General features: G+C 53.9%; 216 protein-coding genes, 10 tRNA genes and 9 pseudogenes (2 of these 235 running past the window's edge). 118 read left to right on the top strand and 117 right to left on the bottom strand.

Annotated features, from left to right (window positions below; all coding sequences use genetic code 11):
• The 3 genes from nusG to rplA all read left to right on the top strand — a co-directional run.
• Positions 1–359, top strand: partial view of a transcription termination/antitermination protein NusG gene (gene nusG, locus OVA03_RS03210; RefSeq protein ID WP_189487074.1) — the 3' portion only. 214 nt of this gene lie to the left of the window's left edge; the window shows 359 of its 573 coding nt (coding positions 215–573); the start codon falls outside the window, past its left edge; the stop codon is at positions 357–359.
• A 220-nt stretch (positions 360–579) separates the two neighbouring features.
• Positions 580–1,008 (top strand): 50S ribosomal protein L11, encoded by a 429-nt coding sequence (gene rplK / locus OVA03_RS03205; RefSeq protein WP_189487076.1) that lies wholly within the window; start codon positions 580–582, stop codon positions 1,006–1,008.
• Between the two features lie 11 nt (positions 1,009–1,019).
• Entirely contained in the window at positions 1,020–1,709 is a 690-nt protein-coding gene (gene rplA, locus OVA03_RS03200) for a 50S ribosomal protein L1 (protein ID WP_189487078.1), read from the top strand.
• 58 nt (positions 1,710–1,767) lie between these two features.
• Here rplA and OVA03_RS03195 read toward each other — a convergent pair whose 3' ends face one another.
• Entirely contained in the window at positions 1,768–2,217 is a 450-nt protein-coding gene (locus OVA03_RS03195; protein WP_267526748.1) for a glycine zipper 2TM domain-containing protein, read from the bottom strand.
• 432 nt (positions 2,218–2,649) lie between these two features.
• Between OVA03_RS03195 and rpmF the strand changes: the two genes are divergently transcribed.
• The 8 genes from rpmF to lpdA all read left to right on the top strand — a co-directional run bounded on the left by rpmF (position 2,650) and on the right by lpdA (position 10,830).
• Positions 2,650–2,832, top strand: a complete 183-nt coding sequence (gene rpmF / locus OVA03_RS03190) for a 50S ribosomal protein L32 (RefSeq protein ID WP_189487082.1) — start codon at positions 2,650–2,652, stop codon at positions 2,830–2,832.
• A gap of 84 nt (positions 2,833–2,916) precedes the next feature.
• Positions 2,917–3,576, top strand: coding sequence for an HAD hydrolase-like protein (locus OVA03_RS03185; RefSeq protein WP_267526747.1), 660 nt, complete (start codon positions 2,917–2,919; stop codon positions 3,574–3,576).
• An 85-nt stretch (positions 3,577–3,661) separates the two neighbouring features.
• Positions 3,662–4,939: a phosphopyruvate hydratase gene (eno, locus tag OVA03_RS03180; RefSeq protein ID WP_267526746.1), complete on the top strand. Its 1,278-nt coding sequence runs from the start codon at positions 3,662–3,664 to the stop codon at positions 4,937–4,939.
• A gap of 305 nt (positions 4,940–5,244) precedes the next feature.
• On the top strand, positions 5,245–5,559 hold the full coding sequence (locus OVA03_RS03175) for an FtsB family cell division protein (RefSeq protein ID WP_267526745.1): 315 nt from the start codon (positions 5,245–5,247) through the stop codon (positions 5,557–5,559).
• A 95-nt stretch (positions 5,560–5,654) separates the two neighbouring features.
• A complete protein-coding gene (pdhA, locus tag OVA03_RS03170) occupies positions 5,655–6,683 on the top strand; it encodes a pyruvate dehydrogenase (acetyl-transferring) E1 component subunit alpha (RefSeq protein ID WP_267526744.1) in 1,029 nt (342 codons plus the stop codon).
• 11 nt (positions 6,684–6,694) lie between these two features.
• A complete protein-coding gene (locus OVA03_RS03165) occupies positions 6,695–8,044 on the top strand; it encodes a pyruvate dehydrogenase complex E1 component subunit beta (RefSeq protein WP_267526743.1) in 1,350 nt (449 codons plus the stop codon).
• Between the two features lie 11 nt (positions 8,045–8,055).
• The gene (locus OVA03_RS03160; RefSeq protein ID WP_267526742.1) at positions 8,056–9,324 is read left to right on the top strand and encodes a pyruvate dehydrogenase complex dihydrolipoamide acetyltransferase; all 1,269 of its coding nucleotides are present in this window, start codon (positions 8,056–8,058) and stop codon (positions 9,322–9,324) included.
• 105 nt (positions 9,325–9,429) lie between these two features.
• Positions 9,430–10,830 carry a dihydrolipoyl dehydrogenase gene (lpdA, locus tag OVA03_RS03155; protein ID WP_267526741.1) on the top strand — a complete coding sequence of 467 codons (1,401 nt, stop codon included), beginning with the start codon at positions 9,430–9,432 and terminating at the stop codon, positions 10,828–10,830.
• Between the two features lie 54 nt (positions 10,831–10,884).
• On the opposite strand, the gene OVA03_RS03150 is transcribed toward lpdA, so the two are convergent.
• The 5 genes from OVA03_RS03150 to OVA03_RS03130 form a co-directional block, all read right to left on the bottom strand.
• A complete protein-coding gene (locus tag OVA03_RS03150) occupies positions 10,885–12,237 on the bottom strand; it encodes a PepSY-associated TM helix domain-containing protein (protein WP_267526740.1) in 1,353 nt (450 codons plus the stop codon).
• A 1-nt stretch (position 12,238) separates the two neighbouring features.
• Positions 12,239–14,302, bottom strand: a complete 2,064-nt coding sequence (locus OVA03_RS03145) for a TonB-dependent receptor family protein (RefSeq protein ID WP_267526739.1) — start codon at positions 14,300–14,302, stop codon at positions 12,239–12,241.
• A 64-nt stretch (positions 14,303–14,366) separates the two neighbouring features.
• Positions 14,367–14,789, bottom strand: a complete 423-nt coding sequence (locus OVA03_RS03140) for a hypothetical protein (RefSeq protein ID WP_267526738.1) — start codon at positions 14,787–14,789, stop codon at positions 14,367–14,369.
• 66 nt (positions 14,790–14,855) lie between these two features.
• Positions 14,856–16,415 carry an AMP-binding protein gene (locus tag OVA03_RS03135; RefSeq protein WP_267526737.1) on the bottom strand — a complete coding sequence of 520 codons (1,560 nt, stop codon included), beginning with the start codon at positions 16,413–16,415 and terminating at the stop codon, positions 14,856–14,858.
• Positions 16,416–16,532: 117 nt separating this feature from the next.
• Complete coding sequence (locus tag OVA03_RS03130; protein WP_267526736.1) at positions 16,533–17,471, bottom strand: alpha/beta hydrolase; 939 nt, start codon at positions 17,469–17,471, stop codon at positions 16,533–16,535.
• 235 nt (positions 17,472–17,706) lie between these two features.
• Here OVA03_RS03130 and lipA point away from each other — a divergent pair, with 235 nt between their 5' ends.
• On the top strand, positions 17,707–18,705 hold the full coding sequence (gene lipA / locus OVA03_RS03125) for a lipoyl synthase (protein WP_267526735.1): 999 nt from the start codon (positions 17,707–17,709) through the stop codon (positions 18,703–18,705).
• A gap of 10 nt (positions 18,706–18,715) precedes the next feature.
• Complete coding sequence (locus tag OVA03_RS03120; RefSeq protein WP_267526734.1) at positions 18,716–19,183, top strand: type II toxin-antitoxin system RatA family toxin; 468 nt, start codon at positions 18,716–18,718, stop codon at positions 19,181–19,183.
• 6 nt (positions 19,184–19,189) lie between these two features.
• Here OVA03_RS03120 and OVA03_RS03115 read toward each other — a convergent pair whose 3' ends face one another.
• The 4 genes from OVA03_RS03115 to OVA03_RS03100 form a co-directional block, all read right to left on the bottom strand.
• Positions 19,190–19,717 (bottom strand): CinA family protein, encoded by a 528-nt coding sequence (locus tag OVA03_RS03115; RefSeq protein ID WP_267526733.1) that lies wholly within the window; start codon positions 19,715–19,717, stop codon positions 19,190–19,192.
• A gap of 112 nt (positions 19,718–19,829) precedes the next feature.
• Positions 19,830–20,441 carry a superoxide dismutase gene (locus tag OVA03_RS03110; RefSeq protein ID WP_267526732.1) on the bottom strand — a complete coding sequence of 204 codons (612 nt, stop codon included), beginning with the start codon at positions 20,439–20,441 and terminating at the stop codon, positions 19,830–19,832.
• Between the two features lie 153 nt (positions 20,442–20,594).
• A complete protein-coding gene (locus tag OVA03_RS03105; RefSeq protein ID WP_267526731.1) occupies positions 20,595–21,743 on the bottom strand; it encodes a bifunctional 2-C-methyl-D-erythritol 4-phosphate cytidylyltransferase/2-C-methyl-D-erythritol 2,4-cyclodiphosphate synthase in 1,149 nt (382 codons plus the stop codon).
• A gap of 3 nt (positions 21,744–21,746) precedes the next feature.
• Entirely contained in the window at positions 21,747–22,175 is a 429-nt protein-coding gene (locus tag OVA03_RS03100) for a GNAT family N-acetyltransferase (RefSeq protein ID WP_267526730.1), read from the bottom strand.
• A gap of 98 nt (positions 22,176–22,273) precedes the next feature.
• On the opposite strand from OVA03_RS03100, the gene dusB reads away from it, so the two are divergent.
• From dusB to hflX, 6 genes are all read left to right on the top strand, one after another.
• Positions 22,274–23,269 (top strand): tRNA dihydrouridine synthase DusB, encoded by a 996-nt coding sequence (gene dusB / locus OVA03_RS03095; RefSeq protein ID WP_267526729.1) that lies wholly within the window; start codon positions 22,274–22,276, stop codon positions 23,267–23,269.
• A gap of 210 nt (positions 23,270–23,479) precedes the next feature.
• Entirely contained in the window at positions 23,480–25,690 is a 2,211-nt protein-coding gene (locus OVA03_RS03090; protein ID WP_267526728.1) for a sensor histidine kinase NtrY-like, read from the top strand.
• Positions 25,690–27,093, top strand: a complete 1,404-nt coding sequence (locus OVA03_RS03085) for a sigma-54-dependent transcriptional regulator (RefSeq protein ID WP_267526727.1) — start codon at positions 25,690–25,692, stop codon at positions 27,091–27,093. Before OVA03_RS03090 ends, OVA03_RS03085 begins: the two co-directional genes overlap by 1 nt.
• Before the next feature lie 16 nt (positions 27,094–27,109).
• The gene (locus OVA03_RS03080; protein ID WP_267526726.1) at positions 27,110–27,967 is read left to right on the top strand and encodes a D-amino-acid transaminase; all 858 of its coding nucleotides are present in this window, start codon (positions 27,110–27,112) and stop codon (positions 27,965–27,967) included.
• A 124-nt stretch (positions 27,968–28,091) separates the two neighbouring features.
• Entirely contained in the window at positions 28,092–28,340 is a 249-nt protein-coding gene (gene hfq / locus OVA03_RS03075; protein ID WP_189487146.1) for an RNA chaperone Hfq, read from the top strand.
• 32 nt (positions 28,341–28,372) lie between these two features.
• Positions 28,373–29,707 carry a GTPase HflX gene (gene hflX / locus OVA03_RS03070; RefSeq protein ID WP_267526725.1) on the top strand — a complete coding sequence of 445 codons (1,335 nt, stop codon included), beginning with the start codon at positions 28,373–28,375 and terminating at the stop codon, positions 29,705–29,707.
• On the opposite strand, the gene OVA03_RS03065 is transcribed toward hflX, so the two are convergent.
• Entirely contained in the window at positions 29,704–30,279 is a 576-nt protein-coding gene (locus OVA03_RS03065; protein ID WP_267526724.1) for a winged helix-turn-helix transcriptional regulator, read from the bottom strand. The genes hflX and OVA03_RS03065 overlap by 4 nt on opposite strands.
• Before the next feature lie 319 nt (positions 30,280–30,598).
• On the opposite strand from OVA03_RS03065, the gene OVA03_RS03060 reads away from it, so the two are divergent.
• The 3 genes from OVA03_RS03060 (at position 30,599) to mazG (ending at position 33,012) form a co-directional block, all read left to right on the top strand.
• Positions 30,599–30,757: a hypothetical protein gene (locus tag OVA03_RS03060; protein ID WP_267526723.1), complete on the top strand. Its 159-nt coding sequence runs from the start codon at positions 30,599–30,601 to the stop codon at positions 30,755–30,757.
• Positions 30,758–30,848: 91 nt separating this feature from the next.
• Positions 30,849–32,231 (top strand): MFS transporter, encoded by a 1,383-nt coding sequence (locus tag OVA03_RS03055; protein WP_267526722.1) that lies wholly within the window; start codon positions 30,849–30,851, stop codon positions 32,229–32,231.
• On the top strand, positions 32,203–33,012 hold the full coding sequence (gene mazG / locus OVA03_RS03050; protein ID WP_267526721.1) for a nucleoside triphosphate pyrophosphohydrolase: 810 nt from the start codon (positions 32,203–32,205) through the stop codon (positions 33,010–33,012). The genes OVA03_RS03055 and mazG overlap by 29 nt, the downstream gene beginning before the upstream one ends.
• A 57-nt stretch (positions 33,013–33,069) precedes the next feature.
• On the opposite strand, the gene OVA03_RS03045 is transcribed toward mazG, so the two are convergent.
• The gene (locus OVA03_RS03045) at positions 33,070–33,924 is read right to left on the bottom strand and encodes a hypothetical protein (RefSeq protein WP_267526720.1); all 855 of its coding nucleotides are present in this window, start codon (positions 33,922–33,924) and stop codon (positions 33,070–33,072) included.
• Between the two features lie 25 nt (positions 33,925–33,949).
• Between OVA03_RS03045 and OVA03_RS03040 the strand changes: the two are divergent.
• Positions 33,950–34,432, top strand: a pseudogene (locus OVA03_RS03040) (IS1595 family transposase); the annotation flags it as partial.
• A gap of 91 nt (positions 34,433–34,523) precedes the next feature.
• Here the strand turns inward: OVA03_RS03040 and trpE are convergent.
• Complete coding sequence (gene trpE / locus OVA03_RS03035; protein WP_267526718.1) at positions 34,524–36,014, bottom strand: anthranilate synthase component I; 1,491 nt, start codon at positions 36,012–36,014, stop codon at positions 34,524–34,526.
• Position 36,015: 1 nt separating this feature from the next.
• The gene (locus OVA03_RS03030) at positions 36,016–37,938 is read right to left on the bottom strand and encodes a peptidylprolyl isomerase (RefSeq protein WP_267526717.1); all 1,923 of its coding nucleotides are present in this window, start codon (positions 37,936–37,938) and stop codon (positions 36,016–36,018) included.
• A 241-nt stretch (positions 37,939–38,179) separates the two neighbouring features.
• On the opposite strand from OVA03_RS03030, the gene tpiA reads away from it, so the two are divergent.
• The 4 genes from tpiA to OVA03_RS03010 all read left to right on the top strand — a co-directional run bounded on the left by tpiA (position 38,180) and on the right by OVA03_RS03010 (position 41,740).
• The gene (gene tpiA, locus OVA03_RS03025) at positions 38,180–38,944 is read left to right on the top strand and encodes a triose-phosphate isomerase (protein WP_267526716.1); all 765 of its coding nucleotides are present in this window, start codon (positions 38,180–38,182) and stop codon (positions 38,942–38,944) included.
• 114 nt (positions 38,945–39,058) lie between these two features.
• Positions 39,059–39,583 carry a preprotein translocase subunit SecG gene (secG, locus tag OVA03_RS03020; RefSeq protein ID WP_267526715.1) on the top strand — a complete coding sequence of 175 codons (525 nt, stop codon included), beginning with the start codon at positions 39,059–39,061 and terminating at the stop codon, positions 39,581–39,583.
• Between the two features lie 107 nt (positions 39,584–39,690).
• On the top strand, positions 39,691–41,343 hold the full coding sequence (locus tag OVA03_RS03015) for a CTP synthase (protein WP_267526714.1): 1,653 nt from the start codon (positions 39,691–39,693) through the stop codon (positions 41,341–41,343).
• Between the two features lie 13 nt (positions 41,344–41,356).
• Positions 41,357–41,740, top strand: a complete 384-nt coding sequence (locus OVA03_RS03010; protein WP_267526713.1) for a RidA family protein — start codon at positions 41,357–41,359, stop codon at positions 41,738–41,740.
• An 80-nt stretch (positions 41,741–41,820) separates the two neighbouring features.
• Here the strand turns inward: OVA03_RS03010 and OVA03_RS03005 are convergent, their stop codons facing one another.
• From OVA03_RS03005 to OVA03_RS02995, 3 genes are all read right to left on the bottom strand, one after another.
• The gene (locus tag OVA03_RS03005) at positions 41,821–44,982 is read right to left on the bottom strand and encodes an autotransporter outer membrane beta-barrel domain-containing protein (RefSeq protein WP_267526712.1); all 3,162 of its coding nucleotides are present in this window, start codon (positions 44,980–44,982) and stop codon (positions 41,821–41,823) included.
• A gap of 317 nt (positions 44,983–45,299) precedes the next feature.
• Positions 45,300–45,376 (bottom strand) — tRNA-Asp (locus tag OVA03_RS03000).
• A gap of 60 nt (positions 45,377–45,436) precedes the next feature.
• Positions 45,437–45,513, bottom strand: a tRNA-Asp gene (locus OVA03_RS02995).
• A gap of 341 nt (positions 45,514–45,854) precedes the next feature.
• Between OVA03_RS02995 and OVA03_RS02990 the strand changes: the two genes are divergently transcribed.
• The 20 genes and pseudogenes from OVA03_RS02990 (at position 45,855) to OVA03_RS02895 (ending at position 64,893) form a co-directional block, all read left to right on the top strand.
• Positions 45,855–46,232, top strand: coding sequence for an NADH-quinone oxidoreductase subunit A (locus tag OVA03_RS02990; RefSeq protein WP_189487252.1), 378 nt, complete (start codon positions 45,855–45,857; stop codon positions 46,230–46,232).
• Positions 46,223–46,822 (top strand): NuoB/complex I 20 kDa subunit family protein, encoded by a 600-nt coding sequence (locus tag OVA03_RS02985; protein ID WP_267526711.1) that lies wholly within the window; start codon positions 46,223–46,225, stop codon positions 46,820–46,822. The genes OVA03_RS02990 and OVA03_RS02985 overlap by 10 nt, the downstream gene beginning before the upstream one ends.
• Positions 46,823–46,834: 12 nt before the next feature.
• Entirely contained in the window at positions 46,835–47,440 is a 606-nt protein-coding gene (locus tag OVA03_RS02980) for an NADH-quinone oxidoreductase subunit C (protein WP_267526710.1), read from the top strand.
• A gap of 33 nt (positions 47,441–47,473) precedes the next feature.
• Positions 47,474–47,863, top strand: a complete 390-nt coding sequence (locus tag OVA03_RS02975) for a hypothetical protein (protein ID WP_267526709.1) — start codon at positions 47,474–47,476, stop codon at positions 47,861–47,863.
• Positions 47,864–47,926: 63 nt separating this feature from the next.
• Positions 47,927–49,159 (top strand): NADH-quinone oxidoreductase subunit D, encoded by a 1,233-nt coding sequence (locus tag OVA03_RS02970; RefSeq protein WP_267526708.1) that lies wholly within the window; start codon positions 47,927–47,929, stop codon positions 49,157–49,159.
• Complete coding sequence (locus tag OVA03_RS02965; protein ID WP_189487244.1) at positions 49,159–49,515, top strand: hypothetical protein; 357 nt, start codon at positions 49,159–49,161, stop codon at positions 49,513–49,515. The genes OVA03_RS02970 and OVA03_RS02965 overlap by 1 nt, the downstream gene beginning before the upstream one ends.
• Before the next feature lie 34 nt (positions 49,516–49,549).
• Complete coding sequence (gene nuoE, locus OVA03_RS02960) at positions 49,550–50,215, top strand: NADH-quinone oxidoreductase subunit NuoE (protein ID WP_267526707.1); 666 nt, start codon at positions 49,550–49,552, stop codon at positions 50,213–50,215.
• A gap of 1 nt (position 50,216) precedes the next feature.
• Complete coding sequence (gene nuoF, locus OVA03_RS02955) at positions 50,217–51,539, top strand: NADH-quinone oxidoreductase subunit NuoF (RefSeq protein ID WP_267526706.1); 1,323 nt, start codon at positions 50,217–50,219, stop codon at positions 51,537–51,539.
• Positions 51,540–51,544: 5 nt separating this feature from the next.
• Positions 51,545–51,985 (top strand): TM2 domain-containing protein, encoded by a 441-nt coding sequence (locus OVA03_RS02950; protein ID WP_267526705.1) that lies wholly within the window; start codon positions 51,545–51,547, stop codon positions 51,983–51,985.
• Between the two features lie 66 nt (positions 51,986–52,051).
• Entirely contained in the window at positions 52,052–54,103 is a 2,052-nt protein-coding gene (nuoG, locus tag OVA03_RS02945) for an NADH-quinone oxidoreductase subunit NuoG (RefSeq protein WP_267526704.1), read from the top strand.
• A gap of 12 nt (positions 54,104–54,115) precedes the next feature.
• A complete protein-coding gene (nuoH, locus tag OVA03_RS02940; protein ID WP_267526703.1) occupies positions 54,116–55,177 on the top strand; it encodes an NADH-quinone oxidoreductase subunit NuoH in 1,062 nt (353 codons plus the stop codon).
• Complete coding sequence (gene nuoI / locus OVA03_RS02935; RefSeq protein ID WP_189487233.1) at positions 55,174–55,665, top strand: NADH-quinone oxidoreductase subunit NuoI; 492 nt, start codon at positions 55,174–55,176, stop codon at positions 55,663–55,665. Before nuoH ends, nuoI begins: the two co-directional genes overlap by 4 nt.
• An 11-nt stretch (positions 55,666–55,676) precedes the next feature.
• The gene (locus OVA03_RS02930) at positions 55,677–56,291 is read left to right on the top strand and encodes an NADH-quinone oxidoreductase subunit J (RefSeq protein ID WP_189487231.1); all 615 of its coding nucleotides are present in this window, start codon (positions 55,677–55,679) and stop codon (positions 56,289–56,291) included.
• Positions 56,288–56,596, top strand: a complete 309-nt coding sequence (gene nuoK, locus OVA03_RS02925; RefSeq protein WP_189487229.1) for an NADH-quinone oxidoreductase subunit NuoK — start codon at positions 56,288–56,290, stop codon at positions 56,594–56,596. The genes OVA03_RS02930 and nuoK overlap by 4 nt, the downstream gene beginning before the upstream one ends.
• Before the next feature lie 6 nt (positions 56,597–56,602).
• Positions 56,603–58,643 (top strand): annotated as a pseudogene (gene nuoL, locus OVA03_RS02920) (NADH-quinone oxidoreductase subunit L).
• 19 nt (positions 58,644–58,662) lie between these two features.
• Positions 58,663–60,165, top strand: coding sequence for an NADH-quinone oxidoreductase subunit M (locus OVA03_RS02915; RefSeq protein WP_267526702.1), 1,503 nt, complete (start codon positions 58,663–58,665; stop codon positions 60,163–60,165).
• 12 nt (positions 60,166–60,177) lie between these two features.
• Positions 60,178–61,614 (top strand): NADH-quinone oxidoreductase subunit NuoN, encoded by a 1,437-nt coding sequence (gene nuoN, locus OVA03_RS02910; protein WP_267526701.1) that lies wholly within the window; start codon positions 60,178–60,180, stop codon positions 61,612–61,614.
• Between the two features lie 29 nt (positions 61,615–61,643).
• Positions 61,644–62,399, top strand: a complete 756-nt coding sequence (locus OVA03_RS02905) for a biotin--[acetyl-CoA-carboxylase] ligase (RefSeq protein ID WP_267526700.1) — start codon at positions 61,644–61,646, stop codon at positions 62,397–62,399.
• A gap of 38 nt (positions 62,400–62,437) precedes the next feature.
• On the top strand, positions 62,438–63,217 hold the full coding sequence (locus OVA03_RS02900) for a type III pantothenate kinase (protein ID WP_267526699.1): 780 nt from the start codon (positions 62,438–62,440) through the stop codon (positions 63,215–63,217).
• Between the two features lie 8 nt (positions 63,218–63,225).
• Positions 63,226–64,893: a ribonuclease J gene (locus OVA03_RS02895; RefSeq protein ID WP_267526698.1), complete on the top strand. Its 1,668-nt coding sequence runs from the start codon at positions 63,226–63,228 to the stop codon at positions 64,891–64,893.
• Here OVA03_RS02895 and OVA03_RS02890 read toward each other — a convergent pair.
• Positions 64,882–65,895, bottom strand: a complete 1,014-nt coding sequence (locus OVA03_RS02890; RefSeq protein ID WP_267526697.1) for an Ldh family oxidoreductase — start codon at positions 65,893–65,895, stop codon at positions 64,882–64,884. The two genes, OVA03_RS02895 and OVA03_RS02890, sit on opposite strands and share 12 nt — an antisense overlap.
• 62 nt (positions 65,896–65,957) lie before the next feature.
• Entirely contained in the window at positions 65,958–68,006 is a 2,049-nt protein-coding gene (phaC, locus tag OVA03_RS02885) for a class I poly(R)-hydroxyalkanoic acid synthase (RefSeq protein ID WP_420710464.1), read from the bottom strand.
• Between the two features lie 175 nt (positions 68,007–68,181).
• Here phaC and OVA03_RS02880 point away from each other — a divergent pair, with 175 nt between their 5' ends.
• From OVA03_RS02880 to OVA03_RS02825, 12 genes are all read left to right on the top strand, one after another.
• Positions 68,182–68,691: a hypothetical protein gene (locus OVA03_RS02880; RefSeq protein WP_267526696.1), complete on the top strand. Its 510-nt coding sequence runs from the start codon at positions 68,182–68,184 to the stop codon at positions 68,689–68,691.
• Between the two features lie 45 nt (positions 68,692–68,736).
• Positions 68,737–69,699 carry a class II fructose-bisphosphatase gene (gene glpX / locus OVA03_RS02875; RefSeq protein WP_267526695.1) on the top strand — a complete coding sequence of 321 codons (963 nt, stop codon included), beginning with the start codon at positions 68,737–68,739 and terminating at the stop codon, positions 69,697–69,699.
• A gap of 142 nt (positions 69,700–69,841) precedes the next feature.
• A complete protein-coding gene (recJ, locus tag OVA03_RS02870; RefSeq protein WP_267527768.1) occupies positions 69,842–71,566 on the top strand; it encodes a single-stranded-DNA-specific exonuclease RecJ in 1,725 nt (574 codons plus the stop codon).
• Positions 71,567–71,648: 82 nt separating this feature from the next.
• Positions 71,649–71,723, top strand: a tRNA-Glu gene (locus OVA03_RS02865).
• A gap of 38 nt (positions 71,724–71,761) precedes the next feature.
• Positions 71,762–71,836: transfer RNA gene (locus OVA03_RS02860), tRNA-Glu, on the top strand.
• Between the two features lie 278 nt (positions 71,837–72,114).
• On the top strand, positions 72,115–72,681 hold the full coding sequence (locus OVA03_RS02855) for a cold-shock protein (RefSeq protein ID WP_267526694.1): 567 nt from the start codon (positions 72,115–72,117) through the stop codon (positions 72,679–72,681).
• Between the two features lie 41 nt (positions 72,682–72,722).
• On the top strand, positions 72,723–73,283 hold the full coding sequence (locus tag OVA03_RS02850; RefSeq protein WP_267526693.1) for a DUF192 domain-containing protein: 561 nt from the start codon (positions 72,723–72,725) through the stop codon (positions 73,281–73,283).
• 81 nt (positions 73,284–73,364) lie between these two features.
• A tRNA-Pro gene (locus tag OVA03_RS02845) sits at positions 73,365–73,441 on the top strand.
• Between the two features lie 144 nt (positions 73,442–73,585).
• Positions 73,586–73,662: transfer RNA gene (locus OVA03_RS02840), tRNA-Pro, on the top strand.
• A gap of 129 nt (positions 73,663–73,791) precedes the next feature.
• A complete protein-coding gene (locus tag OVA03_RS02835) occupies positions 73,792–74,097 on the top strand; it encodes an ETC complex I subunit (protein WP_267526692.1) in 306 nt (101 codons plus the stop codon).
• 19 nt (positions 74,098–74,116) lie between these two features.
• Positions 74,117–74,193, top strand: a tRNA-Arg gene (locus tag OVA03_RS02830).
• Positions 74,194–74,306: 113 nt separating this feature from the next.
• Entirely contained in the window at positions 74,307–75,437 is a 1,131-nt protein-coding gene (locus OVA03_RS02825; protein ID WP_267526691.1) for an amino acid ABC transporter substrate-binding protein, read from the top strand.
• 1 nt (position 75,438) lies between these two features.
• Here the strand turns inward: OVA03_RS02825 and sseA are convergent, their stop codons facing one another.
• Positions 75,439–76,269, bottom strand: coding sequence for a 3-mercaptopyruvate sulfurtransferase (gene sseA / locus OVA03_RS02820; protein WP_267526690.1), 831 nt, complete (start codon positions 76,267–76,269; stop codon positions 75,439–75,441).
• 36 nt (positions 76,270–76,305) lie between these two features.
• The gene (locus tag OVA03_RS02815; RefSeq protein WP_267526689.1) at positions 76,306–77,775 is read right to left on the bottom strand and encodes a cryptochrome/photolyase family protein; all 1,470 of its coding nucleotides are present in this window, start codon (positions 77,773–77,775) and stop codon (positions 76,306–76,308) included.
• Positions 77,776–77,878: 103 nt separating this feature from the next.
• On the opposite strand from OVA03_RS02815, the gene kdsA reads away from it, so the two are divergent.
• From kdsA to OVA03_RS02800, 3 genes are all read left to right on the top strand, one after another.
• Entirely contained in the window at positions 77,879–78,763 is an 885-nt protein-coding gene (gene kdsA / locus OVA03_RS02810) for a 3-deoxy-8-phosphooctulonate synthase (protein ID WP_267526688.1), read from the top strand.
• A 54-nt stretch (positions 78,764–78,817) separates the two neighbouring features.
• Positions 78,818–79,741: a lysophospholipid acyltransferase family protein gene (locus OVA03_RS02805; RefSeq protein WP_267526687.1), complete on the top strand. Its 924-nt coding sequence runs from the start codon at positions 78,818–78,820 to the stop codon at positions 79,739–79,741.
• A gap of 93 nt (positions 79,742–79,834) precedes the next feature.
• Positions 79,835–80,983, top strand: coding sequence for a DUF3089 domain-containing protein (locus OVA03_RS02800; RefSeq protein ID WP_267526686.1), 1,149 nt, complete (start codon positions 79,835–79,837; stop codon positions 80,981–80,983).
• On the opposite strand, the gene recG is transcribed toward OVA03_RS02800, so the two are convergent.
• The gene (gene recG / locus OVA03_RS02795; RefSeq protein WP_267526685.1) at positions 80,980–83,043 is read right to left on the bottom strand and encodes an ATP-dependent DNA helicase RecG; all 2,064 of its coding nucleotides are present in this window, start codon (positions 83,041–83,043) and stop codon (positions 80,980–80,982) included. The genes OVA03_RS02800 and recG overlap by 4 nt on opposite strands.
• A gap of 100 nt (positions 83,044–83,143) precedes the next feature.
• On the opposite strand from recG, the gene OVA03_RS02790 reads away from it, so the two are divergent.
• Positions 83,144–83,431, top strand: a complete 288-nt coding sequence (locus OVA03_RS02790; RefSeq protein ID WP_267526684.1) for a succinate dehydrogenase assembly factor 2 — start codon at positions 83,144–83,146, stop codon at positions 83,429–83,431.
• Between the two features lie 6 nt (positions 83,432–83,437).
• Positions 83,438–86,920, top strand: coding sequence for a transcription-repair coupling factor (mfd, locus tag OVA03_RS02785; RefSeq protein ID WP_267526683.1), 3,483 nt, complete (start codon positions 83,438–83,440; stop codon positions 86,918–86,920).
• Positions 86,921–86,929: 9 nt separating this feature from the next.
• On the opposite strand, the gene OVA03_RS02780 is transcribed toward mfd, so the two are convergent.
• From OVA03_RS02780 to OVA03_RS02770, 3 genes are all read right to left on the bottom strand, one after another.
• Positions 86,930–88,255 (bottom strand): diguanylate cyclase domain-containing protein, encoded by a 1,326-nt coding sequence (locus tag OVA03_RS02780; protein WP_267526682.1) that lies wholly within the window; start codon positions 88,253–88,255, stop codon positions 86,930–86,932.
• A gap of 81 nt (positions 88,256–88,336) precedes the next feature.
• Complete coding sequence (locus tag OVA03_RS02775; RefSeq protein WP_267526681.1) at positions 88,337–88,576, bottom strand: sulfurtransferase TusA family protein; 240 nt, start codon at positions 88,574–88,576, stop codon at positions 88,337–88,339.
• A gap of 79 nt (positions 88,577–88,655) precedes the next feature.
• Complete coding sequence (locus OVA03_RS02770; RefSeq protein WP_267526680.1) at positions 88,656–89,990, bottom strand: glycoside hydrolase 5 family protein; 1,335 nt, start codon at positions 89,988–89,990, stop codon at positions 88,656–88,658.
• Between the two features lie 140 nt (positions 89,991–90,130).
• Here OVA03_RS02770 and OVA03_RS02765 point away from each other — a divergent pair, with 140 nt between their 5' ends.
• Both OVA03_RS02765 and OVA03_RS02760 read left to right on the top strand, forming a co-directional pair.
• Positions 90,131–90,910 carry a DUF3313 family protein gene (locus OVA03_RS02765; RefSeq protein WP_267526679.1) on the top strand — a complete coding sequence of 260 codons (780 nt, stop codon included), beginning with the start codon at positions 90,131–90,133 and terminating at the stop codon, positions 90,908–90,910.
• A 66-nt stretch (positions 90,911–90,976) separates the two neighbouring features.
• Complete coding sequence (locus OVA03_RS02760) at positions 90,977–91,624, top strand: trimeric intracellular cation channel family protein (protein ID WP_267526678.1); 648 nt, start codon at positions 90,977–90,979, stop codon at positions 91,622–91,624.
• Here the strand turns inward: OVA03_RS02760 and nfi are convergent.
• Entirely contained in the window at positions 91,613–92,296 is a 684-nt protein-coding gene (gene nfi, locus OVA03_RS02755) for a deoxyribonuclease V (protein WP_267526677.1), read from the bottom strand. The two genes, OVA03_RS02760 and nfi, sit on opposite strands and share 12 nt — an antisense overlap.
• 164 nt (positions 92,297–92,460) lie before the next feature.
• Between nfi and OVA03_RS02750 the strand changes: the two genes are divergently transcribed.
• Positions 92,461–92,709, top strand: a complete 249-nt coding sequence (locus OVA03_RS02750) for a hypothetical protein (RefSeq protein ID WP_267526676.1) — start codon at positions 92,461–92,463, stop codon at positions 92,707–92,709.
• Here OVA03_RS02750 and OVA03_RS02745 read toward each other — a convergent pair.
• Together OVA03_RS02745 and OVA03_RS02740 are read right to left on the bottom strand one after the other, a co-directional pair.
• Entirely contained in the window at positions 92,698–93,660 is a 963-nt protein-coding gene (locus tag OVA03_RS02745; RefSeq protein ID WP_267526675.1) for a 2-hydroxyacid dehydrogenase, read from the bottom strand. The two genes, OVA03_RS02750 and OVA03_RS02745, sit on opposite strands and share 12 nt — an antisense overlap.
• Before the next feature lie 61 nt (positions 93,661–93,721).
• On the bottom strand, positions 93,722–94,213 hold the full coding sequence (locus OVA03_RS02740) for a glycine zipper 2TM domain-containing protein (RefSeq protein ID WP_267526674.1): 492 nt from the start codon (positions 94,211–94,213) through the stop codon (positions 93,722–93,724).
• Positions 94,214–94,345: 132 nt separating this feature from the next.
• Between OVA03_RS02740 and OVA03_RS02735 the strand changes: the two are divergent.
• Both OVA03_RS02735 and OVA03_RS02730 read left to right on the top strand, forming a co-directional pair.
• Positions 94,346–95,164 (top strand): annotated as a pseudogene (locus OVA03_RS02735) (serine hydrolase domain-containing protein).
• A gap of 68 nt (positions 95,165–95,232) precedes the next feature.
• A complete protein-coding gene (locus tag OVA03_RS02730; RefSeq protein ID WP_267526673.1) occupies positions 95,233–95,631 on the top strand; it encodes a serine hydrolase in 399 nt (132 codons plus the stop codon).
• Positions 95,632–95,805: 174 nt separating this feature from the next.
• Here OVA03_RS02730 and OVA03_RS02725 read toward each other — a convergent pair whose 3' ends face one another.
• The 5 genes from OVA03_RS02725 to OVA03_RS02705 form a co-directional block, all read right to left on the bottom strand.
• Positions 95,806–96,489 (bottom strand): MBL fold metallo-hydrolase, encoded by a 684-nt coding sequence (locus OVA03_RS02725; RefSeq protein ID WP_324291024.1) that lies wholly within the window; start codon positions 96,487–96,489, stop codon positions 95,806–95,808.
• Between the two features lie 125 nt (positions 96,490–96,614).
• Complete coding sequence (locus tag OVA03_RS02720) at positions 96,615–97,403, bottom strand: TatD family hydrolase (protein WP_267526671.1); 789 nt, start codon at positions 97,401–97,403, stop codon at positions 96,615–96,617.
• Positions 97,404–97,405: 2 nt separating this feature from the next.
• Positions 97,406–98,407, bottom strand: a complete 1,002-nt coding sequence (locus tag OVA03_RS02715; protein WP_267526670.1) for a DNA polymerase III subunit delta' — start codon at positions 98,405–98,407, stop codon at positions 97,406–97,408.
• A gap of 17 nt (positions 98,408–98,424) precedes the next feature.
• Complete coding sequence (gene tmk / locus OVA03_RS02710; RefSeq protein WP_267526669.1) at positions 98,425–99,063, bottom strand: dTMP kinase; 639 nt, start codon at positions 99,061–99,063, stop codon at positions 98,425–98,427.
• A gap of 79 nt (positions 99,064–99,142) precedes the next feature.
• The gene (locus OVA03_RS02705) at positions 99,143–99,922 is read right to left on the bottom strand and encodes a septal ring lytic transglycosylase RlpA family protein (RefSeq protein ID WP_267526668.1); all 780 of its coding nucleotides are present in this window, start codon (positions 99,920–99,922) and stop codon (positions 99,143–99,145) included.
• Positions 99,923–100,062: 140 nt separating this feature from the next.
• Here OVA03_RS02705 and OVA03_RS02700 point away from each other — a divergent pair.
• Positions 100,063–100,152 (top strand) — tRNA-Ser (locus OVA03_RS02700).
• 327 nt (positions 100,153–100,479) lie between these two features.
• On the opposite strand, the gene OVA03_RS02695 is transcribed toward OVA03_RS02700, so the two are convergent.
• From OVA03_RS02695 to OVA03_RS02685, 3 genes are all read right to left on the bottom strand, one after another.
• Entirely contained in the window at positions 100,480–101,394 is a 915-nt protein-coding gene (locus OVA03_RS02695) for a nucleotidyltransferase and HEPN domain-containing protein (protein ID WP_267526667.1), read from the bottom strand.
• Between the two features lie 108 nt (positions 101,395–101,502).
• Entirely contained in the window at positions 101,503–101,706 is a 204-nt protein-coding gene (locus OVA03_RS02690; protein ID WP_420710517.1) for a hypothetical protein, read from the bottom strand.
• Positions 101,707–102,493: 787 nt separating this feature from the next.
• Entirely contained in the window at positions 102,494–103,393 is a 900-nt protein-coding gene (locus OVA03_RS02685; RefSeq protein WP_267526665.1) for a LysR family transcriptional regulator, read from the bottom strand.
• Between the two features lie 35 nt (positions 103,394–103,428).
• Here OVA03_RS02685 and OVA03_RS02680 point away from each other — a divergent pair, with 35 nt between their 5' ends.
• Entirely contained in the window at positions 103,429–104,037 is a 609-nt protein-coding gene (locus OVA03_RS02680; protein ID WP_267526664.1) for an SRPBCC domain-containing protein, read from the top strand.
• 234 nt (positions 104,038–104,271) lie between these two features.
• Here the strand turns inward: OVA03_RS02680 and OVA03_RS02675 are convergent.
• Positions 104,272–105,406: pseudogene (locus OVA03_RS02675) on the bottom strand (IS3 family transposase).
• A gap of 635 nt (positions 105,407–106,041) precedes the next feature.
• On the opposite strand from OVA03_RS02675, the gene OVA03_RS02670 reads away from it, so the two are divergent.
• Positions 106,042–108,429: a glycoside hydrolase family 95 protein gene (locus tag OVA03_RS02670; RefSeq protein ID WP_267526663.1), complete on the top strand. Its 2,388-nt coding sequence runs from the start codon at positions 106,042–106,044 to the stop codon at positions 108,427–108,429.
• A gap of 133 nt (positions 108,430–108,562) precedes the next feature.
• On the opposite strand, the gene OVA03_RS02665 is transcribed toward OVA03_RS02670, so the two are convergent.
• The 8 genes and pseudogenes from OVA03_RS02665 to OVA03_RS02635 form a co-directional block, all read right to left on the bottom strand.
• A complete protein-coding gene (locus tag OVA03_RS02665; protein ID WP_267526662.1) occupies positions 108,563–109,756 on the bottom strand; it encodes a tyrosine-type recombinase/integrase in 1,194 nt (397 codons plus the stop codon).
• Between the two features lie 266 nt (positions 109,757–110,022).
• A pseudogene (locus tag OVA03_RS17025) lies at positions 110,023–110,400 on the bottom strand (tyrosine-type recombinase/integrase); the annotation flags it as partial.
• A 92-nt stretch (positions 110,401–110,492) separates the two neighbouring features.
• Positions 110,493–110,894: a phage integrase central domain-containing protein gene (locus OVA03_RS02660; RefSeq protein WP_267526661.1), complete on the bottom strand. Its 402-nt coding sequence runs from the start codon at positions 110,892–110,894 to the stop codon at positions 110,493–110,495.
• A gap of 156 nt (positions 110,895–111,050) precedes the next feature.
• Positions 111,051–111,299, bottom strand: a complete 249-nt coding sequence (locus OVA03_RS02655) for a helix-turn-helix transcriptional regulator (RefSeq protein ID WP_267526660.1) — start codon at positions 111,297–111,299, stop codon at positions 111,051–111,053.
• Positions 111,300–111,303: 4 nt separating this feature from the next.
• Complete coding sequence (locus OVA03_RS02650) at positions 111,304–111,636, bottom strand: DUF2190 family protein (RefSeq protein WP_267526659.1); 333 nt, start codon at positions 111,634–111,636, stop codon at positions 111,304–111,306.
• A complete protein-coding gene (locus OVA03_RS02645) occupies positions 111,636–111,851 on the bottom strand; it encodes a phage head-tail joining protein (protein ID WP_267526658.1) in 216 nt (71 codons plus the stop codon). Before OVA03_RS02645 ends, OVA03_RS02650 begins: the two co-directional genes overlap by 1 nt.
• A gap of 2 nt (positions 111,852–111,853) precedes the next feature.
• Complete coding sequence (locus tag OVA03_RS02640) at positions 111,854–112,324, bottom strand: hypothetical protein (protein WP_267526657.1); 471 nt, start codon at positions 112,322–112,324, stop codon at positions 111,854–111,856.
• A 183-nt stretch (positions 112,325–112,507) separates the two neighbouring features.
• Entirely contained in the window at positions 112,508–112,885 is a 378-nt protein-coding gene (locus OVA03_RS02635) for a hypothetical protein (protein ID WP_267526656.1), read from the bottom strand.
• A 127-nt stretch (positions 112,886–113,012) separates the two neighbouring features.
• On the opposite strand from OVA03_RS02635, the gene OVA03_RS02630 reads away from it, so the two are divergent.
• The 4 genes from OVA03_RS02630 (at position 113,013) to lexA (ending at position 116,213) form a co-directional block, all read left to right on the top strand.
• A complete protein-coding gene (locus tag OVA03_RS02630) occupies positions 113,013–113,606 on the top strand; it encodes an anthranilate synthase component II (RefSeq protein WP_189487269.1) in 594 nt (197 codons plus the stop codon).
• Positions 113,599–114,618 (top strand): anthranilate phosphoribosyltransferase, encoded by a 1,020-nt coding sequence (gene trpD, locus OVA03_RS02625; protein WP_267526655.1) that lies wholly within the window; start codon positions 113,599–113,601, stop codon positions 114,616–114,618. Before OVA03_RS02630 ends, trpD begins: the two co-directional genes overlap by 8 nt.
• A 1-nt stretch (position 114,619) precedes the next feature.
• Entirely contained in the window at positions 114,620–115,414 is a 795-nt protein-coding gene (gene trpC, locus OVA03_RS02620; RefSeq protein ID WP_267526654.1) for an indole-3-glycerol phosphate synthase TrpC, read from the top strand.
• A gap of 100 nt (positions 115,415–115,514) precedes the next feature.
• The gene (gene lexA / locus OVA03_RS02615) at positions 115,515–116,213 is read left to right on the top strand and encodes a transcriptional repressor LexA (RefSeq protein WP_267526653.1); all 699 of its coding nucleotides are present in this window, start codon (positions 115,515–115,517) and stop codon (positions 116,211–116,213) included.
• Here lexA and OVA03_RS02610 read toward each other — a convergent pair.
• A complete protein-coding gene (locus OVA03_RS02610; RefSeq protein ID WP_267526652.1) occupies positions 116,210–118,375 on the bottom strand; it encodes a ComEC/Rec2 family competence protein in 2,166 nt (721 codons plus the stop codon). The two genes, lexA and OVA03_RS02610, sit on opposite strands and share 4 nt — an antisense overlap.
• Before the next feature lie 91 nt (positions 118,376–118,466).
• On the opposite strand from OVA03_RS02610, the gene gltX reads away from it, so the two are divergent.
• Complete coding sequence (gene gltX, locus OVA03_RS02605) at positions 118,467–119,879, top strand: glutamate--tRNA ligase (RefSeq protein WP_267526651.1); 1,413 nt, start codon at positions 118,467–118,469, stop codon at positions 119,877–119,879.
• Positions 119,880–119,950: 71 nt separating this feature from the next.
• Complete coding sequence (gene gltA / locus OVA03_RS02600) at positions 119,951–121,243, top strand: citrate synthase (protein ID WP_267526650.1); 1,293 nt, start codon at positions 119,951–119,953, stop codon at positions 121,241–121,243.
• Positions 121,244–121,789: 546 nt separating this feature from the next.
• Here the strand turns inward: gltA and OVA03_RS02595 are convergent.
• A complete protein-coding gene (locus OVA03_RS02595; protein WP_324291023.1) occupies positions 121,790–123,403 on the bottom strand; it encodes a methyl-accepting chemotaxis protein in 1,614 nt (537 codons plus the stop codon).
• Between the two features lie 976 nt (positions 123,404–124,379).
• Between OVA03_RS02595 and OVA03_RS02590 the strand changes: the two genes are divergently transcribed.
• On the top strand, positions 124,380–124,817 hold the full coding sequence (locus OVA03_RS02590; RefSeq protein WP_267526648.1) for a response regulator: 438 nt from the start codon (positions 124,380–124,382) through the stop codon (positions 124,815–124,817).
• Between the two features lie 347 nt (positions 124,818–125,164).
• Here the strand turns inward: OVA03_RS02590 and OVA03_RS02585 are convergent, their stop codons facing one another.
• The 3 genes from OVA03_RS02585 to OVA03_RS02570 all read right to left on the bottom strand — a co-directional run bounded on the left by OVA03_RS02585 (position 125,165) and on the right by OVA03_RS02570 (position 131,090).
• Positions 125,165–128,047, bottom strand: coding sequence for a TonB-dependent receptor domain-containing protein (locus OVA03_RS02585; protein WP_267526647.1), 2,883 nt, complete (start codon positions 128,045–128,047; stop codon positions 125,165–125,167).
• A gap of 650 nt (positions 128,048–128,697) precedes the next feature.
• The gene (locus tag OVA03_RS02575; protein WP_267526645.1) at positions 128,698–129,468 is read right to left on the bottom strand and encodes a DUF1499 domain-containing protein; all 771 of its coding nucleotides are present in this window, start codon (positions 129,466–129,468) and stop codon (positions 128,698–128,700) included.
• A 197-nt stretch (positions 129,469–129,665) separates the two neighbouring features.
• Positions 129,666–131,090, bottom strand: a complete 1,425-nt coding sequence (locus OVA03_RS02570; RefSeq protein WP_267526644.1) for an AAA family ATPase — start codon at positions 131,088–131,090, stop codon at positions 129,666–129,668.
• A gap of 56 nt (positions 131,091–131,146) precedes the next feature.
• Between OVA03_RS02570 and OVA03_RS02565 the strand changes: the two genes are divergently transcribed.
• Positions 131,147–131,761: an HAD family hydrolase gene (locus tag OVA03_RS02565; RefSeq protein ID WP_267526643.1), complete on the top strand. Its 615-nt coding sequence runs from the start codon at positions 131,147–131,149 to the stop codon at positions 131,759–131,761.
• On the opposite strand, the pseudogene pdxH reads toward OVA03_RS02565, so the two are convergent.
• A pseudogene (gene pdxH / locus OVA03_RS02560) lies at positions 131,762–132,431 on the bottom strand (pyridoxamine 5'-phosphate oxidase). It abuts the gene before it with no gap.
• Between the two features lie 113 nt (positions 132,432–132,544).
• Between pdxH and OVA03_RS02555 the strand changes: the two are divergent.
• From OVA03_RS02555 to OVA03_RS02535, 5 genes are all read left to right on the top strand, one after another.
• Positions 132,545–133,288 (top strand): DnaJ C-terminal domain-containing protein, encoded by a 744-nt coding sequence (locus tag OVA03_RS02555; RefSeq protein ID WP_267526642.1) that lies wholly within the window; start codon positions 132,545–132,547, stop codon positions 133,286–133,288.
• A gap of 90 nt (positions 133,289–133,378) precedes the next feature.
• Positions 133,379–134,479 carry a chorismate synthase gene (aroC, locus tag OVA03_RS02550; RefSeq protein ID WP_267526641.1) on the top strand — a complete coding sequence of 367 codons (1,101 nt, stop codon included), beginning with the start codon at positions 133,379–133,381 and terminating at the stop codon, positions 134,477–134,479.
• Between the two features lie 178 nt (positions 134,480–134,657).
• Entirely contained in the window at positions 134,658–135,356 is a 699-nt protein-coding gene (locus OVA03_RS02545) for a pirin family protein (protein WP_267526640.1), read from the top strand.
• Positions 135,353–135,589, top strand: coding sequence for an NF038104 family lipoprotein (locus OVA03_RS02540; protein WP_267526639.1), 237 nt, complete (start codon positions 135,353–135,355; stop codon positions 135,587–135,589). Before OVA03_RS02545 ends, OVA03_RS02540 begins: the two co-directional genes overlap by 4 nt.
• A 3-nt stretch (positions 135,590–135,592) precedes the next feature.
• The gene (locus OVA03_RS02535; protein ID WP_267526638.1) at positions 135,593–136,051 is read left to right on the top strand and encodes a COG3650 family protein; all 459 of its coding nucleotides are present in this window, start codon (positions 135,593–135,595) and stop codon (positions 136,049–136,051) included.
• A gap of 3 nt (positions 136,052–136,054) precedes the next feature.
• Here OVA03_RS02535 and queE read toward each other — a convergent pair whose 3' ends face one another.
• The gene (gene queE / locus OVA03_RS02530; RefSeq protein ID WP_267527767.1) at positions 136,055–136,702 is read right to left on the bottom strand and encodes a 7-carboxy-7-deazaguanine synthase; all 648 of its coding nucleotides are present in this window, start codon (positions 136,700–136,702) and stop codon (positions 136,055–136,057) included.
• A complete protein-coding gene (queC, locus tag OVA03_RS02525) occupies positions 136,695–137,420 on the bottom strand; it encodes a 7-cyano-7-deazaguanine synthase QueC (RefSeq protein ID WP_267526637.1) in 726 nt (241 codons plus the stop codon). The genes queE and queC overlap by 8 nt, the downstream gene beginning before the upstream one ends.
• 165 nt (positions 137,421–137,585) lie before the next feature.
• Between queC and OVA03_RS02520 the strand changes: the two genes are divergently transcribed.
• From OVA03_RS02520 to OVA03_RS02505, 4 genes are all read left to right on the top strand, one after another.
• The gene (locus tag OVA03_RS02520; protein WP_267526636.1) at positions 137,586–138,047 is read left to right on the top strand and encodes a PaaI family thioesterase; all 462 of its coding nucleotides are present in this window, start codon (positions 137,586–137,588) and stop codon (positions 138,045–138,047) included.
• Positions 138,044–138,451, top strand: a complete 408-nt coding sequence (locus tag OVA03_RS02515) for a PaaI family thioesterase (protein ID WP_267526635.1) — start codon at positions 138,044–138,046, stop codon at positions 138,449–138,451. The genes OVA03_RS02520 and OVA03_RS02515 overlap by 4 nt, the downstream gene beginning before the upstream one ends.
• A gap of 68 nt (positions 138,452–138,519) precedes the next feature.
• Positions 138,520–138,972 (top strand): hypothetical protein, encoded by a 453-nt coding sequence (locus OVA03_RS02510; RefSeq protein ID WP_267526634.1) that lies wholly within the window; start codon positions 138,520–138,522, stop codon positions 138,970–138,972.
• 48 nt (positions 138,973–139,020) lie between these two features.
• A complete protein-coding gene (locus OVA03_RS02505; RefSeq protein WP_267526633.1) occupies positions 139,021–139,656 on the top strand; it encodes a S24 family peptidase in 636 nt (211 codons plus the stop codon).
• 82 nt (positions 139,657–139,738) lie between these two features.
• Here OVA03_RS02505 and OVA03_RS02500 read toward each other — a convergent pair whose 3' ends face one another.
• Entirely contained in the window at positions 139,739–141,406 is a 1,668-nt protein-coding gene (locus OVA03_RS02500) for a lysine--tRNA ligase (protein ID WP_267526632.1), read from the bottom strand.
• 163 nt (positions 141,407–141,569) lie between these two features.
• Between OVA03_RS02500 and OVA03_RS02495 the strand changes: the two genes are divergently transcribed.
• The 3 genes from OVA03_RS02495 to OVA03_RS02485 all read left to right on the top strand — a co-directional run bounded on the left by OVA03_RS02495 (position 141,570) and on the right by OVA03_RS02485 (position 144,891).
• On the top strand, positions 141,570–142,031 hold the full coding sequence (locus OVA03_RS02495) for a MerR family DNA-binding transcriptional regulator (RefSeq protein ID WP_324291022.1): 462 nt from the start codon (positions 141,570–141,572) through the stop codon (positions 142,029–142,031).
• A gap of 46 nt (positions 142,032–142,077) precedes the next feature.
• Positions 142,078–143,874 (top strand): acyl-CoA dehydrogenase C-terminal domain-containing protein, encoded by a 1,797-nt coding sequence (locus OVA03_RS02490; protein WP_267526631.1) that lies wholly within the window; start codon positions 142,078–142,080, stop codon positions 143,872–143,874.
• A 156-nt stretch (positions 143,875–144,030) separates the two neighbouring features.
• A complete protein-coding gene (locus OVA03_RS02485; protein ID WP_267526630.1) occupies positions 144,031–144,891 on the top strand; it encodes a hypothetical protein in 861 nt (286 codons plus the stop codon).
• Positions 144,892–144,942: 51 nt separating this feature from the next.
• Here OVA03_RS02485 and OVA03_RS02480 read toward each other — a convergent pair.
• The 7 genes from OVA03_RS02480 to OVA03_RS02450 form a co-directional block, all read right to left on the bottom strand.
• Positions 144,943–145,019, bottom strand: a tRNA-Pro gene (locus OVA03_RS02480).
• Positions 145,020–145,090: 71 nt separating this feature from the next.
• Positions 145,091–145,552: a MerR family transcriptional regulator gene (locus tag OVA03_RS02475; protein WP_267526629.1), complete on the bottom strand. Its 462-nt coding sequence runs from the start codon at positions 145,550–145,552 to the stop codon at positions 145,091–145,093.
• A gap of 6 nt (positions 145,553–145,558) precedes the next feature.
• On the bottom strand, positions 145,559–145,876 hold the full coding sequence (locus tag OVA03_RS02470; RefSeq protein ID WP_189487943.1) for an integration host factor subunit alpha: 318 nt from the start codon (positions 145,874–145,876) through the stop codon (positions 145,559–145,561).
• 159 nt (positions 145,877–146,035) lie between these two features.
• Positions 146,036–147,016 (bottom strand): beta-ketoacyl-ACP synthase III, encoded by a 981-nt coding sequence (locus OVA03_RS02465; RefSeq protein WP_267527765.1) that lies wholly within the window; start codon positions 147,014–147,016, stop codon positions 146,036–146,038.
• Between the two features lie 2 nt (positions 147,017–147,018).
• Complete coding sequence (plsX, locus tag OVA03_RS02460) at positions 147,019–148,110, bottom strand: phosphate acyltransferase PlsX (protein WP_420710516.1); 1,092 nt, start codon at positions 148,108–148,110, stop codon at positions 147,019–147,021.
• Between the two features lie 179 nt (positions 148,111–148,289).
• Complete coding sequence (locus OVA03_RS02455) at positions 148,290–148,847, bottom strand: YceD family protein (protein WP_267526628.1); 558 nt, start codon at positions 148,845–148,847, stop codon at positions 148,290–148,292.
• 60 nt (positions 148,848–148,907) lie between these two features.
• Positions 148,908–149,399: a ubiquinol-cytochrome C chaperone family protein gene (locus tag OVA03_RS02450; protein ID WP_267526627.1), complete on the bottom strand. Its 492-nt coding sequence runs from the start codon at positions 149,397–149,399 to the stop codon at positions 148,908–148,910.
• 195 nt (positions 149,400–149,594) lie between these two features.
• Between OVA03_RS02450 and OVA03_RS02445 the strand changes: the two genes are divergently transcribed.
• Entirely contained in the window at positions 149,595–150,089 is a 495-nt protein-coding gene (locus OVA03_RS02445; RefSeq protein ID WP_267526626.1) for an outer membrane protein assembly factor BamE, read from the top strand.
• 142 nt (positions 150,090–150,231) lie between these two features.
• Positions 150,232–150,636, top strand: a complete 405-nt coding sequence (locus OVA03_RS02440; RefSeq protein WP_267526625.1) for a winged helix-turn-helix transcriptional regulator — start codon at positions 150,232–150,234, stop codon at positions 150,634–150,636.
• A 33-nt stretch (positions 150,637–150,669) separates the two neighbouring features.
• On the opposite strand, the gene OVA03_RS02435 is transcribed toward OVA03_RS02440, so the two are convergent.
• The 12 genes and pseudogenes from OVA03_RS02435 to hemA all read right to left on the bottom strand — a co-directional run bounded on the left by OVA03_RS02435 (position 150,670) and on the right by hemA (position 161,538).
• Positions 150,670–152,856 (bottom strand): sodium-translocating pyrophosphatase, encoded by a 2,187-nt coding sequence (locus OVA03_RS02435; RefSeq protein ID WP_267526624.1) that lies wholly within the window; start codon positions 152,854–152,856, stop codon positions 150,670–150,672.
• A gap of 279 nt (positions 152,857–153,135) precedes the next feature.
• Entirely contained in the window at positions 153,136–153,567 is a 432-nt protein-coding gene (locus OVA03_RS02430) for a hypothetical protein (RefSeq protein ID WP_267526623.1), read from the bottom strand.
• A 38-nt stretch (positions 153,568–153,605) separates the two neighbouring features.
• A complete protein-coding gene (gene thiL / locus OVA03_RS02425; RefSeq protein ID WP_267526622.1) occupies positions 153,606–154,571 on the bottom strand; it encodes a thiamine-phosphate kinase in 966 nt (321 codons plus the stop codon).
• The gene (gene nusB, locus OVA03_RS02420; protein WP_189487928.1) at positions 154,568–155,092 is read right to left on the bottom strand and encodes a transcription antitermination factor NusB; all 525 of its coding nucleotides are present in this window, start codon (positions 155,090–155,092) and stop codon (positions 154,568–154,570) included. The genes thiL and nusB overlap by 4 nt, the downstream gene beginning before the upstream one ends.
• A complete protein-coding gene (locus tag OVA03_RS02415) occupies positions 155,085–155,558 on the bottom strand; it encodes a 6,7-dimethyl-8-ribityllumazine synthase (RefSeq protein ID WP_189487926.1) in 474 nt (157 codons plus the stop codon). The genes nusB and OVA03_RS02415 overlap by 8 nt, the downstream gene beginning before the upstream one ends.
• A 44-nt stretch (positions 155,559–155,602) precedes the next feature.
• Positions 155,603–156,748: a 3,4-dihydroxy-2-butanone-4-phosphate synthase gene (gene ribB / locus OVA03_RS02410; RefSeq protein ID WP_267526621.1), complete on the bottom strand. Its 1,146-nt coding sequence runs from the start codon at positions 156,746–156,748 to the stop codon at positions 155,603–155,605.
• Positions 156,749–156,776: 28 nt separating this feature from the next.
• Positions 156,777–157,367 (bottom strand): riboflavin synthase, encoded by a 591-nt coding sequence (locus OVA03_RS02405; protein ID WP_267526620.1) that lies wholly within the window; start codon positions 157,365–157,367, stop codon positions 156,777–156,779.
• An 11-nt stretch (positions 157,368–157,378) separates the two neighbouring features.
• Positions 157,379–158,029, bottom strand: coding sequence for a bifunctional diaminohydroxyphosphoribosylaminopyrimidine deaminase/5-amino-6-(5-phosphoribosylamino)uracil reductase RibD (ribD, locus tag OVA03_RS02400; RefSeq protein ID WP_267526619.1), 651 nt, complete (start codon positions 158,027–158,029; stop codon positions 157,379–157,381).
• Positions 158,030–158,136: 107 nt separating this feature from the next.
• Positions 158,137–158,601: pseudogene (gene nrdR / locus OVA03_RS02395) on the bottom strand (transcriptional regulator NrdR); the annotation flags it as partial.
• A gap of 9 nt (positions 158,602–158,610) precedes the next feature.
• Positions 158,611–159,915 carry a serine hydroxymethyltransferase gene (gene glyA / locus OVA03_RS02390; protein ID WP_324291021.1) on the bottom strand — a complete coding sequence of 435 codons (1,305 nt, stop codon included), beginning with the start codon at positions 159,913–159,915 and terminating at the stop codon, positions 158,611–158,613.
• A gap of 134 nt (positions 159,916–160,049) precedes the next feature.
• On the bottom strand, positions 160,050–160,253 hold the full coding sequence (locus tag OVA03_RS02385) for a DUF6898 family protein (RefSeq protein ID WP_267526618.1): 204 nt from the start codon (positions 160,251–160,253) through the stop codon (positions 160,050–160,052).
• 61 nt (positions 160,254–160,314) lie between these two features.
• Positions 160,315–161,538, bottom strand: coding sequence for a 5-aminolevulinate synthase (hemA, locus tag OVA03_RS02380; protein ID WP_267526617.1), 1,224 nt, complete (start codon positions 161,536–161,538; stop codon positions 160,315–160,317).
• A gap of 218 nt (positions 161,539–161,756) precedes the next feature.
• Between hemA and OVA03_RS02375 the strand changes: the two genes are divergently transcribed.
• The 3 genes from OVA03_RS02375 to hemB all read left to right on the top strand — a co-directional run bounded on the left by OVA03_RS02375 (position 161,757) and on the right by hemB (position 164,007).
• Positions 161,757–162,290 carry a DUF1697 domain-containing protein gene (locus OVA03_RS02375; protein ID WP_267526616.1) on the top strand — a complete coding sequence of 178 codons (534 nt, stop codon included), beginning with the start codon at positions 161,757–161,759 and terminating at the stop codon, positions 162,288–162,290.
• 86 nt (positions 162,291–162,376) lie between these two features.
• Positions 162,377–162,982: a hypothetical protein gene (locus tag OVA03_RS02370; protein WP_267526615.1), complete on the top strand. Its 606-nt coding sequence runs from the start codon at positions 162,377–162,379 to the stop codon at positions 162,980–162,982.
• Between the two features lie 23 nt (positions 162,983–163,005).
• On the top strand, positions 163,006–164,007 hold the full coding sequence (gene hemB, locus OVA03_RS02365; protein ID WP_267526614.1) for a porphobilinogen synthase: 1,002 nt from the start codon (positions 163,006–163,008) through the stop codon (positions 164,005–164,007).
• Between the two features lie 23 nt (positions 164,008–164,030).
• Here hemB and OVA03_RS02360 read toward each other — a convergent pair whose 3' ends face one another.
• A complete protein-coding gene (locus tag OVA03_RS02360) occupies positions 164,031–164,900 on the bottom strand; it encodes an NAD(P)-dependent oxidoreductase (RefSeq protein WP_267526613.1) in 870 nt (289 codons plus the stop codon).
• 9 nt (positions 164,901–164,909) lie between these two features.
• Complete coding sequence (locus OVA03_RS02355; RefSeq protein WP_324291020.1) at positions 164,910–165,383, bottom strand: flavin reductase family protein; 474 nt, start codon at positions 165,381–165,383, stop codon at positions 164,910–164,912.
• Positions 165,384–165,538: 155 nt separating this feature from the next.
• On the opposite strand from OVA03_RS02355, the gene OVA03_RS02350 reads away from it, so the two are divergent.
• Positions 165,539–166,438, top strand: a complete 900-nt coding sequence (locus OVA03_RS02350; RefSeq protein WP_267526612.1) for a flagellar motor protein MotB — start codon at positions 165,539–165,541, stop codon at positions 166,436–166,438.
• A gap of 60 nt (positions 166,439–166,498) precedes the next feature.
• On the top strand, positions 166,499–167,218 hold the full coding sequence (locus OVA03_RS02345; RefSeq protein WP_267526611.1) for an arginyltransferase: 720 nt from the start codon (positions 166,499–166,501) through the stop codon (positions 167,216–167,218).
• Here OVA03_RS02345 and OVA03_RS02340 read toward each other — a convergent pair.
• The 12 genes from OVA03_RS02340 to rpoZ all read right to left on the bottom strand — a co-directional run bounded on the left by OVA03_RS02340 (position 167,215) and on the right by rpoZ (position 178,847).
• The gene (locus tag OVA03_RS02340; RefSeq protein WP_267526610.1) at positions 167,215–167,856 is read right to left on the bottom strand and encodes an exopolysaccharide biosynthesis protein; all 642 of its coding nucleotides are present in this window, start codon (positions 167,854–167,856) and stop codon (positions 167,215–167,217) included. The genes OVA03_RS02345 and OVA03_RS02340 overlap by 4 nt on opposite strands.
• A 106-nt stretch (positions 167,857–167,962) precedes the next feature.
• Entirely contained in the window at positions 167,963–170,185 is a 2,223-nt protein-coding gene (gene parC, locus OVA03_RS02335) for a DNA topoisomerase IV subunit A (RefSeq protein ID WP_267526609.1), read from the bottom strand.
• 69 nt (positions 170,186–170,254) lie between these two features.
• A complete protein-coding gene (locus tag OVA03_RS02330; protein ID WP_267526608.1) occupies positions 170,255–170,716 on the bottom strand; it encodes a hypothetical protein in 462 nt (153 codons plus the stop codon).
• A 105-nt stretch (positions 170,717–170,821) separates the two neighbouring features.
• Positions 170,822–171,553, bottom strand: a complete 732-nt coding sequence (gene recO / locus OVA03_RS02325; protein ID WP_267527761.1) for a DNA repair protein RecO — start codon at positions 171,551–171,553, stop codon at positions 170,822–170,824.
• A gap of 11 nt (positions 171,554–171,564) precedes the next feature.
• Positions 171,565–172,530 carry a GTPase Era gene (era, locus tag OVA03_RS02320; RefSeq protein ID WP_267526607.1) on the bottom strand — a complete coding sequence of 322 codons (966 nt, stop codon included), beginning with the start codon at positions 172,528–172,530 and terminating at the stop codon, positions 171,565–171,567.
• Positions 172,527–173,222, bottom strand: a complete 696-nt coding sequence (rnc, locus tag OVA03_RS02315) for a ribonuclease III (RefSeq protein WP_267526606.1) — start codon at positions 173,220–173,222, stop codon at positions 172,527–172,529. The genes era and rnc overlap by 4 nt, the downstream gene beginning before the upstream one ends.
• Positions 173,223–173,271: 49 nt before the next feature.
• Entirely contained in the window at positions 173,272–174,081 is an 810-nt protein-coding gene (lepB, locus tag OVA03_RS02310) for a signal peptidase I (RefSeq protein WP_267526605.1), read from the bottom strand.
• Positions 174,082–174,120: 39 nt separating this feature from the next.
• Positions 174,121–174,519 carry a holo-ACP synthase gene (gene acpS / locus OVA03_RS02305; RefSeq protein ID WP_267526604.1) on the bottom strand — a complete coding sequence of 133 codons (399 nt, stop codon included), beginning with the start codon at positions 174,517–174,519 and terminating at the stop codon, positions 174,121–174,123.
• Positions 174,516–175,280 carry a pyridoxine 5'-phosphate synthase gene (locus OVA03_RS02300; RefSeq protein ID WP_267526603.1) on the bottom strand — a complete coding sequence of 255 codons (765 nt, stop codon included), beginning with the start codon at positions 175,278–175,280 and terminating at the stop codon, positions 174,516–174,518. The genes acpS and OVA03_RS02300 overlap by 4 nt, the downstream gene beginning before the upstream one ends.
• Before the next feature lie 3 nt (positions 175,281–175,283).
• The gene (pyrE, locus tag OVA03_RS02295; RefSeq protein ID WP_267526602.1) at positions 175,284–175,871 is read right to left on the bottom strand and encodes an orotate phosphoribosyltransferase; all 588 of its coding nucleotides are present in this window, start codon (positions 175,869–175,871) and stop codon (positions 175,284–175,286) included.
• Between the two features lie 24 nt (positions 175,872–175,895).
• Positions 175,896–178,109: a RelA/SpoT family protein gene (locus tag OVA03_RS02290; protein ID WP_267527760.1), complete on the bottom strand. Its 2,214-nt coding sequence runs from the start codon at positions 178,107–178,109 to the stop codon at positions 175,896–175,898.
• 378 nt (positions 178,110–178,487) lie between these two features.
• Positions 178,488–178,847 carry a DNA-directed RNA polymerase subunit omega gene (gene rpoZ / locus OVA03_RS02285; RefSeq protein ID WP_267526601.1) on the bottom strand — a complete coding sequence of 120 codons (360 nt, stop codon included), beginning with the start codon at positions 178,845–178,847 and terminating at the stop codon, positions 178,488–178,490.
• A gap of 178 nt (positions 178,848–179,025) precedes the next feature.
• Between rpoZ and OVA03_RS02280 the strand changes: the two genes are divergently transcribed.
• Both OVA03_RS02280 and OVA03_RS02275 read left to right on the top strand, forming a co-directional pair.
• Positions 179,026–179,190, top strand: a complete 165-nt coding sequence (locus tag OVA03_RS02280; protein ID WP_267526600.1) for a hypothetical protein — start codon at positions 179,026–179,028, stop codon at positions 179,188–179,190.
• A gap of 74 nt (positions 179,191–179,264) precedes the next feature.
• On the top strand, positions 179,265–180,221 hold the full coding sequence (locus tag OVA03_RS02275; RefSeq protein WP_267526599.1) for a DMT family transporter: 957 nt from the start codon (positions 179,265–179,267) through the stop codon (positions 180,219–180,221).
• Here the strand turns inward: OVA03_RS02275 and folK are convergent.
• Positions 180,203–180,721, bottom strand: a complete 519-nt coding sequence (gene folK / locus OVA03_RS02270; protein WP_267526598.1) for a 2-amino-4-hydroxy-6-hydroxymethyldihydropteridine diphosphokinase — start codon at positions 180,719–180,721, stop codon at positions 180,203–180,205. The genes OVA03_RS02275 and folK overlap by 19 nt on opposite strands.
• 33 nt (positions 180,722–180,754) lie before the next feature.
• On the opposite strand from folK, the gene OVA03_RS02265 reads away from it, so the two are divergent.
• A complete protein-coding gene (locus OVA03_RS02265; RefSeq protein WP_189487866.1) occupies positions 180,755–181,339 on the top strand; it encodes an NYN domain-containing protein in 585 nt (194 codons plus the stop codon).
• 10 nt (positions 181,340–181,349) lie between these two features.
• Here the strand turns inward: OVA03_RS02265 and smpB are convergent, their stop codons facing one another.
• Positions 181,350–181,817, bottom strand: a complete 468-nt coding sequence (gene smpB / locus OVA03_RS02260) for an SsrA-binding protein SmpB (protein ID WP_189487864.1) — start codon at positions 181,815–181,817, stop codon at positions 181,350–181,352.
• Between the two features lie 225 nt (positions 181,818–182,042).
• Positions 182,043–182,955 (bottom strand): annotated as a pseudogene (gene dapA, locus OVA03_RS02255) (4-hydroxy-tetrahydrodipicolinate synthase).
• A gap of 174 nt (positions 182,956–183,129) precedes the next feature.
• On the opposite strand from dapA, the gene OVA03_RS02250 reads away from it, so the two are divergent.
• The gene (locus tag OVA03_RS02250; RefSeq protein ID WP_267526597.1) at positions 183,130–185,295 is read left to right on the top strand and encodes a lytic transglycosylase domain-containing protein; all 2,166 of its coding nucleotides are present in this window, start codon (positions 183,130–183,132) and stop codon (positions 185,293–185,295) included.
• Here the strand turns inward: OVA03_RS02250 and OVA03_RS02245 are convergent.
• From OVA03_RS02245 to OVA03_RS02235, 3 genes are read right to left on the bottom strand one after another with little or no spacing between them, the layout of a single operon-like run.
• A complete protein-coding gene (locus OVA03_RS02245; RefSeq protein ID WP_267526596.1) occupies positions 185,292–186,050 on the bottom strand; it encodes an ABC transporter ATP-binding protein in 759 nt (252 codons plus the stop codon). The genes OVA03_RS02250 and OVA03_RS02245 overlap by 4 nt on opposite strands.
• A 4-nt stretch (positions 186,051–186,054) precedes the next feature.
• Entirely contained in the window at positions 186,055–187,044 is a 990-nt protein-coding gene (locus tag OVA03_RS02240) for a FecCD family ABC transporter permease (RefSeq protein WP_267526595.1), read from the bottom strand.
• Complete coding sequence (locus tag OVA03_RS02235) at positions 187,041–187,868, bottom strand: ABC transporter substrate-binding protein (RefSeq protein WP_267526594.1); 828 nt, start codon at positions 187,866–187,868, stop codon at positions 187,041–187,043. The genes OVA03_RS02240 and OVA03_RS02235 overlap by 4 nt, the downstream gene beginning before the upstream one ends.
• A 175-nt stretch (positions 187,869–188,043) precedes the next feature.
• On the opposite strand from OVA03_RS02235, the gene OVA03_RS02230 reads away from it, so the two are divergent.
• The 5 genes from OVA03_RS02230 to OVA03_RS02210 all read left to right on the top strand — a co-directional run bounded on the left by OVA03_RS02230 (position 188,044) and on the right by OVA03_RS02210 (position 191,573).
• The gene (locus OVA03_RS02230) at positions 188,044–189,393 is read left to right on the top strand and encodes a glycosyltransferase family 2 protein (protein WP_267526593.1); all 1,350 of its coding nucleotides are present in this window, start codon (positions 188,044–188,046) and stop codon (positions 189,391–189,393) included.
• A gap of 43 nt (positions 189,394–189,436) precedes the next feature.
• Entirely contained in the window at positions 189,437–190,375 is a 939-nt protein-coding gene (locus OVA03_RS02225) for a class I SAM-dependent methyltransferase (RefSeq protein WP_267526592.1), read from the top strand.
• Positions 190,376–190,379: 4 nt separating this feature from the next.
• Positions 190,380–191,168: a TrmH family RNA methyltransferase gene (locus tag OVA03_RS02220; protein WP_267526591.1), complete on the top strand. Its 789-nt coding sequence runs from the start codon at positions 190,380–190,382 to the stop codon at positions 191,166–191,168.
• A gap of 117 nt (positions 191,169–191,285) precedes the next feature.
• Positions 191,286–191,435 (top strand): hypothetical protein, encoded by a 150-nt coding sequence (locus OVA03_RS02215; RefSeq protein ID WP_267526590.1) that lies wholly within the window; start codon positions 191,286–191,288, stop codon positions 191,433–191,435.
• Positions 191,436–191,450: 15 nt separating this feature from the next.
• The gene (locus tag OVA03_RS02210) at positions 191,451–191,573 is read left to right on the top strand and encodes a hypothetical protein (RefSeq protein ID WP_267526589.1); all 123 of its coding nucleotides are present in this window, start codon (positions 191,451–191,453) and stop codon (positions 191,571–191,573) included.
• Between the two features lie 2 nt (positions 191,574–191,575).
• Here the strand turns inward: OVA03_RS02210 and hrpB are convergent, their stop codons facing one another.
• On the bottom strand, positions 191,576–194,044 hold the full coding sequence (gene hrpB, locus OVA03_RS02205) for an ATP-dependent helicase HrpB (RefSeq protein ID WP_267526588.1): 2,469 nt from the start codon (positions 194,042–194,044) through the stop codon (positions 191,576–191,578).
• Between the two features lie 187 nt (positions 194,045–194,231).
• Here hrpB and OVA03_RS02200 point away from each other — a divergent pair, with 187 nt between their 5' ends.
• The gene (locus OVA03_RS02200; RefSeq protein WP_267526587.1) at positions 194,232–195,869 is read left to right on the top strand and encodes an amino acid permease; all 1,638 of its coding nucleotides are present in this window, start codon (positions 194,232–194,234) and stop codon (positions 195,867–195,869) included.
• A 72-nt stretch (positions 195,870–195,941) separates the two neighbouring features.
• Positions 195,942–196,628: an MBL fold metallo-hydrolase gene (locus OVA03_RS02195; RefSeq protein WP_267526586.1), complete on the top strand. Its 687-nt coding sequence runs from the start codon at positions 195,942–195,944 to the stop codon at positions 196,626–196,628.
• A gap of 1 nt (position 196,629) precedes the next feature.
• On the opposite strand, the gene OVA03_RS02190 is transcribed toward OVA03_RS02195, so the two are convergent.
• Positions 196,630–196,935, bottom strand: a complete 306-nt coding sequence (locus tag OVA03_RS02190) for an SCP2 sterol-binding domain-containing protein (protein ID WP_267526585.1) — start codon at positions 196,933–196,935, stop codon at positions 196,630–196,632.
• 163 nt (positions 196,936–197,098) lie between these two features.
• Between OVA03_RS02190 and OVA03_RS02185 the strand changes: the two genes are divergently transcribed.
• A complete protein-coding gene (locus tag OVA03_RS02185; RefSeq protein ID WP_267526584.1) occupies positions 197,099–198,292 on the top strand; it encodes an NAD(P)/FAD-dependent oxidoreductase in 1,194 nt (397 codons plus the stop codon).
• 196 nt (positions 198,293–198,488) lie between these two features.
• On the opposite strand, the gene rpoC is transcribed toward OVA03_RS02185, so the two are convergent.
• From rpoC to OVA03_RS02140, 9 genes are all read right to left on the bottom strand, one after another.
• The gene (rpoC, locus tag OVA03_RS02180; protein ID WP_189487827.1) at positions 198,489–202,673 is read right to left on the bottom strand and encodes a DNA-directed RNA polymerase subunit beta'; all 4,185 of its coding nucleotides are present in this window, start codon (positions 202,671–202,673) and stop codon (positions 198,489–198,491) included.
• A 105-nt stretch (positions 202,674–202,778) separates the two neighbouring features.
• A complete protein-coding gene (gene rpoB, locus OVA03_RS02175; RefSeq protein WP_267526583.1) occupies positions 202,779–206,855 on the bottom strand; it encodes a DNA-directed RNA polymerase subunit beta in 4,077 nt (1,358 codons plus the stop codon).
• A gap of 363 nt (positions 206,856–207,218) precedes the next feature.
• Entirely contained in the window at positions 207,219–207,848 is a 630-nt protein-coding gene (locus OVA03_RS02170; RefSeq protein ID WP_267526582.1) for a hypothetical protein, read from the bottom strand.
• A 116-nt stretch (positions 207,849–207,964) separates the two neighbouring features.
• Positions 207,965–208,429, bottom strand: a complete 465-nt coding sequence (locus tag OVA03_RS02165) for a hypothetical protein (RefSeq protein WP_267526581.1) — start codon at positions 208,427–208,429, stop codon at positions 207,965–207,967.
• An 82-nt stretch (positions 208,430–208,511) separates the two neighbouring features.
• The gene (gene rplL / locus OVA03_RS02160) at positions 208,512–208,895 is read right to left on the bottom strand and encodes a 50S ribosomal protein L7/L12 (protein WP_267526580.1); all 384 of its coding nucleotides are present in this window, start codon (positions 208,893–208,895) and stop codon (positions 208,512–208,514) included.
• Positions 208,896–208,940: 45 nt separating this feature from the next.
• Positions 208,941–209,456, bottom strand: a complete 516-nt coding sequence (gene rplJ, locus OVA03_RS02155; protein ID WP_189487818.1) for a 50S ribosomal protein L10 — start codon at positions 209,454–209,456, stop codon at positions 208,941–208,943.
• A 353-nt stretch (positions 209,457–209,809) separates the two neighbouring features.
• A complete protein-coding gene (locus tag OVA03_RS02150; protein WP_267526579.1) occupies positions 209,810–210,646 on the bottom strand; it encodes a flagellin in 837 nt (278 codons plus the stop codon).
• Between the two features lie 105 nt (positions 210,647–210,751).
• On the bottom strand, positions 210,752–211,600 hold the full coding sequence (locus tag OVA03_RS02145; protein ID WP_267526578.1) for a flagellin: 849 nt from the start codon (positions 211,598–211,600) through the stop codon (positions 210,752–210,754).
• Between the two features lie 170 nt (positions 211,601–211,770).
• Positions 211,771–212,253 (bottom strand): Lrp/AsnC family transcriptional regulator, encoded by a 483-nt coding sequence (locus tag OVA03_RS02140; RefSeq protein ID WP_267526577.1) that lies wholly within the window; start codon positions 212,251–212,253, stop codon positions 211,771–211,773.
• 109 nt (positions 212,254–212,362) lie between these two features.
• Between OVA03_RS02140 and OVA03_RS02135 the strand changes: the two genes are divergently transcribed.
• Both OVA03_RS02135 and OVA03_RS02130 read left to right on the top strand, forming a co-directional pair.
• Positions 212,363–213,280 carry a DMT family transporter gene (locus tag OVA03_RS02135; protein ID WP_267526576.1) on the top strand — a complete coding sequence of 306 codons (918 nt, stop codon included), beginning with the start codon at positions 212,363–212,365 and terminating at the stop codon, positions 213,278–213,280.
• Positions 213,281–213,352: 72 nt separating this feature from the next.
• The gene (locus tag OVA03_RS02130; protein ID WP_267526575.1) at positions 213,353–213,958 is read left to right on the top strand and encodes a tRNA-(ms[2]io[6]A)-hydroxylase; all 606 of its coding nucleotides are present in this window, start codon (positions 213,353–213,355) and stop codon (positions 213,956–213,958) included.
• 21 nt (positions 213,959–213,979) lie between these two features.
• Here the strand turns inward: OVA03_RS02130 and arsC are convergent, their stop codons facing one another.
• The 4 genes from arsC to OVA03_RS02110 form a co-directional block, all read right to left on the bottom strand.
• Positions 213,980–214,402, bottom strand: coding sequence for an arsenate reductase (glutaredoxin) (gene arsC / locus OVA03_RS02125; protein ID WP_267526574.1), 423 nt, complete (start codon positions 214,400–214,402; stop codon positions 213,980–213,982).
• Complete coding sequence (locus OVA03_RS02120) at positions 214,399–215,091, bottom strand: aquaporin (protein WP_267526573.1); 693 nt, start codon at positions 215,089–215,091, stop codon at positions 214,399–214,401. Before OVA03_RS02120 ends, arsC begins: the two co-directional genes overlap by 4 nt.
• Positions 215,069–215,401, bottom strand: a complete 333-nt coding sequence (locus tag OVA03_RS02115; protein WP_267526572.1) for an ArsR/SmtB family transcription factor — start codon at positions 215,399–215,401, stop codon at positions 215,069–215,071. The genes OVA03_RS02120 and OVA03_RS02115 overlap by 23 nt, the downstream gene beginning before the upstream one ends.
• A gap of 170 nt (positions 215,402–215,571) precedes the next feature.
• Positions 215,572–216,477: a helix-turn-helix domain-containing protein gene (locus OVA03_RS02110; RefSeq protein ID WP_267526571.1), complete on the bottom strand. Its 906-nt coding sequence runs from the start codon at positions 216,475–216,477 to the stop codon at positions 215,572–215,574.
• A gap of 106 nt (positions 216,478–216,583) precedes the next feature.
• Here OVA03_RS02110 and OVA03_RS02105 point away from each other — a divergent pair, with 106 nt between their 5' ends.
• Entirely contained in the window at positions 216,584–217,738 is a 1,155-nt protein-coding gene (locus tag OVA03_RS02105; protein WP_267526570.1) for a DNA cytosine methyltransferase, read from the top strand.
• 141 nt (positions 217,739–217,879) lie between these two features.
• Here OVA03_RS02105 and OVA03_RS02100 read toward each other — a convergent pair.
• From OVA03_RS02100 to lon, 3 genes are all read right to left on the bottom strand, one after another.
• Positions 217,880–217,955: transfer RNA gene (locus tag OVA03_RS02100), tRNA-Val, on the bottom strand.
• 154 nt (positions 217,956–218,109) lie between these two features.
• Positions 218,110–218,388 carry an HU family DNA-binding protein gene (locus OVA03_RS02095; protein WP_267526569.1) on the bottom strand — a complete coding sequence of 93 codons (279 nt, stop codon included), beginning with the start codon at positions 218,386–218,388 and terminating at the stop codon, positions 218,110–218,112.
• Positions 218,389–218,687: 299 nt separating this feature from the next.
• Complete coding sequence (gene lon, locus OVA03_RS02090) at positions 218,688–221,084, bottom strand: endopeptidase La (RefSeq protein WP_267526568.1); 2,397 nt, start codon at positions 221,082–221,084, stop codon at positions 218,688–218,690.
• 248 nt (positions 221,085–221,332) lie between these two features.
• On the opposite strand from lon, the gene OVA03_RS02085 reads away from it, so the two are divergent.
• Together OVA03_RS02085 and OVA03_RS02080 are read left to right on the top strand one after the other, a co-directional pair.
• Complete coding sequence (locus OVA03_RS02085; RefSeq protein ID WP_267526567.1) at positions 221,333–221,791, top strand: YaiI/YqxD family protein; 459 nt, start codon at positions 221,333–221,335, stop codon at positions 221,789–221,791.
• A gap of 88 nt (positions 221,792–221,879) precedes the next feature.
• Positions 221,880–223,040, top strand: coding sequence for a Gfo/Idh/MocA family protein (locus OVA03_RS02080; protein ID WP_267526566.1), 1,161 nt, complete (start codon positions 221,880–221,882; stop codon positions 223,038–223,040).
• Positions 223,041–223,050: 10 nt separating this feature from the next.
• Here the strand turns inward: OVA03_RS02080 and OVA03_RS16945 are convergent, their stop codons facing one another.
• The 3 genes from OVA03_RS16945 to clpX all read right to left on the bottom strand — a co-directional run bounded on the left by OVA03_RS16945 (position 223,051) and on the right by clpX (position 225,552).
• Positions 223,051–223,191 (bottom strand): hypothetical protein, encoded by a 141-nt coding sequence (locus OVA03_RS16945; protein ID WP_324291019.1) that lies wholly within the window; start codon positions 223,189–223,191, stop codon positions 223,051–223,053.
• Complete coding sequence (locus OVA03_RS02075; protein ID WP_324291018.1) at positions 223,188–224,081, bottom strand: PA0069 family radical SAM protein; 894 nt, start codon at positions 224,079–224,081, stop codon at positions 223,188–223,190. Before OVA03_RS02075 ends, OVA03_RS16945 begins: the two co-directional genes overlap by 4 nt.
• Positions 224,082–224,292: 211 nt before the next feature.
• On the bottom strand, positions 224,293–225,552 hold the full coding sequence (gene clpX / locus OVA03_RS02070) for an ATP-dependent Clp protease ATP-binding subunit ClpX (protein WP_189487802.1): 1,260 nt from the start codon (positions 225,550–225,552) through the stop codon (positions 224,293–224,295).
• Positions 225,553–225,827: 275 nt separating this feature from the next.
• On the opposite strand from clpX, the gene OVA03_RS02065 reads away from it, so the two are divergent.
• Positions 225,828–226,454 carry an HAD-IB family hydrolase gene (locus OVA03_RS02065; protein WP_267526565.1) on the top strand — a complete coding sequence of 209 codons (627 nt, stop codon included), beginning with the start codon at positions 225,828–225,830 and terminating at the stop codon, positions 226,452–226,454.
• On the opposite strand, the pseudogene OVA03_RS02060 reads toward OVA03_RS02065, so the two are convergent.
• Together OVA03_RS02060 and tig are read right to left on the bottom strand one after the other, a co-directional pair.
• A pseudogene (locus OVA03_RS02060) lies at positions 226,447–227,080 on the bottom strand (ATP-dependent Clp protease proteolytic subunit). The gene OVA03_RS02065 and the pseudogene OVA03_RS02060 sit on opposite strands and share 8 nt — an antisense overlap.
• Positions 227,081–227,341: 261 nt before the next feature.
• Positions 227,342–228,679 carry a trigger factor gene (tig, locus tag OVA03_RS02055; protein ID WP_267526564.1) on the bottom strand — a complete coding sequence of 446 codons (1,338 nt, stop codon included), beginning with the start codon at positions 228,677–228,679 and terminating at the stop codon, positions 227,342–227,344.
• A 269-nt stretch (positions 228,680–228,948) separates the two neighbouring features.
• Here tig and OVA03_RS02050 point away from each other — a divergent pair, with 269 nt between their 5' ends.
• Positions 228,949–230,307 carry a dicarboxylate/amino acid:cation symporter gene (locus OVA03_RS02050; RefSeq protein WP_267526563.1) on the top strand — a complete coding sequence of 453 codons (1,359 nt, stop codon included), beginning with the start codon at positions 228,949–228,951 and terminating at the stop codon, positions 230,305–230,307.
• Here OVA03_RS02050 and OVA03_RS02045 read toward each other — a convergent pair.
• Positions 230,292–230,686, bottom strand: partial view of a saccharopine dehydrogenase family protein gene (locus tag OVA03_RS02045; RefSeq protein ID WP_267526562.1) — the 3' portion only. It continues 742 nt past the right edge of the window; only the last 395 of its 1,137 coding nucleotides appear in the window; its start codon lies off the right edge, out of view — the gene reads right to left on this strand; its stop codon occupies positions 230,292–230,294. The two genes, OVA03_RS02050 and OVA03_RS02045, sit on opposite strands and share 16 nt — an antisense overlap.

The following is a 230,686-nucleotide window of genomic DNA, read 5'->3' as shown; positions in this document are numbered from 1 at the left end:
AGTTCTTCCCCGGCTATGTGTTGGTGAAGATGGAAATGACCGATGAGGCTTATCACCTCGTCAAAAATACGCCGAAGGTCACGGGATTCTTAGGCTCCGGCCAGAAGCCCATCCCGGTCACTGAAAAAGAAGTTCAGCGCATTATCGGCACGGCTGATGTTGCGGCTGAAAAGCCCAAGGTGGTTCTGTCGTTCGATATCGGCGAAAAGATCAAGGTCATCGACGGTCCGTTCGCCAGCTTCGACGGTGTGGTTGAGAGCGTCGATCAGGATCATGCCCGTCTCAAGGTTTCGGTGTCTATCTTCGGTCGCGCCACGCCGGTCGATTTGGAGTTCTCACAGGTTGAGAAGACAGCTTAATCAGTAATCCGGATTATTAAGTTCAAAGCCAGGTTTTGCAGAGGTTTTCCGTTGCAAAGTCTGGCTTTTTTGTTTGAAGCGGTTGCGCTGGCTTGGGAAACCGGCTATAGCGACCGCTCTTCGCGTCATGCGAGGTTAAATCCGTGGGAGGCCGATAGCTAAGGCCATCCATACCACGGCTCACAATATCCCAATATATCGGGATTACAGGAGATATCCAATGGCTAAGAAAATCCTGGGCTACATCAAGCTCCAGGTGAAGGCTGGCTCGGCCACACCTTCGCCCCCCATCGGTCCGGCACTGGGTCAACGCGGCGTTAACATCATGGGTTTCTGTAAGGAATTCAACGCGCGTACTGAAAACGTGGAAAAAGGCACTCCGCTGCCGACCATCATTACGGTTTATCAGGACAAGTCGTTCACGTTTGTGACCAAGACACCGCCTGCGACCTTCTTCATCAAGCAAGCTCTGGGCCTTAAGTCCGGTTCGACCAAGCCCGGTCGTGACAGTGCTGGCCAGATCACGCAAGCTCAGCTTCGTGAAATCGCTGAAAAGAAGATGAAGGATCTGTCAGCTCACGACATCGCTTCCGCCGCTAAGATCATCGAGGGCTCAGCCCGTTCGATGGGTCTGAAGATCGTCGATTAAGGGGAATTCTGATGACCAAAATTGCAAAGCGCATCAAGGCTTGGGATGTTGATTCCGTAAAGCTGCACACTGTCACCGACGCCCTGAATGTTGTGAAGACCAACGCCAAGGCCAAGTTTGACGAATCCGTTGAAATCGCCATCAATCTGGGCGTTGACCCTCGCCACGCTGACCAGCAGGTCCGCGGCGTCGTTCAACTGCCGTCCGGCACCGGCAAAGACGTTCGCGTCGCCGTGTTCGCCAAGGACAAGAAGGCTGAAGAGGCTTTGGCCGCCGGCGCTGAAGTCGTTGGTGCCGAAGACCTGGTCGAAAAGATCCAGGGCGGCTTCATGGACTTTGACCGCGTTATCGCGTCTCCGGACATGATGGCTCTGGTCGGTCGTCTGGGTAAGGTTCTGGGCCCGCGCGGCCTGATGCCGAACCCGAAGGTGGGCACCGTTACGCCAAACGTCGCTCAGGCTGTTAAGGACGCTAAGTCCGGTGCCGTTGAGTTCCGCGTTGAAAAGACCGGTATCGTTCATGCTGGCGTCGGCAAGGTGTCTTTCACCACCGAAGCGCTTGAGTTGAACGTCCGCGCTCTGGTTGACGCTCTGGTTAAGGCCCGTCCGTCGGGTGCCAAGGGCCTCTATGTTCGCAAGATTTCGCTGTCTTCGACCATGGGCCCGGGCGTAAAGGTCGATACGTCGTCCGCCCAAGGCTAACATCGGACTAATGCTAAAATTAAAGCCGCCCTGCAAAAACAGGGCGGCTTTTTTATTATTAACGGTCGCGATGTCCACGGTGGCCACGATCGTGATGATCTTGTCGATCATGCCGGTCACGATCACGATAGTAGGCGCGGGGTGGTGGCCCGTAGTGGCCGTAATAGCGTTCGCGGTAGACGTTGCGATAACCATAGCGCGGGCGGTCATTATAGTAGACAGCGACATAGCCGCGCGGCGGGGGTGGGGGATCGTAATAGCCACTATCATCGTATGAGTAATAGCGGCCCTCATAGCAATCGACACTGTTGCGACCCGCACTGTTGCCTACAACGCCGCCCAGAACCGCACCGGCAATAGCACCTTCGGTACGGTCGCCGCGGCCTGCGATATTGCTTCCCAGGGCGGCCCCGGCAATGGCACCTATGACAGTGCCGTTGGTCTGGGCCTCTCTTTGGCGGGCGTAACAGTATCCGTCATAGGCTGAGGCTACAGACGGCAGTGCCATGGCCAGCCCAAGCCCTAAAGCGATCGCAGCCTTGGGAAGGTGGCGTATTAATGGGTTTTTTGAATGTGTTTGCGTTTCCATACTCTTCACCGTGCGTTGACCTAATGTGTCAGTATGGAAACAGATTGCCGCACTGAACCTGAATGGTAACTGAATGGATTATGGCCTGTTTGTGGTAGTCTACCGGCTATATATAAGTGATCTATAAAGACCCTGATGCTGCTTGAAGGATCAAAGCCTGATATTTTCACCATATTCGTGAAAATGACCTTGATCATCCGTCCGTCTTAAGGCATAAGCCCGCCTTCTGGCATGTCATAAGAGATGCCTTCCCCTATTCGCGCTTGAGGGCTGGACATAAAGCTTTCGGCGATATCGTTAGATGCTCAAGGCAACGAAGCGGTAGCACAACTTTAAAGAAGAGAGACGGAAATGGCCGTACCTAAGCGGAAAGTATCGCCTTCACGGCGCAACATGCGTCGTTCGCACCATGCACTCGGCGCAAATCCTTACACCGAAGACAAGGATACGGGCGAGCTGCGCCGTCCGCACCACGTCGACCTGAAGACCGGTATGTACAAGGGCCGTCAGGTTCTGACGCCGAAGAAAGACTAAGTTTTCGGATTGCGACCAGGATTTAAAACACGGCCCATAACGGGCCGTGTTTTTTTATGTCCGAATTGCGGTTATGGTTTGGGGATGACGATTCCCTACACACTCGTGATTTTTGATTTCGATGGGACGCTGGCTGATTCGTTCGGCTGGTTCCTCGATATCTTTGACGAAGTGGCTGATAAGTTCGGCTATGATCGCGGGGATCGCAATAATCTGAGGGCGCTAAGGGATATGGGCGCGCGTGAGTTGCTGGCCTATCATCGGGTGCCGATGTGGAAGCTGCCCATGATCATGACCCATGTTCGCAAACTTCAGGGACAGCATATAGATCGTATTACCCTGTTTGACGGCATTGGTGAAGTGATCACCACGCTCAAACATCAGGGGGTTAAGGTAGCGGTTGTCACCTCCAATGCACGCGACAACGTAGAAACCGTGTTGGGGGCGGATATGGCCACACTTATCGACCACTATGCCTGCGGGGCCAGCCTGTTCGGTAAGGCGGCGAAGTTTAAGGCTTTGCTAAAGACGGCGGGCACGGAGGCACGCTGTGTCTTGTCGGTCGGGGATGAGATCCGCGATATAGAAGCCGCGCGCGTTGCAGGCTTTAAGGTTGGTGCCGTAAGCTGGGGCTTTGCCAATGCCGATCGACTGCGACGTGAAAACCCGGATCATTTGTTTGAATGCCCGCAAGATATATTGGCTGCCCTCACAACGCAGCCAGGCTTACATCCCAATATATGAAGCGTTAGCGTTATCACGGCTTGCGAAGCGGGCAGTTCTCCTCTAATCCCAAGCCGTTAGATGAAGCCTTTTAAGGACGCTCCCCATGACGGAAATCATTGATATTGTTGCGCGTGAAATTCTCGATTCCAGAGGCAATCCGACTGTTGAAGTCGATGTGACCCTGGAAGATGGCTCGTTTGGACGCGCTGCGGTTCCGTCAGGTGCGTCAACCGGCGCCCACGAAGCGGTCGAAAAGCGCGACGGCGATGCCAAGCGCTATCTGGGCAAGGGTGTGTTGCAGGCGGTAGATGCGGTCAACACGGAAATCTTTGACACACTGTCAGGTTTTGATGCGCGCGATCAGCGCCGTCTTGATCAGACCCTGATCAATCTTGATGGTACGGAAAATAAGTCACGCTTGGGCGCCAACGCTATTTTGGGTGTGTCTCTCGCGACTGCCCGTGCGGCCGCCCTGTCATCGGGTCTGCCGCTCTATAAGTATGTGGGCGGTATCTCCGCGCGAGTCCTGCCGGTGCCCCTGATGAACATCATCAATGGTGGCGCCCATGCCGATAATCCGATCGACATTCAGGAGTTCATGATTGTCCCCGCCGGTGCCGAGACCTTCTCGGAGGCTCTGCGTATGGGTGCGGAAATCTTCCACGCTCTTAAAAAAGGTCTGAAGTCCGCCGGCCACAATACCAACGTCGGCGACGAGGGGGGCTTTGCGCCGAACCTTGGGTCGGCCGAAGAAGCATTGTCCTTCATCATGAAGGCCGGTGAGCAGGCCGGTTACAAGGCCGGACAGGATTTCTGGCTGGCTATGGATGTGGCATCGACTGAGTTCTTCAAGGACGGCAAGTACGTCATGGAAGGCGAAGGCAAGACCGTTGATGCGATGGGCATGGTGGAGTATCTGGCCAAGCTGGCTGAGGCCTTCCCGATCTGCTCGATTGAAGATGGCATGGCCGAAGACGATTTCGAGGGCTGGGCAGCCTTGACAGAGCGTCTGGGCGATAGTGTGCAGTTGGTGGGCGATGATTTGTTCGTGACCAACCCCAACCGTCTGGAGATGGGTATTGTCGAGGGATTAGCCAACTCTATCCTAGTTAAGGTCAACCAGATCGGCACCCTGTCGGAAACGCTGGATGCGGTCGATATGGCCCACCGTGCGGGCTACACATCGGTCATGTCTCACCGTTCGGGCGAGACTGAAGATTCGACGATTGCTGACCTGTCGGTGGCGCTCAATTGCGGGCAGATCAAGACAGGATCTCTGGCGCGCTCTGACCGGCTTGCAAAATATAACCAACTGCTTCGCATCGAATCTCAGCTTGATATCGAAGCCGTCTATGCGGGCCTGAGTGTTATTCGCTCTTAAAGACGTATGTCCATAAATATGGTGACGGCGGGAAGGGCAACTTTCCCGCCGTTATTTTATGTGCCCATGGAGTCGCCGCAAAAGAGTTGATCAAAATCAATCAGATTTACGCACGGGGAAAGATTTTTTACATATCCGCCAAAAATGAATGAGGTGGCCGTGCAAAATCTAACACTTGCGCCGATTTTTGTTGGGAAAAGTGATAAATTCTTTGTTGGTCAAAGACATCATCGGTAACAGTTTGTTAACGGGCGGGCGTCAAATTGAGCCTTAATGCTGTCCGCCGTCCAGAAAGGGCGTAAGTCGTGTTTTTACACTTGAGACCTTATTTGCCTACCGCAATCCTATCTATATTGTTGGCCTATTGTTGCGTTCAGTTCATGACAGGCGACAAAGGTCTGTTTTCACAAGAAAACAGACAAAGAGACCTCATGGTTGCTGAAAATAAACTTGAAAAGCTCAAATCCGAACGTCAGGATCTTGAGTCACGGGCGCGTTATCTACGCACAGATAATCTTTCAAAGGATTTACTTGAGGAGCGTGCGCGCGTTATTCTCGGCTTCGGTGAAGCTAACGAATATGTGATCCGCGATCAAATCGACAAAAGCGCTAATTCCTGACACAGCAAGGGGCCTTTACGAGGGGCCATCCTTCTCATAAATGGATAGCGTCTAATTTATTCTGACTTTTTAACATGATGCTCAGGGAGGTATTCATGGCGCGTGCCGCTAAGGCAAGTGACGGAACCCAAGGTTCCAACTCCACCCCATCTGTGAACCGTAATACGTCCAAAGATGATCTTTTAAAATATTATCGCGAAATGCTGCTGATCCGCCGCTTCGAAGAGCGTGCCGGTCAGCTATATGGCATGGGCCTGATCGGGGGCTTCTGCCACCTGTACATCGGTCAGGAAGCGGTTGCCGTTGGTATGGAGGCGGCCTCGATTGACGGGGATCAGGTTATCACCGGCTACCGTGACCACGGCCATATGCTGGCCGCCGGCATGGACCCGAAAGAAGTTATGGCTGAACTGACCGGCCGTATCGGTGGATCGTCCAAAGGTAAGGGCGGTTCGATGCATATGTTTGACATCGAAACCGGCTTCTTTGGTGGTCACGGGATCGTCGGGGCTCAGGTCTCGCTGGGGACGGGTCTAGCTTTTGCTGACTTCTATAAGCAAAACGGCAATGTCTCCTACACCTACTTTGGTGACGGTGCGGCCAACCAAGGCCAGGTGTATGAAAGCTTCAACATGGCCAAGCTGTGGAAGTTGCCGGTCGTGTATGTGATCGAGAACAACGAATACGCTATGGGCACCAGCCTTGCGCGGGCGTCGGCCACCACTGAGCTTTATATGCGCGGTGCATCGTTTGGCATTCCGGGTGAGCAGGTCGATGGCATGGACGTATTTGCCGTCTATGAAGCCGGTTTGCGCGCGTCTGAGCATGCCCGCTCCGGCAATGGCCCCTACATCCTTGAGATGAAGACCTATCGCTACCGCGGCCACTCCATGTCCGATCCGGCCAAATACCGTACCAAGGAAGAGGTCGATGACGTTAAAAAGAACCGCGATCCGATTGATCATATCAAAACCATGATCGAACAGGCCGGGGTTACCGAGGACGAGCTTAAGGTCATCGATAATGAGATTAAGGCCATCGTCCTGGAAGCTGTGGAATTCGCCCAGACCAGCCCTGAGCCGGACCCGTCCGAGCTTTACACAGATGTCTATCTTGAGGCGTAAGGTTTAAACATATGACTGATATTTTAATGCCCGCGCTCTCACCGACTATGGAAGAGGGCACACTATCAAAGTGGCTGGTTAAGGCGGGCGATACCGTCTCGGCTGGCGACGTGATTGCTGAAATTGAAACCGATAAGGCGACGATGGAAGTCGAAGCCGTCGACGAAGGCCAGATCGAAGAAATTCTGATCGAAGCCGGCACTGAAGGAGTCAAGGTCAATACGCCGATCGCGCGTCTGGCTGGCGGTGATAATGCCGCCAAGGCACCGGCGAAGTCAGAGGCTCCCACAGTACAAGCCGTGATTGAGGATAAACCTGCAGAAGCTGCAGCACCGGCCAAGCCTGAGCTTCGCGATCCTGAATTCCCCGAAGGCACACCGATGGTAAAAATTACCGTTCGTGATGCTTTGCGTGACGCTATGGCTGAAGAAATGCGCCGTGACGAAAAGGTTTTCCTGATGGGTGAGGAAGTCGCCCAGTATCAGGGAGCCTATAAGGTCTCGCGCGGCCTGCTGGAAGAATTTGGTGACCGCCGCGTGATCGACACGCCGATTACTGAAATGGGCTTTGCCGGCGTCGGTGCCGGGGCCGCTATGGCTGGATTGAAGCCGATCATCGAGTTCATGACATTCAATTTCGCTATGCAAGCGATCGACCATATTCTGAACTCGTCGGCCAAGACTCTCTATATGTCGGGTGGTCAGATCAAGTCGTCCATCGTCTACCGTGGCCCTAACGGTGCCGCCGCCCGCGTGGGCGCGCAACATTCTCAGGACTATTCGGCGTGGTATGCGAACATCCCCGGTCTTAAGGTCATAGCCCCTTACGACGCGGCCGACGCCAAGGGCCTTCTGAAAGCGGCCATCCGCGATCCGAACCCGGTTGTGTTCCTTGAACATGAAATGATGTACGGTCTTGAGTTCGAAATTCCTGCCGTCGAAGACTTTGTCCTGCCGATCGGCAAGGCCAAGATCCAGCGCGAAGGCAAGGATGTTACCATCGTTGCCCACTCACGCATGGTCGGTTTTGCCCTGAAAGCCGCTGAACAATTAGCGGATGAAGGTATTGATGCCGAAGTCGTCAATCTACGTACCCTGCGTCCGCTGGATACCGACACGGTTATTGCTTCGGTGAAGAAGACCAACCGTCTGGTCACGGTCGAAGAAGGCTGGGGCCCTTGCGGCGTCGGCGCTGAAATCGCTGCCCGCGTGACTGCGGATGCGTTCGACGATCTGGATGCGCCGCCTGCGCGCGTTCATCAGGAGGACGTGCCCATGCCGTATGCTGCCAACCTCGAAGCCCTGACGGTACCGAGCGTTGAGAAAATCATCGCGGCCGTCAAACAAGTCTCGTACAAGTAAGGGAATACATCATGACTGATATTCTGATGCCGGCCCTTTCGCCTACGATGGAAGAGGGCATTCTGGCGAAGTGGCACGTTAAGGTTGGAGACAGCGTCTCCGCCGGTGACGTGATTGCTGAAATTGAAACCGATAAGGCGACGATGGAAGTCGAAGCCGTCGACGAAGGCACTATCGAAGCCATCCTGATTGAGGCTGGCACCGAAGGCGTCAAGGTCAATACGCCGATTGCGCGTTTGGCAGGTGAGGGTGGTTCTGCCGCACCGGCGCCTCAAAAGGCGGCTGAGCCAGCCAAAACCGAAGCTCCCAAGGCGGAAGTGGCTCCAGTAGCGGCGGCTGCCCCGGTATCAGCTCCGGCGGCATCATCTGGTGCGCGGGTGGCGGCATCGCCCTTGGCGCGACGCTTGGCTGAGATCAATAAGCTTGATCTCAAACTGCTCAAAGGCACGGGCCCACATGGCCGCGTGATCAAGCGCGATATCGAAGACGCCCTGAAAACCGGCGCTGGTAAAGCCGGGTCAGCACCTGCGATTGCCGCTGCCAGTGAACCGCGTAAGGCCCAAAGCCTTGAGCAACTGGGCATCGCACCGGGTTCCTATGACCTCGTGCCGCTGGATGGCATGCGCAAAGTTATCGCGCGTCGCCTGACCGACAGCTTCCGTGATATTCCGCACTTCCCGCTGACGATCGATATCGAAATCGACAATCTGCTGGCTGCCCGTGCCAAGATAAACACGGCGCTGGAATCGCAAGGTGTTAAGGTTTCGGTCAACGACATCGTCATAAAGGCGGTAGCACTGGCGCTTAAGCAAGTACCAGAAGCCAATGCGTCCTTCACAACCGAAGGCATTGCCATGCATCACAATGCCGATATTGCTATGGCTGTGGCGATTGATGGCGGGCTTATTACCCCGATCATCCGCAAGGCCGAGACCAAATCCTTGGCGCAAATTGCCAAGGAAACTAAAGATCTCGCCGCGCGCGCCCGTGACCGTAAACTGAAACCCGAAGAATTCCAGGGCGGCACATTCTCTGTATCCAATCTGGGTATGTTTGGTATCAAGCAATTTGCCTCGATCATCAACGAACCACAAGGCTGTATCCTGTCTGTCGGAACTGGTGAACAGCGCCCGGTCGTCAAGGGCGGTCAGTTAGCCGTGGCCACCGTCATGACCGTGACTTTGACTTGCGATCACCGCGTCGTCGATGGCTCGATTGGTGCGAAGTACATCACGGCGCTAAAGGATCTGTTGCAAGATCCGATTAAGATGCTGGCATAAAAACGGGCGCACTATGGTGCGCCTGTTTTTACATTTTATTTATCGCATCGCTGATCCGAAAACCGCGAAACACTTTTCGGGCGATGCTTAGGAGGAACTCTCTCCATGTCTTATGATCTCGTTGTTATCGGTTCCGGCCCCGGCGGTTATGAAGGTGCCATTCGTGCCTCTCAGAATGGCCTTAAGGTCGCCATCGTCGAGCGTGAAGCCCTGGGTGGCATCTGCCTGAACTGGGGCTGCATCCCGGCCAAGGCGCTGCTGAAATCGGCCGAAGTCTATGATAAGCTTCACCATCTTGAGGATTACGGACTTTCGGCATCAAACCCCGGCTATGATTTTGAAAAAGTCATTCAACGTTCGCGCGGCGTGACCAAGACCATGAGCGGCGGCGTCGCCTATCTCATGAAGAAAAACAAAATCGATGTCATCGAAGGCTCGGCGGTATTAGAGCCCGGTAAGGATGCACCCAAGGTTGTCGTGACGCTCAAAGCTGGCGGCACACAGACGATTGAAGCCAAGAACGTCATGCTGGCCGTTGGTGCCCGTGCGCGGGAAATTCCGGCCATCGGTGCGGTTTCTGATGGTGAGCGTATCTGGACCTATCGCAATGCCTTGGCACCAAAGTCTCAGCCGAAGTCGCTGATTATCATTGGTTCAGGCGCAATCGGCATTGAGTTTGCCAGCTTCTATAAGGCGCTGGGGACTGAGGTCACGGTCGTTGAGGCTATGGACCGCATCCTGCCGGTCGAAGATCATGAAGTATCGGCGGAGGCGCTTAAGGCCTTCAAAAAGCGTGGTATCAATTTCCGCGTCGGCGCCAAGGTCACCAAGATCGAAAAGCCCACCAAGGGCGTAGCGGTTCATGTCGAAGTCGCTGGAAAGTCAGAAATTCTGACCGCCGAAGGCTGCATTGTCGCAGTGGGTATCGTGGCTAATACTGACGGTATCGGTCTTGAAAAGCTGGGTGTGGTCATGGACCGCGGCCATGTTAAAAACGACAGCCATGGCAAGACCAATGTTAAAGGTCTTTATGCCATTGGTGACTGCGCAGGCCCGCCCTGGCTGGCGCATAAGGCCTCGCATGAAGCTGTGCATGCGGCGGACTATATGGCCGGCCGCAAGTTGTCCAATCTCAATCCGCCGATTCCGGGCTGTACCTACGCCACGCCTGAAGTTGCATCCGTTGGTATCACCGAGCAGGCGGCTAAAGAACAAAAACTCGATGTCAAAATCGGACGTTTCCCCTTCCGTGCCAATGGCCGGGCAGTGGCGTCGTCTGAGACGCTTGGTTTTGTGAAGGTCATTTTTGAGAAGACAACCGGGGCGCTTTTAGGAGCGCACATGATCGGTGCTAATGTGACCGAAATGGTTCAGGGCTTCTGTCTGGCCATCACCATGGAAGCCACAGAAGAAGACCTGCAAGGCACCGTGTTCCCGCACCCGACCATGTCGGAAGCCATCCTCGAAGCATCTTTGGATGCTGATGGTCGGGTCATCAACACTTAAACGGCAGTAAACTAGACGAAAAAGCCCGGCAGATTTACCGGGCTTTTTTTGTTGTTAGGTGAGCCCCAACCAATCTCTGACCGGCGGAATGCACCTCAAGACAAACCGTTCCAGCACAGCGATAAGTATAAGGCTTATGGCCATAACTGGTAGAAAAGCCGCCATGAACACTATGATGAGCAGTAGACGACCGCCAGGTTTTCCGTCAAGCGTTGCGGGTGCTCCCAACCTGTCAACCGGCCGTTTTGACCACCACATGATGACGGCGCTCACACTTAAGGTCAGTAAACCCAGTGCGGTAAGAAGTCCCAGTAACTGATTGAACCAGCCGAACAAATGGCCTTCATGCAATGAAATCGCCGTCAGGACGACCTTATCCATAAAGGCTTTTTCGGCAAAGCCGGTTTGTTTGACGACTTCACCAGTATCCGCACTTAAGGTTACTGTGCGACGGGCGGTCAAGTTTTGTGTAGTAGAGGCTGCCTGCCACAAGCGATCCCCATCAGGCTTGATGACAACGGGTGCGGGCACGTTAAGCGAGCGCACTATGGGCAGCAAAGCGTCTATGCCGGTCAGATCTGTGCCCATATCGGCCCCCATACCCTTTGCGGGGGCTCCTTGGCCATGGTGGGTGTGGTCGGCCTTAGCCTGTTGTTTGTCCTGGGCGCGGTTGCTACTCCATTCGGCTTTGGCGGAAGCGGGCTTGGTTGCGGCCACCACCGCCTTGAAGCCTGTACCCCATACCGAAGTCCACGGCAGACCTGAAAGCAGGAGTATCAGGGCGAAGGTGGAGATATAAATCCCTGTCACCGCATGAATATCGCGCCAGAACAGGCGCGATCCACCATTCAATCGTGGCCATAGTATGCCCGCCCAACCCGTGACCTGACGCGGCCACCAGAGATAAAGTCCTGTTACAATCAGGACGATGGCCCAGGAGGCAGCCAATTCAACAATGATCTCACCGGGCTTGCCTATAGTCAGTTCACCGTGGATGTTTTTGATGATGGCCATAAAGCGCTCATCTAGGGGTTGGGCTTTGAGGATATCCAGACTCTGGGGGTGGACATAGAGACGGTACAGTTCCCCGCCATCGTTTAGCGTTACCCGCAACGCATCATGGGGATTGTCGCGGATGTCTACCTGCGTCAGCGTGGCGCCATGCATAGCGTGCATGGCCGTATAAATCTGCTGACTGACGGGCTTGGGGGCGCCGTCAAAGGTCAGATTATTGTATTTGGCTTCTAACGCCGCCTCGATCTGCGGCTTGAACAGGTAGGTCGTGCCCGTCAGCGTCAGAATAATAATGAACGGAATGCAGAATAAGCCTGCATAAAAATGCCATCGCCAGATCATCCGATAATCGATGATCCGGCGGCGAACCTTATCGTTTGCCACCGGTTCCATCTTATCGGCTCATCAGTTTGATGCCGACAATTACCGCCCGACCTTCGCCGGGCCAGAACACTCTCCGGGCAGAGGCCGCGACCTTGGTAAAGTCGGTCACAGAATTGACGCTTGAGATATAGCGCTCGTCGCCAAGATTACGGGCATCGACATAAATTTCGATTGAGGGGCTCAGACGTTTGGACACCGACAGGTTCCAGACGGTGTAGCTCGGTGCCTTTGTGGTGTTGGCGAAATCAACCCACACGTCTTCTGGTACCCATTCTACCGACGGGGCTACCCGCCAGCCATTTCCATGACTGAAAGACATCTCACCGCGGTAATAATGCTCAGGCACCACCGGTAACTGATTGTCGCTATAGACCTTATCGCCATCGAATTTGAAATCAGACCAAGTGTAGGTCTGGCGAAGGACAGTCGACCACCCGCCAATAGTTCCGATTTTCCAGTCCAGTGCGGTCTCTAAGCCCTGATGGATTGTGTTTTGCGCATTGAAGGTTGCCGCCGGAAGGCCCGCATCGACCGGAATATAGGTCAGCATTTCACCGTCGATTTCGGCACGGTATATGGATGCATCCCAGACGAAATGCGCGCTGCGTCCGCGGGTGCCGATTTCAGCGGTCACAGCCTCTTGCGGTTGCACATTCACAAACTGCGGCAATGGGCTTTGAACCAACGCACCATAGTTGGGCGCTTCGACCGATTTGGTGATATTGGCAAAGACCTGATGGCCGGTTTCGTTCTGCCACATAAATCCGATGCGTGGCGCGAACCAGTCAAAATCCTTATCAGCGTTGTTGGCAATATTCAGGTGGTTTATGTAATCGCGCTTAGTCCAGCCGTAGGAACCACCCGTGATCAAAGCCAGTTGGTCGGTGACAAACAGACGGCCTTCGGCGAATACATCCCAGCTTTCAGAGTTTTGAACCGCTTCGCCTATGACCATGCCGGGTGAGCCCAACACATTGGTGGTTGTGTGGCTATCGACCAGACCTTTACGGTAGTTGGCGCCGATGAACAGGTCATAGGCCTTACCGCCGATTTCACCCTTGCCATCAAAGCGGCCAAAGGCCCCGTAATTCTGGGACTGCTGGTCGATGTGGATTGAGATAGGGTGGATCAGATGTTTCCAGGCCGCATAGACACCGCCTTCAAAGCGCCAGTCCTCATTGATTTGCCAGTCGGTTTGCAAGGTGCCGCGCGCAGACTTCACATTGCGACCGTATTTGACGGCGGCGTAGTTGGGCGCGTTGGTCATTTCCGGTGTCGTCAGAGCCTCTGTCTGACTAAGCGCGCCTGAAATACGCTGATCAAGGTCATTGCCCTGAAAAATGAAGCGCACAGACCGATTATCACCGAAACGGCGGCCGAGGTTTAAGGTCAACCGCTTAGCTTCCTGATCGGCATTGTCGCGCCAGCCATCGGCACGAAGCACGGTTGTGGCCAGATAAAGGTCGTAATCGCCAATAACATCGGCATAGGCCACATGGGCGCGGGCCGTGCCGAATGAGCCGCCTTCGACGCGCAAAAGACTGCGGTATCCGGCATCATAGCCGGTGGGGGTGACATAGTTGACCGCGCCGCCAAGCTGAGAGCCACCGAAGCGCAAGGCATTTCCACCCTTGTAAACCTCGATATAACGGGCGGATAACGGATCGATTTCCTGAAAATCACCTGAGCCATCGGCCTGATTGAGGGGGATGCCGTCAACACTCAGCCATGTGCCCCGGTTGTGGGTGTTGTTGCCGATACCGGAGCCGCGAATCGAAAAGCGGCTGTCTTCACCGAACTTCTTTTGGGCAAACACGCCGGAGACATTTTTCAGGGTATCAAACAGGCCCATAGCATAGCTGTTGCTATAGGTCTCATTGGCGACCACCGAGACGGCGCCCGGCGTGCGGGCCAGCTTTTCACGGGTGGTTTTGACGACACTGGGGTCTTCTGAAGACGCGTTGGCAGTGACGATAACGGTCGGGATATCAGTCTCGGCCTCTGCGGCATGAGTATAAACCGGCAGGGCAAGCAGGGATGCGCTGGTCAGCAGCGCACAGGATAATTTTGTCATGGGACTTCACATCTGAAACAGAAATAGGCACGTCCGGGTAAAGACCGGACGCAGGTGATGTATTTCAGATGTGGCTGGGTGGTCCGCAGGAGTGAGGACGGGGCGGGGCCTGAGACTGCGGCCGCTCATGCGCCCGGTTTAACGGAACGATGGCGGCAATAGCCGGATACTGAACCGGCTCAAAATGTGACCAGTCTGGCGTTATGGCGGTTAGGCTCGCCAACACGCAATCCGGACATTTCAGCCCTTGGGTCTTTGTAGAATCTTCGGCCTTGAGTGTGGCGGTAAGGTTGTAATCGACAACCGGTTGCGCATTGCCCCCATCGCCGGAACACATCACGAAAACAGTTTCGCCGCCCCGCGACATGGCCATCACATGGGTGGGGAACACGACTTGCAAAAACAGAGCGATCGCCACGCCGAAAGACGCCCAGAAACGGGTATCTGAGGCGGTATTAGCTCTGCAATGTGGTCGTGATCTGGCCATATTCGCCTTTAGACGGTGGCTTATGTGCGATGTCAAGACAACATAGATGTATTGACCGATGCGGCATTACGCCGCACGCACCTCAATATCGGCCAGGCGCTGAAGGGTCACATAGTCGGTCTTGCCTGAGCCTAAAACCGGCACTTCGTTGACTTTGAGGATCTTTTTAGGGATCGCCAGAACGGGTGCGCCATTTTCCTTGGCCCAATCGGTCAGGGTGGCAATATCAGCAGTCGAATGATCGGTGATTAGCACTAGGCGCTCACCTTTTTTATCATCCGCGACAGCGACCACCGCATGGCGATTCTGCGGCCATACGACTTCGGCAATACGCTCTACGGCGGTTAAGGACACCATTTCACCGGCGATCTTAGCGAACCGTTTCACACGGCCAAGTATGTGGATATAGCCTTCGTCATCAATATTGACGATATCGCCCGTGTCGTGCCAGCCATCCATTGGGGCTTCGATAATATCGGGGTTGGCCTCATTCAGGTAACCCGCCATAATATTGGGGCCCTTGATGAAAAGACGCCCGCCGACAGCAATACCATCAACCGGGTCGAGCCGGTAGCTCATCCCCGGCAAAAGTTGGCCGACCGTGCCGTGACGGTTGTGGGCCGGATTATTGACCGCCACGACCGGAGACGATTCAGTAACGCCATAGCCTTCGAGGATTTCCGCCCCCCCGAATTGGGTTTTAAACAGTTGATGGGTTTCTTCGCGCACCTTTTCAGCGCCGCAAACAATGAAATCCAGCGATTCAAAGGCATCGGGCTCAGCGGTTCGGGCGTACTGATTGAGGAAGGTGTCGGTCGAAAAAAACAGTGACGCTTGAGTTTCTTTTATCAGCGACGGAATCTGCTTCACATGCAGCGGGGAGGGATATTGAAACGACCTCAGCCCCAAAAGTAGAGGCATAAGAACCCCACCCGTCAGGCCCAGCGAATGGAAAATCGGCATGGGATTGAAGGCAATCCAGTCCCGCTTGATATCAATATGGCAGTCCAGTTGGGCGACGTTAGATGTCAGGTTACTTTGGCTTAAGACCACACCGCGCGGGCTGCCGAACGAGCCTGAGGTGAACAGAATAACGCCAGGATCAGAGGGTTTGGCCTTATGGGCGGCAAGCTTCGGAAATAATGATCCCCACAGGGCGTAAGCCTTGATATCCAAGGTCACTTTTTTGCGCAGATCATCCAGATAGACGACCTTGACATAGCCCTGTATGGCCTCAATCAACTCATCCAGCTTGGCTTGCTCAACAAATCGGCGTGAGGTCAAAATCGTCGTGAGGCGAGTTAAATTCACCGCCGCCTTGATGTTGGCCTGACCCGATGTGAAATTAATCATAACCGGCGTCGTGCCATTGGCATGGAGCGCGAAGAATGACATGGCGCCGCCAATGCTGGTCGGCAGCATCAGGCCGGTTCGGGGTTCAGAACCGATATGTTTCGAGATAAGCCGAGCCAGAGCAAAGGTGCGCCGAAATAATTCTTTATAGGTGATCGGCTGGCGTTCCTGATCCTCGATAATGACACGCTCCGCCCCCATTGTGGATTTGGCTTTGATCAGGGCGTCAAAGAGAGAGGCGGAGGCGTCTTCCGCATTAAAGCTGCGCTCCATGCGCGGTGGCTCCCATCAATATATCGGTTCCGAAACGCCATCTGGCCGTATTATTTCGGTTTTCCTGAATTTAACCTCATTCATCACCATGGGTAAAGGTTTATGACAACCCATATTTCAGCGTAATGTGGTCTGTGTGTGCGTTTGTTCAATGAATTTATTAATTTCAGCGCTCAGGTCTTTGTTTTTAAATATTCTTTTGGTAGAGCAAGTTTTGATGCCCGCACAGATCCGCCCTGCATCATTCGGCGGCGCTGCCTCTTCGCCCGTTATGATGAGCCGCCGGGGGGCCTCCCGGCCAAAATTCAACCCTTTAAGTCCCCGAGATGTCACGTTGCCTACGGCCTTATCCATTTCGATTTGCCAGGTTTGACTTACCGAGCGCAGGCGCAGATCCGGATTGGCTCTTTGCCATTTATGCGCCGTCTGCGCCCACTCATCTGATGGCACATTTTCGCCGCGCCAGCCTGTTGGGGCGGGCTCCGGGGGGCGCAGATAGGGTGAATAGGCAATAATTCCGCCAATCGGGATGGTTTTGGGATCAATCGACAGAGCGGTCAGGGCACCGGTTCCCGTGCCGACAATATAGACGGGGCGAACGGATGAAGGGCGTATGACCTTACTGACCAAATCCTCAACCGCTTGAACGCTATGATGAAAATCAGGTGTATGGATTTTGTCGCCCTGTAGGAAATAGCGTCCGGAGCCACCCTGACCGGGAGCCTCATATATCCAGACCGTATAGTTCAGTGAAATCAGATCACCGGCCAGTTCAAAATAGGCTTCGGCCGGAAACCGGGCGTCCGCGACAATCAGTATGTCGGCTCCTGGGTTAGTCGGAGGTGCCGCGACGCCGTAACGGGCTTCAGGGAGGTTGCCGCTTTTAAATCCGCTCCACACAAAGCCTGCCGGCGGGAAATGTTGCGGTGACAGCCCCGGAGGGGTTTGACTATCGACAAAGACCTTGTCTGGATGATGCGACGTGTCATCCTGATTTTTAGTGCAGCCTGCCGCGCATAACACGGTCAAGGCCACTATGGCTGGCAATAGTCGCATGGTGCACCGTATGAATCAGTCATGGATTTGTCAGGCCCGATTGTATGATAGGGGCGAATCCTTTTCCGGGCTATCTGATTTGTTACAGGGTGTTTTATCCTGTCACGCTTTTTGATCTGAAAACTGACTGCCGCCTGAGTACGTGGTTTATTTGACTTGATATTGACCGGCAAAAAGACCAATTAGGTTATGAAATGGTCGCACGGTTGTGGGGCTGCCCAAGGTTTTAAGTAGAATGGTCACGATCATCAACCGGCTCGGTAATGCGGCTGTTAATGCTCCCGATACCGAACTTGCCTCGCCTGTTCGGGAATTGCGTCATCCTGAAAAACAGAACCGCCCGGAATCACCGATTTTGAAAAAACCGGACTGGCTGCGGGTTAAGGCACCGGGCTCGGCGGGTTATAACGAAACCCGCAAGATCGTGCGCGATGCCAAGCTGGTTACGGTGTGTGAAGAGGCGGCATGCCCCAATATCGGGGAATGCTGGACCAAAAATCACGCGACCCTGATGATTATGGGTGATACCTGTACGCGGGCCTGCGCCTTCTGTAACGTCAAGACCGGCATGCCTGCGCCGCTTGATCATGATGAACCGAACCGCGTCGGTATGACCGTGGCCAAGATGGGCCTATCTCATGTGGTTATCACGTCTGTCGATCGCGATGACCTGAGTGATGGCGGTGCGCAGCATTTTGCCGAAGTCATTCGCCAGATCCGCCTGCAATCGCCGAAAACGACGATTGAGATTCTGACGCCTGATTTCCTGCGTAAAGACGGGGCTGCGGAAATCGTCATCGACGCCAAGCCGGACGTTTTCAATCACAACTTAGAGACTGTGCCGCGCAATTATTTGAAAATCCGGCCTGGTGCGCGTTATTATCACTCCCTTCGTTTGCTGGAGCGCGTGAAAGAACGTGATGCGCAGCAGTTCACTAAATCCGGCATTATGGTCGGCCTTGGCGAATCCAAGGAAGAGGTCATGCAGGTTATGGATGATATGCGCTCGGCCGGCGTCGATTTTATTACAATCGGTCAGTATCTTCAGCCGACCCGTAAACATGCCGCCATTGATCGCTTCGTGTCACCGGATGAGTTTAAGGCCTATGAATCTATTGCGCGCGCCAAGGGCTTTCTGATGGTGTCATCGAGCCCGTTAACCCGGTCTTCACACCACGCAGGCGAAGATTTCGAGCGCTTAAGAACCGCGCGTGCGGCCCTGACTGGTCGCTAAGGAAGTTTCAGTGGCAAAGTTTCATTTAAACCGCGTTTTACCTTTTTCTGCCGATAAATTGTTTGAGATGGTCGGGGATGTTGAGCGTTATCCTGAGTTCGTACCGTGGATAAACAATTTGCGGACGTTTAATGTGTCGCGTCCCAGCGATGACATCACCAGGTTTGATGCGGATGTGGCCGTCGGTTTCAGCTTTCTGACGGAGCGCTTTACCACCCGCGTGACGCGCTTTAGTGAAAATAAGACGATTGATATTGTCCTGCTCAAAGGGCCATTTAAGCGGCTGCACTGCACCTGGAAATTTTCAGACCAAACCATGAGCAATGGTAAGATTGGTGCTGCGATCGATTTCAATATCGACTTTGAGTTTAAAAACCCATTCCTGGATGGTTTTTTGCGCGCCAATTTCGATAAGGCCGTGTCTAAGCTCATGGCCTGTTTTGAGGGCCGCGCACAGGCGCTGTACCCGACTGTATAGTTGCGGCTAAGCGGGTAAATCCAGCGTTTTCAAATGGTCATAGACCCATTTTAAAGCTAAATGTACACTTTCCTCGCGAATATAATGGCGGCCTTTATCCTCAAAATAATGGACATGGCTCATGGTTTGCGGCTCTCCGTCAGTGCCTTTGAAGCTTAGGCCAAAACACACCATCCCGACAGGCTTAAGTGCGGTGCCGCCAGCGGGGCCTGCGATTCCCGTCACACTTATCGCTATGTCCGCGTTGGCGTGCTTCAATGCACCTTCGGCCATAGCGTAGGCGGTTTCTAAACTGACCGCCCCATGCGTATCCAGAATTTTTGGTAACACCCCCAAAAGCTTGGTTTTGGCGACGTTGGAATAGGTCACATAGCCTTCTTTATATATATCGGATGCACCGGGTATTGAGGTGATCGCGCCAGCAATCAGTCCGCCGGTGCAGCTTTCAGCCGTCGTCAACACCTTACGCTTAAGCTTGGCTTCGGCCACCACATCACCAGCCAGACTATAAAGAGGAGATAGATTTTCGGTCATCGTAAAATATCCTTAGATATCTTTGGGCTATCTTAGAGACATACCACAGGCATCAACGAAAAAGAGCGGGGTTTTGGCCCCGCTCTCGTAAAGATATTGTGTGCTTAAGGGATTACACGCCGGGATGCAGCGGTGCATCCAGATTGGCGTTGGCAAACTCCCAGTTCACCAGCTTATCGAGGAAGGTCTCAATGAACTTAGGGCGCAGGTTCTGATAATCGAGGTAATAGGCATGCTCCCATACGTCCAGCGTCAGCAAAGGCTTATCGCCCTTGGTGAACGGCGTTTCGGCATTGCCCGTCTTGACGATTTTCAGCTTACCTTCGGCGCCCAAGACCAGCCAGGCCCAGCCTGAACCAAACTGAGTGGTGCCCGCCGTCTTGAAGGCTTCGGCAAAAGCCTCATACCCACCAAAATCAGCGTCGATTTTTTCAGCGATCTTGCCGCTTGGCTTGCCGCCACCGTTAGGGGTCATGGATGACCAAAAAAAAGTGTGGTTCCAGACCTGAGCCGAGTTGTTGAACACACCGGCGTTAGTGCCTTCGGATTCTTTGACGATGTCGACCAGAGACTTGCCTTCAAACGGGGTGCCCGCGATCAGCTTGTTGAGGTTATCCACATAGGCCTTATGGTGTTTGGCGTGGTGGAAGCTGAAGGTGTTGGCCGTCATATAGGGCTCAAGCGCATCAGCCGCGTAGGGAAGGGGGGGAAGTTCGAATGCCATGACGACCTGCTTTCGTGTGTGAGGATAAACGCTAATATCCCCACACATATATTGAGGGGAAAATTTTGAATTCAAGGCATTATCTAGTGAGAATGTCTCGCAATAATACCCCTATAAATTCAATGGGTAACAAGAACCAGCCACTATAAATTATCAAGCCCGAACCACCGGCATCTCGATCAAACAAATCGCCTGAGCCGCCAGCCCTTCTTCGCGGCCTGTAAACCCCATTTTTTCGGTCGTGGTCGCTTTGACACTAATGCACTCCACCGGCAGGGACAGGATTTCGGACAAACGGGCGCGCATGGCTTCGCGGTGAGGTTTCACCTTCGGGCGCTCGCAGATCAAAGTGACATCAACATTCACCAGTCGCCCACTTTTTTGACGAACCAGGGTGGCGGCGTGTTTCAGAAACACATCAGATGACGCGCCTTTCCACTGCGGATCAGTGGGCGGAAAATGATCGCCGATATCCCCTAAGCCCACAGCCCCTAAAATCGCATCGGTCAGGGCGTGAAGTCCGGCATCGGCATCCGAATGTCCAATAAGGGTTTTATCATGCGGGATTTCCACCCCGCACAACCACACGCTTTCGCCGTGCCCCCAGCGATGCGCATCGAAGCCCTGACCGACACGTATCTGGGTTTGGGTTTCTGACATGATCAGCGCCTCCAGTAACTCAAAATCTTCTTTGTAGGTGAGTTTGTGGAGGCGCTGAGAGCCTTCGACCACCTCAACCCTTATGCCTGCATGATCGGCCACAATGGCGTCATCCGTGGGCTCCTGACCGTTCGTCCATGCCTGATAAGCCCGGACGATATCACCGAAGCGAAAGACCTGCGGCGTCTGAGCACGCCAGAGATGTTCGCGCGTAGGCGCATCTGTAATCGTATCATGATCAGTTTTTTTCAACGAGTCCGTTACCGGCAAAGCCAATATAACCGCCCTTGCCGTCTCCATGCGCAATAGCAAAGAATCGATGAGCGGAGCCGTAAGGAATGGCCGCGCGGCATCATGGATCATGATAATGTCATCACCCGCGGCGTTCAGAGCCTTCAATCCGGCCTGAACAGATTGGGCGCGTGTGCTGCCCCCCGGTGTCACTATGGCATTGGGAAACTCAGCTTGCGCTTTGGCCACATCGTCTTCGGGGACAACAATGATAATTTGCGCAGCGCCTGCATTTTCAAAAGCTTCTACGGACCAGTTCAGAACTGGCTTCCCGCTAAGCGACATCCATTGCTTACGCCCGCCTGAGCGTGTACCAGAACCGCCCGCAACTATTATAGCTTTAAATGTCATGGCTCAGAGCGTGGTCTCAAAATGGAAGGAACTGATGACCAGCCCTTCCCGGAAATAAAAACGATGCGCCTGGGTACGATGTGTACCGCTATCCAGACGTAATTGGGTGCAACCTTCAGACTTTGCCTGTGATTTCAACCAATCGAGCAAAGCTTTGCCATAACCTCTGGAGCGTTGATCCTGAGCGCTGACCAAATCATCGACATAGAGAATCTTGCCCGACACCAACCATTCATGGACGCGAAACCCGGCGCAAGCAACGACTTGCCCGTCATCTTGGACATAGGCTAGCCTCCAGCCACTCTCTGACATTTGGCGGCGGGCACGCTCCAGCAAATCCTCATCGTCCTGCAGATGCGGTCGCAAGGCTTTCATTACCTGAAAGCACCGGCGGATATCGTCGTCGCTCTGCGCCAGTTTGACTATCGCCATAGAACCCTCCCAGTTTAGATTAAGCGTTTAAAGCGGCTTACGAATGGGGTCAATTGCACGATGTTTCCAAATCAGGGGATTTCCTGTATGTGCCCCCTATGTTCAGCACAGGTCTTAAAATTGGTGATGTCGATATCGGCGGGCGGGTGCTGATTGCGCCTATGACCGGCGTATCAGACCTGCCGTTTCGAAAGATAGCCACCAAACTGGGGGCCCGTTATGCCGCTACCGAAATGGTTGCCTGCGCTGAGCTTGAAAAGGGCCGTCCTGATATTGTGCGAAAGGCTCAGTTGGGCGATCATGATGGCCTCAAAATAATCCAGCTTATTGGGCGCGACCCCGCCTATATTGCCCGCGGCGCCGCTTTAGCTGAGGCGGCGGGTGCCGATATTATAGATCTTAATTTTGGCTGCCCTGCCAAGGAAGTGACCGGCGTCTTGTGCGGGTCTGCGCTTATGCGCGATCTCGATCAGGCCTCGCGCATTATGGAAGCTGCGGTGACGGCTACCCGCCGTCCCGTAACCGTCAAGATGCGGCTGGGGTGGGATGATCAGCAGCGTAACGCAGCCCTATTGGCCAAACGCGCCGAAGATATCGGTGTACAAGCGGTCACGATTCATGGCCGCACCCGTCAGCAATTTTACAAAGGTGAGGCTGACTGGCAGGCGATAAAGTGTGTAAAAGAGGCGGTGTCGATTCCGGTTATCGTCAATGGCGATATTGTAGATCCTGATAGCGCCCGTAAGGCTTTGGCTCACTCAGGCGCCGATGGGATTATGATTGGGCGTGGGATATATGGCCAGCCGTGGCTGGCGAACTACCTTGATAAAGCCGTGGGCGCTCAAACCCATATGACTTTACCGACTTTAAGGCAGCGCCTGGACATTATCCTTGAGCATTTTCACGATAGCCTCTTTTTTTATGGCGCGCCATTGGGCTTGCGAATGTTTAAAAAACACCTCGGCTGGTATATTGAAGCCGCAAATTATAATCCTGACCCGATTGTCCGTCGGGCTGATAAAGGGCGAATTTGTCGTCTGGAAACCCCACAAGACATCGAGCGAGAATTGAAAATCCTGCTATCTGCGGCCTAAGTTTCATCAAAAGCTATGAAAAGCGAAAAAATAGACGCTTTAGAGCAACATTAATGTTGATATATGGACACAGTAGTGCGCAAATGCCACGGCTGAATTTTGGCATTTCGGAATTGGGTCTTGAAGGACACAGCGGCAAAACGGCGAATAGGTCTGACGCTGATGCGGGCGTCCCGGGGGCTGCGTAACGCAAGTCCTGCGGGCCTGAGTATGGCCGCTGCCTATGTTTTGTCGGCACTGATTACCGCGTTCATTATCTGGATGATTATCGCCACGCCGGGGACTGGCCCTATCGGCCCGGCCAGTCGTGTCCTTTTCATTTTGGTATGCCTTAATCTTTTGCTCTTGCTGGGGCTTTGTTTTTTCGTTGTTCGCCGGATTTATCAGATCGCGCAATCGCGCGGCGCCGATGCGGGTGCACGTCTGCACCTTAGGTTTGTTACCCTGTTTGCGCTGGCCGCGGTTACGCCAGCCTTTGTGGTGGCCTTATTTTTTGGCGTACTGGTCAACAGGGGGGTGGAGACATGGTTTAGCGCCCGTGTTCAGTCTTCGGTCGAAAACGGGGCGAAAATTGCCGAGCTATTTGTTGATGAGCAGCAAAAGATTGCGCTCGATACCGTCGAAGATATCGCCCGCAGTATCGATCATGAAGAAGGCCGCGCTCTGTTTCCCAATCGGCTGGCCTTCGCGATGGCCCTGCAGGATTTGGCGGCATCGCGTGGTGGGCTAGCAGCGATTTATCTGATTGATCGGAGTGGGCAAGTTTTAGCTCGGGCTGAAAGTGAGGATGCGCCGGTTTATCTAGCCCCACCCCGTGATACTATTTCAGAAGTCTCCGGAGGGGAGGCGCGGGTGGCGTTGTTTTCAGGGCCCGATGCCGTTCGTGTGGTCTATCCCCTAACCATGTATGACGGCGCACAGCTTTATGGGGTGAGGCTGCTGCAACCGGGCATGATGACGCGCCTGTCCAGCGTATCGCGGGCTGTGGTTGATCTGCGCGAAGCGGCGGAAAACTCTAATCGAGTGCAGGGTGTTTTTGCGCTTGCCTATATAGAGACTGTGCTTCTGGTGCTGGTTGGTGCTGTTTGGGTAGGGGTATCGGCTGCGGATGCGATTGCGGTGCCGGTTGCCCGGCTGGTGCAGGCAGCCGATAAGGTCGCGGCAGGCAATTTAGATGCGCGCGTTGTCACCAGCCATCAGTCCGAAGACATTGCTGTGCTGTCACGAGCGTTTAACCGCATGACCAGCGATCTGCAAAGTCAGCAGGCGGCCTTAAAATCGGCGGGTGAAGAGGCCGAAGCACGGCGGCGGTTTATCGAAACCGTGCTGTCGGAAATTTCCGCCGGCATCGTCGGTATAGATGTGCTGGAGCATATATCTGCGATCAACCGTCATGCCGCGAGCTTTCTCAGCGTTGTGGGCGAGGATGCCATCGGCTTTAATATTCGCGAATTAGTCCCTGAAATTGCTGATCTTCTTGACAAGGTCTCGGTCTCAAAGGTTGAGGAACAAGAGGTCGATCTTATCCGTAAAGGGGAGACCAGGCGTCTGCGTGTGCGCATCTCAGGGCTTGAAACCGGCGGGGCCGTTATCACTTTTGACGACATCACCCGTTTGGTGGCCGCACAGCGAAATGCCGCCTGGAAAGATGTAGCTCAGCGTATTGCACACGAAATCAAGAACCCTCTGACCCCGATTCAATTGTCAGCGGAGCGCATTAAGCGCAAATACCGTGACCATATTGATGGCGATCTGGAAGTCTTTGATCGCCTGACCGACACCATTATTCGTCAGGTCGGTGATATCGGACGCATGGTGGATGAATTTTCGGCCTTTGCCCGTATGCCGGTGCCGAACTTTGCCGAAGAAGATGCCGCAGAGTTGGTCAGGCACGCTGTCTTTGCCCGACGGGTTGCTGATCCGGACATACAGATTGATATTATTGAGCCGCTGCCGGACACGAAAATTGTCTGTGACGGACGCCTCTTGGCTCAGGCATTAGGAAACGTGCTTAAAAACGGCGGTGAGGCGATTGCATCACGGCAACTGGCTGCGCAGAAATTGGCTGAACAGTCAGACCTTATCCCGCCTGAACCCATTAAAGGGCGTCTTCGGGTTGAAATGTCGATAAGCGATAGCGTGGTCCGCATCGACATTGAGGATAACGGCATCGGTCTGCCCGATAAGGATCGCGATCGTTTGACCGAACCTTATGTGACTACGCGCGACAAAGGCACCGGACTGGGGCTCGCGATCGTCAAGCGTATTGTTGAGGATCACGGCGGTGATTTCAGTTTAAGCGACGCGGTTCACTTAGGTGGAGCCCGCGCGACCCTGCGGTTACCGCATACACAAATTATGACCGATGCCACAGATACTGTGGCACGTCAGGACACTACCAATAAGATGGTGAGGCTGTGATGAAAGTATCTTCGGGTGTTGATATTCTGGTCGTCGATGATGAGGCCGATATCCGTGAACTAATTGCCGGTATCCTTGAGGATGAAGGTTATTCGGTGCGAACCGCAGCCGATTCCAATGCGGCGTTGCGTGCAGTAAAGGCGCGCAAGCCTTCGCTGGTTGTACTGGACATCTGGATGCAAGGCGGCGGGCTTGATGGTCTGGAGCTTTTGGACGTGATCCGTGAGCTTGATCCTGATATTCCGGCAGTTATGATTTCAGGGCATGGCACCATTGAAACCGCCGTGTCCGCCATCAAGCGCGGGGCCTATGATTTTATAGAAAAGCCTTTTAAAACTGAGCGGTTGATTATGATCGTTCAAAGATCGCTTGAAGTGGCTTCATTGAAACGTGAAAATCGTCGCCTACGCAATCAGGCTGTTGTGCCGGATGGTTTGGTGGGTAATTCCGCCGCAGCACAGCTATTGCGCACTACGATTACCAAGGTCGCTGGCGCTAATTCACGTATCATGATTTCGGGGCCTGCCGGATCAGGCAAGGAACTGGTCGCGCGCATGATCCATGACGCGTCGCCGCGCGCCAAATGCGAGTTCGTACCCATATCTTCTGCAGGTATGACGCCTGAGCGACTGGACGTTGAGTTGTTCGGCGAAGAAGGTGATGGCGGGCGGCCACGCAAAATCGGGGTGTTTGAACGCGCGCATGGTGGCACGCTGTTCCTTGATGAAGTGGCCGACATGCCGATGGAGTCGCAAAGCCGGATTTTGCGGGTTTTAGTCGAGCAACGGTTTGTTCGCGTCGGCGGTGTTAACGATGTTCAGGTTGATGTCCGCGTCATTTCGTCAACCTCCAAAGACTTGCAACAAGAAATCGCAGCCGGACGCTTCCGTGAAGATTTGTTCCATCGCCTGAATGTCGTGCCGGTCAGGGTGCCTGGCCTGTCGGAACGCCGCAGTGATATCGCTGAACTGGTGCAGTATTTTATTGAGCGCATTGCCTCAGCACAGGGCCTGCCCAAGCGCACCTTAAGCGAAGATGCCATGGCCACCCTTCAGGTTCACGAATGGCCGGGTAATGTGCGCCAGTTGCGTAATAATATTGAGCGGTTGCTGATTCTGGCCTCCGGTGATCCGAACGACCCGATCACGTCCCATATGTTGCCATCCGAAGTGGTTGAATCCGCCGTTGCAGGCGCGATACGTCCTGAACGCATCATAGCGCTCCCCCTTAGAGAAGCTCGTGAAGTGTTTGAACGTGAATATCTGTCGTCGCAAATCGTTCGCTTTGGCGGAAACATTTCGCGCACGGCCAACTTCATTGGCATGGAGCGGTCAGCCCTGCACCGTAAGCTGAAAAGCCTTGGTCTGGCCCATATCCGTGGTGCCGAAGACGAAGATATGTAACTGTTGAGATAAAGCTATGTCCAGAATTGCCTATGTCGATGGCCGGTATGTACGTCATGCCGATGCCTGTGTTCATATCGAAGACCGGGGTTATCAGTTCGCTGATGCCGTTTATGAGGTGTGGTCGGTATTCAATGGCCGTCTGGCCGATACACAAGGCCATCTTGACCGGCTTGATCGCAGCCTGAACGAACTGCGTATTGAAACGCCAATGAGCCGGTCGGCGCTTTTGGTGGTGCTCTATGAGGTCATTCGCCGTAACCGCATCAAAGACGGCATGGTTTACCTTCAGGTCAGCCGTGGGGCCGCGCCTCGCGATCATTTTTTCCCTGTAGGCGTCAGGCCCACTCTGGTAATCACGGCCCGATCTGTTGACCGCAAAGCGGCCGCCACCAAAGCCGAAGCGGGCATAAAGGTCATCACCCAGCCAGATATTCGCTGGGGACGATGTGATATCAAAACCGTAGGTCTGCTGCCAAATGTATTGGCCAAACAGGCCGCCAAAGACGCTGGGGCTTCGGATGTTTTACTTGTCGATAGTGATGGTTTAATCACCGAAGGCGGTTCGGCCAATGCCTATATCGTCGATCAGGCCGGTGTAATTCGCACGCGCAGCCTGACAGCCAATATCCTGGCAGGGATAACGCGTGCGCAGCTTTTGAAAATACTGGGCACGACCGATATTCAGCTCAAAGAAGAGGCGTTTTCAGTCGCGGAAGCCTTGGGCGCTAAAGAAGTGTTTGTCACCGCGGCCACAAGTTTAGTCATGCCGATCGTTGACATCGATGGCCATAAAATCGCTGACGGCAAACCGGGGCCGGTGGCGACGGCTCTGCGCGCTGCCTATATCGAAAACGCAATCGCGAACGCCTGACATTTCGGATCAAAAATTTATCGTGTAAAGAGTTGCTCTTAGCTTGCGATGTGGCTTATGATACACATCTATGTCTGTGTGAGGGGTAATGTGCCTCTCAGGATTCAACGAGAAGGGCCAACCAATGTCCCACGATAAAAAACAAAACCTGCAAGACACGTTTTTGAACAGTGTCCGCAAAACCAAAACCCCTTTGACCATCTTCCTCATCAATGGTGTGAAGCTTCAGGGCATTGTCAGTTGGTTTGACAATTTCTGTGTCCTGCTCCGCCGTGACGGTCAGTCGCAACTGGTTTACAAGCATGCGATTTCGACCATCATGCCCGCCGCACCGGTGCAGCTCTATGAGCAAGAGGACGATTCCGACGATTAAGTCCGGAACTTTTCCGGGCATAAGGATTGATATTGACCGGTAAATACGTAGATCACACACCTGACATTCAGCGCACGGTCGTGATTGATCCTGAAATTTCGGTTCATGCCTTGCCGAAAAACGGCGAAGCTTCGATTGAACGAAAATATGACAGTTCTCGCCTGGACGAGGCTGTTGGCTTAGCCATAGCTCTCGATTTGAAAATCGTGGGCTCTTTGAGTGTGCGTGTGCGTAAACTCAATCCCGCCACCTTGTTCGGTCAGGGGTGGGTAGATGAGGTGCGCGAGCTTTGCGAAGAACTTGAGGCCAATCTGGTCGTTGTTAACGGCAGTTTGTCTCCGGTTCAGCAGCGCAATCTGGAAAAGGCATGGGGTGTAAAGGTCATTGACCGCACCGGCCTTATTCTTGAGATTTTCGGACGCAGGGCCCGCACCAACGAAGGCAAGCTACAGGTCGAACTGGCGCGCCTTGAATACGAAAAATCAAGACTGGTGCGCACCTGGACCCACCTTGAGCGGCAGCGCGCCACGGGCACAACCGGCGGCCCTGGGGAAACCCAGATCGAACTCGACCGGCGCATGATTGCGGATAAGATCAAACAGCTAAAAAGCGAACTGGAAGAAGTGCGCCGTACCCGCGGCCTGCATCGGTCGGCCCGCAAGAAAGTGCCCTATCCGGTTGTCGCTCTGGTCGGATACACCAACGCCGGCAAATCAACCCTGTTCAATCATCTGACGCGGGCTGAGGTGCTGGCAAAGGACATGCTGTTTGCGACACTTGATACAACGCTGCGTACGCTTAAGCTGCCCAATGGCCGCTCAGCGATCATTTCGGACACGGTTGGATTTATTTCCGATCTGCCGCACGAACTGGTGGCTGCGTTTCGCGCAACACTTGAAGAGGTGATGGAAGCGGATTTGATCCTGCATGTCCGTGACATGTCTAATCCCGAAGCCGATGCTCAGGGTAAAGACGTCGAGCAGGTTCTTAAAGTCATACTGCCAGATCTCGACCGCAGCCGGATGATGGAAGTGTGGAACAAGATCGACCTGATGGATGACGATAGTCGCGATGTTTTACAGACGCGCGGCATCCTGCATAAAGCCGAAACCAAGCCTTACCTGGTGTCGGCGATTACGGGCGAGGGGATCGATGCGCTCTTGCAAGCCATCGCCCGCAAGGTCGATCAGGAGGGTACTGAGCTTGATATCACCCTTGATCCCTCGCAAGGCAGCCTTATGGCATGGGTCTATCAGAACGGGCGCGTGCTTGACCGGTTTGACTATGAAGATGGCCGCGTCCAGCTTCATGTGAAACTGTCCGATCAAGCCTTGGGGCGTTATGAGCGGATGGCGGCAGAAGCCTAAAACAGACTCAGGGTTTCGTCGGAAAACTCCGCTTGAGCCACAATTTTAGACACGGCCGGATTTGAGTTAGAAGGGGTTGCGGTTTGCAGCCCCTTTATCATGCGGTTGGCAAAAGCGGGTTTGTTTTTTTCAATTTCAATCCGCAAGTCTTTGGGCGTGTCAGTCAATTCGTATTTATGAGACCACGACATAAACTCAACCAGTACCGGTGCCAGATCTGCCCCCTTTGAGGTCAGGCCATAGATAACCTTACGCTTATCGGTCGGATCAATCTGGCGTGAAATCAGGCCGTAGGCTTCGAGTTTAACCAGACGATCCGTCAGAATATTTGTGGCGATTTTTTCTTCGGCATTCAGGAAGGACTGAAAGCTTTTTCGGCCCTTGAACATCAGATCGCGAATGATCAGCAGTGACCAGTTATCGCCCACAGCCTCCAGCGCCAGATTTATGGCGCACCGTGAACGCGGCGCTTTGGATACTGATGTTTTGGTGGCCTTCGGAGAAGCTTTTTTCAGAGCCCTGACCGGAGATTTACTGGTTTTTCGGGTCTGATTTTGAAGCGCTTTTGTCATATTAACACCACGCCTGATTACTTGCGATGCAAAAGTCTTATCCGATTCTGGAGGATCGTGACAAGGCCACCAGAAAAACTTGCGTATCGCAATAGATTGCAAATGGAATTGAACTCATCACCGGGCTATTTTCAATTCACAGCATAATCCACATTAAAATCATGCCGCCTGTCATCGATCGCTTGTCAGAGCGTGCGACTCTGCCAAACATCATGACACGTTTTCGCAGGGGCTCGCCATGACATTTAAATGTGACACACCACTGTCTGACTTGCCAGAATCGGGGCGCATCCAAATTCGCTGCACGAAATGCGGATTAATGCGCCAAACGACACCACGCGACCTGATGCGTGTCGGAAGATTCAATGCCAATATAAAACTCGACCAGTTGGAACGGGCTTTTGAGTGCGACCGTCAGGTTTGCCGCAGCCCGGTTACGTTTACCCCCTTTGGCGCGATTGGCACCCTGACCGCTTAAGCCTCTGCGCGAACCCACTCAATAAATTGTGATTAGCCATGATCGCCAAGATGGTGAACATTGTTCACAATAAAATTCGGGGCGGAAATCAGTGTCTAAATCCATAAATCCTGCGCAGTCACACCACGTCAACATGGCTCAATTGCTGGCCTTTGTGGGGCCGTGCCTGCCGTTGGCCGCCTTGGGCTTACCTCTGGCCGTCATCCTATCTGAATATTATGCCAGCGAAATTGGTCTCAGCTTGGGAACAGTTGGCCTGATTTTCATGAGTGTCCGGCTGGTCGATATATTTGTCGACCCCCTTGTCGGTTGGGCAATGGATAAAACCCGGACGCGCTTTGGGCGCTTTAAAGTTTGGATGGCCATTTGTCTGCCTATACTGTTTGTCAGCACAGGTTTCATTTTCTTAGCGCCCCCCGGTGCGTCGCCCGCTTACCTGTGGGTGTGGTTGCTGGTTATTTATATTGGCTTTTCAATTGCGACCCTGTCTCAGGCTAGCTGGGGCTCAGTTTTGTCGCCCGACTATGATGAACGGACGAAGGTTTTTGCCTGGTGGCAAATGGCCAATATTGTCGGCATAATTGCCGTTTTGCTAATTCCAGTTATAGTTCAGTCGGTTTTACACGGTACCTATCGTCAGGCCGTACAATATATGGGCCTGTTCATAATGGTTTTGTTGCCCATCATGATCGGCATCGCCCTCTGGAGGGTGCCTGAGACGCAATCCGATGCGCCACTTCACAATGTCCGCATCAGCGACTATTTCCGAATGCTTAAACGACCGAATGTCATCCGCGTGCTGCTGGCGGATCTATGGCTGGGTCTGGCGCCGGGCATCATGGGCGCTTTGTTCTTTTTCTATTTTATGCAGACCAAAGGGCTAACGCGCGAGCAGTGCTCAATCAGTATGTTCCTGTATTTCGTCGCGGGACTGGTCGGGGCGCCGTTGTGGACCTGGGCCTCCAAAAAATACAATAAGCACCGGACACTGATTGTCTCGGCGCTCATTTTTGCGGCAGTGTATGCGTTGCTAGCCTTCCTGCCTGCCGGCAACTTCCCGCTGGCCGCCTTTTTAGTGTTTCTGGCCGGCATTCCCTATGCCGCCTCCTTACTGCTGACGCGTGCCCTGATGGCCGATATAGGCGATGAAGTGCTGGCAGAGTCCGGGCAAGACCACAAAGGTGCGTTGATGTCGATATTATCCGCCACCACCAAGCTGGGTTACGCGTTCTCCGTCCTTACCCTGTCGGTACTGGCCGCTTTGGGCTTTGATAACAAAGCCGCCAACAACGCCCCCGACGCACTTATGTGGGTGCAGATATTCTTTATCGGCCTTCCGGTTGTCTTTCTTTTGTTGGGGGCGTGGGCTATGAAATCCTATGACCTGACGCCTGAACGGTTCGCGAAAATTCAGGCCATGCTCGCCGACAAAGGATTGATACGCCATGCCCCTTCCCAACCGACCGGCCATTGACGACCTTTTGGAAGTTATGAACCGGCTGCGGGCAAGGGAAGGCGGGTGCCCGTGGGATATTGAGCAGACCTTCGATACCATTGCGCCTTATACTATCGAAGAGGCCTATGAAGTCGCCGATGCGATTGCGCGCAAGGACATGCGTGACCTTAAGGAAGAACTTGGGGATCTGCTGTTTCAGGTTGTGTTCCATGGCCATATTGCCAAGGAGCAGGGGCTGTTTGATTTTGATGATATTGCCCGTGCGATGACGGATAAATTGATCCGCAGACACCCGCATGTTTTTGGGGCTGAGTCTGAGCGGACGTCTGAGGAACAGACTGTGGCCTGGGAGGCCATAAAGGCCGAAGAGCGCAAATCCAAAGCAAAACATGGCATTCTGGATGATGTGCCTATTGGGTTGCCTGCGCTTACCCGTGCCGCGAAACTGACTAAACGCGCCGCACGGGTTGGTTTTGACTGGCCTGATCTTCGGGATGTTCTGGCCAAACTGGATGAAGAAACCGAGGAGCTAAAGGTTGAGATCGAGGCAGGTAACCTCGAAAATGCCAAGGCTGAACTGGGTGATTTGTTGTTTGTAATGGCTAACCTGGCCCGGAAACTTGATGTAGATCCGGAGGAAGCTCTGAGGGGGACTAATGCAAAATTCGTCCGCCGGTTTTCAGTGGTTGAAAGCGCGCTTGCCGAACGTGGCCTGACGCCCGATCAGTCGACATTGGAAGAAATGGATGCACTCTGGAACGAAGCCAAAAAGGCCGAGCGGGATGCGGCATCAGAATAGCCAGTACGCTCGCTGCAATCCAAATGCGGCGGCAAAGGCGGTGGCGGATACGGTTAATCAGTAAACTGCCGTGGTGGTTTCCCGCGAAGGGGTTGGCGCTGGTAATCCTTTCGCTATACAAAGCTTGCGAACCTTTGCTGCGTAAGATTTGGATACATCAGGATGGAGGACGATACCCTCTATCATTGTGCTCACATCCACCTTGGGGGCATAAACGCGCAAATTTGGATTGGCTGTCAGTGCAAAATGATCTTCTGAGAACTTCTGAAGGCCAAACTCATCATTGGTAGGCAGTGTCATTATCGCACGTACTTCTGCTTCATAGCGGAAGTTGATGTCCTTGTGCATGATGCATTCAAACATGTTGCCCCATGGCAGCCGATCTGTTGAGTAGTCAATATAGCTGATGACTCCCATCAATACTTCGATTGGCAATGCCTTTCGTAATGCGGTGTAGGTCGTCTTTATTGCAACGGCCCGGTTGGTTTTCGTGTAACAGCGCCACATTGAATAATTCTCGTGCATATTCATATGCCAACACGACACATAGTATCGAGGTCGAAAATTTCTTCTGAAATCGGCAAGGAATTGCCGGTTGTGAGCGAGGGTTGCTCGCTGCTCCTCCGTGGTCGCATTTCGCGCTTCTTGCTTCCACCACTCGATTTCGCCTAGTGGTGTGGAGCCTTCGAGAGGGTCGCCTAAATTATCTGCAGTAGGCATGAAAATGCGACCATGATCTAACAGCCACTCAAACTTGTCGAAATCCATATATCGCCAGATTACTTGCTCATTGTTATCAGGCTGGGGAAAGGACGGGTGCGTTGCATGCTCATCAATCATTATAGCCAGACCTAATTCGCGCAAAAGTATTCTATCAGCGGCACCAATGTTCAATTGGGCTGGGCCGCTCATGCCCACAGGCTACTACCTATTGATAGAATTGGCAAAATGGCACGGTAAAATATACCTCATGCCCTTTCGGGCCAAAAGGAAAGTCCGCGAACTGATCGTAGAGCAGGCAGCCGCCAATGAAGAGTTGCTCGGCGGGGAGGTCGAGGTGGACGAAAGCTATTTCGGCGGTGTTCGCAAGGGCAAGGTGCCTGTTTTCGGCTTGCTGAAACGGCGCGGCAAAGTCTTTGTCGTCCCTATTTCAGATGCCAAAGCCACCACCTTGATGCCGATTATTCGCAAGAAAATTCAACCGGATAGCATCGTTTACACGGATACCTTCGGTAGCTACAGCGCGCTCGATGTTTCCGAATTCCATCACAGTCGCATCAATCACTCCAAGCTGTTTGCCGACAAGCAGAACCACATCAACGGCATCGAGAATTTTTGGAACCAGGCCAAGCGTGTTCTGCGAAAATACAACGGCATTCCCCGGCAAAACTTCTTCTTATTTATCAAAGAATGCGAATTTTGATTCAATCACGGATGGCCCAAGCAGCAGCTCAAAACGCTGCGTTCTTGGGCAAACCTCGGATCCCTATCTACGACAGTTTTCAGAGCGCCTAGACGTAATGCCAGGCTTCGGCAGCGGCGCGGATTAGCGCACCCGCCTTGTGAACCGTTTCGTTATATTCGTTAATAGGAACGCTGTCGGCCACAACGCCCGCGCCAGCCTGTACATAGACTTTTTGGTCTTTGAAGAGGGCGGTGCGCAACACTATGCAGATATCGGTCGCGCCGGAACTTGAGATATAACCAACACCCCCGGCATAGGCGACGCCGCGCTTGACGTCTTCCAGTTCGTCAATGATCTCCATGGCACGCACCTTTGGCGCACCGGACAGAGTGCCCGCAGGCAGGGCGGCAAGCAAGGCATCAACCGGATCTATGTCATCCGGTGTATCGCCTTCGACGTTAGATACAATATGCATGACATGGCTGTAGCGCTCGATGACAAATTTTTCAGTCACTCTGACAGTGGCCAGTTTAGCCACCCGGCCGACATCATTGCGGCCCAAATCAAGCAACATCAAATGCTCAGCGATCTCTTTAGGGTCGTTGAGAAGTTCCTGCTCTAAGGCTTTGTCTTCCTGAGCGGTTTTACCGCGCGGGCGTGTACCGGCGATCGGGCGGATCGTCAGTTTACCATCACGGATGCGCACCAGTATTTCCGGGCTTGACCCGGCCATCTGGAAGTTACCGAAATTGAGGTAAAACAGGTACGGCGAGGGGTTTTGCCGCCGCAGAGATCTATAAAAAGCGAACGGATCGACCTCAAACGGCGCTTCGAAGCGATGGCTTGGGACGACCTGAAAAATATCACCGGCGGCGATGTATTCCTTAGATGCCTCAACCATTTCGCAGTATCGCTCTGGCGACGTCGGAGATGCTAAAGGGGGCTGGACGCGGGCTTGCGGTTTATCGCGGCTGGGCAGGGCTACGCGCAGGTCGGTTTCGACCTGATCGATGCGGGCTACAGCATCAGCATAGGCTTGCGATGAGCTTTGATCGCCTGGCCAAACCGGACTGGCGATGAGAATCTCGTTAGAGACATTGTCAAACACGCAGATGACCGACGGACGCACCATGACCGCATCGGGCAAGCCCAGCGGGTCAGGATTTGCTTTCCCTAGCGGCTCTGTCAAACGGATCAGGTCATAACCGAATACCCCAAACAGCCCCGACACCATAGGCGGCAGGTCGGCCGGAATATCCATACGGTTGGCCTTGACCAGGGCGCGCAGAGACTCGAGCGTGGGCAAGGCTTCTGCCGTGTAGTCATTCTTAGCTATGGCATCACCCGCGGCCAACTCAGCCTTATCTCCAAAACAGCGCCACACCAGATCCGGCTTAAGCGTTATGATGGAATAGCGCCCTTTCAGAGTGCCGCCTTCAACGGACTCAAACAGAAACGCGAATTCACTATCTTTGGCCAGTTTGAGATAGGCCGAAACAGGCGTTTCCAGATCGTCTACCAAACGGCGGCAAACGACATGGGGCTGACCGGCATCGTAATCTTCCCGAAAGGCGTCCTCTAAACTCAAAGCGCTCATCTTATTTCTTTTCAGTGGACGCGGGCGTATCGGTCTTGGCGGGCGGGGTTACGCCCAAAGCCTTAATCGCTGTTTGCGGATAGGTCTTGGTTTTCAGAAGGGCGCGCGTCGATGAACGCGACATCTCTTCGACATCGCGGAAGGTTGCCTGTGTCAGGCCGTGTTGCGCCAGAACCGAATTAACATTCGCCGAATTGGCTTCCGGGGCGGTTACGGTATCGACGCGGCCAAGGACATAGGCGAACTCGCTGGCCTGAGCGTTGAACGTGTCGCCCTTTTTCGCCGAAAATACGCGGGCGGCGATTTGTGGCCCGACCTTTTGCTGTCCGGTCTGGCGATCAAGGCCTTTAAGAGTCTCAACCGGTGCCTTAACCGAAGCGGCTACAGCTTTGAAATCCTCGCCTTTACGCAGACGTTCGCTCAGCGCATCAGCCTTAATGCGGATAGCATCCATCATTTTCTGCTGCATATAGGCCTGAACCATTTGCTGTTTGACCTGATCCAGTGCGGGCACTTCAGACGGTACGATTTCATTCACACGCACGGCAAAATATTCGCCGTTGCCGAGTTCCTGAACTTCAGATTCACCGCCTTTGGGTTGATCGAAGGCTACTTTGATGACCGGCGCGAACTGGGCATAGTTTTGACCATTTACGGCCTGACCTTCTGCCGTCATAGGCGGCAGGTTGACAATGTTCAGATTGAGCTTCTTGGCCGCCGTTTCTATGCTGTCACCGGCCGCACGGGCTTTTTCAAAGGCCTCGACCCGTTCGTAGACAATTTCGGTTGCCTTTTCCTGACGGTATTCCTCGGTCAGTTGAGGCTTGACCATATCAAAGCTTGGTACCGACCCCGCCGTGATATTAATGACCTTGACCACAGCAAAGGCGAGATCGCCCTGAATGGGGGCGGACACGGCGCCGCTGGCAAGAGAGAAGGCGGCGTCAGCTATCTTTTTGTCAGGAATCGCGGTCTTGGGTTTGTTATCATAGTTCACGACTTCGCCGCCCGCGGCTTTTGCTGCGACATCAGGGGATTGACCGGCTTTCAGGGCCGATTCAGCCGCTGCGGCTGCCTTGGCATCCTTGGCAGAAATCTGCACAAGTGTACGGGTTTCAGCCTGCGATAGCGTATCGCGCTTAAATTCGTAGCGTTTTTTTAGCTCAGCTTCATCGATCGTAATCGAGGCCATCAGATCCTTAGGCGCAAAAGTCACCAGCGAAAACTGACGAAACTCAGGGCGACGCAGGCGCTCCTTGTTTTCGTTATAAAACGCTGTCAATTGGGCATCGTTTGGCTGAGCGGGCTGTTCGACATTGGCGGGTGACAGGATAAACAGGCTGACATCACGGCTTTCCATGCCAAAAGAAGCGGCGAGGGCACCATAAACACGCGGCAGTTTGAGGCCCGCGGCGGCGGCGTTACCGAAATGATTGGCGGCAATTTCGTCCCGGAACAATTGTTCGAATTTGGTCTCCGTCAGGCCCTGCTGGCCCAGAAACTGGGTATACTTATCCTTATCAAATCGATTTGTGATCGAATCGAAAAACATTGGATATTTGCTGATCTGGTCGACGACCATCTTGGCGGAGGGCTTAATGCCCGCCTTTTCGAGGTAAGACGACAGCGATTCCATGCTGGCCATCTCTTCGAGAATACGCACATGCAGGCCTTCGTTCACCGCCTCTTCATTGGTGACAGCTTTGCCGGATTGTTCCTGAATGCCTTTTTTGTAGTTATCAAAGGCTTTGGAAAAATCCTGTGCGCTGACTTCGCGCGATCCGGCCTTGATAACACTATTGCCGTTGGCAGCCGACAGGACATCCAACTGGCTGCCGCCGACGACGACAAAGCTGAGCGCCAGAATGCCCATCAGGATTTTAAATGTCCAGGTCTTGGTGAAAGCGCGAAACCCGTTGATCATGAAAGCCCAGACCTTAGTAAAATTGACGGCATCGGTGCGCTTGAGCGCGATAAGTTCTGATCCGAAAGCCAGTTGGCCGTGATATAAAGGAGGAACTGCGGCGGATTCAAGACAGTTTTTACCTTACCCCTTGCGAAAGACCGCAGGTATCGGGATTTTGTAACAATAGGAATTTATTTGTTTTCCGGTTTTTAATCGTTTTTGGCTTTAATTGCTGCACCTGCTAATTTAAAGACTTTTTATGACCTCACATACCCTGATCGCGGGCAACTGGAAGATGAACGGGCTTTTATCGTCATTAGACGAAGCTCGTGCCGTTGCCGAGGGCAGTTCTGACAGCGTTGTCAAAATTGCTGTATTTCCCCCATTTACCTTATTACATGCTATGTCCCAAACCCTTGGGTCGGATAGTCATATTATACTTGGTGGGCAAGACTGCCACCACGAAGATAATGGTGCTTATACTGGTGATATCTCTGCCGCTCAATTGCGAGATGTTGGGGCGCGCATGGTTTTGTTGGGGCACTCAGAGCGTAGGCACGGCCACAAAGAGCCGTGTGAATTGGTCGCGCTAAAGGTACGCGCGGCGATCAAGGCCGGTCTTGAACCGCTAATTTGTATTGGTGAGACCTTAGAGCAACGCAAAGAAGGGCTTACGCACGCAGTTTTGTCAAAGCAGTTGCGTGACAGTCTGCCCGACGATCTGATCGGCAAGGCGTTCCATGTGTCTTATGAACCCGTCTGGGCCATTGGAACGGGGATGATTGCCACAGATGATCAGATTATTGATGCTTTTGCCCTGATACGCCGGGTAATTTCTGAGCGGTTTGGCGAGGAATTCAAACCCCACCTTCTATACGGTGGATCGGTCAAGCCGGACAACGCCGCAGAGGTGCTGAGGCTTGAGGGTGTCGGCGGCGCTTTGGTCGGCGGCGCATCGCTTAAGGCCGCGGATTTCCTTAAGATAATCCACAGTGCGCCTTTAGTTCACGAACTGAAGTCATAAAACTGTTGCCGGATCGGTTTCGGCTCTGGAAAAATCTGTGTGGCAATGCTAATGGGGCGCAAAGATTGCGCGCTCACGCATGTGGCGGATTGCGCCCAAGGATTAAAACGGCTCATGTTATTTGGTATTTTGCTCACCGTTCAGATCATTATCTGTCTCGCGCTGGTTGGTCTGGTGCTGATTCAGCGTTCCGAAGGAGGCGCGTTGGGTATGGGGGGCAGCCCGTCGGGGTTCATGTCGGCGCGCGGTGCAGGCAATTTCCTGACGCGAGCAACATCCATTCTGGCCATCCTGTTTTTTGCCAATTCGATTGGCTTAACCATTGTTGGCAACATGTCCCAGCGCGGATCATCGGTTGTGGATCAGGTTGGTGAAGGTAATATCAATCTTGATGCGGCCAATCTTCCTGCCGCAGCCCCTGCGGCACCTGCCGGTGCCACGGCATCGTCGGCAGCAGCGCCGTCTTTGACCGAATTGCCCCGCCCCAGTGCGCAGGTGATTACGCCGTCTGCGCCACAGCCAGTCTCTAAGCCCGTCGCATCGGTAACACCACCGTCGACCAGATCAGCAACCCAATCTTTGGCGGCACCCGGTGCCGCTCCGGCGAACGACCCGATCGCAACGCAGCCTGCGCAGTAGTTAAACACGAAACACAGGTTGCTAATTTAACTATTTGAAGTGGCTCATTATTTATATTTTGAGCCGCTTTTTCTTTGTAGTGATTTCTATATCCCAAGGCTATCGTCATGACAGATACACCCACAGGTGCCCGTTTTATTTTTATAACCGGCGGGGTGGTGTCTTCGCTGGGCAAGGGCTTGGCTTCAGCGGCTCTGGGGGCCCTGCTGCAGGCGCGGGGTTATAAGGTTCGCCTGAGAAAGCTTGACCCCTATCTGAACGTCGATCCGGGTACGATGAGTCCGTACCAGCATGGCGAAGTTTTTGTGACCGACGATGGTGCCGAGACCGATCTGGATCTGGGCCATTATGAACGCTTTACTGGTGTCAATGCGCGCAAAACCGATAATATAACGACCGGACGTATCTATTCCAATATTATCGAAAAAGAGCGCCGCGGGGACTATCTTGGCGCTACGGTGCAGGTCATTCCGCATGTTACGGATCAAATCAAAGCCTTTGTCCTGTCTGATCAGGGCGATGCTGATTTTATTCTGGTCGAAATCGGTGGCACCGTCGGCGATATTGAAGGTTTGCCGTTCTTTGAAGCCATCCGCCAGTTGGGGCAGGAACTGCCCCGTCGTCAGTGCTGTTTCGTCCATCTGACCCTGTTGCCGTGGGTGAAAACCGCTGGTGAAATGAAAACCAAGCCGACCCAGCATTCGGTGAAGGAACTACGCTCGATCGGTATTGCGCCGGATATATTACTGTGCCGGTGTGAGCAGGAAATCCCGAAGGAAGAACGTCGCAAGATCGGTCAATTCTGCAACGTGCGCGAATCAGCCGTTATTCAGGCTCTTGATTCGGAAAACATCTATGCCGTTCCGATCGATTATCACCATCAGGGCTTTGACACCGAAGTTCTATCTGTTTTTGGGATTGATGATGCTCCTGAGCCGGACTTATCGCTATGGAAGGATATTTCGCAGCGCTATTCCTATCCAGACGGTGAAGTAAATATCGCGGTTGTTGGCAAATATACCGTCTTAAAAGACGCCTATAAGTCATTGATTGAAGCACTTTATCATGGTGGAATGGCCAATAATGTGCGCGTTAAAATCGACTGGGTTGAAGCCGAAACCTTTGAAAAGGACACGGATTCGATACGGCAGCGTCTGGAAAGCGTCCATGCGATTCTGGTGCCTGGTGGCTTTGGTGAGCGCGGGGCGGCGGGCAAGATCGAAGCTGTGCGTTTTGCGCGTGAAAGCAAAATACCCTATTTTGGCATTTGCTTCGGGATGCAAATGGCCGTTATCGAGGCGGCGCGTAATCAGGCCGGAATCTCAGCGGCTTCATCCACCGAGTTTGGCGAAACCCAGGAACCGGTCGTTGGTCTGATGACTGAGTGGCTGAATGGCAATGAATTGTCTAAGCGTGCCGCGGGCGGCAATCTAGGGGGCACAATGCGGCTGGGCGCGTTTGAGGCCAGTCTGGTGCAGGGGTCGCTGGCATCACGGATTTATGGCGACACCAATATATCTGAGCGTCATCGCCACCGCTACGAAGTCAACCGCGACTATATCCCCCAGTTGGAGGCCTGTGGCCTTAAATTTTCGGGCATGTCACCGGATGGCCTGCTGCCGGAAATTGTCGAACGCGATGATCATCCGTGGTTTGTGGGGGTTCAATACCACCCTGAGCTTAAGAGTCGACCATTCGCGCCGCACCCATTATTCAAAAGCTTTATAGACGCGGCCAAGGTCAGAAGCCGCCTGGTCTGATTAGGAGATAATTATGCGCAAACTCGTATCTTCAGGTTCGCCGTTTGAGGGCGAAATCGGCTTTTCCCGCGCTGTTCGATCGGGAAATCGCATTGAGGTTTCCGGAACCGCGCCTATTCGTGATGGCAAAACGGTCGGCATTGACGATGCCTATGAGCAAACCAAGGCTTGTCTTGAGATTATTATAAAAGCGGTCGAGGCCGCCGGTGGCAAACCGTCCGATATCATCCGCACACGCATTTTCCTGACCGACATGTCGGTCTGGAAGCAGGCGGCGAAGGCTCACGGCGAAATCTTTGGTGATATTCGTCCGGCCTCATCCTTCATTGGCACCAGCGCCCTGATCAATCCGGAATGGCTGGTGGAGATTGAGGCTTCGGCGGAACTTGCTGAGTAATCGATTTCTGGTTCAGATAAATATGAAAAAGGCGGGCCTCAGTTGAAGCCCGCCTTTTTTGTTTGTGTTGGGATTTAAGCTTAGAATTTAAATCCAGTGCGCAGGCTTATGGAATAGTTTTCATAAGCATCATACTTTTCGGCTTCGGCTTCGAGCGCCAGATAGCCATACTCATTGCTGGCGGCGATCCGGAAGCCAACCACAGGGCTGCCGCCTTCGACATCACCGCCGTTCAGCGTGAATGGATTACCAGAGCCGAACCGTGCCGTTGTGTCGGCGATTTCGACCGATACGTTTTGGCGATAACCCACCCAGATTTCAGGCTGGATCAGGGCTTTTTTATTGGCACGGCCAAAGAAGACGAGGGCACTGGCGCTGGCCATGTGGCTGTCACGCGAATCAACCGTCAGATCAAAGCTGGACCCGCCGCCGGTTTCGGTGCGTTCATCTTCGTTGAGAGCGTAAAAGTCGACGGCGACTTGCGGACGCATGGATATCGGCCCCATTGAAGTTTCATAGGATGCCCCAATATTGCCGGAGTAGCTGATACCGCTCCAGTCGGCTTCAGCGACCATGACTTTCTGGGCGCTGATCAACTCACGCTTTGAGTCAAAGGTTGCGCGCCCAATACCGGCGCTGGCCCAGGCCTTGAAGTTTTCGTTATATAAACGCCAGTAGCCGCCAACGCTAATGTCAGAAGTGGATGAAGTTTCGTTCGCTGCCGCAAAGGTGTCTTCGGGCGTCGTGGTCGTGTAGGCGACGTAAACGCCGACCGCCTGATTGCCCATTAAGCCGCGTTCGGCACCGCCGGCAAAGGCAAAGCCGGTTGATGTGAAGCCTGTGGTTTCGGCCCGTTCACGCTCCATGTGGAAGCCATATTCCTGAAGCCAGTATTGCGTCTCACCGTCCGACGGGAGGAAGGATTGCCGCGCCAGAGAGTGGGTGAGGGCTTCGTGACCTTTTGACAGGGTGAGCAGGGCTTCACCCGAATAGTCGGGCAGGAAGGCGGAATAGATTTCATTGAAGCTGTTTGGGTTGGTTTGAGCCAGCAAGGCCAGTTGGGTGGCCGCATCCGTCTGAGCCGCCGTCAGAACCGCGTCCAATGCGCTATATTCATTGACGGACAGTCCGGATTCGCTTTGGGTCTTCAGCCTGAAATCGGCATAGAGGTTGGTGTTGGCCGTGCCCGTCGATAAGGTGGCATTATAAAGCCAGGGCACGTTCTGGCTCAGCGTCGCCACATCAAGGTTGGCTATGCTGATGTTGTTGCCGGTCATCACCGTAAACTGTGTCGGTGTTTTAGTGATCTCGGTCAGGGACAACAGCACCTTAGCGCCGCTGTCGATGGTGGTTGTACCGGTATTAATCAGCAAGGGCGTTGTAGCGGTGTCGGGATTAAGTACCAGATAAAGCTCTGACTTCGCCCCAAGATGCAGGGATGATAAATTTACTTGCGATCCGCCAGTGAGGCCCAGTCGGGCTTCGGCGACATCAAGTGCGACCGTACCGCTGCCGGTGATTTTACCAAGCACTATGGCTTTCTTGTCGAGCAGTATGGTGTTGCTGCCAGCCCCGAAGTCAATGTTTCCAAGAACTTGTCCGCCGTTGATGGTTATCGAATCATTTCCGGCACCCAACAGAATGTCGCCCTGAATGAAGGGGGCTGCGATGGTGTCGTCGTCCGGTTTAGTGTCGGTTTGAACCAGAGTAAGGCCTGCCGTATTGGTGCGGGTATCAATCGCCATGCCACGATTGACGGCTGTATCAGCGACACCGTCATTGTTCTCGTCGGCGGGTACCGTTATGGAGGTAATGAAGCCGGTATTGTTAAAGGTGGTAAGGCTGTTAGATCTGTCGCGGATCCCAATGGCATTTGACGTTGTACCGGCACCGGTAGCCGTGATCGTGCCGCTGTTTGTGAAGGTCGGTACGGTGGCACCTGCGGCGATATCGACCACAATCGCGCTGTTGTTATTCAGCGTTGTCGTGGTAGCCCGCATGGTGCCGGAGTTGATGAAACTGGCGACATTAGCCCCGCTCAGCAGAGATATGCCGGTGGCATTTCCCTTGGTGCCAACAGCGGTGATATTGCCTTGAATCGACAGGCCGTTTTGCAGGGTCACATTATGCCCAAGCCCGCCAATCTGAATGGCGGTCGCATTGACGTCTTTATAGAGGCCCGCTGCGTTGACATTGCCTTTGACGACCAGGCCGTAGCTGTCGGTCGCTTTGGCGGTGACGACGCTGTTGAGTGTGATATCCTGAGTGGCTGAGCCAATAAGCAGAGCGGGTGCGCCGCCGTATTGTGTCAGATTGGCCGTCGTCTGATTGGCGTCAAGTGTGCCGTCACCATCGCTGTCGGTATTGGTGGTGTCGGCAGTTACGGTCGAGTTCAGCAACAGCCCCTTAGACAGGTTGCCCGAAATGCTGACCAGCTGGCCCGATTGATAAAGGTCATCCGGGTCAAGCAAGGCGAGTTGGGCATCGCTCAAGGAAGAGGTGAACCGATAACCAGTGCCCGCCATGGTGCCGTCGAGAATCACAGAGCCGCTGACGTTGCCGCTCAGATTTAAAGCTGAAGCGTTTCGGCCGAGCGCATTAACGGTGCCGCTGACATAGACATTGCCCGTGACATTGTTTTCAATCGAGATGCCTTTGGTGTCCGTACCCGTGGCCGCAATGGCGCCATCAAAGCTAAAATTACCAACTTGAGGGGCTTCCAGACGGATGCCGTAGGATTGATTCCCCTCAATAGTAATGGTCGAGCCGCTGGTGACTTCGATCTTACCGGTGAAAGGCGACGCCCCTACAAGTCGGATTCCGTATCGTCCGGTGCCGGTCGCAAATTCTCCGTCAACAAAATCATCATCGTCAGTCGTTGAATCTGCGGGCGTATAATTGTCCGTGACCGTGATGTTCGACTTTACCGAAACCTCACCAGTCGTTCCGCCATTTATCAGTATACCCGTCGAATTATCAGCCGATGACGCCATATTAATGGCACCTTCGGTTGTCACTTTATTGTTGGAGTTCAGAGTGATGGCGGTGCCGCTGGTCAGCTTTATGGATCCAGCCGAAGCGATCTTCACATCGTCTGCGGCGCCGCTGTTCGCGGTGGCTGTGACAATGGGTGTTGTGCGTTCAGTCGTGATGCTGGTCTCGGCTGACGCCGTATGAGCGGATATGCCCGCAGCCAGAATCAGGCCGATGGCTGTGGCATTGCGAAGGTGTGATTTACGCATCTGGCTACTTTCAGAAGTGTCGGAAACAGAGCCATGGGCCCGGTGGAGGTCTGATTATTTTATGAAAACTTGGGAATACGCTTTACCTGGCGGAGGCAGCCCACATGTCGATACCGTTACATTGTGTTGGTGACGCCTCAAAAACCGAATTTGCGGCGAACATTGGCACGAATGTGGGCTTTTATATGTCAGTTGGGAAAAATTGCAAATGCGCTGAGACGTGAAACGTCTAAACGAAAAAAACCGCGAGGCTTTGAGCCTGCGGTTTGCAATACATAGGATATTAAAAGAGATGCGGTGCCACTTAAAATTTTAAGTGGCGCGAGTGACGGGACTCGAACCCGCGACCCTCGGCGTGACAGGCCGATACTCTAACCAACTGAGCTACACCCGCATCCCTAATGCCCTGCGTAAACTTAAATTTCAGAAGCGGTTGCCACCTATGTTAAATAAGTGGCGCGAGTGACGGGACTCGAACCCGCGACCCTCGGCGTGACAGGCCGATACTCTAACCAACTGAGCTACACCCGCATTCTGAAATTTTAGTTTCTCGATAAGACAGTGTGGCCGAGATTTTAAGGTCTGGCAACCCTGCCCTGTCAGGAGGTGCGCTAGATAGTTCGGGCGAGGGGGCGGTGTCAAGCGCCGAGTTCCTGAAAAGCTCTAAATTTTGAAATGGCTGTGGAAGGTTGATTGCAAAATGCGATTAATTCTCAATAGCTTTTAAAAATAACACAAAAATCAAAAAACACTCGATTTGATCCTTTTGAGTATTTGCCGCGGTGCGATGGTTGGTCTAATACGCTTCTTGATTCCAGCCGTCCTTAAGGTGTAACAGCACTTTCAGATAAAGGACTCATTTGAGGTTTCCGATGAACGCGCTTTTGCTGCAATATCTTCCGGTCATCATTTTCATGGGTATCGCTGCCGTTTTAGGGTTGGGCTTTATCGTTGCGGCGCTGGTTCTGGCGCCCAAGGCCCCGGATACTGAAAAGTTGTCGGCCTATGAGTGTGGGTTTAACGCCTTTGATAGTGCCCGTCAGAAATTTGACGTCCGGTTTTATCTGGTGTCGATTCTGTTCATCATCTTTGACTTGGAAGTCGCGTTTCTCTTTCCGTGGGCCGTGTCGATGTTTGATTTGCCGCAAGCCGGTATGGAGTTTGCCTTTTGGTCGATGATGTCTTTCCTGACGATCTTGACCGTTGGCTTTATTTATGAGTGGAAAAAAGGAGCCCTGGAATGGGAGTAGACCTTTCCAATACAGGCCTGATTTCAACGTCGGGGCAGCCTTTGGCAGCGGGTATGGCGGGCCGCTCGCGCGTTGAAGGCTATAATCCCGACATCCACGATAAGTTTTTTGAGCAGGTCTCGGCTGAACTGAACGAAAAAGGTTTTCTGGTCGCGGCGGCCGATGATGTCATCACCTGGGCGCGTACGGGCTCTCTGATGTGGATGACGTTCGGTCTGGCCTGTTGCGCGGTTGAAATGATGCAGGCCTCTATGCCGCGTTATGACATGGAACGCTTTGGCATGGCGCCGCGCGCGTCACCGCGCCAGTCAGATCTGATGATTGTGGCGGGCACCTTGACCAACAAGATGGCGCCGGCGCTGCGTAAGGTGTACGACCAGATGCCGGATCCGCGCTATGTGCTGTCGATGGGCAGTTGCGCCAATGGTGGCGGCTATTACCATTACAGCTATTCGGTAGTTCGCGGTTGTGACCGGGTTGTGCCGGTTGATGTCTATGTGCCCGGTTGCCCGCCATCGGCTGAAGCTCTGCTGTACGGCCTCCTGCAATTGCAGAAGAAGATTCGTCGTAACGGCACGATCGCACGATAAGGGGAGGGTGTTATGTCATTAGAGAAACTGAATGCTCTCGCCGAACGCGCCAAGGCCGATTTCAAGGATGGCCTGCTGGATGCGACGTTCTCTTACGGTGAACTGACGCTGACGGTTGAGCGTGAGCGTACAATTGAAATCATGACTAAGCTGAAAGACGGCGAGCATTACCGCTTTCATCAGCTTATTGATCTGACGGGCGTGGATTACCCTAAGCGCGATCTTCGTTTTGATGTCGTGTACCATCTTTTGTCGTTGACGAAGAACCTGCGTATTCGGGTTAAGGTTATGACCGATGAAGTCGTGCCGGTAGCCTGCCTTCGTGAAGTCTACCCTAACGCGGATTGGTATGAGCGCGAAGCCTTTGATATGTACGGAATTTTGTTCGCTAATCACCCGGATTTACGCCGGTTGCTGACGGATTACGGTTTTGAAGGTCATCCGCTGCGCAAGGATTTCCCGATGACCGGGCATGTCGAAGTGCGTTACGACGAGGCGCAAAAGCGCGTGGTTTATGAACCTGTAAAACTGGTTCAGGAGTTCCGCAAATTTGACTTTATGTCTCCGTGGGAGGGCGCGTCCTATGTCCTGCCGGGCGATGAGAAGGCCAGTAGCTAAATAAACAGCTAAAAACCTGAAACGGGGGGCGTTATGGGTAGGTTTAAATCGGTTCGGTCGGCAGTAAAGTTTTTTGCCGTCAGTTTGTCGGCGGCGTATCTTTTTACCATCGTCATGAAATTGACCGGATGGTTTACGCGCTCACCCGATATACCGGATGAGGGCATGGCGACGACGGGGATGTCGATCATCGTCGGTGTGGCGATATTGATTTTTGGGGCTGCGGTGCGGCGCTTTACGGCAGCGGAAACGCAGGCCGCATTATTGGGGGCTTCAGCCGTGCTTCTGGCAACGCCAGTGGTGCAGTTGGTGACGACGCATAGTTTTGATTTGTCGATGCTGGTGGTTTCCGGTTTTGGCATTATCACTCTGGTGGCGGGGCTGCTCGTGGCATTGACGCGCAGACCGACGCTGGATGAGTAAATTTCGCGGAAGCCGCTGGTTCAGACTGGCTGTTTTCGGGTAGTGGGATAGAAGGATGTGATCATGGCGGATGATGTGAAGCCACAGAGCGATCTCAAGAGCGAGCTTACGCGTCAGAATTTTGACGATCGTAAGTTCACGATCAATTTCGGTCCCCAGCATCCGGCGGCACACGGCGTTTTACGTCTGGTGCTTGATCTTGACGGTGAAATTGTTGAGCGCGTTGATCCGCATATCGGCCTGCTGCATCGCGGCACCGAAAAGCTGATGGAATATCGCACATACCTGCAAAACATTCCCTATTTTGACCGTCTTGATTATGTCGCCCCGATGAATCAGGAGCACGCCTTCTGTCTGGCGATCGAAAAGCTTCTGGGCGTTGACGTGCCTAAGCGCGCGCAGTTGATCCGGGTGCTGTTCTCCGAAATCGGCCGCGTACTAAATCACCTTTTGAACATCACCACTCAGGCCATGGATGTGGGCGCTCTGACGCCACCGTTGTGGGGCTTTGAGGAGCGTGAAAAGCTGATGGTGTTCTATGAGCGGGCCTGCGGGGCACGTCTGCATGCCAACTATTTCCGCCCCGGCGGTGTCCATCAGGATCTGACACCTGAACTGATCGACGATATCGAGCAGTGGTGTAAGGAGTTCCCGCGAGCCCTGAACGATATTGAATCTTTGGTGACCGAAAACCGTATCTTCAAGCAACGTAACGTCGACATCGGCGTGGTTTCAGTTCAGGAAGCGTTCGACTGGGGCTTCTCCGGCGTCATGATCCGCGGGTCAGGCGTCGAATGGGATCTGCGTAAGTCGCAACCCTATGAGTGCTATGATGAGCTCGATTTTGATATCGTCATTGGCAAAAACGGCGACTGCTGGGATCGGTATCTGTGCCGCGTTGAAGAAATGCGGGTTTCGGTTAGCCTGATGCAGCAGTGCATTGAGAAACTTCGGGTAACGCCGGGCGATGTCCTGTCAAATGACCACAAGATCACACCGCCCCGCCGCGCCGAAATGAAAAACTCGATGGAAGCGCTGATCCATCACTTCAAGCTCTATACCGAAGGCTTTAAAACCCCAGAAGGTGAAGTCTATGCCTGCGTCGAAGCGCCCAAGGGTGAGTTCGGGGTTTATCTGGTGTCGGACGGCACCAACAAGCCTTATAAGTGCAAGATCCGCGCACCGGGCTTTGCTCACCTTCAGGCGATGGACTGGATGAACCGTGGCCACATGCTGGCGGACGTGTCGGCTATTCTGGGATCGCTGGATATCGTATTCGGTGAGGTTGACCGCTAATGAATATCTGGTTGGCTTTCGCGCTGTCGTTTGGTTTTCTGGCGGTCGCAGTGTATCTGCGCTACCTGCTGGCCAAGGCGGCTTGGTCGTATCACCCTGATGGCGCAAAAGGATATCTCAAGGATATTCTGCTTGAGACCATCGTGTCTTATGCACCGATGCTCGCTATCATTTTCTCAGTGCGCCTCTACATCGAATTTAATCCGCAAGATGCCGGATCACCTTTGGTCATGGGGTCTATCGCCGTTGCCGTGGTATCCATGCTTCTGGCCAAGCGTCTGCCGTTTGTTAAGGCGGCCAGCCAGCGCATGATGAAGGCGCGCTCCGACCGTTGGGAGGCTGCGGCTAAGCAATGATCTGTTTTTTCTTTAATAGTGAGAGAGAGGCCTGATGTCTGTTCGCCGCCTCGCCAAAGAGCAGCCCGAGAGTTTTGCCTTCAAGCCCGAAACGCTTGAAAAGGCTAACTGGTGGATTGCCAAATACCCTGATAACCGTCGTCAATCGGCGGTCATTCCTATTCTGTGGCTGGTCCAAAAGCAGGAAGGCTGGGTCAGTGAGCCCGCTATTTCCGCGATCGCCAAGATGCTGGGCATGGCGCAGATCCGTGTTTATGAGGTCGCGACCTTCTACACCATGTTCATGCTGGAGCCGGTAGGATCGAGTGCGCTCATTCAGGTGTGCGGCACGACGCCGTGCATGTTGCGTGGCTCCGACAAGCTGATGGACGTTTGTAAATCCAAGATCGGCGCTAAGGATAAGCTGTCTGCTGATGGTAAATTTACCTGGCAGGAAGTTGAATGTCTGGGGGCCTGCACCAATGCGCCTATGGCCCAGATTAATGACTATTTCTATGAAGACCTGACCCCCGAAAACTTGGCGCAGATCATTGATGATTTTGCCGCCGGTAAGTCGCCCAAGGCAGGGCCTTATAACGGTCGTCACACGTCTGAACCTATTGGCGGGGCGACGACCTTGCTCGATCCCAAACTTTATGATGGCTCAGCCACAAAGCCGATCAAAATTCCGAATGCACCCGTTCCGGAGGCAAATGCGTAACATGGCCAAAACACTGGGTATTCTCGAAGATAAAGATCGCATTTTCACCAATTTGTACGGCTTCCAGGATTGGGGTCTTGACGGTGCGAAGCAGCGCGGCTGCTGGAATGCGACCAAGGATATTCTGTCCTATGGACGCGAGTGGATCATCACTAACGTCAAGAACTCTGGTCTGCGCGGTCGGGGCGGGGCGGGCTTTTCGACCGGGTTGAAATGGTCGTTCATGCCAAAAGAGGTTAAGGATCGTCCGCACTATCTGGTCGTCAATGCCGACGAATCCGAGCCCGGCACCTGCAAAGACCGTGAGATTATGCGCCATGATCCGCATCTGCTGATCGAAGGTTGCCTGATCGCGTCGTTCGCCATGCAGGCCCATGCCTGTTACATCTATCTGCGCGGCGAATATGTGTTTGAGCGCGAGCGGTTAGAGGCGGCGGTTAAACAAGCCTATGAAGCCAGGCTCATTGGCAAAAACAATGTCCACGGCTGGGATTTTGACGTTTACGTTCATCACGGTGCCGGGGCCTATATCTGCGGCGAAGAAACCGCTCTTTTGGAATCGCTGGAAGGCAAAAAAGGCCAGCCGCGTCTTAAGCCACCATTCCCGGCGGGGGCTGGGCTTTATGGCTGCCCGACAACCGTAAACAATGTTGAATCGATTGCCGTCGTCGGCACGATCCTGCGCCGTGGCGCCGAATGGTTCGCCGGTTTTGGCGCCCCAAATAATACCGGCACAAAGCTGTTCTGTATTTCCGGTCACGTTGAGCGACCTTGTAACGTCGAAGAGGCCATGTCGATACCGTTCCGTCAGTTGATCGAAGATCATTGCGGTGGGATTCGTGGTGGGTGGGGTAACCTCAAGGCCGTCATTCCGGGCGGATCATCGGTGCCGATGATTCCGGCCGAGCAGTGTGAAAACCTGCCGATGGACTTCGACAGTCTGCGCGCCCTGCGCTCTGGTTTGGGAACGGCAGCGGTTATCGTCATGGATAAGTCGACCGATCTGATCCGCGCCATTGCCCGCCTCAGCTATTTCTACAAACACGAAAGCTGTGGCCAGTGCACACCGTGTCGTGAAGGTACCGGCTGGATGTGGCGGGTTATGGAGCGCATGGTTAAGGGCGATGCTGATCCGTCGGAAATTGACATGTTGCTCGAAGTCACCACTCAGGTCGAAGGTCACACGATCTGCGCGCTGGGTGATGCCGCGGCCTGGCCGATTCAAGGCCTGATTCGCCATTTCCGCCATGAGATCGAAGACCGCATCACGCTTTACCGTTCGCGTAAGTCTAACGTGGCCGGCCATTCTATAGCGGCGGAGTAGGGGATATGCGCGGAAAAGTCCTGTCATACGACGACAGCTTGGCTCAAGGCCTCATCAGCGGTGATGACGGCGTGCGCTATGGCTTTACCCGCGCAGACCTTATGGGTGGCGCTCGCTCAGTTGCGACGGGCTCGACGGTTGATTTTGAAGCCTCCGATGGCCGGGCCGTCAGCGTTTATGTCGTCTCCACAGGCCTGTCCGATAAGAACAAATGGGTGGCCGCCCTGTTGACTTTCTTCTTCGGCATCTGGGGCGTGCACAAATTTTATCTGGGTAAGAACACCGCCGGTGTCATCATGCTGGTGTGCGGGACGGTGGGATGGTTTCTGGTCATCCCCGGCATAGCTGTCGCCCTGATATCGTTTATCGAGCTTATCATCTACCTGCTCAAATCCGAGCAGCAGTTCCACGAAGATTATGTCGCTGGCGACCGGTCTTGGTTCTGATAAATTGTTAGTATTTTCGCGTAGTTATCTTACGATACCTGCGTTACTGAATGAGGTTTGAAGCCTATGGCGAAAGCAAAAGTCAACGGCGTTGAGGTCGAATTCGATCCCGGCATGACCGTGCTTCAGGTAGCTGAACTGGCGGGGGAAGAAATCCCGCGTTTCTGCTACCATGAGCGCCTGTCGATCGCGGGCAACTGCCGGATGTGTCTGGTCGAGGTAAAGCCCGGACCGCCAAAGCCGCAAGCCTCATGCGCGCTACCAGCCGCCGAAGGTCAGGAAATTTTCACCAATACGCCGATGGTCAAAAAGGCCCGCGAAGGCGTGATGGAGTTCCTGCTGATTAATCACCCGCTCGATTGCCCGATTTGCGATCAGGGCGGTGAATGTGATCTTCAGGATCAGGCTATGGGCTATGGCCGTGGCGGTTCGCGCTATGCTGAGAACAAGCGCGCCGTCGAAGAAAAATATCTTGGCCCAACGATCAAAACCTTCATGACCCGCTGCATTCAGTGCACGCGTTGCGTTCGGTTTTCCACCGAAGTCGCGGGCGTTACCGAAATGGGCATGATCTCACGCGGTGAAAATGCAGAGATCACGTCTTATCTGGAACAGGCAGTATCGTCTGAACTGTCGGGAAATCTGAACGATCTGTGCCCGGTCGGCGCTTTGACTCATAAACCGTGGTCATTTAACTATCGCCCGTGGGAACTGCAAAAAGTTGAGTCGATCGACGTGATGGATGCGCTGGGCGCGCACATTCGTCTGGACTATCGCGGGCCGACGGTTCTGCGTGCTTTGCCGCGCCTTAAGGAAGACATCAACGAAGAATGGATCACCGACAAGACCCGCTATGCGGTTGATGGTCTGTCGCGTCAACGTCTTGATAAACCTTACGTTCGTAAAGCTGGCGGTTTGCAAGCGACCACCTGGGCGGAAGCTTTGAAGGCTGTTGCTGGTAAATTGAAAGCGACTTCACCGGACAAAATCGGCGTGATCGCGGGGGATATGATCGATGCCGAAGGTTTGAAGGCAACCAAGGATCTGTTCTCTTCACTGGGCGTCACCAATCTTGATTGCCGTCAGGATGGCTCCAAGATCGGCCGTGGCGCTCGCGAAGCTTACCTGTTTAACACGGGCATTGCTGGCATCGAAGACGCCGACGCCATCCTGATGATCGGCACGGATTTGCGCAATGAAGCGGCGCTAATTAATGCCCGTATCCGTAAATCCTGGCTCAAGGGCGATGTGCAGGTGGCGGTTATCGGTGAGCCCTATGATCTTACCTATGATTACGTCCACTTAGGCGCTGGCCCCAAGGCTCTGAAAGACCTTAAGAAACACGTTTTCCGAGATGTCTTGAAGAACGCCAAAAAGCCCGCCGTTCTGGTGGGGAATGGCGCGATTTCTGGTAGTGACGGCGCCGCGGTGCTTAACCTGATCGCCTCCGAAGTCCTGAGTGCATATGATGTGGTGCGTGCCGACTGGAACGGTTTCAATATCGTCCACCAAGCCGCGTCGCGTGTTGCCGGGTTGGATATCGGCTTCGTTCCGCAAGGTGGCGGTCTCGATACTGAGGCGATGTTGGCTGGCGGATTGGACGTTGTCGTACTGCTGGGTGCCGACGAAATCGATACAGCTAAACTTAAAGGCAGCTTTGTCGTGTACATCGGTCATCACGGTGATGCGGGCGCGGCCATTGCAGATGTGATTTTGCCGTCAGCCGCCTACACCGAAAAATCAGGCATCTATGTCAATCTCGAAGGCCGGGTGCAAATCGCTGAACGCGCCGTGTTCCCCAAGGGGGACGCCAAGGAAGATTGGGCCATCATGCGCGCCCTGTCCGAAGCTCTGGGCAAGACCTTGCCGTATGACAGCCAGTCTGATCTGAGGGCCAAACTGATCGCCGATCATCCGACCTTTGGGCGGATAGATGTGAAGCCTTCACAAAAAAGCTTTGATGTCAAAACCCTGGGTGCTAAGGGCGAGGTCTCTGACCGAGTCTTCGCGTCAAATATCAAGGATTTCTACCTGACCAACCCGATAGCCAGAGCCAGCGTGGCCATGGCGGAATGTTCCGCTGCCCGAGCGCCGAAGCTGTCTGTGGCCGCCGAGTAAGAGAGACGACTGATGGAAGCAACTTCATTTTGGGCCACACCCTGGGGCTGGACGATCATTACGGTCGGTCAGGCTCTGGCGGTTATCGTCGGCGTGATGGTCTCTCTGGCCTTCCTGCTATGGGGTGACCGTAAGGTCTGGGCTGGCGTGCAGATGCGTAAAGGGCCCAACGTCGTGGGGCCGTTCGGTCTGATGCAATCCTTTGCTGATTTCTTCAAGTTTGTGCTTAAGGAAGTCGTCATCCCGGCCGGTGCCGATAAGGTCGTGTTCCTTCTGGCACCGCTGATCACCTTCATTTTGGCGTTCATGTCCTGGGCGGTTATTCCATTTGCGCCGGGTTGGGTCGTATCTGACATCAATGTCGGCATTCTTTATCTGTTTGCGATCTCGTCCTTGGGTGTTTACGGCATCATCATGGGCGGTTGGGCATCGAACTCGAAGTATCCGTTTCTGGGGGCGCTGCGGTCGGCGGCCCAGATGGTATCTTATGAAGTCTCTATCGGCCTGATTGTTATCTGCGTGATCCTGCTGGTTGGTGACATGAACCTGTCGCGTATCGTTGAGCATCAGGCGGGCGGTTTCTGGAACTGGCATGCATTTGCGCCCAAGACCATCATCGTCATGTTCCCGGTCATGATCATGTTCTATGTCTCGGCACTGGCGGAAACCAACCGTCCGCCGTTTGACCTGCCGGAAGCGGAATCCGAATTGGTGGCGGGTTATCAGGTCGAATATTCTTCGACGCCATATCTGCTGTTCATGATTGGTGAATATGCCAACATCGTGCTGATGTGCGCGCTCATCACCATTATGTTCTTTGGGGGGTGGCAGGCGCCATACCCAACGGCAGGTTTCCTTGTGCCCGGCTCGGTGGGCGAGGCTATCCACGGTCTGATGTGGTTTATCCTAAAGGTAGTTTTCTGGTTTGTGATGTTCGCCATCGCTAAAGCTATCGTTCCGCGTTATCGCTACGACCAATTGATGCGTCTGGGCTGGAAAGTGTTCCTGCCTGCCTCATTAGTGGCTGTTGTTTTGATTGCGGCCTACCGCGTATTCGGAGGTAATTTGATATGATGTCCCGTATCGGCCAAGCCATCAAAGGCGCCATGCTGATGGATTTCATCGGGGCCACGGGCCTTGCGGTGAAGTACATGTTCAAGCCCAAGGCGACAATCAACTATCCGTTTGAAAAAGGCCCGATCAGCCCGCGTTTTCGCGGTGAGCATGCCCTGCGCCGTTATGCCAATGGCGAAGAACGCTGTATTGCCTGTAAGCTGTGCGAAGCCATCTGTCCGGCTCAGGCTATCACAATTGAGGCTGAACCCCGTGACGATGGTTCACGCCGCACGACCCGTTACGATATCGACATGGTTAAGTGCATCTATTGCGGCCTGTGTCAGGAAGCCTGCCCGGTTGATGCGATTGTCGAAGGGCCGAACTTTGAATTTGCGACCGAAACCCGCGAAGAACTCTACTACGACAAGGAACGTCTGTTGGCGAACGGCGACCGTTGGGAACGCGTTATTGCGCGTAACCTCGAACTTGACGCGCCTTACCGGTAAAGGATGACGCTATGACTTTGATGGCTATAGCCTTTTACATCATGGCACTGATTACGGTCGCATCCGGATTTTTGGTGATTACCGCCAAAAACCCGGTGCACTCGGTGCTGTTTTTGATCTTGGCCTTCTTTTCGGCAGCCGGGTTGTTTGTGCTGCTGGGGGCGGAGTTCCTGGCCATGCTTTTGGTCGTGGTCTATGTCGGCGCGGTGGCGGTTCTGTTCCTGTTTGTTGTCATGATGCTGGATGTGGATTTCAGCAAACTACGGCAAGGATTTGCCAACTATCTGCCGATTGGCGGCGTTGTGGCGTTGCTACTCATGACGGAACTGATCATGATTAGTTTTGCCGTCGCTGATCGTGGTGCGGCCGCAGGTAATGAGCCGCAAGCCTTTACGGCCGATGCGACCAATATCGAAACCATCGGTCGGGTGCTTTATACCGATTACGTATATCTGTTCCAGGCGGCAGGGTTTGTGCTGCTGGTGGCTATGATCGGTGCCATCGTGCTGACGCTCAAGCACCGCACCAATGTCAAGCGTCAGGATATTTCTAAACAGGTCGGTCGTCAGCGCAAAAACGCTGTGGCTATCGTCAAGGTCAAAACCGGCGAAGGGATCAAAGAATGACTATCGGCCTCGCACACTATCTTACCGTTTCGGCCATTTTATTCACGATTGGGGTGCTGGGCATCTTCGTGAACCGACGCAACGTCATTATTATCCTGATGTCGATCGAGTTGATCCTTTTGGCGGTCAATATCAACTTCGTGGCCTTCTCAAGCTATCTGCATAATGTACAAGGGCAGATCATGGCCATGTTTGTCCTGACAGTGGCAGCGGCTGAGGCCGCGGTCGGTCTGGCTATTCTCGTTACCTTCTTCCGTAATCGCGGCGATATCGAAGTCGATGACGCCAGCATGATGAAAGGCTAATCCATCATGCCGAGCATAGTTACTGTTCTGGTTCTGGCGCCGATGGTCGGCGCGCTGATTGCGGGCCTGTTTGGCCGCCGCATTGGCAATATTGCCTCCCAAGGGGTTACGACCGGGCTGTTGTTCCTGTCGTGCGCCCTGTCGTGGTATGTGTTCGGGGCTCACACCTGGGGCGGCATGTCGGATTTTACCGTCAAGTTGCTGGACTTCATCAATATCGGTACATTCCAATCGGCGTGGTCGATCCGGATCGACGCCTTATCGGCCACCATGCTGATCGTCGTCACCTCGGTGTCTTCGCTGGTCCACCTCTATAGCTGGGGCTATATGGCCGAAGACCCGTCGCGGCCGCGCTTCTTTGCCTATCTGTCACTGTTTACCTTTGCCATGCTGATGCTGGTGACAGCGGCTGACTTCATGCAGTTGTTCTTCGGTTGGGAAGGGGTAGGGCTGGCGTCCTATCTGCTGATCGGGTTCTGGTTCAATAAAGCCAGTGCCAACAATGCGTCCATCAAGGCGTTCGTCGTCAACCGCGTCGGTGATTTCGGTTTCGCGCTGGGGATCATGACCGTCTACTGGATGTTCGGCACCGTTAATTTTGCGGAACTGTTCCCAATGATCGAGGCCAAGGCCGGCACGACCTGGATGTTCCTTGGCTATTCATTCAGTGCCATTGATCTGGCCTGCTTCCTGCTGTTTATCGGCGCTATGGGTAAGTCCGCGCAGTTCTTCCTGCACACTTGGTTGCCGGACGCGATGGAAGGTCCAACCCCCGTGTCGGCCCTGATCCATGCGGCAACCATGGTGACCGCCGGTGTCTACATGGTCTGTCTGCTGTCTCACATGTTTGAATATGCGCCGGTCGCCAAGATGATTGTCGCTTATGTTGGCGCGATTACGGCGATCTTTGCGGCGTCGATCGGGTTTACCCAGAACGACATCAAACGCGTTATCGCGTTTTCGACCTGTTCTCAGCTTGGCTACATGTTCTTTGCGGCCGGTATTGGCGCTTATCAGGCCGCCATGTTCCACCTGTTCACACACGCTTTCTTTAAGGCGTTGCTGTTCTTAGGCGCCGGTTCGGTCATCCACGGCATGCACCATGAGCAGGACATGCGTAAAATGGGCGGGCTATATAAGTATATGCCGATCACCTATGCCGTCATGACCATCGGCACCATCGCCATTACAGGTCTTGGGATCCCGGGCACGCAGATAGGCTTTGCGGGCTTCTTCTCTAAGGACGCGATCATAGAATCTGCCTGGGCGATGAGCGAAACCCCTCAAGGCATGTTTGCCTTCATCATGGGCTTGTCGGCAGCGCTTTTGACGTCCTTCTATAGTTGGCGTCTGGCCTTCATGACCTTCCACGGCAAGAAGCAGTGGGAACATGCTCACGACGACCATCATGGCCCACTCAGAGGCTCACGGCCATGACGATCACGCGCACGATGATCATGGACATGGGCACCACGCCCATACGCCGCACGAAAGCCCGCTGATCATGCTGGTGCCTTTGCTGGCCTTGGCTGTGGGAGCTGTCGCGGCTGGCTTTATCTTTGCGCCTTATTTCGTCGGTGATCATGCCCACGATTTCTGGGGCCATGCGATCTTTACCGCACCCACCAATAACGTCATGCACGATGCGCACCATGTTGAGATGTGGGTTAAGTTTGCACCGCTGGTTGTGACCTTGCTGGGTCTGGTGTTGGCCTGGTTCTTCTACCTTAAGCGCCCGGATCTGCCGAAGAAGATGGCCGCGAATGAGGGGCCGCTCTATACCTTCCTGTATAATAAGTGGTTCTTCGATGAGATTTATCAGGCCACTCTGGTCAAGGGCTCGCGCGCGCTCGGTAATTTTTTCTGGAAAATCGGTGATGTTAAAATCATTGATGGTCTGGGGCCCAATGGGGCGGCGTGGTCGGCCTTGAAAGCCGCTAAGAATCTGGTCAAGACCCAAACGGGTTATGTCTATCACTATGCGTTTGTTATGTTCTTAGGTGTCGCGGGTCTGTTGACCTGGGTCGTATTCTGGCTGGCCGCTTAAGAGGGGATAAGTTTCAACAATGTCACTGGTTATACCTAATCTCCTGAGCGTCATTACCTTCCTGCCTTTGGCAGGGGCGCTGGTCATACTTGTTCTGCGAGCGATGTCGCGCAAAGACGATGAAGCCGCGATCGACACCAATGCCAAGTGGATCAGCCTGTGGACGACACTGGCGACGCTGGCTTTGAGCGTGGTCATGTTGGCGGGCTTTGACCACACCACGACCGAATATCAGTTTGTCGAGAAAATTCATTGGTTTGGGCCCTTGTCCTACCATCTGGGTATAGACGGCATTTCGATCCTGTTCGTGGCCCTGACCGCATTCCTGATGCCATTGTGTATTCTGGCGTCGTGGACCTCGATCAAGACGCGTCTGGTCGAATACATGATCGCGTTTCTTATTCTGGAAACCCTGGTCATCGGCGTGTTCACAGCACTTGATCTGTTCCTGTTCTACGTCTTCTTCGAAGGCGGTCTGGTGCCGATGTTCCTGATCATTGGCATCTGGGGCGGTAAGAACCGGATTTATGCGGCCTATAAGTTCTTTCTCTATACCCTGCTGGGGTCGGTGTTGATGCTGGCCGCCATGCTCTACATGGTGAATGTCGCTGGCACCTCCAGTATACCAGAACTGTCTAAATTCGCATTTGCTGAAAATGCTCAGCCGTGGCTGTGGTTTGCCTTCTTTGCCTCATTTGCGGTCAAGATGCCGATGTGGCCGGTACACACCTGGTTGCCGGATGCCCACGTTGAGGCGCCGACCGCGGGTTCGGTCATGCTGGCGGGGATACTCCTGAAACTGGGCGGCTACGGCTTCATCCGCTTTAACCTGCCAATGTTCCCGCAGGCGTCGGAAATGTTCACGCCGTTTGTATTGGCCTTGTCGGTTATCGCCATTGTCTATACGTCGCTGGTGGCGTGGCGTCAGACCGATATCAAAAAGCTGATTGCCTACTCATCCGTTGCGCATATGGGTTTTGTGACCATGGGGATTTTCGCCGGCAATCAGGCAGGTATTCAGGGCGCGGTCTATCAGATGATCAGCCACGGTATCATCTCCGGCGCTTTGTTCCTCTGTGTCGGCGTGGTTTACGACCGGATGCATACCCGTGAGATCAGCTTCTATGGCGGTCTGACCAACCTGATGCCGCACTATGCCTTTGTGTTCCTGCTGTTTACGATGGCCAATGTCGGTTTGCCGGGCACGTCGGGTTTTGTCGGCGAAATCCTGACCATGACCGGGGCTTATCAGGCCTCGACCTGGACGGCCCTGATCGCAGCTTCCGGTGTGATCTGGTCAGCGGTTTATGCGCTCAATCTGTTCAAGAATGTCATGTACGGGCCGGTAACCAATCCGAAGCTTGAGGGCATTAAGGATTTGTCCGCGCGCGAAACTCTGGTTTTTGTGCCGCTGGTTGCGGGCACGCTGCTGCTGGGTATCTATCCGGCGTTTATATTTGATTTTACGACCGTCAGTGTGGACGCCTTGGTTGGCGTCTACCAAGCGGCTATCGGCGGTTAAGGGTGGCTTGATATGGACTTGAACCTCGGTCTGAATTTGGCGCTGCCAGAACTGATCATCGCTGTAGGTGCGCTGGTTATTCTGGTATTTGGTGCCTTCCGTGGCGACAAAGGTATGACATCGGTCAGCGCCTTGTGCGGGGTAGTGCTTATTGCGGCGGCCTATTTTGCAGCTTTTGTTGAACACGGCACGGCGTTTTCCGGCTCGTTTGTCATTGATGGCGTGGCCGCCTTTGCCAAGGTCTTTATCTACATCGCGGGCGTTTTTGTGATTGTGCTGGGGCAGGGCTATTTTGACCGCGTCGACAATCGCCGCTTTGAATTTCCGATTCTGATCCTGCTGGCAACACTGGGTATGAGCATGATGGTGTCGGCGGGTGACCTGATTGCGCTCTATATCGGTATCGAACTGCAATCGCTGGCGCTTTATGTTCTGGCCGCCTTCCGTCGCGATGATCCGAAGGGTTCCGAAGCTGGCTTGAAGTATTTCGTACTTGGAGCCCTGTCGTCAGGCCTGCTGTTGTACGGTGCGTCGCTGATATACGGCTTCACCGGCTCAATGAATTTCAATGATATTGCGGTCGCGGCGGCAGCTAATCAACAAACGGGCCTGATCTTTGGTCTGGTGTTCCTGATCTGTGGTCTGGCGTTCAAAATTTCAGCAGCGCCCTTCCATATGTGGACGCCGGATGTCTACGAAGGCGCACCAACTCCGGTTGTGGCCTTTGCGGCAGGCGCGCCTAAATTTGCGGCTCTGGTGCTGATTGCCCGTGTCCTTATGGGCGGTTTTGAGGATTCGATTGAGCAATGGCGTCAGGTCATTCTGGCCATTTCGGTTATGTCGTTTATCGTCGGTGGCTTAGGCGGTTTGATGCAAAAGAACATCAAGCGTCTGATGGCCTATTCATCTATCGCCAATATGGGTTATGCGTTGCTGGCCATCGCCGCCGGTACTGAATACGGCGTTCAGGCGCTGTTGCTGTTTTCGGTGCTTTACATGGTCGATACGCTCGGCATGTTTGCCGTGCAAATGGCTCTGTCGCGCAAAGGCCAGCCGGTTGAAAATGTTGCCGATCTGACTGGTATGTCTAAAATCAGCATGCCCATGACTATCGTTATTACCATCCTGATGTTGTCGTTACTAGGTATGCCGCCACTGGGTGGATTCTGGGGCAAGTATTACATCTTTGGTTCAGCTTTGGCGGTCGAAGGTTTATGGCCATTCGCGGCACTTGGTCTGGCCGCATCGGTTCTGTCTGCCTTCTATTACCTGCGCATCCTTAAGGTCATGTGGTTTGATGCCCCGACCGATGAACTGGATAAAGCTCCGACTGAGGCCAAATGGATTGCCTACGGCGCCGCGGCGTTTGCATTTCCGATTGCTATGTTGGCCCTTCACTGGCTTGATCCGTTAGCGCAAATGGCGGCCAGCAGTTTTGGTCTTAAATAAAGAAAGGTGTCCGGGTACGGTCGGCGACTATGGCATCTTACTCTTCGTCCCGAATTGAAGTTTTTGATGTCCTGCCGTCCACCCAGACGCTGGCGGTTGAACGGTTGCGATCCGGAGTGGTTGGATCAGGCTGGATTCAGGCTCGGATGCAAACGGACGGCATCGGTCGCCGGGGGCGGGCGTGGTTAGGTTTTTCAGGGAACCTGATGGCATCCTGGTACGGTTTACTGCGCTTAGACGTAGGTCATGTGACCCAACTCTCGTTTGTTGCAGCCCTTGCCGTTACAGATCTATTGCGGCCGCTGGTGCGTGATAAGGCTGACTTGGCGATCAAATGGCCCAACGATATCCTCTATAAAAACCAAAAACTGTGCGGCATTTTAGTGCAGAGTGAGCCTACCGAGGTCGAAGGCTATCTCGGCATCATCGTCGGCATTGGTCTGAATGTCGCTGCGGCGCCGGAACTCGAAGCTTATGCCACGGCGGCCCTTAAGCACGTCGTTCTGACACCCGAAGATTTTGATCCCTTACTGTTGCTTGAAGACCTGAGCGTCTATTTCGATCAGCGCTTAAAGCTTTGGCAGGAGGCGGGGTTTGGCCATGTCGCTCAGGATTGGCTTGAACAGGCCTATGGCCGTGATCATCTGATCGAGGCAGAGGATGCGGGCGGCTCCATCAATGGCAAACTGCAAGGCCTTGACCCATATGGTGCCTTGAAGATCATGGATGCATCCGGCGTGGTTCATCACTTTAGTGGTGGTGAAATTGCCTATAGGGACAATTAACGGACGCAACTCACTGCGGAACCGGCGAAAGAAATGATATGCTGCTTGCCATAGAACAGGGCAATACCAATACTTTGTTTGCCGTCCATGATGGGGAAACCTGGGTAGCGCAATGGCGTGCGTCGACCGATTCGACCAAGACGGCGGATGAATATGCCGTCTACCTGTACCAATTGCTGCAGATGAGCGGTCTTGATTTCAAATCGATAACCGACTGCATCATATCCTCGGTCGTGCCGCAGTCTTTGTTTAATCTGCGCAAACTGGCGCAGCGTTATTTTAACAAGCAACCCTATGTCGTCGGCGACAATACCGTCCTCGGGATCGAGGTGCGGATCGATAAGCCGAAAGAGGCGGGGGCTGACCGCTTGGTCAATGCCATAGGCGCGCACATCGCCTATTCAGGCCCATTGATCGTGATCGATTCCGGTACTGCGACTACTTTTGATGTTGTCGCGGCCGATGGCGCGCTGGAGGGCACCGCGATTGCCCCCGGTATCAACCTGTCGGTTCAGGCACTCCATCTGGCGGCTGCTAAACTGCCGCGCATTGCAATTGAACGACCGGCTCATGTAATCGGCAAAGATACAGTCTCGGCCATGCAGTCGGGCATATTCTGGGGCTATGTTGGTCTGATTGAATACCTTGTGACCTCAATTCAGGCAGAGTATGGTCAAAAAATGAGTGTAATCGCAACGGGCGGTGTTGCCTCTCTGTTTGAGGGCGCAACCGACAAAATTGACCACTTTGATCCTGATCTGACCCTGCGTGGGCTCCTTGAAATTTACCAGCGCACCGTAGGCGCTTCAAAAGCATAAAAGAAAAAATGAAAAAACATAAAGATGAACTCGTGTTCCTGCCGCTTGGCGGCTCGAACGAAATTGGCATGAACCTGAACCTCTATGGCTTCGGGCCAGAAGATAACCGGCAATGGATTCTGGTTGATGTCGGCGTGACCTTTGGTGACCTGACGACGCCCGGCATTGAGGTCATTGTACCCGATCCGAAATTTCTGGAAGGCGAAACCATTCTAGGTGTGGTGCTGACCCATGCCCACGAAGACCATATCGGTGCCTTGGGCTGGCTGTGGGATAAGATTAAAGCGCCCCTCTATGCCACGCCTTTTACGGCATTTCTAATCCGGGAAAAGCTTCGTGAAGCTGGGGTCGATGATTTTGATCTTACCGAAGTTCCGTTAGGAGGTAGCATTAAGATTGGGCCATTTGAGATTGATTACATTACAATAACCCATTCGATACCTGAGCCAAACGGGCTGGCTATCCGCACCCCGTTAGGGACGATCCTGCACACCGGTGACTGGAAAATAGATCCCGACCCGATCACCGGCAAAGCGACCGACATCAGCGCCATCACAAAGCTGGGGGATGACGGCGTGCTGGCCATGATCTGCGATTCTACCAATGTGTTTGTCGAAGGTGCATCAGGCTCAGAGGCTGGCGTTCGTGACGAACTGGCTAAGGTGATAAAGACCCTGAAAGGCAAGGTGGCTGTGGCCTGCTTTGCATCTAACGTCGCGCGGATGGACAGCGTAATCCGGGCCGCCGAAGCCTGCGGTCGTAGGGTATGTCTGGTAGGCCGTTCCATGCACCGCATGACGGCGGCGGCGAAACACGTCGGCCTGTTGAGCGGGATCAGTGAATTTGTGACCGAAGGCGAAGCCTCCAAAATGAAGCCCACCGAAGTGCTTTATCTGTGCACCGGCTCTCAAGGCGAACCGCGGGCAGCTCTGTCGCGGATAGCGGACGGTAATCACCCCTTGGTCAAACTCAAATCCGGTGATGCTTGTGTGTTTTCATCGCGGGTTATTCCAGGCAATGAAATTTCCATTCGCTCCCTGCAAAATCGCCTGTCGGATTTAGGCGTTGAAATTCATACGGAAAAAGATCATCCGGGCATTCACGTCTCCGGGCACCCGGCACGCGACGAACTGCGTCAGATGTATGAATGGGCGCGTCCACGTATTGCGGTGCCTACCCACGGTGAGCGCCGACATCTGCAGAAACATGCCGCCTTAGCCGCTGAAATCGGCGTGCCAGAACAGATTACGCCTAGAAACGGCGATATGGTGCGCCTGGCACCCGGTCGGGCTGAAATTATAGATGAAGTGCATGCAGGGCGCCTGTTTGTTGATGGTGGTATGTTGGTGCCCGAAGGCGCTGACGCTCTGCGCGAACGCCGTCACGCTGCTCATAATGGCATGCTGTTTTGCTCGTTTGCGCTGGATCGTAAAAACAAACTGGTCTCGATTGTCGAAGTCCGCGGTTTGGGGCTGGCCTTTGAAGATGACGACACCATCTCCGATCAACTGGAAAATATGTGCGATCTGGTTGAAAAGGCGCTGCAAAAATTGTCGCCGGAAGAACGGGATGATGATGTCACGGTTGAGACAACCGTGGCGCGCGTACTGAAAAAAGCGGCCCAGAATATCTGGGACCGCCGCCCGATCGTGGAAACGATTATACTACGGCTTTAACAGAGCCAAAATGTCTTCATATAGCTTGGCCGGGATCGTTACAGCTCCGGTCTCAAGACTGCGGGCGCGGGCTTCATAGCGTCGCTGTGACGGCAGGCGCGCGCCTTGGTCGATGATCGCATTAAAAAGCGCTTCAGCGCGATCTGTATGCCGCGCCCAGTCCGGCCCCATGAAAGTTTTGGGATTAATCGCAATGATTAGTTCGCCATGATATGGCGTGGCACCTGTACCGGCATCGTATGCCTGCGATTCCAGACTTAAGAAATCGCCGATCAACGGGCCTGCCATTAGTTCTATCATGGCCGAAAGGGCCGAGCCTTTATACCCACCAAAGGTTAGCATGGCGCCACTCATTGCGGCCTCAGCGTCAGTGGTGGCGTTGCCGTCCTTATCGACGGCCCAACCTTCGGGAATAGCTTTACCGGCCCGACGATGAAGCTCGATTTCGCCGCGGGCGGCCGCACTGGTGGCGAAGTCAAAGACAAATGGGTTGCCGCCCGGTCTTGGCCACGCAAACGCGATGGGATTGGTGCCGAACACGCCCTTGGTACCCCCGTAAGGCGCAACCCAGCTATGGCTTGGGGTCATCGCAATAGCTACTAGCCCTTCCGCCGCGATGGCCTCAATTTCAGGCCACAAAGCCGAGAAGTGATAACAGTGGTTGATGGCAAGTGCTGCCATGCCATGGCGTTTGGACTTTTCAACTAAAAGCGGGCGACCCATGTCAAAAGCCAGCAGAGAGTAGGCCCCTTTGGCATCCACGCGCACGAGCGTGTCCGCGGCATCACTGATTTCGGGTTCTGCATCTGGCGAAACCTTGCCGGAACGTAGGGTATGAACGCACACGAGCAGCCGATAAAGACCATGAGATTGGCATTCGTCTCTCTGGCAGGCCCATATAACCCTGGCTATTGATTGAGCATGATTTTTTGAAAAACCATTGTCTATTAGGACATTAATCGAAAGATTTAAAGCTTCATCTAGGGTAATGGTCGCGGTCATATCTTAGCTCCGGTAATACGACCTTACCCTTAATTTAAATGTATACAATATACAAGTTCAGCTTAAGATTTGACCATCACATAGCTGCCCGGTGCGTCCATAATGGGTTTAAGCGGGCCTTTTGAGGGATCGCGCGCTTCAACCCAATCGCCGGATTTGGCATGCAGCCACTCAGCCCAATAGGGCCACCATGATCCGGGATGCTCGGCCGCTTTCGAGAACCAGTCATCATAGCTTGGCGCTGCAGACAGATTTTTATTGATCCAGTGCATGTACTTTTGAGCGGCGGGTGGATTGACGACACCGGCAATATGTCCTGACCCGGCCAGAACATAGGTCACGTCTCCGCCGAACATTTTCGCCCCCTTAAACACGGACAAAGGCGGGGCAATATGATCTTCGCGACCGGCCTGAGTAAATACCGGAATTTTTACGTTTTTAAGATCAATCTTAATGCCGCCCAGTTCTAGCTCACCTTTGGACAGGGCATTTTCATTGTAAAATTTACGCAGATAAAACATATGCAACGCCTTGGGCATTCGCGTCTGATCGGCGTTCCAGCACAGCAGATCAAATGCCGTAAGATCCTTACCCATCAGGTAGTTATTCACAAAGAATGACCAGACCAGATCATTGGCGCGCAAAGCGTTAAAGGTATCGGCCATAGCCGCACCCGGCAAAACCCCGCCCGCCGCATCCATTTGCCGCTCCAGCTCATCGATCCAGGCATTGTTGGTAAAAAGGAGTAAATCGCCAGCTTCGGAGAAGTCATGTTGAGCCGTAAAAAAGGTGGCTGAGCCTATGCTGTTGTCACCTTTGGCCGCCATATGCGCCAGAGCTGTGCCCAACAATGTACCGCCAATGCAGTAGCCGACAGCATTAACGGCTTTGGTGCCGCTCTGCGCCATGACTTGCTTTGTGGCTTCATAAACACCTTGGGTAAGGTAATCTTCAAAGGTGACATCCTTCATAGATGCATCGGGGTTTACCCAGGAGGTCACGAAAACTGAAAATCCCTGATCTGTCAGCCATTTGATTAGAGAATTCTTAGGTTGTAGATCAAGTATGTAGAACTTGTTGATCCATGGCGGGAAAATGAGCAGGGGGATTTCACGCACGTTTTCAGTCGTAGGCGTGTATTGCAATAGCTCAAAAAAGGCATTTCGATAAACAACTTTACCCGGCGTCGTGGCGACGTTTTTGCCAACTTCAAAATGTGCGTAATCGGCTTGCGAAATTTTGAGTTTACCATCACCGCGCGCCAGATCTTCGGCAAACTTTTGCATACCTTTGACCAGACTTTCGCCGTTTGTGTTCATCAGGGTGTCAAGGGCAGCCGGGTTAGACATCAGAAAATTTGATGGCGAAAAGGCATCCGTTACCAGTTTTGTAAAAAACTCGACACGCCTTTTGGCAATGGGATCAATGCCTTCTACGGATGAAATAAGGTTGTTTAACCAGTTAGACGACAACAGATATGACTGCCGCATCATATCGAAAATGACATTTTGCTCCCAACGCGGATCAGAAAACCGTTTATCTTTGATTTTGGCTGAGGGCATTTCGGTATTATCATCGGCGCCGAGACTGCGCCGGGTCATGGCGGCCCAAAGCTGTAAATAGCCAGTAATGAGTTCGGTTTGCGCATTAACGAGCTTATCAGGATTTGAGGCCAGAGCATTAGCCACCGTGGTCATAGCGGGGCCGACCTGAAACGGATCGGACGGCACATTATCCGTTGCATCATGAGGCCGAAACAGGGTTTGAGCCAAAGCACTCTGCGCCGTCATCGCCGCCTTGGCCAGATTTAGCGACAAATCCTCAAGATTTTTCAGGGCATCCGGATTAAATGCTGAAGCCGGACCGTCGTTCGGTACATCAGCCTGTGGCTGAGACGTTTTGTGAGGTTCTGCCTCAATTGGAGTTGGCTTTGTCGATGCTTTGGGAGTGGATTTTTTCGGAAGCGCCTTACGCGAGGAGGCATCTTCTTTAGCAAATAAAACCTTTTTAGTCTTATTGTTATTCTCTTTTTCTAATGTTTTTGTTTCGGTCTGTAATTTCGGAGCAGAGCCAATATGGGACTTGGCTTTAGGGGGGCGGGCAGACGGCATGTAAATCCCTTTGCTATGAATCATGACCTTTGAGTGATCATATCAACATAATCATGCGATGGGCAGTTTGTGTGACATCGTTAGGTCATTTTTTCCTTTCAGATCGTGTCATAGGGTTTTATTACTGCCGATCTGGTGAGGGCGTATGGTAAGCTCACACAAAGGAGCCGCGAATATGAACAAGCGTTACATTTCGGTTATTGCGCTTAGTGCATTAGGCCTGCTGCCGCATTCGGCATTTTCGCAAACACAGGCCCCTCTTAGAGGCGATGTTATCTGTCGTGCCGACACGCCTTCTGTGGCGGCGGCACCTTTAGTCACTACGTCAGATGCGCCAGCACCCGCTCCGCCAATGCCTACCGCGACAGTTGTCAGGGATATTGAGCGTGATGAAAGGGGCTTTCCCAAGTGGTCCAATTTCCCCGCGGCACCTGATAATATTCCGACATCATCCGATATCAAACAGCGCGTGAGCGATATCAAAGCTCGCGAAGATGCGCTGGAGCAAGCCGTCATGGGTCTTAAGTGGGATGCTATCGATCCTGCATCCTACAGCTCAAGCGTACGTGCGCGTCTCAATGCCGATCTTAGCCAGCCCGTGACAAAGAACAATTGCGGCGACATCCATCAGTTTGCTCTGTCTGCCCGCGCCAGGGTAGTCCTCCCGCCGTCCCCAGATAGATAACATAATTAAAAAACTAAACTCAGGCCAGGAAGTATAAGAAAAAACATGCCAATTACAGATTTTACGCTCAGCCTTGATGTCGTGCGGGTGGCTGAGGAAGCCGCTATTGCGGCGTTTTCTCAGGTAGGGGGCGGTGATGAAAAAGCCGCGGATCAAGCCGCCGTTGATGCTATGCGCACGGCACTCAATTCTATCGATATGGATGGCCGCATCGTCATAGGCGAAGGGGAGCGCGACGAGGCGCCGATGCTTTATATCGGGGAAACCGTAGGTACAGGCAAGGGGCCGCAGATTGATATAGCCCTTGATCCACTAGAGGGCACCACGCTGGCGGCCAAGGCCATGGCTAACGCGCTGGCAGTGATCGCATTTGCCCCGCGCGGCGGGCTTTTACATGCGCCCGATACCTATATGGACAAAATCGCTATCGGTCCCGGATATCCCGAAGGCACGATCGATCTGGATGCAACGCCGGAAGAAAATGTTCATAACCTTGCCAAGGCCAAGGGTGTAAAGGTCAATGAAATCGTGGCCTGCGTGTTGGATCGGCCCCGTCACGAAAAGATCATTTCGTCACTTCGTAAATCAGGCGCACGCGTCCATTTGATTACAGATGGCGATGTGGCCGGCGTTATTCACACGGCTCAGTCTGAAACCGCAATAGATATATATTTGGGGCAGGGTGGAGCCCCGGAAGGTGTTCTGGCCTGCGCCGCCTTAAAATGCGTCGGCGGGCAGTTTCAGGGGCGTCTGATGTTTAGAAATGATGATGAACGCGGTCGCGCCGTCAGACTGGGGGTAACTGATTTTGACCGCAAATACATGCTGGACGATCTGGTAAGCTCTGATGCTGTTTTTATAGCGACCGGTGTAACCCACGGTGCCCTTTTAAAGGGGGTTCAAAAAGAACAGTCGGGACGCGGGGAAGCGTTTGTAACAACTGAGACTCTGGTTATGATGTCAAAGACCCGCACGATCCGTAAGCTGTCGATGCGCAGGCCCCTTTGATGGACATATTGTGACGCCAGATTCTCAGACTATTACCGCCTATCTTGATGTAAGCCGTTCCGCAACGGGGCGCATCTGGAGCCAACGTCACGGCCTGAACACTCCATCAGATGATGTGCATCGGATCACAAATCTGCTTGCCATGAAAGGCGAGATAGCCGGAGCGTATCTGGAGCCAATAGCCCAATCCATTGCGGGTCGCGGTATTACCCCAGAGGGGCTTGAGGATTATCTGCAGCCGACCTTGAAAGCCTTATTTCCCGACCCGGAAGGGTTTGCGGACATGCCGGTTCTGGTTGCGGCCATGCTGGATGCGCTGGACTATAAGAAGTCGATCTATGTCTTTGCGGATTACGATGTCGATGGTGCGACCAGTGCCGCCCAGCTTGTGCGCTGGTATCGTCATATGGGCCATGAACTTCAGGTCTATGTGCCTGACCGGCTGACGGAGGGCTATGGCCCGTCAGTCGCGGCCTTTGATACATTAAAAGCCAATGGTGCTGATCTGGTGGTCACGGTTGATTGCGGGGCTTCGGCGCATCATGCCCTTGAGTATGCGGCATCCATTGGCCTTGATGTGGTTGTGATTGATCACCACCTGATGCGTGAGGCCCCACCGAAATGTCTGGCCGTCGTAAACCCTAACCGACCGGACTGTCAGTCCGGGCAAGGCAATCTGGCGGCTGCGGGTGTTGTGTTCGTGGTGCTGGCCGCCCTCAATCGTGAAGCCGAGCGGCGAGGGTTTTTTGCCGCACGCGCCAAACCGGATTTGCGCCAGTGGCTGGATTTGGCGGCCCTCGGGGCCATTTGTGACGTCACGGCGCTTACCGGCTTTAACCGCGCGCTGGCCTCTCAGGGGCTTAAGGTCATGTCGCGCCTTGATAATACCGGCATCAAGGCACTGATTGAAGTGACGGGGTTGGATCTTAAACAAAAGGATGGCGCCAACAGCCTGATGAGCGTTTTTCATTCAGGTTTTGTCATTGGTCCGCGGATAAACGCTGGCGGCCGGGTAGGGCGCGCCGATCTTGGGGTGCGGCTACTGTCAACTGATGATGCGAGTGAAGCTCGGCTTCTGGCGCAGGAACTGGATGAACTCAACAAGACACGTCGTGAGGTCGAAGCTGAAGTGCTGGAGCAGGCAATTGCCATAGCTGAGCGCGAACATCTACTGACTAAGGACGATGATGTGATCATTGTGGCTCATGAGGACTGGCATCCAGGGGTCATAGGAATCGTGGCCGGGCGTTTGCGTGAGCGTTGGCGTAAGCCGGTTATCGTCATCGGCATTGATCCCATTTCGGGGATTGGCAAGGGCTCCGGGCGGTCTCAGCCGGGGATAAATCTGGGTCATGCCGTGGGGGCCGCCTTTGAAGCCGGTATCGCCATTTCCGGCGGCGGTCACGCCATGGCGGCGGGTTTGAGCGTGATGCGCGATCGTATCAATGATCTGCGCAGTTTTCTGAACGCGCAGGTGCGCCAGCAAGTAGGTAATGAGGCCGTGCGGGAGAGGCTGGAAATAGACGCCGCCCTAAGCTGTGCCGGGGCTACGCGTGATCTGCTGGAGGAGTTTGAGATTATGGCACCGTTCGGACAAGGTAACCCGGAGCCCGTGTTTGCCCTCTCTCATATGCTTGTCAGCTATGCGACGGTCATGAAGGGCGGCCACATTCGGGTTCAACTGGATGATGACCGCGGCCATAGAATAAAGGCTATAGCCTGGCGCGCGGAAGATACCGCTATTGGAGAGATGTTGCTTCGTCCGCCCGGCCGGGTACATGTCGCCGGACGATTGAAAGCGGACGATTATATGGGCCGCAGAGGGGTGCAGCTTGAGATCGAGGACGTCGCCCAGGCCCGAAGTTAGATATTCACAAGTCGATGTAAAATACCAAAAATAAGGCTTGCATCGTTTATTTTGTGACGCTATCAAGCGCACCTCTTGATGCGGTCCCTTCGTCTATCGGTTAGGACGTCAGGTTTTCAACCTGAAGAGAGGGGTTCGACTCCCCTAGGGACTGCCAAGAGATTGCCGGTTAACCGGCTTAATAGATGCGCACGCGGTCCCTTCGTCTATCGGTTAGGACGTCAGGTTTTCAACCTGAAGAGAGGGGTTCGACTCCCCTAGGGACTGCCAGCACTCTTCTCTGTTTCCCTGAAAATCGATAGTGTTGATTTTAAGCCACTATCGCAAAGGTTTTGAAACAAGACTGACATATTCGCTAAATTTAATATATATATTACGCGTTCGATTAACCTTAAGCCGTGATGGCTGTGTAGGGTTACCGGGGGTTGTTGCACGGGGGATACTTTCGCATTTTTTGAGAAAAAGAATCAAAAGGGCCTCCCTCTTTTGGGATATCCGTGTTATTAATATTTATACTTGATGAAGTTTATATGGCGTGGTGAGGGATTATGAGTTTGTACGAATTGAATAATCGGGCTGAAGCTGAGCCGCTCGTCGAAATCAATGGTCATGTCAAATGGTTTGATACAACCAAAGGTTACGGATTTATCGTCCCGCAGGATTCATCACTTACCAGCATGCGTGATGTGCTTTTGCACATTTCAAGTCTACGTGACATTGGCCGTGATTCGGCTAACGAAGGTGCGGAGATAAGCTGCAAAATAGCTAAACGTGCTAAGGGCTGGCAGGTTATTCAGATTGATCATTTGGGCGAGCAAGGTGCCGTCTCGCCGGTACGTTCGACCCTTTCAGATGCAAAGCCTCATTCCAGTGCCGCCGTAAACGCCATAACCGTGGGTGACTTAGAAGCCGCCACGATCAAATGGTTTAATCGTACCAAAGGCTACGGTTTCGTCGTGCGCGGAAACGATCCAACCGATATCTTCATCCATATTGAGACGCTTCGCCGCTTTGGGCTCGAAGACGTCCAGCAAGGTGAAATTATCATGGTTCGTTTTGGGGAAGGCCCTAAAGGCCTGGTGGTTACGGAAGTCCAGCCCAAAGCTTTTGCCTGATTGCATTGTGGCCGGGTGGCTCTGGCCATAAGTGGGGCTCTATGTCATACCTTCCTGAGTTATTCAGGAAGGTATTTTTTATGCCGAATCTTCATCTAAAAACTGGCTCCGCGGGATCGTCCCTGACCGCAGTTATGCTGTCTGTGGCGGTGGCGTTCGCCGGTCTTAGCGCATGTGCAAAACCGCTTACTGACAATGCTCAGATAAAGCCGTATTCGTCACTTGAGCCATTAACGGTAAAAACGCCGACCGCCGTACATGAGTTCCGGGTTGAAATCGCTGATGACTTTTCTGAGCGCGAGCAGGGCCTGATGTATCGTAAAAATCTGCCGGAAACTCAGGGGATGCTGTTTGAGTTTCCGGATACATCCGAGCGTGCCTTCTGGATGAAGAATACGGTTATTCCTCTTGATATTATTTATATTTCCTCTGAGGGCCGGATTGTGTCCATTCAAAAGCAGGCGCAACCGTTTGACGAAACCCCGTTACCATCATTCGCGCCCGCCAAAGGGGTGCTTGAAATTCAGGGAGGGCTTGCTGACAAACTGGGTATCAAGGTCGGAGATCAGATTATACACCCTTTTTTCGCGGCAAACCCATAAAACCGCCCAGTCTTAACTAAATAGGGCTTGCGGCCTAAAGGCTTAAGTGGCAATAAGCGCGCCTCTCTGCATAAGAGACGTCGGGGTGTAGCGCAGCCTGGTAGCGCAGCTGTTTTGGGTGCAGCAGGTCGGAGGTTCGAATCCTCTCGCCCCGACCATTTAAAAAGAGCGGTTCGTTTCGAGCCGTTTTTTTTATACCTGAGTTTCAGGTTTCCACCGAAAAATAAAAACCTAAAAGAATTTGTATGCGGAGCTCTTGCCAAAGAAATGCGCTGCGACTAAACAACCGCTTCCCAAAGCGTCGGGGTGTGGCGCAGCCTGGTAGCGCGCCTCGTTCGGGACGAGGAGGCCGGAGGTTCGAATCCTCTCACCCCGACCATTAAAAAAGCGGTTCGTTTCGAGCCGCTTTTTTAATGTTACAAACCCTGTGGCCGGATTTGCATTTGCCGGACTTTGATAGTAACTAGCCAAAGAGAAGCCTTCCCGGATTCTTGCAGGAGACGTGAGTATGTTTGCACGCATTTTCAAACCCGCCAAAACCGCTATGCAATCGGGTAAGGCAAAGACCCAGGATTGGGTGCTGGAGTTTGAGCCTGCATCAGCGCGCCACCCCGACCCGCTTATGGGGTGGATTAGTTCTGCCGATACGCGTGCGCAAGTGCGTCTGACCTTTGAAACCAAGGATCAGGCCGTAAACTATGCCGAGCACCACGGTATTGCCTTCCGGCTGATAGAGCCGGAAGTGCCGCCCAAGATTATCAAGGCCTATGCTGATAACTTCGCCTACAATCGCAGGCAGTCCTGGACGCACTAAGGCTTTAAGCGCCATAAAAGACTCCGTAGCTCAGTTGGATAGAGCATCCGCCTTCTAAGCGGACGGTCGCAGGTTCGAATCCTGCCGGGGTCGCCAATGGTTATCTGGTTGAACTATAAAATGGTTGGTTTACCCGCTATTTATCTTTGACCCGCCTTTTGAAGCGTCCTAAGGTTTGAGCTTACCTTTTGTGGATCAAAGGTGTCCTGATGCCGTCGCGGCATTTTACTCATCTGACAGGTACGGCCCTGGTGGTTATTATTACCGCCGTGATGTTCGTTGCCGCATGCACGCCCGACCCGTCTGAAGAGCGTTCGGCATCAGCGCCTAAACCCATTGAAAATGAAGCTTCAACGGATAAGATTGTACGAAGTACTTACGGTGCGACTCTAAAAGCCGTGCGCGCGCGGGGTAAGTTAAACTGTGGTGTCCATCCGGGGTTAATCGGATTTTCATATCGTGACAACCGCGGGACATGGAAGGGTTTTGATGTTGATTTTTGCCGGGCCACGGCTGCGGCGATATTTGGTGACCCTGACCGCGTTAATTACATCCCTCTGGAGACGGATAAGCGTTTTGAGGCCTTGCGACGGGGGCAGATTGATGTTCTGTGGCGCAATTCATCCTGGACCTTATCGCGAGACGCCTCGGAAGGCTTGAATTTTGCCGGTATAAACTATTATGACGGGCAGGGTTTTTTAGTGCGCAGGTCTTTGAGGCTGAACAGCGCAACAGAGCTAAACGGTGCCCGTATATGTGTGCAGAGTGGCTCCACGACGGAGCTTAATCTGGCGGATTATTTTCGGGCCAAATCCATCAACTATACGCCGGTCGTTGTCGCGACCGAGGATGAGGCGCGCAGCTTATACACAGCTGAAAAATGTGATGCTTTCAGTTCCGATATATCGGCACTGGCGGCGGCGCGAACGACACTGGATGATGGACAAAACCACGTCATTTTACCGGACGTGATCTCCAAAGAGCCTTTAGGGCCCGTTGTACGCGAAGGGGATGCGCAGTGGGATGACATTGTCCGCTGGACCTTAAATACGACCATTCTGGCCGAAGAGTATGGCGTGTCGTCACAAAACATCGACGACAAAATAAAAACGACTCAAAACTCAGAGGCTAAACGACTTCTGGGTGGCGACAGTGCCTGGGGGGCAAGTATGGGGCTGGATGCCAGATGGGCCTATAATATTGTAAAGCGGGTCGGTAATTACGGTGAGATTTTCGATAGAAATATTGGCCGTAATTCGCCGCTTAATCTGGATCGTGGGCTTAATGCGCAGTGGAATGGCGCGCCTGCGGGCCTAATTTATGCTCCGCCCGCGCGTTAGGCTAAACGGAGACGGGGGTATCAAGATGTTCCTGTCCCCATTGTGCCCATGAACAGTCATAAAGCCTCACAGCCTCATGGCCGATTTCATACAGTGCAAGCGCCAGAATCGCGGCTGTAACGCCGGAGCCGCAGGTCGTGACTGCGGTCTGATTTGGTATCAAACCCATATGGGTAAATATAGCCTGCAACTCTTCCCTGGGCTTGAGGCGGCCTTCGGTTAGAAGCTCGGTGTAGGGCAGGCTATGGCTTTGAGGGATATGGCCGCTGCGTAATCCGTCCCTCGGTTCAGGTGTCAGGCCGTGAAAGCGCGCGCGGGATCTGGCGTCAAATATCATAAACTGATCATGGGGCAGGCCTGAGAAAATCTCATCCATCCCAATGACCATATTTGCTTTAAAATCAGCTTTGTAAGCGGTGCGGTGCTTATTATCTATGGCTTCAGTTACAGGCATATGGGCGGCCTTCCAGGCTGGTAACCCACCTGCCAGAATCTGAACTTTAGGGTGTCCCATCAGTTTAAATGTCCACCATACGCGGGCGGCTGAGAACAGGCCCTGCTGATCATAGACAACCACATGATCCGCTTCAGAAATCCCCATATCAGACATTGCTTCTGCAAATTGATCGGGGGTAGGCGCCATATGCGGTAAATGGGTGCTGCGATCACTGATGGCCTCAATGTCAAAAAGCTGAGCACCGGGGATATGTTCTTTCAGAAACGCGGCATGCATATCTGATCCATCCAGCGCCCAACTGCCATCAATGATTCTGACGTCGCGGCTTGTCAGTAATTTCGAGAGGCATTCAACACCGATCTGAGATGAGGACATGTCGGCTCCGAGCTTTATGGATATGATATGTCTAGCCTATTTATGGCGGTTATCAAACGCTTCCAGCGCGCGCTCCCGTGCAAAAGCGTGATCGACAATGGGTGCCGGATTTAAATCGCTTTCAAGGGCATCAAACAGGCCGCCCGTTGTTTTTTTCAATTTCTGTTCAGGCCTATTTAGTGTGAAGCCGGTTACATATTTTTTCCGGTAAAGTGCTTTGGGGTCAAAGCTTTCGGCCTGAGTGATGGGGTTGAATATCCGAAAATAGGGCGCCGCATCCGCGCCGGAGCCCGCCACCCATTGCCAGCTTGCGGGGTTATTGGCCGGATCCGCGTCAACCAGACAATCCCAGAACCATTTCTCACCCCACCGCCAGTCAATCAAAAGGTGCTTGATCAGAAAAGAGGCGGTGATCATACGCACGCGATTATGCATGGTTCCTGTCTGCCATAGCTCACGCATCCCGGCATCTACCAGACTGTAGCCGGTCAACCCGCGTTTCCATGCGTTGAACTCCTTGGTATTATTGCGCCATTCAATACCATCGTATCCGGTTTTGAAATTCGCCTCATGCAGTCTCGGCTGTTGAGCCAGAAGGCCATAGGAAAATTCGCGCCAAACCAGTTCCGACCGCAACTTATCAGCATGAATGGCCAGATTGGGGTGGAGAAACTGTGTGTCGTGAATGGCTTTTAATACTCTGTGAGGACTGATTTCTCCAAAACGCAGATGGGCGGAAAGCTTTGAGGTGGCGTCCATATCCGGCCTATCGCGATAGTCGGCATAGTATCTAAGACCATGCTCAATAAAGTCATCCAGTCTGTTGAGGGCTCCGTTTTCGCCGGGTTTCCAGATATCGAAGCCATCAGCCCAGTCAGAACCCGAAGCGGTTTTCGTGTGACTGATGCCTAAATCATCAATCGATTCTGATTCGGGCCAGCGCTTTGGTGCGTTCCAATCATATGCCTGATTCGAAGGTATGACCGGTTCGGTATAACCCGCAGCCACCAATGCCCGATAAAAGGGGGTGAATACGCGGTAAGGCTCGTCGGTCTTGGTGCGAATATGATTAGGCGGAGACAGCAGGCTGGTGTTTAGTCGATTAAAACGGATCGACTGAGCCGTAAAATGGCTCTCTAATGTGTCATCCTCTAGTTCAAGTTTAGGATCAAAGCTTCGCGAACAAACTATTATTTTAATGTTATATTTTCCGCACAACTCTGTGAGAATTTCTTTTGTATCACCCCGCCTTATGATTAGCTGACTTCCTCGCTGTTTCAAATCCGCGCTTAAAGCCATAAGCGATCTGTGCAGCCACCATTTTGAGGCTGCCCCCATGGGGCGCGTGCCTGAGGTTTCGTCATATATGTAAATCGGAATAATGGGTAAGCCTGAGGTCAGGGCCAGCCGGACACCCTCGTGATCGCGTAGCCTCAGATCAAATCGGAACCACAACATACAGGCGGGTATATTGGATGCGTCATTATTTGGCTGTTTTTGGTTCATAGATCGGATACTCTCAAAAAGCGCTTGCCAAAGCGAATGGCAGCAACCATTTGATACGTCAAAATCATGTTCCGGGATTAGCGTCCCACAAAATTTTCAGGAGTTGCAGGTCTTGGTACAGCCGAATGCGGTTATTAATGTGAAAACCCCATGGGGAAAGCCTGTGGTCATTGGCGGCGCTCACAAAATCGCTATCATCGCCGGTCCGTGCCAGATGCAAAGCCGCGAACACGCGCTTGAAACGGCGCACGCGCTTAAGGATATTGCTGATCGGCTTGATATCGGGCTGATTTATAAGACATCTTACGATAAGGCTAACCGAACCTCAGCCAGCGCTCAACGTGGTATCGGCATGGAAAAGTCGCTGGAAATTTTTCAGGAAATCCGTGAGGCGACGGGCCTGCCCACGCTTACTGATGTTCACGAATCAGCGCATTGCGACATCATAAAAGACGTCATTGATGTCATTCAGATTCCAGCTTTTCTGTGTCGGCAAACGGATCTTCTGATTGCGGCTGCACAGACTGGGCGTGCTATAAATGTTAAAAAGGGCCAGTTTCTGGCCCCCTGGGATATGAAAAACGTCATCGCCAAGATCAACAGTGCGGGCAATCCGAATGCCATGGCCTGTGAGCGCGGAACGTCTTTTGGTTACAATACGCTGATTTCCGATATGCGTGGCTTACCTATAATGGGGCAGATCGGGTGCCCGGTTATATTTGACGCTACCCATTCGGTTCAGCAACCGGGCGGGCAGGGAACGTCTTCAGGTGGGCAACGTGAATTTGTGCCTGTGCTGGCGCGTGCGGCGGTTGCTGTTGGCGTGTCGGGTGTGTTCATTGAAACTCACGAAGATCCCGATAATGCCCCGTCTGATGGCCCGAATATGGTGCCGCTGAGCCAGTTTGAAGCGCTGGTTTCGGAATTATTGGAGTTTGACGCCATAGCCAAGTCAAAGCTTAAAATGCATCAGCCCGTTACGGCTTGAGCTGGAACGGCGACGCGTCATGACCTTTAAAACTTTATATTAGTTCACCCATCTATGGCCCTTAAAAAAACTACATTTTTTCAGGATATAGGCTGGCGGATAGAGGCGGTTTTTTACGACCTGTTTGTGGCCGTAATTCGCGCCTTGCCTGTTGATGCAGCCTCTGATCTTGGCGGATGGCTGTTGAAGGTATTTGGCCCCCTGACCAGCGTACAGAAAACGGTACGCCGTAATCTCGATATCGCGTTTCCTGATCACGATGAAGCTTGGAAGCGGAGCATTATCACCGCCCAATGGGAAAATTTAGGCCGGACGTTTGCGGAATTTCCAATCATGGATCGAATCCGCATGTCAAACGGGCGTGTAGAAGTGATCGGCGGTGAGCGCCTTGAAGCGCTGGCGCATGCGGACACGCCGGTTGTTTTTATTTCAGGTCACTTTGCGAACTGGGAGATTATGCCGTCAACTATTGTTGATTACAAAGTTCCCTGCCTTATGACCTATCGGGCGGCAAATAATCCCTATGTAGATCAACGCATTAAAGACGGTCGTTTTCGTTATGGTGTAAGGTTGTTTGCCCCGAAAGGCGGTGATGGTGCCAAAGACCTTTTGCTGGCAATGGGGCGCGGAGAATCGGTTGCCCTGATGAACGATCAGAAATTCAACAAAGGCGTTCCCACACCATTTTTCGATAGCGTTGTGTACACTGCGCCGGGGCCTACGCGGCTGGCTATGCGCTTTGGCACGGTATTGCAGCCTATGTCGGTTGAGCGTACGCACAAAGCCCGGTTCCGTGTGATCGTCCATCCCCCTATAGAAGTTGATGATACCGGAAATCGCGGCACTGACATTGAAACCACGGTCTGTAAGGTCAGTAAATTTGTTGAGGCGTGCGTTATAAAGCGCCCTGAAGAATGGTTTTGGGCTCACAAACGCTGGCCGAAAGAGACTTACAAGGTTCACGCTAAGCAGATTTAACGGTTGTGTCATTATGTGAAACCTGAGGTGTCTTGTCTCCGTGATGACTGAGCCTATGATGATCATACAACTAAACGAGGCCATAGCGTATTCATGCTGAAACCGAGGTGGTTTAAAGGCAATTGGTCCACAATTGCGCTTATAGCGTTAGCGTCGGTAATAGCTCTGGCGCTGATGATGTTTAGCGATGACATAAAACGCCATAATCTCGATCCCAAGGTTCCGTTCCAGACCTATCGCCGTCCTGCGGCGCCGGATTACGGCAAGGCAACGGCGTGGTATATGAATCCGTCCCTGACGGGAGGCTTATCGACCCGCAAGGCGGACGTGTTCTTCGTCCATGCCACGACCTATACCGGCGGGAAAGCGTGGCTTGGGCCAATCGACGACCGCGGGACAGCTACTGAAATCGAGCAGGTGCAGCTACCTAATTATGCCGGACCCTTTGCCAGCGAAGGTAATATCTATGCGCCTCGTTACCGGCAGGCCAGTCTTTACAGCATGCTGACCCGGCGTGAGGATGCTCGCGAAGCCCGGCAATTCGCCTATGGCGATGTTGAAAAAGCCTTTGAGGCCTTTCTAAAGCAGCGGCGCAGTCCGCACGGGTTTGTGGTTGTCGGCGTAGAGCAGGGCGGCGTGTTGGTCGATCGTCTTATCAGAAGCAAAATCATGTCCGATGCAGGACTGTCTTCGCAGTTTATCGCAGGTTACATGATTGAAACCCTTGTTCCAACCTCAGCTTATAAGGCCACAAATGGCGTAACAGCCTGCGCGAATCGCTCTGAAACAGGTTGTGTAGTGGCCTATCTCAGTGTGGATGACGGCCGCCCGGATCAGGCTATACAGGCTGAGCGGCGCGCCTTGATCTGGAATGAGAACAACAATCTTGCTGTCCTCGGCAAAGAGGAGACTATTTGCGTAAATCCGCTGACGGGTGGCGTTACCGAAGAGGACATCGATGAGCGCCAAAGCCTGGGGGCGGCAAATGCGACCGGGCTTGAATGGGATACACCGCCGGCTCTGGTTTCACGCAAAGTCAGTGCGCGCTGCCGTGGCGGGGTTCTTTATGTAATAAGGCCAAATTCACCGACGTTCCGGGACGAGGGGACGTGGATCGCGCGAATGAAGGTTAACAGTTACAATCTTTTCTACGGCGATCTGAAAACTGATTTCCGTGATCGGCTATACAGCTTTCCATACAATCAAAAGGCACGCGCGATTGCGTCTGAGAAAACGAATTAATCATTTTTATCTGAGGTTTCCGGCCTCCAGTCGAACAGATTTTTTAAGACGTTAAGGGCTTGCTGCCGCGTTTGCGGTAAGGAAGATGCCCGTTGCAATATATAGACAGCATCACGGGCCGCCATAGCGATCAAATCGCTATGCTTTTCACCATCAACAAATCGGTAGTCCGGGAAACCAGATTGTTTAGCACCTAAAACATCGCCTTCACCACGTAGTTTCCAATCGGCTTCGGCGATCGCAAAACCGTCTTCGGTGTCACGTAAGAGTTCAAGTCTGGCCTGAGCCGATTTGCTTAAAGGTGCGTCATATAACAGAATACATACACTTTTGGCGGATCCGCGGCCTACACGCCCACGTAACTGATGCAGTTGCGCCAGACCAAATCGCTCGGCTTGTTCGATGATAATTATGGTGGCGTTTGGCACATCAATGCCGACTTCAACTACCGTCGTAGCACAGAGCAGCTTGAGTTCATTGCAGGCAAAGCGACTGACCACACTGTCTTTATCGATTGATAGCATGCGACCATGAACCAGACCGATTTCAGTGCCGAACACTTCGGTAAGTGCGCGGTGACGGGCCTCCACCGCAATCATATCGCTTTCGGCAGTCTCTTCGACCAGCGGGCAAATCCAGTAAGCCTGAGCGCCTTCTGCCAGTACGGTTTTAAGCCGGTTAAACACATCGCCAAGACGGGCGCGTGGAATGACGGCGGTTTGAATAGGCTGACGTCCGGCGGGTTTCTCATCAATGATGCTGAGATCGGCTTCGCCATAGGCGGTGAGGGCCAGGGTGCGCGGGATAGGCGTCGCCGACATTGATAAATAATGCACACTGTCGCCCTTCAGGAACAGCTTCTGGCGCTGCCCTACGCCGAAGCGATGCTGTTCATCAATGACCGCCAGTTGCAGCCCTTTGAAGTCTACGCCTTCCTGAAATACAGCGTGGGTGCCAAAAATGATTGCAGCCTCGCCAGAGGCCACTAAGGTGCGTTTTTGCTCCCGGATAGCGCCCTTATCGCGCCCTGTCATCAAGACGGAGGCCAGTCCAAGTGCGTCCAGTACCGGTACGGCTTTTTCATAATGCTGACGCGCCAGAATTTCAGTAGGTGCCATCATGACGCTTTGAAAGCCATTTTCCGCCACATCGATCATGGCCATGAGGGCCACTAAGGTTTTTCCGGAGCCGACATCGCCCTGGATCAGGCGGTTCATCCGGTAACCTGACATCAGGTCGTTACGGATATCTCCCAGTGCCCGCTGCTGGGCGCCGGTAAATGCGAATGGCAATCCTGCCTGAGCTTTGTCGGCGAGGCTGTGACGGGGCATTTTCTGAGCTGGGCTGGCCTGACGCGTAGCCTTCCGCGCTTTCAGGGCAAGTTGGTGCGCAAGCGCTTCGTCATAGGCCAGACGACGACGGCAGGGATGGTCTGAGTTTATATCACCTACTGACTGGGGCGCATGAGCCCTGTGCAAAGCATCACTAAATCCTGACCAGCCTTCTTTACGTATAATTTCCGGGTCAAGCCATTCCGGAAGGTCGGGCAGGGTTGATAAAGCCGCGCTCACGAAACGGCGCATCATTCGTGAACTTACGGCCTGAGTCGCCGGATAAACCGTTTCATAACGCGGAATGTCTGAAACCCTGTCTTCATCAACCACATAATCGGGGTGAGTAATCTGTAGGGTTCCGTTGAAGCTTTCGACCCGACCGCTCACCCAACGCTTACACCCAATGGGATGTTTTTTTTCAAAGCCTCTGATTTTATGAAAGTAAACGATTTGCAGCGCGCCCTCTGAATCTGAGGTCAGTATTCTTTGGGGGCCGCGCAAATTGGCAGGGTAGCCATCAATTGTGACCAATATGGTCTGAACCTGACCGACTATGGCCAGTTTAAGTGTGGTAATTGGGCGTTCCACAATATTAGACGGCAGGGTGAACACCAGATCACGTATAAAGGCTCCGACATGCTTGATCAAAAGCGGCGCAATTTTAGGTCCGACCCCTTTCAGGGCGGCTAAAGACGTGTAATAGGGGAACAGAATCTCCGGTCTCATTAGAACGGATCATGCCGTATGGTCAGGTGTATGAATAGTCACCGACGACCCATTATGTTCGTATTATCCCCCTCAATTGGAGGGCTGGAGTCACAAAGTCATGACCGAACCCCGTAACGATACCCGTCTGGCACGCGAACGTAAGTTGTCATTTCGCGCCTGGCGTCGTGGTTTCAAGGAAGCCGATATCATATTGGGCAATTATGCCGATGATCGCCTCAGCACAATGACAGATGCCGAACTAGATATATTTGAGGTTCTGATTGAAGTGCCTGATCAGGATCTTTACGGTTGGATCATTGAGCGCGACCCGACACCGGTTGAGTTTCAATCTGTAATTATGAATGAACTCAATGATTATTACAAAAAAGCTTATACGAAAATTTAATATAGTATGACTGATTTAGCCGCGATTTCAGGCAATGCCCGCCAATTAACGCTTTCCGGGTGCCCCTCAGGATTCGACAGCCTGATCCTGTCCGACATGGTGCGTTCCGAAGGGTTTGGTGTGTTCATAGCGCGTGACTATGGCCGCATGAACGCTGTCGCCGAAGAATTGAGTTTTTACACGCCGGATCTGGAGGTCGTTAAGCTTCCGGCGTGGGATTGCCTGCCTTATGATCGCGTAAGTCCCAGTGGCGGGTTGGTGGCTCAGCGTATGGCCAGCCTGACACGGCTTCAGGCGGTCGCAGGTCAGGATAAAACGGCTACCCCCTTATTGCTGCTGACAACGGCGGCGGCCATCAGCCAGAAAGTAGCGCCCAGACAGGTTACTAAGGATAGCTTTCTGTCTCTGCGCCCTGGGCAGACAATCGATATAGCAAAACTAGAAAGTTACTTTGCGCGCAACGGTTATAACCGGGTGTCGACCGTATCGGAAAAGGGCGAGTTTGCCGTCAGGGGGGGGATTGTCGATGTGTTTTCACCAAGTCAGGACGAACCTGTTCGTCTCGATTTTTTCGGTGACACGCTGGAATCCCTGCGCACATTCGATCCGGAGACGCAACGCTCGTTAAAAACCGTACACGGTCTGGACTTCATGGCGGTAAGTGAGGTCTTGCTAGATGAGAGCAGCATCAAACGCTTTCGGCAGGGGTATCTGGAAGCCTTTGGTGCCGCCGGAGATGATCCCTTATATGCCGCTGTATCCAACGGTATCCGGCGTCAGGGCATGGAGCATATGCTGCCGCTGTTTTACGAAAATCTCAGCAGCGTATTTGATTATGTGCCAACAGGCAGCCTGATCTTTCTCGACCCTTTGGCAGAAGCCGCATTTGAAGAGCGTCAGGTTAGCATTGAAGACGCCTATCAGGCCCGCAAACAGGCGTCGGAGCAAAAAGGTGGTGCGTCTTACCGGGCTTTACCGCCGGGACGGCTGTATTTAACCGCTGGTGAGTGGAATTCGGCGCTGACGCGGTGCCGCATGCGACGGTTTGAGGTTGCGCACGGAGAAGGCAACGGGGTGATTGATCTGGGCGCACGGCCCGGACGCAGTTTTGCGGCCGAAAGGCTGCAGGACAGCGTTAACCTGTTCACGGCGGTTGCCGATCACGCCAAAGCGCTATCCAAAGCCGGTAAGCGCGTTATCTTTGCGTCGTGGACCGACGGGTCATCTGAGCGGCTCTCCGCTTTGTTAGGTGATCACGGTTTGGGAACTGTCAGGCAGGCCAAGACATGGACTGACGCCATGACGTTTGGCATTGCAGGCACGAAAGCCAAGCCCGTACAACGCGCCGTTTTGCCGCTGGATCAGGGATTTGAAACCGAAACCCTGGCCATAATCGCTGAAACAGACATCTTAGGTGATAGATTAGCAAGACCACGTAAACGACGCAGAGCTAATAACTTTCTGGCCGAAGCTTCAGCCTTGTCTCAAGGTGATCTGGTCGTCCACATTGAACATGGCATAGGCCGCTATGATGGTTTGAAAACGCTGACTGTAGATCAGGCACCGCATGATTGCCTTGAACTGCAATATGCTGGCGATGCTAAGCTTTATCTGCCGGTTGAAAATATCGATCTTCTGACCCGTTATGGGGCGGATAGTGACAGCGCTCAACTGGATCGTCTGGGGTCAGCCAGTTGGCAGGCCCGTAAGGCTAAGACTAAAGACCGTCTGCGTGAGATGGCGGACGGACTCATTCAATTGGCGGCGGCCAGAGCGCTAAAAATTGGGGTTCAGATTGATCCGCCATCGGGGCTTTATGATGAGTTTTGCGCTCAGTTTCCGTATGAGGAAACCGAAGATCAGCTAAATGCCATTGCCGATGTGCTCGAAGACCTGTCTAAGGGTCACCCTATGGACAGGCTCATCTGCGGTGATGTTGGTTTTGGTAAGACCGAAGTGGCGCTGCGGGCCGCATTTGTCGTCGCTATGTCAGGGCAGCAGGTGGCCATAGTTTGCCCGACGACATTGCTGGCGCGGCAGCACTTCAAGACCTTCAGTCAGCGTTTTCAGGGCTGGCCCGTCAGGGTGCGGCATTTGTCGCGTATGGTCACGCGCAAAGACGCCGATGAAACCCGTGAGGGCCTGAAAAATGGTGAGATTGAAATCGTAATCGGGACACATGCTATTCTGTCGGAACAGGTTAACTTTAAAAATTTAGGCATTGTAATTGTTGATGAAGAGCAACATTTCGGCGTCAAGCACAAAGAGAAGCTAAAAACTCTGCGCGCAGATGTTCATATGCTGTCGCTATCAGCGACGCCTATCCCGCGCACCCTGCAAATGGCCTTGTCCGGCATCCGTGAAATGTCAATTATCGCCACGCCCCCTGTCGACCGGCTGGCGGTGCGAACCTATGTCCTGCCGTTTGATCAGGTATCGATCCGCGAAGCATTGCTGCGGGAAAAATACCGTGGCGGGCAGGCATACTACGTCGTGCCGCGCTTAAGCGATTTGGAAGATATTCAGGCCTTCCTGCGGGAACAGGTGCCTGAGATCAAATTCACTGTCGGCCATGGCCAGTTATCACCGACTCAGTTGGAAGATGTCATGACGGCCTTTTATGAGGGGCAGTATGATGTACTCGTATCGACCACGATCGTTGAGTCCGGCCTTGATGTCCCTACGGCAAACACTTTGATTGTTCATCGGGCTGATATGTTTGGGTTGGCCCAGCTATATCAAATCCGTGGACGGGTGGGCAGATCCAAGACGCGTGCGTTCGCTTATCTGACAACACCGCCCAACAAAACCTTAAGTGTCGCCTCAGAGAAACGGCTTAGAGTGCTGCAATCCCTTGATAATCTTGGGGCCGGGTTCCAGCTTGCCAGTCATGACCTCGATATTCGTGGTGGGGGTAATTTGCTCGGTAACGAGCAGTCCGGCCATATCCGTGAAATTGGCGTGGAGCTTTATCAGCAAATGCTTGAGGATGCCGTGGCTGAGCTGAAAGCTAAAGGTGACACCATTGCCGATGATCGTGGCTGGTCGCCGCAAATCAACGCGGGTGCGGCGGTCATGATTCCCGAAAACTATATTCCGGATCTCAATATTCGTTTGTCACTCTATCGCCGCGTTTCCGAAGCTGAAAAGCTGGAGGATCGGGAAGCTCTGGCGGCGGAGCTTATTGACCGGTTTGGCCCCATCCCGGATGAAGCGCAACAACTGCTTAAGGTGGTTGGCATCAAAGGCCTTTGCCGTCAGGCCAATGTTGCCAAGATCGATGTTGGCCCAAAAGGTGCTGTAATCACGTTCCGCAACAATCATTTTGCCAATCCCGGCGGCCTGATCGGGCTTATTCAGGCACGCCCCGGTGATTGGCGCCTGCGTCCCGATCAAAAGCTTCTGGTCAAGGGGGAGTGGGAAAACGGCGCCGAACGCCTTCAGGCAGCGGAAAGAATAATGAAGGAACTGGCGGCTCTGGTTGCCTAGGCGTGCGGATTAAACCGCTTCCTGGCGCCGGTTTACGGCCGCGGCAGCACGCATCAGGGCTGAGGCTGCGGGCTCATTGGGCATAAGTTCGGCCACCCCCACATCGAATTCAACGATAAAGGGTGATTTGCCGGAACCGGCCTCAAAGGCCGTGCAACCGATAACGGCGGCGATCCGTTCGCCAACATTCTGCGCCGCTGCGTAAGGGGTGGCGGGCAGGGCCAATGCAAAAACTTCCGGGGAAAGTCTGCCGGCGGTATCTTCGGCACGAACCAGACGTGAAATCATTGAGCCAATCTGCGGCATGGCGCGCTCGAGCGCCTTACGAGAGCGAGCGGCGGCGATATCCGGCGTCTCACTGATCTTGAGTACGCACACGCTTAACGGGCGATTGCGTTCGGCCGCCGCCTTTGACAGGCGGGCGAGGTGGGAGGCAAAAAGATCACGGCTGAACAAGCCTGTGCCTTTGTCCATCTTCGACCCACTGCGCAGGCCCTCCAAAGCTTTGCGGATCGTGAACTGACGGCGATAGGCTCTGGCCAGACGCAATATCCGGTCAGCAATTTCCGGCTCCGTGGTTTCGGGATAGGAGATATCGCTGACGCCCCGCAAATAGGCCTCACCGACATCAATCTCCACGGCTTTTTGCAGCCGCAGGAATACTGGCGTGTGATAAAGACGGGTATTCCGGCGCATACCGGCGGCAACCGACAAAGCCTCGGCGGGGGTCGATCCGCCCCACAGCACTACCGTGTCAAATTCTGTTTCATGCAGGTAGTCAAAAGCACTGTAGCTTGAAAAGGCGCCAATAACCTCAGCGCCCTGCACGCGTAACGTATTCATGAGGCCCAAAAACGCCGGATCGGGGTCACCTACTGAAAGTATGCGCAAGCCTGCACCCAACCCAAGCGATTCCAGTGAGGACATATTAAGATCAGCAAAGGTTTCACGCCGCAGATCATATTCCTCTTCGGCCACATTGGTGCGAACCATATGCTCCAGCCTCAACATGATCTGGTGAGGGTGGGCCTGAGAGTTGAACACCATGTCCCACCCTGAGGGAATGTCATAGGATGACTTATCGGTGACCAGAATAATGGGCAGACGGCGGGGCTGACAGGCGGTACGCAGATCATAGACCAGATCAGCCGAGGCTGCCGGATGATCGGCATCGATCAGCACGGCTTCAACCTGAAGATCGCTTATAGCGGCCATAGCTGCCCGTTCATGCGTAGCCGTGATGGTTCTCCACCCCAGACGATCCATGGCGTCACCGAGGTACGTTGACCAGCCGTCATTCCGGCTCAGGATGAGGAGGCGCGCATTCAGCGTCACTTTGGGCTCCTGCAGAATCGATACGCAGATACTTGGTTTGGTTCAGATTCTTATACAGAAGTTATAATCATAAGATAGGGCTTAATCGGTTCGGGAGGAGGTTACCACAAACGTCATGAATTCATCTTCATGGTTAAATGATGTAATTATATAGTTATTTTTATTGCAAAAATGTGGAACATCTATCTGCGCCATAGGATCATCCACCCATAGGGTCACGACCGTTCCGGTAGCCAGGTTTTCCAGCAATTTTCGCAGTTTCAGGGTTGGAACTGGGCAGCGGTGTCCACGCGCATCGATTATGTGTTCAGGGCTGTTCATGAGTATCTGATATCATTGAAGGCATGACCTGACACTAAGGATAAGAAAAAACCGCACCGGATCAACCGGTGCGGCCTTATTAGTGAACAGCTTTTATCGCGTCAGCATGGGCCTTGATCAAAGCCTGAGTGCTGGTGTCGGTATTAAATACACTATACCAGCCCTGAGGCTCATGAGGCGGATCGCCGACATATGAGGTTTCGCCGCGCCGCATGTGATAGTCCTTATGCCGAGCCCGCCCTGAGCCACCCCATGCCCAGAAATTAGACCCCATGACAGGGCCACCTGTTTTAATGGCGGTATCAACAGCTCCGTATACCATGCTGTAAAACTTGTCTTTCCACTCGGTTGGCGTGCCAGGTTCATAGGCCACATTATCGCGCGGAAATCCGAATTCTTCGAAAACGAGAGGCTTCTTGATTTTTTCAGCTATGGCGATGTGATCGTCGATATATTTGCGCACCTTGGCTTCGCCAGCGGCAAAGGTTCCCGGCAAATTCGCACCATCAACCCAACTCCAGTTCTGTGGCCAAATGTGCGCGGTAAGATAATCGATATCTTTATGAGCATCGATGACAAACTGTTCGTTGCCAACGGCCCCCATCAGGCCTTCGTGTCCCAATGAGACAAGGTGGTTTTTATCCAGGTTTTGGATAAGCTTAGTGGTTTGAGAAATCCATTCCAGATAAACCGGCATATTCTTTGCCGCGATTTCCGGGCCACCGCCGGGGCGGGGTTCATTAGATAGCTGCCACGCCATAATGGTCGGATCATTGACATAGGCTTGTTTTGTTACCGAATTGGTGCGCGCGACCAGCATCCGGACATAGTCATGATAGAGTTTAATGGCGGTCTGATTGGCATAGAACTGAGAGGCGTAATCTGCATAGGCGGGCCACGGGTATTTAGGGTCACCATTGTTGATGAACTTACCCGTCGTGTAATCAATATAGGCCATCATGCCCCCCGACCACTCCCAGAAGTTAGTCAGGTAAAGCACCGCCTTCATATCGCGCTTGGTCATTTCGGCCAGAAGGAAATCGAGTCCGGTCAGCAAATCCTGATTGTAAACGCCCTTATCTTTGGAGCTAAACGCCGGATCCAGAGAGTTATTGATAGGGGACAGTTCAGAAGACGCCAGTACGCGTAAATTAGTGACGCCAAGGGCTTTAAGGTCGTCCAGTTCCTTAAGCAGACGGGTGCGGTTTCCGAACGCTGCCGGGGCGCCCAAATAGGCTCCGTACCAGATATTAGCCCCGACAAAACGATAGGTCTGGCCTTTGAGCTTAAAATGCAGGCCCTCTACCGTTACAAACTCATCGCTCGGGGGTGCCGCTTCGGTTGCGCATGCCGTGCCCGCAAACGCCATACCCGCCGTCACTGCCATAAGCCTGCGGCGTGATATATCAGTCATGTTCGTCTCCCTGATTGTCATTTTATTCAGGCGCAACTCAGATTACTAAAATTGAAATATTTAATATCCGAAAAATGCTGAAGCCTGTCGCATCCACTTTCAACCCCTGAGCGTAACAGGTCTGAAAAGGGGAGTGAACAATGTTTTCATATTGTAAAATATTCGCATTGCTTATCAGCATGCTGGCGCTTTCAGCCTGTGTAAGCGCGCCGGATATCAGCCATACAACCTTATCCAGTATCGAGGGACTATCCGATCAAAAGGCAGGACGCGCACGTTTCAAGGCAAAGCGCGACCTTACCGGTCTCAATGAAGTTACACGCCTGTATCTGCACCCGGCTGTGTTAGCCACAGGTGAGCATACGCGTTATGTGCTCAATGACAAAGAGCGCCAGATTGTATTGAGCGAAATTGAAGCTCAAATGTGCTTCGAGCTATCGGAGCGCTACGAAATTGTAAAAGAGCAAACGAAAAGTGACGCCGAAATCAAAATGGCCGTCACTTGGTTTGAGCCTACCGGTGCTGCCGCCTCAGGTGTTGCGGCGGTTGCAGGGCAGTTCATTCCCGGTCCTGTCGGGTTAAGGCTGCCCGGATCATTAGGCGGCTTAGGGGCTGAAGCGGAAATGTTGCGCGATAATCAACAAATCGCAGCGATCATATGGGCGCGCAGGGCGCAGGCGGTAGGCACGGATACACCTTCCTTATCCCGACTGGGTGATGCCTTGCAGTTTGCCGAACCTTTTGCCGATGAAGCGGCGCGCATCATGTCACCGGAGCCAGCGCCCGCCAAGCGAACCTATACCAAAGACAATGATCCATGCTCAAAGTACGGTAGCCGCATCGATGCGGGCGGTATTGCCGCAAGGGTTATCACCGGACTATATGCGCCGACAGAGCGCGACCCCTATGATCAGCCTTAATCGACTGGGTAAAACCTTTAATATCTGATAGAGAGTGACGCGTCATAACCAAGGCCGTTATTTTCTATGCTGAACCACATAATCGATCCTGTTGTTCATTGGCTTAACCTTGCGGGGACCGTTGTCTTTGCCGTAAGTGGTGGTTTAGTTGCTGCGCGTAAAAATCTGGATATTATAAGTTTTATTTTAGTCGGCACGATAACAGCGATAGGTGGCGGCACATTACGCGACCTGCTTTTGGGGGTTTCGCCGGTGGGCTGGGTAGGGGCGCCGCATATATTGTGGATATGCCTTATCAGCGCTGCACTGACCTATTTTGTGGCCCATATTATCGAACTCAAGCACAGATGGCTTTTATGGGCCGACGCCGCAGGTCTGGCGTTGTTTGCGGTTGTTGGCGCCGAGGTAGCTCTGGCTCACGGCACATCGGGTATGGTCGCGATCGGCATGGGCGTGATGACAGCCACGTTTGGCGGCATCATCCGCGATGTTTTATGCCAGGAAACCTCTCTGGTACTCCAGCAGGAAATATATGCTACCGCGGCGGTTATCGGTGCCGGCAGTTATGTTGTGATGACGGCGTGGCTTCAGGTGGATAGGCCATTAGCTGTAGCCATAGCTTTTGGAACCGGATTTATCATACGCGCACTGGCAATTGTTTTCAGGCTTTCGTTGCCCGGTTACCGTCGTAAAAGCCCGGACTCAGGCACTTAGCAGTGTCATTTGCTTAACGGGTCGAACCTTAGAGAGTTTATCGGCCAGTCGCGTAGGTTCAGGTAATTTAAACCGCGTGAGGCAGCGCAAGGTTATATCCACGGCCGTTTTCATGCTCAGGCGATGGCCGGGCGACACAAAAAGCGGATTAACTTCATCCTTACTCCGTAGCACAACGCCGATCTGCTCTCCGCCCGCCATTAGCGCTGACTGTTCGCCCTTGTGTATCCCCGGCATATCATACCGTCCGGTCAGTCGGGATTTAGCCACGCCAATAGCAGGCTTGTTTAATAAAACACCCAGATGCGCCGCAATGCCCAGGCGACGGGGGTGCGCAATGCCCTGACCATCCACCATGAACAGATCCGGCCGGGTTATCAGCCCATCAAGTGCATCCAGAACCGCAGGTATTTCCCTAAAGGCCAGAAGTCCGGGAATATAAGGGAAATCAACCGGCACTGAGGCTTCAACCGCTTCGATGGGTTTAAGATCATCAATCGACATGGTGACAATAGATGCATGAGCCAGCCCATTCTCGATATCATAGCCGACATCGACACCGGCTATGGTCTCAATCTTATCAAAATCATCGAACAGGCGAATTTCACGGCGCAATTCCTCCTGAATTGCCCGCGCTTCACTTTCAGATTTCGGGATGTAGAAGCGATGCATGGGCAAAGCCTAAGCGATCGTCTTATAAAAAATCGATATAGCTTGAACGCTTAACGTAAGAACTTTACGCCTATTAGGGCTTGCCGGAAATTTATAGATACGGCCTGAGGCGGAAATTTCGCTCTTATTTGACGGGTGCCATTCTGAGTCAAAAGGAGACTTTCATGGCAACGAAAACTCGTGATGACCGATTAACTGACGGCGATCACAACGGCAAAGGCATAGCCAATGACCGCTACTCAAAAAGTGCGTCAGCAAGACCACAAATTAAAACACCAAACGATCCGCGTCCAACACATGAGGAGCGACCTCATGAGACCAGTGACGCGAAAAGCAGTGCGTCAAATAACACCCAAAACCCCTCAGGTGATCCGGATGGGCACTCCGATGCCGCCCGTAAGTCAAAAACCTGAACATTCAGGAACCGGGGTGAGAGGATCGTGCCCGGATAACCAGGCCCTGACATTAGCCGCGACCAGTTGAGCCATAGCCTTACGTGTGTTTGTGGTGGCTGACCCTATATGAGGCAGTAATACCACGTTTTGAAGGTCAATAAGCGTGGCCGAAACATTGGGCTCATCTTCGTAAACATCAAGTCCTGCGGCAGAAATGGTTCCTGATGTCAGGGTTTGAATTAAGGCATCCTCATCAACCAGACTACCGCGCGATACATTTATAAGTACGCCAGTCGGCCCCAGAGCTTTAAGGACCTCGGCATTGATAATATGACGGGTCAAAGGCGTTGCGGGTGCCGCCACGATCAGAATATCGCAGTCCTTCGCCATGGACAGCAGGTCAGCATAGTAATCATAATCCACATGCGCCTGCCTTTGGCGGCCATGATATGAAATGGCTATATCAAAGGCTTCGGCCCGTCTGGCTATGGCCCGGCCTATACGCCCAAGCCCGACAATCCCTATCCTGCGGCCTTGTAAAGATGCAGATAGCGGGAAGGGGCCTTTTCGCCAGCCGCCGGATCGTACAAATCTATCGGCTTGCGGCACCATCCTCACGGTACTGAGCAGTAATCCCATAGCCAAATCGGCAACATCTTCGGTCAATACATCTGGCGTATTGGTGACCATGATGCCGTTTTGCGCCGCCCATACGGCATCGATATTGTCATAGCCTACGCCATGGCTGGCAATAAATTCGAGTTTGGGAAAGCTCTGCATATATTCTGCATTGATGCTCAGTCGGGAGTTGCAATTGATAATAGCGCGAACCGAATGGGCTTTAGACTCAATAGTGCTTTGGGGAGCCTCTGAGGCCCATGGATCTATAACCTTATCCGCAAAGCCTCTGATTTCATCCTGCACGAAAATGGTAGGCGGTGATGACAACAGAATAAAAGCTTCGGACATATGGGTAACGGAGCCTCACACAAAAGAAACGCCCGGAATGTTCCGGGCGCTTAAAGCCTGATCAGTAGCGATCACGATTGCCATGCTTGCGGCGATCCCACCGTTCTTCGCGGCCGTTGTGACGTACGTAATAATTGTCGTACTGAGGGCGATCCGTAAAGTAAACCGTCCGGTAGCCATTGGGTGGCGCGGGGGGATCGTAATAGCCCCGGTCATAGATATAATAGCGGCTGTTCAGGCAATTGGCGCGAGACGTTTCTTTGTGTTCCTTGCCAATCTGATTACCGATTGCGCCACCGACAATCGCGCCTAAGATGCCGCCTTCGGTCTTGGCGCCTTTAGCGGCAACGCCTGAGCCAACGGCAGCCCCGGCAACGGCCCCGATGACTGTACCTTTGGTGCGGGCATTGCTGCTTTTTTGATAGCAATAACCGTCATAGTTTTGCGCCTGAGCGGCCAGAGGCGCGCCCATCAGCAGACCAAAGCCTAAAACGACGGCGGCCATTGATGAGGATTTGTTGTTTGAAAAATTCGATTGATTCTTGCGTGACATTGGAAACCTCACATTTTTGTTCAGAGCGTCACTGCGATCTGAAACCACGCATTCAGTTTAAAGCTTCGATGCTGAACGTCACCTGAATGAATTGTGCCAACTTATTGGTTTTTATATAAAGTTTCCATAAGGATGGTGCGACTAGGAGATAAGACTGGAGGTGATTTATGGACATGTCAGTCAGGCGGAGTTGCGCTCGTGAGCTTTTTACTTATACTCCTGCCAAATCCCAAGGCGGAGCTTCGCCGTTTACACCAAGACGGAGAGGTTCCTGTCGTGCTTAGAACTGTATTGATGACGCTCGTCGTTGCCCTAATGATCGCAGTTCCCTGCGCGGCGCAAACCAATTCTGCAGCAACCACCCAAGTCTCCATTCGAGATGCCAATGTCGCCGCACGGGCCTTCATGCGCGAGCAGATAGCTGCGAAGCATATCCCTGGGGCGCAGATCGCGGTCGTGAGGAACGGGCGTATCATCTTTTCCGAGGCTTTCGGGGTCGCGAACATCGAGCATCAGGTCGCAGTGATGCCAGATACGGTGTTTCCTATCAACTCGGCGACAAAGTCGTTTACCGGAGTCGCGGCGATGCAGTTGGTTGAGGCCGGAAAGCTCGATCTCGATGCACCCGTTTCGCGTTATATCGGCGACCTGCCGACCACATAGCGCAATGTCCGTGTCCATCAACTTCTCGCGCACACCTCCGGCCTGCCTGATATTATAGGCAGCACCGGTTTAATCGGCGGCGGGACCGAGGAGGGGGCATGGGCAGCAGTCAAAGCGTTGCCAGTGGAATCCGCGCCCGGGACACGCTTCGAGTATAACCAGACCAATTATGCGTTGCTGGCGCAGATCATTGACAAGCTAAGTGGCGTTGCCGTTTACCGACTATTTCGCGGCCTATCAGTTCAGGCCGGCCGGCATGACTCATGTTCGTTTTGGCGATGGCTATGATATTATTCCGGACGCGGCGACACGCGGCGACGCCCTATAGCTTCTATGGAGCGGGTCACGGCGGAGCCGTGACAAACCAGTTGGGCCGTTGGCGGGACGATCTGCCGCCCTTTACGCGAACCGGCGCTGGTATGAATGCATCGGCGCAAGAGATAGCGAGTTGGATAATCGCGCTTCAAGCAGGAAAGCTTCTGGCGAAGCCTGACAGTTTAAAGCGCCTCTGGACGGCCATTCTCAACAATGGAGATCGCAACGAATGGGCGATGGGCTGGCCAATCGTTCGCATTACGCCGCACAGGATAGTGGGCGGCATAGGTGGCGGGCGCGCTGCCTTCTTCATTTACCCAGATGATGATCTTGCAGTCGTGGTGTTGACCAATCTTGTTGGCAGCGACCCGCAACGGTTTATCGATAAGATTGCCTCCTTCTACGTTCCTTCGATTGGGATCGCTGCCGCACAAAACTGAACAGGCATGGAAATTCAGGTTGCGCTTTTCGGAGGACTCTTCAAATCCTATACACAAGGGATTTGTGGGTTCTGCCTGGCCCGTAGGGCCTTAAAACTAAGACAAGTCGCGCTTCCAAATAGAGTCCACCCAACGACTATCAATTTTCGCATAATAAACATTATGGGAAATTCCTTATGCGATCAGTTTGATTTTCATGCCGTCATAAGCCGGTTCTACATGTTCAGGCAGCATGGATTTCAAAGCGCTGTAATCCAGATCCTGATGCAAGTTGGTCAGGATGGCTCTTTCGGGTTTAACCCGCTCAATCCAGCCTAGCGTCTTTTCAACATGTGCGTGCGTCGGATGTGGTGCCAAACGCAAAGCGTCGACGACCCATAGCTTCAGGCCCTTTAAGTGCTCGAAATTATCATCGCTGATATCAGAGACATCACTGGAATAGGCAAACTCACCAATGCGATAGCCGACAGATTTTATCGGGCCATGCTCCTGTTCAAAAGTCAGCACCGGCAGCGCACCGCCATTTCCCATAACATTCCAGAAGGTTCCATGATCAGGAATGATATGAGCTGTGCAAATTGGCGGATAACCAAATTTTCCCGTAAAAACATACTCAAAGCGATGAAAAAGGCCGTTATAGGTTGCCTGATCCATATAGGCGTCAATGTTACGACGATTGGCAATGGCGAAAAATCTCATATCATCAATGCCATGGGACTGATCTGCGTGATCGTGGGTCCACAATATTGCATCCAGATGTTTGATTTCTGCGCGCAGCACCTGCTCCCGGAACTCTGGCGATGTATCTATGATGACCTGAGTGCGCTGATCTGGCGTTTGATCATCATAAATGGCCACCGCAGCACTGCACCGGGATCTACGGTTTCTGGGGTTTGTAGGGTCACAAGCTCCCCAGTAACCGTCAACTCTTGGGACGCCACTTGAGCATCCAGACCCAAGGACATCAATTTCAATGATTTTTGTCATGAGATTACAGGTTTGGAAATGCGATCAAACAGCTCAAAAAAAGCATCCTCAGTCAGTTTCCGGGTCTCTTCAAGGCTCCATCCACGTATTTCCGCCAGTTTGTCATAAACGTGCGTGACATAGGCCGGTTCATTGCGTCGGCCACGCCAAGGTATGGGGGCCAGATACGGGCAGTCGGTTTCGACGATAATCCGATCCGCTGGCATGTCTTTGATGATGTCGCGCACATCCTGAGCGGCCTTGAAGGTCGCAATGCCTGAGACGGAAAACCAGGCCCCAAGATCGACGGCTTTTCGCGCCAGTTCTACGCCACTTGTGTAACAATGCAGCAGAAATTTAAATTCGCCGTTGCGATGTTCGCAACTCAATATATCCCACATGACCTCATCGGCTTCACGGGTGTGAACCACCAGAGGCAATCCGCTGTCTCGGGCGGCTTCGATGTGCGCCCGAAACACCTTTGCCTGAATATCGCGTGGGCTGTAGTCGTAGTGAAAATCGAGACCGCACTCCCCTATTCCCACCACTTTGGGTAATTTGGCTAAATCGATCAGGGTGGCCGCGCTGAGTTCGGGATTTTCTCTGGCTTCGTGCGGATGTGTCCCGACCGTCGCCCAGATATCCGGATTGTCGCGGGCAATCTTATAACAGGCCTCGAAATTTGATACGCGGTCGCAGATATTGACCATAAGTCCCACACCGGCCGCACGGGCACGAAGAATGGTATCTTCGCGGTCTTCATCATATTGAGGGGCGTGAAGGTTTACATGGCTATCGATAAGCATAGTCAGGCAATCTCTCTGATATCCCGGCATAAAGCCCAGAAATATTCTCCGCGATCAAGGTTCACGGCTTCGGTTTCAGCGGTGACCGTGCTTAACCGCGCCCACAAATCCGCCCATTGTTTTGCGCGACCATAGGGATGGCTACTTAGGGCACGCTCGCGAACTTGCTCGCACAGCATATCCATAAACAGGCTGAACTTTTTGGCTCCGTCACTACGCGCTGAACTGGTTTTAAACTCGGTGGCATAACGGATCAATTCAGCACGGGGCGGCGGCGAAGATGACAGGATGCGACCCGCCAGATCATCCATATCGAGTGCCTTATCCTGCCAGAGTTTCAGAGCCCTGCCCGGAGAGCCCTTTGCCATGCTAATCAGGCGAGCTAGATCATCCCCACGAACATCAACATCGGGTTCAATGAAGGCGCGTACAGCCTCATCCTGCCACGGCGCGAAAGTTAAGCGACGGCAACGCGACCGAATGGTAGCAAGCAGCTTCCCCGGCGAATGAGATACCAGAAACAATATTCCCCGCTCAGGTGGCTCTTCAAGAATCTTCAATAAAGCATTGGCTGAATTGATGTTTAAATCATCAACGGAGTCGATTAGGGTCACACGATATGGTGACCGGGATGGTGCTTTTGAGAAAAACACACCGACCTCGCGGATCGCTTCGACGCTGATGTTCTTCTTTAGTTTGCCGCTGTCATTGGCTTCGCGCTCAATAGAAAGCATGTCAGGATGAGACTGTGCGGCAATGAGTTTGGCATCCGGATCTTGCGGTGAAACACCCATAAGCCCCAAAGACGGGTCGCAAACTTTTCCCATCAGGAATCGGGCGGCCCGATAGGCAAAGGTCGCTTTTCCCAGCCCTTGTGGGCCGCATAACAGCCAGGCATGATGCAGACGCCCGCGCCCATAGGTATCCATAAACGCCTGCTCTGCGACCTCATTCTGACGGTACTCATAAGTATTACGCGGATGAAGCGTTGCATCCTCGACCAAGGCTGGGGAGGCCATTTTTAAGCCCCTTTAAGTTCTGGAAACTGCATCACCGCTTGCGACCATATATCTGAAGATATGATCTCAATACTCTGATCAGCATCAATAATTTTATATCTGTCAGGAGCTATGGCTGCACGTTTCACAAACCCCTGCCGCAGGCGCTCATGAAAGCCGATGCCCTTGGCTTCAAACCGATCCTCATCGCCGCCGCGCCCTTTGGCACGCATAAGGCCGACCTCGACCGGCATGTCCAAAATCAATGTCAGATCAGGTTGGGTATCCCCCACCACGACCTGATCAACCTGCTCGATGAAGTCAGGCGAAATCCCTCCGCCCGCCCCCTGATAAGCGCGGGTCGAATCGGCAAACCGATCGCAGACAACCCATGCGCCGCGTTCCAGCGCCGGCCGGATGACCTTCTCCAGATGGTCAGCACGCGATGCGTACATCATCAGGGTCTCAGATACCGGTGACCAGCGCGATGCGTCGCCTTTGACCAGAAGGTCGCGCAAGGCCTCAGCGCCGGGTGATCCACCAGGCTCGCGAGTCTGCACGACCTCTAATCCCAGATCACGCAATCGCTTGACCAGAAGCTTAACCTGAGTGGACTTGCCCGCCCCCTCACCGCCTTCAAATGTAATGAATTTCCCACGCATGGCCGGAACTTAAAGTGCAATCCCCAAAGTGTGAAGCGATTTTCAGGAACCATGCACGTTTAAACGGGCTAAGCGCCAATTACTCTCTGCGCAGCACCGCATCGAAAAAGCCTTCGGATAAGGCTTTTTGCCGGGCACGCTCAGCCTTGTCCGGGCCGTCATACGGCCCCATGGAGACGACATAAAGCTCACCCTTCCGCTCTATGGAAATATCACTAAGTCTATCGCGGGCGCGATCAGCATTTTCCTTGACGGTAAAGCTGCCCAGCAGGACGCGGTAACGACCGTCGTTTGCCGCTATGGATGCCCCCTGCTGACCCCGCGCGGCGGGGCCTAAAAAGGTGACGCGCACCTTGGCTGTCCCCGCCCCTAGCACCCCCAGTTCACGAGCCGCCCCTTTTGACAGGTCAATCAGTCTGCCATCAATGAAAGGCCCGCGATCATTGACCCGCAGGACTAAAATCTTGCCATTATCCAGATTTTTGACTTCGACGATTGACGGTAAAGGCAGGGTTTTGTGGGCTGCGGAAACGGCGTTGGGGTTGAAATATTCGCCATTGGCTGTTGTCGGGTTAGGTGATTCTGCGCCGTACCATGAGGCGGTGCCCACCCAGCTATCGCCTTTGTCGGGGATGCTTGGCCTGTAGGTCTGGCCACGAATTTTGTAGGGCTTGAGGGTGCCGGAGTGGTAAGTGCCATTCCCGGCGACGGGTGGGTTGCTGTTGATTTTGTATTTCGGTCCGGCGCAGGCGCTCATCAGGGCAAAGCAGATGATTGCTAATACCCACAACAGATGGCGTGCCCCTGATTTGAGCCATTCAGAACGCCTGACTTTTCCCATATCGGAATATATCGTCATGCCGTACCCTACGCATTACACATTGCTGCGCCCCATCAGTTGATGAGGCTTGTGCATAATTTATTGAAAATGAGAAAAATCTTAGTTAACGGCTTGGAATTGCGGAAAAGTCGGGTTATGACCCAAAACCTTGCTCGTGCGGACAGATGGCCGAGTGGTTTAAGGCAGCGGTCTTGAAAACCGCCGTAGGTGGAAGCCTACCGTGAGTTCGAATCTCACTCTGTCCGCCACTCCCGCGCATAAGTATTTATTTTTGCTCGTCATTTTTTAACGCTGCAATCAAAACCCCAGGATTGACCCCAGCGTTTTTTATGGTTTCAGATGGACTTTTCCGGATGCTTTTGGACACCGCGTGCCATTAATGCAACGGATTCATTGCACTGTTCTCATCAAAAACACACTCTCTCGTGGTACATGCGGGTATTTTTCAGATGTATTTCGATATCAACAGCGATGAGTCGTTATCGACCAACCCTTTAGTCGCCTTCTCCGCGATGCCAGGATCAAAGACTTGTCCGTACGTCTTCCGAGGCAGTCCTATTGTCCAATCTGCACCGCTATATCGTGGGCTGCTGAGGTGCAAGGCGTTCCCTGCAAATCGTCTTGACCGTATCCCGAAGCACGGCAATTCGTTCGTTCAGCCAATTTAGCTCCTCGATGGATACGGTGTATTCCGCTGAATAGCGGGCCTCGATATAGGCCCTCCGGAGGCGATCAAAGGCTTGCCTGTGCAGTTTGGTCTCACTGGGCCAGATAACCTTCAAGCGGTCGTCCAGAGCCTCTGCTTGAGACCTTAGCATAGTGATGCGGTGGCTCTTGGGGCTATACAGCGTGAGGACAAGTAGGGCGCAGTGGTAAAGTGACTCAGTCGCCTGGTGGAAATTGAATGCAGACATGCTTCGCCAGTCGCGGTCCAATTGGTCTTGAGCTGTGAACAGAAATTGCTCTGCTCGTATAAACCACTGTTCAAAATAACCCTGCGCTTCGGCTTTGATCTCATCATCCGTCAGGGGCTTTGACTTAGCCAAGGGATGGCCCGGTGCCTCATATAACATGATGCCATCGCGGGCGATGTCCGAGAAGAAGGGCCTGCCTTTGGCCAACTGATCATTGACGTCTTCAAGACTGTGAACGATGAAGTTCACGGGTGTCTTGATATGCTGGGTGACGGTTAGTTCTCGTATGAAATGCCCGTCAGCCTTGGCCCAATATTCATGCAGGTCGGTGAACTGGTGACTGTTGACGACGATCAGAAGATCGTAGTCGGAGCGGTAACCCGACAGTCGGTCTTCAACCCAGTCGCCACGGGCATAAGAGCCGAACAATATGACCTTGAGGATGCGGCCCAGTTTCTTCTTATCAGATAGCTTTGACTTGATGGCGTCCTCGAACTCGTCGAACAGCACCTGCACCACACGTTCAAGTTCGCGGCGTTTAGTGTCTGGCAAGTGAGAAAGCTGATCCGTCAGCATGGAGAATCCCGAAGCGTTGATACCAGAGTCTAACACCTGAGCCGGGTGTGGGCTACCGCTTTCAAATAGTACGACCTGGCCAAGACTTAGTCATGAGGCTATGTGGCCCTATCTACGGGGCTTGAGGGGCAATTCTAACTGCGCTGGTCGTCGAATGGCCGTCGACCCGATTCTAGCCTCTAGAACCACTACCGAGGGGGCTTGCGCTGACGGCTTTGGTTCGCCTCCCTGATTGAGGAAATCGACCAGGTCATTGCGCAGGATCAGACGTCGGCCACCAACTTTGACAGACCGTAGTTTGCCCTCGGCCATTTTCTCATACAAGAACGAGCGACCAAGGCCCGATGCCTTCACGGCTTCATCAATACGATATGCGATTTTGTCTGTGGCGTTGAAAGGCATGTCGGCTCCTTGGTCGGGAGCCAAGATACCGTTGCTTCGGAGATTAGCAGATACTCGTTACACCCCCGGAACCCGCCGTTTGACCGCAGGTGGAGCGCTCGCCCGGCCCCCAAAAAGGCCAGGGCGAGCGCCCAGCGCGAGGGCACTCTGGAGAGGCTTTCTGCACCATTGCGGCTAGGAGGCTTAAAATCACTCGAAATTTCAAGCGCTTAAAGCGATATCGCCTCTTGGCACTCTTCCGAGTCTCCATAAAAAGCGATGTGCAGACAATGACTTAGCCGATCAAGGAGGCACTGCTTTTATCTGGCCTTCCCTCCCTCCTTCGCCAATTTACTCAATTTTCCAATCTAGGCCCGTGAGCGCCCGGAGCGGCCATTTTGTCGGCGCGTGAGAAGTGTTCCCTAAAGCGGAAGTTACGGCCTAGGTCAGTACCTCATCCCCAACCCCATGAAAACGGGCCGCCAGCAAGGATTCCGTGATCAGCGCCGAAAGCGGCTTTGATCATTACACTGCGACATAGCTTGGTGGCCGAGGCGCGACCCTAACCATCCGAACAGACCTTCGCGCCCGCAAAAACCAGCCCTCTGAAGGACCTGAAATCCGTCGCGGGCACTGACCGCGCAGCAGGAGAACTCGCATCGGCCAGGGTCAGATCGAAGACTTTCAAAGTAAGATCAGCGCGCGTGTGTATCGAAGTCTATTGTGCAGGCACATATGCAGCCTCTGATAACCGCGCCCTCAACCATGCGTGCGCCTGATCCTGATGCATTCTTTCGTGCCAAGCTGCAATTTTGGAAAATCCTTCGATCGACAGAGGCGGTTCGCGAACAACGATGTCGTCACTTCCATAGGTCAGACGACTGGGGATAAGAGCAATTGTATCGGAAACACGCACAAGGTTAATAACCACTAAAAAACTCGGAAGCGTAGCGACAACCCGACGACTATACCCCATCCGGTCAAGGGCAGTATCCGTCGCCCCTCTGAACTGAGTTCCATCGTGCGACATGATGGCATGATTCAAGGCACAGAAAGCCTCAAGATCAAGGTCATCGGCGTTGGGATGGCCTTTGCGCAGAACGCATACATAGTTTTCGTCGAAAAGCTTTCGCGTCCGAAGGGTGTCTGGCGACATTTCGGGGGTCACCAGTGCAATATCCAGCCTACCCTCTGCCAGGCTTTCAGCGAAACGGTTATCCACCGGGATGACCGATAGCCTGATCCCCGGTGCTTGCCGTTCCAACACGTTCAGAAGCGGCAGTACTATCGCCGTTTGTGCATAGTCAGTGGCGGCTATCCGAAAAGTGACCTGCGCTTCGGACGGCACGAACGCATGTGGCTGCACCAGTGCCTGAACCTCTGTCAACATTTTTCGGAGTGGCTCTGCGATCTCCAGTGCACGCGGTGTCGGCAGAAGACCGCGCTGAGCTCGGACGAAGAGCGGATCGCCAAAGACATCGCGTAGCCTCGCAAGGGCTCCACTCACAGCAGGCTGACTTAGCCCCAATCGTGAAGCGGCCTGGGTTACCGATCGAGTCTCGATCAGAGCATCCAAAGCCTTGAGCAAATTGAGGTCAAGCGAGTTGATATTTGCCACGTCAATATCAGAAATACATTTTTAAAATTCGACTTATGACAGAACGCTTTGTAGTTTTCCAGCACTTTATTAATGGCTTTCCAAAGCTTTTCACCATTGGAGTAACCACCTTGACAGACATACTTTGGCCTGCGGGCTATGTTCCCGGCTTCACCGACAATTACGTATCGAACGAAGTGATCGTTGCCGGCCTTACTGCAGCAGACATTTGGCCGTATCTTATCCAGCCTGCGCTCTGGCCGACCTATTATTCGAACGCATCAGATGTGCATATTGAAGATGGCAGAGGTCCCGAGCTTACCATGGGAGATAGCTTTTTCTTCCGCACGTTCGGCTTTCCCGTTCCCGCGCGCGTCGTCGAATGCGTGCCGCCGGTTCAAGGCCAACCTGCCCGCATCGCCTGGCATGGTTGGGCAGGTGAAGAGGGCGCAGCGGACAGGCTGGACGTTCACCATGCGTGGCTGATTGAGGATCTGTCACACGGTCGTGTGCGCATTCTGACGCAAGAGACCCAAAATGGCGCGCCCGCACGTGAGTTGGCGCTGGCCAAGCCCAATCCTATGATTAATGGTCACCAAGACTGGCTAAACGGCCTTGTTGCAGCCGCAGCGTGCGAGCAAGGGCCGCATCTAGCAGGGTATTGAAGAAGTCGCCCACGGGATGGGGAGTATGGTTCGACGCCGGGAGCGGGAGCCGTCCACCCCATCACCTGACACCTCAGTTACCCTCAACCGTGTTGCTGGGGTGCGCTAGCGTTTTTACTCGGTCCAAGTTGCTTCTCGATACAGGTATTTACGCACCAGAAGATAGCATAACTGAGGTGGTCCCCGTTTCACGGACAGGTTTGCGGCTGAATTAAGCTTGTGTCTGTGGTGTGATTATGCCGCTTTCCTCGTCATTCCCGATCCCAGATAAATCTCGTTGGGTGTCTGTCCTGCGAGTGTCGAGTGGGGCCGGTGATGATTGTAATATTCGATCCATCTTCCGATGCCAAGCCGGGCCTCCGATCCGGTCTCGAAGGCATGGAGATAGATGCACTCGTATTTCAGCGAGCGCCACAGCCGTTCGATAAAGACATTGTCGAGCCAGCGTCCGCGTCCGTCCATGGACAGGCGGACGTTGGCGTCCCGGAAAAGCTCTGTGAACCTCGGACTGGTGAACTGGCTACCCTGGTCAGTGTTGAAGATGTCCGGCCGGCCGTGCTTCGCCATCGCTTCCACCAAGGCGGCGATGCAGAACTCGACATCCATTGTGTTCGACAGCCGCCAGGCCAAGACTTTGCGGCTGAACCAGTCCATGATGGCGACGAGATACAGGAAGCCGCGACGCATGGGTATGGAGGTTATGTCGGCGCACCAGAACTGATTGGGTTGGTCGATGACCAATCCCCGAAGCAGATATGGGTAGGTGCGATGCTCCGGCTGGCGTACCGTCTTTTGCACTTCTGGTAGATCGCCTGCAAGCCCATCCTGGCCATCAGGCGCCTTACACGCTTGCGGCCGACGTCGTAGCCTTGGCGTTTGAGATGCCGGGCCATCTGACGACTGCCGTAAAACGGTGTCTCCATGAACTGCTTGTCGATCCGCCTCATCAGAGCGAGGTTCAACGGACTTTCGCCCTGCCTGCCACCGTAGAAACACGACCGGCTTATTGAGACCAACTGGCACTGGCGTTTCACCGACAAGGTCGTATGTTTGGGATCGATCATCTCTCGCCTCCGCTCAGCACTCATCGACCGGAGGCTTTGCGCAAAAAATCCCGCTCCACCAGCAACTGGCCGATCTTGGCGTGAAGCTTCTCGACCTCCGCTTCCCGGCTGGCATCTGCCTGTTCGGCCTTGCCCGAAAAAGCCGTCGCCATGTTTTCGATGGCCTGGCGCTTCCGGCTATTGATCAGCGTCTGGTGAACGCCGTGTTTGGCCGCCAGTTGAGCCAAGGTCATCTCGCCCTTGATCGCTTCCAGCGCCACTTTCGCTTTGAAATCACCCGAATACTGCGTACGTTTGCCTGTCATATGTCTCGCCCTTCGTAGAGAACGACACAAGCTTAGAACCGTGTCCGATTTTCGGGGACCACCTCATAACTTTCAAATTGCGGCCATCGCTCACAACGCTGTGGATAGCAGAATAAGATATATGATCATCAGATTTAAAGAATGATCTTATTTTCAGCAAGTTGTTTCACATGATTATAGAATTCATCCGGAACCGTCGGAAGCATATCCATTATATATGACTTATGCTCTAGAAGAACTTCTCCAGCACCGGAGAGAATTTAAAAAAAGGCGACTCAGTAGCAACCGCGCTGGCGTCAAATTTTGTTGTTTCAGTCATAGGAATTCTCCTGTCAATTTTGTAACCGCATTCGACTCATTGTTCAGGAGCCTGATCTCAGCAGCTCGTTCTCTAATCCATATAAATAGTTCAAATTGAACCACAAATTTACCAGCGGAAGACTGATCCATTCGTCATTGACGATCCGAACGCGAGACTTGATGAGATGCAGCGAATTCTCACTCAATGGCTTTATTAGGTTAGCAGCGAGCAAATCGCCCAAGACGAATGGGAGCGACGTGCATTGGCCGCAATTGACAGCATCACCCTAATCGCGCAATAATTATATTATAAATCAGAATATCTGAGGGTAGAGATGTCGGAACCAACACGCCGGAATGTTATCGCGGGCACGTCGGCACTGTTTATGCTGCCAGGGCTAGCCCAAGCCGCCGCGAAATCCGCACATGAGGACGCCAAGACCCTGCGCTTTGATCAACCGGCGGCGCGCTGGATCGAAGCCCTGCCCGTTGGCAATGGCCGTCTGGGGGCTATGGTGTTCGGCGGGGTGCGCGAAGAGCGCTTGCAGCTTAACCACATCGAAATCTGGTCAGGCCGGACGGTCGAAGACAATCCGGTGACTACACGCGATGCCTTGCCGGAAGTGCGCCGGCTGTTGTTTAACGGTGATCGCATAAATGCCAATAAACTCGCTCAGGCGCGCATGATGCAGCCGATGAACGGTGACGATTTTGGCTCCTATCAGATGCTGGGCGACCTTCACCTGCGCTTCGAGCACGCTGAAAACGTCGAAGATTATCGCCGCGAACTGGATATGAAAGCGGCCCAGGCCCGAGTCAGCTACCGCATCGGCAAAGCCGTCTATAAACGCACCGTTCTGGCCTCCTATCCTGATAAGGTTCTGCTGGTGCGGCTGGAAACCACCGCTCCCGAAGGCCTGAGCGTTACAATCAAGCTGACACGCCGTCAGGACGCCACGATCTCTGCCCAAAATGGGCAGATTGTTCTGACCGGCCAACCCAAGCCTTACGGCACCCGCTTCGCGTCCGTTTTAAGCTGGGAGACGGAGGGCGGGAAGGCTGAAATGACAGCGGACGGTGTGCGCGTTACCGGCGCAAAGGGGGTCTTGCTTAGTCTGACCGCGGCGACCGACCTGTTTGGTGCCGATCCCTTATCCACCGCACAGGCCGCTCTGGCCGAAACAAAGGGTAAATCGTGGAAGCGCCTCGCCGCAACTCAAGCTCGCGACCATGCCGCCCTGTTTAATGCCGTTGACCTGTCGCTGGGCATTACTGACGATACGCGGCTCACACCGTCTCAGATCGCGGCCGCAAAAGATGCCGCCCCCTCACCGGCTCTGGTCGAGAGTTATTTCAATTTCGGTCGCTACCTGCTGATCAGTTCATCCCGCCCGGGCTCCCTGCCGCCAAATCTGCAAGGACTATGGGCCGACGGTTTTTCGCCGCCGTGGAGTGCGGACTACCATATCAATATCAACATCAACATGAACTTCTGGCCCGCAGAGGTCTGCGGCATTGGCCATCTTCACCATAGCCTGTTTGATTTTGCTGAGCGCCTCTTGCCCTATGGCGAGGCTACGGCGCGTATCGCCTATGGCTGTGAAGGGGCTGTAGCTCACTATACTACCAATCCCTGGGGGCATACCGCACTTGATGGAAGAATTCAGTATGGCCTTTGGCCAGACGGCTTGGCGTGGCTGTGCCTCCACTACTGGGAGCACTATCTCTACACACTGGATAAGGCCTTCCTGCAAACGCGCGCCTTGCCCTTTTTCACGGCGTGCGCCCGCTTCACCCTGTCTTATCTGGTAGAGGACCCGCGCACGGGGAAGCTAGTGTCGGGCCCGGCCAGTTCGCCGGAAAACAGCTACGTTCAGAGTGATGGCACGCCCGGCTATGTCGACATGGGCTGCGCTATGGCGCAGTCTCTGGCGCGCACAGTCCTGTTTTGCACCTCACAAGCCGCCCATTTGTGCGGCGTTGACCCGGAGCTGGCGCAGTCGTGTGAGACCGCGCTTGAGCGGCTGGCCCCCCTACGGATCGGGGCTGACGGACGCGTCATGGAATGGAGCGAGCCGCTGATTGAGCATGAGCCCGGCCACCGGCACATCTCGCAATTGTTCGGACTTTATCCCGGACTGGAGATGGATGTCCGCCGCACCCCTGACCTTGCCGAGGCGGCGCGCAAGACCATTGCCGAGCGGTTGAAGCACGGCGGCGGCCATACCGGCTGGAGCAGCGCGTGGCTGGCCATGTTCTATGCCCGTCTGGCGCAGGGCGATGATGCCTTTGGCATGTTGCATAAACTCCTGGCCCATTCGACCAGCGAAAGCCTGCTTGACCTGTACAGTCCGTCGGACAATCCGATTTTTCAGATCGACGGCAATCTGGGTGCGACCGCCGCCATCGCGGAAATGTTGCTTCAAAGCCATGACGGTGAGTTGCGCCTGCTGCCCGCCCTGCCGACGAACTGGAAGGACGGCCACATCAAAGGCATCCGCGCCAGAGGCGGACTGACCGTCGATATGGCCTGGCGCAACCATAAGGTCACGGGGCTCTCGCTCAAGTCCAAAAACACGGTCACCTTGCGTATTGTCCCGCCCAAGGATCAGCCTTTGAGTGAATTCTATAACTTATCAAAGGCAATTGACAGCTCAGGTCAAATCACTCTGACTGCGGGCAAGGTCTTTTCGTTTACATCATACGCACTTCTGATCAGTTAATCGCAAGATGTCCGCTTTGCTGGAATTGATAAACTTTCATCGCTTCCTCTAAGGGCCACAACCGGCCGATTGCCATTCATCAATGTCCACGCATTTCCATAAGTGTGTTTTCGGTTTGAATGGCCCGCAATTGTCATGCGATAAAGTCTGACCACGCATCCATAAGCTTCCGTCGTTTTTCAAGAGCGTCTCCACGCCGGTAGGCACGCTCTGTCATGTCTCCGACGGTATGCGCCAGCGCGGCCTCGGCAATCTCACGTGCGAAATCAGTTTCTTCACCACACCAGTCACGGAACGCCGACCGAAAACCATGGGGCGTGAAATGGCCTTTTTCCATACGGCGCATTTGCATGGTGAGAGACATTACCGACAAAGGCCCCATTTTTAATCCGCGGAAAACGAAGCCTGTCGCTTGCGTCTGTCCCTTATCGGAAAGACTTAGTGACAGTGGGCGGACGGAGTTTAGTACGGCCACGGCTCTATCCGTTAGAGGAACCCTATGTTCCCGCCCAGCCTTCATGCGATTGGCGGGCACAGTCCAGACTTTTGCGACAACGTCCACTTCTTCCCAGGTCATCCCTAAAACCTCACCTGAACGAGCCGCACACAGAATGAGGAACTCCAGAGCCAGCGCTGACATATTATCGCGCTGGCGTAACTCCGTGACAAACTTAGGCACCTGATCGTACGGCATAGCGGAATGGTGGCCGCGTGTAAGCTTATGTCGCTTCGGCAACAGGTGATCGAGGTGGCCTTTCCAACGGGCGGGGTTTGCACCGGCACGCAGTCCCTGTGCGGCAGCGGCGTCAAGAACCCTCTCGACCCTTCCTCTCACACGCGAAGCTGTCTCCGGTATGGTCTGCCAGATTGGTTTTAACACCCGGAGGATATCCTGCGTATCGATGTCATTGACAGGCATATCCCATATGGGTTTGCCATATTCGCGCAGGCTAAAGCGCCATTGCGCCCGGTGCTTTGGGTTCCGCCATTGCAGCTCAATGTCGGAAAGCATCTGTTCGGCAAATACACCGAAGGCTGGTTTCTCACGTCGGGCGTCTTGTTCTGCCCGGCGCACCGCTAATGGGTCCTGCGGATTGTTCCTGTCTTTGAGCAATTTGAGTGCATCCCGCGCCGCTTCGCGGGCGTCGGCCAGACCGATAGCGGGATAGGGCCCCAACCCCATTTCTTTTTGCAATTTGTTCCAGCGGTAAATAAATAGCCACGACTTTGAACCGCTCTTCGTGACCTGAAGATATAGGTTGCTCCCGTCCGAATACCTGCCAGGCGCATTGTGCGTGTCTACTCGTTTTGCTGTCAGTGTGGCCATTTGCTGTTTCCCGAACCTGACCCCAGCAGTGACCCCAGCGGCAACGCCAGATGGGTGGGAACTGGGGTGAACCAATTCGGATAAATTGAATCATTTTTCTCAAATAAATCAACAGGCTCTCGTACGCCTACGGGCACCTTTGGACGCACTTTAAGGGGTCACTCTGCCCGCCATAACTTTCATTTTCTCCATTCCTTTCAAATGGTTGTTATGTGGATTGGCAAACCTTTATGCGGGGTTTGCCAATGAATGTTCTTCAAACGTCCTTATTTTATTGTCATTTTGTCCATTGCTGAACGGGCCAACTGTTTCTGTTCAGCCGCCACCATGTATCGCTCAATTTCCCTAAGCGTGGTGTGTCCTGTAACTGAGGCGATTTGTTTCGTCGTGCAACCGGCTTCAGCTAATCGGCGGGCTGCCGCTTTGCGGAGACCGTGCGCCGCGCATTGTTTAGGCAATCCAGCTTCTTGGCAGATTTTACGAAACCAGTTTCCAAAGCCAGACGCGGTAAATCCTTGGCCCTGCGCAGTCATCACGAATGTAAGGTTATCAAGCTTCGTACCATCCAGTGTGGCCTTAAGCTGCGGATGAATTGGGATCGAAAGGGATGTTCCGGTCTTTTGTTGCGTTACGGCGATGAGCCCATCAGAAACGTGTTGTCGGCCCCATACGAATTACTTCTGACCTCCGTTGCCCTGTATATAATAGCAGATCAAAGGCTAATCTGGCGCGCGAGCTAATTGGGTAAAACGATTGAAAATTGCGTAATTTCTTTTTCAGTCCAAGTATGAAATCCGTCCGTTCTATTTTTTAAGGGCCGAACCCCAAAAGTAGGGTCGTCGGTACGCCAGTTATCGTCAACAGCGTGCTTCATTATAGACCGAAGAACCTTAAGTAGGTTGTTTGCGGCCGCAGGTGTATCAGATTTCTTAGCAAGAATTTTGCGGACGTGATGAGGCTGTAACTGCGCTACCGGTTTGTCACCATGTTCGTTGCGAAAATTCTCAGCAATACCTCGATAGGTCTTTTTTGTTTGTTCTCGAAACCCTTTAAAATCACAGGATTGATACCAGCTAATTATCAACTTGCCGATTGAGCCACGGGGTTCGCCCTGCTCCCACAACAATAGTTGGGACAACACCGCCCAATGCCGACTGGTAGGCAGTCATGAACTCCGCCGATCCAGGGAGGCCAGGAAGAGAAATTTGCTTGAACCCAGGACGCCGAAAATAGTGGCGCATCTTACCGTGCCGGTCGCAAAACCGATGCACATAGGCCAACGTAATTTTGGTCATTAGATGTTATCCCACAGATTTTCAGCGTCTGTCGATTCAGCATCAAGGCCATCAAACGCTAAATCTAAAGCGCGGACATCCCAAATTTTACGAGTGCTAATCCGTTTTGGTATCGGCATCTTGCCTTCAGCTACCAATTTGTCAAATGTCGAAGGGGAAACACCGATATAGCCCGCCGCTTCCTCTCGCGATAAGCCGCGCCGTGTGGGCGTTGCAACGGCGCGAATAGAAGGGGCTGAGGCTACCATATGCTTAGACTACCGGCACCAATCGGACGTTGACGGTCGCAGATGGATTTGACGCAGCCGTAACCGCATAGCCCAACTTTTTATTGGAGACAGCCGTTTTGGTCACTAGCTTGGGGGCAGCATCCCAATAAACCAGGTCACCGACATCGATTGCCAGTGCGGCAACTTTGGAGAGGCTGAACACGCCCGTTACATCGACATCAACCGGCGAACCTGAAGCTGCATCGCCATTGGCTACGCCGATTATCTGGCCGGCTACTACGACGGCACCAGAGAGAACGGCGGCCGGCGCCGGAATTGTCAGCGTGTCACCTTTCTGAACATGGTTTTTCATCATTAGACTCCTTTGAAAGTCCTAAAAAGAATTGTGTTGGGGGTGGGACGGGCTGCGGCAGCGATCGCAGCTTCAGCGGCCGACAAAGCACGGGCTAATTCTGAATCGGACTTGTATTCGATTTCATCGCCGCTCTGGTCCCGAACACGCCGGACGCCCGACAATCGGGCTTCCAGAAGCTGATCACGCCACTTGGTAAGGTCGGTCAGGCTTGCCATGATCAGCCGCCCTTATATGCGCCGCGCCAATCAACGGCGCCCGCACCAAAGTCGAGAACGACGCGGAACTCCATTCCCAAGGTATCCCAACCTTCGCGGCTGGCTATTTGCGGCCCTTGCGCGCTTGACAGGTAGGCGTATTCCAGGATCGGCAGCGCAGCCGGATCAGCGAAGATGTACCAGCTACCCGTCGGCAGGCGCGGATCGACCAACACCGATAGATTACGCAACAGTACCGGCGCAAAATCGACCGTAGCATCATGCAAGATCGACATGATGTCGTCCGCATTAGTTTCCAGATCAGGAGAGATCAGCAGGAACCGCGGCATGGCGTTGATCGGCGTAATCCCGTCGAGTCCTTTACGAGTGCGAAGCGCAAAGCGGCATTGCGACCGATGCTTTGGGTTTCGCCATTGCAGTTCAATGTCGGAAATCATCTGTTCGGCAAAAAACACCAAAGGCCGGTTTTTCATGTCGGGCTCTTGTTCTAACCGGCGTACCGCGAGTGGGTCTTGCGGATTATTCCTGTCCTTCAGCAATTTGAGGGAAGCTCGCGCAGCTTCGCGGGCGGCGGCCAGGCCGATAGCGGGATAGGCCCCCAACCCCATTTCTTTTGCAACTTGTTCCAGCGGTAAATAAATATCTACGACAGCCCCTTACTTTTTGTCTTCGCCAGCAACCAGTTCCTCTTCGCTCAACGGCACAGCTTCATTCACACCTTCAATTGACAAGGGGCTGGCCGAGAGTTCAAATCCACCTGGGGGTGCCTGAACCATCATGGCTTTGGGGTTAGCACTCACTTGGTTATCGTTAATGGGCGAAGCCTCATTCGGCACCAAACTGGGTGCACGCTCCCACCCCGGTCCCATGATAATAGCTGCCGCCAACATGAGGGCCGCTGCGGCAAAAGCGATAGATGAAAGTAACGCTGATTTTAGCGACACTGGCTTTTGGGGCTGCGGGGATAAGAGTTTACGCGCCCGTTTCAGTCTGGCGTCCGCCACATTATCTGTCAGTGTCATATTGTCAGTCATGAGACATCCGAATCAAAGTCAATTCCTGACATTTAAACATGAAATGACTGAACTGTATCGGTTATCACTTGGCGCAATCGACCTTAAGCCCTATGTAGATGACAACAGTTTGCCCGGAGCCTTATGAATGATCCTGGTTATCGATAATTACGACAGCTTTACCTATAACCTTGTTCACTATCTGGCTGAACTTGGGGCAGAAACCAAAGTGTTTCGCAATGATGCTTTGAGCGTTCAGGATGCTTTGGCTATGGGGCCTAAGGCCATATTGCTCTCGCCCGGCCCCTGTGCACCGGATCAAGCGGGTATATGCCTGCCGCTTCTAAGGGCGGCCCCCGAAGACTTACCTATACTGGGCGTTTGCCTCGGCCATCAGGCGATCGGTCAGGCATTCGGCGGCGATGTCATTCGCGCCAAAGCTCTGATGCATGGCAAAACCAGTCAAATACATCACAAAAATATAGGTCTTTTCAAAGACCTGCCCAATCCTTTCACAGCGACACGTTACCATTCGCTCGCGGTAAAGCGTGAAACCTTGCCCACGGAACTCGAAGTTACCGCCTGGACCGAAGATGGGGAAATTATGGGCGTTCAACATAAGACGCGCCCCATTCACGGTGTTCAGTTTCACCCGGAATCCATAGCCACCGAAGGCGGCCATCAGATTTTGGCCAACTTCCTCGATATGGCGGGCATCCCCAGCAGCAATCTCTATGTCTGATAGCTTTAAACCTTTATTGTCAAAATTGGCCGATGGCGCGACCTTATCAGAAGATGACGCTGAGACCTTCTTTTCAGCCTGTCTGCGCGGAGAACCGACCCCGGCCCAAATCGCCGCGGCCGTTACCGCGATACGCTTGCGCGGCGAAACCGTTGGAGAGATTGCCGCCTGTGCCCGCGCCATGCGCGCCGCAGCCAAACGGTTAGAGCACGACTACGACGTCATCGATGTTTGCGGCACGGGCGGCGATGGCCTCCATACACTTAATATATCGACCGCGACCGGTTTTGTGGCCGCGGGTGGTGGCCTCAAGGTTGCCAAGCATGGCAATCGTGCCGTGACTTCCAAATCCGGCACCGCAGACGTTTTAGCAGCGCTTGGTGTCAATATTGACGCATCGATTGAGCAGCAGAAACAGGCCCTCGACGAAGCCGGAATATGCTTCCTGTTTGCGCCCGCCCATCACGGTGCCATGAAACATGTTGCCCCGGTAAGGCAGCAACTTGGTTTTCGCACTATTTTCAACTTGCTCGGCCCATTGACCAACCCGGCAGGGGCCAAACGTCAGGTTGTAGGCGTTCCAGCACCTCGATTCGTTGAGCCCATTGCCAAAGCGCTGGGTATGCTGGGCGCCGAAAAAGCTTGGTCTGTGCATGGAGAGGGCCTTGATGAACTGACGACAACCGGTGAAACCGAAGTCGCTGAATGGCGCGACGGTCAGGTGCGGCTGTTCACCATCACACCAGAAGCCGTCGGTCTACCGCGCGCTTCTTTGGCGGATATCACAGGCGGTACGCCGGACGTGAATGCGGCGGCCCTGTCTGATCTCCTGAACGGGGCTAAAGGCCCTTATCGCGATATAGTGTGTCTCAATGCCGCAGCGGCGTTTCTGGTCGCCGACAAGGTTGAAACCCTAAGGGATGGTGTCGATCTTGCCGCGTCAGTTCTCGATTCCGGCAAAGCCAAAACCGCTTTGCAGCGGTTAATTCAAATTACGAATAATCAAGCTTAATATGACTGATATTCTTGCCAAAATTGCTGACTATAAACGCGAAGAGGTAGCACGCCGCCGCCGGGATATGTCTTTAGATGACATCGAAACCCTTATTCAAGGCGCAGGCGCGCCCCGCGAGTTTGCGACCGCCTTAATGGCTGATAAACGTCCCGGTAGTTTAAGTCTTATTGCGGAAATCAAGAAAGCCAGCCCGTCAAAAGGCTTGATCCGTGAAGATTTCAATCCGCCTGAATTGGCACGCGCCTATGCTGCAGGTGGCGCGTCCTGCTTATCGATTTTGACGGATGCCCCCAGCTTTATGGGTGACGAATCGCATTTTATTGCTGCCAGAGCGGCTGTAACCCTGCCCTGTATACGCAAAGAATTTCTCGTCGATGCCTGGCAGGTCGCCGAATCCCGCAGTTACGGGGCCGACGCTATTTTAGTCATCATGGCGATGGTGGATGACGCTCTGGCGGCCGATCTGATAGCGGCGGCACATCACTATAAAATGGATGCCTTGGTTGAGGTTCATGACGCCCATGAGATGAGCCGTGCCCTTAAACTTAAGTCTAATCTTATCGGTGTAAATAATAGAAATTTAAGAAATTTTGAAGTTGATATATCAACCACTGAGGTTTTATCCCGAATGGTGTCACCGGAGCATATACTGGTGGCCGAAAGCGGTATATTTACGGTCGATGATGTCACACGCCTTGAAGCCACAGGTGCCTTCGCCATGTTGGTCGGGGAAAGCCTCATGCGTCAAACCGATGTAACACTGGCCGCAAAAAAACTTTTATCGTTAGCTTGACATTAACCTGGAACACTTACAGAACATCTGTTATAAGTTCATGACTTGTTCACGCCGATGCCATTGCGGTCTGGGTGAACACAGAACCCACAGGTGGTATATGCTGACGACCAAACAACGCGAACTTTTAATGTTCATTCATGAACGCATTAAGGAAAGTGGTGTTTCGCCTTCTTTTGATGAAATGAAAGAAGCGTTGGACTTGGCGTCCAAGTCAGGCATCCACCGCCTGATCACAGCGCTTGAAGAACGCGGCTTCATTCGCAGGTTGGCGCATCGGGCCAGAGCCCTTGAGGTCATTAAACTTCCCGATCAGGCGACAACCGCCGCACCACCTAAAGGACGCCAGAATTTTGTCCCGCAGGTGGTCGAGGGCTCAAAACCTCAAGCCGCAGCGAAACCTGTTCTGGAAGACGGTCGTGAACTGCCATTGCTCGGTAAAATTGCCGCCGGTGTGCCTATCGAAGCTATGGGGCAAGAGCGTGACCGTTTACGCATACCGGAAGCGATGCTGGGGGCCGGTGAGCATTATATTCTGGAGATCGAAGGCGACTCCATGATCAATGCCGGTATTTTAAACGGTGACTATGTCATCATCAAAAAGACCGATACAGCGCAATCTGGCGAAATTGTCGTGGCACTTGTTGACGGCGATACCGCGACTTTAAAGCGTCTAAGGAAAAAGGGCGCTTCGATTGCGCTGGAGGCCGCAAATCCCGCCTATAAAACCCGCATATATAATACCGATGAGGTAGCGGTTCAGGGACGTTTGGTCGGCCTGTTGCGCAAGTACCATTAACGCACCCACGGTCGATCTCCACGCCTCATTTCGCTGCCGTTTATTCTCCACTGATTGCCTTGCCGAGTAAGTTCCAGCGCCCCAAGCGTCGCAAGATCATCCCTATCAATGCGGTTGATTTTAGCACAGGCTTGAGGCCACTCAGCGATGGCCGCACGGGAGATAATCAGGTCACTGGATTGACACAAACGCATCAGAGCTTCGGATTTAGGAGGTTTATTTCCAAACCAAAAGCCAATTTTATGAACAGCCTGGGGTTTGGGCACGCACAACAATCCCTTGCAGTCATAGTTGCCCGATAATCCACGATCCCGATCATCAACCAGCCCGTAATGCCGTAGCCAGTGTTCGTAGCCATATTGTTTAACTTTTGGCCGTAAAACGTAAGCTGTCGTTCCGCTCCGTATGGCCGCATTGGCACCTTGAGGATCAACCCATACATCCGGCGGGTATGTTCGCGGCCACACGATTATACTGATAGCGCCAATCAACCCAATCCAGCGGACACGTCCTCGCATCAGGCAAAGCCACAGTATGCCCGCGAATGAAATCAACAGCACATAATCAGGGGCACTGGGCATAACTCTGACGGCGCCTTCCAAAGAAGCGGTCCAGGCCGATATCTTATCGGTCAACATCAGCCCGAAGCCCGCTATGTACATGAACGGCGCACTAAACGGCGTGGTCTGCAAAACCGTCCATAACGCTAAGGCAGGCATTAATATAAAGCTCGATATGGGCGATGACAGCAGGTTTGATATCATCCCGTAAACACTGATGCGGTTGAAATAATGCAGGGAAAACGGCGTCGTGGCTGCACCCGCCACCAGTGACGCCATCAGTGACAGCCAAATAGCACGCCCTAAGTTCTGAAGTGCTTTGACACCCCATGGCACACTGATTTCCTTGACTATCGGTTTCTGGGCTTCTGCCAGTGCCAGAAGGGCGGCTGTAGCGGCAAATGACATCTGAAATCCGGGCTCAATAACCGCTTCAGGCATCAACAACAGTACAATTACCGCAGCGATTGCCAATGACCGTAAACTCAAAGCGCGGCGATCAACCAGGATGGCTATAAAAACGATGATAGCCACTACGGCCGCACGTATGGCTGGTGCCGGTGCGCCCGATATGGCTAAGTACGCCAGCACCCCAAAAACCGCGAACCCCGCCGCCCATTTTTTAATCGGGAAATTCAGGGCCAGCACTGGTATCATGGCCATAAAAGCCCGACTGGCGAAAAATATAAAACCGCCGACGATTGCCATATGCAAACCTGATATTGACAGTATGTGCGCTAATCCGGAATCACGCATGTCCTGCACCATACGCGGTGACAAATACGCCTGATGTCCCGTCACCAAGGCCGCCGCAAAACCACCTAACGCCTGCCCGTCTGGAAATTTACCTGTTAAATCATTGACCAGGTTTTGCGTAATCGTCCAGCGAAGGCTATTGAGCCCCATCAACAGCGATAACCTGAATGGCGGTTGAGTTTGGTCTGCGATATGCAGTTTACCGGGCACAAACCCCACCGCGCCCAAACCATCAAACCACGCCGCGCGGGCAAAATCATATCCCCCCGGCATAAAGGGGCGGGAGGGTTGATTAAGAATCATAAAACCGCGGATCGCCTGCCCCGGCTTAATTGCAATATCGGATGGCCATTCACGCAGAGTTACCCTGATCCGAAAAGGTGTATCGCGGGCGGCGACACCTTCAATTCGCGTGGGCGCCAGCAGCAGCCTTGGGGCCTCACTATCGGATGAAACCACGTCAACAACATAGGCGCTCACACTGTACTGGGTTTTCGCGCTATCTATAACGGGGGCAGAAACATTCTCCGCCCTCAATTTACACAGAATTATACCGGCACAGAAAACCAGCAAAACCAAAACGAAATTAGATAGATACGAATGTTTATTCAGAGCTTTTAACCACAAAAAAGCAGCATATGCAGCGCCCGTTATCCCCCAGAGCATCCACCATGAGGGTTCAAATTTCAGATTAAGATAAACCGCACACCCTGCCCCCAAGGCTACGGGTAACCATAAGAAAAACCGCCCTTTTTGTAAGGCCCACGCCCTGGCCCAAAAAGTTTGCACCTTTTCAGAAATATCCGACGGCACCCACGACCATGGTTGTTTCGAATAGGCTGTCATTATAACGGCTGCAGCTCTCAAAAAGACTGGTGGTGGTTCATAAGGTCGCTATAAGGACGCATACCCTTTCGTTAAGTACAAGTCCAAGATCATGCCCGATACGTCATTCCCTCAAGTTGTGACCCGTTTCGCCCCCTCTCCGACAGGATATTTGCACATTGGCGGTGCGCGCACGGCCCTGTTCAACTGGCTTTACGCAAAAGCCAAAGGGGGACGCTTTCTGATAAGAATCGAAGACACCGACCGCGAACGCTCAACGCCTGAAGCGGTAGAGGCCATTTTCGAGGGCTTGAACTGGCTAGGGCTCAATACAGACGAAGAGATTGTTTTTCAGTCCTCTCGCGAACAGCGCCATAAGGACGTCGTTCAGTTGCTGTATCAATCCGGTCATGCCTATGCCTGCTTCATGACGCCTGAAGAAACCGAAGCCGCGCGTGAAACCGCACGCGACTCAGGCCATGCCTTGAGATCCCCGTGGCGCGATCAGGTTCCCACGTCAGAACAGTTGAGTACGCCACACGTTATCCGCTTCAAGGGGCCGCTTGATGAGCCGCTTATTATCAACGATGCCGTGCAGGGTCAGGTCAGCTTTAATACCAAAGACATGGACGACCTGATCCTGCTCAGATCCGATGGAACGCCGACCTACAATCTGGCGGTTGTGGTAGATGATCATGATATGGGGATCACCCATATTATCAGGGGCGATGACCACCTGAACAATGCGGCGCGTCAAACCCTTATCTACAAAGCCGCTGGCTGGGATGTACCGACCTTTGCCCATATCCCGCTTATTCACGGCCCTGATGGTGCCAAACTCAGTAAACGCCATGGTGCGCAGGCCGTTGGCGACTATCAAAGCCTGGGGTATCTACCTGAAGCCATGCGCAACTATCTGGCGCGGCTCGGATGGTCGCATGGCGATGATGAGATTTTTGATGACCAGCAGATGATCGAATGGTTCGATATCCAAGATATCAACAGGGCCCCTGCCCGGCTGGATTTCGATAAACTTAATCACGTAAATGCGCACTGGATCAGACAGTGCGCGCCTGAGCGCCTTACATCGCTTGTTGAGGACGATCTTAAGCGTCGTGAGATGGCTGTTGATGCCACTCAGGCGGAAATGATTGAACGTACCCTGCCCCTGATCGTGGAGCGCGCGCTTAAAATTACTGATTTTGCCGATCTTCTGACCTTCGCTTTAGCGAAGCGCCCGCTTCAGATAGATGAAAAAACGAAAAAACTTTTGACTGAAGAGACAATTGGCCGCCTCTGCCGTCTTCACGAAAATTTGTTGTCATTAAGTGACTGGTCGACCAGTTCACTGGATGTAACCTTGAAAAATTTCGTTGAAAATGAAGGGGTTGGCTTTGGAAAAATTGGTCCGGCGCTTCGGGGCATACTCTCTGGCGGACATCCGGCACCTGACATTTCACGCGTTTTAGCGGCTCTTGGCAAAAGCGAGAGCCTTGATCGCCTAAAGGATGGTCTTTCCAAATAGATCGCTTGTTTATATATGAGGACACCGCATTTGGTTGCGATGCACATAAACAATAAGAGGTGAAGCAATTCATGACCCAAACTACCAATCCCGCTAAAATTACCGTCGGCGATAAGGTCATAGATTTGCCGGTACAAAAGGGTACTTTGGGCCCTGATGTGATCGACATTCGTAAACTGTACGCTGAATCTGACGCCTTTACCTACGATCCGGGCTTTACCTCCACAGCATCCTGCGAGTCCAAGATCACCTTTATCGATGGCGATAAGGGTGTTTTGCTGCACCGTGGTTATCCGATCGACCAACTGGCGGAAAAATCGAATTTCATGGAAACCTGCTATCTGTTGCTGCACGGCGAACTGCCCTCGGCCTCGGCGTTTGAAGCGTTCGAGACGACCATCACCCGTCATACCATGTTGCATGAGCAGTTCGACCGCTTCTTCTCCGGCTTCCGCAGAGATGCTCACCCGATGGCGATTATGACCGGTGCCGTTGGTGCGCTGTCGGCATTTTACCACGACAGCCTTGATATTCAGGACGAGAAGCAGCGCGAAATTTCGGCGCACCGCCTGATCGCGAAAATGCCGACTATCGCGGCGCGTGCCTATAAGTACAGCGTCGGTCAGCCGTTTGTGTACCCAAAGAACGACCTGTCCTATTCAGAAAACTTCCTGCGCATGTGCTTTGCCGTGCCTGCCGAAGATTATGTTGTAAATCCGATTCTGGCTAAGGCCATGGATCGTATCTTTATTCTACACGCTGACCACGAGCAGAACGCATCGACCTCGACGGTGCGACTGGCGGGATCTTCTGGTGCCAATCCGTTTGCCTGTATCGCCGCTGGCATTGCCTGTCTGTGGGGTCCGTCGCATGGCGGGGCTAACGAAGAAGCGCTCAACATGCTCAAGGAAATCGGCACGGTCGATAAGATCCCTGAGTTCATCCAGGGCGTTAAAGACCGTAAGTATAAGCTGATGGGCTTTGGCCACCGCGTCTATAAGAACTACGACCCACGCGCTAAGGTCATGCAGACGACCTGCCATGAGGTTCTGAGCGCCGTTGGTGACCCGAACGATCCGCTGCTTCAGGTTGCCCGCGAGTTGGAGCGCATCGCGCTGTCGGATGAATATTTCGTGTCGCGTAAGCTTTACCCGAATATCGACTTCTATTCCGGCATCACCTTGTCGGCCATGGGCTTCCCGACCACCATGTTCACCGTGCTGTTTGCTCTGGCCCGTACCGTGGGCTGGATCGCGCAATGGAAAGAAATGATCGAGGATCCATCGCAAAAGATCGGCCGTCCGCGTCAGCTCTATACCGGATCGGCGCAGCGCGACTTTGTACCCCTGTCGCAACGCGCTTAATCAAACCATTTTTCAACACGAAGAAAGCGCTCTGTAAGTACAGAGCGCTTTTTCACTGCGTAAAATCGTTTAATATTCCGTAAATAAACCTAAGATTTACCTATACGTTTCAAGCTATTTATGGAGTGTTGATTGTTCAGAAAATTGCCACCAACTTAGTTCGAGTTCACTATTTCATTCTTATACAGTGTGCGCATGATCACAGACACTTTCCGATTGATGAAAAATGGTAACGCCTATGCCTTAGACCCCGATCTCTTAGTACTTATCATCGATTTCATAGATCTTGTGCCGTCTCCGCTGGCAGAGCATCTCAATGCCGAAACCTAAATCCTTGGTGTCTTCAATCCCGGTTTGCTCAGACCGCCTGGTGTTAAGATGCTCAATCACCATCGAAGGCACATCGTTCACGGTTACTCTGTCAAGGATTGCCCTTTAGCTTGAAAGGACTTGCATATGACCGCCCTCAAGGGAAAATACGGCACGCATGTGGATAAATCGTAAGATAAAGATGGCGGGCCCTGCGTTGGCCCGCCATCTTTATGACTAGGCCGCCCTTACGGTCGCCAGGAAGCTATCCATTTCAGTGCGTAGCTTTTCGGCCTGTTCTGCAAGTTCGCCAGAAGAACTGAGCACCTGAGAGGCCGCCGCTCCCGTTTGCTCCGCGGCCTGAGCCACACCTGTAATGTTGGACGTGACCTCGGTCGTCCCCATGGAGGCCTGATTAACGGCCTGAACGATTTCCTGGGTTGCCGCATTTTGCTGTTCGACCGCCGAGGCGATAACCGTTGAGGCGTTGTTGATTTCCTGGATCGTGGCCGTGATGTTTTGAATCACGCTTACGGCCCGGGTGGTTGCTTCCTGTATCTGCTCAATCTTGGCAGAAATCTCGGTTGTGGCCTTGGCCGTTTGTCCGGCCAGTTGCTTGACCTCCGAAGCCACGACGGCAAAGCCCTTACCGGCTTCTCCCGCTCGCGCTGACTCGATCGTCGCATTCAACGCAAGAAGATTGGTCTGACTGGCCAGACCTGAGATCATATCCACGACACCATTGATGCTGCCAGCGACTTCGTTAAGCTCCTCAACCACTTGCATGGCCTGACGTGCCTCAGTGACTGCCGTGGCGGAGATATGCGCCGACGTCTGAACCTGACGCCCGATTTCGGATACCGAAGCCCCCAGTTCTTCCGCAGAACCGGCGACAGATGTCACATTGGTTCCGGCTTCTTCTGCGGCCGCCGACACCGCTATCGATTGGGCCGAAGTTTCCTGTGCTGTTGAGGTAAGTTGCGCCGCGGCCGCCTGCATTTCCGTCGCCGCAGAGGACACCAGAGTGACAATTCCACCAACCGATCGCTCAAACTGGTCGGCCAGGTTCAGCATAGCGGCTTTGCGCTGCGCTTCGGCTTGCTCACGCTGTTCCGCGGTTTCATGGCGAAGCCGCTCGGCCTCAGCCAGCCCATCCTTAAAGACGCCCAATGTCTTGGCCATGATGCCGATTTCATCACCCCGTGACTGACCATCGATCACCTGATCCAATCTTCCGTTCGCTATAGCTTGCATCTGGCTGGTCAGACGGCCCAGCATCTTGGCGATATCGCCAAAGGCCAGCAGGGCCGCCAAAGCGGTGATTGCCGCCGTCACCAGAACCGAGATAATCAAACTATTGCGGGCTTGGACGTTGATATCAGCCTTCAGTTTTTCAGCGATACCAGAGTGTAACTTTTGCTTCTCATCAACCTTGGCGCCGATGTCGGTAGAGAGAGATTCAATTGATGTATCCTGTTCCAACAACAAAGCGCGTAGTGCGTCCTGTTCATTATTGAGACCGGCCGGTATAGCCTTGTTAATGGCCGTATCGGCTATCTTATCAAAACGCGCCTTTAGCGGACCGAAATCGGTTTCGTATTCCGGCACAGCGTCGATAACCCCTTGGTAGCGTTCACCAAAACGCTGAACTGACGTCTGCCCTAACTTAGAGAAATTATCGCAGGTCGCACTGGGGCAGTTACTAAACGCAAGTCCATAGGTTGCCCCCTGCAAGGCATAAAGGTTTTGGCGCATACGTGCCCCTGACAATAGGGCAACATCCAGATGATCGACGATATGCTCGTAGCTTTTCTGGGCTTTTTCCATCGTTGCGTTCTGCCACAACGTCATGCCTACACTAGACGCGCCGAAGACGGCGATTATTGCAAGTATCTTGTATCCGATTTTTATATCCGAAAGCTTCATAATCCTGCCCTTGTAAGTTACCGGTATTAATTAACCGCTTTTATTCACATTAACTAAACTCAAACTGATGATATGAATCACCATCAGAACTTAACAATCAGAATTGATTAACGTGGTTAATATTTATTTACTTACAATCGCGTTCAAATTCTATAATCATAGAAATGCTATAAATTTCACAAACTTAAACGCAAGCAAATGCCAAGATAAACATTGCCAAACAGATGGCCAATTCATTTCAAAACTGAGAATAAAAATTGTTAGCGATTTGGAGATTGTATCTTGGATTTTTAATTTATAAAAACTAGCTGACAATTACTACGCATCACGCCCGTTTGGGTACGCTCCATTGCGCCTATACAGCTAAAGTATCGGTGCGTACGTACAGACCCTAAATCCAAACTTTTAAGGCCGCACGCTTCTAAAGGCGCGATAGTACCCACACTCTAAAGTCAAGACTCAATCACCAACAAACCCAAAAGTGGGTGAAAAAGATTAACGAACCATTGCACCCTTAGCGCGAGTTCCTGATGCTTGTAACGAGTGGCGCTCTAAAAAAAGCACCATACCATCAAATAACAGCTATTCCCTACCCGCTAGGCGAAATTTAAAATATTGAATTATATGAATTAAATTTCCAATGATGGAATTTTCAAACCTACAGGCAAATAATAACCCAACATCAAATACCGAACGTCAAACCATGGCCATGAAATTATTTATGCCTTAACGGTTTGGCCCTAATTTTATCTACGGTACTGAAGCCAAAATAAATAATCTTAGGGAAACCAAATCTACCAATCGGCGACAGCCTTAACGTCCCAAATATACACGCGCTGGGTTTACCTTAATTTAGCTATTTCCCATTAAGCTGCTCAAACACGCATGATAAGGGTGAGACATGAAGTCAATACTTCTACTTGAAGATAGCCGTACACAGGCAATCATCATCACCAAGATGTTTCAGAAGCTTGGTTATGAAGTCGTGGGCGTCGCGTCTGCAGAGACAGCCTATCAGGCACTGGCAAAAGAGAGCTTCTTTCTGCTGGTTCTAGATGTGTTTATCGAAGGCAGCAACAGCCTAGACGAACTGCATGTCTTTCGCCGGTTAGCGCCGTCTGTACCCATAGCCGTCATGACGGCGGGCCAGGTGAATAATCCTGAAGCCAGCGCGGATGCCCTCAACAAAGCCCGACGTGCACGCGTTGATTTTCTGCTGCCTAAGCCGTTCTATTTTGACGATCTGAAACAGGTTTGTGAAGATGTCGAACTGTACTGGCGCAAATCGGATGGATCGGTTCAATCTGAGCCCCTAAGTGGCGAACGGCGCATTGCTTAACTGTAAGCATTCATCCGAATTTATTATTCATTAGAGGCGGCCTTAGAGTTTCCATAATAAGCTGTTGTGGTCACGCAGCGGTAATATTCGCCATAGCTTTTACCTTCTCGGCATCGCTATCGGTACCAAAATAACAGGTTTAGCACTAAACTCTGTAACGCTAGCATCTCTCGCTCTGTGTAGTTCGCGGGGAATTTGGCCCGAACTTTGAACCCCAAGGAAAGTTATTAAGAACCCTACCATACACAACAAAACGCCCCAACCGTCTCTGGTCCATATTGGGTTCAATCAATAAAAAAAGCGGCGGAAGGAGAACCTTCCGCCGCCATTTGGTTATGTTTCGAGATTTAGAACCTCGCTTTGAAGCCCATATAGATAGAGCGCCCAAAGATATCATAGTAAGCCGGAACGGTATCAAGTGCCTGCGTACCCGACTGGCTTGTCGGGAAGAACGGCGGATCCTGATCGGTCAGGTTGCTGATGCCGAGGTAGATTTCGGTGTTTTCCAACAAGGCATAACGAACCTGAGCATCATGATAGACATGAGCGTCGATCGTGACTGGGTTGGTCGCATAGGGAGAGCTTTTGGCTTCGCCAACGTAACGAACCGTCCAGTTTGCTTTAAACTTACCCAACGACCAGTTTACGCGGGTCGAACCGTTCTTTTCGATCCAGCCTTGATCGGACGTGGTGCCGCCCGCAAAACCCAGAAGGTCGGTAAACTCTGTTCCCGGAAGGCTTTGCTTTTCCGCCTTGTCGTAGATCGTCCAAGTGGACGTAATCGCGACACGACCGAAGTCACGAGGCATGTCGAACGCGTAATAGGCTTCGACATCGTAACCCGCAATGTTCAGAGCCGCCAGATTTAGAAGCTGATCGTTCACATCCGTTAGAACATAGTTAGCACCCGCAACGGCTGGATCTGTCCCACGTGTGACCTGAGAGCAGTAAAGGTCACGTGCGGCGCCATTTGGGGTGTCATAGCACAGGTTGACGATTTCCTGGCGGCCAACACCCGCGATCAAACCTTCGGTATCGATCTTAAACCGGTCTACCGTCAAGGTAAGAGACGATACCCAGCTAGGTAATACGTCAAAACGAGCGGCCGTAAACACGACCCCTACGGTTTCGGTATCGGCTTCTTCAGGCTTCAGATTGGCATTACCGCCGACGAAACCTGAAGTACCTTGGCGAACGGTTAGAGGCGGATCGTATGTCGTCGGAATTCCTTCAGCAGCGCAGTTAGCCACGCGGGTAGGATTATCATTATAGTTTTCGGTGAAACAGGGATCGTCAACCACACCAAAAGTTTGGCTGATACCTGTCGTTTCGCTTAGGTTTGGCGCACGGGCTGACTTAGCCTTGGTTGCCCGGAACGTCAGGCCGCTGACTGGAGTCCAAGACCCGCCCATATTCCAAGTTTCATACTCACCAAAGGCCGCGCTATCTGACTTACGATAAGAACCATCGAAGCTTAAGTCCTGAGCGAAGGTCATATCCCGAAGAATAGGCACACGAACTTCGGTGTAGTACTCGTTGGTCAGGTAAGAACGCTCTTCGTTGTCACCGATCTGGTTGCCTGTGGTGATACCATTGTTGATATCCGAGGCATAATCCAGGTAGCTGGTGACACGGCGGGATTCGACACCGAAGACAACATCCAGAGGGCCGGCCGGCAATTCAAATAAAGAACCGGCGATAAAGGCGTTGAAGTCTTCGAGGTCATATTGGCCACGCGTACCGGCCGATACCAGCAGGTAAGCCTGTTCCTGAGCATTGTAACCGTCAAACGGGTTCAAAGCCAAGCACCCTGAAGCCCGGGCGACGGGGTCAGCACACTGATAACCACCGGCACCGTCAGACTCGACACGCAAGCTGGCGTAAAGGTTGGCACGAGACACCAAACCGTTGGTTAGGCTGTCAAGCTTAGAACGACCGAGGAGATAGGAAACATCATAGTTCCAGTCCGATCCGATACCAAAGATCGAATCGAAGTCACCCTCAATACCGGCAACCAAGCGCAGGTTAGTGCGGCTGTTGGTCGCACCCCGATCTTCAAGGCCTTCGAAACGCTGGAACCAAGTGATTTCCGTGTCACCATTGGCGACAGCCAGATCGCGCAAAGCGGTCGGAAGGAAGGGATTGTCAACCGGTATAGATGGTTCAAGTACACCAGCTACTAGATCAGCGCTGGATTGAAAGGGGTGGGCCTCAAATGGCGCTACAGTGTCAGTGGTCGAATAGTTAAACTCGACATAAGCTCTATGACCTTCAAAAATTTCATACTTGCCTTGGCCAGCCAGTAGGAAACGTTCGGTCGGAATAGCTAAGGTGCGTTGCGCATTACGGTTGTAACCATATGCCGCGGTCGAAAACGGTACCATAGCGCCATTATCGAAAGTATAGCTGCCTGCAGCGCCGTCAACAAAGAAGCGCCCGTTTAAAGGGACGCCAGAACGCGCAGATGGCGAACGGTTTGGCTCCCCGGGAGGTGTCCACGCAAAGTCTTCCGCACAGAGGTAACGATCCGCACAGCTTACCAAGCCTTGGTAGTCATATTGCAGGGTAAGATTTGCATAGCCTTTATCGAAGACCTTACCCAGGCGGATGTAAGCGTTGGGGTTAATGTTGTCTTCTTTTTTAAGAGCATAACCATAGCTGCCGCCAACTTCGACACCATCAAGCTTGGTGTCGGTAATGATGTTGATAACACCCGCCACGGCATCTGCGCCATAAACAGCGCCCGCACCACCCGTAAGGACGTCGACGCGAGCAATGTTCGCAGACGGGATCATATTGAAGTCAACCGCGTCCGAATCAATCGTGCCCGATGGGAAACGCTTACCGTTAACCAGGGTCAAGGTGCGAATGCCACCAAGATTACGCAGGTTGACCAAGTTCAAACCCGAAGACGTCGCCCCCGAAAAGGTCGATTGCGTACGGGACGTACCGAACGATGCAGCAAACTGTGGCTGCTGAGTTAAGGCGTCGGCAACGTTTTCAAACCCTTGGGATTCCATTTTCTCAAGGGTAATCGTAGCAACCGGTGACGTGGCTGTCAGGTTCGGGCGCAGAATCCGCGATCCGGTAACGACAACTTCGGTAACACTGCTATCTTCAGCAGGCACATCTTGCGCTGTTGCTGCCGACGAAAGCGTCAGCATCGACAACACGGTCGAGCAAATGGTCGTTGTAACCATAAGCCCTGATTTGATAGATTTGTTTTTCACTCTTAGTCTCCGGATTATTTTATAGGGTACTTTTATACCCACCGCAGTTTCCAACATTAACTGTTGTTAATTCCAGTAAGACACTCGCGTCACAAATCCGTCAATCGTCTGACACCACTTTGCCAATTTCAAATGAAACCTGTTCCAATAAAGTCACACCGGAAACTGATGGGGCTTATTGGCCACATTTATCTACCCTGTCCGCACAGGCAAAACATACGAACGTCATTAATTTTAATATATTTTTCAGTTAGATAATGACGAAAATAAAATAAGTTATAACCGGAAAATCAGCCGTACGCGCGCTCAACTTTAGTGGCGTATACCCTTGATCGATATAGTTTCAATGAAAATAAATTGTGGATAATGCCACACAGGTCGCCCGCTTCGCCGTATTTCCACACCTAAATGCTGGAAACTTTCGAGGCGTGAGTCTCTGCGTGACTATCTCTCAATAACCGCACGAACCGCATAAGGCATAACGGGTTCAGGCGTGCAACTTACGGCAACGATCTGTGCCAGAGTAAGCAGCATAAAGGCTGCGGCCATGCGCTGGGCTCGTTTTGATACAAATATCGCTATGCTTACAGCCATGTCGGCACCCTTAATAATATCTTAAGGGCAAACAGCAATTTCCGAACCAGAAACGGTCACATGGCTTTCAAAAGTTCAACCACGCGCATTACTCGTGCACAATTCCCGCCCAGATCAGATAATTCGTACCGGCTCACCGACCGCACATCGGCCTCATCCGGATCGATGCGCACCACTATATCTGACTTAAAGCCATAGACCGGATCGCGGTAAATGGCTTCGACGCGCCAGGGCGCGCGACCGAAAATCATGTAACCCACCTGCTTCAAACTTAAGGCTACCTTATCGGCGGTAATATTCGGGTTTCTGACGGATTGCGCACCTGGACAGGTCGCCGCATTCACATCTGAGACCGGTTTCATATCCCATTCAAATGAACTGCCTTTTACGACACGCGGATTGTCTTCGATAGGATGGGCATCAGGGCCACGCTCCTTGATCAGCTTTTCCGAAAACGTGACCGGACGTTCCCAATCGGTCGCCACATCATAAACAGGCGGCGCGGCTTTCAGTTTACGCTCATAAACATAGAATCCGCCCAGCACACCGCACGATATAATAACCGCAGCCAAAGCATAAGGCCCGGTTCGCTTTGGGGCCATAAACAGTGACACCAGCAAGGCAATCAGGGCAAAAACCAGACTGACCGTCGCCAGCTTTGGCGCCCAGTTTAAGGTCAGCAGGGTAAAGCTGGTATCGTAGTCAAAATAGTCGACCTGACTGCCGAATATGGCCGCTCCCAGAACGAGGGGCGCCGACAAACTCACCAGAAAAGCTACCAAAGCCAGACTGAGACCACGTTTGCGCGTTTGCGAATTGGCTTCCACGATTGTGCATCCTAATCTTCAATAGTACCGCGTTCTATAAGCGTCCCTGAACCTTACGAGGCGGTTCAGTGGCGTCATGACCATACATCGTGATGGCGAATCTGATGACGCACATACAAATACATTTTCACCTGAAAAGCATTTTAACGCTTTGAACCAAAATAGAAATTGAACTTTCTGTGTCTGATGGCTCCATATTAACCGACATCGACACGCATCCATTTCGATGACACATCAGTCACCTCATCCTGAGAATCAGCGACCTCGGCCGTCGCATCAGACGCATCATTTGATCGGCCGGCCACCCGCTGCACCCGCTCATCACGCGGCAGATCAAGCCAGACACCTGTAAAGACGACCCCCGCGTTCTGCGCCAAGACCTCGGTAGCATTTCTCATCGCCTGATCCCTGAAGGTCGCATCAACAATCACGGACTGTCCCGCCGCCAGCACGATCTGCGCTAACACGAATATGCGGTTATAAACCCTGTCAGTTTCCTCATGCGTGTAAGCCTCAGCGGGCAAGCGTTCAAAGGACGGCCAGTTCCACAGCCGCTTGCGGATTTCGTCACTGCGTAAAATGACCGCACCGGGCGACCGCCCCTTACAGTCCGCGATACGGCGGGCATAGGTTGTTTTTCCCGAACCCGATAAGCCACCAACAGCCATTAAACCGGCCTTATCCATTTCCAGAAACGCAATCGCCGCATCCAGATAGACCGAAGCCTGCTCAAGATCGCCGTAATGCGCATTGACATGACAGCGCACCCCTGCCCGCACTGACATGTAGAGCGGCAATAGCTTTAAACCGCTATACAGGCGGCCATCATCTGCTTCATTTCGCGCGGCCTTATCCATGTAGGCATTCATGACGCGGTTCGCGGCCTGTTTATGGTCCCTCACCCACAGATCCATCAGCAGAAATGCCAGATCGTACAGTACATCAATCTGGCTCAACCGCTCATTAAATTCGATGCAGTCAAACAGAACAGGCCGGCCCGCTTCGACGAATATGTTGCCCAGATGCAGATCACCGTGGCAGCGACGCACAAACCCCTGATCGAAACGATCCTGCACCACCGATTTTACCTGCTCATAGGCTTGCGATATCCGCTGATCGTAATCATCAACCCGCGCCGCGTCTAAATACTGGCGAAACACATCGATATTGCTGCGGTTCGAATCGATCACATATTTGATATTGGCCGCGTGAGACGGGTCACGGCAGACCTCAGAACCCGCATGGAAGTCGGCAATGACCTCACCAAGCGTCTGCATCAGACCGATATCGGGCGACCAGTCAGGGTCGCTCAGGCTTTGCTCAGCCAGCACCATAGACTGATCAAAGCGGCGCATGACCAAAACGGCCTCGCCGTCCACCTCAATCACCTCACGATAAACATCCGCGGCTGTGCGCTGATTAAACTTAAGCTCCCGCTCCAAAGCTTCACGGCGACGCGGCTGTGAGGTGAAATTCAAAAAACCATAGTCTACGGATTTTTTGATTTTAAACGCCTGATTGCCTTTTAAAATCACAACGGCACAGGATGTCGCTATAACCTTGTCAGCTCCGGCAGACAGCTTGGCGATCACGGCGTCCGGTGAGGAATTGGCATCTGTCATATCTTTTTACCCACAGCCGAATTGACCCAGAGCAGGCCTGAATACATATAGAGAGCATGCATAAAGCGCTTCAGTTTCACCCCGACGCCGGGATCAAAGCCCTGATTTTTGATTGTGACGGTACTTTGGCCGACACCTTCCCCGCCCATTACCGCGCTTTTAAAGAGGCGCTCGAGATTTACAATATAAATTTTGAAACTGGTTTTTATGGCGCAAGACTAGGCTTATCCAGGTATCAACTCGTGACTGAATTAGAGGCTCATTACAAAATGCGTCTGAATGATATTTATATCGCCAGTCGCACCGCAGAATTGTTCCTGACACATATTGGCTCCGTCCGCCCGATTACGGTTACAACCGAACTCGTCCACCGCTTTCACGGCATATATCCGCTGGGTGTCGCATCTGGTGGTCAAAGGACCATGGTGACAGCCTCCCTGAACGCCATAGGACTGTTAGACCGATTTGAGACCGTCGTCACCATAGAGGATACAGGCAAGGGTAAACCTCATCCTGATCTATACCTCGCCGCCGCCGAAAATCTTAAAATCCTCCCGGAACATATTCAGGCCTTCGAAGATACTGACGAAGGCATAGAGGCCGCCCGAAGCGCCACAATGAAGGTCATAGATATCAGACCCCACTACACGCCCGACCCCACAACCTGGTGATCAGGGGAAAAGCCGCGCCTTATCCCAACTATCTGAGACTGACTGACGATTAAACTGAACACGTTCATGCAGACGAAAGGGCTTATCGCGCCAGAACTCCATGCTCAAAGGCGCCACACGGTATCCGGTCCAGTGCGGCGGCCGCGGTATAGGCCCGACACCAAACTTCAGCGTCAGTTCCGCCACCCGTTTTTCGAGCGCAAACCGATCCGGCATAGGGCGGGATTGATCCGACGCCCAGGCACCCAATCTGAGACGCCCGCGCCCGGCTATGGAAATAGGCGTCAGCTTCGGCATCCGACACACGGCTGACCAGCCCGCGAATTCGCACCTGCCGACGTAGGGATTTCCAATGAAACAGCAAGGCCGCCTTGCCCGCCTGATCAAGCTGCTGCCCCTTGGCGCTATGGGTATTGGTGTAGAAAACAAAACCTTGGGCGTCAAAATCTTTGAGCAGCACCATGCGCACGTCCGGTAAGCCGTCTTCATCAACGGTTGCCACGCCCACGGCGTTCGGATCGTTCGGTTCCTTTTTACCCGCCTCTTTGAGCCACTCGGCAAACAGATCAAAGGGCTCGGCCACATTGAGATCGATCTCAACCGCATTAGCTTCGTGGGCCGCACGGTATTCGTCTTCCGTAGGGCTATGCGGAATCAGTTCCGATGCCATGACCATCTCCATTATATATAGCTAACGGTGCATTAACCGCATTTTGACGCTTTTGGTGTGTCTTAGACCGGTTGCCTAAAACTGGCTAATCCAATTTAGTGGCTCTTTTCAGAATGAACAGAACCGACGCGCTCAAAATTCTGGGGCTTTGCGATCCGATTGATGAGGCCCGCATCAAAGCGGCGTTTCGCAGCCGTGTAAAAGATGTTCACCCGGACATCAACCCGACATCGGATGCTCTGCTGCGCCTGCTGATCGTCGCCCGCGACCTACTGCTTGAGCCTTCCTTGCCCGCACCAGTCGCCCACCACAGCCCCGCCGTGACAGATTTAGTTATCACACCCCATCAAGCTATCCATGGTGGTGAGAGCGTTTGCGAAATTCCGGTCACCTTTGACATTATCGAACAGGATCAGACCGTTCAGTCCCTAAGCCACCTGCGCCGCGTATCCTTATGCCTTCCCAAAGGCCTGCGACACGATGAGGTTTTAGAACTTAAGGATGGCCAATTGTGTCCGGCTCAGGGGCAGCCCGCCCACACACATAACTTTCAAATTAAAATCATTCTGGATGAGCGTATTACTATCGCCGGCAATGACATTTGGATGACGGTTGATGTCACGCCTGATATTCTGAAAAATGGCGGCCAGACTATGGTTGAAACGCCGAGCGGTACGCGGTCCATCACCCTTCAAGGCCCCGTTAAGAGCGGCTCCAGTCTAAAACTGCCAGGTGCCGGACTTCCCGCCAGAGCGGGCTTCAAAGCCGGAGACCTGCACCTACGCCTCATGGCAAAAGCGGTTACGGGCTATAATGCGGCCAACCTTTTGACCCGTTTCAATGCGCGCTGGGGTTAACCCTCCCGATTAAAATTTGCACGTCAAATCAATCTGGTTTAAGCGAAACCCACCTTTATCGTGCCACCTTTACAGTGAACACCAGATACCATGTCGCACAATAGCTTTGGCCACCTTTACCGTGTCACTACCTGGGGCGAAAGCCATGGCCCGGCCTTGGGCTGTGTCATCGACGGCTGCCCTCCCGGCGTCTCACTCACCGAAGCTGACCTGCAATGGGCGCTGGATCGGCGCAAACCCGGCGGATCGCGCTTTGTGACCCAGCGCCGTGAAGCCGACGAAGCCAAAATTCTGTCCGGCGTTTTCGAGGGCAAGACCACAGGCACCCCGATTTCGATCATGATCGAAAACACCGATCAGCGCTCAAAAGACTATGGCGACATCGCTAAGCAGTTCCGGCCGGGACACGCTGATTATACCTATTTCGCCAAATACGGCATCCGCGACTACCGCGGCGGCGGCCGGTCCTCAGCTCGTGAAACCGCCGCCCGCGTGGCCGCTGGTGCGGTTGCCCTTAAGGTCTTGCAAACGCAATTTTCGGACATAAAAATCCGCGCCGCTCTGGTGCAGTTAGGCGTTCATAAGATCAACCGCGACCAGTGGGACTGGGCTCAGGTTGATCAGAACCCGTTCTTTTCGCCCGATGCTTCAACGGTCAAAGCGTTCGAGGATTACCTCGATGACATTCGCAAAGCGGGCTCCAGTATTGGCGCGGTCGTAGAGGTTCAGGCCGAAGGCGTACCTGCGGGTTGGGGCGCACCTATTTACGGCAAACTCGATTCCGATCTGGCGGCCAATCTGATGTCAATCAACGCCGTTAAGGGCGTTGAGATTGGCGAAGGCTTTAACGCCGCCACGCTTTCGGGCGAAGACAATGCTGATGAGATGCGCATCCATGACGGGCAGCCGGAGTTTCTGTCCAACAATGCGGGCGGCATACTGGGCGGCATATCTTCGGGCCAGACAATCATTGCCCGTATCGCGCTTAAGCCGACCTCTTCGATCCTGACCGAACGCAAATCGATCGATATAGACGGGCATGAGGTCGATATCCGCACCAAGGGCCGCCACGACCCCTGCGTCGGCATCCGTGCCGTGCCGGTGGCCGAAGCCATGATGGCCTGCACGCTGCTGGACGCCTGGTTGCGGCACCGCGGGCAAACCGGCGGCAGTGTATTCAAGTTGGGATAGAGCATTTTCCCATCAATGAAATCATTTGATGGATCAGAAAGAGCGACCATATAAAAATAGAGTTGCATATTTTGCAACACAGCATGCGCAATCCCATGGCTTTTAGGGACGAACGATATCGCTATATTGGTGACAACTTCAATCGATGAAGGGCTCCAAAGCCCTTAAGGAGATTACCATGATACAGCATCGCCCCTTTGAAAAACTCTTCCATGAAAACCACGGCTGGCTCGATACGCGCCATCACTTTTCATTCGCAAGCTATCATGATCCGAACAATATGGGTTGGGGGTCAATCCGTGTCTGGAATGATGATGTCATTGATTCCAAATCAGGTTTCCCGCCTCATCCCCATAGTGATATGGAAATCATCACCTATGTCCGCAAGGGCGCCATCACCCATCAGGACAACCTCGGCAACACCGGCCGCACCGAAGCTGGCGATGTGCAAGTAATGTCGGCCGGCACGGGTATTCGTCATGCGGAGTACAATCTGGAGCCGGAAACCACTGAGATTTTCCAGATCTGGGTTATGCCGGATAAGCGCGGCATTGCCCCGCGCTGGGGTGCCAAGCCGTTCCCCAAAGGCGACCGGTCGGGTAAGTTCGTAACCCTGGCGTCTGGTTTTGAAACCGATACCGATACGTTGAAAATTCAAACCCCGGCCCGCTTGCTGGGGGCCACCCTGCTCAAAGGTCAAACCGAAACCTACGCGACCGAAGCTGGTCGACATATCTATCTGGTATTGGCGCAAGGACGTGTTAAGTTAAATGGACTCGAACTTGGCCCGCGTGACGGCGCTGCAATCAAGGATGAAGCTGTCCTGACGATTGAGGCGCTGGAGGATGCGGAAATCCTTTTGATGGACGCTCAATGATAGAACTTGGGATTAAACCAGTCCTGAAACCTGCGGGTTTCATTCTCTTAGTTGGCACAGCCCTGTTGCTTCAGGGCTGTGTCGCCGTTGCGGTAACCGGTGCCGTCGTCGGCACGGCGGTAGGGGTTACGGGCGCTGCCGTCAAAACCACCGGCGCGGTCGTAGGAGCCGTTATCCCGGATGGCGACGACGAGAAAAAAGACAAAAAGAAAAAAGACAAAGACGAGGATTAGGCCATGCGACATATGGGTTACTTAGCCATCGCTCTCATATGTTTGACCGCCTGCTCACCCGCCAGTACCGACACCGCGCCTGCGGAAGACAATTCTGAACCGGCATCAGCGCCCGCTAAGGTCAGCGCGCTACCGGCCCACAGCCTAAATGGCGTCGACCTTGACCAGCCCTTGACCCTTCTGGGCACCGAACCGTTTTGGAGCGTCACGGCCTCCCCTTCGGGTATTGTTTTCAAACGTCCGGATGAAGCCGAAATCACTCTATCCGCCGCCCCCTTCACAGTCATGGCGGATACGGCTGAACTGCGCCATGATGAACTGACGATGACCTTGACCGCAGCAACTTGCTCGGACGGCATGAGCGACCGCGCCTACCCCTTGACCGCTCAGGTCACCTATAAGGGTAAGGTCATGCAGGGCTGTGCCGCCCCAACGGCAGATTTGCAACTCAATCGCCCTTAAAGGTTATCGGATACCCGTCATTTTATGGGTTTGAAGGCTAAGCCGCCACTTAGGATGCTTCAGGCAATAGGCGATCACAGCCTGCGTATTAGCCATTTGCTCAGCCTTGTCGGCCCCCAAATTATCTTTGGGTTGCAGGTAAAAGCGCTCAAAATCTAACCCCGAAAAATCTTCCGGATCGACGCCCGCCTGCGGGTAAACCAGTTTCAGTTCCTGCCCTGACATTTGTTTCAGGGCATTTTGCGCCTTAGGACTTATGCACAACCAGTCGATGCCGTTGGGTGCGACGATCGTACCGTTAGATTCCACCGCAATAAAATATCCCGCGGCTTTGACTGCGGAAACTAAGGCCGCATCCAGTTGCAGCAGTGGCTCTCCGCCCGTAAACACCACGGACTTCTCCGACCGTGGCAAATCCCCCCAAAACCGGTCCAGCGCCTCGACGACATCAGCCGCGGTCGTAAATTTACCGCCGCCCTCGCCGCCAGTCCCTATGAAATCTGTATCGCAAAAATTACACAGCGCTTTGTGGCGATCCTCTTCACGACCGCTCCACAGGTTGCAGCCGGCAAAGCGCGCAAACACCGCCACCCGCCCGGCCTGACCGCCCTCGCCCTGTAGCGTCAGGAATATTTCCTTGAAGCTATACATGGCCGGATCGCCATTGCTCAAAGCCCGTCGCTCGCAGTTCGCACGCCGGACAGGTGCCGCAGCCATAGCCCCAGGCGTGGCGCTCACCACGCTCCCCCAGATAGCAGGTATGGGTTTCTTCCAGCACCAGATCGACAAGCACATCACCGCCCAGATCGTGCGTCATGGCCCAGGTCTGCGCCTTGGTGAGATACATCAGCGGCGTATCGATGCGGTAGGGCCGTTCAATACCCAGATTGAGCACGTTTTCCATCGCCTCCAGCGTATTTTTGCGGCAGTCAGGATAACCGGAGAAATCCGTCTCACACATACCCCCGACCAGATGGTCAATCCCGCGTCGGTCCGCCACCGCCGCAGCATAAACAAAGAACACCAGATTACGCCCCGGTACGAAGGAATTGGGCAGTCCGCGCGCTGACATTTTGATTTCCTGTACCCGCGTCAGCGACGATTCGGCCACGGCCCCAAAGCCCTTAAGATCAACCACATGGTCTTCACCCAAACGACTGGCCGCCGGAAAAACATCACGGATTTTATTAAGAACATTCAGCCGCGTGGTCATTTCGATATCATGACGCTGCCCGTAATCGAAGCCAACGGTCTCAACGCGGGCAAAATGCGTCAAGGCCCACGCCAGACAGGCTGTTGAGTCCTGACCGCCGGAAAACAGGACTAAGGCCGATTGATCGGCGGCGATGCTTTCCAGTTCCTGAGACATACCCTTTTTACCTTCATGGATACATATGACACGATCGGCCTTTAACAGCCGCCAGATTGGGTTTGGCAAGTCTTTTTATCAAATCAAGCGCGCTTATGTTTGACCTTAACGTCAACATCGCTCAGAATTCATATAAACGCCTATTGGCTCATTCCAGGTCAGCTCATGCCCCCACAGGAAGATCAACCCTCATCTTTTTCAGATATGTTCGCCAGCATAGTGGACAGCACGCCCTATATGCGCGCTTTGGGGGCCTATTATGCGGGTAAATCGTCAGACGGGGTCAGTATGGGCCTGCCCTATCGTGCTGATCTCATCGGCGACCCCGAATCGGGCGTTCTGGCCGGTGGCGCCTTAACGGCCATGCTGGATCATGGCTGCGGCATGGCCGTCTGGGACAGTCTCAATGAATTTAAACCCATAGCCACGCTGGATCTGCGCATCGACTACATGCGTGCAGCCAAACCGGGTAAAGATATGATCGTAACCGCGAAATGCTACAAACTGACGCGCACCATGGGGTTCGTGCGCGCCTTTGCCTATGATGAGACCATAGATGATCCGGTAGCCGCCGCTCAGGCTGCCTTTGTCATCACGTCTAACTCCCCTAAAGGGCAGAGATCATGAGCCATCGCGATCTGCCTGAAAACATACTGGAGCAGATACCTTTCGCCCGATTTTTAGGCGTTAAGATGGAACTGGCCGGAAACGAGCTGACGCTAAAACTGCCCTATGAAGATCGGCTTATTGGCAACCCTGTTTTGCCAGCCCTGCACGGCGGTGTAATTGGTGCCTTCATGGAAATGACGGCCATGGCGCAACTGGCGTTCAGTGAAAATTTCACGCACATGCCTAAGCCCATCAATGTCACCGTGCAGTATCTGCGCAGTGGCAAGGCTACGGATACATTTGCCCGTGCGCGACTGAACCGGGTTGGCCGCACGATAGCCAATGTCGACGTCATTGCCTGGCAGGACAATAAAGAGATGCCTATCGCCACTCTGCAAAGTCATTTTTTATTAAAGGGGTAAATCACACCTGAATATGGCGCTTATGCCCAGAATCAGGATGAACTTAGCCATTCGTGAAGGGGGACACGATGCCTGAAACTTTTTCAGCACGTTTAGGAACGATTATCATCTTGGCGGTATGCTGTCTGGCGATTGGGTTTGGCTCGAACAAAGAGCGAACCGGAGGCGCCATATATCTTCCGGCTTGCGGTCTGGTTCTGGTCACACAGCAGTTTTTTCCTGCGGGATTAAGTTACACGCTCATCACACTGGACGTTATATGTCTGATAGCCTTTATAATGTTGTCCTGGAAATCTGCGCACCCCTGGCCCGTCTGGGCCTGCTTTTGCCAGGCCATCATCGTGACCCTGCATATCGCCTACGCCAACCCATCGCCACCAGCCAATTCCGCGGCCAGTCAATGGGCTTATTACACCGTCAGGGCCGCTTCGGGGTACGGTGTGCTTACGGCCTTACTGATAGGAACTTTGTCCGCCATTCGCATCAAAATCGCGATTAAGAGACAAAATTCCCATATTTAGGTTGACATTCCTAACCTCAAAACTAAAATCGGCATATTGAGGTTACCGATGTCATTGTCACACGCACATATCTGGGCGGCCATTGACGCCCTCGCCGAAAGGATGATGACGACGCCCTCTGGCCTTGCGCGTATGGCAGGTCTTGACCCCACCAGCTTCAATAAATCCAAACGCCTGTCGACCGAGCAACCCCCGAGACCGCGCTGGCCATCTACCGAGAGCCTGTCGAAACTCCTGAGCGCCACAGGTATAAAGTTTTCAGAATTTGCGCTGCTGGCCGAAGGGCGCTCCAAAGGTCAGGGTATCCCACTCATTGGGATGGCGCAGGCCGGAAGCGACGGCCTGTTTGATGATCTGGGCTACCCCTTGGGTCAGGGCTGGGACGAAATCAACTTCCCCGAAGACCATACCGGCCTTTATGCGCTCGAAATCTCAGGCGATTCCATGCTGCCACTTTACCGCGATGGAGACCGGATTCTGGTCGATCCGCATGCCGGTTCATCCTTGCGGCGCGGCGACCGGGTGGTCGTGAAAACCACTGAGGGCGAAGTCATGGCCAAGGAACTAGTACGGGAAACCAGCCTGTCCGTGGAACTCCGCTCCTTAAACCCAAGCTTTCCCAACCGGACAATTGAGCGATCCCAAATCGTCTGGATCGCCCGCATCGTCTGGGCCAGTCAGTAAGGGGGGAGCTCAAATAGCAAAGCGGTAGCGCAAAAATATGCCCTAACCCGGAGCCTGCGGACGCGACGCAAACACACTACCTCTATACCAACTCGCCGTTAATGCCCTGATCCAGCAAGGCGATGGTGCGCTCTAACCCGAAAATAGCGACAAACGACCCAAAGCGCGGCCCCTGGGATTGCCCTAGCAGAACTTCATACAGCGCCTGAAACCATGCCCGTAACGGCTCAAATTCGTGCGCTTTTCCAACCTCAAAGACAAGCCCCTGAATGATCTCGGCATCGCGCGTTTCTGGATCTAGAGCCACAAAACGCGCCCGCAAATCTTTAAGCGCCGCCAGCTCTTTTTCATCCGCCAAACGGAAGGTTTTAGCAGGCTTTACGAAGTCCTCAAAATAGTTGAGTGCATAGCCGGCCAGACGATCAAGCAGCGGCTCAGTCTCCGGCGTAGCCCCTGGGATATAGGCGCGCAGGAAACCCCACAGTGTCTCTTTGTCTGACGCATTGGCGGCCGACACCAAATTAAGCATCAGTCCAAAGGTGATCGGCATAGCCTTTTGCGGCACCGCGCGACGGTGAACGTACCAGACCGGGTTTTCAATCTGCTTTTCAGCTTCCTGCTTCGGGTAAGCCTCGAGCTGTTGCAGATACTCATCCGTCGCGCGCGGTATGACGTCAAAATAAAGCTTCTTGGCCGACTTGGGCGACTGGAACATGTAATAGGCCAAGGATTCCGGCGCGCCATAGCGCAGCCAGTCTTCCATAGTCAGACCGTTGCCTTTGGACTTCGAAATCTTCTGACCGGCTTCATCGAGAAACAGCTCGTAATTGAACCCTTCGGGCGGCACACCGTCCAGGACCTTGCATATCTGGGAGGAGACCTTAACCGAATCGATCAGGTCCTTACCGGCCATTTCGTAGTCAACCCCAAGGGCCGCCCATCGCATCGCCCAATCAGGCTTCCATTGCATCTTGACATGACCGCCGGTAACCGGGATTTCAAAACGCTCACCATCTTCTTCAAACACAATCGTGCCCTTAGTCACATTGCGCTCTAATGTCGGCACCTGAAGCACGTTTCCGGTCTTAGGCGACACAGGCAGAAAGCAGCTATAGGTCGCCCGGCGATCCGGCCCGAGCGTCGGCAGCATGACCGCCTGAATCCGGTCAAACCGTTCCAGCGCCAGCAGCAGCTTTTCGTCGAACATCCCACCTTTGTAGCACTCGGTTGAGGACATGAATTCGTACTCAAAACCGAAGCCGTCAAGGAAAGCGCGCAAACGGGCATTATTATGCGCCCCAAAGCTCGGGTGCGTGCCGAACGGATCGCGCACCACGGTCAAGGGCTTATTGAGGTCTTCGCGCAAAATCTCAGAATTCGGGATACCGTCCGGCACCTTACGCAAGCCGTCCATGTCGTCCGAAAACGCAATCAGCCGCGTGCGCCATGCGCCATCGGTCAGGGCCTCAAAGGCCTGACGCACCATGGTCGTGCGCGCCACTTCGCCAAAGGTGCCGATATGCGGCAACCCCGACGGCCCATAGCCGGTTTCAAATATGACCGCACGACCCAAGCCCTCAAAGGTTTTGAGCGCTTCATCGGTTTTGCCCGCCTGAATGAGTTCCAGCGCCCGTTTCTGATCCCCGGCATCCATCAGACACATCTTAAGAACACGCATCAGGGTCGCCCTGGCCTGTTCAAAGGGCCATGCACGGCCCGCGTGTGCGAGGATCGATAACGGTTGGGACATAATCTTAGTATATTCCATAAACAAAAACGGGTCTTGAAACAAAAACGGGTCTTGGCTTTAAGCCGCCCACACACAGGCGTCAAATACTAATGACGTAATCCCGTTTACCCCCTACTGACCACGCGTCAACAAAGCTTTGAGATCATCTTGACGGCTCCCAAAAATGGGCATACATCTTGACGTTAACGTCAATGTAAACAAAAGATCGATGGAAACGCTGCATACGCTTGATAATGGTGAAAAACCACGCACCTATTCCATTCGCCAGTTGTCGAAGGAATTCGACGTCACCGCCCGCGCCCTTAGATTTTATGAGGATAAGGGCCTGATATCGCCTGAGCGCAAGGGACAGACTCGCATCTATTCCGCCCGCGACCGGGCGCGCCTTCAGCTCATCCTGCGTGGCAAGAGGCTGGGCTTTTCTCTTGTGGAAATTCATGAAATTCTGGATCTCTACACGCCCAAAGACCGCGGCGCTCAGCAAATAAAGGCGACCTTAGCCAAGTACCGCGTTCAGATTGAAACACTCAAGCGTCAGCGTGAGGATCTGGAAGGTGCCATTCACGATATGCAAAACGGTTGCGCGTGGATGGAAGACGAATTGAAAAAACTCGAAAATAAATAACCCCGCGGCCGACATTAAGGACCGCGCTATCTACAGGCAGATGATCATGGCTTACACGGCACCCGTACGCGACTATCAGTTTCTGTTCGATAAGGTTTTCAAGATAGATGGCCTTACTAATCTGGCTGGATTTGGGGACGCCAGTCTCGATACCGTCATGCAAATACTGGATGAAGCGGCTAAGTTCGCGCAGGATGTGGTCGCGCCGCTCAACGCCCCCGGCGATAAACAAGGCTGCGTCCTCAATGCCGACCATAGCGTCACAGCCCCCGATGGTTATAAAGAGGCTTATCAGGCCCTGATCGAAGCGGGTTGGACATCGCTTTCCGGGTCGCCAGAATACGGTGGTCAGGGGTTGCCGCACTTCGTCAACATGGCTTTTTCTGAGTTTCTAACCGGCGCCAGTTCGGCCTTTGCCATGTATCCCGGCCTGACCGAAGGCGCGATTGCCGCCCTCACCGCCGGCGGCACGGACGCACAGAAAGCCCTTTACCTGCCCAAGCTGATCTCCGGGGAATGGTCCGGCACCATGAACCTGACTGAACCCCATTGCGGGACCGATCTGGGCCTTTTGCGCACCAAGGCCAAGGACAAGGGCGACGGCACCTACGCCATCATCGGCCAGAAAATCTGGATCAGCGCCGGTGAACATGATTTCACGGGTAATATCTGCCATCTGGTGCTGGCCCGCGCCGAAGGTGCTCCCGAAGGCGTCAAGGGCATCTCGCTGTTTCTGGTGCCCAAGTTTATCCCCGATGCGGACGGCAATCCGGGTGAGCGCAACAGCCTGCACTGCGCCGGTCTTGAACATAAGATGGGCATTCACGGCAATTCGACCTGCGTGATGGTCTATGAAGAGGCGACCGGTTGGCTGCTCGGCAACCTGCATGAGGGTCTGAAAATCATGTTTTACATGATGAACAATGCCCGCTTAGGCGTGGGCCTGCAAGGGCTGGCGATCGGTCATGCATCTTACGTCGCCGCCGCTGAATTTGCCAAGGATCGTCTGCAAGGCCGCGCTCTCACCGGGCCAAAGTCACCGGATAAACCTGCCGACAGCATATTGGTGCACCCCGATGTGCGCCGGATGCTGCTGGAGAGCCGCAGCATTCTTGAATCTGGCCGCGCCTTCATCGCCTGGGTAGCGCTGCAAGCCGATCTCGCCCATGCGGCCGAGGATGAAAAAACCCGTGAAAAAGCCAGCGACTATATGGCACTCCTCACACCCGTGGTTAAGGGCTATCTGACCGAAAAAGGCCTGAAGGTTACGCAAGATTCCATGCAGGTGCATGGCGGATCCGGCTTTACCGAGCACTTCCCGGCATCGCAATATATGCGCGATGTCCGCATCACCCTCATCTACGAAGGCACAAACGGTATTCAGGCGCTTGATCTGGTCGGACGCAAGCTGCCGTCCAAAGGTGGTCGCTCTATCATGAGCTTCTTTGCTGAAATCGACGCCTATGTTGCCGAACATGAAACCGGCCCAAAAACCAGTAAGACGCCTGAATTTGTCGCGGCCCTGAAAGCCACCAAGGCCAAGCTCCAGGATGCCACCATGTGGCTGATGCAAAACGGCATGACCAATCCTGATAATGCCGCGGCGGCCTCTATGGATTATCTGTGCCTGTTCGGTCTGACCTGCCTGAATTACATGTGGGCCATGATGGCTGAGGCGGCCCAAACTGAGATCGATGCAGGCTCTGATGATCCCTATTATGACGCCAAACTTAAGGTTGGGCGCGTCTTCCTTGAGCGCGTCTTGCCGGAAGCCGATTCGCATCTATTGAAACTGAAGAGCGGTTCAGAAGCCCTGATGGCTCTGTCTGATGATCAATTTTAGCCGATTTAGGGACATTTACGCATCACAAACCCGTAAACCGGGTATCGCTACCTGAAAAAAGGGTTAACAAACCCGAACACCCTGCGTTAACTATCGCAACGCACGAAATAGCCATGTGTTTAGCGGCAGCTATGGGGTGTTTTTCAGGAGGGCAATATGAAGTTACCGGTTATAACCGGCATTGGTGTGTGTGCGGCTTTAAGTCTATGGGCATCAACGCACGCGCTGGCTCAGACCGCAGCCGATGCTCGTCAATTTCTGGCGTCGCCTGAATACCGGTTGCATAATAACCCTTCGATCACCTACGACGATGTTCTGGTCAAAAAAGCGCGTACCTTGATCAGTCAGCGCCAGTATAAGGCTGCGCTGAAGATCGTTGATGAACTCGATACTTTTGATGGCTTTGATACGGCCCGCATCAACTATGTGCCTGATATCGCGATCCTGGCTTTAGCGTCTGATAATGTCGATCAGTATAGTTTTTTCCGCATTCTGGCATTGGATGCGGCCCGAGTCTCCACCAGCAAAACGGTATGTAAGCAGGATCCGTACTACCATCTGCAATCGGAAAGTGACGTCGCGTTTGAACGTCCCGAAGACATCACGACGCGCATCTGCTCCAGCAGCCTGACCGCCAATAAGATTGTCTCTCTGACGCCTGAGTTTGAAGCCAAGATGGCCTTTATAACGCAAACGCCGTCAGGTCCGCGCCCCTATATCGCCGAAGCCTCACTGGCATCTGGGACGGCACCTACCGAAGCCGCCGGGCCGCAAATCATGGTGATGTCCGTCACCGCCTTGGAGCCCGCGCCACAGCAAGCTCAGAAAGCTACGGCTGAGGCGTCCAATAGCCCTGAAGTGGTTGCCCTGCCTGCAGCGCCACAGCCCTACTCCGTGCTTTATACAGCACCAGCCCCGGATACGACACCGACTAGCGAAGCCAACCCCAAACGTAAAACGCAGTGGGTTATCCCGGCTAAAGACGGTGAAGCCGAAAAACCCTATCGGCCACGATAATATTACCCGGAAACAGTAAAAGGCCGCTCTTGATAGAGCGGCCTTTTAAAATGGTCGGAGCGACAGGATTCGAACCTGCGACCCCTTGACCCCCAGTCAAGTGCGCTACCAGGCTGCGCCACGCTCCGAAGACTGCGGCTTATAGAGAGACAAACCCGATACCGCAATCCCTTTAATAACAATTTCTGTGGGTGCGGAATTATTTCCCCAGCACAGCGCCAAGCCCCGCCTTCGCCGCCTCAAGGCCCGCCAAAACCCGGCTTAGTTCAGCGCGCGACGCCTCGGTCAGCAGGCCTTCTGCATGTACTACGTCTCCGGCTGAGGCTACCGACGAAATCGCACTTAACTCAGATTCAGAGTGATCCACCGGATAATCCGCGAAATCGTCACCAGCCGCGGCCAGAATCGCTTTTTGTCCTTGATCCTTATAGAGCTTTTGCACCCCGCGAATGGTGTAGCCCCGATCATGCAGCAGCGCCTTAATGCCTTGAAGCAGCACTATATCCTGAGGTCGATAGAACCGACGGCCACCCGCACGCTTAGTTGGGCGCACAAAGGTGAACTTCGTCTCCCAAAACCGCAGAACATGCTGCTGAACCCCAAGGGCGTCAGCCGTCTCAGAAATGGTGCGAAATGCGTGAGGGCCTTTAGTCGTCGACACTGTGGCTTATTTCCCCGACAGGGCTTTCGCAGCCCCGGCGTCCACACGCGCTTTCATGATTTGCGATGCCCGAAAGCTGATCACCCGGCGCGGATCGATAGGTGCCGATTTGCCAGTCTTTGGGTTACGCCCAACGCGCGCGTTTTTGTCGCGAACCTGAAACACGCCAAAGCCGGACAATTTAACGGTTTCGCCCTTTTCAAGAGACTCAATCACCAGATCGAGTGTGCGCTCAACGATCGAAGCACATTCCTGACGCGGAAGGCCAAGTTCGTTATGTACGTCTTCAAAAAGTTCTGCGCGTGTCAGAGTTTGATTTTTCATGCGTTTTAATCCCGCCAGAGGTGAGCAGAGAACGATACCAGAATGTCAATCGGTAACCATAAGGGCCCAAGCCTCTACATTACGCAAATTCCGCATGCCGTCAAAGACTTATAAAGGACGGATGATCAAAAACATGAGAGATACACGATTTTACCGGCCTCAGAGCCGGATCGCGGCGGCCGCCCACGTCAATCCACCGCCCAAGGCCTCGATCAGCACCAGATCACCGGGCTTCACGCGACCGTCACGCACCCCTTCCCACCACGCCAGAGGAATAGACGCGGCTGAGGTATTGGCATGGGTCGCCACTGTCGAAATCACCTTATGCTCATCAAGGCCAAGCCGGTCAGCCACGCCCTTGAGGATGCGCTGATTGGCCTGATGGGGGATGAACCAGTCAATATCGGCTATGGAGATGTTCGATTTTTGAACCGCAGATTCTACGGCCTGAGAGATTTTATGGACCGCATGCTTAAAGACCTGATTGCCCTGCATACGGATCTTGCCCGCCCGGAAATCAGAATCGAATAAGCCACCATCGACATATAACAAATCCGTTTTCGTACCGTCGCATTGCAAATCGAAGCCCAAAATTCCGCGATCCTGCGGCGTCCCCTCGCCTTCGACCGGCTCAAGGATCACCGCGCCAGCCCCATCCCCGAACAGAATACAGGTGCCGCGGTCAGTATAGTCAATAATACGGCTCATGACTTCGGCACCAATAACCAGCGCACATTTGGAAAGCCCACGCGCCACAAAACCGTCAGCAACGCTTAAGGCATAGACAAATCCGGAGCACACGGCCTGCACATCAAACGCCGCCCCCGCAGGTACACCCAGTTTGCGCTGAACCACCGATGCCGTTGACGGAAAGGTCATGTCGGGAGTCGTGGTCGCAACGATGATCAGATCAATCTGATCCGCAGACTTCCCCGCCGCCTCCAACGCGACCTTAGCCGCTTCGACGGCCAGATCGCTGGTAACCTGATTGTCGGCAGCCTTATGGCGCTGAGCAATGCCGGTACGCTCACGTATCCACGCATCGGACGTATCGACCATGCGGGTGAAATCATCATTAGTGAGGATATGTTCCGGCAGATAGCCGCCAACGCCGGTGACGGCCGTTCTCAAAATACGCATATTCACGAAACTTTTGTCCCTTCAACCGCCAGACCGGCTTCCGGCGCGACGACCTTATGTTTGCCGGATGCCACCGCTTTGTCGGCATCTCCTGATGGCATGGCTTCAGACAGATGAGCCAAAGCCGTCCTGATATCATCCTCATAGGATGACGCCGCCAGCGATATGGCCACACTCACCGCATTTGAAAACGCCCAGGCTTCTGCTCCGCCATGGCTTTTGATCACGATCCCTTTCAGGCCCAGCAGCGGCCCGCCGTTGGATGCGCCCGGATCGACGCGCGTGGCCATGACCTTAAGCGCGGATGATGCCAACAACGCCCCAAACATGGCAAAGGGCGATGATTTAAACGCATCGCGCAATAGGCTTTTGATAAAACGGGCGGCCCCTTCGGCGGTTTTAAGAGCAATATTGCCGGTAAAACCATCGGTCACGACCACATCGACTTTACCGCTAAACAGGTCATCGCCTTCAACAAAGCCATAATAGTTCAGACCAAAACCGCCTTCACGCAAAAGGCGGTGGGCTTCGCGCACCTCTTCGTGGCCTTTTACATCTTCTGAGCCGACATTGAGAATACCGATTTTAGGGTTTTGCACGCCGCGTACCGCCCGGTGGAAGGCTGCGCCCATAATGGCGAACTCAATCAATTGGTGCGCGTCAGACGTTACATTGGCGCCGACATCCAAAACCGTGCCCATGCCACCGGTATTGGGCCAGCCGCAGGCAATGGCGGGACGCTCCAGATCCTCAGCCATCATTTTCAGAATCATACGCGACATGGCCATCAGGGCACCGGTATTCCCGGCCGAGACTATGGCGCGCGCCTCTTTGGTCTTGACCGACGTTATCGCGTTGAAAAGGCTCGTGCCCTTACGGCGGATAGCCTGAGCGGGCTTTTCATCCATGGCAATGGATTGATCTGTGTGAACGATGGTGGCCATGGCCTTAAGCTCAGGGTGGCGCTCCAGCTCAGGTCGGATTTGCGCTTCATCGCCGTGCAGCAGGAAGTGGAGATTGTGCGTTCCAGCTTCGCGTTTCAGGGCTTGCGCCGCCCCCGGAACCGTCACACGCGGGCCATGATCCCCCCCCATCGCGTCAATGGCTATGACCAATTTCCCGTTTGAGGTGGCCGCGACTGTGTCAGACTTGCTTGTCAAAGGACCAAAGACCCCGTCAGTATGGTGCGAACACGTATATGCGTGTTCAAAAATCGGTGCAAACTAGCGTGCATACAAAACTATGCAAGCGCAACTTCACTCATCAGATTCGCTTAATCGAACTTCAGGCGCGATAAGGCCGCAAAGGGCGAAGGTTCCGGCTCCGCAGCGGGCTCTTCAAAGATCGCACCAGGCTTGCGGGCAAACGGATCATAAGCTTCCCCCAGCGCCTCGATGATATAAAGCCCCAGATCGATACGGCCATTTTCGATAAGATCAGGCTCATCCAGATCATTGGCAGACAATTCCTGTTCACCGGTTGCCTGCGCAGACTTGGAATAGGTTTCAGCCTTGACGCAATCGACCTCAAGCCTGGAGGAAATTTCATGAGTAAAGGGCTCGAGCGTCGCCCCACACTCCTGCGTCACTTCACCGGATAACTCGACCCGTATGTGTACAGTCTCAGTGTGATCATGAGATGGCTTACCGTGCGTATGGACAGTGACCTTAAGGCTGATCAGATCAATCATTCCAAAAGCCGCCTGCACACGGGCACGCCGGGCCTCATCAGCTTCGAGACTGAGGTCCAACCCTTTGAAAGCGTTATCAAAGGCAACCGGATGGCTCCACAAAAGATCGTCATTTTCGGGATGGGCATCTGCCATGTTCATACTCCACGCACCTGGCTTATTAGAATCACACCCAGGGGTTTTACAGGTTCGTTATTAGCCCTAGTTTAAGGGCGGCCACGCACTTTTACCATGCAACAGGTCTGATAACGACAGGGATTTTAAAGCCTTGTCGACATATTCGGCAAAATCTTTAGCTTTATCAGTATGAACTGCTCCCGCGGGCACCTCATCGTCCGCATAGACTGTCCGTAAAATATAATCCGTCATCTGCTCCAAAGACGCACCCGACGTCAGCAGATCATCCCAGCCTTTGATACGGGCATAAACAACCTTGCCCAAAGCCTTCATTTTTTTAGCCACGCTAAGGTCCCCGACGCCCTGCTCGCGCATGGTATCGTCAAGCCCGCGCAGCAGAGAGTCAAACAACGACTGAGCCGTTTCTTTAGCCTGTTCATGGTGGGGATCAGTCACCGGTCGTTTCAGTACCTGCAAAGCCAGAATCACATGCAGACACAATAACTCAAACCGGGCGCCGATTTCGTCCTTAACGCCGTACTCAACATAAAAAGGCACCTGCCTTGATTGCGACACACACTGCCCATAAAGACTCTGACCGACGACAACGGCAGGCCGTGGCTTGAAATTTGCGAACATCGCCAAAAGTTTTTGCAACATGAGTATGGTTTGCCGTAAGATTTCGATATAAGGACAGGTGAAAGCCCCTGTGTGGGCGAAAGACCTAAACTTTAAGCGCCACAAGGTCAAACAGGTTCAACACGGGTATCCATGATTACGTTCAAACGCCTCATTCCTTTTGTTGCCCTTGCCGGAATTATGGCAGGCACATTGACGGCCTGCGCGCCTACCATATCCCGTCAGGGCTATCTGGTGTCAGATGTTGATCCCTCCAAGGACATCAAGGTTGGCGAAGACACCCAAACTTCCGTGCGCACCAAACTGGGGTCACCATCTCTGACGGCATCGTTTGAACCCGGAATCTGGTACTATATCGACCAGACCTCGCGCAAAATGACCTACAAAAAGTCGGAAGTGACCAACCGCAAAGTAACGGTTATTGAATTCGACAAATCCTCACAGGTCGTCAAGGACGTAAAAACCCTGACCCTGGCTGATGGACGCGCCGTTGATTTCAATCAGGCCAAGACCCCTACCCGTGGCCGCGAACTGACAGCGCTTGAACAAATCCTTGGCAACGTCGGTCGTCAGACCATTACGAACGAGGAAGATTCCAACCCCGGCGGTCAGCGTCGTCGCGAATAGGTCGCGTTTCCGCCTGAAACGGGTCTGCTTCGGGCGAACAGGCAATAAAAACAACTTACAAGCAATCCAGCTTTACGGCCTCCACGTATAAGCTCATATCTGTGCGCCTTGTTTGTTGCGTACCGAGTAGGAGGCCGCATAAATGGCGCGATTGAGTGAGATGCCGGAAACCCACGATTGTGTGGCAATGCGAGACCTGCTTGACAGACTGGGCGACCGCTGGAGCCTCTATATAATCCTGACACTCAAAGATCGTCCCAAACGCTTCAGCGAGCTTAAGCGCGAAGTCGAGGGGATATCCCAGCGGATGCTGTCATTAGTGCTGCGCGCCCTGGAACGCGACGGCTTTGTCGTTCACAACAGTCACCGCCATGGCTTTGCCGATTATGAACTTACGCCATTAGGCCTGTCGCTGATCCAGCCCGTGAATACGTTATGGGCTTGGGCTATCAATACGCGCAACGAAGTCCTGAACGCGCGCAGGCGTTTCGATAAGGCTCCCGAAGACCGCCCCCCCGAAGAACGTCCCATCGAATCAGCAAAGTAAAAAGGCTCCGCCTTGAGCGGAGCCTTTTCTCGTTTAACCTGCGTGCGCCAAAACCGCCAGCATGAGCAAGGCCACGATATTGGTGATCTTGATCATCGGGTTAATGGCCGGGCCGGATGTATCCTTATAGGGGTCGCCGACCGTATCCCCGGTCACCGAGGCCTTATGAGCCTCGGAGCCTTTAAGATGCTTGACGCCGTCCTTATCGACAAAGCCGTCCTCGAACGATTTCTTGGCATTGTCCCAGGCACCGCCGCCTGACGTCATCGAAATGGCCACGAATAGACCCGTAACGATGACACCGAGCAGCATGGCCCCTAATGCCTCAAAGGCCGGGACCGCCCCACCGATTTGGTAGACCACGAAAAACAGCACAATTGGCGACAATACCGGCAACAATGACGGCACGACCATTTCACGGATTGCCGCCTTGGTCAGCATATCCACAGCCCGACCATAGTCAGGCTTGACCGTGCCCTGCATGATGCCCGGATTTTCCCGGAACTGACGACGCACTTCTTCAACCACACTTTGCGCCGCACGACCGACTGCCGTCATGCCCATGCCCGCAAACAGGTACGGCAAAAGCCCACCAATCAGCAACCCAATCACGACCCAGGGACTGGATAGAGAGAATGTCAGTTCGCCTAAGCCCTCAAAGAAGGATCCCGGCGCCGCATTGGCGCTGAAATATTGCAGATCGGACGTATAGGCCGCAAACAGAACCAGCGCCCCCAACCCGGCCGAACCAATCGCATAGCCCTTGGTAACAGCCTTAGTGGTGTTGCCGACCGCATCCAGAGCATCGGTGGTATGGCGCACGTCTTTATCGAGGCCCGCCATCTCCGCAATCCCGCCCGCATTATCAGTCACTGGGCCGAACGCATCAAGCGCGACGATCATGCCCGCCAAGGCCAGCATCGTGGTCGTGGCAATGGCAATACCGAATAATCCGGCCAGCAGGTAACAACTGATAATCCCGAAGACAATGATGAGCGCCGGTATCGCGGTTGATTCCATCGATACCGCCAGCCCTTGAATAACATTGGTGCCGTGCCCGGTGACCGAAGCCTGAGCAATGGAAACCACAGGCCGCTTACCGGTGCCGGTATAATATTCCGTCACCACAATGAAGCCCGCCGTAACCGCAAGCCCGACAAGCCCACAATAAAACAGCGTCGTGCCGGTAAAAGCCTGAGGCGCACCGGCATAATTAATAGGCGTATCAAAGCCGATAAAATAATGCACAACCGCAGCCAGTGCCGCCACCGATAGCACGCCGGTCACAATCAAGCCCTTATAGAGGGCATTCATAATGTGATTATCCTTGCCCAGCTTGACGAAAAACGTGCCCGCAATTGAGGTCAGGATACAGGCCCCGCAGATCACCAGCGGAAGTACCATCATGCGATCAACCCACGGTGTGCCGGCAAAGAATATAGCCGCCAGCACCATCGTTGCCACCACGGTCACGGCATAGGTTTCAAACAGATCCGCCGCCATGCCTGCGCAGTCGCCGACATTATCGCCGACATTATCGGCAATAGTCGCCGGGTTACGGGGGTCATCTTCGGGGATGCCCGCCTCAACCTTACCGACCATATCCCCCCCGACATCAGCGCCTTTGGTGAAGATGCCACCGCCCAGCCGCGCAAAGATCGAAATCAGCGAAGCGCCAAATCCAAGGGCGACCAGAGCATCGATGACGTCCCGGCTGGTGCCGTCAAGACCGATACCGACGGTCAGCACAGCATAGTATCCAGTCACCGCCAAAAGGGCACCGCCCGCCACGAACAGTCCCGTAATAGCCCCGGCACTGAAGGCCAGATCGAGACCCTTTTGCAGGCTTTGCGACGCGGCCTGAGCGGTGCGGACATTGGCGCGCACCGATATCAGCATACCGGCAAAGCCTGCCGCACCAGACAGAACCGCACCGACCAGAAATCCGATCGCCGCCAGATTGCTTAAAAACACCCACGCCAAAACAAAAATGACCACGCCGACTAAGGCAATGGTCGTATATTGACGCTTGAGATAGGCCTCGGCCCCTTCCTGAATGGCGGCGGCGATCGCCCTCATCGCGGGCGATCCCTGATCGGCTTTCATTAGCCCAAAGGTCTGCACCACACCGAACAGCAACGCCACAACACCTGTTGCCAGCACCAGACCAATGGTGGCACCTATATCCGGCCCAGCCACGCTTACCAACTCTGTTGTCATTGATAACCCCTGTATTGCACTTGTTTTAATTATGAGCGGCAAACGGATCGGGATTCGCTTGCCTTTATTGGCATTTGATAGTGTTCAGATAACGTGAAACGCCCCCAACACCTTTCAAAGTGTGCCAAAACTTAACAATACATGCAAGATCAAGGGATTAATTATGCCATTTAAGTGATATGACACCTGATCACTCAGATGAATATTGTGCGACGCAACCATGATTGAGGCTATCACAGGACCATAAAAAACCGATCACAAGAATCGGCTTTTAGCGCTCTAGCGGCGGCGGCGTTTCGGATTTTGATCTAAAATTTCAATGCTCTGGATCATACCTGCGCCCGACACCTGACTGAATTCGCCGATCATGACCTTTTTGAAGCGCGCCTCATCCAGAGTATCGCTTTTATCTGGCAGTGCAAAAGAGGTCTTATAGGCCGCCTGCATAAGCTGGTTACGGAAATAAGGTTCTTTCTCGCGCAACTTGTTGACATCAGCCTTGGCGGTGAGGTTCAGCCGCACCGTCAGAAAGATATAGTTCACCACCGCCTGATTTTCAAAAACCGGTATGGCCACCGGCGCCAGACGCACATAAGGATCACCAGCCTCGGCGTCCTCTTTTTTAGGCGCACCCGCAGCATAAGACTCACCCGCCGAAAGCGATATGGCCGTAATAAAAGCTATAAACGTAAATTTATGAAAAGCTGACATGACGGACATTACATCCGATAATCATTGAAATTTGGTGATCAGCTATGCACCCAGCCGGTGTTTTCCATCTCAACAGGTTTACCGTCTGACAGTACGGTGACCTGCCCCTGACTTCTGGCCGGGTAACATTCGCCGATATCGACAAAACCCGCTTCACAGAGGGCTTTGGCGCGCTCCCCCGACGCTGTGCATAAAATCTGATAGTCATCGCCACCACTGATCAGATCCAGCACACTGGCACCTAATGCCATGGCTGCCCGCGCCGCTCGTGACGTCGGCACCCGATTGAGATCGATATGAATATCGACCCGCGATGCCTGAGCGATATGAGCCGCATCAGCCACCAAACCATCCGAAACATCCATTGAGGCGTGTGCATTGCCCCTTACCACGTCCGCCATATCAAGACGCGGCTGAGGCAATTGATAAGCATCAACCAATTCAGATTTAAATTCCGCCGCAAGCTGCGGATATTCCCCCATCAAGACTTTCAGGCCCAGATAGCCCTGACCGATGGGGCCGCTAACCAGCAGTCGATCACCGGCTTTCACGCCGGCGCGCGCCACAGTCTGCCCCTTCGCTATGTGGCCAAACAGCGTTACACTGACCATCAACGGCCCCGGCGTCGAAACCGTATCACCGCCGAAAAGCGCTACATTGAACTGCGCCTGATCAGCCTTAAGGCCTTTGGCAAAGGTTTGCTTAGCTTCAAACGGCAAACTGCGTGGCCACGCTGTCAATAATTGATAACCGTAAGGCTTTGCACCCTTGGCTGCCAGATCAGACAGGTTTACCCGTAACAGTTTTTGCGCGACCTTATCCAGCGGATCCGTGCTTAAAAAATGCACCCCCTCGACCATAGCGTCGGTGGTAACCACCAGATCGTGTGTATTGTCGGAGGGCAAAACCGCCACATCATCCCGTAATCCGCGTGCCTCAGACGTCAGGCCCGCAAGGGGCCTGAACAATCTATCGATCACGCTGAATTCGGAATTGTCCGTCATCTGACGTCGCGCGCTATGCCATCAAGCGCGCCATTGACGAATTTCGCTTCGGTTTCACCGAAAAATGCCTTGGCGATTTCGACATATTCGTTGATGACGACTTCCTTACCGATGTCTTTGCGGAAACCAAGCTCCCACGCCCCGGAGCGCAGAATGGCCCGCAGAGTCGTGTCGATACGATCCAGCCGCCACCCCGCCGCCAGACGCTCCGCGATATTACGATCAATAGTTGATTGCTCTTTGACAACAGTGCGAAGGCCATCGGAAAAGAAATCGATGTCGCCCTCACCCAGAGGCTCGCCTTCCAGATCACCATCGAACCTGAAATCAGAGAACTCCCGAACTATGGTCTCAACGCCCTGCCCGGTCAGCTCCATCTGGTAGAGCGCCTGCACTAGAACCAGTCGCGCCACAGTACGCGCCTGCTTGTCGCGGGCACTTAGGGTTTTGCCCTTAACTTCGGGTGTGTTGAGGTGCTCCATGACCTCCTTAAGACTTTGCGGCTTAGGGGACTCAGTCATGAACACCACCACCCAGCAAGGATTTGCGCAGCGAAATCATATCAAGACAAACCTTGGCCACCGTGCCGCCCTTATCGCCTTCGGAACGCCGTGCCCGCACCCAGGCCTGATCTTCGTCTTCGACCGTCAGAATACCGTAACCAATCGCCAGACGCTGGTTCATCGACAGATCCATCAGGCCACGGGCCGATTCCGTGCAGACATAATCATAGTGGGTGGTGTCCCCGCGAATGACGCAGCCCAGAGCCACATAACCATCGTAATAACGGCCCGTTGGACGATGCGCGGCATCTTCGGCCATGGCGATCGCCGCCGGCACCTCAAACGCCCCCGGCACCGTCACCACATCGTACTCAGCCCCATAGGCTTCGAGCGCGGATTTGGCTCCGGCTAGAAGCTCATCAGAAATATCATCATAAAACCGGCTTTCGACGATCAGGATGCGCAAGGGTTGTTCTTGTGACAATAGATATTCCTCAAACTAAATTTCAAAGGCGAGCGATTAGAAAATCAAGCCAGATTTTGCCAGTCAACGATTGACAAGCCGTAACCTTCCAGAGCTGCCGGTTTGGGTTTTGACGATGACAAGGCAATCATATCACGAACGCCAAGATCCAAAAGAATTTGCGCACCCACGCCGTAATCACGCAGGCCACGCGCACCGAGCCCTACCGGGTCCTCAGAGGCAAACCGTGATGACAGAACCTTGGGGTCCGGATCGCGCAGCATGACCATCACAGACGGGCCATCAAACTCGGACAACGCCTTAATGGCCGCTTCGATCAGGTTTGCCCGGGAGGCACCACCGATCCCACCCAATACGTCTGAGGCGACATCAAGCTGATGCATACGCACCAAGGTGGCCTGATGTGGCACCGGCTGGTGCTTAACCAAGGCGATATGTTCGGACTGATCAATCCGATTGCGATAGACAAACAGGCGGAAATTACCGCCCCACTGGCTCTGGAATGGCTTTTCGAGCACACGCTCAACGAAACGCTCAGTGCGGCGACGATAAGCGATCAGATCGGCGATCGTACCGATTTTCAGGCCATGAAGCTGGGCGAATGTCACCAGATCCGGCAAGCGCGCCATCGTGCCGTCATCGTTCATGACCTCACAGATGACACCAGCCGGGTTAAGTCCGGCCATGCGTGAAATATCGACCGCTGCTTCGGTATGACCCGCGCGCACCAGAACGCCGCCATCACGCGCCACCAGTGGGAATACGTGGCCGGGGCTGACGATATCATGGGAATCCTTGGTCGGATCGACAGCCACCGCGATGGTGCGGGCGCGATCATGGGCCGAAATGCCGGTTGTGACCCCCTCCTTGGCCTCGATAGCCACGGTAAAGGCTGTGCCGTTGCGCGCGCCATTATCATGGGCCATCGGCGGCAGGCGTAATTGTCTGGCCCGCTCAGGCGTAATGGCGAGGCAAATAAGACCGCGCGCGTGCCGAGCCATGAAGTTGACCATATCAGGGGTGGCCATCTGGGCCGGTATGATCACATCGCCTTCGTTTTCACGATCTTCGGCATCGACTAGAATATAGGGCCTGCCGTTACGCGCATCCTCAAGGATATCCTCGATCGGCGAGATGGGGCTTTCGTGATCTATATTCGTCAGATCCGTTTGCGCACTGTGCAGGGTCATAATTTCAAAGTCCTTCTACGCAAAACCGTTACACAGTCTCACGCCATCTGGCGGCATAACGCGCCATGAGATCAATCTCAAGGTTTAGTTTACCCCCCTCACCGATTTGCGACAATGTCGTGTAGGTCCAGGTATGGGGAATGATATTGACGCCAAAGACATCATCTTCGACTTCGTTGACCGTCAGCGATATTCCGTCCAGTGCGATTGAGCCTTTCGGCGCAATATAACGATGCAGGGGGCGTGGCACACGAATTTTCAGGCGATAGCTGTCGCCATCTGATTTGACGCTAACTAACTCCCCCACGCCGTCGACATGACCGGCGACAATGTGGCCGCCCAGTTCATCACCGACCTTAAGTGCCCGCTCAAGATTGATTTTTTGCCCCAGTTCCCATTGGCTCAAAGTCGTCAGGGATAGGGTTTCATTCGACACATCAACTGTAAAACGGTCATCCGTTTTACTCACCACGGTCAGGCAACATCCGGAATGCGAAATCGACGCCCCCAGATCAACACCGCCTAGATCATAGGCCGTTCTGATTTCAAAGCGGGCACCACCATCATGGCGATCCACGCCGACGACTTCGCCCATATCGGTGATAATACCCGTAAACATAAACTCTTGCCTTAGCTTAACTCGTAACTTTCCCAGAGATCATCGCCAACGGCCTGAACCCCAAGACGATTAAACCGGATCATGCCATTGATATCATCAATGTTGAGAAAACCGATAACTGACCGCGCGTCCCCGCCTAAGATGGTAGCGGAGCGAAACCATTCAAGGCGGTCAACCAGTCCCGCCTTAATGAAAGCGGTGGCAATCAATCCGCCACCTTCGATAAACAGCCGCTCAATACCCGCGCGGGATAGAGCCTCCATAGCCTGAAGAATATCGACGCGCTGATGAAAAGAGGCGACCTTAACAGCCTTTACGCCAGCCGCCTGAATTTCAGGATTTAGGTCGTGGGTCGTCACCACCCACGTCGGGATCACGCGCGCCGTCTGAACCAGTTTGGAATGTAGCGGGATGCGGCCTTTGGAATCAAACACGATGCGCGTCGGCTGAAAACCTTCATAGCCTTGCAGGCGCACCGTCAATTCCGGATCATCCTTGATAACGGTTTCTATGCCCACAAGCACAGCGTCATGCCCTGCCCTCAGTTCATGGACACACCGGCGCGCCTCTTCACCCGTAATCCAGCGGCTTTGGCCAGATGCCGTCGCAATGCGGCCATCCAGAGTCGTCGCCAGCTTAAGTGTGATAAAGGGGCGATCCATCAGGCATCATCAGTTGGCGACAGGTCCTGCTCACCCAGACCCCGCTTAATTTCAACCGGGTCTTTCAGGGTCGGATTTCCCGCCGGGCTTACGGTCGGCACACTAACTTCAAAACCATCGTGATCAAGCCCCTCGTCGCCCAAGAATCTTGCAAAATCAGAGGTTTCCTTGAAGTCGCGATAGACCGACGCGTAGCGTACATAGGCCACGACATCGAGCGACCTCAGGGCTTTCATGACCAGTTCACCGACCACTTCAGAGCCGATATCGGTTTCACCCATGCTTTCAAGCTGGCGCACAATGCCGGATACCATGCGATCCAGCCGCTCCTGATCCACAGGTCGCTTGCGAAGCGCGAGTGAAATTGAGCGTTCCAGCTTAGCCCGGTCAAACGGTGTGCGCCGACCAGAACGCTTAACAATCATCAGGTCGCGCAGTTGCACCCGCTCAAAGGTCGTAAAGCGACCGCCACATTCATTACATGACCGGCGGCGGCGGATGGCTGCCCCATCCTCACTGGGACGGGAATCTTTGACCTGGGTTTCGGGATTACCGCAGAAGGGGCAGCGCATGACTAGCCTTTATTCATAAATAGGAAAGCGAGCCGTCAGGGCCTTAACTTTTTCGAGCACGACCGACTGAACTGCCGGATCGGGCTGGCCATCATTGGCGGCCATACCGTCAACGACATCGGCAATCAGGTGACCGATTTCACGGAACTCAGCCTCACGGAAACCGCGGGTGGTGCCGGCAGGCGTCCCGAGGCGCACGCCCGAGGTGATGGTGAACGGTTGCGGATCGAACGGGATGCCGTTCTTGTTGCAGGTAATGCCTGCGGCTTCGAGTGCGGCCTCGGTCGCCTTACCCGTCTGGCCTTTGGGGCGCAGATCGACCGACATGACATGGCTGTCGGTGCCGCCGGACACAATGGCCAGACCACGTTCAACCAGAACTTCGGCCAACACACGGGCATTGGCGACGACCTGGGCGGCATAGGCTTTAAATTCCGGCTGCAGCGCCTCACCGAAGGCGACCGCCTTACCGGCAATAACGTGCATCAGAGGCCCGCCTTGCAGGCCGGGGAACACCGCCGAATTGATCTTTTTGCCCAGAGCTTCGTCATTGGACAAAATCATGCCGCCGCGCGGGCCGCGCAGGGTTTTGTGCGTCGTCGTCGTGACCACATGGGCGTGCGGCAAAGGATCAGGATACTGGCCACCCGCCACCAAACCGGCATAATGCGCCATATCTACAAATAGATAAGCACCAATGCTGTCGGCGATCTCACGGAAACGCTTAAAGTCGATATGACGGCTATAGTTTGAAGCCCCGGCAATGATCAGCTTGGGCTTATGTTCCTTGGCCAGCGCTTCGACCTGATCCATATCAATCAGGTGATCATCCTCACGCACACCGTAAGGGATTACCTTAAACCACTTACCCGACTGGTTGGCCGGAGAGCCGTGAGTCAGGTGTCCACCGCAAGCCAGATCCATACCCATATAGGTGTCACCCGGTTGAAGCAGGGTAAAGAACACCGCCTGATTAGCATTGGCACCCGAATGGGGCTGCACATTGGCATAGGCACAGTTGAACAACTTCTTGGCACGCTCAATGGCCAGCTTTTCAACCTCATCGACATACTCACAGCCGCCATAATATCTGCGACCGGGGTAGCCTTCGGCATATTTGTTGGTCAGAACCGACCCTTGCGCCTCTAGTACCGCCTTTGAGACGATGTTTTCCGACGCAATCAGTTCAATCTCATGCTGCTGACGGTGAAGCTCACCCTTGATCGCCTCAAGAACCGCCGTATCCGACTGTTCGAGCGAATGGTTGAAGTATCCTTGCGGGATAAACGATGCGGCCTGGGCGGGAGCGTTCACGGGCATGATCCTGTCATCTGAAGCCGCCGTATGTCAGTTGTGCGACATACGGCCTGAAACCAAGCGTGTGTTAAACCTTAAACTTGGTGATTCCAAGACAAAAAACCACCTATGTGGCGTTGCAGCACAAAGCTTTAAATGAATTTTCCGGGCTTGGCGGGCGGGGCTTGGCGAAGGGCGGCCAGTTTGTTCTGCAATTTCGTAATCGCCAGACTTTTGACCGCCGCTGGATTACTGGCAGGCCCCATGGCGCTAACTTCCTCACCCGTCGCCGGATCGACAGCCGTGACCTTGAGATAGGCGCCGTTGCGATGATATTCTAGCAGCACTTCGGGCATGGGCGAACTCTGATTCAGCGTAGACCGTTACTTAAAAGCGAATTAGGCCCAGATTCAAGCCCTACGCCACGGCCGGCATACGTGCCACATTGCAGTGGCTCCACAGCTTATCCATAGCCGATACCAGTTCATCCATCATTTTATCGTCGTGATCCGGAGACGGCGTAAAGCGCAGACGCTCCGTACCCTTAGGCACGGTCGGGTAATTGATCGGCTGCACATAGATTGAGAAATCATTGAGCAGCATATCCGAAATCATCTTACAGTGATGGGCATGGCCGACAAGAACCGGTACAATATGACTGACTGACGGCAGAACCGGAATCCCGGCTTCACGGAAACGGCGCATCAGAGTTTGTGCGCGCTCCTGATGCGCTTCGCGGCGCTCATTGTGTTCTTTGAGCCAGCGTACCGAAGCCGTGGCTCCGGCCATGACCGCGGGCGGCAAAGAGGTCGTGAAAATAAAGCCCGACGCCCACAGACGGATAGCATCCACCATAGCTGCAGACCCGGCGATATAGCCTCCCATCATGCCAAAGGCCTTACCCAGAGTACCTTCGATGATATCGATCTGATCCATGATCCCGTCGCGCTCGGCCACACCGGCACCGCGCTGACCATAAAGACCGACCGCATGAACTTCATCGATATAGGTTAGCGCGCCATATTTTTGGGCCAGAGCGACCGTGCCGTGGATATCGGCAATATCGCCGTCCATTGAATAGACCGACTCAAAGGCGATGAGTTTCGGCGCATTGACAGGTGCCGCTTTCAGCAGCGCTTCCAGATGCTCAAGATCATTGTGACGGAAGACATGCCGCTCACCGCCGCCGTTACGAATACCGGCGATCATCGACGCATGATTAAGCGCGTCGGAAAAGATGATCAGACCCGGCAAAATTTTATAAAGGGTCGTCAGCGTGGCTTCGTTCGCGACATAGCCGGACGTAAACACCAACGCCGCCTGCTTTTGATGCAGATCAGCCAACTCGGCTTCCAGCGCATTGTGATACCAGGTCGTGCCGGAAATATTACGTGTCCCGCCCGAACCAGACCCCGCTTCATCTATGGCTTTATGCATGGCCTCAAGCACAACCGGGTTTTGGCCCATGCCAAGATAATCGTTGGAACACCAAACCGTTACGTCCTGATGCGTGCCATCAGGACGCTCCCAGGTCGCGCGCGGAAACTGACCATTATGACGCTTGAGGTTAGCGAACACGCGGTAGCGACCTTCCGAACGGACGGTTTCGACAGCGGCCTCAAAAGCGGCATTATAGTCCATTATATCAATCTCCGGCGCTGCACACAGCGCTTACGCCTTGTATTTGTGGCGCGCATATAAGGGTATAATCCGCGCCTGACCAGCCCCAGAACTAAGCATGGGGCTGAAACATTTCTCTTTGACCATAATATTAGGTTAAATTCCACGATTTATGTAGGGCTAAATGCCGCACCCCTTAAAATAAACCCCTCATTTTATTGAACTTGAGAACCATTATCATGCAGACCTTCGTCATTCTTTTTCGAGGCATTAATGTCGGTGGCCACAAAAAAATACCAATGAAAACGCTAAAAACAGCCCTCGAATCTCTTGGCTATACAGACGTCGAAACCTACATTCAAAGCGGCAACGTGGTTCTCAAAAGCCCCGACAGCCTCTCTAAAATTGAAACAGATGTTGCGGATGTGGTTAAAGACACTTTCGGGTTTGAATGCGGCATTCACGTTTTAAATCGTGATGATTTCAGCGCGATCATAGCCGCCAATCCGTTTAAAAAGGCTACGCAGATACCGAAATCACTCCACGTTTATTACCTCAAAAGCCCCTCCATTAACCCTGATCACGAAGTTTTGGGTGAGCTAAAAAAAGAAGACGAAGCCTATGTGCTTACGGATTTGGCCCTTTATTTACACACACCATCGGGCTTGGGCACGTCAAAACTTGCTGAAAAGATTGAGAAAGCCCTGAGAGTCACAGCGACCGCGCGCAATTGGAACACCGTTATGGCCCTATCACGATTAAGCTTAAAATAAGGGTGCGATGCATCACGGTTTGCATTTTCATCAATTATTTGCCATGATGCCCGCTTATTCCTGCGTGTCGTGGAAGGAAATCAAGAATGATAACCGATCACCATCGTCCAGAAGCCTCAGGCATTTTGACGCATCTCGGTATTCAGTCCACGTTGGGGGGCCGCATCAGCGCGTCGCCAAAGGCGACATCTGCGGCCGATGAACGCAACCTGGCATTTCTGGTGTATGGGCTATTATTTGTAAGCCCGTTTTCGCTTGGCCTTACCGCGCTTATCGCCGCCGTTATCGCCTATATGCGAAAATCGCAGATCAAGAATTATATTACCAGCCATTACGCCTATCAAATTCGCAACTTCTGGGTCGTGTTCGTCCTTTGGTCCATGGCCACCTTCATCGCTCTGATTTGCACGGTGTTTCTGACCTTCACCATCATCCAAATTTTCATGACCCAATATGATGTAACGGACTGGCGAACCTTAGATATAAATCTCAACGACCTTGATACCTCCAAAATTCCCGTTGTTTCCATTATTACCGCCGCTTCCGGCTTTATTGTTTCCGCCTTTTTTACCCTGATTGCGACCCTGTGGATTTTGACCACCTCGACGGTCGGTTTTCTTCGCCTCATCAAGCACAAATGTATTGGCAAGGACATTTTTCAGGCCTATGCCGACTGCAAAACCGGCAACTGATCTTCCAATTTTGAGTTTTTAGAATGACCTTCGTTCCTGTTACGGGAGCCTACCCGTTTGCACGTCCCCGTCGCCTACGTCAAAATGGCTGGATCAGGGACCTGGTTCAGGAACACACGCTCTTAGCCTCCGATCTTATCTGGCCCATATTCGTTCACGACCGCGACATCGCCCGCGATCCAATTGGCTCACTTAAGGGCATTGATCGCCTGAGCCTTGATGAGGCCGTACGTGAAGCCAAGGCCGCCCGCGATCTTGGCATAAAAGCGCTGGCGCTATTTCCTCACATTGATGAACGCAAGCGCTTCAGCGACGGACGCGCCGCCCTTGACCCACAAGGCATAATTCCACTGGTCTGCCGCGCCATTAAGTCCGCCGTTCCCGATATCGGGCTGATTGTCGATGTCGCCCTTGATCCCTATACCGACCACGGTCACGACGGTCTTCTGATCAACGATAAGATCGACAATGATGCGACGATTGAAGCTCTGATTGAGCAAACCGTCGTCCAATATGAAGCCGGTGCTGATATTGTTGCCCCCTCAGACATGATGGATGGCCGCATCGGCGCGATCCGTCAGGCTCTGGAGACCCGCGGGCATAAGGACGCGCTGATCATGTCCTATGCCGCCAAATATGCCTCAGCATTTTACGGCCCTTATCGTGACGCCATCGGCGTCAAAGCCTTGAAAGGCGATAAGAAAACCTATCAGATGAATTCCGCCAATACTGATGAAGCCCTGCGGGAAGTCGCGCTCGATATCCAGGAAGGTGCTGACATGGTCATGGTCAAGCCGGGCCTGCCCTACCTCGATATCGTCTGGCGTGTGGCCGATACATTTAAGGTGCCAACCTTCGCCTATCAGGTGTCCGGCGAATATGCGATGATCAAGGCTGCATCCGATCAGGGCTTACTCGATCACGACCGCGCCGTGCTGGAAAGCCTGACGGCCTTCAAGCGCGCCGGTGCGTCAGGTGTTCTGACTTACTTTGCCAAGGAAGTGGCTGAGAAACTAAACAGGTAAAGGTCTTGGGGCCAACCCGGAAATCAAAGCTTTTTGCGACGATCTTCTAACCGCGCATGAAGCGATGAGGTGTCCCAGCGCTTGCCACCCATGGCTTGCACTTCCGAATAGAACTGATCAACCAGAGCGGCGACCGACAGATGTGCGCCATTTGAGCGCGCCTCATCCAGCGCAATACCTAAATCCTTGCGCATCCAATCGACCGCAAACCCGAAATCATACTTATCCGTCGCCATGGTCGCCCAGCGGTTTTCCATCTGCCAAGACCCCGCCGCCCCCTTGGAAATCGTGTCAAACACCAACGCCGGATCAAGACCGGCCGATTTGGTAAAATGAAGCGCTTCGGCCACCCCTTGCACCGCACCGGCAATAGCGATTTGGTTGGCCATCTTGGCCAATTGTCCAGACCCCGCCTCGCCAATATGGGTAACACTTTTGGCATAGGGCGCGAAAACAATCTGTGCGCGTTCTACGGCGTTAGCACTACCGCCCACCATAATTGATAACTGGCCATTGACGGCCCCCGCCTGACCGCCAGAGACAGGGGCATCAACAAATTCTATGCCTTTTGATGCACATACATCAAAAAGTTCCCGCGCCAGTTTAGCCGACGTCGTCGTATGATCGATGATCAGGCTGCCCGATGGCATGACTTCTTCCGCGCGCATTACCAAGCCGCGCACATCAGTGTCATTACCGACACACAAAACCAGAATGTCCGCAGTGCTGACCGCACGCTCAAAGTCCGCATCAACCGGCGCACCGTGCGTTTCAGCCCAAATCTGCGCCTTATCATTGCTGCGATTATAGCCCGTGACCGATAGTCCGGCTTTGAGCAAATGACCGGCCATGGGAGCGCCCATGACACCCAGACCTGCGAATACTATTTTCATAAGGCTACCTTAACCGAACATATGGGTTTGACCGTAACGGCCACGAAAAAACGTCAACCCCTCACCCGCCCCGTAGTCATAGGCTTCAACCTTGCCCACAATGAGCAGGTGGTCACCGACAACTCGCGTTTCATGCGTTACGCACGATAGCCAGCCAATGACCTTCTTGAGGCGCAAAGGGTGATCCAGCGTCAACAGGCCCTCATGATCCCCGATAACCGCATCGCCGCGCGCAAACCGGTCAGACAAAGGACTTTGTTCACTGCTGAGGATATTGATGTCAAATGCGTCCGCCTTAGCGAAGATATCATACCGCTCACAGCGATTATCCAGACACCAAAGCACCAGCGGCGGGTCAAGGGATACCGACGTAAACGAATTGGCCGTTAGTCCAATAATATGCCCATTAGCCTGAGCCGTAATAACGCACACCCCGGTGGCAAATGCCCCAAGCACATGGCGCAACGGCGGTTTTTGAGTCACGGGAATCTCCGGTTCACGGTTTAAATCATGTATACCCTCTATGGACTGAGACGGGGCATAAGGTCAAACCAAAGCTTGAAGGCCACGCCCCTCAACTACCTGTTAACTATAACAGCGTTAAACATCATGAAACCCTTTGCCTGCAAGGATTCTTCATGGCCAGCCGCGACGCCCCCGTCGTCATCAAAAAAGTCAAAAAAGTGGTCGGTGGTGGCCACCATGGCGGCGCGTGGAAAGTCGCCTATGCTGACTTCGTGACCGCGATGATGGCTTTCTTTTTGTTGATGTGGCTGATAAATACCACCAGCCCCGAACAAAAGCGCGGCGTTGCCGACTATTTCGCACCCGCCAGCGTGTCTTCGTCATCCAGTGGCTCCGGCGGGATTCTGGGTGGAACGGCCGTCGGCGACGAAGGTGCGCAAAGTGCCGGCGCCATGGCATTTATTGAGCAACTGGCCCCCGAAGCGCCCAATATGCAGGACCGTGACGGCCAGTCGACCACCTCCGGAGACCTGTCAAAATCCAGTGAGGACGAACTGCGCGAAGAACTTCTAAAGCGCGAGGAAGAATCATTCCGAAGTGCCGCCGAATCCTTGCGTCAGGCCTTACAGGACATGCCTGAACTGGCGGAACTATCTAAAAACATTCTGATCGACCAAACTCCTGAAGGCCTGCGCGTCCAATTGATTGATCAGGAAGGCCGATCCATGTTTGATGCCGGTTCCGCACGTCCCAATGAGCGGGCACGAACCCTGTTGCGGGCTATAGCCAAGATTATCAATCAATTGCCGAACCGCATTTCAATCACCGGACATACCTCAGCCAGCACGGCAGGCGGTGCCGAAAAAGACTGGGCGCTGTCGGCGCAACGTGCAGATGCGTCGCGATCGATTTTGCAAGGCGCGGGTGTTGATCAGGATCGAATCGCTCAGGTTTCCGGCAAGGCCGCTAAGGAGCCGCTGTATCCGGATGATCCCACCCTTGCCGGAAATCGCCGCATCGCTATAATTTTGCTGCGTGAAGCGCCTGTTTTGCCAGATAACCCTTCACTTTAAGGCGTTTTTGGGGTCTGATAGGGTTCCAGATATTTTAATTCAGGCCGTCAGTAACGCGCTATGAGCGAGCATTTTCCGGGACGAAAACTCAGGTATTATCTGACCATACCCGGTCCCTGCCCCTATTTGCCTAATCTGGAAGAGCGTAAGGTGTTTGTGCACCTGCCGCCTCTGGAAGCCATAAGCGTCAACGACCAGCTATCGGCCATAGGGTTCCGGCGCTCTCAGAACATCGCCTACCGTCCCGCCTGCCATAACTGTAATGCCTGCCAATCGGTGCGCATCCCGGTGAATGAATATGTTCTGTCCAAAAGTGACCGGCGGATTTTTAAGCGCAACAGCGACCTTACGAAATCCTTTGTCGAAGCCGAAGCCAGCCGGGAACAATACGAATTACTGCAACGCTATCTCCGGTCGCGTCACCCGGACGGCGGTATGATGGACATGACCTGGCCTGACCTTGTGGCCATGATCGAAGACACGCTGGTGCGCACACACATCATTGAATATAGGCTTGATGGTCGCCTGATTGGTTGTGTTCTGGTCGATGCGCTCAATGACGGATTGTCACTGGTCTACAGCTTTTATGATCCGGATCTGATGAGCCGGTCTCTGGGCCGATATGTTATCCTTGACCACATCGCTCAGGCTCAAAAAGTTGGCTATCCGTATGTCTATCTGGGCTATTGGGTGAAGGGCAGCCCCAAGATGGACTACAAGTCCCGCTACCGCCCCCTCGAAGGCCTAACCGATGGCGGCTGGCAGCGCATCAGGCCTTAAGAAATCAGGGATGACAAGCCTTGCCCAGCACTCAGGGCGGCATAGGCCAGAACGCCAAAGTAGACCAGAGTAGCTATCACAAAGCTGTAGCCCGCAACCACCAAAGCGCCGTCACGCTGAACCATGCCTATCGACATCAATAAAATGGCGACGCCAGGCAGGGTGTTGGAGAAGGGAATGAAGCCCAAAGGCAGCATCAGCAGCAGTGCCGAAAACATCAGCACGGCCCCGTTGAACCTGTTGATGACAGCGCCTGTTGAAAACATCAGAAGGCGCGGCTGCACATAGGGATCAATGCGGGAGACAATCTTCACGCCTCTTTCCAGCACCGGAACCAGCTTGTCCGCCTCAAGTTCGCGGTCAAGAATCTGGCTGGGTAGCCAAGGCAAACGATTGAGCGTAATCGCCAGACTGATCAGCAATATGGCCACCCCAAACACTGTGCTGACACCGGGAATTGATACGGGCAACAGAAACGGCAGGGTCAGAAGCGCGCACAACAGCAGGAAACCTTGCTCCCCGATACGCCCGATAAGATCGCGTAGGGTGACCGACTTACCGTCGATCAGGGTAATCGTATGTGTCAGCATATCGCTGATTTTTTCAGACGTGTCGTTGATACTGGCTAAGTCGCGCATAAAGTACCCCATATTGATGATGCACTGCAACATGAAACAGATGCGCCATCAATATGCAATTTACTTGCCGCATGCGGTGAGTGGCCAAAGAGTGATTTAGGCCACACTATCCGCTTGGCCGCAGCTTTCTCAAGCCGCGCGGCGCGATGCGTCCGACCGATGCCCGCCTGCCGACATAGTCCTTGAAATCCTTGAAATCACGCGCTTTTCTCGATCCATCGTACCAAACCACGGGCTGCGTTGAATCGAACAGAGTGATGTCCCTGACGCCGCCGTCCTTATAGCCCTGAAGCTTGACGCCCTTGCCGCGTGCCATTTCGGGCAGTTCTGACACGGGATAGATCAGGAGTTTATTGTTTTCACCCAGGATCATGACCTGGTCACCGGTCACGGGCAAGGTCGCGAACGCTTCGGTGCCATCGACGTTAAGCACCTGCTTACCCGCCTTTTTGTTGGCCAGAGCGTCTTCTTCGTTCATGATAAAGCCATAACCATTCTTTGAGACCATCAGGCGCTTTTGACCGGGCGTGAAGGTAAAGATGGTCATGATCTTAGCCGACTCTTCGATATCCAGCATCAACCGCAATGGCTCACCATGGCCCCGCGCCGATGGCAGTTTGTCACAGCCCAGCGTCAGGAAGCGACCATCGGATGTCATGATCAGCAGCTTATCGGTCGTAAACGCCGGGATCAGGAAGGCGTGCTGATCGCCTTCTTTAAACTTTAGTTCGGACGGATCTTCAATACGTCCCTTAGCCGCCCGAATCCAGCCACGCTCTGACAGGATGACGGTAATCGGCTCTTTTGGCAGGTAGGATTCGATTGAGGCCACTTCAATGCCCTGCGGAGCTTCGGCATAGGTCGTGCGGCGCTGCGACAAAAGCTGTTTGCGGACTTCGCTTAACTGCTCATCAATCCGCTTCCACTGCTTCTTTTCGGACCCCAGCAGGGCCAGCAGCCCATCACGTTCTTTGGCCAGTTTGTCATGCTCGCTCTGGATCGCCATTTCCTCAAGCCGCGCCAACTGACGCAAACGCGTATCAAGGATGTAATCGACCTGGGGTTCACTGAGAGAAAAACGCGCCATCAAAGTATCGCGCGGCTTTTCATCCTCACGGATGATACGAATGACCTCATCCAGATTAAGGAACGCGATCATCAAGCCATCAAGGACGTGCAGACGCTTTTCGATCCGCTCCAGACGCCAGTTCGACTGGCGTACCAAAACTATCCGGCGGTGATCAAGGAAAGCCACCAGACATGGCTTAAGTCCCATAACCCGCGGCGCACCGGAAGCATCCAGCACGTTGATATTGATCGCAAAACGTGTTTCCAGATCAGAAACCTTGAACAGGCTTTCCATCAGGACTTCGGGTTCGATATTACGCGTCTTAGGCTCAAGAATCAGACGGATTTCTTCGTCTGATTCGTCACGGACATCACCCAGAAGCGGGGCTTTTTTGGCTTCGATCAGATCGGCCAGTTGTTCGATCAGGCGCGACTTTTGCACCATGTAAGGTATTTCAGTGACCTTGATGCGCCAGTTGCCGCGCCCCAGATCCTCAACCTCATACCGTGCCCGCGTCCGCAGGGAACCACGTCCGGTTTCATAAGCTTCCTGAATGGTCTCCGGGCGTTCAACACATATCCCGCCAGTGGGAAAATCTGGCCCCTGCACGAACTGCATCAGGGCCGCCGTATCCGAATGAGGGCTCTCAATCAGCAGCTTACAGGCGTCGATCAACTCGGAAACATTGTGGGGCGGAATCGAGGTCGCCATACCCACCGCAATACCGGTCGCGCCATTGGCCAACAGGTTTGGGAACCCCGCTGGCAAGATAACCGGTTCTTCGTCCTGATTGTCATAGGTCGGGCGAAAATCGACGGCGTTTTCATCAATGCCGTCCAGCAACAGCATAGCTGCCGCCGTCATCTTGCACTCAGTGTAACGCATGGCGGCGGCGGAATCGCCGTCGATATTACCGAAATTACCCTGACCATCGACCATGGGGTAGCGCTGCGCGAACCACTGCGCCATCCGCACCAGCGCGTCATAGATCGACTGGTCACCGTGCGGGTGGAAGTTACCCATGACTTCCCCGACGACCTTAGCGCACTTACGTGCGGCCGATTGAGGGTTCAGACGCATATTGTGCATGGCATAGAGCACGCGCCTGTGCACAGGCTTCAGACCATCGCGCACGTCCGGCAGGGCCCGGTGCATAATGGTAGACAAGGCATAGGCCAGATAGCGCCGCGACAGGGCTTCGCCCAAGTCTTCGTTCAGTATCCGCCCACCGGCGTTTTCGGGAATCACTACATCACTCATAACGACGCAGATTAAAGCGCTGCGCCCTTATAAGCAAAGGTATCCCGTTAATTTATGGGGATTGTGGACCTAAAACAGTGCGTCAACCGCACTCTGGGCGTCGGTTTCAGAAGGCTTGACCCGGCCATGGATATGCGAATCCATCTCGCTGACCAGTTCCTTCATCTCCGCCAGACGGGTTTCAAGTTCTTCGTGGGCCACAGGCGTTTCAAGCGACGACAGCAATATCTGGATAGACGACTCAAACGTATCCAATGCCATGTCACAGCACTCATCAAAGGCGGCACGAACCTCGACCGGTGCGGTTTCATAGGCACGCACCACCACGTCTTTTTGTTCAAAGCCTGAGTTTTCAAAATGGCTGACATAGTCCCGGCGCTGCCAGTCCATCAGTTCCTCAGCCATGTCGGGCATGTCCATGCCCATTTCAAACAGCATAATGGCTTCGTTGAACAGGTTGAGGTAATCCGTGGCCAATCCGGTCGCCGGGTTGACATTGGCCTCAAGCAATTGCTGTTCGCTATAGATCATGAAAGGGCAAATCCGCCGCTGAGTTTATTTAACATAACTATGACATGTGAGTGGTTACCAAAGGGTGGATTTCACAAAGCAACCAACCTCTGGCTAATGGAACGCTTACATATAGCCTGCATCACTCAAGGTTTGCATAAGGCGCACGCGCACCTCCGGCAAGGGTTTATTGAGGGTATGAAAGACGTTTCGCTCAAGAAAGTGCCCGGTAAGCTCAAGCCCAAGACCTATATCGCCGGTTTGCACACCGCCTTGGGATGACAGCATAAACATAGGCAATTTCAATAATTTATCTTTATAGGCTTCACCGGCACTTCGGCTTACAGCCCGGCCAGAGCGGGGGCTGACATAGATAAGATCATCGCGCTCCCCCGTGACCGCGCAGGCTGATAAATCCAGACCAAACCCTAGCGCCTCAAGCAGACCGGCCTCGAATCGCACATAAACCGCAGGCCAGATCTCAGGGTGCGGCAGAATCATCATTAGTGCCGACAAGCCATGATAGGCGCCGACATGCACCTCACGCTCCGGCAAGCAATACTGGGTCATAAGGCAGGCGGTTTGAAGCCCTGTAAGCGCCAGAGGATCATCGAGCAAATCAGACGCCCCCTCGCCTAATGGCTCAATCGTAGCGCTGCCTAGCTGGTCGGCACTGCGCGCCCGATAGCTGACTTCAACATGCGCCCCCGCCTGAAGATACGGCTTCATGCGTCGCGAGGCGCCCCCTGCGATATGGGCGGCGATATGGCCATGTTCATGGGTAAGCACATGGACAATCGCGCCGGTCTCTCCGTGACCGCGCGCGCTTAACACAATGGCTTCATCCACAAATTGCACAGACACGGATATTAGGACTCAAACTCCAGACCGAACTGGGTGTAAAGCGCACGGTCATCGGTCCAGCGCTCATTGACCTTGACATGCAGGAACAGATGCACCGGACGATCGAGCAGTTTCGACAGTTCCTCGCGCGATTTCTGGCCAATCCATTTCAGGGTCTGGCCGTTTTTACCCAGCACAATAGCGCGCTGACCATCACGCTCGACAAAAATGACCTGCTCGATCCGCGCCGAACCATCAGGCAGATCCTTAAACTCGGTCGTCGATACCGCTGCCGAATAAGGCAGTTCTTCGTGAACCCGCAGGAACAGCTTTTCGCGCGTAATTTCCGCCGCCAGAATCCGCGCAGGCGCATCGGCGGCCTGATCTTCCGGATAAAGCCAATGCCCTAGCGGCATCTTATTGGCCAGCGACTCTTTCAGATCCGCAACGCCAAGGCCTTTTTCCGCGGAGATCATAAAGACCTCATCGAAAATATCGGCCTTATAAAGCGTGTCGACCAGCGCCAGCAGGTTATCGCGCTTGAGCATATCGATCTTATTGACCACCAGCGTGGCGCGGGTGTTCGATTGTTTAAGGCCCTCGATAATCGCCGCCACATCTTCGACGGCGCGGTGATCAGCAGCCGTGGCTTTGGGCGTATCGGCAGACGGATGCTCGACCGCGATCTGGGCCGGGGCATCGATCAGCAACACGACATGATCGGCGTCTTCCGCCCCACCCCAGGCCGACTTGACCATGGCGCGGTCCAACCTACGGCGCGGTTTAAAGATACCTGGCGTGTCAACCAGCACGATCTGAGCCTCGCCGTGCATGGCAATGCCGCGCACCGGAAAGCGCGTCGTCTGAACCTTTTGGGTGACGATCGATACTTTTGAGCCCACCAGTTGATTGACCAGGGTTGATTTGCCTGCATTGGGCGCACCGATAATGGCCACGAAGCCAGCACGATGAGAGGGGTTATGTTCGGTCACGCTAAGCCTTCACGTTCGATAAAGCCAAGGGCGGCGGATTTTTCAGCTTCCTGCCGCGATCGCCCGGTGGCGGATTGAGAGGGGTGCCCGTCGACAGTCACTTCGATGGTAAAAACCGGAGCGTGGTCGGGGCCGGATCGGTTAATTATAGAATATTTAGGCAGGGCCTTTTGCTTTGAGGCGGCCCATTCCTGTAGGTAAGATTTCGGGTTGATGCGCACGCTGTTGCCGGACGCCTGCATCCGCTCAGTCCACAACGGCTTGAACAAACGCACCACACCCTCGAACCCGGCTTCGATATAGATGGCGGCAATCAGGGCTTCGCACGCATCGCCAAGGATGGTGAGGTTTTCGCGCCCGCCGCTTTTGGTCTCCCCCGCCGCCAACCGTAGCGCCGGGCCGACACCCAAGTTTTTGGCGACATCGGCGCAGGTTTCGCGACTGACCAGACTGTGGAATCGCCGCGACAACTCCCCTTCACTGGCGTCAGGAAAGGCCTCCATCAGGGCTTCGGACACCATCAATGCCAAAACCCGATCGCCCAAAAACTCAAGGCGTTCATTGTCAGCGATCTTGCGCGCGCCCTCAGCTACGCTGGCGTGGGTCAACGCCAGATCGAGCAAGGTCTTGTCCTTAAATTCGTAACCCAGTTGCGCCTCAAGGGCGCTGAGGGCGGATCGTCTCAGGTTCATAGGGCGTCAGATACACCAATCCCGCGCCAAAGAAAACAAAACCCGCAATTTACTTAAGGGATTTAAACAGGCGATCCCAACGCAGGTTCAACCAGGTCCACGGTTTCCAGATCGAGGAACCTTCGTTCCATGACACCAGTACCATGGTCGCGCGCCCTTCGAGGTTTTCGGCCGGCACAAAATCAACACCCGGCTGGATCGGATCGTCCATAGCGTAGCGGCTGTCGATCGAATTATCGCGGTTGTCGCCCATCATGAAATAATGATCAGCCGGAACAATATATTCAGGCGTGTCATCCGCCGGGCCATCGGTACGCAGGTCCTGCATAAAGTGGGTAGAACCCTCCGGCAGGCTTTCCTCATACTTGGTGGCGTACTGGCTGTCGTAGCTAATCTGCGGCGTCACAGCCCCAAGGTTTTTGGCAGCCACCGGGATATCATTGATATACAGCTGATTATGGCGCATCTGTATCCGGTCACCCGGCACACCGACGACGCGCTTAATGTAATCAACCTTGGGATTACGCGGCAGCTTGAAGACGACAATATCGCCACGCTTGGCCGCTTTGTCCATAATCCGGCCCTTAATGAACGGCAGCGGCCACTGGAACGAATATTTGGAATAGCCGTAATCCCACTTGGAAACCACGATGTAGTCGCCTTCGTAAAGGTTAGGCTCCATTGACGCTGACGGAATTGTAAAAGGCTGGAAAAACAGAGTGCGAAACACGAGCGTGATCAGCAGCGCATAGATGACCGTCTTGATGATCTCACTGGTTTCTTCTTTGGCGCCGCCGGTGGCACTGCTCCCCTTGCTCGTTGCCATATCGTCCTCGACCACCTTGTCTTCCGCGCTCATAGTATTGCCCCGTTACCTTGCGCCTCACCTAACCACAGATTATGGCAAGGGCAAGGCTTCAATCACCGCATAGGCGCTGGCATAGGGCCATTCGTCGCTCAATGACAGGTGGATGTGATAATTATGATCGGGCTTGACCAGCGCTTTCATCCGCTCCAGCGCCCTCCGATGCAAAATGATTTCGGGCTTTCCCGCGCCATTATTAAAGACTTCGATATCGATAAATCGAAACCCGCTAATGCCGGTGCCGAGCGCCTTAGCCACGGCCTCCTTGGCCGCAAAGCGTTTGGCGTAAGATAAGACTGGTTTGGCATGCGCCTGCGCGCGGGCCTGTTCGTCAGCCGTGAATATTCGGTTGAGAAATTTTTCCCCGAAATTTTCAATCGACTGCTCAATCCGGCGCGCATCAACCAGGTCATTGCCGATACCGACGATCATCTGGAAGTCAAACCTCTGGCCGCATCCATTAGCAAGCGCATCTTGTGGATCGAAGTCTCAAGGCCGGTAAAAATCGCCTCCCCGATCAGGAAGTGACCGATGTTCAGTTCCTTTACCTGCGGAATTTGCGCGATAGCCGTCACCGTATCATAATCAATGCCGTGGCCCGCATGAACCTCGATACCAGCCTTATGCGCCATCTCAGCCGCCCGCCTTAAGGCTTTCAATTCATTTTCATAAAGCGCCATATCACCTTCGCGGAACGCGTCGCATAAAGCGCCGGTATGGAACTCGACGACAGGCGCCTTAATGGTCTCCGCCGCCGAAACCTGAGCCGGATCGGTGGCGATAAACAGCGACGACCTGACCCCCGCCTTGGTCAAGCGCGCTACGGCCGCACCGATCTCATCCATGCGTCCGGCGACATCCAGACCGCCTTCGGTCGTACGCTCCTGCCTGCGTTCCGGCACCAGACAGGCCGCGTGGGGCCGCAGATTTTCGGCCAGAGACAGCATCTCTTCGGTCACCGCCATCTCAAAATTTAGCGGTGTATTCAGTTCATTACACAGATTAGCTAAGGCCGTAATGTCGCCGTCGCGCACATGGCGACGATCCTCCCGCAGGTGAGCCGTGATCCCGTCTACGCCTGCCGCAATCGCCAGACGTGCGCCCCGAACAGGATCAGGACTATGGCCACCACGGGCATTCCGCACCGTCGCGATATGGTCGATATTTAACCCTAAGCGAATACGCTGCGACATGGCTCAGGCTTTCGCCAGACGACGGCTGCCGGGGTCTTCGACGGGGATAGCGGCAAGGTCCGCGGGCAATTGATCGGCCGGATAGGCCGGAACCTTAAGGCTGGCCAGCGAGATCAATGGCACGCCGACATCGGCTTCACCGCCAGAACGATCAACGATGCAGGCTGCCGCCACCACTTCACCGCCCAGATCCTGAATGGCCTTAATACACTCGCGCGATGACAGGCCCGTCGTGACAATATCTTCGACCATGACAATTTTAGCACCCGGCTCAAAATGAAAGCCGCGGCGCAGTTTAAACGCCCCACCTTCACGTTCAACATACATCGAGTTGACCTTCAGATGGCGCGCCGTCTCATAGCCCGGAATGATACCCCCGACCGCAGGTGAAATCGCCAGATCGACCGGCCCGACCGTAGCGATGATTTTTTCAGCCAGCGCCTTACACAACCGCTCACAGCGGGCCGCATCCATGAACACCAGATTTTTTTGCAAAAACATCGGGCTATGCAGGCCGGACGACAGCACAAAGTGGCCTTCGCGCAAGGCATTCGCGGCGCGGAATTCATTGATAACGTCTTCGGAAGTCATAAACAGGCCCGTACTCTTGAAAAGTTAGGCGTTGCCCCGAATCCGCTCCACACTCTCGACCGAGGGGCAGGTGCGCAGGGCCGCGCTGATGTTGGTCAGGTGTTTAGCATCAATGACTTCGATTTCAAATTCCACGTCAAGAAAATCGACCTGATTATTCGTCAAATGCATATTGATAATGTTGCCCTTGGCTTCACCGATTAATGTGCAGGTAATACCCAGTACGCCAGGTTTATTTTGCATATTGGCACGGATGCGCGCGACGCTGATGGTGTTTTTCTCGGCATTTAGCGTCCACTGCAGGTCAACCCAGACATCTTTGTTGTCTTCAAACTGCTCCAGAGTATCACATTCGATTGAGTGGACGTGGACATCGACATCCTCAACAATGCCGACGATTCGCTCCCCCGGCACCGGACAGCAGCAGCGCGAAAAACGAATACGGTGATGCTCACGCAAAGCCGAGCCCCGAACAAACGCCCGTGCGCCCTCACCATCTTTGATTCGCGTCAGGCCATCGGTCGCCATTAGTGCGGGTATAGTAAGACCTGGGAACACGGCCTCAAGAATCTTGACCGGCGTAATTTTGCCGCGTCCGCACAGTTCGTAAAGTTCGTCCTGATTCGGCACCTGAAAGCGCTCAAACGCCGTGCGCCAGCTTATGTCATTAAGCGATTTATCAACCTGAGCCGCCGCCCGCTCAATCGCCGCCCGCCCCAGCTTGATGAAGTCTTCGCGCTCGGTCTGGCGAATATTACGCCGAATGGCTGAGCGTGCGCGCCCCGTAATGGTCAAAGATTGCCAGTCGGGATTGATGCGCGATTCGACACCGGTCAGAATATCAACCTGATCGCCGTTTTGCAGAACCGTACGCAGCGGACGATGTTCGCCGTTAATGAGCGCACCGATGGCGGTTTCGCCAACCTCGGTGTGCACAGCAAAGGCGAAATCAAGCGGCATAGCCCCGCGTGGCAAGGTAATCAGGCGGCCCTTGGGGGTGAAGCAGAACACCTGATCGAGGAACATTTCCATCTTGGCATGTTCAACCCAGTCTTCAGAATCGCCACCATTTTCAACGATCTGGACGATATTTCTTAAGCTGTTTATCGGGTTGCGGCCGCCGCGTTTGGTCGCCGCCTCTTCGTCAAAGCCATAGGCGTGGTTTTTATAGTTCCAGTGGGCCGCCACACCTTCTTCGGCGACGCGGTCCATTTCTTCGGTGCGAATCTGAAGCTCGATCCGCGTGCCCTTATGCCCCACCACCGTCGTGTGCAGGGACTGGTAGTTGTTGCTTTTAGGGGTTGAGATAAAATCCTTGAAGCGATCGCCCACACAACTCCATGTGCGATGGATCAGGCCCAAAGCGCGGTAGCAGTCATCTTCTGAATCAACAATAACGCGGAAGGCAAAGATGTCCGACAGTTGCGAAAAGCCGATCGATTTGCGCTGAAGCTTGCGCCAGATCGAATAAGGCGATTTTTCACGACCGTAGACTTCGGCCTTGATGCCATATTTGTAAAGCCGCTCCTTAACGTCCTTGGCGATCTGGGAAACCACGGCGCCCTTCTTGGCGCGCATGTCCTCAAGCCGGCGACCAATGGCGGCCTTAGCGGTCGGATTGATGTAGGTGAAGGCCAGATCCTCCAACTCCGTCGCAAACCGATTGCAGCCGATGGAGCGCGCCAAAGGCGCGTAGACCTCAAGCGTTTCCCGCGAAATACGTTCCCGTTTGGATTCAGGCACATATTGCAGGGTGCGCATGTTGTGGGTGCGGTCAGCCAGCTTGATCAGCAGCACCCGGATATCACGCGATATGGCCAGAATGAACTTGCGCAGGTTTTCCGACTGCTTGGTATATTCCGACTGGAGTTCAAGGCGGGTGAGCTTGGTCACCCCTTCGACCAATTGCGCCACATCTTCTGAAAACTTGGCGGCGATTTCTTCGCGCGTCGCGGGCGTATCTTCGATCGTATCGTGCAGCAGTGCGGCGGCAATCGCTGAGCCATCAAGCTTATAATCGGTCAGAATGCCCGCCACTTCGATGGGGTGGGCAAAATAAGGATCGCCCGACGCCCGCAACTGCGCCCCGTGCATACGCATGGCGTAGACATAGGCGCGGTTGAGCATGGCCTCATCCACGGTCGGATCATAGGCGGCTACGCGCTCAATCAGTTCAACCTGACGCAGGAATTTGGGCCGCACCTGAACGGGCGGTGGCAGTTCAGTCGGCGGGGACACCGGCGGCTTTTCAACCGGCGGATCAAGAGGTGGTGTCTCTGGCGGTGGATCAAGCGGCGGCGTTTCCGGTGGCCGGTCAGCCGGAAATCCCGGCGGGACATTGGGTTCAGGCACATCCGAAGCCACGGAAGATTTTCCCGCTGCGCTTCGCTCAAAAACCTGATGACCTTCTGCCGACATAGTCTGTATCAAACCCTTATGGTACATAAGAAATCCTTAATGTTTAAGGACCTCAACCCCCATATAATAACCATACGCCCGCTTTTTCAGCTTATCCAGAAAAAATATAGTCAAAACAGAGACACACAGGATACCCACGCACGAAAAAGCCGCCCCCTTTCGGGTGCGGCTATGTTCGTCTGAAAAGGACGCAAATAGTTAGTAGCGTTCTTCCTGACCACCGTCGCGATCAGATTGAAGGGCGCGGATCAGTTCGCTTTCCGACATTTGCATGTGCTGCGGATCAGCCAGCAGCGCCAGAGTCTCGGCCTCTTCCTCAGCCTCAGTGCGCTCATCGACGCGTTGCAGGCTGGCGATCAGGCTCTCGGTCAGGGTTTCCGGCGGCAGAACCTCTTCGGCGATTTCGCGTAAGGCCACAACCGGGTTCTTATCATTGTCACGATCCAGCAGGATTGCCGAACCCGACGAAATGGCACGGGCACGATGGGCGGCCAGAAGAACCAGATTGAAGCGGTTATCGACCTTTTCGATGCAATCTTCGACAGTGACGCGAGCCATGAAATCCTCAAATTCTATATGCGCTTATAAGGGCAGACCTGCCGCAATAGCGTATATGTACCGGTTGAACCGCGCTGTTTAGCGCTGTTGGTTCAAAAACACAACCGGGTGCGTATAAATTCTTTGGAGGCCGCAAGCCATGTTGCATTAGAAACCATACCCCTGTATAGCCGCCGCCATGATTACGCACCTTGCCTATCGCCTGAACACCCTTGCGCCCACGACGCCACGCCCGGTCGCTGTTGATGCACGCCGGGACCGCAAGACCGTCGAGAAAACTGAAAAGCCGCTCTGGGCGCTTAAGCTTGCGCGCCGCGCGCGTCGCTTCAAAACAGGCGCCTGAGTTACCGGCACCTTACGTCATCAGGGTGCTGCCTATTTACATGATATCAGGGCCCGCAGTATCAGGCCCTCACCATGTCAGAGACGATCCCCACCGACAGTTCAGAAAAACCAAATCCGCTCATGACATGGGGCGGTTACGGACTGGCGCTGCTGGGCTCATTTCTGTTTGCCACCAAGGGCATCTATATCAAGCTGGCCTATGTCTATGATGTCGATGCCACGACCCTGTTAGCCCTGCGCCTGCTGATGGCCACACCCTTTTTCCTGCTGGTGGGACTGATCACCTGGTGGAAGCATCGGGCCACGATCGATATTCCGCGTCAAACCTATGTACAAGCTATTGCCGTCGGTGTTCTGGGCTATTGGTTTGCCAGCTATACGGATTTTGAAGGATTGGTACATCTGACGCCACAGTTTGAGCGGTTGATCCTGTTCACCTACCCTTTGTTTGTCATTTTGCTGGGCGCCTTGTTCTTCGGCCACAAGATTAAACCGTGGGCGTTATCGGCCTTCGCCATTTCCTATGCCGGCCTGGGTCTGGTGTTCATAACCGATATGCATACCAAAGGCGGCAATATCACCGCCGGGGCCTTATGGGTTACCGCCTCATCGGTCGCGTTTGCGCTTTACCTGTTGCTGGCCAAACCGGTGATCAAAAAAATGGGCCCTTCTCTGTTCACGTCATGGGCGATGACCGGAGCGGCGATAGCCTCCTTTATTCACTTCGGAGTGACCCATAAGGTATCGGACATTGCTTTATCCGCGCCCCTGTTGTGGCTCTGTTTGGGCCTGGCCATCGGGGCCACCGTCCTGCCGAGTTACCTGATCAATTTCGCTCTGTCACGTATCTCGTCTCAGGCCAACGCTGTGATTGGCTTCATCAACCCGGTCATCACCCTTATCTTGAGCGGGCTGATCCTGCGCGAAGTCATAACCGCTTCTGACATTGCGGGCACGGCCTTGGTATTGTTAGGCGTTGGCCTCTATAGTTGGCTAGACCAGCGTAAGCCTCATGCGTCAATTGGATAGGCATCTAAACCGACTGTAACCTTGGCGGCCAGTTCGCGAGCGGTCTGCTTAAGTACCGGATGCATCCAGTCTGGATCAATCTCGGCCAGCGGCCCCATAACAAATCCCCGCTCATGAGCCCGCGGATGCGGCAAAATCATGTTACTGTCGTCAACCACCAGGTTTCGGAAGGCGATAAGATCAAGATCAAGTACACGCGGCGAATTTTTAAGCTCGCCAAGTTCAGCGCTGCGAATACGACCTGCTTCGACTTCAAGACCGTGCAAAAGCTGTAATAAATCATAGGGTAAATAATCGGTCGATACTCGAAAAACGGCGTTATGAAATGGTGGGTCATCAGGGTTGGGCCAGGCTTTTGATCGCCAAAGCTTGGAAGCCTGCTCAACATTGACGCTTAATGCGCGCAATCTCTTGACAACATGGGCTAAATCCTGCGAAGGATTCCCGTGACGGCCGGGTAGATTAGCCCCATATGCAATATAGATTTTACCGTCCTCCATTACCGACTGCCCTATTTTTAGAAAGCCATTGCCATGAGTTTTTATCCCACCGACAAAATCGCTCTGTTTATCGACGGCGCCAATCTGTATTCGGCCGCCAAGGCTTTAAACTTCGACATCGATTACCGCAAGCTACTGGATGAATTCCGTAAGCGCGGCATACTGATCCGCGCCTATTATTATACCGCCCTGGTCGAAGGCGATGACTATTCACCGATCCGTCCGCTGGTGGACTGGCTCGACTACAACGGCTTCGCGCTGATTACCAAAACGGCCAAGGAGTATACCGACTCGCAGGGGCGTAAGCGCTGGCGCGGGGATATGGATATCGAAATCGCCTGCGACATGATGGAAATGGCTGAACATGCCGACCATCTGGTGCTATTTTCGGGCGATGGCGACTTCCGCCGTCTGATCGAAAGCGTTCAGCGCAAAGGCTGCCGCGTGACGGTGGTGTCAACCGTCAAGTCTCAACCGCCGATGACCTCGGATGAGCTGCGCCGTCAGGCCGATACGTTTGTAGATTTGGCTGATCTGGCCAGCGTTGTGGGCCGTCCGCGTCAGGCTCAGCAGAATGCGCCGAAATTCGCCGATCAATTCGATGACGAAGACCTGTAATCTGGTCTAATCAGCCCCGATCGCGCATTAGCCGCGCCTTATCGCGCTGCCAGTCACGCTCGGCCACAGCTTCGCGCTTATCGTGATTTTTCTTACCCTTGGCGAGCGCGATCTGCAGCTTGGCAAAGCCCTTTTCGTTGAAATAGAGCTTAACCGGCACGATGGTCAGGCCTTCACGCTGCACGGCCCCCATCAGCCGGTCGATCTGCTTACGATGCAGCAACAGTTTGCGGATACGGCGCGGCTCATGATTAAAGCGATTGGCCTGCGCATAGGGCGGGATATCGGCATTGATCAGGGCGATATCCGCCCCTTCGACACCGGCGTAAGATTCCGTGATATTGGCCCGACCATTGCGCAGCGATTTGACCTCTGTGCCGGTCAGCACGATGCCAGCCTCAAAGGTTTCTTCAAGGAAATAATCAAACCGAGCGCGGCGATTTTCCGCAATGACTTTGTAGTTGGTGGGTTCGGCCATAAATTCAGGATGTCTTATTTTTTTGCCAACTGCCAGGCCTTAAACCAAATATGGTTTGACCCAATTTTTGAATATTTATGTCATCTATATTTCTGGCCCTATCAATTGCTAGCCGAATATCTCGTTCAGATTCACCGAGTTCCAGAGCCATAACAGAAACTTTCAAATCACTGGCTTTTAACAGCTTTAAGCACATTTAATTTTACTGGCTCTATTCTGCTTTCTTTAGGCAAATTCGCCTCCTATTCCAGCTAATCTCATGGCCTCATCGACTTTAGGACGCACATCCTGAGAACAAGCTGTAATCGGCAGCCGCACCTCGTCCGTGCATTGCCCCAAGCGGCTTAAGGCATACTTGGTCGGTGACGGTGAGGCGTCGTAAAACAGCGCCTTATGCAGATTGATCAGCTTATCCTGAATGGACCGCGCGGTCGCAAAATCACCGGCGGCTGCCGCGTTATAAAGCTCAACCATTTGGACGGGCGCGACGTTGGAGGTCACCGAAATCACACCATGACCGCCATGGGCCATGTAACCCAAAAGGGTCGGATCATCGCCGGAAATCATAGCGAAATCGTCCGGTACCTCAAGGCGCATCATGCTGGCGCGTGCCAGGTCACCGGTTGCGTCCTTAATGCCGACAATGTTGGGCAACTGGGCCAAGCGTGCCACCGTGGCGTTCGACAAAATCCACCACCGTGCGACCGGGCACATTATACATCATCACCGGAATCTGCACATTGTCGTTCAGGTGCTTATAGTGCTGGTACATGCCTTCCTGAGACGGCTTGTTGTAATAGGGTGCGACCACAAGGGCGGCATCCGCTCCCACCGCCTTGGCATGCTGAGTAAGCTCCAGCGCTTCCGCCGTCGAGTTTGAGCCCGCGCCTGCGATCACTTTCACGCGACCGGCTGCGGTTTTGACACAAAGTTCGACGATAGCTTTATGCTCAGCCATACTCAGCGTTGAGGTTTCCCCCGTCGTCCCCACCGGCACCAGACCATGAACACCTGACTTAATTTGAAGTTCAACCAAGGCTTCGAAGGCCGCATAATCCACCTCACCGTCTTTGAACGGCGTAATCAGGGCTGTAATCACACCATGAAAAAGCGGAACGGAACTGCGGGTCATCGACATAAAATCCTGAGTAAAAGCTGTGCGCAATTCCTTAAGACCACAAAGCGCAGGCCGCAATGATTAGTTGGGAATTTGTTTAAAGAATTCCATGTTTCCATATGGAAAAATATGGGCCATGATGGCGCTCAGCGCTTCGATAGCCACCCTGTTAACAGACTTTGAGAGCGAAACACCATGACGATACGCCCCCTGAAAACTGTCCTTAAAACCGGCATGTCCAGGTGGTTAGCCGGTGTGGCCGGGGTGCTGGCTGTCGGGGCCGGGGCCGCGTTTGCGATCGAAGCCACCCAGAACACACCCGCGCCAACCGAATCAACCTCAACCGCCCGCCCCTATCAGGCCGCCGCCTTACCGCAGACTGAAATGGAAACGCTGCAATCGGCGCTTCGGGCCGTAAAATCCGGTAATTTTGCTCTGGCCGAATCCCTGCGCGGCAGCCTGAACGATCCGGTAGCGCGTAAGATCGTGTTGTGGAACATCCTCGATAACGAAGGGGCGTCAATTTACGGCTTTGCCACGTTAGATGCGGCGCGTCGTGATCTTATCGGCTGGCCCCGCGAAACACGCCGGGTTCTGGCCGCTGAGAAACTGATTGCCACATCAGGCTTAAGCCCTCAGCAGGTCATCGACTGGTTCAATGGCGCACCGCCGCTCAGTGTCGACGGTGCTATTGCGCTGATCCTGGCCTATGATCAGCTTGGAAAGACCGAGGACGCCCGCGCCACGGCCCGTTTCTGGTGGCGGGACCAAAGTTTCGAGGCCTTGGATCAGCAGCGCTTTTACGGCCTGTTTGGTAAATATCTGACACAGGAAGATCATGTCGCCCGTCTGAACAGCCTGCTTCTGGGGCCGCAGGGTCCGGCGTCACGCGCCATGCTGGATTATGTCGGTGACCACGACCGGGCGGTGGCTCAAGCCGCGTTTGCCCTGCGGGCGGGTACTGCCGATGCCACCCAGAAATGGGAAGCGGCCTTAACGCTTTCGCCCAACAACGCTGTTCTGGCTTATGAGCGGGCGCGATTCCTGCGCAAAAAAGATTTGGAGCCGCTCGGTTTTCCGCTACTGACGCAATTTCCGGCAGCGCCTCAAAATGATGCCGCCATCAACAATTTGTGGGTTGAGCGCCTGAGCTATTTCCGCGAGGCACTTAAAGCTAAAGATTATCGGGCGGCCTACAATGCTATGAATAATGGCGGTTTTCCAAATGGTGAGAAAAAGGCTGAGGCCGAGTTTTTTGCCGGCTGGATGGCCCTGACCAAGCTTAATGACCCCGCCCGCGCCATCGCCCATTTCCAATCGCTCGAAGGGGCTGGCACGTCGCCCATTACTCAGGGACGTGCCCACTACTGGCTGGGCCGCGCCTATGAGGCGGCAGGTGATGCCGCCAATGCCCAACTGAACTATCAGGAGGGTGGCCAGTACATCTATAGTTTCTATGGCCAGTTAGCCGCCGAAAAAGCCGGTCTTGCCCAGATCGTGCTGACTAAGGATCCCGTACCAACAGTGGCCGACCGCGACCGCTTTAGTAACCGGGACATGACCAAGGCCGCGCGCATTCTGGGCAGCATGGGTGAACGCGACCTATTCCGGGGCATGGTGCTGGCGTTGGATGACGTCCTACCCAATGCCGAAGAGCAGGCCCTGCTGGTTGATCTTGCCAGCACTTACGACACTCAGGACACGGCTATGCGGATAGCCCGCGTGTCAATGCAGCGCGGGTTCTATCTGCCGGAACGCGCCTATCCATTGCGGGCCGTGCCCAATGTCAAGGCACCCGAAAATGCCTTTGTGTTGGCTATTACCCGTCAGGAAAGCGGTTTCGACCCGATGGTGCGCTCCCATGCCAATGCCCGCGGCATGATGCAGCTTATTCCGCCAACCGCCCGCGCCGTCGCGCGGCGCATGTCACTCAGCTATTCTGACGCTAAGCTTTATGAGCCGGAATTTAATATGACACTCGGCGCCTATCATCTGGGCGAACTGGTGGACCGTTTTGGCGGGTCATACGTCATGGCTGCCGCCGGTTATAATGCCGGTCCAAACCGCCCGCCGCGCTGGATCATGGAATGTGCTGATCCTCGAGGGGACGGCGGCGATCCGATCATGTTTATCGAGTGCGCTCAGTTCACCGAAACCCGTAACTACATGATGCGAGTCATGGAAAACATGCAGGTTTATCGCGCCCGCCTCAATGGCGGTCAGGCGGTTTTGCGGCCAATGGACGACCTGAAACGCGGCATGATTATCGCCTATACACCATCATCAGATGACGATCTGTCCGGTGAAACCCCGACAGGGCCGATCAACTATCTTGATCTGAAAAAACAGAGCGGCAATTAGGTACTGTGTTCCGGCAGGGCCTGCGGGTCAATCCGCAAGGTTCGCCCTTCCGCGAAGGTGCCGGTAATATTGAAAACCTGCCGCAGCACCTTATCGGACAGAGCCGCTTCAGGTTCGCCGTGCGCCACTAATCGTCCCTGATCAAGCACCCACAGGTCATCAGCAAACTGTGCCGCCAATCCGATATCGTGCAAGCTCACAATGATAGTGCGTCCTTGCGCCGCGCGAGCCCTAAGCACTTCCAAAACCCGCCTTTGCCAGGCCGGATCAAGCGCCGTCAGTGGCTCATCAAGGCAATATATTTTGGCCTCCGTGGCCAATAACCGCGCCAGAAGCACCCGCGCGCGCTGCCCGCCCGACAGATTAAAGACACTGGTTTGCGCCTTATTCGACAACCCCATGACCTCAAGCTGCTGTTGCGCGTGCTTAAGGCTATCTTCTGCGGACATGCCCAAACAGCCAAGCGTCACAATATCTATGGCCTTGAGATCCCAGGCAATGGCACGCTCCTGCGGCAGATAGGCCATAAGCCGCGCCCGCTCGCGCAAACTAAGCGCAGTCAGGTCGTGCCCATCAAGCCTGATGGCACCGGCAGCGCTGGGCAAAAGCCCACAAACCGCCTTAAGCAGACTGGTTTTACCCGCACCATTAGGGCCAATGATCGCATGTAATCGGCCGGTCTCAAAGCGAGCCGTAAACTCATTCACGACCCTTGAGTGACCCATATCAATATCAAGATTATGTATATCGATCATATTGTTACGCCCATGACTTCGCACTTTTGTACGCTATGAGCGCAAACAAGGGCGCCCCGATCAGGGATGTCAAAACCCCTAAGCGAATATCGCCACTAGCCGGCATAACCCGAATAAGACCATCCGCCATCAGAACCATCACCCCACCCGCCAGACCCGAAGGCCAAATTACACCGTAAGGATCACGCAACCCCAGGGCCCTGACAAAATGCGGGGCAGCCAATCCGACGAACCCAATAATACCGGCCACTGCGACCGAAAGACCAGCCAGCACAGACGCAGTGATAACCCCAATCAGCGTGATATGCCGGATATTTACCCCCATGCTCTGGGCCGTTTCCTCACCTAATGTCAGCAGCCTTAAGCCCGCCCGTAATCGCGGCACAAGCCCCACCGCAACGGCCAAGCCTGCCACGCACAAAGCCGCATCCTGCCAGCTACGGTTTTCGACAGACCCCATCAGCCAGCCCAGAATTTCAGTCGTCGTCACCGGTGATGGCGACAGATTAAACACCAGCGCCATCAAGGCTCCGCACAGGCTCGATATGCCAACCCCTAACAAGATAAGCGCCTGCCGATCCGGAAACCGGGCCACAAACGCCATCAACACCGCCGACATCATCAGGGACACCAGCAAAGCACTGGCTTCAACCGCAAACGGGATCAGCCCCACCCCCAGCACTATAGCCACAGATGCCCCCAGTCCTGCGCCAGAAGACACCCCCAATATACCGGGTTCAGCCAATGGATTGCGCAGCAGCCCCTGCATCACCGCACCAGCTATCCCCAGCATAGCCCCAACGCCCCAGGCGCATAGATTGCGCGGCAATCTTATGCCCCACACAATCTCCCCGTTTAGCGACTGAGGATGGATGACAGCTTCAATGTAATCGACGCCACTTAGAGGGACATCCCCCACAATCAGCAGCGCGCCCATCAACACCAGACCGCTAATCAAAAGCCCCGCCGCAAGGGATAAAGACTTAACTCTCATAATCCCATACCTTCCTGCATGGCCTGAGCGCTATACCACGCATTACAGGCAATGGCCGGGCTTGGCAGCACGATCGTTTCTTGTCCGGCTATTTTTTTGCGCACCAGCGGATGGCGACCAGCAACCCGACGCATGGCGTATTTATCCTCATAAAAACCAAGCGCATAAACATCCGGCGTCAAACTCAGGAACGCTTCGGGCGACAGATAGTCATAGTAATCCTGCTCCGCCTGCACCTTATAATTCATAGTTTTCAGCAATTCCCCTACCCAGGTTTTCGGCCCCGCCGTATAGCCGGAAGGTGTGTAATAGAGCACGCCTCGTCCTCGTCCCTGCTTTGAAATCGCCTTAAGCGACTCATCCATACGGCGCGCTTCGTGCAACGCTCGTTGAGGCTGCCTCAGCAGAGTCCCCATACGCAAAAGCTCTGCGCGTGCCGCCGGAATGTCAGCCGGATCGCTGATTTGAATGATCTCAATCCCATGTGCCTTGAGGCCAGATAATAAGCGCGCATCGCCGCCCCAGGTTCTGAGCACCGCACGCGGTTTAAGTGCCAGCACAGCCTCAAGGCTGGCGCGGCGGCGGGGCAAGCCCTCAGAGCGCCGACGGTAAAACGAGTCCGGATGCTGCGCCCGCAAGGACAAACCGGCTATCTCATTCTGGGGCAGCAAGGCCAGAGCGTACTGATCGGCACACATATCCAGCGACACAATACCCTGGCGCGTTCCGGCATTAGCCAAAGGCGCAAAAACCAGAATCGGCCCCAATAGCAACCATAAATTGAATCCCTTAAGACGCGATACCACCTTCGATAAGTTGCCCATAGGTTGAATTTACCGTTTATTAATCATGTTGCGCAGCGCAAAATGCCAGCGTCGGGGGTATAACATGGTGGGGGCGGAAGCTTTCAAGCAAAAATGGCTCAAAGGCTATATGCCTGTGCGTGAAACCTTACCGGTCATACGGCGCATACCAAGGCGCAGGCCGGAACCAACACCCATGGCGGCACTGCCGGAGGCGTTTTCTGCCCGCAGTGGGCCGTCCCCGGTGCAAATCTTTCTGATACTGCTGGCGGTCATCGGCCTCGTCTGGGTCGCCAGCCATGCCATGTCAGGTCTAATGGCCGGTATATACTGGTTTTTCTGGCTGAGCTTTTCAACCGGCGCGGGCTTGCGCTTTCTGGCCACACTGACGCCAAAGCGCGAAGCTGTGTCCGATACATTTCTGGAAGCGTCTAACGAAAACCTGCCGCGTTACAGCGTTATTGTGGCGCTTTACCGCGAGGCCACCATTACATCACAGTTAGTTAACGCCCTGAGCCAACTCGATTATCCACGCGAAAACCTTGAAGTTCTTTATGCGCTCGAAGCCGATGATTTTGAGACCATTGCGACCTTTAAGGCGCAGAACTTACCCGATTATATGCACATCGTTCTGGTGCCACCGGGCACACCCCGCACGAAACCGAGAGCGCTGAATTACGCTCTGGCAAGGGCTCAGGGCGATCTGGTCGTTATCTATGATGCCGAAGACAGGCCCGCTCCGGATCAACTGATCGAAGCCGCCCGCACCTTTGCCAGGGCGCAACAGACCGGCGACATGTCGTTGGCTTGTCTTCAGGCGCCTTTGCGCCCCCTTGGTGGCGATGGGTTTATTGCGCGGCAGTTCGCCGCCGAATATGCGGTGCAGTTTGATGTCTTACTGCCCGCATTCTGTCGTCTCAAACTGCCGTTTCCGCTGGGGGGCACCAGCAATCATTTCCGCAATAAGGTACTGAAATCGATCGGCGCGTGGGATGCTTATAATGTCACCGAAGATGCCGATCTGGGCTTAAGGCTGGCGCAATTTGGCTATACCAGCGCCATGCTTAAGGCACCGACCATCGAGACGCCGCCATCGAATATCTATACCTGGATACCGCAGCGCACCCGCTGGATCAAAGGCTATATGCAAACCCTGATCGTCCATAGCCGCCTGACCACGGCTCTGCGTCTTAAGGTCTGGATCAGCATGATTTTAGGGGTGGGGTTAAGTACACTGGCGGCATTTTGTTATGCGCCGTTTACCTGCTTTGTGCTGTCAGGTCTGATGCTGCAAGCCTTATCGGGTCAATTCACCCCCATGGCCTACAGGGACGCCGGATTGCTGTTGTTTGGCACACTAAGCGGTATGCTGGCGCTATATCAGGGCGCGCGCAGAGCCGGTGTGCCATTTGGCCTCAAGGATGTGCTCTCAGCCCCCGCCTACTGGAGCCTGCAATCAATCAGCGCCGCCCATGCGATTTATCAGCTTATCGTCAAGCCTTTTCACTGGGACAAAACTGATCATAAACCTGCGGCCATCAGTTAGCTAACCTCTGGTGCAACGGCGCCTAATGCGCTAATCAGCGGCCATGATGATTGCTGATCACCCCATTCAACTGCGCACGCTGGCCTGGTCCGACTACGCCCTTATCGACTCGGGTAATGGTAAAAAGCTGGAACGCTACGGCGACTATCTGGTTATCCGTCCGGAGCCTCAGTGCTGGTGGACACCTAAATACCCGGCATTGTGGGACAAGGCCGACGCCATTTTCGACCCTACGGACGAGGATGATGATGGCCGCTGGCAATTCAGCCGTAAACCTGCCGATCAATGGGCGCTGGGTTGGAATCAGGTCAAGTTTTATGGCCGCTTCACCTCGTTCCGCCATCTGGCGTTTTTCCCGGAGCAGGCCGCCAACTGGACGTGGCAAACCGAGTGCATTGAACGGCGTGTCGCCGCGGGGCAGCCACCGCGCGTCCTGAACCTGTTCGGTTATACCGGCGTCGCTTCGCTGGCCTGTGCGGCGGCGGGTGCCAAGGTCACCCACGTTGATGCGTCAAAGAAATCCGTAGGTTGGGCACGGGAGAACGCAACCCTGTCGGGCATGGAACAGGCCCCCATTCGCTGGATCTGCGAAGATGCCCGCAAATATGTGCAGCGCGAGGTCAAGCGCGGCTCAAAATACGAAGGCATTATCCTAGATCCCCCCAAATACGGCCGTGGCCCGACCGGTGATGTCTGGCGATTGTTTGAAGACCTGCCGGAACTGATTAATCTGTGCACGCAGCTTTTGTCGGATGACGCCGCCTTTCTGCTGCTCAATGCCTATGCCGCACGGGTGTCAGGGCCGGCGCTGGCGCATCTACTGGCCGAAGCGGTCGGGCCTGAAAAGGGGGGGCAAATTGACTATGGCGAACTCACTCTGGTTGAGCAGGATAAGGCTCCCAAAGGCATGGCTTTGAGCCCTGTGCCCCCACGCGAAATCGGACTCTCCTTTTTTGCGCGTTGGATGAAGGATAAGGCGTAAGACCATGATAAAAGAGATTACTTCGCTTACCAACCAAACCATAAAAGATATCCGAGCCCTGCATATGCGCAAGACGCGCGAGGAAACGCAGCAGTTCCTTGCCGAAGGTCTGAAGATCATTATTGACGCGCTCGATCAGGGTTTCTCACCGCAAATTCTGGTCTACGGTAAGGATGCTGACCGCCATCCGCTGCTGACCCGCGCCATTGATCAGACGCTTAAAGCTCGTGGTCAGGTTCTTGAAGTAACCCGCGAAATATTAGAAAAAATATCCCGCAAAGATAACCCTCAGATGGTGATCGCGGTATTTGCCCAGCACATCAAAACGCTCAGCGATATCAACCTCAGGGACAATGATGTTTGGGTGGCGCTTGAACAGGTTCGTGATCCCGGCAATCTCGGGACCATCATCCGCACAGCCGATGCCGCCGGGATCGGCGGTGTAATTCTCATAGGTGATTGTGTTGACCCGTTTTCAGTCGAAACGGTGCGCGCCACCATGGGTTCAATCTTTTCCCTGCCGATCGTTAAATGCACCCAAGCCGAATTTATAGCGGATCGTGCGCGCTGGACAGGATCGATCGTAGGTACCCTGCTGACCGCCACCCACGATCATCGCTCCGCCCCTTACCAGCGGCCAACCCTGATCCTCATGGGCACCGAACAGTCCGGTCTGAGCACTGAGGTTGCGGCGATCTGCGATACTCACGTCAAGATCCCAATGCGGGGCCGTGCCGATAGCCTGAACCTTTCGATTGCTACCGGCATCATGATTTATGCGGCAACCGAGTAACGTCCCTTTTAAGATGAAGTATTTGTAATTCATGCTGCATTCAGTTTCGAGGCAGTATGGTAAATACATAAGCCGTGGGGGCTTATCCGTAACGCACGGGTTCATCAGGGGATCATTATGACATCCACTATTTTAAAACTGACCGCTATTGCGATCATGGCGTCCACCCTATCGGGCTGCATTATCTATGTCGAAGACAAGGTCGACACAAAAGTCACCCATTCGCCAGCACCAGCCGAAGATACATCCAAGAAAACCAGCTTCTGATTAAGGGGACAAATCATGCGTCAATCAATCCTAAAACTGGCGGCTATGGCCGCAATCGCGGTCTCATTGTCCGGCTGCATCATCATTGCCAAGGACAGCGATCCAAATCTTACGCCCGCACCATCTGCCGCCCGCTAGCCCTAGGTACCGCGCGGCTTGGCCCGTGCCGTCGCCTGAGCCGATTTGGGGTCTTCGGGCCAGACGTGACGGGGGTAGCGTCCCTTCATTTCGGTGCGCACCTCCGGCCAGGAACCGTCCCAAAAACCGACTATATCCTTGGTAATCTGGATAGGGCGATGGGCTGGCGACAACAGGGCCAGTGTCAGGGGCGTTTTGTTGACGCCCACTGTCGGGTGACGGGCCGTGCCATAAAATTCCGTCACCCGCGCCTCAACTCGCGGCCCGCCTTCGGCTCCGTAATCGATGCGCGCACCGTTGCCTGTCGGCAGGCGCAGGTTTTCGGGTGCCAGCGCATCGAGGTTTCGCTGCTGTTCGTAACTAAGCAAATTGGTTAGAGCTTGGGTGACGTCATGCGCGGTAAGATTAAGCAGCGGAAGCCCGCCAGCATAGGGTCCAAGCCAGTCTTCAAGGGTTTGCAGCAAGGCCGCATCCGACATATCCGGCCATGTGGGGGCATCATTTCGCAAAAACTGCACGCGCTGACGCAAACTCTCCGCATGATCCGAAAATTTCAGCGCTTTCAGCCCTTTAGATTTTATCTCCTCAGCCTGCACTTTCACTAACAGTTCTGCGGGTACGCGTTCCATAGGTTTGGAGGACAGCACGACCTGCCCCAACCGCACCTGCTCAAAAGCCCGGAAATTACCGCCTGCGCTTTTTTCAACCACCGCCGCGGTCTCTAACCGGTCTGCGAACAGGCGCATAATCTCATCGGCGGTCAGTGGCGCCGCCAGCAATATCCGATCACGCACACTGCCCCCGCCCAGATCACCGACGGCGAGATAAGACGATCTGGCTAAAGGATCGGTGTCATCGACATAGGCGCCACGGCCATTGGCCATGACGAATTCACCGGCCTTACCCCGCGCCTTGGCGATGCGTTCCGGAAAGGCTTCAGCTAACAGATAGGCTGAGTTTTTACATGCATCCGTTTGTTTAATTTCTTTTTTAATCAAACTATCTGCCAGACGTGTCCAGTTCTGCGCCAGACTACGCGCCTGAGCCGCCTTGGGCGTCTTGTCACGGCTTAAGCTCTCAAGCCGGGTTTCCAGATCGGTCGATTTCCCACCCAATCCATTTTCCGACAGCAGAGCGGCCAGGGCTGCACCGACTGCGGCCTGCCCCTGTTTGGCCGCATGGAGTAGCATATTGGCCAGACGCGGCGACATTGGTAACTGCGACATCAAACGCCCATGGGTCGTCAGATCGCCCTTGTCATCCAGCGCGCCTAAGGCCTGCAACAGCCGTGTTGCCTCTGCCATAGCGCCTTCGGGCGGATGGTCGAGCAGGCTCAAACCCTCGGTCGAGCGTGCGCCCCACATGCGCAGATCCAGCACCAGCCGCGACAGATCGGTTTCCAGAATTTCCGGTCGCGCAAACGGGATGAGCGATAAATCCTGCTCTTTATCCCACAGCCGGTAACACTCCCCGGCCTGTGTCCGGCCCGCACGGCCACGTCGCTGATCGGCAGAGGCCTTAGTTACGCGCTCGGTCACAAACCGTATCGTCCCCCTCGCCGGATCGTAACGCCCAAGCCGTGACACACCACTGTCGATCACCATAGTCACCCGGTCCAGCGTCAGCGAGGTTTCAGCAATGGCGGTCGCCAGCACGATTTTCGGTCGCCCTGCTGCATTTTTGCGCAAAACGGCAGACTGATCGCGGATATCCATCGCGCCATAGAGTTTGCATAGCTCGATATGACTATGCAGTCCGCCCTCTTCCAACCGGCTGGCCACGCGGTGAATCTCACCCTGACCTGGCAGAAAAACCAGCAACGTTTCAGCCTGTTCGGGCGTCAACTTAGATTGTAACCTTAGGATATGGCGGGCGATATCATCTTCCAGCCTCTGGCCCTGAGCCCGCCCCAGATAGTGGGTCGTGACGGGATAGGCGCGGCCTTCGGAGTGAAAGGTTTGGGCATCAGACAGCACCTCAGATACCCGCTGCCCATCCAGGGTTGCCGACATGACCAGAAGCCTGAGATCATCCCGCAATAGGGTCTGGCTATCGCGCGCAAAGGCCAGCCCCAGATCGGCATCCAGACTGCGTTCATGAAACTCATCGAAGATGACGCCGCCCACACCGTCAAGTGCCGGGTCATCGACGATGCGGCGCGAAAATATGCCTTCGGTGACGACTTCAATGCGGGTCTTAGGGCCAATCCGGCTTTCACCGCGCACCCGAAAGCCCACCGTTTCACCAACAGATTCGCCCAGGGTCTCCGCCATACGCGCCGCCGCCGCCCGCGCCGCCAGACGCCGCGGCTCCAGCAGAATCAGGGTCTGGCCCTTAAGCCACGCTTCATCCAGCAAGGCCAGAGGAATCCCCGTCGTCTTGCCCGCCCCCGGCGGCGCGATAATCAGGGCCGTGGTTCGGGCTTGCAGATACGCCTTAAGCGGCGAATATATCTCTTCGACAGGCAACATAATTCGCCTCCCTAGCAGAATTTTCCGCCAAATGTCACGCTCAGGCTAAATTTCTCATTAAACTTGGCTGTTAGCTGGTGAAATCTTCCCGCAAATAGCTGTTGCTTAGTTGAAAATGTGACATTAACGTCATCCCTTTAGCGTTTTATGCCGCGAGTGAAAATGGCGGCACCATGCGAGGGGTCTCATGTCCAACAACCTTGGTCGGCTGTTCCAGAAAAAGTCGATTGCCAATATTCAAAAAGAAGCGGCCAAAAGTCCGCTCAAGCGCACGCTTGGGCCGATTAATCTGATGTCGCTCGGTGTCGGCGCTATTATCGGCGCCGGCATTTTCGTTCTTACCGGTCAGGTGGCGTCAGCCAATGCCGGTCCGGCGATCATGCTGTCCTTTGTGGTGGCCGGAATCGCCTGTGCGCTGGCCGGCCTCTGTTATGCCGAACTGGCGTCAACCATGCCGGTGTCGGGATCGGCCTATACCTATGCCTACGGGACACTGGGCGAAGTCTTCGCCTGGATCATGGGCTGGCTGCTGGTGCTGGAATACGGAATTGCCGCTTCTACAGTGGCGGTGGGCTGGTCAGGCTATGTTGTCAGCTTACTTGGCGATTTCGGGGTACACCTACCGGTGCTCGCGGGGGGGACTGACCACCCGGCGACCATGTGGGCAACCCCATTGGTGCGCGCCGTAACAGATGACGGTGGTCACACCACCATGATGCTGTCGGGCACTTTTAACCTGATCGCCGCTATCGGCATTGCCGCTGTGACCTGCCTGCTGGTTCTGGGCGTCAGCGAATCGGCCAACGTCAATAACTTCATCGTGGTATTGAAAATCATAGTGCTGCTGACCTTTATTGCGGTCGGCGTCACCTACATCAATCCTGACAACTGGCATCCGTTCATTCCACCCGCAACCGGCAATCCCGGTGAGTTTGGCGTCGGGGGCATTTTCCGCGGTGCCGCCATCATCTTCTTTGCCTATGTTGGCTTCGAAGCCGTCTCAACCGCTGCGGCCGAAGCCAAGAACCCAAGCCGCGATGTCCCCGTCGGCATTCTGGGCGCCCTAGTAATCTGTACGGTTATCTACATGGCTGTCGCCGCCGTCATGACCGGCGTTGTCCCTTATCTGGAACTGGCAAGCCCCGCCCCCATCGCGGTGGCTATCGACCGCATGGCGCTGACCTGGGCCAACTTCCCGTGGCCGTTCGTTGAAAGCGGCCAGATGAACGCCATCAGCCTGCTGATCAAGGTCGGTGCGGTTGCAGGTCTCTCATCCGTTATGCTGGTGCTGTGCTTTGGCCAGACCCGCATCTTTTACACCATGTCGCGTGACGGCCTGTTGCCCGCCGTATTCTCGAAAATCCACGATAAGTTCCGTACCCCCTGGCTCGGCACCATTCTGCTGGGGATCATGGTTGCGGTGGCAGCCTCGTTCCTGCCGATCAGCCTGCTGGGTGATCTGGTCTCGCTGGGGACTGCGGTCGCCTTCTCAATCGTGTGTTTGTCGGTAATCTACCTGCGCATCAAGCACCCCGAAATGGAGCGCCCCTTCCGCGTACCTGGCGGGATATTTACGGCGGTCTTAGGCATCCTGTCCTGTCTGTTCCTGGCCTGGCAAAACTTCTCGCCCATGATTGACCATGCCATGAAGGGCAACACTCTGCCGCTGACCATTCTGGTGTGCTACGCCATTGTCGGCGCGATAATCTATGCCGGTTACGGCTTCTGGCACTCGAAGCTGTCCAAGGGCATCGACATCACCGAAGACACCGATCTGTCGTCTCCGGCCGATGCGTTCCGCGGCAATATCGACGATAAGAAATAGGATGTAATCTCCTGTAGAGTTCAAAGCCCCTATGTTTTAAGACATAGGGGCTTTTCTTATGGAGTTCCCGCCGTGTCCGATGCCCCTATCCGCCTGTTTGTCGCGCCCGTCACCCCGCTACAGCAAAACTGCACGGTCGTCTGGTGCACCAAGACTAACAAGGCTGCTGTCATTGATCCGGGTGGTGATCTTGACGCCGTGCTGGGGGAAATCAAGCGGCGCGGCCTGAGCGTCGATAAGATATGGATCACCCACGGCCATGCCGATCACGCAGGCGGGGCTGCGGAATTGAAAGAACGCACAGGGGCCATGATCGAAGGCCCGCATCGTGACGATCAGTTCTGGATCGACCGCATCCCCGAAGCCGGTCAGCGCTACGGCGTCGAAGGCATGCGGGTGTTTGAAACCGACCGCTGGCTGGAAAACGGCGATACGGTCACACTCGGCGAAACTGAATGGGAGATTTATCACTGCCCCGGCCATACGCCCGGCCATGTGGTTTTCTTCCACCGTCCGTCGAACTTCGCGCAGGTCGGTGATGTCCTGTTTAAAGGCTCAATTGGCAGAACGGACTTCCCGCGCGGCAATCACGCTGATCTGATCAACGCGATCACCACGCGGTTGTGGCCGCTGGGGGACGTCCAGTTCGTGCCTGGACACGGCCCGATGTCGAGCTTTCATGCGGAGCGTCAGTCAAACCCCTATGTGGCGGATCGGGTGATTGCTCATTCTAAAGCCAATACGTCGGGGCCGGGCTAAATCAGCCTTTCAACAGCGGCGCTAATTTCTGCGCGACACTCATGTCGCCAAGGATCTTCATCTTGCCCTGCATAAAAGCCATCATCGGATCAAGCTGGCCCTTAGCCATAGCCACCAGATCATCCAGACCGATGATGACTGTGGTATCAGCCGCGCCATCGTCATTGCTGACCACATTGGGCACCTGAGCGGCGTTGATAAGGATTTTACCAGCATCACCGAAGTCGAGCTTGACGATTTTCCCCAAGCCGGAGTCCTCTCCGACCGAAGATTTGATTTTTTCTGTGATGGTGACCAAATCGGACATGGTATCCTCCTGAACAGGCTTATATAGGTGGCTGCGACCTTACGCCGGATTTTCGGCAGAACAAGTATGACGTTGCGTAAGCCAAAGCATTTTAGACGAAGTGGCTGCCGGTTCGTCGTAAAAATGCGACTAAACAAAATTAACGCAATTTTTTTGAGATTTCATGTCCTCTTCCCCAAAATACTATGATGCTGCCATTATTGGTGCCGGTGCCGCAGGCCTTATGTGCGCAATCGAAGCTGCGAAACGTGGAAAAAAAGTCGTCGTGCTGGAACAGGCTGACGCCCCGGCCGAGAAGATTCGCATCTCCGGCGGTGGGCGCTGTAACTTCACCCACCTGCGCGCCCATTCGCATAACTACCTGTCCCAAAACCCGCGTTTTTGCATTTCGGCTTTAAAGCGCTACACACCGCGCGATTTCGTAGGCTTGGTTGAGCGCCATAAAATTCCTTATCACGAAAAAACCGAAGGCCAGTTGTTCTGCGATGAGTCCGCCATGGACATCATCGACATGCTGCTCAATGAATTGCGCGATAATGGCGGCGAACTGTGGCTGCAAACGGCCATCACCGCGATTACTAAAAACGACGCCGGTTTTGATATCACCACGACCAATGAAACCGTCAAAGCCAAAAAGGTGGTCATTGCCACCGGCGGCTTGTCGATCCCGAAACTGGGGTCGCCCTTTGCCTATGAGACCGCAAAGCAGTTCGGCCATGTGATCACCCCCATGCGCGCAGGCCTGGTGCCCCTGACGCTTAGCCCCGATAAGCTTCAGGCTCTGGATCTGGCCGGTGTTTCTATGCAGGCGCGCGTTAAAGTCGGCAAAACCAAGTTTGAAGACGGCTTTTTGTTCACCCACCGCGGCCTGTCCGGCCCGGCTATACTGCAAATTTCCAACTACTGGCAGATGGGCCAAACGCTTGAGATCGACCTTCGGCCTGATATGGATCTGATGGAATGGTTCCGGGCCAAGCGCAAAACCCGTCAATCTTTGCACACGGCCCTGTTTGAAATCCTGCCGCGCCGTCTGGCAGAGAAAATCATGGCCGCTCAGGGTCTTAGTGCTGAAACGAACGAGACCAAGATCGCGGATATGTCCGATGTGAAGATCAAGGGCATATTATCGCACATTCAGCCGTGGAGCCTGATCCCGGACGGCACCGAAGGCTACCGCACCGCTGAAGTCACGCTCGGCGGCATCGACACCAAGGATATCTCTTCGCAGACCTTTGAAAGCCACTTGTGCGCGGGACTATATTTCGTTGGCGAAGCGCTCGATGTCACCGGCTGGCTGGGCGGCTATAATTTCCAATGGGCGTGGTCATCGGGTTGGGCGGTCGGTCAGGCTATATAGACATCCGTGAAAAAGTCCTTCGGCTCAGCTTCGCTTTCGTCTCAGGGAACTTTTTCACGATTAAAATGTAGGGGTCACGACTGCCCCACAGTTAATATATAAAAACCCCTGAGTGCGGACACTCAGGGGTTTTTATATGACTTACCCGATGGCGTTCAACGCGCCAAGTTCCGGGTTAAGGGGGCTTGCCCCCTTATTATTCGCCGGCCGGGGCTTCGAGCAGGATTTCCGCCGGTAGCGGCTCCATCGTCTCTTCGCGGGTCTGGGCCAGTTGTTCATCACGCTTGAGCGCGATGCGCTGGAGCGAGCGCAGGTAAGCGCCCGTACCGGCCGGGATCAGACGACCGACGATGACGTTTTCTTTCAAGCCGTCCAGAGTATCGACCTTGCCGTTGACCGAAGCTTCGGTCAGGACGCGGGTCGTTTCCTGGAACGAAGCGGCCGAAATGAACGACTTCGTTTGCAGAGACGCCTTGGTGATACCGAGCAGGATCGGCTGGGTTACCGCCAAACGGCCACCGCGCTTTTCAGTCTTGGCATTATCAAGATCAACCTCGGTCTTATCCAGATGATCACCCTTGATGAGGCCGGTATCGCCCGGCTCAAGGATTTCCACCTTTTGCAGCATCTGACGCACGATGACTTCGATGTGCTTGTCGTTGATCGGCACGCCTTGCAGACGGTAAACGTCCTGAACTTCGTTGACCAGATACTCAGCCAGGGATTCAACGCCCTGAATACGCAGCAGATCATGCGGATCGGGGTTGCCGTCGATGATGTAGTCACCCTTCTGGATGAAGTCACCATCGTGAACCGAGATATGCTTGCCTTTCGGGATCAGGAACTCGACGGCTTCTGAACCATCTTCCGGCGTGATCTTGATGCGGCGCTTGTTCTTGTAGTCGCGGCCAAATTCTACGCGGCCATCCATTTCGGCGATGACAGCACAGTCTTTCGGACGGCGCGCTTCGAACAGTTCGGCGACGCGCGGCAGACCACCGGTGATGTCGCGGGTCTTGGCACCTTCGGTTGGGATACGCGCCAGGATTTCACCCGGACGAACCTCGTCACCGTTACCTACCGAGAGAATAGCCCCGACCGGCAGGAGGTAACGCGACTCAGTGCCGTTGGCCAGACGCTTATAAGCGCCCGCATCATCGACAATGCCCATGCCCGGACGCAGGTCAGACCCACGCGGAGAGGCACGCCAGTCAGCGACCACGCGGTTGGTGATGCCGGTAGCTTCGTCGGTTTCTTCACGCACCGACATACCGTCCGTGAGGTCTTCAAACCGGATTTTACCGCCCACTTCGGTGATGATCGGGGTGGTATAGGGATCCCACTCCGCCAGACGCTGACCTTTTTTGACCTCGGAACCGTCCACGATACGCAGACGCGCACCGTAAGGCACCTTATAGGTTTCACGGTCTTTACCATCATGGTGAACCGTGATCATGACGTTACGGCTCATGGCGATCAGGTCACCGTGGGTACCCTTAACCGTGTTGCCGCCCGTCAGCTTGATCACACCGTCTGCTGTCGTTTCATAGAACGACTGCTCGGCCACCTGAGCGGTACCGCCGATGTGGAAGGTCCGCATGGTAAGCTGCGTGCCGGGTTCACCGATCGATTGCGCCGCAATAACGCCGACCGCTTCGCCCATATTGACGCGGGTACCGCGGGCCAGATCGCGACCGTAGCAGGCCGCACAGGCACCGAGTTCCGCTTCACAGGTCAGGACCGAGCGCACCTTAACCGACTGAACGCCCGAAGCTTCGATAAGCTCGACCACTTCTTCGTCGACATAGGTATCGGCTTCGACCACAACTTCCTGCGTCGCCACGTCCTTGATGTCCTCAGCCGTGGTGCGGCCCAGAACGCGTGCGCCCAGCGATACCAGCACGTCACCGCCTTCGACCACGGCGCGGAGCGTAATGCCCTTCGTCGTGCCGCAATCCGGCTCCATGATGATACAGTCTTGAGCGACGTCAACCAGACGACGGGTCAGATAACCGGAGTTCGCCGTCTTCAGCGCGGTATCGGCCAGACCTTTACGGGCGCCGTGGGTGGAGTTGAAGTACTCCATAACCGACAGGCCTTCTTTAAAGTTCGAAATGATCGGCGTTTCAATGATTTCGCCCGATGGCTTGGCCATAAGGCCGCGCATACCACCAAGCTGCTTCATCTGGGCCTGAGAACCACGGGCACCAGAGTTGGCCATCATGTAGATCGAGTTGATCTCTTTTTCAGTCCCATCAGCATTGAGGTGCTTACGGCTGATTTCCTTCATCATTTCGTCAGACACGCGGTCAGTCGCTTTCGACCAGGCGTCAACGACCTTGTTGTACTTTTCGCCCTTGGTGATCAGACCGTCAGCATATTGCTGCTCGTATTCTTCAACCAGATTACGGGTTTCTTCGACGATACCCTTCTTGGAATCGGGAATAACGATGTCGTCCTTACCGAAGGAAATACCGGCACGGGCCGCTTCTTTGAAGCCCAGCGCCATCATCTGGTCAGCGAAGATCACGGTCGCCTTCTGGCCGCAGTGGCGATACACCACGTCGATCAGGTTGCCGATTTCCTTCTTGGTCAGGTTCTTTTCCAGAACCCGGATACCGATCGAGGCGTGACGCGGCAGCAGAGCGGCGATCTTCATGCGGCCCGGCGTCGTGTCGATGACACGGGTACGGGTTTCGCCGTCAGGATCGACTTCGGTGAAGCGGCACTTGACCTTAGCGTGCATGGAGACAACACCGGCATCGAGCGCGGCCTGAATTTCATTCAGGTCGGCAAAGATCATGCCCTCGCCCTGCTCTTTTTCCTTCACGAGCGACAGATAATAGAGACCCAGCACGATATCCTGCGACGGGACGATGATTGGCTTACCGTTGGCCGGCGACAGGATGTTGTTGGTCGACATCATCAGGACGCGGGCTTCGAGTTGCGCCTCAAGCGACAGCGGGACGTGAACGGCCATCTGGTCACCGTCGAAGTCGGCGTTAAAGGCCGAACAGACGAGCGGATGCAAACGGATCGCCTTACCTTCGATCAGCTTGGGCTCAAACGCCTGAATCCCAAGACGGTGAAGGGTCGGGGCGCGGTTCAACATGACCGGATGTTCACGGATAACCTCTTCGAGGATATCCCAAACCTGCGGCTGCTCACGCTCGACCATACGCTTGGATTGCTTAACGGTGCCGGACAGGCCCTTGGCATCCAGACGCGCATAGATGAACGGCTTGAAAAGTTCCAGCGCCATCTTCTTAGGTAGACCACACTCATGCAGTTTCAGTTCCGGGCCCACGGTGATAACCGAACGACCTGAATAGTCGACGCGCTTGCCAAGAAGGTTCTGACGGAAGCGGCCTTGCTTACCCTTAAGCATATCAGCCAGGGATTTCAGCGGACGCTTGTTGGCGCCGGTGATGACACGACCACGGCGGCCGTTATCAAACAGGGCGTCAACCGATTCCTGCAACATACGCTTTTCGTTGCGGATGATGATGTCAGGCGCGCGCAGTTCCATCAGGCGCTTCAAACGGTTGTTCCGGTTGATCACGCGGCGATAGAGGTCGTTCAGGTCGGAGGTCGCGAAACGGCCACCATCCAGCGGCACCAGCGGGCGCAACTCAGGCGGAATAACCGGCACAACCGTCAGGATCATCCATTCAGGCTTGTTGCCCGATTCCATGAACGCTTCGATCAGCTTAAGGCGCTTGGAGGCCTTTTTGGCCTTCATTTCCGAAGGATTATCAGCCAGATCCGAACGCAGCTTATCGGCAATCTCGCTGAGGTTCATCGACATCAGCATATTGCGGATAGCTTCGGCACCGATTTCAGCCGTAAAGCTGTCGTCGCCGAATTCTTCCTGACAGCGATAATATTCGTCTTCGGTCAGAAGCTGGTTCAGCTTAAGCGCGGTCAGACCCGGTTCCGTGACGATGTAGTTTTCAAAGTACAGAACCCGCTCAACGTCCTTAAGCGCCATGTCAAGGAACATGGAAATACGCGACGGCAGTGACTTCAGGAACCAGATGTGGGCAACCGGCGAGGCCAGTTCGATATGGCCCATGCGCTCACGGCGAACGCGTGACAGAGTGACTTCCACGCCGCACTTTTCGCAGATAATGCCCTTGTACTTCATGCGCTTATACTTACCGCACAAGCATTCATAGTCTTTGGTCGGGCCAAAGATACGCGCACAGAACAGGCCGTCACGCTCAGGCTTGAACGTACGGTAGTTGATGGTTTCCGGCTTCTTGATCTCACCGAACGACCACGAAAGGATCTTTTCAGGCGATGCCAGAGTGATGCGGATCTGGTCGAAGGTCGGGGCGACCTGTACCGGATTGAAAATATTGAGGACTTCCTGGTTCATCCAGTTGCTCCATGTGGGTGCCTCGGGCACCCCTAAAATTAAAGGTCGATCAGGTGATGGCGAGGCAGGTTCCCCTGCCCCTTTTAAGGATTACCCTTTTGAGGGTTAGCCCTGACCATTCTCCAACTCGACATTCAGACCCAAAGATCGCATTTCCTTGATCAGGACGTTGAAGCTTTCCGGGATACCGGCCTCGAAGCTGTCATCGCCACGGACGATGGCTTCATAGACCTTGGTACGACCGGCGACGTCATCGGACTTCACGGTCAGCATTTCCTGCAGGGTATAGGCGGCACCATAAGCTTCCAGAGCCCAGACCTCCATTTCCCCGAAGCGCTGACCGCCGAACTGCGCCTTACCACCCAGCGGCTGCTGAGTGACGAGCGAGTATGGCCCAATAGAACGGGCGTGGATCTTGTCATCGACCAGGTGGTGCAGCTTCAGCATGTAGATGATGCCAACCGTGACCGGACGCTTGAACTGCTCACCCGTCAGACCGTCGAACAGGATCGACTGACCGGAACGATCAAGACCGGCAAACTCCAGCATATCTTCAATGTCGTCAATGTGAGCGCCATCAAAGACCGGGGTTGCAATCGGCACACCGCGCGACAGGTTCTTAGCCAGTTCAATCAGACCTTCTTCCGTATCCGGAAGCTCCTGCTCCTGACCATAGACACCACGCAGGTGATCGATCAACGCCTGCTTCTGGCCGCCATTCTGCCAGTCTTCCAGCAGGTTAGCGATTTGCTTGCCGACGTTAGCACAGGCCCAACCAAGGTGGGTTTCAAAGATCTGACCGACGTTCATACGCGACGGCACGCCCAGCGGGTTCAGCACGATATCAACATGCTCACCATCGGCGAGGAACGGCATGTCTTCGACCGGGAGAATCTTGGAGATAACCCCCTTGTTGCCGTGACGGCCGGCCATCTTATCGCCCGGTTGCAGCTTGCGCTTCACAGCCACGAAGACCTTGACCATCTTCATGACGCCCGGCGGCAGTTCGTCACCGCGTTGCAGCTTTTCAACCTTGTCCTCAAAGCGACGATCCAGACGCTTACGCGCCTCTGTGAATTGACGGTTCATGGCCTCAAGCTCGCCCATGATCTTTTCGTCTTCGAGGGCGATTTGCCACCACAGGCCTTTGGAGACTTCGGACAACTTCTCTTCGGTGATTTCACCGCGCCCCATGCCCTTCGGCCCGGAAATGGCGACCTTACCGAGGACGATGTCCTTCAGACGGCCATAGATGTTGCGCTCAAGGATCGACAGTTCGTCGTCGCGGTCCTTGCCCAGACGCTCGATTTCGTGACGTTCAATCGCCAGAGCGCGTTCGTCTTTTTCAACACCGTGACGGTTGAAGACACGCACTTCGACGATGGTACCGGCAACACCCGGCGGCAGACGAAGCGACGTATCGCGCACGTCAGAAGCCTTTTCACCAAAGATAGCGCGCAGAAGCTTTTCTTCCGGCGTCATGGGTGACTCGCCCTTTGGCGTCACCTTACCAACCAGAATATCGCCCGGCTGAACTTCCGCGCCGATAGCCACAATACCGGCCTCGTCGAGGTTACGCAGGGCTTCTTCACCGACGTTTGGAATGTCGCGAGTGATTTCTTCCGGCCCAAGCTTGGTATCGCGGGCCATGACTTCAAACTCTTCCAGATGGATAGAGGTGAAGATGTCATCACGCACGATGCGCTCACTGATCAGGATCGAGTCTTCGAAGTTGTAACCGTTCCACGGCATGAAGGCCACGAGGACGTTACGCCCCAGAGCCAGATCACCGAGATCGGTCGACGGACCGTCAGCGATGATGTCATGAGCAGCAACCTTATCGCCGACCTTAACGATAGGGCGCTGGTTGATACAGGTGTTCTGGTTCGAGCGCTGGAACTTCGACAGGCGATAGATATCAACGCCTGGCTTGGTCGGATCGGTTTCTTCGGTTGCGCGAACCACGATACGGGTGGCATCGACCTGTTCGACCACGCCAGTACGGCGGGCAGCAATGGTCGCCCCGGAATCACGGGCCACAACCTCTTCCATACCGGTGCCGACGAACGGGGCGTCCGCCTTAACCAGAGGCACGGCCTGACGCTGCATGTTCGAGCCCATGAGGGCGCGGTTGGCGTCATCGTTTTCAAGGAAGGGGATCAGGGCCGCAGCGACCGAGACCACCTGCTTAGGCGACACGTCCATATAGTCGATCTGGTCTTTACCTGACAGGGTGACATCGCCATTGATACGGACAGTCATCAGATCGTCGCCGAGATGGCCCTTGATGATCGGCACGTTCGCCTGAGCGATGGTGTGCTTGGACTCTTCCATGGCCGACATATAGACGACCTCTTCCTGCACCGCCCCGTCAATAACCTTACGGTACGGCGATTCAATAAAGCCGTACTTATTGACCCGGGCATGGGTGGCCAGCGAGTTGATCAGACCGATGTTCGGGCCTTCCGGCGTCTCAATCGGGCAGATACGGCCATAATGGGTCGGGTGAACGTCGCGGACTTCAAAGCCCGCGCGCTCACGGGTCAGACCGCCTGGACCCAAGGCCGACAAACGACGCTTGTGCGTGATTTCCGACAGCGGATTGGTCTGGTCCATGAACTGCGACAACTGCGACGAGCCGAAGAATTCACGCACCGAAGCCGCAGCCGGCTTGGCGTTAATCAGGTCGTGCGGCATGACGGTGTCGATATCGACCGACGACATACGCTCCTTAATGGCACGCTCCATGCGCAGTAGGCCAACGCGGTACTGGTTTTCCAGCAATTCACCGACCGAACGGACGCGACGGTTACCGAGGTTGTCGATATCGTCGATTTCACCGCGGCCATCGCGCAGCCCGACAAGAATCTTGAGGATGCTCAGGATATCGTCTTTGCGCAGAACGCGCACATCATCGGCTACCGACTGCTCAAGACGCATGTTCATCTTGACGCGACCGACGCTGGACAGGTCGTAACGCTCCATATCGAAGAACAGGCTGTTGAACATAGCCTCAGCCGCTTCGATGGTGGGCGGCTCACCCGGACGCATGACGCGGTAAACGTCAAACAAAGCATCTTCACGCGACGAGTTCTTATCGACACGCAGAGTTGAGCGCATGTAAGGCCCAACCGTGACATGGTCGATATCGAGCACGTCTACGGTCGAGAAACCGTTTTCTTCAAGGGTCTTGATGGCCACGGCATCAAGCTCATCACCGGCTTCGGCGTAGATTTCACCCGTCTGGAAGTTGACGGCGTCACGCGCCAGATAACGACCGTTCAGGGCGTTTTCCGACAGAAGCAGCGATTTCACGCCACCGTCAGCCAGCTTCTTAGCGGTACGGGCCGAAATCTTGGTGCCTGCCTGAGCGATCACTTCGCCGGTATCGGCATCAACCAGATCAAACTCCGGCTTCACACCGCGCCAGCGCTCAGGCTTATAAGGCGTGACCCAACCGGCGTCTTTTTTCTCATAGGGCACGACATCATAAAAGGTCGTGAGGATTTCTTCGCCATCAAGGCCAAGCGCCTGAAGGAAAGTGGTCGCCGGCAACTTACGGCGGCGATCGATACGGACATAGACAACGTCCTTGGCATCGAATTCAAAGTCGAGCCACGAGCCGCGGTAAGGGATGATACGCGCGCCGAACAGCAATTTACCCGAAGAGTGGGTCTTGCCCTTATCGTGATCGAAGAAGACGCCGGGAGAGCGGTGCATCTGGGAGACGATAACGCGCTCAGTGCCGTTGACGACAAAGGTGCCCTTATCGGTCATGAGCGGGATATCGCCCATGTAAACGTCCTGCTCCTTGATGTCTTTAACGGAGCGGGCGCCGGTGTCTTCGTCGGTTTCAAACACGATCAGACGCAGCTTAACCTTCAGCGGCGCGGCATAAGTGATATCGCGCTGGATACACTCTTCAACGTCGTACTTGGGCTCTTCGAACTCATAGGACACATATTCCAGCGTCGCGCGCTCGTTAAAATCCTTAACCGGGAACACACTCTTGAAAACAGCCTCCAGGCCGTCATCAATGCGCTCGACCGGACGGACGAAGCGTTGCAGGAATTGTTCATAAGATGAGCGCTGAACCTCGATCAGGTTCGGCATACGAATAGCTTCAGGGATACGGCCGAAAGATTTCCGAATCCGCTTCTTTTCAGTAAAAGACTGCGCCATTTTTGTCCTTGCGTGGAAACGCTGTATTTTGGATGCCCAATTAAATATGAGCCTCCGGGGGTTCAAGGTGTCGTCACATCCCAAAGGATGTAAAAGTTGCCTTGCGTCCGCTCTTTATGAAGCGATAAATCGCCTCAGACGCTTTGTTTTTATGGCTTTGCGATCTAAGCCAAACCCTTCGCCGACGAAAAGAGCATAATGTCAGCCATCAGGTAAATTCGCAGGATGCGCGAAACGCAAAGCGAGTCGCAATCCAAGAGAGCACGCCATAGCGCACTTATCCCCGCCTGTGAAGAGGGCATCTTGAATATTTTTTGAAAATGTCAAGAATTAAAATTTCAGGTCGCAAAAGCCGCCCTGAAATCATGTGCAGTCCTCATGAACCTCGACAAAGCGGGTCTGAACCTGACAGACAGCGACGCCTTCAAATCCGCAAACCACGCCCCGCCCGCGCGCCGAACAACTCCAGTGTTCAGGCCGGACATCCGACTTTCTGAGCCGGTACTGACCGGCCTCGTAGTTCCGGCACATGACCGCCGCATCGGTTTTACCCGACGCGATGGCGATATCCTTGGCCGCCACTTGCGAAACCGAAGGCACCAAAGCCGTCATAACCATCAGGGGCAGGGTTTTTTCCTCACCGTCCCAGTTCTCACGCTCGACACGGCGGCAGGTTTGCAGGCGCAGGGCGGCTTCACGGGCAAACTCACCGTCCGGATAAATGCGCAGATATTGACGCAAACCCTCCCCATCCACGCGCGACGATGCCGAAATCCAGAACCGTTCTTCGGTAGGTGACGCCACACCGGCCAAGCCGCCATAGGCGCAAACCGGACGGAACCAGCCCTGCCCGCAAAAAACCGTCGCCGCCCCCAAAGTATTGCTGGATAAGGCAATCCATGCCCCAAACATAAAGATAAGCACCCCAAGGAAATAGGGTGTGGCCACAAACCGTTTAATCGCTGATTTAACTTGCTTTTTAAAAGTTATCACGGCCCGCCTCCCACATGGCGATCCCGACAGCCTAATCAACCTCTCACAGGTCGTTGCCGCCACCCGAATTATCCACAGAGTAGCGGATGAAAACGCCCTGTCAATATGGTTAAAAATCAGCCACAGGACGAGTCACTCAAGAAAACCTGAACCGCCTCAATCCGTTGTAAATCCTTCGGTCGGCCAAACCGACGCAGAATAGTCATCTGTTCATTCAAGTCAGGAACGAAAACTCCGCTCATCGAAACGAAACTTTCAAAACGCAAGCATTTCCATTCGCCACTGAAAACTTCCAGATCGCCCATGAAATCAATCATTACTCCGCCATCGGGCCTATACTGAAAAAACGGATGAGAACGAAAGCGCTCATCAGGTCTGGCCGCATCCGGCAATGACACCTGTAGAGCTTTGCGCACGCTTTCAATTACCTCAAACGGCGCCACCACATCAACATCTGTGGGATCAGGCACAACCGGGACACCGCTCAGCCACAAGGCCGCAGACCCTATGACCCGCCATGACGGCTCACGCGGCATGACCTCACTGAGGAAATCAAACGTGCGCAAAAGCGCCTGTGTCATGTCTCACTCCGCCCATAACGAAAACAGGCCCGAAGGTTTCCCTTCGAGCCTGAAATTTAAAGCAATATGGCCAAAGCCGTAATTACTTAACTTCAACCTTGGCGCCAGCAGCTTCAAGCTTAGCCTTGATTTCAGCGGCTTCTTGCTTGGAGATGTTTTCCTTGACGGTTTGCGGCGCGCCTTCGACCAGGTCCTTGGCTTCCTTCAGACCGAGGTCCGAACGGATGCCACGGATTTCCTTAATCACGTTGATCTTCTTGTCGCCGCCATCGGTGATGACAACGGTGAACTCGGTTTGCTCTTCAGCAGCTTCGGCCGGAGCGGCAGCAGCGCCACCAGCAGCGGCAACGGCAACCGGAGCCGCGGCAGAAACGCCCCATGCTTCTTCAAGAGCCTTCGACAGTTCAGCAGCTTCGAGAACGGTCAGGGTGGACAGGTCGGCGACCAATTGTTCAATCTTAGACATTGTATTTCCTTTAAAGGGTATAGGTTTGTGAGTGGTATGAGCTGATTAAGCGGCGTCTTTGGTCGCGTACGCGTTGAAAACGCGTGCCAACTGACCAGCCGGTGCTTGCAGAACGCCAGCGATACGGGTCGCAGGCGCCTGAATAAGACCGATAAGCTTGCCACGAAGTTCGTCGAGCGACGGCAGTGTGGCCAGAGCCTTCACGCCGGATTCGTTCAGAACATCGTTGCCCATGATGGCGCCAATGAGCTTGAGCTTGTCATTCTCTTTGGCGTATTGGGCGGCGATCTTAGCGGCAGTCACAGGGTCGGGACCATAGGCCAGAGCGACAGGGCCTTTGAAAAGGGCTTCAGCCTTTTCACCAGCGCCATCGGCCAGAGCTTTTTGAGCCAGACGGTTCTTAAACACCTTAAGCACAGCGCCTTCTTTACGAAGACGGTTGCGCAGTTCAGCCATTTCCACAAAGGTCAGACCCGAATACTGGGTCACAACCACGACGCCTGAGTCAGCGAAGATGCCCTTAAGCTCTTCGATCGAACTGGCTTTTTGTGCGCGGTCCATTTGCGGCCTCCAATTGAGGTGATATCTGCCGGGGGTATTCCCGTCAGACGTAACAAACGACAAATTCGCGCTGAGTTGCCCCAATGCGGTTTGTCACTGTCCATGATGAGAAGCTAATCACCCAAGGGCCGCACGCGCTTCCTATATCACAAGGAAATCGTACAATCTTGATGGCGTGTCGCGTCCCGTCTATTTTCGGTCTCCGGGGGCTCCCGGAAGTTTATGGAACAGGTGGCCCCTGCTCCCCGAAGGTCTCGGACAGAACGGAGTGGAAACGAATTTCCACGCCGGAACGCGGCTATTACAAGCAATATATTGAAAAAGCAAGCCCTGAACCGCTGTTCGTTTTTGCTTTAGCGCCGGAAAAGCTCAAGGATCAACTGTGAGCTTCGGTTAGCCATCGACAACGCCATGATCCCCAACTGCATTTTAGTCTGGAGTGCCTGTAACTTGACGCTTTCCTTGGCCATATCGGCATCGACCAGATTGCCAACACCGGCTTCCATGGCGTCCTGAATTTTATAGAGCATGGTCGATTGCCGATCCAGCATCTTTGAATCCGTACCCATTTTTGCCAGACTTAGGCTGGTGGTCTTAATCGCAAAGTTGGTGGCGTCGATGAATTTTTGCGCATCGGCTGCCGATGTGATCGGCCCAAGCGTCACCGCTCCGTGCCCTGGCACGCTGCCCCATAGGCCTGCCAGAGACATATCCTGAGCGCGAATAGTCATAGTGTCGCCGCCAAGTCCCGCCAGCACACTGATATTGTTATCGCCGTTCGCTATCAGACTTGTGCCATTAAACGAAGACGTTTTAGAGATGCGATCTACCTGCTTGGCCAGAGTCATGAACTCTTCTGACAGAGCCGCCCGTGCAGTCGTATCAATCGATGTATCCGATGCCGCCAGCGCCTTCTCTTTCATCAGAGTGAAAATGTCTGAGATCGACTCGCCCGCGGCCATGGCAACATCAATGACCGACTTGCCGCGATTGAGCGAGGTTTGCAGAACATCAATCGATGAAATCTGTGAACGCTGGTAATTGGCTATGGCCCAGACGGCACCATTATCCTTGGCGCTGGAAACCTTAAGTCCCGTCGATATACGGTTTTGGGTCGCCGCAAGCTGAGCCGCCGTCGCATTTAAATTCTGCAACGCCGTCATGGCCGCTCTATTGGTTCGGATCGACATGCCTGCCACAGGATGCGCTCCTTTCCATTTTAAATTAAGGCGTGCGGCCTCGCGCGTTGCGGGTAGTTTATTACATCGCCATGAACAGCCCGTTAAGGCCTATGCTTAAGCGGCCTGAAACAGGGCCAGCACCATGTTCGGGGCCCGGTTGGCAATTGACAAAGACTGCTGCCCCAGGGATTGCCGCGTCTGCAAAGACGTCATACGGGCACTTTCTTTGGCCATATCGGCATCGACCAGATTGCCAACACCCTCCGTCATGGCGTCCTGAAGCTTATAGAGAAACTTCGACTGACCTTCTATGGCCTTAGCCGCCGTCCCCAGAGCTGACAGCCGCAATCCTATGCGCTCAATGGCGATATCCATGGCCGGTATGAAAGCGGCGGCTTCGGTCGCGGTTGTAAACGGCAGGGTCGCGGACGCAATCGGCATGTTCCACCACAACCCGTCTACACCCAGCGACAGGTTTTGCGCCTGAACCGTAATCGTATCCAGACTAAGGCTGGCCGGCACGACCATGTCATCAGCGCCTTCATCGATCAGGTTGGTGCCATCGAATTCAGCGTTTTTGACGGCATGCCAGATCTGGCGGATCATATCCAGAAAGTCGTCAGACATAGCGGTGCGCGATGTCGTATTCAGCGAGGTGTCGGCTGCCGATATTACCCGCGTTTTCATTTCATTGAGCACATCGGCGACCGTCTCACCGGCGCCCATGGCGACATCGATAACCGAGGTTGCCCGCTCAAGTGAGCGCTGCAAAACATCGAGTGAGGAAATTTCCGACCGCTGCATCACGGCGATGGCATAGACGGCGCCATTATCCTTGGCGCTCGATATCTTAAGTCCAGTGGTTATGCGGTCTTCGACTTCCCGGAACTGGCGCGAAGTCCGGTTCAGCGACTGCAAAGCCGCCATAGCCCCGACATTAGTGTTGACGGTCACGTTTGACACGATGTGCCCCTACCATTCTGGTTCAGGATTAACGAGCATTTTGCCCATAAGCCGTAATCGACATTACGGATACACTTACGCGGTCACTTAAATTGCGGCACTAAACCCTTAGAGTTCGCGCCTTATAATACCACTTATCATGAGGTTTGGTTAATTTAATCTTACCGCGCTTACGTTGATTTGAACCTTGATAAATCAACGCCCAGCCCGACCTTGACCCGATCCAGCGCGACCAGAGATCGGAACATTTTGACGTTGGTATTCTCGTAAAACAGCTTACGCGCCAGCGCCTCATATGCGTCCATGGTCGCCACCGTAACCACCAGAACGAAATCAACGTCGCCGGTCACATAGTAACACTGCTGCACCTCCGGCACCGACAGCCGTTTGCGCATCGCGTCCAGTTCACTGATGTGAGTGCGCTCCAGAGTGACCTCGACAATGATGGTGATGGGCTGGCCAACATGGTTCGGGTCGATCACCGCTATGTTTTTGGCAATAACGCCTTCGTCCTCCAGCCGCCGGATACGTCGCTGAACCGCCGCTGTCGATAAATTCACGCGCTCGGCAATCGCCTTCAGGGCCAGCCGATTATCCTCCTGCACGACATCAAGGATCGCATAGTCAAAGCTATCCAGCGCAACCGCCTTCATAATCGCCTCATTGATGAGAAATTTTCCCGGTAAGCGCACCAATTTAAAGCACAATTATCACCCTCATCAAAATATATTCCCACCACCGCCCCTCTGCAGAGTTGATGTCATGCGTTCCCCGACTACCCAAGGATATATTCTGGCCCTGACCGGCGCTTTATTATGGGGCGTATCCGGCGCGTTTATGCAGTTCCTGTTTCAGGACAAACAGGTAAGCGCCGAATGGATGGTTACGGTACGCATGTTGATATCCGGTGTACTGCTGTTGTCCGTTTGCAGCCTGAGACGGCCGCAGAAAATTTTTGCTATCTGGCGCGACCGGGAAAACCTGAAAAGACTGTTCCTGTTTGCCTGCCTTGGCATGATTTCGGTTCAGTACACCTATTTTGCCGCCATCCGCGCTTCAAACGCCGCGACGGCCACAGTGTTGCAATATACGGGGCCGGTCATGATCGCGGCATGGTATGCCTTTAAGGAAAAGCGCTGGCCCAGCCCATTTGAAGCCTTATCGGTCGCTTTGGCGGTCGGCGGAACCTTCCTGCTGGTCACCCATGGCCGCCCGTCGGATATTTCAATCTCCCCGGAAGCCCTGTTCTGGGGGCTGGCCTCTGCCGTTGCCTTCGCCGTCTATTCAATTCAACCGTTGAAACTCATGCGCCATTACCCCGCCCCGATCATTCTGGGCTGGGCCATGCTGATCGGCGGGATACTGTTCAGCTTTGTGCATGCACCGTGGGATGTCGTCGGCATATGGGATGCCCAAACCGTAATCGCCTCAGCCTTCGCCATTATCGGCGGCACGCTGATTGCGTTTCTGGTTTACATTCAGGCGACAAAACTCATCGGCGCCCGTACCGCCAGTTTGATGGCCTGTGCCGAGCCTCTGTCAGCTACACTCATTGCGGTATTCTGGTTGAAGGTGCCGTTTGGGGTCTATGACTGGCTCGGCGCGGGCTGCATTATTGCTACCCTTTTGTTGCTGACTTTGCGGACACCTTCAAAAGCTGCGGCCACATCCCCTGCGTAGTGATGCGCACTCCCGGCTTGTGTTTTGCCGCAGCCTTTGGCACATCAGCGTCGTTCAAAAGAGAGTCCGCGCATGCTGCCTGCCATCCATGATTTCCTGCAAAGCGAAACACCAGCCGCCTGGATCGACGCGGCACTTGCCAATCAGGATATCCTGCTGCTCGATCATAAGAACTGCGAATATAAGGCGGCTACCAACGCGCTGAACCTGATGGCCAAGTATTGCACGCGTGAGGTACTGATGAACGCCATGTCACGGCTGGCGCGCGAAGAACTGGTGCATCACGAGCAGGTCATGAAGCTGATGAAAAAGCGCGGCGTGGCGCTTCGTACCCTTTCGGCGTCACGTTACGCCGCTGGCCTGAGGCAAATGGTGCGCCGGACTGAACCCGGCATGTTGACCGATATACTGGTGATCTCAGCCTTTATTGAAGCCCGGTCGTGCGAACGCTTTCATGCGCTATATCCCCATCTGGATGATGAGTTGAGCAAATTTTACAAAGGCTTGCTGGAAAGCGAGGGGCGTCACTTTACCGGCTATCTGAAGCTGGCGCATCTTTATGGTGACGCCAGTGATATTGCCGCCCGCATCACGGCCATCCGCCCGGTGGAGCAGGCCCTGATTGCCGACCCGGACACAGAGTTCCGCTTCCATAGCGGCCCACCGGTTATGAGTTAAAGGCTTTAGGAAACCGGCAGGTCAGGCGACACGGTTACCCTGCGCATCAATCAGAAGCTCGCCGTCTTCCTTATAGAACGGCCCAGTCGGGAATTTATCGATCAGATCGAGAACGGCCTCGCTGGGTCGGCACAGCTTTGTGCCCTTATCCGTAACCACAATCGGGCGGTTGACCAGTATGGGGTGCGCCAGCATCGCCTCCAGCAGGGAATCGTTGCTGACGGCAGGATCAAGCAGGCCAAGCTCCTTCGCAGGGGACTTGCTCTCCCGAAGGGCCGCGCGCGGCGTCAGGCCCGCCGCCGCCAACAGGGCTAAAAGCTGATCCCGCTGCCAGCCCGTTTGCAGATACTCGACCACCACAGGCGAATAGCCCGCCGCCTCAAGGATGGCCAGCACATTGCGCGACGTGCCGCAGTCGGGGTTATGATAGATCGTGACGGTCATTGTTCTTCTTTCGATTTCAGGAGCCACGCACAGACGGCATAAGCGGCCAACGCGCCGCCGATCTGTGCAATCATGAAGGCGGGCGCGTCATCGGGGCGAATGCCAGAAAAGGTATCGGTAAGGCTGCGCGCGAAGGTGACAGCCGGGTTGGCAAACGACGTTGAGGCCGTGAACCAGTAGGCGGCGACTATGTAGAGACCGACGGCCACAGGGACGAAGTTGATCCTGAACCTGATCGCACCGAGAATGGTCACGACCAAGCCGAAGGTGGCAACGCCTTCTGAGAGCCACTGCGGCATACCTGTCCGTACTTTTTGCGACACCTGAACTATGCCCTCACCGAACATCATGTGCGCCAGCCAGACACCAAGTACCGCGGCAAAAACCTGCGCCACGATATAGGCCAGCGAGGACTTTACAGAGACTTCCCCCCGCAGAGCGAATACCAGCGTCACAACCGGGTTGAAATGCGCGCCAGAGATCGGGCCCAGAATGGTGATGAGAACTATCAGGATGGCGCCCGTGGCAATGGCATTACACAACAGGGCGATGGCGGCATTACCTCCCGAAAGGGTCTGGGCCATGATGCCCGACCCCACGACCGTCGCCAGCAGCAAGCCGGTGCCCAGCCCCTCCGCGAAGACCTTGCGCCCAAAGCTGTAGGTCTCAGCAGCCACAGGCAATCTCATCCAATAGCGGCTGGCACAGATCGGCACGACCGCCGCAACAATCGCGAAGCAGGAAGGTAAGCAAGCCCTTGATACCGTCAAAGTCTGCGAAGTAGCGGATGCTGCGCCCTTCCCGGACGGATCTGATCAAGCCTGAGTGCGCCAGCACCGACAGATTGGCCGACATGGTGTTCTGCCTGACGCCAAGGCGATCACCGATCTCGCCTGCGGCCATGCCCTCGGTGCCCGCCTGTATGAGCAAACGTATGACATCGAGACGGGTTTCCTGACTGAGCGCCCCAAAGGCCGCGACCGATTGATTTTTATCCATACATCGTGATTAATTGATATATAGATTGGCCGCAAGGCCTGTGTCGTTAAAATTCATGTTTTTAGGTGATTAACGCCCTACACCCACAAACACATAACGAGCCAAATGAAGTCACCGCATAAAAACGGTCGTTGAAAACGGTTCCACGAGGCTTTAAGCAAGCTTTCGTATTAATTATGTCCGGGGTAAATGTCGCCAATACCACGTTTGTAGGGGAGCAAGTTCGGTTTATAATAAACGAGTGCCATATTGTTAAACACATCGGTCTTGATTACCGCAGTTTTCCCAGAGTCACCTGCGGTATTACTGATCGAAAAATCATCTTCAGTTAGTACACCGACTTTGACTTCCCATATCCAAACCGTATCACCTCTCGTAGTTTTGCCCTTCGAATACTCTCCAAGCTTATCTGCCAGTACGTATCTAAAAGTGATGTATGTTCCCGCCTTCGGAAGATGCCCCTTTGGTTTGCTGGTTTCGAGAGCCACCTTCAATTCTAAATTAACAGCCCCCTCGCCTACCGGCAATAAATCGGGATAGGTGTGCGGTTTATTACGCTGGTACAAACCGCCAGAATGGTCTGCCAACCCGCCACCGAGCATGTTTCCGACCATCGACGAAAGATTTGCCAACTCGACCAACTGAGCGATAGGCAAGGCATCTTTCTCCTGCAATTGTTCGTCAATCACGTCCAAAGTTTGATAGCAGCTATTGATAGCATCAAGTAGTGATCTACCACTCAGGCCAGTTAGGCGTTTGAATTGATCCACATTTCGCAACTCACTCGCACTGGGCGTTCGTGCCTGATGCAGTTCTGAGAGTTCGGGGATTGACATTTTTCCTGACGCCACAGAACCGGCCTCAAGGATTAACTCATGCAACGGCACATTCAGCGCGTTTGAAATTTGCTGTGCAACAGCTAGTGTCGGGCTCCGCTCGCCTCGTTCGATAAGCCCTATCGTCGTCCGATGTACTCCCGCCAAGTCTGCTAACTGCTCAATAGTTAAGCCAGCCTGCATACGAAACTGCTTAATTAAGCTTATGAAGCCGCGTAAAAAATTTTCATCCCGACTCACGACTCAGCGCCCCTTTAGCTACGCAGGAATAACCTAGACATGTTGTGACACTGGAACCACGAGACTATAGTCTCCACCGGCACGGGCGATTCTAGAGGAATAAGGGATGCACAAGTTACTCGATTTGTTCTGCGGTACTGGGGGGTTTTCAAAAGGATTTGAGAACTCCCAAAAAAGCCAATTTGAAGTTGTTTTTGGTATCGACCTGCTCGAAACATCAATCGGAACTTTTCGCCTAAACCATCCCGGAGCGCTCGGCGTTTCTGGGGACATACGAAAGTATAAAAAATCAGAAGTCGCCGAAAAGCTGGGGGTTAAAAAAGGCGATATTTCCGTGATCGTTGGTGGCCCGCCGTGCCAAGGTTTTTCGTCGATCAGACCGTTTAGGTCAACGAATGATGACGATCCAAGGAATAGCTTGTTTGAAGAGTTTGCCAGTTACGTGAATTTCTTCCGCCCAAAGGCATTCGTTCTTGAGAATGTTACGGGCCTAGCTACCCATAAAGGCGGCGACACAATTAACATGATGCAAGAGTGCTTCCATAATCTGGGTTACGACACAGATTGGAAACTCCTGAATGCCGCGCATTACGGCGTACCACAAAAAAGAGAGCGACTTGTGATGGTCGGCGTTGAGGCAGGGGGCCTAATCAAGTTCCCAGTGCCGACCCATTTCCATAACGGCTCTACCATCGGATATAAAGATCGCCGTAGAGTGATGTCGGCATCTCATGACGATTTATTTAGTGAAAAAATAGAGCTTCAACCTGCTGTGACGGTAATGGAAGCTATTGGCGATCTGCCTTCGATTCATTCCGGCGAAGGTGCTACCGAATACTCAACGGCTCCGTATAATTCGTATCAAAGAGAGCGACGTGGAAATAATAAAGAACTGAAGTTGCATTCCTCCACATTGCACACGCCCAAAATGCTCGAAATAATTAAACATTCGGGAAAGAACATCGACTCGATACCAAAGAATCTAATAACCAGTGGCTTTAGCTCATGTTATTCCCGACTGGATGGGGCTGAGCCGTCTGTAACTTTGACCGTCAATTTTGTACACCCCGCATCAAACAGGTGTATCCATCCAGTTTTGAATCGCGCCCTAACGCCGCGCGAAGGTGCTCGTCTTCAGTCTTTTGATGACGATTTTGAATTCTTCGGTAGTCGGACACATGTGGTTAAGCAGATTGGAAATGCAGTTCCACCGCTTCTAGGGAAAGCATTGGCCGAGTCCCTTTCAGAAGTATTTGCCTAGCCTAGAGATGAAAAAATATGGAAATGGTGGACGTGAGAGGTTTAACCTCAAACCGTTCACCCAGAGCCCGACCGGGCGTTGGTGAGCGTTCGCCGCCCTTACGGAGCGATGAGCGAAGCAAATTACGCGTGAGTGAGGAAATGGTGGGCGATGACGGGATCGAACCGCCGACCTACTCGGTGTAAACGAGCCGCTCTGCCAGCTGAGCTAATCGCCCCCTTAAAGCCGCATGACATCATATATCTGTGCGGTCTCTGAAGTGGAGGTGAGCCTTTGCCCGCCCCCGCTTCAGAAGTCAAGTCATTGAAGCGGTCTGGTGCGCATTTATCCCCATCCGAGGTGCGCGCAGCCAAAACCGTCTCACATAAGTCTTAGCCGTTAAGGGCAGACTTCAGGCCTTCACCGACGCGGAAACGCGCGGTTGTGCTGGCCGGACGGGCAACCGTTTCACCGGTGCGCGGGTTGCGGGCCGTACCAGCTTCGCGCTTGACAGCCAGGAAGGTGCCAAAGCCCACGAGACGGACTTCTTCGCCTTTTTTGAGAGCATCCGAAACGCTGTCGGTAAATGCGTCGAGTGCCTTTTTGGCTTGCTCTTTGGTCAGGCCGGCCTGTTCGGCAATCGATGCCACGAGTTCAGCTTTCGTCGTCATATATCTTCTCCCTACCATCAGTATAGGTTTGCTAAAACTAACCCTTGATCACCGCGACTCATATTCAGAGGGTCGCTCAAAGGTGAACCCGATAGAGACTACAAAAAAACCGTCAGGTCAAAACCCAAATTGCAGTTTGTGCACCGCAAATCGTGTTTTTTTAAGGGTTTCAGGCGATTTTATCGTCTTTTTATACCTCACGGCCATTTTCTTATCGTTACACTTCCGTGATGCAGTGCACAAAAAAGCCGGTCTGATTCGTGAGAAACAGACCGGCCTGGTTTTAACGGGACGCGCTTTTAATGTGCGGTGAGTGCGTCCGGATCATCAATGGCGGCAACCGCAGCGCCTGCGACCACCACCGGCTCCACCCACTCGATAGATTCGAGCGGCTTGGTCAGGGCATGTTTCAGGACATCCTCAACCAGAGATACCGGGATGATCTCCAGCCCCGACTTCACATTGGCCGGCAGATCAATCAGGTCTTTCTCATTCTCTTTCGGGATGAGCACGGTCTTGATGCCGGAGCGCAATGCCGCCAGTAACTTTTCTTTCAGGCCGCCGATCGCCAGCACCCGGCCACGCAGGGTAATTTCACCCGTCATAGCCAGATCTTTGCGCACCGGAATACCCGTCAGCACAGACACCATAGCGGTGACCATAGCCACACCGGCCGAGGGGCCGTCTTTGGGCGTGGCCCCTTCCGGGACGTGGACGTGGACATCGGTTTTATCAAACACCGGCGGCAGGATACCGAATTTCGGCGCTAGGGCCTTCACATAGGAATTGGCCGCAGAGACCGATTCCTTCATGACTTCTTTCAGGTTGCCGGTCACCTTCATGCCGCCCTTACCGGGCATTTTGATGGCTTCGATGGTGAGGATATCGCCACCGAATTCCGTCCACGCCAAACCCGTGACCATACCAATGAGGTCTTCTTCATCGGTGGCACCGTAATGATATTTACGCACACCGGCATATTTGGCCACACGTTCATCATCGACCGCGATCGATGTGACCTTCTCCTTGGCCAGATCGCGGATAGTCTTACGTGCCAGATTGCTGAGTTCTCGCTCTAATGAGCGCACCCCCGCTTCACGGGTGTAATAGCGGATCAGATCACGAATGGCCTGTTCCGGCACGATCCATTCCTCAGCCGACAAGCCATGATCTTTGGCCAGTACCGGCAGGATATGACGCTTGGCGATCTCAACCTTTTCATCCTCAGTATAGCCGGGGATGCGGATGATCTCCATCCGGTCGAGCAAGGGCTGTGGCATGTTGAGCGAGTTGGCCGTCGTCACGAACATGATCTTGGACAGGTCATAATCGACCTCAAGGTAATGGTCGTTGAAGGTCGAGTTCTGCGCCGGGTCCAGCACCTCAAGCAGGGCCGACGCCGGATCACCGCGCCAGTCAGCGCCCATCTTGTCGATCTCATCCAGCAGGAAGAAGGCGTTGGTGGTCTTCGCCTTTTTCATCGACTGAATGATCTTGCCGGGCATGGAGCCGATATAGGTGCGGCGGTGACCGCGGATCTCGGATTCGTCACGCACGCCACCCAGCGAGATACGCACAAATTCGCGCCCGGTCGCCTTGGCGATCGACTTGCCGAGCGAGGTTTTACCAACACCTGGAGGCCCAACCAGGCACAGGATTGGCCCTTTGAGCGTTCCCATACGCGCCTGCACGGCCAGATGCTCAAGGATGCGCTCTTTGACCTTCTCAAGGCCATAGTGATCGGCATCAAGGATTTCCTCGGCCTTATCAAGCTTGATCGGTTTGGTCTTGGCGGCACCCCACGGGATAGCCAGCAGCCAGTCGAGGTAATTGCGCACCACCGTCGATTCTGCCGACATGGGCGACATGTGGCGCAGCTTATTCAACTCAGCCATCGCCTTATCGCGGGCCTCTTTGGACAGTTTGGTCGCCTTGATTTTCTTCTCAAGCTCGACCAGTTCGTCCTTGCCCTCGTCCTGCTCACCCAGTTCGCGCTGAATGGCCTTCATCTGCTCATTCAGGTAATATTCGCGCTGGGTCTTCTCCATCTGACGCTTGACGCGCGAACGGATTTTCTTCTCGACCTGAAGAACCGAGATTTCGCCTTCCATCAGGGCGTAGATCTTCTCAAGGCGCTTGGTGACCGAAAGCTGCTCAAGCAGGTTCTGCTTATCGGCAATCTTGATCACCAGATGGGCGGCGATAGAATCGGCCAGCACATCGGGCTCGGAAATTTCAGCAAGCGTCGCCACGGCTTCGGCCGGAATTTTCTTGTTCAGCTTGATATAGTTTTCAAACTGCTCAGAAACTGCGCGCACCAATGCCTCAAGATCCGGGCCTTCCGACAGGCTGGGCTCCAGCGCATAGGATTCAGCCTCATAATAGCTGTCGGTCTTGGTGAAGCGCTTGATCTTCACGCGCGACTTGCCCTCGACCAGCACTTTTACCGTGCCGTCCGGCAATTTCAGCAATTGCAGCACATTGGCCAAAACGCCGATATCGTAGATAGCATCGGCTTCAGGATCATCATCGGAGGAATTTTTTTGCGTTGCCAGAAGGATCTGCTTATCACCCTTCATGACCTCATCAAGGGCACGCACTGACTTATCCCGGCCAACAAATAGCGGCACGACCATGTGCGGAAACACCACAATGTCGCGTAGCGGTAGAACCGGAATTGTCAAAACATCAAACATTACATACTCCTAATCAGGAAACCTGAGCCGGAAAATTACTTCTGATCTGCGCTCAAGAAGCACTGCGTTAGCGCAAACTTATATAGACAGTAAAGCCCGATATCCCTAGCCCTGCAAGGTTAGAGTGATTCAGCACCCATCCGATAGCCATTTGTCCGAACACGCTGTGGATGAGCCTGAACTTCTATGTGGGATAGATCGGATAATAATCAAGGGACGCCAAAAGCCGGGTCTGGTATGAGGTCTTCATGACCCTGACGATCTACATAGATGCCGACGCCTGCCCGGTAAAAGACGAAACCTACAAAGTCGCCGCGCGTTACACCCTGCCCACGTTTGTGGTGTCCAACAGTTTCATCCAGATTCCGCAGTCAGCGCTCATCAAGCGGATGATCGTCGATGCGGGCCCCGACATTGCCGATGACTGGATCGCCGATCAGGCTGTGGCCGGGGATATCGTCATCACCAACGACATCCCTTTGGCGGCCAGAGTTCTGGCCAAAGACGCCTATGCCATTGCCCCCAATGGCCGCGCCTTTACCAAGGACTCAATAGGTGCCGCCCTGGCCCAGCGCTCAATTATGGAGCATATCCGCTCGACTGGCGAGATCACCGGTGGGCCGCCGCCGTTCTCAAGCGCTAACCGCTCGCAGTTTTTGCAAACTCTGGATCAGACCATAAACCGCTCTCAAAAATTGCGGCGCTAAATACCGTCTGATTTGACCTTTTCTGAAACAATGGTAACGCTAACGTCCAACGAAAATAATCAGGCTAAACTTATCAGGGAAGCAGATCATGAGCGGATTTGAAATCGATCGTCGTCGTTTACTTTTGGGTGCCAGCGCCGCCCCTCTCGCCGCATCCATAGCGGGCGCCGCTCAGGCGGAGGTGGTCGCCAAAGGTCAGCCCCTCCGCGGCAATCCCCAGATGCCGGAACCACCTGCCAAGCGCATGGGCTATGCGGTTGTAGGGCTTGGCTCTTTTGCCATCGGGCAGGTGCTGCCCGGCCTGCAAGCCGCGTCTCAGTCCGCCGTGACGGCGCTCGTCTCCGGCAACCCTGAAAAAGCCCGCGATGTCGGCGCCCGCTACGGCGTCAGCCGCATTTATGACTACAAAAACTTCGACAAGATCGCCGATGATAAAGACATAGATTGCGTTTACATCGCCTTGCCGGTCGGCCTGCATGCTGAATACACCATCCGCGCTCTCAAGGCCGGCAAGCATGTCCTGTGCGAAAAGCCTATGGCCTCAACCGTTGCGGAATGTGAGGCGATGGTCGCCGCCGCCAAGGCCGCCAACCGGCAACTGGGCGTGGCCTACCGCGTGCATTTCGAGCCCAACAATGTGGAAGCCCTGCGCCGTCTGCGCGCCGGTGAGATCGGGGATATCCGCTATTTCTCCGGCGAAACCGGCTTTCCGGCCAATCCCGCCTATCCGCCAGTCAAATGGCGGCTGGAAAAGGCGCTGGGCGGCGGCGGATCAATGTATGACATTGGCATCTATGCACTTAACGGCTGCCTGATGTACGTCGATGAACCACCGATTGCCGTGTCAGCCGTCTATACAACACCGGCCGGTGATCCGCGCTTTACCGAGGTCGAAGGCGGCGTTGACTGGCGGTTGATGTTCGCGTCCGGTATTACCGCCCAAGGGTCGTCATCCTATACCTTTGCCTACACCAGCCAGCAGCGGATACTGGGCACCAAAGGCTATATCGCGCTTAATCCCGCCACGGATTACAGCAGCGTTGGCGGCGTGATTCATACCGACGCCACGCGCCCGATACGCGCCGGAGATTCTCTGGTGCAATTTGCCGCTCAGCTCGACGGCTTCTCAACCGCCGCCCGCACCGGCCAGCCGCACCGCACCCCCGGCGAAATGGGCCTGCGCGACATGCGCATCATTCAGGCTATGTACAAAAGCGCCGATAACGGCGGCGCGACGGTCAAGCTTTAAACGCGCGATCTTAAAATAGAGCCATTTGCGGATCACCGCCGCGGAACTGACTGTAATCGAGATTACTTGGTTTCCAGTTCAGTCCGTGGCGCTTGACCGCCAGCGCGAACCTTTGGGCGATCAGATCAGCATAAGGTCCGCGCCCCGTCATGCGGCTGCCGAAATCGGGTCATTCAATTCGCCATCCCGGCATTGGCGAATATGGTTCAGTACCTTATTGGCTCGATCCGGAAAATTAAGCCTCAGCCATTCCTCAAACAGGATTTTGATCTCGTAAGGCAGACGCACCAAATTATAGCCTGCCTTTATGGCCCCCGCGTCCGCCGCCGCCTTCACAAGATTTTCAATCTCATGGCAGGTCAGGCCGGGAATGATGGGAGCCACCATAACCCCCACAGGTATGCTTGCTTCATGTAAAGCGCGCACCGTCTCCAGCCGCCTCTGTGGTGTCGCCGCTCTTGGTTCCATAATCCGCGCCAAGTGCCGGTCTAGGGTCGTAATCGACAACATCACCGTCACCAGCCGCAGGGCCGCTATCGGCTCCAGAATATCAATATCTCGCTGAATCAGGGCGGACTTGGTAATCAGATGGACAGGATGACGAAACTCAAACAGAACCTCCAGAAGACTTCGCGTAATGCGTTCTGTGCGCTCGGTCGGTTGATAGGCATCGGTATTGATCCCCAGCATCAACGGCGCGGGTTTGTAGCGGGGATCAGACAGTTCCAGCCGCAACAGTCTGGCAGAATCAGGTTTACGGAAAATCCGTGTCTCGAAATCTATCCCCGGTGACAGATCAAGATAGGCATGACTAGGCCGCGCAAAACAATAGATGCAGCCATGCTCGCAGCCCTTATATGGATTTATCGAGCGATCAAAACCGATATCTGGCGACGTATTGCGTGTGATGATCTTACGCGCCGTATCAACCCCCAGAATGGTTTTAAGCTGCTCAAGTCCTGCCCGCTCCTCATGCGTCCAGCCATCGTCAATTTCATAAAGATCGGGGGCATTAAACCGCCCGCTTGGTCGATTAGACACAGAGCCCCGCCCTTTACGCAACCGACTAGGCAGTGCGTTTTCGTCATCAATGGGATCGATCCTGAGCGTTGGGATGGGCATGCATCATGCTAACATCACGTCAGAACAAATCAAGAACATTTAAGGTAAAAAAACGACCCCTTTTCCGGGGCCGCTTTTATTCAATATCAATTCTCTATGAGGCAGCTATTCGCAACCTCTCACAGTAGAATTAAGCCGCGCCGCCGCCACGCTTTTCGGCGTAGATCAACAGTGGCTGTGAGCGTTCTTCGACGACTTCGCCATTAATGACAACCTCTTCGACGCCCTGCATGTTCGGCAGTTCGTACATGGTATCAAGCAGAATGGCCTCAAGGATCGAACGCAAACCGCGAGCGCCGGTTTTACGGACGATGGCCTTCTTCGCGACAGCAAACAACGCCTCTTCCGTGAAGGTCAGGGTGACGTTTTCCATCTCGAACAGCCGCGCATATTGCTTGATCAGCGCGTTCTTTGGTTCCGTCAAAATCTTGACGAGTGTTGCCTCATCAAGATCCTCAAGCGTCGCGAGAACCGGCAGACGGCCGATAAATTCCGGGATCAGGCCGAACTTCATCAGATCATCCGGCTCAACCTGGTGCAGAACCTCGCCCAGACGACGCTCTTCCGGGTCTTTAACCGTAGCGCCAAAGCCGATCGAGGTGCCCTTACCACGGCTGGAAATGATCTTTTCCAGACCGGCAAACGCACCACCACAGATGAACAGGATGTTGGTCGTGTCCACTTGCAGGAACTCTTGCTGCGGATGCTTGCGGCCACCTTGCGGCGGAACGGAAGCAACCGTGCCTTCCATGATTTTCAGAAGCGCCTGCTGCACGCCCTCACCCGACACATCGCGGGTGATCGACGGATTATCAGACTTGCGCGAAATCTTATCAACTTCGTCGATATAGACGATGCCGCGTTGCGCGCGTTCGACATTATAATCAGCCGATTGCAGCAGTTTCAGGATAATGTTTTCAACGTCTTCACCAACATAACCAGCTTCGGTAAGCGTCGTGGCATCAGCCATAGTGAACGGCACATCGATGATGCGCGCCAAGGTTTGCGCCAGCAGGGTCTTACCCGAACCGGTCGGCCCGATCAGCATGATGTTGGACTTGGCCAGTTCAACATCATTACCTTTAGCGGCATGATTCAGGCGCTTATAGTGGTTGTGAACCGCGACCGACAGAACCTTCTTGGCCTGAGACTGACCAATCACATAGTCGTCGAGGACTTCACGAATCTCTTTGGGGGTCGGCACGCCGTCCTTGGACTTCACGAAAGCGATCTTGTGCTCTTCACGAATGATGTCCATGCACAGCTCAACGCATTCATCACAGATGAAGACGGTCGGCCCCGCTATTAGTTTACGCACCTCATGCTGGCTCTTTCCGCAGAAGGAGCAGTAAAGGGTACTTTTGCTATCGCCACTGGCGGCTTTCGTCATAAGCGCTTTCTCACCTCATGCGCGGCCCGTGCGTCCAAGTACGACGCACGTTCCCGCTTCAAACCGACACTATGCCTTCTTAGGGATTAAAAAAAGGCTATTTTCGCTACATATCCGCCTAACATACGCATCTTATGGCGATCTATGCACAGTTTAGACCACGCCTCAACCGCATCCTTTGGGGTTTTAGTGTCCCCGATCACAATTAGCGGGATGAATTTCTATATAGGATGGAATATGAGGAATAAAAGCCACACTCATAAACGGCCCTGTGAATGCCTTGCGCAAATGAAGCCCCCGCCCCTCAAATCGCCGCCTTCGATTTTGACGGCACCCTGACCTATAAAGACAGCTTCACGGCCTTTTTGGTCTGGCATTGCGGTTACCCTAAGCTTGCGTGGGCGTTTATTTCCACACCGTCGCTGATCAGCCACTATATAAAGACCAAAGACCGCGGGGCGTTAAAATCAAGACTGATCCATAAATTGCTTGGCGGAATCCGGCGTTCAGAACTCGAAGCCCTGATCACGGCGTTCGCGGATAGCCATAAGAATAAGTTGTTCCGCCCAGACGCTCTAATTGCATGGGCCGAGCAAAAACAACCGGATCGTGTGCGGGTGATCGTTACGGCCTCGCCAGACATTCTGGTCGGCGCGTTTGGGGCTTATCTGAGTGCGGATCTTGTGATCGGCACTAAACTCGGATTTTCTGCCGACGACCGGCTGTTGCCGGAGCTCGACGGGCTGAACTGCCGGGGGCCAGAAAAGGTTGAGCGCCTGAAAGCCGTTTACGGCGAATCACTGCGTATCGTGACGGCCTTCGGAGACACAAGCGGCGACTTTGAGATGATCAAAGCCGCCGACAAGGGACATTACAGAGTGTTTACGGGTAAGCCTACTTAACGACTTCAACCGTATCAGTACGCTTTTCGTAAACGTGGTCGACCAGACCAAAAATCCTTGGCTTCCAAGGCGGTCATATAGCGGTCGCGATCCAGCGTGCGCTCGATCGTCTCATAGCTTTGGCCGGTGTGCTTGACGTAGATTTCGTTGAGCAGTTTCTTGGTCTTGCGGATATCTTCGGCCTGAATTTCGATGTCCGACGCCATACCGCGCGCACCACCCGAAGGCTGGTGCACCATGATCTTGGAATTGGGCAATGAGAAGCGCTGACCGGCTTCACCGGCTTGCAGTATAAGCGATCCGGCCGACGCCGCCATACCGATACAGACGGTCGATACAGGGGATTTGATGTACTGCATGACGTCATAGATCGCCAGGGCCGAAGTCACCTGACCGCCGGGCGAGTTGATGTACATCGCGATTTCCTTTTTCGGATTTTCCGACTCAAGGAAAAGAAGCTGTGCGCAGATCAGGCTGGCCATACCGTCTTCAAACGGGCCGGTCAGGAAGATGATGCGTTCTTTCAGCATACGCGAGAAGATATCGTAGGCGCGCTCACCGCGGCTGGATTGCTCCACCACCATAGGCACCAGATTCATAGTCAGATTGTCGATAGGATCGCGCATAATTGCCCCTGATCAAAATTGGCTTGTGGATTCGTATATAGGGTTAAAACTCTTAAACGAAAGTGGACGCCCCGCGAACCCCTTTTACAAACTGGCAATTTACCCACAGCTTTTCAAGCGCAAACCGCACAACAATTAAAATGGCATATCCACCATAAAAAAAGATGCAGGGAACTCGGTTCCCTGCACCCTGATATTTTCTATGCTCAGCACCGACCTCGAAGCGCGCTCCAAGTTCCGGGTGCAGGGTCTGCGACCCTGCTACTCGTCTTCGGCCAGAAGCTCTTCCTTGGTGATCGGCGCTTCCGATACCTTGGCCAGTTCAAAGATCGCATCAACGACCTTTTCTTCGTAGAGCGGCGCACGCAGTTGGGCGGACGCGGCGGGGTTAGACCGGAAATATTCAAACACCTGACGCTCCTGGCCTGGATAGTTGCGAGCTTCCTGAGCGATGGCCTGAGCCAGTTCCTGATCCGACACGGTCACGTTCTGACGGGTACCGATTTCAGCCAGCACGAGGCCGAGGCGCACGCGGCGCTCAGCGATCTTGCGGTATTCGGCTTTCAGATCGTCGTCTGACTTACCGGCATCTTCTTCGGACAGTTGGCCCGCAGCCTTATCCTGCTCAACCTGTTGCCAGATACCGGAGAACTCAGCGTCCAGCATCTTTTGCGGCAGATCGAACGAGTGTTTTTCATCAAGGATGTCAAGCAAAGCGCGCTTCATCTTGAAACGGGCAGCGGTTTTGTACTGCTGCTCGATCTGGGTCTTGAGCAGGCCCTTCAGCGCATCCAGACCTTCGAGGCCGAGGCCCTTGGCAAATTCATCGTCCGCGACAGCATCTTTCGGCGCGGAGATTTCATTGACCTTGGTCTCGAACGTCGCGTCTTTGCCGGCCAGATTGGCCGCGCCGTAATCGGCCGGGAAGGTCACGTTCAATACGCGCTCTTCGCCCTTTTTGGCGCCGATCAGTTGTTCTTCAAAGCCCGGAATGAACTGGCCGGAACCGATGACCAGATCAGCACCTTCCATCGAGCCGCCGTCAAACACTTCGCCGTCAACCTTACCGACAAAGTCGATATTCAGCTTATCGCCGTCAGCCGCCTTCGGGGCTTTGCCGCCCTTGGGCTCATACTGCTTTTGCTGTGACACGATGCCGTTCAGGGCTTCGCCCACTTCGTCTTCGGTCGGCTCATAAACCGGGCGGGTCAGTTCAAGGGTCGTCACATCAACCGGCTCGAAATCCGGCATTTGCTCAACCGCGATCTGATAAGCGAAATCGGATTCGCCCTTGATGACCGCATCAATATCACCGAGCGGGGTCAGTTCAGGCTGGCTGGCCGGACGCACTTTATTTTCATCCAGCGCCGACTGGGTCGTTTCGGTGAGCGTTTCCTGAAGGATTTCGCTCATCAATTCCTTGCCGTAAAGCTTTCTGACGTGGGCCGGCGGCACCTTGCCGGGACGGAAGCCCTTGACATTCATCTTAGGTGCGACTTCGGCGATCTTGGCGTTCAGCTTTTGCGTCAGTAGATCTTTAGCGATCGTGACTTCGTAGACGCGCGACAGGCCTTCATTCAGTTTTTCAACGACTTGCATCGATTTTCAGTACCTTTTAGAACCGCGCCCTTTCCAGCCCTTGCCGGACGCACAATTCATACAAAACACGACCGACCGGCAAAGTCGCCGGTGCGGAAATTTAAAGATGCGCATCTATGGCATTATTCACCTCAAGGTCAACGGTATATAGCCGCATTTCTCGCTTTTTGAGCCGATTTAGCGCCGACATTAAGTCGGGCATACGGTTGCCGCTCCGCAAGGGCTGTGTCACAGTTTACCCTGTTACAGCGGCGCAAAGGAGATGAGGCATGTTCCGATGGTGGTTTGGCATCCCTTTATGGGGCCGCGTCCTGATGGCTATGACTGCCGGTGTCGCCGTCGGTTACGGCCTGCAACATGCCCTGATAGCCTTTGGCATGCACATTGGCGTTGCCCCCGACGAAGCCAAGGCGGTCGCAGCCAACTGGATCAAGACCTACCTCGGCCCGTTCGGCGACCTGTTCGTCAGATTGTTGCGTATGCTGATTGTGCCTCTGGTGTTGACGACTCTGGTTGCCGGGATCGTAGCCCTGGGCGACCCCAGACGATTGGGGTCAATCGGTCTCAAAACCGTAGTTCTCTATTTTATAACGACCATATTCGCCAACATCATTGGCATTATTTTCGGCATCCTGTTCCAGCCGGGTCGGGATGTAAACCTGAGTGCCGCCGAAGCCAAACCGGTATCCACGGAGACGGCAAGTTTAAGTGAGCGCCTGTTGTCCATCGTGCCGCAAAACCCGGTTCAGGCACTGGTCGATGGCGATATTCTGGCCATCATCTTCTTTTCGATATTGCTCGGTATCGGCATCATCATGGCCGGTAAGTCCGCAAAAGTTTTAGGAGATGTCTTTACCGCCGCCTCCGAAGCCGTGCTCAAAGTTACGGAAATCGTGATGGAATTTGCCCCGCTCGGCGTCTTTGCTCTGGTGTCATACACGGTGGCCAGTCAGGGGCTTGATGCCCTGATGTCCATCGCTGTGCTGATCGGGTGCGTCTATGCTGGTCTGATCGTTCACATGGTGCTGGTATATGGCTGGATTATAAAGTTTTTGCTGCGCCTGCCCGTCAGGCGTTTCTTCACCGGCATATCCGATGCTCAGGCGGTCGCCTATTCGACCGCTTCCAGCAACGCCACCCTGCCCGTCACCATATCGAACCTGACCGAAAAGCTGGGGGTAAAGCCCGCCATCGCCGGGTCGGTTTTACCGTTGGGCGCCACCATCAATATGGACGGCACGGCTCTATATCTGGGCATACTGGCCCTGTTTGCCGCTCAGGTATTTGGATATGATCTGGGCCTTGCCGAATACGCTCTCATCGCCATGACGGCTGCGGTGGTATCGGTCGGCACGGCGGGCATTCCCTCAGCCTCATTGTTTTTACTGGCTATCGTGCTGCAAACTTTCGGTACAACACCTGAACAGGTGGCGCTGATCGTGGGCTTCATCCTGCCGGTTGACCGGATCATGGACATGGCCCGTACCACGGTCAACGTCACCGGTGATGCGGCTGTGGCAGTAGCGGTGGCGAAATGGGAAGGCGAACTGGATGAAGACATCTATTATGGCCGTAAAGCCTATGACGCACCACCCGAAGATCTCGATGACCTCTACCCTAAACGCTGAACACCATCGATCCAGACATAGGTTTCTATATTAAACCGGCTGAGTTCGACCAGATAGTCGTCAATATTGACCAGACCGACGCAGGCCTTTGCTCCCACCTCGATTGGCAAGGCGGCTCCATCCTCCTGCGCCAGCCACCGCGCCAGAATGATCGCCGGCACGCAGGGGATTTGCGGGCCATCGCCATTACGGGCAATGATAAACCAGCGCACCTCACGCATTTGCCCATCGGCATCAGTCCCGCGCAGGATAACGTGCATACCGCCATCGGCCGTACCCAGACCATTAAACAGGTCACTCATGCGCAACATCAATGCGGCATGACGCTCAAGCTTAAGCGGCAACCCGATCCGCACCAGCCAGCTTAAGCCCCACAGCC

It is taken from the genome of Asticcacaulis sp. SL142, assembly GCF_026625745.1.
Taxonomy (GTDB): Bacteria; Pseudomonadota; Alphaproteobacteria; order Caulobacterales; family Caulobacteraceae; genus Asticcacaulis.
This window is presented reverse-complemented; position numbering and strand designations above follow the sequence as displayed.

Coding starts and splice junctions, on each gene's coding strand:
- OVA03_RS02900 (WP_267526699.1), top strand. CDS start 62,438: ATGCTGCTTGCCATAGAACAGGGCAATACCAATACTTTGTTTGCCGTC.
- recJ (WP_267527768.1), top strand. CDS start 69,842: ATGAAAGGCGAGATAGCCGGAGCGTATCTGGAGCCAATAGCCCAATCC.
- hrpB (WP_267526588.1), bottom strand. CDS start 194,044: ATGTTGCCTGTCGAAGAGATATATTCGCCGCTTAAGGCGTATCTGCAA.
- OVA03_RS02245 (WP_267526596.1), bottom strand. CDS start 186,050: ATGATCGATATACATAATCTTGATATTGATATGGGTCACTCAAGGGTC.
- OVA03_RS02595 (WP_324291023.1), bottom strand. CDS start 123,403: ATGACGTTGTGGCAGAACGCAACGATGGAAAAAGCCCAGAAAAGCTAC.
- nuoN (WP_267526701.1), top strand. CDS start 60,178: ATGGACTTGAACCTCGGTCTGAATTTGGCGCTGCCAGAACTGATCATC.
- OVA03_RS02570 (WP_267526644.1), bottom strand. CDS start 131,090: ATGACAGATGCCAATTCCTCACCGGACGCCGTGATCGCCAAGCTGTCT.
- OVA03_RS02300 (WP_267526603.1), bottom strand. CDS start 175,280: ATGTCGCAGCGTATTCGCTTAGGGTTAAATATCGACCATATCGCGACG.
- OVA03_RS02150 (WP_267526579.1), bottom strand. CDS start 210,646: ATGTCGATCCGAACCAATAGAGCGGCCATGACGGCGTTGCAGAATTTA.
- dusB (WP_267526729.1), top strand. CDS start 22,274: ATGTTCAGCACAGGTCTTAAAATTGGTGATGTCGATATCGGCGGGCGG.
- OVA03_RS02990 (WP_189487252.1), top strand. CDS start 45,855: ATGAACGCGCTTTTGCTGCAATATCTTCCGGTCATCATTTTCATGGGT.
- OVA03_RS02490 (WP_267526631.1), top strand. CDS start 142,078: ATGGCTTACACGGCACCCGTACGCGACTATCAGTTTCTGTTCGATAAG.
- OVA03_RS02915 (WP_267526702.1), top strand. CDS start 58,663: ATGTCACTGGTTATACCTAATCTCCTGAGCGTCATTACCTTCCTGCCT.
- gltX (WP_267526651.1), top strand. CDS start 118,467: ATGCCCGATACGTCATTCCCTCAAGTTGTGACCCGTTTCGCCCCCTCT.
- OVA03_RS02670 (WP_267526663.1), top strand. CDS start 106,042: ATGTCGGAACCAACACGCCGGAATGTTATCGCGGGCACGTCGGCACTG.
- gltA (WP_267526650.1), top strand. CDS start 119,951: ATGACCCAAACTACCAATCCCGCTAAAATTACCGTCGGCGATAAGGTC.
- ribB (WP_267526621.1), bottom strand. CDS start 156,748: ATGACCCTGCACAGTGCGCAAACGGATCTGACGAATATAGATCACGAA.
- OVA03_RS02950 (WP_267526705.1), top strand. CDS start 51,545: ATGCGCGGAAAAGTCCTGTCATACGACGACAGCTTGGCTCAAGGCCTC.
- queE (WP_267527767.1), bottom strand. CDS start 136,702: ATGTATAGCTTCAAGGAAATATTCCTGACGCTACAGGGCGAGGGCGGT.
- OVA03_RS02485 (WP_267526630.1), top strand. CDS start 144,031: ATGAAGTTACCGGTTATAACCGGCATTGGTGTGTGTGCGGCTTTAAGT.
- OVA03_RS02760 (WP_267526678.1), top strand. CDS start 90,977: ATGCTGAACCACATAATCGATCCTGTTGTTCATTGGCTTAACCTTGCG.
- nuoG (WP_267526704.1), top strand. CDS start 52,052: ATGGCGAAAGCAAAAGTCAACGGCGTTGAGGTCGAATTCGATCCCGGC.
- OVA03_RS02105 (WP_267526570.1), top strand. CDS start 216,584: ATGCACAAGTTACTCGATTTGTTCTGCGGTACTGGGGGGTTTTCAAAA.
- OVA03_RS02345 (WP_267526611.1), top strand. CDS start 166,499: ATGAGCGAGCATTTTCCGGGACGAAAACTCAGGTATTATCTGACCATA.
- nuoE (WP_267526707.1), top strand. CDS start 49,550: ATGTCTGTTCGCCGCCTCGCCAAAGAGCAGCCCGAGAGTTTTGCCTTC.
- OVA03_RS02465 (WP_267527765.1), bottom strand. CDS start 147,016: ATGCGTATTTTGAGAACGGCCGTCACCGGCGTTGGCGGCTATCTGCCG.
- OVA03_RS02790 (WP_267526684.1), top strand. CDS start 83,144: ATGACCGAACCCCGTAACGATACCCGTCTGGCACGCGAACGTAAGTTG.
- OVA03_RS02720 (WP_267526671.1), bottom strand. CDS start 97,403: ATGCTTATCGATAGCCATGTAAACCTTCACGCCCCTCAATATGATGAA.
- OVA03_RS02745 (WP_267526675.1), bottom strand. CDS start 93,660: ATGTCCGAAGCTTTTATTCTGTTGTCATCACCGCCTACCATTTTCGTG.
- OVA03_RS02330 (WP_267526608.1), bottom strand. CDS start 170,716: ATGATCTATAGCGAACAGCAATTGCTTGAGGCCAATGTCAACCCGGCG.
- OVA03_RS02440 (WP_267526625.1), top strand. CDS start 150,232: ATGGCGCGATTGAGTGAGATGCCGGAAACCCACGATTGTGTGGCAATG.
- mazG (WP_267526721.1), top strand. CDS start 32,203: ATGCCCCTTCCCAACCGACCGGCCATTGACGACCTTTTGGAAGTTATG.
- OVA03_RS02230 (WP_267526593.1), top strand. CDS start 188,044: ATGGCGGCACTGCCGGAGGCGTTTTCTGCCCGCAGTGGGCCGTCCCCG.
- OVA03_RS02340 (WP_267526610.1), bottom strand. CDS start 167,856: ATGCGCGACTTAGCCAGTATCAACGACACGTCTGAAAAAATCAGCGAT.
- rpoB (WP_267526583.1), bottom strand. CDS start 206,855: ATGGCGCAGTCTTTTACTGAAAAGAAGCGGATTCGGAAATCTTTCGGC.
- nfi (WP_267526677.1), bottom strand. CDS start 92,296: ATGCATCGCTTCTACATCCCGAAATCTGAAAGTGAAGCGCGGGCAATT.
- OVA03_RS02215 (WP_267526590.1), top strand. CDS start 191,286: ATGACATCCACTATTTTAAAACTGACCGCTATTGCGATCATGGCGTCC.
- OVA03_RS02120 (WP_267526573.1), bottom strand. CDS start 215,091: ATGAGATTGCCTGTGGCTGCTGAGACCTACAGCTTTGGGCGCAAGGTC.
- hfq (WP_189487146.1), top strand. CDS start 28,092: ATGTCCCACGATAAAAAACAAAACCTGCAAGACACGTTTTTGAACAGT.
- OVA03_RS02895 (WP_267526698.1), top strand. CDS start 63,226: ATGAAAAAACATAAAGATGAACTCGTGTTCCTGCCGCTTGGCGGCTCG.
- OVA03_RS02855 (WP_267526694.1), top strand. CDS start 72,115: ATGAGTTTGTACGAATTGAATAATCGGGCTGAAGCTGAGCCGCTCGTC.
- OVA03_RS02360 (WP_267526613.1), bottom strand. CDS start 164,900: ATGAAAATAGTATTCGCAGGTCTGGGTGTCATGGGCGCTCCCATGGCC.
- rnc (WP_267526606.1), bottom strand. CDS start 173,222: ATGAACCTGAGACGATCCGCCCTCAGCGCCCTTGAGGCGCAACTGGGT.
- OVA03_RS03140 (WP_267526738.1), bottom strand. CDS start 14,789: ATGGCCAGATCACGACCACATTGCAGAGCTAATACCGCCTCAGATACC.
- OVA03_RS03115 (WP_267526733.1), bottom strand. CDS start 19,717: ATGACCGAAAATCTATCTCCTCTTTATAGTCTGGCTGGTGATGTGGTG.
- OVA03_RS02975 (WP_267526709.1), top strand. CDS start 47,474: ATGGGTAGGTTTAAATCGGTTCGGTCGGCAGTAAAGTTTTTTGCCGTC.
- mfd (WP_267526683.1), top strand. CDS start 83,438: ATGACTGATTTAGCCGCGATTTCAGGCAATGCCCGCCAATTAACGCTT.
- OVA03_RS03100 (WP_267526730.1), bottom strand. CDS start 22,175: ATGGCGATAGTCAAACTGGCGCAGAGCGACGACGATATCCGCCGGTGC.
- OVA03_RS02405 (WP_267526620.1), bottom strand. CDS start 157,367: ATGTTTACGGGTATTATCACCGATATGGGCGAAGTCGTCGGCGTGGAT.
- OVA03_RS03135 (WP_267526737.1), bottom strand. CDS start 16,415: ATGGAGCGCAGCTTTAATGCGGAAGACGCCTCCGCCTCTCTCTTTGAC.
- OVA03_RS02140 (WP_267526577.1), bottom strand. CDS start 212,253: ATGAAGGCGGTTGCGCTGGATAGCTTTGACTATGCGATCCTTGATGTC.
- OVA03_RS02505 (WP_267526633.1), top strand. CDS start 139,021: ATGTCATTGTCACACGCACATATCTGGGCGGCCATTGACGCCCTCGCC.
- rpmF (WP_189487082.1), top strand. CDS start 2,650: ATGGCCGTACCTAAGCGGAAAGTATCGCCTTCACGGCGCAACATGCGT.
- OVA03_RS02930 (WP_189487231.1), top strand. CDS start 55,677: ATGACTTTGATGGCTATAGCCTTTTACATCATGGCACTGATTACGGTC.
- smpB (WP_189487864.1), bottom strand. CDS start 181,817: ATGGCCGAACCCACCAACTACAAAGTCATTGCGGAAAATCGCCGCGCT.
- OVA03_RS02765 (WP_267526679.1), top strand. CDS start 90,131: ATGTTTTCATATTGTAAAATATTCGCATTGCTTATCAGCATGCTGGCG.
- OVA03_RS03065 (WP_267526724.1), bottom strand. CDS start 30,279: ATGACAAAAGCGCTTCAAAATCAGACCCGAAAAACCAGTAAATCTCCG.
- OVA03_RS02740 (WP_267526674.1), bottom strand. CDS start 94,213: ATGTCACGCAAGAATCAATCGAATTTTTCAAACAACAAATCCTCATCA.
- OVA03_RS03105 (WP_267526731.1), bottom strand. CDS start 21,743: ATGACATTTAAAGCTATAATAGTTGCGGGCGGTTCTGGTACACGCTCA.
- OVA03_RS02500 (WP_267526632.1), bottom strand. CDS start 141,406: ATGTCCCAACCGTTATCGATCCTCGCACACGCGGGCCGTGCATGGCCC.
- OVA03_RS03060 (WP_267526723.1), top strand. CDS start 30,599: ATGCGCCAAACGACACCACGCGACCTGATGCGTGTCGGAAGATTCAAT.
- OVA03_RS02135 (WP_267526576.1), top strand. CDS start 212,363: ATGCGTTCCCCGACTACCCAAGGATATATTCTGGCCCTGACCGGCGCT.
- hemA (WP_267526617.1), bottom strand. CDS start 161,538: ATGGACTATAATGCCGCTTTTGAGGCCGCTGTCGAAACCGTCCGTTCG.
- nusB (WP_189487928.1), bottom strand. CDS start 155,092: ATGACTGAGTCCCCTAAGCCGCAAAGTCTTAAGGAGGTCATGGAGCAC.
- arsC (WP_267526574.1), bottom strand. CDS start 214,402: ATGACCGTCACGATCTATCATAACCCCGACTGCGGCACGTCGCGCAAT.
- OVA03_RS02050 (WP_267526563.1), top strand. CDS start 228,949: ATGTTCCGATGGTGGTTTGGCATCCCTTTATGGGGCCGCGTCCTGATG.
- OVA03_RS03030 (WP_267526717.1), bottom strand. CDS start 37,938: ATGATCAACGGGTTTCGCGCTTTCACCAAGACCTGGACATTTAAAATC.
- glpX (WP_267526695.1), top strand. CDS start 68,737: ATGCCAATTACAGATTTTACGCTCAGCCTTGATGTCGTGCGGGTGGCT.
- OVA03_RS03130 (WP_267526736.1), bottom strand. CDS start 17,471: ATGCGACTATTGCCAGCCATAGTGGCCTTGACCGTGTTATGCGCGGCA.
- OVA03_RS03160 (WP_267526742.1), top strand. CDS start 8,056: ATGACTGATATTCTGATGCCGGCCCTTTCGCCTACGATGGAAGAGGGC.
- OVA03_RS02275 (WP_267526599.1), top strand. CDS start 179,265: ATGTCAGAGACGATCCCCACCGACAGTTCAGAAAAACCAAATCCGCTC.
- OVA03_RS02705 (WP_267526668.1), bottom strand. CDS start 99,922: ATGACGATATATTCCGATATGGGAAAAGTCAGGCGTTCTGAATGGCTC.
- lon (WP_267526568.1), bottom strand. CDS start 221,084: ATGTTTGATGTTTTGACAATTCCGGTTCTACCGCTACGCGACATTGTG.
- OVA03_RS02775 (WP_267526681.1), bottom strand. CDS start 88,576: ATGAACAGCCCTGAACACATAATCGATGCGCGTGGACACCGCTGCCCA.
- OVA03_RS02640 (WP_267526657.1), bottom strand. CDS start 112,324: ATGAAAAACCGGCCTTTGGTGTTTTTTGCCGAACAGATGATTTCCGAC.
- OVA03_RS02495 (WP_324291022.1), top strand. CDS start 141,570: ATGGGCATACATCTTGACGTTAACGTCAATGTAAACAAAAGATCGATG.
- tmk (WP_267526669.1), bottom strand. CDS start 99,063: ATGCGTGGGAAATTCATTACATTTGAAGGCGGTGAGGGGGCGGGCAAG.
- trpD (WP_267526655.1), top strand. CDS start 113,599: ATGTCTGATAGCTTTAAACCTTTATTGTCAAAATTGGCCGATGGCGCG.
- OVA03_RS03145 (WP_267526739.1), bottom strand. CDS start 14,302: ATGACAAAATTATCCTGTGCGCTGCTGACCAGCGCATCCCTGCTTGCC.
- OVA03_RS02350 (WP_267526612.1), top strand. CDS start 165,539: ATGGCCAGCCGCGACGCCCCCGTCGTCATCAAAAAAGTCAAAAAAGTG.
- OVA03_RS03150 (WP_267526740.1), bottom strand. CDS start 12,237: ATGGAACCGGTGGCAAACGATAAGGTTCGCCGCCGGATCATCGATTAT.
- folK (WP_267526598.1), bottom strand. CDS start 180,721: ATGGAGGACGGTAAAATCTATATTGCATATGGGGCTAATCTACCCGGC.
- OVA03_RS02185 (WP_267526584.1), top strand. CDS start 197,099: ATGTCCTCTTCCCCAAAATACTATGATGCTGCCATTATTGGTGCCGGT.
- OVA03_RS02280 (WP_267526600.1), top strand. CDS start 179,026: ATGATTACGCACCTTGCCTATCGCCTGAACACCCTTGCGCCCACGACG.
- OVA03_RS02545 (WP_267526640.1), top strand. CDS start 134,658: ATGATACAGCATCGCCCCTTTGAAAAACTCTTCCATGAAAACCACGGC.
- OVA03_RS02210 (WP_267526589.1), top strand. CDS start 191,451: ATGCGTCAATCAATCCTAAAACTGGCGGCTATGGCCGCAATCGCGGTC.
- lpdA (WP_267526741.1), top strand. CDS start 9,430: ATGTCTTATGATCTCGTTGTTATCGGTTCCGGCCCCGGCGGTTATGAA.
- OVA03_RS02905 (WP_267526700.1), top strand. CDS start 61,644: ATGGCATCTTACTCTTCGTCCCGAATTGAAGTTTTTGATGTCCTGCCG.
- OVA03_RS02590 (WP_267526648.1), top strand. CDS start 124,380: ATGAAGTCAATACTTCTACTTGAAGATAGCCGTACACAGGCAATCATC.
- OVA03_RS03165 (WP_267526743.1), top strand. CDS start 6,695: ATGACTGATATTTTAATGCCCGCGCTCTCACCGACTATGGAAGAGGGC.
- OVA03_RS02535 (WP_267526638.1), top strand. CDS start 135,593: ATGCGACATATGGGTTACTTAGCCATCGCTCTCATATGTTTGACCGCC.
- OVA03_RS03085 (WP_267526727.1), top strand. CDS start 25,690: ATGAAAGTATCTTCGGGTGTTGATATTCTGGTCGTCGATGATGAGGCC.
- OVA03_RS02770 (WP_267526680.1), bottom strand. CDS start 89,990: ATGACTGATATATCACGCCGCAGGCTTATGGCAGTGACGGCGGGTATG.
- OVA03_RS02750 (WP_267526676.1), top strand. CDS start 92,461: ATGGCAACGAAAACTCGTGATGACCGATTAACTGACGGCGATCACAAC.
- tig (WP_267526564.1), bottom strand. CDS start 228,679: ATGCAAGTCGTTGAAAAACTGAATGAAGGCCTGTCGCGCGTCTACGAA.
- phaC (WP_420710464.1), bottom strand. CDS start 68,006: ATGCCGTCTGCCCGCCCCCCTAAAGCCAAGTCCCATATTGGCTCTGCT.
- OVA03_RS02520 (WP_267526636.1), top strand. CDS start 137,586: ATGCCCCCACAGGAAGATCAACCCTCATCTTTTTCAGATATGTTCGCC.
- OVA03_RS02635 (WP_267526656.1), bottom strand. CDS start 112,885: ATGACTGACAATATGACACTGACAGATAATGTGGCGGACGCCAGACTG.
- OVA03_RS03090 (WP_267526728.1), top strand. CDS start 23,480: ATGGCCGCTGCCTATGTTTTGTCGGCACTGATTACCGCGTTCATTATC.
- OVA03_RS03010 (WP_267526713.1), top strand. CDS start 41,357: ATGCGCAAACTCGTATCTTCAGGTTCGCCGTTTGAGGGCGAAATCGGC.
- OVA03_RS02080 (WP_267526566.1), top strand. CDS start 221,880: ATGAGCGGATTTGAAATCGATCGTCGTCGTTTACTTTTGGGTGCCAGC.
- rplK (WP_189487076.1), top strand. CDS start 580: ATGGCTAAGAAAATCCTGGGCTACATCAAGCTCCAGGTGAAGGCTGGC.
- rplA (WP_189487078.1), top strand. CDS start 1,020: ATGACCAAAATTGCAAAGCGCATCAAGGCTTGGGATGTTGATTCCGTA.
- OVA03_RS02200 (WP_267526587.1), top strand. CDS start 194,232: ATGTCCAACAACCTTGGTCGGCTGTTCCAGAAAAAGTCGATTGCCAAT.
- OVA03_RS02805 (WP_267526687.1), top strand. CDS start 78,818: ATGGCCCTTAAAAAAACTACATTTTTTCAGGATATAGGCTGGCGGATA.
- OVA03_RS02430 (WP_267526623.1), bottom strand. CDS start 153,567: ATGTCAGCTTTTCATAAATTTACGTTTATAGCTTTTATTACGGCCATA.
- OVA03_RS02370 (WP_267526615.1), top strand. CDS start 162,377: ATGATAACCGATCACCATCGTCCAGAAGCCTCAGGCATTTTGACGCAT.
- OVA03_RS02850 (WP_267526693.1), top strand. CDS start 72,723: ATGTCATACCTTCCTGAGTTATTCAGGAAGGTATTTTTTATGCCGAAT.
- OVA03_RS03185 (WP_267526747.1), top strand. CDS start 2,917: ATGACGATTCCCTACACACTCGTGATTTTTGATTTCGATGGGACGCTG.
- OVA03_RS03110 (WP_267526732.1), bottom strand. CDS start 20,441: ATGGCATTCGAACTTCCCCCCCTTCCCTACGCGGCTGATGCGCTTGAG.
- OVA03_RS02225 (WP_267526592.1), top strand. CDS start 189,437: ATGATGATTGCTGATCACCCCATTCAACTGCGCACGCTGGCCTGGTCC.
- OVA03_RS02265 (WP_189487866.1), top strand. CDS start 180,755: ATGAGTTTTTATCCCACCGACAAAATCGCTCTGTTTATCGACGGCGCC.
- OVA03_RS02240 (WP_267526595.1), bottom strand. CDS start 187,044: ATGAGAGTTAAGTCTTTATCCCTTGCGGCGGGGCTTTTGATTAGCGGT.
- OVA03_RS02435 (WP_267526624.1), bottom strand. CDS start 152,856: ATGACAACAGAGTTGGTAAGCGTGGCTGGGCCGGATATAGGTGCCACC.
- lipA (WP_267526735.1), top strand. CDS start 17,707: ATGGTCACGATCATCAACCGGCTCGGTAATGCGGCTGTTAATGCTCCC.
- OVA03_RS02515 (WP_267526635.1), top strand. CDS start 138,044: ATGAGCCATCGCGATCTGCCTGAAAACATACTGGAGCAGATACCTTTC.
- OVA03_RS02690 (WP_420710517.1), bottom strand. CDS start 101,706: ATGGCCGAGGGCAAACTACGGTCTGTCAAAGTTGGTGGCCGACGTCTG.
- OVA03_RS02825 (WP_267526691.1), top strand. CDS start 74,307: ATGCCGTCGCGGCATTTTACTCATCTGACAGGTACGGCCCTGGTGGTT.
- OVA03_RS02165 (WP_267526581.1), bottom strand. CDS start 208,429: ATGACACAGGCGCTTTTGCGCACGTTTGATTTCCTCAGTGAGGTCATG.
- lexA (WP_267526653.1), top strand. CDS start 115,515: ATGCTGACGACCAAACAACGCGAACTTTTAATGTTCATTCATGAACGC.
- OVA03_RS02645 (WP_267526658.1), bottom strand. CDS start 111,851: ATGGCAAGCCTGACCGACCTTACCAAGTGGCGTGATCAGCTTCTGGAA.
- trpE (WP_267526718.1), bottom strand. CDS start 36,014: ATGAGCGCTTTGAGTTTAGAGGACGCCTTTCGGGAAGATTACGATGCC.
- rplJ (WP_189487818.1), bottom strand. CDS start 209,456: ATGGACCGCGCACAAAAAGCCAGTTCGATCGAAGAGCTTAAGGGCATC.
- OVA03_RS02555 (WP_267526642.1), top strand. CDS start 132,545: ATGAACAGAACCGACGCGCTCAAAATTCTGGGGCTTTGCGATCCGATT.
- OVA03_RS02385 (WP_267526618.1), bottom strand. CDS start 160,253: ATGCCCGAAGTGCTGCTAGAATATCATCGCAACGGCGCCTATCTCAAG.
- hemB (WP_267526614.1), top strand. CDS start 163,006: ATGACCTTCGTTCCTGTTACGGGAGCCTACCCGTTTGCACGTCCCCGT.
- OVA03_RS02980 (WP_267526710.1), top strand. CDS start 46,835: ATGTCATTAGAGAAACTGAATGCTCTCGCCGAACGCGCCAAGGCCGAT.
- OVA03_RS02220 (WP_267526591.1), top strand. CDS start 190,380: ATGATAAAAGAGATTACTTCGCTTACCAACCAAACCATAAAAGATATC.
- OVA03_RS02610 (WP_267526652.1), bottom strand. CDS start 118,375: ATGACAGCCTATTCGAAACAACCATGGTCGTGGGTGCCGTCGGATATT.
- OVA03_RS02510 (WP_267526634.1), top strand. CDS start 138,520: ATGCCTGAAACTTTTTCAGCACGTTTAGGAACGATTATCATCTTGGCG.
- parC (WP_267526609.1), bottom strand. CDS start 170,185: ATGAGTGATGTAGTGATTCCCGAAAACGCCGGTGGGCGGATACTGAAC.
- pyrE (WP_267526602.1), bottom strand. CDS start 175,871: ATGACTTCCGAAGACGTTATCAATGAATTCCGCGCCGCGAATGCCTTG.
- OVA03_RS02130 (WP_267526575.1), top strand. CDS start 213,353: ATGCTGCCTGCCATCCATGATTTCCTGCAAAGCGAAACACCAGCCGCC.
- OVA03_RS02085 (WP_267526567.1), top strand. CDS start 221,333: ATGACCCTGACGATCTACATAGATGCCGACGCCTGCCCGGTAAAAGAC.
- nuoK (WP_189487229.1), top strand. CDS start 56,288: ATGACTATCGGCCTCGCACACTATCTTACCGTTTCGGCCATTTTATTC.
- OVA03_RS02565 (WP_267526643.1), top strand. CDS start 131,147: ATGCATAAAGCGCTTCAGTTTCACCCCGACGCCGGGATCAAAGCCCTG.
- OVA03_RS02815 (WP_267526689.1), bottom strand. CDS start 77,775: ATGAACCAAAAACAGCCAAATAATGACGCATCCAATATACCCGCCTGT.
- eno (WP_267526746.1), top strand. CDS start 3,662: ATGACGGAAATCATTGATATTGTTGCGCGTGAAATTCTCGATTCCAGA.
- OVA03_RS02375 (WP_267526616.1), top strand. CDS start 161,757: ATGCAGACCTTCGTCATTCTTTTTCGAGGCATTAATGTCGGTGGCCAC.
- nuoF (WP_267526706.1), top strand. CDS start 50,217: ATGGCCAAAACACTGGGTATTCTCGAAGATAAAGATCGCATTTTCACC.
- OVA03_RS02880 (WP_267526696.1), top strand. CDS start 68,182: ATGAACAAGCGTTACATTTCGGTTATTGCGCTTAGTGCATTAGGCCTG.
- OVA03_RS02650 (WP_267526659.1), bottom strand. CDS start 111,636: ATGATGAAAAACCATGTTCAGAAAGGTGACACGCTGACAATTCCGGCG.
- rpoZ (WP_267526601.1), bottom strand. CDS start 178,847: ATGGCTCGCGTCACTGTCGAAGATTGCATCGAAAAGGTCGATAACCGC.
- acpS (WP_267526604.1), bottom strand. CDS start 174,519: ATGATCGTCGGTATCGGCAATGACCTGGTTGATGCGCGCCGGATTGAG.
- pdhA (WP_267526744.1), top strand. CDS start 5,655: ATGGCGCGTGCCGCTAAGGCAAGTGACGGAACCCAAGGTTCCAACTCC.
- OVA03_RS02970 (WP_267526708.1), top strand. CDS start 47,927: ATGGCGGATGATGTGAAGCCACAGAGCGATCTCAAGAGCGAGCTTACG.
- OVA03_RS03080 (WP_267526726.1), top strand. CDS start 27,110: ATGTCCAGAATTGCCTATGTCGATGGCCGGTATGTACGTCATGCCGAT.
- OVA03_RS16945 (WP_324291019.1), bottom strand. CDS start 223,191: ATGACGGGGCGCGGACCTTATGCTGATCTGATCGCCCAAAGGTTCGCG.
- nuoH (WP_267526703.1), top strand. CDS start 54,116: ATGGAAGCAACTTCATTTTGGGCCACACCCTGGGGCTGGACGATCATT.
- thiL (WP_267526622.1), bottom strand. CDS start 154,571: ATGACGGACAATTCCGAATTCAGCGTGATCGATAGATTGTTCAGGCCC.
- OVA03_RS02835 (WP_267526692.1), top strand. CDS start 73,792: ATGTTTGCACGCATTTTCAAACCCGCCAAAACCGCTATGCAATCGGGT.
- OVA03_RS02695 (WP_267526667.1), bottom strand. CDS start 101,394: ATGCTGACGGATCAGCTTTCTCACTTGCCAGACACTAAACGCCGCGAA.
- rplL (WP_267526580.1), bottom strand. CDS start 208,895: ATGTCTAAGATTGAACAATTGGTCGCCGACCTGTCCACCCTGACCGTT.
- OVA03_RS02470 (WP_189487943.1), bottom strand. CDS start 145,876: ATGAAAAATCAAACTCTGACACGCGCAGAACTTTTTGAAGACGTACAT.
- OVA03_RS02250 (WP_267526597.1), top strand. CDS start 183,130: ATGACGATACGCCCCCTGAAAACTGTCCTTAAAACCGGCATGTCCAGG.
- plsX (WP_420710516.1), bottom strand. CDS start 148,110: ATGGGGGGGGATCATGGCCCGCGTGTGACGGTTCCGGGGGCGGCGCAA.
- OVA03_RS03195 (WP_267526748.1), bottom strand. CDS start 2,217: ATGGCACTGCCGTCTGTAGCCTCAGCCTATGACGGATACTGTTACGCC.
- OVA03_RS02065 (WP_267526565.1), top strand. CDS start 225,828: ATGCCTTGCGCAAATGAAGCCCCCGCCCCTCAAATCGCCGCCTTCGAT.
- queC (WP_267526637.1), bottom strand. CDS start 137,420: ATGTCTCAGGAACTGGAAAGCATCGCCGCCGATCAATCGGCCTTAGTC.
- OVA03_RS02655 (WP_267526660.1), bottom strand. CDS start 111,299: ATGGTAGCCTCAGCCCCTTCTATTCGCGCCGTTGCAACGCCCACACGG.
- lepB (WP_267526605.1), bottom strand. CDS start 174,081: ATGAGCGCGGAAGACAAGGTGGTCGAGGACGATATGGCAACGAGCAAG.
- tpiA (WP_267526716.1), top strand. CDS start 38,180: ATGACCTCACATACCCTGATCGCGGGCAACTGGAAGATGAACGGGCTT.
- OVA03_RS02455 (WP_267526628.1), bottom strand. CDS start 148,847: ATGAACATGGCAGATGCCCATCCCGAAAATGACGATCTTTTGTGGAGC.
- OVA03_RS02890 (WP_267526697.1), bottom strand. CDS start 65,895: ATGACCGCGACCATTACCCTAGATGAAGCTTTAAATCTTTCGATTAAT.
- OVA03_RS02540 (WP_267526639.1), top strand. CDS start 135,353: ATGATAGAACTTGGGATTAAACCAGTCCTGAAACCTGCGGGTTTCATT.
- OVA03_RS02095 (WP_267526569.1), bottom strand. CDS start 218,388: ATGACGACGAAAGCTGAACTCGTGGCATCGATTGCCGAACAGGCCGGC.
- OVA03_RS02235 (WP_267526594.1), bottom strand. CDS start 187,868: ATGGGCAACTTATCGAAGGTGGTATCGCGTCTTAAGGGATTCAATTTA.
- OVA03_RS02680 (WP_267526664.1), top strand. CDS start 103,429: ATGACAGAACGCTTTGTAGTTTTCCAGCACTTTATTAATGGCTTTCCA.
- OVA03_RS02115 (WP_267526572.1), bottom strand. CDS start 215,401: ATGGATAAAAATCAATCGGTCGCGGCCTTTGGGGCGCTCAGTCAGGAA.
- ribD (WP_267526619.1), bottom strand. CDS start 158,029: ATGGATCGCCCCTTTATCACACTTAAGCTGGCGACGACTCTGGATGGC.
- OVA03_RS02800 (WP_267526686.1), top strand. CDS start 79,835: ATGCTGAAACCGAGGTGGTTTAAAGGCAATTGGTCCACAATTGCGCTT.
- sseA (WP_267526690.1), bottom strand. CDS start 76,269: ATGTCCTCATCTCAGATCGGTGTTGAATGCCTCTCGAAATTACTGACA.
- OVA03_RS02190 (WP_267526585.1), bottom strand. CDS start 196,935: ATGTCCGATTTGGTCACCATCACAGAAAAAATCAAATCTTCGGTCGGA.
- OVA03_RS03015 (WP_267526714.1), top strand. CDS start 39,691: ATGACAGATACACCCACAGGTGCCCGTTTTATTTTTATAACCGGCGGG.
- OVA03_RS02985 (WP_267526711.1), top strand. CDS start 46,223: ATGGGAGTAGACCTTTCCAATACAGGCCTGATTTCAACGTCGGGGCAG.
- aroC (WP_267526641.1), top strand. CDS start 133,379: ATGTCGCACAATAGCTTTGGCCACCTTTACCGTGTCACTACCTGGGGC.
- recG (WP_267526685.1), bottom strand. CDS start 83,043: ATGAGACCGGAGATTCTGTTCCCCTATTACACGTCTTTAGCCGCCCTG.
- OVA03_RS02965 (WP_189487244.1), top strand. CDS start 49,159: ATGAATATCTGGTTGGCTTTCGCGCTGTCGTTTGGTTTTCTGGCGGTC.
- OVA03_RS03045 (WP_267526720.1), bottom strand. CDS start 33,924: ATGAGCGGCCCAGCCCAATTGAACATTGGTGCCGCTGATAGAATACTT.
- OVA03_RS02665 (WP_267526662.1), bottom strand. CDS start 109,756: ATGGCCACACTGACAGCAAAACGAGTAGACACGCACAATGCGCCTGGC.
- secG (WP_267526715.1), top strand. CDS start 39,059: ATGTTATTTGGTATTTTGCTCACCGTTCAGATCATTATCTGTCTCGCG.
- clpX (WP_189487802.1), bottom strand. CDS start 225,552: ATGACGAAAGCCGCCAGTGGCGATAGCAAAAGTACCCTTTACTGCTCC.
- rpoC (WP_189487827.1), bottom strand. CDS start 202,673: ATGAACCAGGAAGTCCTCAATATTTTCAATCCGGTACAGGTCGCCCCG.
- nuoI (WP_189487233.1), top strand. CDS start 55,174: ATGATGTCCCGTATCGGCCAAGCCATCAAAGGCGCCATGCTGATGGAT.
- OVA03_RS02630 (WP_189487269.1), top strand. CDS start 113,013: ATGATCCTGGTTATCGATAATTACGACAGCTTTACCTATAACCTTGTT.
- OVA03_RS02445 (WP_267526626.1), top strand. CDS start 149,595: ATGATTACGTTCAAACGCCTCATTCCTTTTGTTGCCCTTGCCGGAATT.
- OVA03_RS03005 (WP_267526712.1), bottom strand. CDS start 44,982: ATGCGTAAATCACACCTTCGCAATGCCACAGCCATCGGCCTGATTCTG.
- trpC (WP_267526654.1), top strand. CDS start 114,620: ATGACTGATATTCTTGCCAAAATTGCTGACTATAAACGCGAAGAGGTA.